At 71.7% G+C, this 224,687-nt stretch carries 227 protein-coding genes, 4 tRNA genes and 2 pseudogenes (2 of these 233 cut by a window edge); 153 read left to right on the forward strand and 80 right to left on the reverse strand.

Annotated elements, in window-relative coordinates:
* From NOCA_RS05190 to NOCA_RS05295, 22 genes are all read right to left on the reverse strand, one after another.
* Positions 1–562 carry the 5' portion of a flagellar motor switch protein FliM gene (locus NOCA_RS05190; RefSeq protein ID WP_238383420.1) on the reverse strand. 398 nt of this gene lie to the left of the window's left edge, so only the first 562 of its 960 coding nucleotides appear in the window; it begins with the start codon at positions 560–562; its stop codon lies beyond the left edge, outside the window.
* A gap of 146 nt (positions 563–708) precedes the next feature.
* Positions 709–1,173, reverse strand: a complete 465-nt coding sequence (locus NOCA_RS05195) for a flagellar basal body-associated FliL family protein (RefSeq protein WP_011754221.1) — start codon at positions 1,171–1,173, stop codon at positions 709–711.
* Entirely contained in the window at positions 1,170–2,078 is a 909-nt protein-coding gene (locus NOCA_RS05200) for an OmpA/MotB family protein (protein WP_011754222.1), read from the reverse strand. Before NOCA_RS05200 ends, NOCA_RS05195 begins: the two co-directional genes overlap by 4 nt.
* Positions 2,078–2,845, reverse strand: a complete 768-nt coding sequence (locus tag NOCA_RS05205) for a motility protein A (RefSeq protein ID WP_011754223.1) — start codon at positions 2,843–2,845, stop codon at positions 2,078–2,080. The genes NOCA_RS05200 and NOCA_RS05205 overlap by 1 nt, the downstream gene beginning before the upstream one ends.
* The gene (locus tag NOCA_RS05210) at positions 2,845–3,135 is read right to left on the reverse strand and encodes a flagellar FlbD family protein (protein ID WP_011754224.1); all 291 of its coding nucleotides are present in this window, start codon (positions 3,133–3,135) and stop codon (positions 2,845–2,847) included. Before NOCA_RS05210 ends, NOCA_RS05205 begins: the two co-directional genes overlap by 1 nt.
* A gap of 106 nt (positions 3,136–3,241) precedes the next feature.
* Positions 3,242–4,090: a flagellar hook-basal body complex protein gene (locus tag NOCA_RS05215; protein ID WP_011754225.1), complete on the reverse strand. Its 849-nt coding sequence runs from the start codon at positions 4,088–4,090 to the stop codon at positions 3,242–3,244.
* 27 nt (positions 4,091–4,117) lie between these two features.
* Positions 4,118–4,609 (reverse strand): flagellar hook assembly protein FlgD, encoded by a 492-nt coding sequence (locus NOCA_RS28410; protein ID WP_011754226.1) that lies wholly within the window; start codon positions 4,607–4,609, stop codon positions 4,118–4,120.
* Between the two features lie 10 nt (positions 4,610–4,619).
* Entirely contained in the window at positions 4,620–5,945 is a 1,326-nt protein-coding gene (gene fliK, locus NOCA_RS05225; protein WP_011754227.1) for a flagellar hook-length control protein FliK, read from the reverse strand.
* Positions 5,942–6,925 (reverse strand): transglycosylase SLT domain-containing protein, encoded by a 984-nt coding sequence (locus tag NOCA_RS05230; protein WP_041546229.1) that lies wholly within the window; start codon positions 6,923–6,925, stop codon positions 5,942–5,944. The genes fliK and NOCA_RS05230 overlap by 4 nt, the downstream gene beginning before the upstream one ends.
* A complete protein-coding gene (locus NOCA_RS05235) occupies positions 6,922–7,374 on the reverse strand; it encodes a flagellar FliJ family protein (protein WP_011754229.1) in 453 nt (150 codons plus the stop codon). The genes NOCA_RS05230 and NOCA_RS05235 overlap by 4 nt, the downstream gene beginning before the upstream one ends.
* On the reverse strand, positions 7,371–8,678 hold the full coding sequence (locus tag NOCA_RS05240; RefSeq protein ID WP_011754230.1) for a FliI/YscN family ATPase: 1,308 nt from the start codon (positions 8,676–8,678) through the stop codon (positions 7,371–7,373). The genes NOCA_RS05235 and NOCA_RS05240 overlap by 4 nt, the downstream gene beginning before the upstream one ends.
* A 141-nt stretch (positions 8,679–8,819) precedes the next feature.
* Positions 8,820–9,473 carry a FliH/SctL family protein gene (locus tag NOCA_RS05245; protein ID WP_041546231.1) on the reverse strand — a complete coding sequence of 218 codons (654 nt, stop codon included), beginning with the start codon at positions 9,471–9,473 and terminating at the stop codon, positions 8,820–8,822.
* Positions 9,474–9,477: 4 nt separating this feature from the next.
* Complete coding sequence (gene fliG, locus NOCA_RS05250; protein ID WP_011754232.1) at positions 9,478–10,503, reverse strand: flagellar motor switch protein FliG; 1,026 nt, start codon at positions 10,501–10,503, stop codon at positions 9,478–9,480.
* Positions 10,503–12,098 carry a flagellar basal-body MS-ring/collar protein FliF gene (gene fliF / locus NOCA_RS05255; protein ID WP_011754233.1) on the reverse strand — a complete coding sequence of 532 codons (1,596 nt, stop codon included), beginning with the start codon at positions 12,096–12,098 and terminating at the stop codon, positions 10,503–10,505. Before fliF ends, fliG begins: the two co-directional genes overlap by 1 nt.
* 7 nt (positions 12,099–12,105) lie before the next feature.
* Positions 12,106–12,423, reverse strand: coding sequence for a flagellar hook-basal body complex protein FliE (fliE, locus tag NOCA_RS05260; RefSeq protein WP_011754234.1), 318 nt, complete (start codon positions 12,421–12,423; stop codon positions 12,106–12,108).
* On the reverse strand, positions 12,423–12,815 hold the full coding sequence (locus tag NOCA_RS05265) for a flagellar basal body rod protein FlgC (protein ID WP_011754235.1): 393 nt from the start codon (positions 12,813–12,815) through the stop codon (positions 12,423–12,425). Before NOCA_RS05265 ends, fliE begins: the two co-directional genes overlap by 1 nt.
* Entirely contained in the window at positions 12,815–13,171 is a 357-nt protein-coding gene (locus tag NOCA_RS05270; RefSeq protein WP_011754236.1) for a flagellar basal body rod protein FlgB, read from the reverse strand. The genes NOCA_RS05265 and NOCA_RS05270 overlap by 1 nt, the downstream gene beginning before the upstream one ends.
* 184 nt (positions 13,172–13,355) lie before the next feature.
* Positions 13,356–13,721: a hypothetical protein gene (locus NOCA_RS25485; protein WP_011754237.1), complete on the reverse strand. Its 366-nt coding sequence runs from the start codon at positions 13,719–13,721 to the stop codon at positions 13,356–13,358.
* A 10-nt stretch (positions 13,722–13,731) separates the two neighbouring features.
* Positions 13,732–14,121, reverse strand: a complete 390-nt coding sequence (fliS, locus tag NOCA_RS05280) for a flagellar export chaperone FliS (RefSeq protein ID WP_011754238.1) — start codon at positions 14,119–14,121, stop codon at positions 13,732–13,734.
* Between the two features lie 17 nt (positions 14,122–14,138).
* Complete coding sequence (gene fliD, locus NOCA_RS05285) at positions 14,139–15,470, reverse strand: flagellar filament capping protein FliD (RefSeq protein WP_011754239.1); 1,332 nt, start codon at positions 15,468–15,470, stop codon at positions 14,139–14,141.
* A 128-nt stretch (positions 15,471–15,598) separates the two neighbouring features.
* Positions 15,599–16,729: a flagellin N-terminal helical domain-containing protein gene (locus tag NOCA_RS28415; RefSeq protein ID WP_011754240.1), complete on the reverse strand. Its 1,131-nt coding sequence runs from the start codon at positions 16,727–16,729 to the stop codon at positions 15,599–15,601.
* Between the two features lie 164 nt (positions 16,730–16,893).
* Positions 16,894–17,751, reverse strand: coding sequence for a sigma-70 family RNA polymerase sigma factor (locus NOCA_RS05295; protein WP_011754241.1), 858 nt, complete (start codon positions 17,749–17,751; stop codon positions 16,894–16,896).
* A gap of 230 nt (positions 17,752–17,981) precedes the next feature.
* On the opposite strand from NOCA_RS05295, the gene flgN reads away from it, so the two are divergent.
* From flgN to NOCA_RS05330, 7 genes are all read left to right on the forward strand, one after another.
* Positions 17,982–18,458, forward strand: a complete 477-nt coding sequence (gene flgN / locus NOCA_RS05300; RefSeq protein WP_197687641.1) for a flagellar export chaperone FlgN — start codon at positions 17,982–17,984, stop codon at positions 18,456–18,458.
* Between the two features lies 1 nt (position 18,459).
* Positions 18,460–19,860 carry a flagellar hook-associated protein FlgK gene (gene flgK, locus NOCA_RS05305; protein WP_011754243.1) on the forward strand — a complete coding sequence of 467 codons (1,401 nt, stop codon included), beginning with the start codon at positions 18,460–18,462 and terminating at the stop codon, positions 19,858–19,860.
* Positions 19,860–20,777, forward strand: coding sequence for a flagellar hook-associated protein FlgL (flgL, locus tag NOCA_RS05310; protein WP_011754244.1), 918 nt, complete (start codon positions 19,860–19,862; stop codon positions 20,775–20,777). The genes flgK and flgL overlap by 1 nt, the downstream gene beginning before the upstream one ends.
* Entirely contained in the window at positions 20,774–21,199 is a 426-nt protein-coding gene (fliW, locus tag NOCA_RS05315) for a flagellar assembly protein FliW (RefSeq protein ID WP_140403809.1), read from the forward strand. The genes flgL and fliW overlap by 4 nt, the downstream gene beginning before the upstream one ends.
* Positions 21,200–21,248: 49 nt before the next feature.
* Positions 21,249–21,500, forward strand: coding sequence for a carbon storage regulator CsrA (csrA, locus tag NOCA_RS05320; protein WP_011754246.1), 252 nt, complete (start codon positions 21,249–21,251; stop codon positions 21,498–21,500).
* Between the two features lie 219 nt (positions 21,501–21,719).
* On the forward strand, positions 21,720–23,276 hold the full coding sequence (locus NOCA_RS05325; RefSeq protein ID WP_011754247.1) for an MDR family MFS transporter: 1,557 nt from the start codon (positions 21,720–21,722) through the stop codon (positions 23,274–23,276).
* A gap of 16 nt (positions 23,277–23,292) precedes the next feature.
* On the forward strand, positions 23,293–23,760 hold the full coding sequence (locus tag NOCA_RS05330; protein ID WP_011754248.1) for a MarR family winged helix-turn-helix transcriptional regulator: 468 nt from the start codon (positions 23,293–23,295) through the stop codon (positions 23,758–23,760).
* 97 nt (positions 23,761–23,857) lie between these two features.
* Here the strand turns inward: NOCA_RS05330 and NOCA_RS05335 are convergent, their stop codons facing one another.
* Together NOCA_RS05335 and NOCA_RS05340 are read right to left on the reverse strand one after the other, a co-directional pair.
* Positions 23,858–25,462, reverse strand: coding sequence for a glycoside hydrolase family 13 protein (locus NOCA_RS05335; protein WP_011754249.1), 1,605 nt, complete (start codon positions 25,460–25,462; stop codon positions 23,858–23,860).
* 22 nt (positions 25,463–25,484) lie between these two features.
* The gene (locus tag NOCA_RS05340; protein ID WP_011754250.1) at positions 25,485–26,216 is read right to left on the reverse strand and encodes a hypothetical protein; all 732 of its coding nucleotides are present in this window, start codon (positions 26,214–26,216) and stop codon (positions 25,485–25,487) included.
* Between the two features lie 231 nt (positions 26,217–26,447).
* On the opposite strand from NOCA_RS05340, the gene NOCA_RS05345 reads away from it, so the two are divergent.
* Entirely contained in the window at positions 26,448–27,773 is a 1,326-nt protein-coding gene (locus tag NOCA_RS05345) for a hypothetical protein (protein ID WP_011754251.1), read from the forward strand.
* 10 nt (positions 27,774–27,783) lie between these two features.
* On the opposite strand, the gene NOCA_RS05350 is transcribed toward NOCA_RS05345, so the two are convergent.
* A complete protein-coding gene (locus NOCA_RS05350) occupies positions 27,784–29,145 on the reverse strand; it encodes a cryptochrome/photolyase family protein (RefSeq protein WP_011754252.1) in 1,362 nt (453 codons plus the stop codon).
* A 47-nt stretch (positions 29,146–29,192) separates the two neighbouring features.
* Between NOCA_RS05350 and NOCA_RS05355 the strand changes: the two genes are divergently transcribed.
* Positions 29,193–29,879 (forward strand): metal-dependent transcriptional regulator, encoded by a 687-nt coding sequence (locus NOCA_RS05355; protein ID WP_011754253.1) that lies wholly within the window; start codon positions 29,193–29,195, stop codon positions 29,877–29,879.
* A gap of 170 nt (positions 29,880–30,049) precedes the next feature.
* The gene (locus NOCA_RS05360; RefSeq protein WP_011754254.1) at positions 30,050–30,385 is read left to right on the forward strand and encodes a hypothetical protein; all 336 of its coding nucleotides are present in this window, start codon (positions 30,050–30,052) and stop codon (positions 30,383–30,385) included.
* A gap of 24 nt (positions 30,386–30,409) precedes the next feature.
* Here the strand turns inward: NOCA_RS05360 and NOCA_RS05365 are convergent, their stop codons facing one another.
* Positions 30,410–31,240 (reverse strand): Sir2 family NAD-dependent protein deacetylase, encoded by an 831-nt coding sequence (locus NOCA_RS05365; RefSeq protein WP_011754255.1) that lies wholly within the window; start codon positions 31,238–31,240, stop codon positions 30,410–30,412.
* Positions 31,237–31,506 carry a DUF2277 domain-containing protein gene (locus NOCA_RS05370; protein ID WP_011754256.1) on the reverse strand — a complete coding sequence of 90 codons (270 nt, stop codon included), beginning with the start codon at positions 31,504–31,506 and terminating at the stop codon, positions 31,237–31,239. The genes NOCA_RS05365 and NOCA_RS05370 overlap by 4 nt, the downstream gene beginning before the upstream one ends.
* Positions 31,507–31,560: 54 nt before the next feature.
* Between NOCA_RS05370 and NOCA_RS05375 the strand changes: the two genes are divergently transcribed.
* Positions 31,561–32,727 (forward strand): saccharopine dehydrogenase family protein, encoded by a 1,167-nt coding sequence (locus tag NOCA_RS05375; RefSeq protein WP_011754257.1) that lies wholly within the window; start codon positions 31,561–31,563, stop codon positions 32,725–32,727.
* Between the two features lie 50 nt (positions 32,728–32,777).
* Here NOCA_RS05375 and NOCA_RS05380 read toward each other — a convergent pair.
* Positions 32,778–32,850, reverse strand: a tRNA-Arg gene (locus NOCA_RS05380).
* Positions 32,851–33,024: 174 nt separating this feature from the next.
* Between NOCA_RS05380 and NOCA_RS05385 the strand changes: the two genes are divergently transcribed.
* Both NOCA_RS05385 and NOCA_RS05390 read left to right on the forward strand, forming a co-directional pair.
* Complete coding sequence (locus NOCA_RS05385) at positions 33,025–34,227, forward strand: LCP family protein (protein WP_011754258.1); 1,203 nt, start codon at positions 33,025–33,027, stop codon at positions 34,225–34,227.
* Entirely contained in the window at positions 34,224–34,412 is a 189-nt protein-coding gene (locus tag NOCA_RS05390) for a hypothetical protein (protein ID WP_049774233.1), read from the forward strand. The genes NOCA_RS05385 and NOCA_RS05390 overlap by 4 nt, the downstream gene beginning before the upstream one ends.
* A gap of 102 nt (positions 34,413–34,514) precedes the next feature.
* Here NOCA_RS05390 and NOCA_RS05395 read toward each other — a convergent pair whose 3' ends face one another.
* From NOCA_RS05395 to NOCA_RS05405, 3 genes are all read right to left on the reverse strand, one after another.
* Complete coding sequence (locus NOCA_RS05395; protein ID WP_011754259.1) at positions 34,515–34,904, reverse strand: MscL family protein; 390 nt, start codon at positions 34,902–34,904, stop codon at positions 34,515–34,517.
* 9 nt (positions 34,905–34,913) lie between these two features.
* Positions 34,914–35,549: an SAF domain-containing protein gene (locus tag NOCA_RS05400; RefSeq protein ID WP_011754260.1), complete on the reverse strand. Its 636-nt coding sequence runs from the start codon at positions 35,547–35,549 to the stop codon at positions 34,914–34,916.
* 76 nt (positions 35,550–35,625) lie between these two features.
* On the reverse strand, positions 35,626–35,907 hold the full coding sequence (locus tag NOCA_RS05405; RefSeq protein WP_011754261.1) for an FmdB family zinc ribbon protein: 282 nt from the start codon (positions 35,905–35,907) through the stop codon (positions 35,626–35,628).
* A gap of 103 nt (positions 35,908–36,010) precedes the next feature.
* Between NOCA_RS05405 and NOCA_RS05410 the strand changes: the two genes are divergently transcribed.
* Complete coding sequence (locus tag NOCA_RS05410) at positions 36,011–38,629, forward strand: penicillin acylase family protein (RefSeq protein ID WP_011754262.1); 2,619 nt, start codon at positions 36,011–36,013, stop codon at positions 38,627–38,629.
* Between the two features lie 31 nt (positions 38,630–38,660).
* Here the strand turns inward: NOCA_RS05410 and NOCA_RS05415 are convergent, their stop codons facing one another.
* Positions 38,661–39,245 (reverse strand): 5-formyltetrahydrofolate cyclo-ligase, encoded by a 585-nt coding sequence (locus NOCA_RS05415; protein ID WP_011754263.1) that lies wholly within the window; start codon positions 39,243–39,245, stop codon positions 38,661–38,663.
* 23 nt (positions 39,246–39,268) lie between these two features.
* Between NOCA_RS05415 and NOCA_RS05420 the strand changes: the two genes are divergently transcribed.
* The 7 genes from NOCA_RS05420 to NOCA_RS05450 all read left to right on the forward strand — a co-directional run bounded on the left by NOCA_RS05420 (position 39,269) and on the right by NOCA_RS05450 (position 44,548).
* Positions 39,269–40,648 (forward strand): UTP--glucose-1-phosphate uridylyltransferase, encoded by a 1,380-nt coding sequence (locus NOCA_RS05420; RefSeq protein ID WP_041546236.1) that lies wholly within the window; start codon positions 39,269–39,271, stop codon positions 40,646–40,648.
* Positions 40,641–41,882, forward strand: a complete 1,242-nt coding sequence (gene glp / locus NOCA_RS05425) for a molybdotransferase-like divisome protein Glp (protein ID WP_011754265.1) — start codon at positions 40,641–40,643, stop codon at positions 41,880–41,882. The genes NOCA_RS05420 and glp overlap by 8 nt, the downstream gene beginning before the upstream one ends.
* Before the next feature lie 2 nt (positions 41,883–41,884).
* A complete protein-coding gene (gene moaC, locus NOCA_RS05430) occupies positions 41,885–42,376 on the forward strand; it encodes a cyclic pyranopterin monophosphate synthase MoaC (protein ID WP_011754266.1) in 492 nt (163 codons plus the stop codon).
* A complete protein-coding gene (locus NOCA_RS05435) occupies positions 42,373–42,849 on the forward strand; it encodes a MogA/MoaB family molybdenum cofactor biosynthesis protein (RefSeq protein ID WP_011754267.1) in 477 nt (158 codons plus the stop codon). The genes moaC and NOCA_RS05435 overlap by 4 nt, the downstream gene beginning before the upstream one ends.
* Before the next feature lie 2 nt (positions 42,850–42,851).
* The gene (locus NOCA_RS05440; protein WP_011754268.1) at positions 42,852–43,445 is read left to right on the forward strand and encodes a GNAT family N-acetyltransferase; all 594 of its coding nucleotides are present in this window, start codon (positions 42,852–42,854) and stop codon (positions 43,443–43,445) included.
* A 61-nt stretch (positions 43,446–43,506) separates the two neighbouring features.
* Positions 43,507–44,325: a divisome protein SepX/GlpR gene (gene sepX, locus NOCA_RS05445; protein WP_011754269.1), complete on the forward strand. Its 819-nt coding sequence runs from the start codon at positions 43,507–43,509 to the stop codon at positions 44,323–44,325.
* A 147-nt stretch (positions 44,326–44,472) separates the two neighbouring features.
* Positions 44,473–44,548: transfer RNA gene (locus tag NOCA_RS05450), tRNA-Ala, on the forward strand.
* Positions 44,549–44,770: 222 nt separating this feature from the next.
* Here the strand turns inward: NOCA_RS05450 and NOCA_RS05455 are convergent.
* Entirely contained in the window at positions 44,771–45,520 is a 750-nt protein-coding gene (locus tag NOCA_RS05455) for an SDR family oxidoreductase (RefSeq protein WP_011754270.1), read from the reverse strand.
* 185 nt (positions 45,521–45,705) lie between these two features.
* On the opposite strand from NOCA_RS05455, the gene NOCA_RS05460 reads away from it, so the two are divergent.
* The 12 genes from NOCA_RS05460 to NOCA_RS05515 all read left to right on the forward strand — a co-directional run bounded on the left by NOCA_RS05460 (position 45,706) and on the right by NOCA_RS05515 (position 58,662).
* Entirely contained in the window at positions 45,706–46,398 is a 693-nt protein-coding gene (locus NOCA_RS05460; protein ID WP_011754271.1) for a nitroreductase family protein, read from the forward strand.
* 39 nt (positions 46,399–46,437) lie between these two features.
* Positions 46,438–48,075 (forward strand): acyl-CoA mutase large subunit family protein, encoded by a 1,638-nt coding sequence (locus NOCA_RS05465; protein WP_011754272.1) that lies wholly within the window; start codon positions 46,438–46,440, stop codon positions 48,073–48,075.
* A complete protein-coding gene (locus NOCA_RS05470) occupies positions 48,051–48,497 on the forward strand; it encodes a cobalamin-dependent protein (protein ID WP_011754273.1) in 447 nt (148 codons plus the stop codon). Before NOCA_RS05465 ends, NOCA_RS05470 begins: the two co-directional genes overlap by 25 nt.
* 27 nt (positions 48,498–48,524) lie before the next feature.
* Positions 48,525–50,144: a class I adenylate-forming enzyme family protein gene (locus NOCA_RS05475; RefSeq protein WP_011754274.1), complete on the forward strand. Its 1,620-nt coding sequence runs from the start codon at positions 48,525–48,527 to the stop codon at positions 50,142–50,144.
* Entirely contained in the window at positions 50,144–51,136 is a 993-nt protein-coding gene (gene meaB, locus NOCA_RS05480; protein WP_049774234.1) for a methylmalonyl Co-A mutase-associated GTPase MeaB, read from the forward strand. The genes NOCA_RS05475 and meaB overlap by 1 nt, the downstream gene beginning before the upstream one ends.
* A gap of 25 nt (positions 51,137–51,161) precedes the next feature.
* Positions 51,162–51,959 carry an enoyl-CoA hydratase/isomerase family protein gene (locus tag NOCA_RS05485; protein ID WP_011754276.1) on the forward strand — a complete coding sequence of 266 codons (798 nt, stop codon included), beginning with the start codon at positions 51,162–51,164 and terminating at the stop codon, positions 51,957–51,959.
* A 26-nt stretch (positions 51,960–51,985) separates the two neighbouring features.
* Complete coding sequence (locus NOCA_RS05490; protein WP_011754277.1) at positions 51,986–53,122, forward strand: acyl-CoA dehydrogenase family protein; 1,137 nt, start codon at positions 51,986–51,988, stop codon at positions 53,120–53,122.
* Positions 53,119–54,144, forward strand: a complete 1,026-nt coding sequence (locus NOCA_RS05495; protein ID WP_011754278.1) for an acyl-CoA dehydrogenase family protein — start codon at positions 53,119–53,121, stop codon at positions 54,142–54,144. The genes NOCA_RS05490 and NOCA_RS05495 overlap by 4 nt, the downstream gene beginning before the upstream one ends.
* Positions 54,145–54,161: 17 nt before the next feature.
* Positions 54,162–54,797 (forward strand): nitroreductase family protein, encoded by a 636-nt coding sequence (locus NOCA_RS05500; RefSeq protein ID WP_274378282.1) that lies wholly within the window; start codon positions 54,162–54,164, stop codon positions 54,795–54,797.
* 97 nt (positions 54,798–54,894) lie between these two features.
* Complete coding sequence (locus tag NOCA_RS05505) at positions 54,895–56,091, forward strand: sugar ABC transporter substrate-binding protein (protein WP_011754280.1); 1,197 nt, start codon at positions 54,895–54,897, stop codon at positions 56,089–56,091.
* A 1-nt stretch (position 56,092) separates the two neighbouring features.
* Entirely contained in the window at positions 56,093–57,586 is a 1,494-nt protein-coding gene (locus tag NOCA_RS05510) for a sugar ABC transporter ATP-binding protein (protein WP_011754281.1), read from the forward strand.
* Between the two features lie 14 nt (positions 57,587–57,600).
* A complete protein-coding gene (locus tag NOCA_RS05515; RefSeq protein WP_011754282.1) occupies positions 57,601–58,662 on the forward strand; it encodes an ABC transporter permease in 1,062 nt (353 codons plus the stop codon).
* Here the strand turns inward: NOCA_RS05515 and NOCA_RS05520 are convergent.
* Complete coding sequence (locus NOCA_RS05520) at positions 58,652–59,254, reverse strand: TetR/AcrR family transcriptional regulator (RefSeq protein WP_011754283.1); 603 nt, start codon at positions 59,252–59,254, stop codon at positions 58,652–58,654. The two genes, NOCA_RS05515 and NOCA_RS05520, sit on opposite strands and share 11 nt — an antisense overlap.
* 58 nt (positions 59,255–59,312) lie before the next feature.
* On the opposite strand from NOCA_RS05520, the gene NOCA_RS05525 reads away from it, so the two are divergent.
* Positions 59,313–60,239: an LLM class flavin-dependent oxidoreductase gene (locus NOCA_RS05525; RefSeq protein ID WP_011754284.1), complete on the forward strand. Its 927-nt coding sequence runs from the start codon at positions 59,313–59,315 to the stop codon at positions 60,237–60,239.
* A 23-nt stretch (positions 60,240–60,262) separates the two neighbouring features.
* Here the strand turns inward: NOCA_RS05525 and NOCA_RS05530 are convergent, their stop codons facing one another.
* Together NOCA_RS05530 and NOCA_RS05535 are read right to left on the reverse strand one after the other, a co-directional pair.
* Complete coding sequence (locus tag NOCA_RS05530) at positions 60,263–61,030, reverse strand: crotonase/enoyl-CoA hydratase family protein (protein ID WP_011754285.1); 768 nt, start codon at positions 61,028–61,030, stop codon at positions 60,263–60,265.
* The gene (locus tag NOCA_RS05535) at positions 61,027–62,166 is read right to left on the reverse strand and encodes a CaiB/BaiF CoA transferase family protein (RefSeq protein WP_011754286.1); all 1,140 of its coding nucleotides are present in this window, start codon (positions 62,164–62,166) and stop codon (positions 61,027–61,029) included. Before NOCA_RS05535 ends, NOCA_RS05530 begins: the two co-directional genes overlap by 4 nt.
* Before the next feature lie 63 nt (positions 62,167–62,229).
* Between NOCA_RS05535 and NOCA_RS05540 the strand changes: the two genes are divergently transcribed.
* From NOCA_RS05540 to npdG (NOCA_RS05555), 4 genes are read left to right on the forward strand one after another with little or no spacing between them, the layout of a single operon-like run.
* Positions 62,230–63,312, forward strand: coding sequence for an LLM class flavin-dependent oxidoreductase (locus NOCA_RS05540; RefSeq protein WP_011754287.1), 1,083 nt, complete (start codon positions 62,230–62,232; stop codon positions 63,310–63,312).
* Positions 63,313–63,362: 50 nt separating this feature from the next.
* Positions 63,363–65,891 (forward strand): bifunctional FO biosynthesis protein CofGH, encoded by a 2,529-nt coding sequence (locus NOCA_RS05545; RefSeq protein ID WP_011754288.1) that lies wholly within the window; start codon positions 63,363–63,365, stop codon positions 65,889–65,891.
* Positions 65,888–66,505, forward strand: coding sequence for a 2-phospho-L-lactate guanylyltransferase (gene cofC / locus NOCA_RS05550; RefSeq protein ID WP_011754289.1), 618 nt, complete (start codon positions 65,888–65,890; stop codon positions 66,503–66,505). Before NOCA_RS05545 ends, cofC (NOCA_RS05550) begins: the two co-directional genes overlap by 4 nt.
* A gap of 17 nt (positions 66,506–66,522) precedes the next feature.
* On the forward strand, positions 66,523–67,191 hold the full coding sequence (gene npdG / locus NOCA_RS05555; RefSeq protein WP_238383421.1) for an NADPH-dependent F420 reductase: 669 nt from the start codon (positions 66,523–66,525) through the stop codon (positions 67,189–67,191).
* A 55-nt stretch (positions 67,192–67,246) separates the two neighbouring features.
* On the opposite strand, the gene NOCA_RS05560 is transcribed toward npdG (NOCA_RS05555), so the two are convergent.
* Complete coding sequence (locus NOCA_RS05560) at positions 67,247–67,876, reverse strand: TetR/AcrR family transcriptional regulator (protein ID WP_238383479.1); 630 nt, start codon at positions 67,874–67,876, stop codon at positions 67,247–67,249.
* A 115-nt stretch (positions 67,877–67,991) separates the two neighbouring features.
* Between NOCA_RS05560 and NOCA_RS05565 the strand changes: the two genes are divergently transcribed.
* The 7 genes and pseudogenes from NOCA_RS05565 to NOCA_RS27420 all read left to right on the forward strand — a co-directional run bounded on the left by NOCA_RS05565 (position 67,992) and on the right by NOCA_RS27420 (position 73,170).
* Positions 67,992–69,137: an acyl-CoA dehydrogenase family protein gene (locus NOCA_RS05565; RefSeq protein WP_011754292.1), complete on the forward strand. Its 1,146-nt coding sequence runs from the start codon at positions 67,992–67,994 to the stop codon at positions 69,135–69,137.
* Positions 69,138–69,167: 30 nt separating this feature from the next.
* A pseudogene (locus NOCA_RS05570) lies at positions 69,168–69,925 on the forward strand (SDR family oxidoreductase).
* Between the two features lie 20 nt (positions 69,926–69,945).
* Complete coding sequence (locus NOCA_RS05575; protein WP_011754293.1) at positions 69,946–70,167, forward strand: NAD(P)(+) transhydrogenase (Re/Si-specific) subunit beta; 222 nt, start codon at positions 69,946–69,948, stop codon at positions 70,165–70,167.
* Positions 70,168–70,262: 95 nt separating this feature from the next.
* Positions 70,263–71,219 (forward strand): acyl-CoA dehydrogenase family protein, encoded by a 957-nt coding sequence (locus NOCA_RS25490; protein WP_158305629.1) that lies wholly within the window; start codon positions 70,263–70,265, stop codon positions 71,217–71,219.
* Between the two features lie 326 nt (positions 71,220–71,545).
* Positions 71,546–71,857 carry a hypothetical protein gene (locus tag NOCA_RS05585; RefSeq protein WP_041546239.1) on the forward strand — a complete coding sequence of 104 codons (312 nt, stop codon included), beginning with the start codon at positions 71,546–71,548 and terminating at the stop codon, positions 71,855–71,857.
* Positions 71,858–71,888: 31 nt separating this feature from the next.
* Positions 71,889–72,290, forward strand: a complete 402-nt coding sequence (locus NOCA_RS26975) for a hypothetical protein (RefSeq protein WP_140403807.1) — start codon at positions 71,889–71,891, stop codon at positions 72,288–72,290.
* A gap of 736 nt (positions 72,291–73,026) precedes the next feature.
* Positions 73,027–73,170: an alpha/beta fold hydrolase gene (locus tag NOCA_RS27420; RefSeq protein WP_158305630.1), complete on the forward strand. Its 144-nt coding sequence runs from the start codon at positions 73,027–73,029 to the stop codon at positions 73,168–73,170.
* A gap of 33 nt (positions 73,171–73,203) precedes the next feature.
* Here NOCA_RS27420 and NOCA_RS05590 read toward each other — a convergent pair whose 3' ends face one another.
* Together NOCA_RS05590 and NOCA_RS05595 are read right to left on the reverse strand one after the other, a co-directional pair.
* The gene (locus tag NOCA_RS05590; RefSeq protein WP_011754296.1) at positions 73,204–73,437 is read right to left on the reverse strand and encodes a (4Fe-4S)-binding protein; all 234 of its coding nucleotides are present in this window, start codon (positions 73,435–73,437) and stop codon (positions 73,204–73,206) included.
* Positions 73,427–73,936 (reverse strand): carboxymuconolactone decarboxylase family protein, encoded by a 510-nt coding sequence (locus NOCA_RS05595; protein ID WP_011754297.1) that lies wholly within the window; start codon positions 73,934–73,936, stop codon positions 73,427–73,429. The genes NOCA_RS05590 and NOCA_RS05595 overlap by 11 nt, the downstream gene beginning before the upstream one ends.
* 500 nt (positions 73,937–74,436) lie before the next feature.
* Here NOCA_RS05595 and NOCA_RS05600 point away from each other — a divergent pair, with 500 nt between their 5' ends.
* The 12 genes from NOCA_RS05600 (at position 74,437) to catC (ending at position 84,816) form a co-directional block, all read left to right on the forward strand.
* Complete coding sequence (locus tag NOCA_RS05600) at positions 74,437–75,768, forward strand: aromatic ring-hydroxylating oxygenase subunit alpha (protein ID WP_011754298.1); 1,332 nt, start codon at positions 74,437–74,439, stop codon at positions 75,766–75,768.
* The gene (locus NOCA_RS05605; RefSeq protein WP_011754299.1) at positions 75,765–76,355 is read left to right on the forward strand and encodes an aromatic-ring-hydroxylating dioxygenase subunit beta; all 591 of its coding nucleotides are present in this window, start codon (positions 75,765–75,767) and stop codon (positions 76,353–76,355) included. The genes NOCA_RS05600 and NOCA_RS05605 overlap by 4 nt, the downstream gene beginning before the upstream one ends.
* An 11-nt stretch (positions 76,356–76,366) precedes the next feature.
* Entirely contained in the window at positions 76,367–76,702 is a 336-nt protein-coding gene (locus NOCA_RS05610) for a hypothetical protein (RefSeq protein ID WP_011754300.1), read from the forward strand.
* Positions 76,699–77,397 carry a type 1 glutamine amidotransferase gene (locus tag NOCA_RS05615; RefSeq protein ID WP_011754301.1) on the forward strand — a complete coding sequence of 233 codons (699 nt, stop codon included), beginning with the start codon at positions 76,699–76,701 and terminating at the stop codon, positions 77,395–77,397. The genes NOCA_RS05610 and NOCA_RS05615 overlap by 4 nt, the downstream gene beginning before the upstream one ends.
* Before the next feature lie 68 nt (positions 77,398–77,465).
* Positions 77,466–78,959 carry a glutamine synthetase family protein gene (locus NOCA_RS05620; protein WP_011754302.1) on the forward strand — a complete coding sequence of 498 codons (1,494 nt, stop codon included), beginning with the start codon at positions 77,466–77,468 and terminating at the stop codon, positions 78,957–78,959.
* A gap of 48 nt (positions 78,960–79,007) precedes the next feature.
* Positions 79,008–79,328 carry a 2Fe-2S iron-sulfur cluster-binding protein gene (locus tag NOCA_RS05625; protein ID WP_011754303.1) on the forward strand — a complete coding sequence of 107 codons (321 nt, stop codon included), beginning with the start codon at positions 79,008–79,010 and terminating at the stop codon, positions 79,326–79,328.
* Positions 79,329–79,357: 29 nt separating this feature from the next.
* Positions 79,358–80,602: an NAD(P)/FAD-dependent oxidoreductase gene (locus NOCA_RS05630; RefSeq protein ID WP_041547140.1), complete on the forward strand. Its 1,245-nt coding sequence runs from the start codon at positions 79,358–79,360 to the stop codon at positions 80,600–80,602.
* Positions 80,602–81,465 (forward strand): alpha/beta fold hydrolase, encoded by an 864-nt coding sequence (locus NOCA_RS05635; protein WP_011754305.1) that lies wholly within the window; start codon positions 80,602–80,604, stop codon positions 81,463–81,465. The genes NOCA_RS05630 and NOCA_RS05635 overlap by 1 nt, the downstream gene beginning before the upstream one ends.
* A 103-nt stretch (positions 81,466–81,568) precedes the next feature.
* Positions 81,569–82,489 (forward strand): LysR substrate-binding domain-containing protein, encoded by a 921-nt coding sequence (locus NOCA_RS05640; protein ID WP_041546241.1) that lies wholly within the window; start codon positions 81,569–81,571, stop codon positions 82,487–82,489.
* Positions 82,486–83,589, forward strand: a complete 1,104-nt coding sequence (locus tag NOCA_RS05645) for a mandelate racemase/muconate lactonizing enzyme family protein (protein WP_011754307.1) — start codon at positions 82,486–82,488, stop codon at positions 83,587–83,589. Before NOCA_RS05640 ends, NOCA_RS05645 begins: the two co-directional genes overlap by 4 nt.
* A gap of 82 nt (positions 83,590–83,671) precedes the next feature.
* Positions 83,672–84,529: a catechol 1,2-dioxygenase gene (gene catA, locus NOCA_RS05650; RefSeq protein WP_041547142.1), complete on the forward strand. Its 858-nt coding sequence runs from the start codon at positions 83,672–83,674 to the stop codon at positions 84,527–84,529.
* Positions 84,529–84,816, forward strand: coding sequence for a muconolactone Delta-isomerase (catC, locus tag NOCA_RS05655; RefSeq protein ID WP_011754309.1), 288 nt, complete (start codon positions 84,529–84,531; stop codon positions 84,814–84,816). Before catA ends, catC begins: the two co-directional genes overlap by 1 nt.
* A gap of 16 nt (positions 84,817–84,832) precedes the next feature.
* On the opposite strand, the gene NOCA_RS05660 is transcribed toward catC, so the two are convergent.
* The 13 genes from NOCA_RS05660 to NOCA_RS05720 form a co-directional block, all read right to left on the reverse strand.
* Entirely contained in the window at positions 84,833–85,486 is a 654-nt protein-coding gene (locus NOCA_RS05660) for an FABP family protein (protein ID WP_086000397.1), read from the reverse strand.
* A gap of 41 nt (positions 85,487–85,527) precedes the next feature.
* The gene (locus NOCA_RS05665; RefSeq protein WP_011754311.1) at positions 85,528–85,959 is read right to left on the reverse strand and encodes a Fur family transcriptional regulator; all 432 of its coding nucleotides are present in this window, start codon (positions 85,957–85,959) and stop codon (positions 85,528–85,530) included.
* 131 nt (positions 85,960–86,090) lie between these two features.
* Positions 86,091–86,570 (reverse strand): MarR family winged helix-turn-helix transcriptional regulator, encoded by a 480-nt coding sequence (locus NOCA_RS05670; RefSeq protein ID WP_197687638.1) that lies wholly within the window; start codon positions 86,568–86,570, stop codon positions 86,091–86,093.
* 32 nt (positions 86,571–86,602) lie between these two features.
* On the reverse strand, positions 86,603–87,343 hold the full coding sequence (locus NOCA_RS05675; RefSeq protein ID WP_011754313.1) for a FadR/GntR family transcriptional regulator: 741 nt from the start codon (positions 87,341–87,343) through the stop codon (positions 86,603–86,605).
* 46 nt (positions 87,344–87,389) lie between these two features.
* Positions 87,390–87,626 (reverse strand): hypothetical protein, encoded by a 237-nt coding sequence (locus NOCA_RS05680; RefSeq protein WP_011754314.1) that lies wholly within the window; start codon positions 87,624–87,626, stop codon positions 87,390–87,392.
* Positions 87,623–88,060, reverse strand: coding sequence for a Zn-ribbon domain-containing OB-fold protein (locus NOCA_RS05685; protein ID WP_011754315.1), 438 nt, complete (start codon positions 88,058–88,060; stop codon positions 87,623–87,625). The genes NOCA_RS05680 and NOCA_RS05685 overlap by 4 nt, the downstream gene beginning before the upstream one ends.
* Positions 88,060–89,214, reverse strand: a complete 1,155-nt coding sequence (locus NOCA_RS05690; protein WP_011754316.1) for an acetyl-CoA acetyltransferase — start codon at positions 89,212–89,214, stop codon at positions 88,060–88,062. The genes NOCA_RS05685 and NOCA_RS05690 overlap by 1 nt, the downstream gene beginning before the upstream one ends.
* Positions 89,211–90,389 carry a mandelate racemase/muconate lactonizing enzyme family protein gene (locus NOCA_RS05695; RefSeq protein WP_011754317.1) on the reverse strand — a complete coding sequence of 393 codons (1,179 nt, stop codon included), beginning with the start codon at positions 90,387–90,389 and terminating at the stop codon, positions 89,211–89,213. The genes NOCA_RS05690 and NOCA_RS05695 overlap by 4 nt, the downstream gene beginning before the upstream one ends.
* A 38-nt stretch (positions 90,390–90,427) precedes the next feature.
* A complete protein-coding gene (locus tag NOCA_RS05700; protein ID WP_011754318.1) occupies positions 90,428–91,909 on the reverse strand; it encodes an aldehyde dehydrogenase family protein in 1,482 nt (493 codons plus the stop codon).
* Positions 91,906–92,256: a cupin domain-containing protein gene (locus NOCA_RS05705; protein WP_011754319.1), complete on the reverse strand. Its 351-nt coding sequence runs from the start codon at positions 92,254–92,256 to the stop codon at positions 91,906–91,908. The genes NOCA_RS05700 and NOCA_RS05705 overlap by 4 nt, the downstream gene beginning before the upstream one ends.
* Before the next feature lie 5 nt (positions 92,257–92,261).
* Positions 92,262–92,729: a VOC family protein gene (locus NOCA_RS05710; RefSeq protein ID WP_011754320.1), complete on the reverse strand. Its 468-nt coding sequence runs from the start codon at positions 92,727–92,729 to the stop codon at positions 92,262–92,264.
* A gap of 16 nt (positions 92,730–92,745) precedes the next feature.
* Positions 92,746–93,627, reverse strand: a complete 882-nt coding sequence (locus NOCA_RS05715) for an LLM class F420-dependent oxidoreductase (protein WP_011754321.1) — start codon at positions 93,625–93,627, stop codon at positions 92,746–92,748.
* A 1-nt stretch (position 93,628) separates the two neighbouring features.
* Positions 93,629–94,402, reverse strand: a complete 774-nt coding sequence (locus NOCA_RS05720) for a FadR/GntR family transcriptional regulator (RefSeq protein ID WP_041546243.1) — start codon at positions 94,400–94,402, stop codon at positions 93,629–93,631.
* Positions 94,403–94,629: 227 nt separating this feature from the next.
* Between NOCA_RS05720 and NOCA_RS05725 the strand changes: the two genes are divergently transcribed.
* From NOCA_RS05725 to ribA, 16 genes are read left to right on the forward strand one after another with little or no spacing between them, the layout of a single operon-like run.
* A complete protein-coding gene (locus NOCA_RS05725; protein WP_011754323.1) occupies positions 94,630–95,820 on the forward strand; it encodes an ABC transporter substrate-binding protein in 1,191 nt (396 codons plus the stop codon).
* 44 nt (positions 95,821–95,864) lie between these two features.
* Positions 95,865–96,731, forward strand: a complete 867-nt coding sequence (locus NOCA_RS05730) for a branched-chain amino acid ABC transporter permease (protein WP_011754324.1) — start codon at positions 95,865–95,867, stop codon at positions 96,729–96,731.
* Positions 96,728–97,753 carry a branched-chain amino acid ABC transporter permease gene (locus tag NOCA_RS05735; RefSeq protein WP_011754325.1) on the forward strand — a complete coding sequence of 342 codons (1,026 nt, stop codon included), beginning with the start codon at positions 96,728–96,730 and terminating at the stop codon, positions 97,751–97,753. Before NOCA_RS05730 ends, NOCA_RS05735 begins: the two co-directional genes overlap by 4 nt.
* Positions 97,750–98,502, forward strand: coding sequence for an ABC transporter ATP-binding protein (locus NOCA_RS05740; protein WP_011754326.1), 753 nt, complete (start codon positions 97,750–97,752; stop codon positions 98,500–98,502). Before NOCA_RS05735 ends, NOCA_RS05740 begins: the two co-directional genes overlap by 4 nt.
* Positions 98,495–99,184, forward strand: a complete 690-nt coding sequence (locus tag NOCA_RS05745; protein WP_011754327.1) for an ABC transporter ATP-binding protein — start codon at positions 98,495–98,497, stop codon at positions 99,182–99,184. Before NOCA_RS05740 ends, NOCA_RS05745 begins: the two co-directional genes overlap by 8 nt.
* Positions 99,181–100,251, forward strand: a complete 1,071-nt coding sequence (locus tag NOCA_RS05750) for an LLM class flavin-dependent oxidoreductase (RefSeq protein ID WP_011754328.1) — start codon at positions 99,181–99,183, stop codon at positions 100,249–100,251. Before NOCA_RS05745 ends, NOCA_RS05750 begins: the two co-directional genes overlap by 4 nt.
* Positions 100,248–100,949 carry an enoyl-CoA hydratase/isomerase family protein gene (locus NOCA_RS05755; protein WP_011754329.1) on the forward strand — a complete coding sequence of 234 codons (702 nt, stop codon included), beginning with the start codon at positions 100,248–100,250 and terminating at the stop codon, positions 100,947–100,949. The genes NOCA_RS05750 and NOCA_RS05755 overlap by 4 nt, the downstream gene beginning before the upstream one ends.
* Positions 100,950–100,957: 8 nt before the next feature.
* Complete coding sequence (locus tag NOCA_RS05760) at positions 100,958–102,106, forward strand: acyl-CoA dehydrogenase family protein (protein WP_041547147.1); 1,149 nt, start codon at positions 100,958–100,960, stop codon at positions 102,104–102,106.
* 5 nt (positions 102,107–102,111) lie between these two features.
* On the forward strand, positions 102,112–103,302 hold the full coding sequence (locus NOCA_RS05765) for a CaiB/BaiF CoA transferase family protein (protein ID WP_011754331.1): 1,191 nt from the start codon (positions 102,112–102,114) through the stop codon (positions 103,300–103,302).
* Complete coding sequence (locus tag NOCA_RS05770) at positions 103,299–104,924, forward strand: AMP-binding protein (protein WP_011754332.1); 1,626 nt, start codon at positions 103,299–103,301, stop codon at positions 104,922–104,924. Before NOCA_RS05765 ends, NOCA_RS05770 begins: the two co-directional genes overlap by 4 nt.
* Positions 104,921–105,748: a 3-hydroxyacyl-CoA dehydrogenase family protein gene (locus NOCA_RS05775; protein WP_011754333.1), complete on the forward strand. Its 828-nt coding sequence runs from the start codon at positions 104,921–104,923 to the stop codon at positions 105,746–105,748. The genes NOCA_RS05770 and NOCA_RS05775 overlap by 4 nt, the downstream gene beginning before the upstream one ends.
* On the forward strand, positions 105,745–106,506 hold the full coding sequence (locus tag NOCA_RS05780) for an enoyl-CoA hydratase-related protein (RefSeq protein ID WP_011754334.1): 762 nt from the start codon (positions 105,745–105,747) through the stop codon (positions 106,504–106,506). The genes NOCA_RS05775 and NOCA_RS05780 overlap by 4 nt, the downstream gene beginning before the upstream one ends.
* Positions 106,503–109,061 (forward strand): bifunctional FO biosynthesis protein CofGH, encoded by a 2,559-nt coding sequence (locus NOCA_RS05785; protein ID WP_011754335.1) that lies wholly within the window; start codon positions 106,503–106,505, stop codon positions 109,059–109,061. The genes NOCA_RS05780 and NOCA_RS05785 overlap by 4 nt, the downstream gene beginning before the upstream one ends.
* 21 nt (positions 109,062–109,082) lie before the next feature.
* Entirely contained in the window at positions 109,083–109,751 is a 669-nt protein-coding gene (gene npdG / locus NOCA_RS05790; RefSeq protein ID WP_011754336.1) for an NADPH-dependent F420 reductase, read from the forward strand.
* The gene (gene cofC, locus NOCA_RS05795) at positions 109,751–110,383 is read left to right on the forward strand and encodes a 2-phospho-L-lactate guanylyltransferase (RefSeq protein WP_011754337.1); all 633 of its coding nucleotides are present in this window, start codon (positions 109,751–109,753) and stop codon (positions 110,381–110,383) included. Before npdG (NOCA_RS05790) ends, cofC (NOCA_RS05795) begins: the two co-directional genes overlap by 1 nt.
* Positions 110,380–111,027, forward strand: coding sequence for a GTP cyclohydrolase II RibA (gene ribA, locus NOCA_RS05800; RefSeq protein WP_011754338.1), 648 nt, complete (start codon positions 110,380–110,382; stop codon positions 111,025–111,027). Before cofC (NOCA_RS05795) ends, ribA begins: the two co-directional genes overlap by 4 nt.
* Positions 111,028–111,103: 76 nt before the next feature.
* Here ribA and NOCA_RS05805 read toward each other — a convergent pair whose 3' ends face one another.
* Both NOCA_RS05805 and NOCA_RS05810 read right to left on the reverse strand, forming a co-directional pair.
* A complete protein-coding gene (locus tag NOCA_RS05805) occupies positions 111,104–111,757 on the reverse strand; it encodes a hypothetical protein (protein ID WP_041546247.1) in 654 nt (217 codons plus the stop codon).
* 79 nt (positions 111,758–111,836) lie between these two features.
* A complete protein-coding gene (locus tag NOCA_RS05810; protein ID WP_041546250.1) occupies positions 111,837–112,988 on the reverse strand; it encodes an ROK family transcriptional regulator in 1,152 nt (383 codons plus the stop codon).
* A gap of 85 nt (positions 112,989–113,073) precedes the next feature.
* On the opposite strand from NOCA_RS05810, the gene NOCA_RS05815 reads away from it, so the two are divergent.
* From NOCA_RS05815 to katG, 7 genes are read left to right on the forward strand one after another with little or no spacing between them, the layout of a single operon-like run.
* Positions 113,074–114,408 carry an extracellular solute-binding protein gene (locus tag NOCA_RS05815; RefSeq protein WP_011754341.1) on the forward strand — a complete coding sequence of 445 codons (1,335 nt, stop codon included), beginning with the start codon at positions 113,074–113,076 and terminating at the stop codon, positions 114,406–114,408.
* Positions 114,409–114,410: 2 nt separating this feature from the next.
* Complete coding sequence (locus NOCA_RS05820; protein ID WP_011754342.1) at positions 114,411–115,340, forward strand: carbohydrate ABC transporter permease; 930 nt, start codon at positions 114,411–114,413, stop codon at positions 115,338–115,340.
* Positions 115,337–116,191 (forward strand): carbohydrate ABC transporter permease, encoded by an 855-nt coding sequence (locus NOCA_RS05825; protein WP_011754343.1) that lies wholly within the window; start codon positions 115,337–115,339, stop codon positions 116,189–116,191. Before NOCA_RS05820 ends, NOCA_RS05825 begins: the two co-directional genes overlap by 4 nt.
* A gap of 6 nt (positions 116,192–116,197) precedes the next feature.
* Complete coding sequence (locus tag NOCA_RS05830) at positions 116,198–117,184, forward strand: SIS domain-containing protein (RefSeq protein WP_011754344.1); 987 nt, start codon at positions 116,198–116,200, stop codon at positions 117,182–117,184.
* The gene (locus NOCA_RS05835) at positions 117,181–118,128 is read left to right on the forward strand and encodes a carbohydrate kinase family protein (RefSeq protein ID WP_011754345.1); all 948 of its coding nucleotides are present in this window, start codon (positions 117,181–117,183) and stop codon (positions 118,126–118,128) included. Before NOCA_RS05830 ends, NOCA_RS05835 begins: the two co-directional genes overlap by 4 nt.
* A 31-nt stretch (positions 118,129–118,159) precedes the next feature.
* On the forward strand, positions 118,160–118,600 hold the full coding sequence (locus NOCA_RS05840; protein WP_011754346.1) for a Fur family transcriptional regulator: 441 nt from the start codon (positions 118,160–118,162) through the stop codon (positions 118,598–118,600).
* Between the two features lie 28 nt (positions 118,601–118,628).
* A complete protein-coding gene (katG, locus tag NOCA_RS05845) occupies positions 118,629–120,911 on the forward strand; it encodes a catalase/peroxidase HPI (protein ID WP_011754347.1) in 2,283 nt (760 codons plus the stop codon).
* Between the two features lie 607 nt (positions 120,912–121,518).
* On the opposite strand, the gene NOCA_RS05850 is transcribed toward katG, so the two are convergent.
* From NOCA_RS05850 to NOCA_RS05860, 3 genes are all read right to left on the reverse strand, one after another.
* The gene (locus NOCA_RS05850) at positions 121,519–122,217 is read right to left on the reverse strand and encodes a DUF981 family protein (protein ID WP_011754348.1); all 699 of its coding nucleotides are present in this window, start codon (positions 122,215–122,217) and stop codon (positions 121,519–121,521) included.
* A gap of 131 nt (positions 122,218–122,348) precedes the next feature.
* Positions 122,349–122,621 (reverse strand): DUF3263 domain-containing protein, encoded by a 273-nt coding sequence (locus NOCA_RS05855; protein WP_011754349.1) that lies wholly within the window; start codon positions 122,619–122,621, stop codon positions 122,349–122,351.
* Positions 122,622–122,664: 43 nt separating this feature from the next.
* Positions 122,665–123,063 (reverse strand): pyridoxamine 5'-phosphate oxidase family protein, encoded by a 399-nt coding sequence (locus tag NOCA_RS05860; RefSeq protein ID WP_011754350.1) that lies wholly within the window; start codon positions 123,061–123,063, stop codon positions 122,665–122,667.
* An 86-nt stretch (positions 123,064–123,149) separates the two neighbouring features.
* Here NOCA_RS05860 and NOCA_RS05865 point away from each other — a divergent pair, with 86 nt between their 5' ends.
* The 6 genes from NOCA_RS05865 (at position 123,150) to NOCA_RS28420 (ending at position 127,668) form a co-directional block, all read left to right on the forward strand.
* Positions 123,150–123,584, forward strand: coding sequence for a Clp protease N-terminal domain-containing protein (locus NOCA_RS05865; protein ID WP_158305631.1), 435 nt, complete (start codon positions 123,150–123,152; stop codon positions 123,582–123,584).
* A gap of 41 nt (positions 123,585–123,625) precedes the next feature.
* Positions 123,626–124,669, forward strand: coding sequence for an L-glyceraldehyde 3-phosphate reductase (mgrA, locus tag NOCA_RS05870; protein WP_011754352.1), 1,044 nt, complete (start codon positions 123,626–123,628; stop codon positions 124,667–124,669).
* A 301-nt stretch (positions 124,670–124,970) separates the two neighbouring features.
* Positions 124,971–125,510: a hypothetical protein gene (locus tag NOCA_RS25495; RefSeq protein WP_011754353.1), complete on the forward strand. Its 540-nt coding sequence runs from the start codon at positions 124,971–124,973 to the stop codon at positions 125,508–125,510.
* Between the two features lie 42 nt (positions 125,511–125,552).
* Positions 125,553–127,292, forward strand: coding sequence for an ABC-F family ATP-binding cassette domain-containing protein (locus tag NOCA_RS05885; protein ID WP_041546258.1), 1,740 nt, complete (start codon positions 125,553–125,555; stop codon positions 127,290–127,292).
* Complete coding sequence (locus tag NOCA_RS05890) at positions 127,289–127,549, forward strand: hypothetical protein (RefSeq protein ID WP_011754355.1); 261 nt, start codon at positions 127,289–127,291, stop codon at positions 127,547–127,549. The genes NOCA_RS05885 and NOCA_RS05890 overlap by 4 nt, the downstream gene beginning before the upstream one ends.
* Positions 127,546–127,668 carry a hypothetical protein gene (locus NOCA_RS28420; RefSeq protein WP_274378275.1) on the forward strand — a complete coding sequence of 41 codons (123 nt, stop codon included), beginning with the start codon at positions 127,546–127,548 and terminating at the stop codon, positions 127,666–127,668. Before NOCA_RS05890 ends, NOCA_RS28420 begins: the two co-directional genes overlap by 4 nt.
* A 183-nt stretch (positions 127,669–127,851) precedes the next feature.
* On the opposite strand, the gene NOCA_RS05895 is transcribed toward NOCA_RS28420, so the two are convergent.
* On the reverse strand, positions 127,852–129,105 hold the full coding sequence (locus tag NOCA_RS05895; RefSeq protein ID WP_011754356.1) for a S1C family serine protease: 1,254 nt from the start codon (positions 129,103–129,105) through the stop codon (positions 127,852–127,854).
* A 126-nt stretch (positions 129,106–129,231) separates the two neighbouring features.
* On the opposite strand from NOCA_RS05895, the gene NOCA_RS05900 reads away from it, so the two are divergent.
* On the forward strand, positions 129,232–130,467 hold the full coding sequence (locus NOCA_RS05900) for an MFS transporter (protein WP_041546260.1): 1,236 nt from the start codon (positions 129,232–129,234) through the stop codon (positions 130,465–130,467).
* Positions 130,468–130,575: 108 nt separating this feature from the next.
* Positions 130,576–133,059, forward strand: a complete 2,484-nt coding sequence (locus NOCA_RS05905; protein ID WP_011754358.1) for a choice-of-anchor A family protein — start codon at positions 130,576–130,578, stop codon at positions 133,057–133,059.
* An 18-nt stretch (positions 133,060–133,077) separates the two neighbouring features.
* On the opposite strand, the gene NOCA_RS05910 is transcribed toward NOCA_RS05905, so the two are convergent.
* Positions 133,078–133,698 carry an HAD family hydrolase gene (locus NOCA_RS05910; protein WP_011754359.1) on the reverse strand — a complete coding sequence of 207 codons (621 nt, stop codon included), beginning with the start codon at positions 133,696–133,698 and terminating at the stop codon, positions 133,078–133,080.
* Positions 133,699–133,926: 228 nt separating this feature from the next.
* On the reverse strand, positions 133,927–135,216 hold the full coding sequence (locus NOCA_RS05915) for a citrate synthase (protein WP_083768072.1): 1,290 nt from the start codon (positions 135,214–135,216) through the stop codon (positions 133,927–133,929).
* 251 nt (positions 135,217–135,467) lie between these two features.
* Between NOCA_RS05915 and rplM the strand changes: the two genes are divergently transcribed.
* From rplM to NOCA_RS05945, 6 genes are all read left to right on the forward strand, one after another.
* Positions 135,468–135,911: a 50S ribosomal protein L13 gene (rplM, locus tag NOCA_RS05920; RefSeq protein ID WP_011754361.1), complete on the forward strand. Its 444-nt coding sequence runs from the start codon at positions 135,468–135,470 to the stop codon at positions 135,909–135,911.
* 35 nt (positions 135,912–135,946) lie between these two features.
* Complete coding sequence (gene rpsI, locus NOCA_RS05925) at positions 135,947–136,447, forward strand: 30S ribosomal protein S9 (protein ID WP_011754362.1); 501 nt, start codon at positions 135,947–135,949, stop codon at positions 136,445–136,447.
* 8 nt (positions 136,448–136,455) lie between these two features.
* On the forward strand, positions 136,456–137,802 hold the full coding sequence (gene glmM / locus NOCA_RS05930) for a phosphoglucosamine mutase (RefSeq protein WP_011754363.1): 1,347 nt from the start codon (positions 136,456–136,458) through the stop codon (positions 137,800–137,802).
* A gap of 9 nt (positions 137,803–137,811) precedes the next feature.
* The gene (locus NOCA_RS05935; protein ID WP_011754364.1) at positions 137,812–138,720 is read left to right on the forward strand and encodes an ATP-binding cassette domain-containing protein; all 909 of its coding nucleotides are present in this window, start codon (positions 137,812–137,814) and stop codon (positions 138,718–138,720) included.
* Complete coding sequence (locus NOCA_RS05940) at positions 138,717–139,517, forward strand: ABC transporter permease (RefSeq protein WP_011754365.1); 801 nt, start codon at positions 138,717–138,719, stop codon at positions 139,515–139,517. Before NOCA_RS05935 ends, NOCA_RS05940 begins: the two co-directional genes overlap by 4 nt.
* A 135-nt stretch (positions 139,518–139,652) precedes the next feature.
* A complete protein-coding gene (locus tag NOCA_RS05945; protein ID WP_011754366.1) occupies positions 139,653–140,291 on the forward strand; it encodes a hypothetical protein in 639 nt (212 codons plus the stop codon).
* On the opposite strand, the gene coaA is transcribed toward NOCA_RS05945, so the two are convergent.
* On the reverse strand, positions 140,286–141,275 hold the full coding sequence (coaA, locus tag NOCA_RS05950; protein WP_011754367.1) for a type I pantothenate kinase: 990 nt from the start codon (positions 141,273–141,275) through the stop codon (positions 140,286–140,288). The two genes, NOCA_RS05945 and coaA, sit on opposite strands and share 6 nt — an antisense overlap.
* A gap of 41 nt (positions 141,276–141,316) precedes the next feature.
* Here coaA and glmS point away from each other — a divergent pair, with 41 nt between their 5' ends.
* Together glmS and NOCA_RS05960 are read left to right on the forward strand one after the other, a co-directional pair.
* Positions 141,317–143,161, forward strand: coding sequence for a glutamine--fructose-6-phosphate transaminase (isomerizing) (gene glmS, locus NOCA_RS05955; RefSeq protein ID WP_011754368.1), 1,845 nt, complete (start codon positions 141,317–141,319; stop codon positions 143,159–143,161).
* 22 nt (positions 143,162–143,183) lie between these two features.
* Positions 143,184–143,534 carry a holo-ACP synthase gene (locus NOCA_RS05960; RefSeq protein WP_011754369.1) on the forward strand — a complete coding sequence of 117 codons (351 nt, stop codon included), beginning with the start codon at positions 143,184–143,186 and terminating at the stop codon, positions 143,532–143,534.
* A 35-nt stretch (positions 143,535–143,569) separates the two neighbouring features.
* Here the strand turns inward: NOCA_RS05960 and NOCA_RS05965 are convergent, their stop codons facing one another.
* Complete coding sequence (locus NOCA_RS05965; RefSeq protein WP_011754370.1) at positions 143,570–144,496, reverse strand: hypothetical protein; 927 nt, start codon at positions 144,494–144,496, stop codon at positions 143,570–143,572.
* 134 nt (positions 144,497–144,630) lie between these two features.
* On the opposite strand from NOCA_RS05965, the gene NOCA_RS05970 reads away from it, so the two are divergent.
* From NOCA_RS05970 to NOCA_RS05990, 5 genes are read left to right on the forward strand one after another with little or no spacing between them, the layout of a single operon-like run.
* Positions 144,631–146,010: an NAD(P)H-hydrate dehydratase gene (locus NOCA_RS05970; RefSeq protein WP_011754371.1), complete on the forward strand. Its 1,380-nt coding sequence runs from the start codon at positions 144,631–144,633 to the stop codon at positions 146,008–146,010.
* Positions 146,011–146,026: 16 nt separating this feature from the next.
* A complete protein-coding gene (gene alr, locus NOCA_RS05975) occupies positions 146,027–147,163 on the forward strand; it encodes an alanine racemase (protein WP_011754372.1) in 1,137 nt (378 codons plus the stop codon).
* Positions 147,160–148,242: an alpha/beta fold hydrolase gene (locus tag NOCA_RS05980; RefSeq protein ID WP_011754373.1), complete on the forward strand. Its 1,083-nt coding sequence runs from the start codon at positions 147,160–147,162 to the stop codon at positions 148,240–148,242. The genes alr and NOCA_RS05980 overlap by 4 nt, the downstream gene beginning before the upstream one ends.
* Positions 148,239–149,168 (forward strand): tRNA (adenosine(37)-N6)-threonylcarbamoyltransferase complex ATPase subunit type 1 TsaE, encoded by a 930-nt coding sequence (gene tsaE / locus NOCA_RS05985; RefSeq protein ID WP_238383423.1) that lies wholly within the window; start codon positions 148,239–148,241, stop codon positions 149,166–149,168. The genes NOCA_RS05980 and tsaE overlap by 4 nt, the downstream gene beginning before the upstream one ends.
* A gap of 9 nt (positions 149,169–149,177) precedes the next feature.
* Entirely contained in the window at positions 149,178–150,158 is a 981-nt protein-coding gene (locus tag NOCA_RS05990; protein ID WP_011754375.1) for a sulfotransferase family protein, read from the forward strand.
* On the opposite strand, the gene NOCA_RS05995 is transcribed toward NOCA_RS05990, so the two are convergent.
* From NOCA_RS05995 to NOCA_RS06010, 4 genes are read right to left on the reverse strand one after another with little or no spacing between them, the layout of a single operon-like run.
* A complete protein-coding gene (locus tag NOCA_RS05995) occupies positions 150,148–152,820 on the reverse strand; it encodes a stealth conserved region 3 domain-containing protein (RefSeq protein ID WP_011754376.1) in 2,673 nt (890 codons plus the stop codon). The two genes, NOCA_RS05990 and NOCA_RS05995, sit on opposite strands and share 11 nt — an antisense overlap.
* A gap of 10 nt (positions 152,821–152,830) precedes the next feature.
* Positions 152,831–153,712 carry a hypothetical protein gene (locus tag NOCA_RS27425; RefSeq protein ID WP_041546266.1) on the reverse strand — a complete coding sequence of 294 codons (882 nt, stop codon included), beginning with the start codon at positions 153,710–153,712 and terminating at the stop codon, positions 152,831–152,833.
* A 7-nt stretch (positions 153,713–153,719) separates the two neighbouring features.
* Complete coding sequence (locus NOCA_RS06005; RefSeq protein ID WP_011754378.1) at positions 153,720–154,289, reverse strand: hypothetical protein; 570 nt, start codon at positions 154,287–154,289, stop codon at positions 153,720–153,722.
* Positions 154,290–154,322: 33 nt separating this feature from the next.
* Positions 154,323–155,423, reverse strand: a complete 1,101-nt coding sequence (locus NOCA_RS06010; protein ID WP_011754379.1) for an ATP-dependent DNA ligase — start codon at positions 155,421–155,423, stop codon at positions 154,323–154,325.
* A gap of 104 nt (positions 155,424–155,527) precedes the next feature.
* Between NOCA_RS06010 and NOCA_RS06015 the strand changes: the two genes are divergently transcribed.
* The 3 genes from NOCA_RS06015 (at position 155,528) to NOCA_RS06025 (ending at position 158,092) form a co-directional block, all read left to right on the forward strand.
* Positions 155,528–155,606 (forward strand) — tRNA-Gln (locus NOCA_RS06015).
* Position 155,607: 1 nt separating this feature from the next.
* On the forward strand, positions 155,608–157,074 hold the full coding sequence (gene glmU, locus NOCA_RS06020) for a bifunctional UDP-N-acetylglucosamine diphosphorylase/glucosamine-1-phosphate N-acetyltransferase GlmU (RefSeq protein ID WP_083768073.1): 1,467 nt from the start codon (positions 155,608–155,610) through the stop codon (positions 157,072–157,074).
* Between the two features lie 46 nt (positions 157,075–157,120).
* Positions 157,121–158,092 (forward strand): ribose-phosphate diphosphokinase, encoded by a 972-nt coding sequence (locus tag NOCA_RS06025; RefSeq protein ID WP_197687680.1) that lies wholly within the window; start codon positions 157,121–157,123, stop codon positions 158,090–158,092.
* Positions 158,093–158,102: 10 nt separating this feature from the next.
* On the opposite strand, the gene pepN is transcribed toward NOCA_RS06025, so the two are convergent.
* The gene (gene pepN / locus NOCA_RS06030; protein WP_011754382.1) at positions 158,103–160,526 is read right to left on the reverse strand and encodes an aminopeptidase N; all 2,424 of its coding nucleotides are present in this window, start codon (positions 160,524–160,526) and stop codon (positions 158,103–158,105) included.
* Positions 160,527–160,761: 235 nt separating this feature from the next.
* Here pepN and NOCA_RS06035 point away from each other — a divergent pair, with 235 nt between their 5' ends.
* The 16 genes from NOCA_RS06035 (at position 160,762) to NOCA_RS06120 (ending at position 180,273) form a co-directional block, all read left to right on the forward strand.
* Complete coding sequence (locus NOCA_RS06035) at positions 160,762–161,433, forward strand: 50S ribosomal protein L25/general stress protein Ctc (RefSeq protein ID WP_011754383.1); 672 nt, start codon at positions 160,762–160,764, stop codon at positions 161,431–161,433.
* Between the two features lie 50 nt (positions 161,434–161,483).
* On the forward strand, positions 161,484–162,083 hold the full coding sequence (gene pth, locus NOCA_RS06040) for an aminoacyl-tRNA hydrolase (RefSeq protein WP_041547155.1): 600 nt from the start codon (positions 161,484–161,486) through the stop codon (positions 162,081–162,083).
* A gap of 31 nt (positions 162,084–162,114) precedes the next feature.
* Positions 162,115–162,894: a 3'(2'),5'-bisphosphate nucleotidase CysQ gene (locus NOCA_RS06045; protein ID WP_011754385.1), complete on the forward strand. Its 780-nt coding sequence runs from the start codon at positions 162,115–162,117 to the stop codon at positions 162,892–162,894.
* Between the two features lie 56 nt (positions 162,895–162,950).
* Entirely contained in the window at positions 162,951–163,343 is a 393-nt protein-coding gene (locus tag NOCA_RS06050; RefSeq protein ID WP_041546270.1) for a VOC family protein, read from the forward strand.
* Between the two features lie 262 nt (positions 163,344–163,605).
* Complete coding sequence (gene pstC / locus NOCA_RS06055; RefSeq protein WP_238383424.1) at positions 163,606–164,628, forward strand: phosphate ABC transporter permease subunit PstC; 1,023 nt, start codon at positions 163,606–163,608, stop codon at positions 164,626–164,628.
* Positions 164,628–165,818, forward strand: a complete 1,191-nt coding sequence (gene pstA / locus NOCA_RS06060) for a phosphate ABC transporter permease PstA (RefSeq protein WP_011754388.1) — start codon at positions 164,628–164,630, stop codon at positions 165,816–165,818. The genes pstC and pstA overlap by 1 nt, the downstream gene beginning before the upstream one ends.
* On the forward strand, positions 165,815–167,449 hold the full coding sequence (locus NOCA_RS06065) for a phosphate ABC transporter substrate-binding protein PstS (RefSeq protein WP_011754389.1): 1,635 nt from the start codon (positions 165,815–165,817) through the stop codon (positions 167,447–167,449). The genes pstA and NOCA_RS06065 overlap by 4 nt, the downstream gene beginning before the upstream one ends.
* A complete protein-coding gene (locus tag NOCA_RS06070; RefSeq protein WP_011754390.1) occupies positions 167,446–170,001 on the forward strand; it encodes a hypothetical protein in 2,556 nt (851 codons plus the stop codon). The genes NOCA_RS06065 and NOCA_RS06070 overlap by 4 nt, the downstream gene beginning before the upstream one ends.
* Positions 169,998–170,984, forward strand: a complete 987-nt coding sequence (locus NOCA_RS06075; RefSeq protein WP_011754391.1) for a class E sortase — start codon at positions 169,998–170,000, stop codon at positions 170,982–170,984. The genes NOCA_RS06070 and NOCA_RS06075 overlap by 4 nt, the downstream gene beginning before the upstream one ends.
* Positions 170,985–171,059: 75 nt before the next feature.
* On the forward strand, positions 171,060–172,589 hold the full coding sequence (locus tag NOCA_RS25500) for an Ig-like domain repeat protein (RefSeq protein ID WP_011754392.1): 1,530 nt from the start codon (positions 171,060–171,062) through the stop codon (positions 172,587–172,589).
* Positions 172,590–172,704: 115 nt separating this feature from the next.
* Positions 172,705–173,535, forward strand: coding sequence for a phosphate ABC transporter ATP-binding protein (locus tag NOCA_RS06090; RefSeq protein ID WP_011754393.1), 831 nt, complete (start codon positions 172,705–172,707; stop codon positions 173,533–173,535).
* 18 nt (positions 173,536–173,553) lie between these two features.
* Positions 173,554–174,303, forward strand: a complete 750-nt coding sequence (locus NOCA_RS06095; protein ID WP_011754394.1) for a lytic transglycosylase domain-containing protein — start codon at positions 173,554–173,556, stop codon at positions 174,301–174,303.
* Between the two features lie 85 nt (positions 174,304–174,388).
* Positions 174,389–175,099, forward strand: a complete 711-nt coding sequence (locus NOCA_RS25505; protein WP_011754395.1) for a collagen-like triple helix repeat-containing protein — start codon at positions 174,389–174,391, stop codon at positions 175,097–175,099.
* Between the two features lie 147 nt (positions 175,100–175,246).
* Complete coding sequence (gene mfd, locus NOCA_RS06110; RefSeq protein WP_041546278.1) at positions 175,247–178,888, forward strand: transcription-repair coupling factor; 3,642 nt, start codon at positions 175,247–175,249, stop codon at positions 178,886–178,888.
* The gene (locus NOCA_RS06115; protein ID WP_011754397.1) at positions 178,885–179,544 is read left to right on the forward strand and encodes a hypothetical protein; all 660 of its coding nucleotides are present in this window, start codon (positions 178,885–178,887) and stop codon (positions 179,542–179,544) included. Before mfd ends, NOCA_RS06115 begins: the two co-directional genes overlap by 4 nt.
* Positions 179,545–179,571: 27 nt before the next feature.
* Positions 179,572–180,273, forward strand: a complete 702-nt coding sequence (locus tag NOCA_RS06120; RefSeq protein WP_011754398.1) for a MazG family protein — start codon at positions 179,572–179,574, stop codon at positions 180,271–180,273.
* Between the two features lie 52 nt (positions 180,274–180,325).
* On the opposite strand, the gene NOCA_RS06125 is transcribed toward NOCA_RS06120, so the two are convergent.
* Positions 180,326–181,366: a hypothetical protein gene (locus NOCA_RS06125; RefSeq protein ID WP_041547163.1), complete on the reverse strand. Its 1,041-nt coding sequence runs from the start codon at positions 181,364–181,366 to the stop codon at positions 180,326–180,328.
* 290 nt (positions 181,367–181,656) lie between these two features.
* Between NOCA_RS06125 and eno the strand changes: the two genes are divergently transcribed.
* The 13 genes and pseudogenes from eno (at position 181,657) to NOCA_RS06185 (ending at position 189,206) form a co-directional block, all read left to right on the forward strand.
* Positions 181,657–182,934, forward strand: a complete 1,278-nt coding sequence (gene eno, locus NOCA_RS06130; RefSeq protein ID WP_011754400.1) for a phosphopyruvate hydratase — start codon at positions 181,657–181,659, stop codon at positions 182,932–182,934.
* A gap of 117 nt (positions 182,935–183,051) precedes the next feature.
* Positions 183,052–183,504 carry an FtsB family cell division protein gene (locus NOCA_RS06135; protein WP_158305632.1) on the forward strand — a complete coding sequence of 151 codons (453 nt, stop codon included), beginning with the start codon at positions 183,052–183,054 and terminating at the stop codon, positions 183,502–183,504.
* 2 nt (positions 183,505–183,506) lie between these two features.
* Positions 183,507–184,013, forward strand: a complete 507-nt coding sequence (locus tag NOCA_RS06140) for a DUF501 domain-containing protein (protein WP_011754402.1) — start codon at positions 183,507–183,509, stop codon at positions 184,011–184,013.
* Complete coding sequence (locus NOCA_RS06145) at positions 184,004–184,930, forward strand: Ppx/GppA phosphatase family protein (protein ID WP_011754403.1); 927 nt, start codon at positions 184,004–184,006, stop codon at positions 184,928–184,930. The genes NOCA_RS06140 and NOCA_RS06145 overlap by 10 nt, the downstream gene beginning before the upstream one ends.
* A gap of 57 nt (positions 184,931–184,987) precedes the next feature.
* Positions 184,988–185,389, forward strand: a complete 402-nt coding sequence (locus NOCA_RS06150; protein ID WP_011754404.1) for a phage holin family protein — start codon at positions 184,988–184,990, stop codon at positions 185,387–185,389.
* On the forward strand, positions 185,386–185,634 hold the full coding sequence (locus tag NOCA_RS06155; protein WP_011754405.1) for a DUF3618 domain-containing protein: 249 nt from the start codon (positions 185,386–185,388) through the stop codon (positions 185,632–185,634). Before NOCA_RS06150 ends, NOCA_RS06155 begins: the two co-directional genes overlap by 4 nt.
* A gap of 60 nt (positions 185,635–185,694) precedes the next feature.
* A complete protein-coding gene (locus NOCA_RS06160) occupies positions 185,695–185,961 on the forward strand; it encodes a hypothetical protein (RefSeq protein ID WP_011754406.1) in 267 nt (88 codons plus the stop codon).
* Positions 185,962–186,016: 55 nt separating this feature from the next.
* The gene (locus NOCA_RS06165) at positions 186,017–186,871 is read left to right on the forward strand and encodes a uracil-DNA glycosylase (RefSeq protein ID WP_011754407.1); all 855 of its coding nucleotides are present in this window, start codon (positions 186,017–186,019) and stop codon (positions 186,869–186,871) included.
* 8 nt (positions 186,872–186,879) lie between these two features.
* Positions 186,880–186,956: transfer RNA gene (locus tag NOCA_RS06170), tRNA-Leu, on the forward strand.
* Positions 186,916–187,113, forward strand: a pseudogene (locus NOCA_RS28615) (ATP-binding protein); the annotation flags it as partial. The gene NOCA_RS06170 and the pseudogene NOCA_RS28615, both read left to right, overlap by 41 nt.
* A 17-nt stretch (positions 187,114–187,130) precedes the next feature.
* Positions 187,131–187,955 carry a class I SAM-dependent methyltransferase gene (locus NOCA_RS06175; protein ID WP_011754408.1) on the forward strand — a complete coding sequence of 275 codons (825 nt, stop codon included), beginning with the start codon at positions 187,131–187,133 and terminating at the stop codon, positions 187,953–187,955.
* A 38-nt stretch (positions 187,956–187,993) separates the two neighbouring features.
* The gene (locus NOCA_RS06180) at positions 187,994–188,203 is read left to right on the forward strand and encodes a hypothetical protein (RefSeq protein ID WP_041546280.1); all 210 of its coding nucleotides are present in this window, start codon (positions 187,994–187,996) and stop codon (positions 188,201–188,203) included.
* 118 nt (positions 188,204–188,321) lie between these two features.
* The gene (locus NOCA_RS06185) at positions 188,322–189,206 is read left to right on the forward strand and encodes a Bax inhibitor-1/YccA family protein (protein WP_011754409.1); all 885 of its coding nucleotides are present in this window, start codon (positions 188,322–188,324) and stop codon (positions 189,204–189,206) included.
* 276 nt (positions 189,207–189,482) lie between these two features.
* Here NOCA_RS06185 and NOCA_RS06190 read toward each other — a convergent pair whose 3' ends face one another.
* Positions 189,483–190,529 carry an SGNH/GDSL hydrolase family protein gene (locus NOCA_RS06190; RefSeq protein ID WP_011754410.1) on the reverse strand — a complete coding sequence of 349 codons (1,047 nt, stop codon included), beginning with the start codon at positions 190,527–190,529 and terminating at the stop codon, positions 189,483–189,485.
* Between the two features lie 78 nt (positions 190,530–190,607).
* Between NOCA_RS06190 and NOCA_RS06195 the strand changes: the two genes are divergently transcribed.
* The 7 genes from NOCA_RS06195 (at position 190,608) to NOCA_RS06225 (ending at position 200,408) form a co-directional block, all read left to right on the forward strand.
* Entirely contained in the window at positions 190,608–192,005 is a 1,398-nt protein-coding gene (locus tag NOCA_RS06195; protein WP_041546282.1) for a cystathionine beta-synthase, read from the forward strand.
* Between the two features lie 94 nt (positions 192,006–192,099).
* Positions 192,100–192,561 (forward strand): Zn-ribbon domain-containing OB-fold protein, encoded by a 462-nt coding sequence (locus tag NOCA_RS06200; protein WP_011754412.1) that lies wholly within the window; start codon positions 192,100–192,102, stop codon positions 192,559–192,561.
* Positions 192,558–193,754 (forward strand): lipid-transfer protein, encoded by a 1,197-nt coding sequence (locus NOCA_RS06205; protein WP_011754413.1) that lies wholly within the window; start codon positions 192,558–192,560, stop codon positions 193,752–193,754. Before NOCA_RS06200 ends, NOCA_RS06205 begins: the two co-directional genes overlap by 4 nt.
* Before the next feature lie 255 nt (positions 193,755–194,009).
* Positions 194,010–195,464, forward strand: a complete 1,455-nt coding sequence (locus NOCA_RS06210) for a cytochrome ubiquinol oxidase subunit I (RefSeq protein WP_011754414.1) — start codon at positions 194,010–194,012, stop codon at positions 195,462–195,464.
* Positions 195,465–195,479: 15 nt separating this feature from the next.
* Entirely contained in the window at positions 195,480–196,508 is a 1,029-nt protein-coding gene (gene cydB / locus NOCA_RS06215; RefSeq protein WP_011754415.1) for a cytochrome d ubiquinol oxidase subunit II, read from the forward strand.
* A 7-nt stretch (positions 196,509–196,515) separates the two neighbouring features.
* Positions 196,516–199,761 carry a thiol reductant ABC exporter subunit CydD gene (cydD, locus tag NOCA_RS06220; RefSeq protein WP_011754416.1) on the forward strand — a complete coding sequence of 1,082 codons (3,246 nt, stop codon included), beginning with the start codon at positions 196,516–196,518 and terminating at the stop codon, positions 199,759–199,761.
* Complete coding sequence (locus NOCA_RS06225; RefSeq protein WP_011754417.1) at positions 199,758–200,408, forward strand: response regulator; 651 nt, start codon at positions 199,758–199,760, stop codon at positions 200,406–200,408. Before cydD ends, NOCA_RS06225 begins: the two co-directional genes overlap by 4 nt.
* 27 nt (positions 200,409–200,435) lie before the next feature.
* Here NOCA_RS06225 and NOCA_RS06230 read toward each other — a convergent pair whose 3' ends face one another.
* Entirely contained in the window at positions 200,436–202,010 is a 1,575-nt protein-coding gene (locus tag NOCA_RS06230) for a GAF domain-containing sensor histidine kinase (RefSeq protein ID WP_049774239.1), read from the reverse strand.
* 32 nt (positions 202,011–202,042) lie between these two features.
* Positions 202,043–202,486, reverse strand: coding sequence for a pyridoxamine 5'-phosphate oxidase family protein (locus NOCA_RS27430; RefSeq protein ID WP_049774240.1), 444 nt, complete (start codon positions 202,484–202,486; stop codon positions 202,043–202,045).
* 157 nt (positions 202,487–202,643) lie between these two features.
* Here NOCA_RS27430 and NOCA_RS06240 point away from each other — a divergent pair, with 157 nt between their 5' ends.
* Together NOCA_RS06240 and NOCA_RS06245 are read left to right on the forward strand one after the other, a co-directional pair.
* Positions 202,644–203,516, forward strand: coding sequence for a universal stress protein (locus NOCA_RS06240; protein WP_011754420.1), 873 nt, complete (start codon positions 202,644–202,646; stop codon positions 203,514–203,516).
* A 3-nt stretch (positions 203,517–203,519) separates the two neighbouring features.
* Positions 203,520–203,918: a CBS domain-containing protein gene (locus tag NOCA_RS06245; RefSeq protein ID WP_011754421.1), complete on the forward strand. Its 399-nt coding sequence runs from the start codon at positions 203,520–203,522 to the stop codon at positions 203,916–203,918.
* Here the strand turns inward: NOCA_RS06245 and NOCA_RS06250 are convergent.
* Positions 203,915–204,280, reverse strand: a complete 366-nt coding sequence (locus NOCA_RS06250; protein ID WP_011754422.1) for a YchJ family protein — start codon at positions 204,278–204,280, stop codon at positions 203,915–203,917. The genes NOCA_RS06245 and NOCA_RS06250 overlap by 4 nt on opposite strands.
* 166 nt (positions 204,281–204,446) lie before the next feature.
* Between NOCA_RS06250 and NOCA_RS25510 the strand changes: the two genes are divergently transcribed.
* From NOCA_RS25510 to NOCA_RS06265, 3 genes are all read left to right on the forward strand, one after another.
* Positions 204,447–205,496, forward strand: a complete 1,050-nt coding sequence (locus NOCA_RS25510) for a universal stress protein (protein ID WP_011754423.1) — start codon at positions 204,447–204,449, stop codon at positions 205,494–205,496.
* Positions 205,497–205,623: 127 nt separating this feature from the next.
* Entirely contained in the window at positions 205,624–207,012 is a 1,389-nt protein-coding gene (locus NOCA_RS06260) for an ATP-binding protein (RefSeq protein WP_011754424.1), read from the forward strand.
* On the forward strand, positions 207,012–209,024 hold the full coding sequence (locus NOCA_RS06265) for a vWA domain-containing protein (protein WP_011754425.1): 2,013 nt from the start codon (positions 207,012–207,014) through the stop codon (positions 209,022–209,024). Before NOCA_RS06260 ends, NOCA_RS06265 begins: the two co-directional genes overlap by 1 nt.
* Before the next feature lie 18 nt (positions 209,025–209,042).
* Here the strand turns inward: NOCA_RS06265 and NOCA_RS06270 are convergent, their stop codons facing one another.
* Positions 209,043–211,517 (reverse strand): TIM-barrel domain-containing protein, encoded by a 2,475-nt coding sequence (locus NOCA_RS06270; RefSeq protein WP_041546286.1) that lies wholly within the window; start codon positions 211,515–211,517, stop codon positions 209,043–209,045.
* A gap of 55 nt (positions 211,518–211,572) precedes the next feature.
* Entirely contained in the window at positions 211,573–211,971 is a 399-nt protein-coding gene (locus tag NOCA_RS06275) for a DUF2695 domain-containing protein (RefSeq protein ID WP_011754427.1), read from the reverse strand.
* A gap of 257 nt (positions 211,972–212,228) precedes the next feature.
* Here NOCA_RS06275 and NOCA_RS06280 point away from each other — a divergent pair, with 257 nt between their 5' ends.
* Positions 212,229–212,825, forward strand: a complete 597-nt coding sequence (locus NOCA_RS06280) for a hypothetical protein (protein ID WP_011754428.1) — start codon at positions 212,229–212,231, stop codon at positions 212,823–212,825.
* A 22-nt stretch (positions 212,826–212,847) separates the two neighbouring features.
* On the opposite strand, the gene NOCA_RS06285 is transcribed toward NOCA_RS06280, so the two are convergent.
* On the reverse strand, positions 212,848–213,696 hold the full coding sequence (locus tag NOCA_RS06285; protein ID WP_011754429.1) for an ABC transporter substrate-binding protein: 849 nt from the start codon (positions 213,694–213,696) through the stop codon (positions 212,848–212,850).
* Positions 213,697–213,778: 82 nt separating this feature from the next.
* Positions 213,779–214,453, reverse strand: a complete 675-nt coding sequence (locus NOCA_RS06290; protein WP_011754430.1) for a hypothetical protein — start codon at positions 214,451–214,453, stop codon at positions 213,779–213,781.
* A gap of 189 nt (positions 214,454–214,642) precedes the next feature.
* On the opposite strand from NOCA_RS06290, the gene NOCA_RS06295 reads away from it, so the two are divergent.
* From NOCA_RS06295 to NOCA_RS06310, 4 genes are read left to right on the forward strand one after another with little or no spacing between them, the layout of a single operon-like run.
* Positions 214,643–215,422 (forward strand): TSUP family transporter, encoded by a 780-nt coding sequence (locus tag NOCA_RS06295; protein WP_011754431.1) that lies wholly within the window; start codon positions 214,643–214,645, stop codon positions 215,420–215,422.
* Positions 215,419–216,075, forward strand: a complete 657-nt coding sequence (locus tag NOCA_RS06300; RefSeq protein WP_140403911.1) for an IMPACT family protein — start codon at positions 215,419–215,421, stop codon at positions 216,073–216,075. The genes NOCA_RS06295 and NOCA_RS06300 overlap by 4 nt, the downstream gene beginning before the upstream one ends.
* On the forward strand, positions 216,072–216,386 hold the full coding sequence (locus NOCA_RS06305) for a pyridoxamine 5'-phosphate oxidase family protein (RefSeq protein ID WP_011754433.1): 315 nt from the start codon (positions 216,072–216,074) through the stop codon (positions 216,384–216,386). The genes NOCA_RS06300 and NOCA_RS06305 overlap by 4 nt, the downstream gene beginning before the upstream one ends.
* On the forward strand, positions 216,383–217,129 hold the full coding sequence (locus NOCA_RS06310; RefSeq protein ID WP_011754434.1) for a VOC family protein: 747 nt from the start codon (positions 216,383–216,385) through the stop codon (positions 217,127–217,129). The genes NOCA_RS06305 and NOCA_RS06310 overlap by 4 nt, the downstream gene beginning before the upstream one ends.
* A 93-nt stretch (positions 217,130–217,222) precedes the next feature.
* On the opposite strand, the gene NOCA_RS06315 is transcribed toward NOCA_RS06310, so the two are convergent.
* The gene (locus NOCA_RS06315; RefSeq protein ID WP_011754435.1) at positions 217,223–217,609 is read right to left on the reverse strand and encodes a VOC family protein; all 387 of its coding nucleotides are present in this window, start codon (positions 217,607–217,609) and stop codon (positions 217,223–217,225) included.
* 63 nt (positions 217,610–217,672) lie between these two features.
* Positions 217,673–219,010, reverse strand: a complete 1,338-nt coding sequence (locus NOCA_RS06320; protein WP_011754436.1) for an ABC1 kinase family protein — start codon at positions 219,008–219,010, stop codon at positions 217,673–217,675.
* A gap of 94 nt (positions 219,011–219,104) precedes the next feature.
* Here NOCA_RS06320 and NOCA_RS06325 point away from each other — a divergent pair, with 94 nt between their 5' ends.
* A complete protein-coding gene (locus NOCA_RS06325) occupies positions 219,105–220,691 on the forward strand; it encodes a phytoene desaturase family protein (RefSeq protein WP_011754437.1) in 1,587 nt (528 codons plus the stop codon).
* A gap of 7 nt (positions 220,692–220,698) precedes the next feature.
* Here the strand turns inward: NOCA_RS06325 and NOCA_RS06330 are convergent, their stop codons facing one another.
* Positions 220,699–221,169 carry a hypothetical protein gene (locus NOCA_RS06330; protein ID WP_011754438.1) on the reverse strand — a complete coding sequence of 157 codons (471 nt, stop codon included), beginning with the start codon at positions 221,167–221,169 and terminating at the stop codon, positions 220,699–220,701.
* Between the two features lie 106 nt (positions 221,170–221,275).
* Positions 221,276–221,548, reverse strand: coding sequence for a PspC domain-containing protein (locus tag NOCA_RS06335; protein ID WP_041546291.1), 273 nt, complete (start codon positions 221,546–221,548; stop codon positions 221,276–221,278).
* 217 nt (positions 221,549–221,765) lie between these two features.
* Here NOCA_RS06335 and NOCA_RS06340 point away from each other — a divergent pair, with 217 nt between their 5' ends.
* Together NOCA_RS06340 and NOCA_RS06345 are read left to right on the forward strand one after the other, a co-directional pair.
* Positions 221,766–222,530 (forward strand): ABC transporter ATP-binding protein, encoded by a 765-nt coding sequence (locus NOCA_RS06340; RefSeq protein ID WP_011754440.1) that lies wholly within the window; start codon positions 221,766–221,768, stop codon positions 222,528–222,530.
* A 5-nt stretch (positions 222,531–222,535) separates the two neighbouring features.
* Positions 222,536–224,687, forward strand: partial view of an ABC transporter permease gene (locus tag NOCA_RS06345; RefSeq protein WP_011754441.1) — the 5' portion only. The gene runs 269 nt beyond the window's last position; the window shows 2,152 of its 2,421 coding nt (coding positions 1–2,152); its start codon is at positions 222,536–222,538; its stop codon lies off the right edge, out of view.

Genomic DNA, 224,687 nt, shown 5'->3' on the forward strand with positions numbered 1-224,687 from the left:
CGTCGGAGGCGCCGGCGACCTGGACGAACTGGGGGCTGTACTCCACCCCCTTGACGACCGGCTCGAAGGCGACGATCGAGGCCATCGAGTAGCGCAGCTCGCCGAGCAGGCGCTCGATCATGCCGCTCGCGACGCCGGCCTCGATCTCGGTCAGCGGCCGCTCCGGCTGCTCGAGGCGGCCGGGGCCGCCGAGCATGTGGTCCACGCAGGTCATCACCGCGAGCAGGGGGATCTCGAAGACGCCCCGGTCGAAGAGCGGCTCCGCGGAGAACGAGGTCAGGTACGTCGACGCGTCCAGCGAGTCGATGTACTCGGCGTACGTGCGCTGCTCGATCGAGGCCAGGCTGACCCCGCACACGGTCCGCAGCGACGAGGTGAAGACGGTCGTCGCCTGCCGGCAGAAGTCGTCGAAGGCCAGCTGCAGCATCCGCGAGTGCTCGCGGGAGAGCTGGATCGGACGCCGGAAGTCGTACGGCTGCGGGGTCGCGGAGGCGCGCCGGGCCCGCCGGTCCGCCGCGGGGGCGGCGCCGGGGTCCGTGACGGAAGCGTCGGAGGAGGCCACGATGACTCTCATCGGCCCGGCCGGCGCGTTCCTGAGGGATGTCTGCACCAGAAGTCCCGGCGACGATCTCCCACCTGGTGGTGGGTCAGCTCGCGCTCTCCGCGAGCGACCTGGTCCTGGGGGCACTGCCGGCCCCGGTCGTCGGGCTACTGCGTGACGAACTCCGTGAAGTAGACACCCATGACCTCGTCCTCGTAGGACTTCTCCAGCGTTGCCTCCAGGTCCTCCTTCAGCTCCTTGCGGTCCCTCGGGTTGGCGACCTCCTCGATCGTGCGCCCGCTGAACAGCTCGATGGTGGCGTCGAGGGCCTTGCTCCCGTCGACCTCCTCCGGTGCGCCCTCCACGAGCTGGAGGGCGATCCCGATCTTCAGGTAGTGGCCCGACGCCAGGTTGATCTGGGTGGACTCCAGCGGCAGGATCGCGCCCGGCTTCGGCCCCTCCTCCGCGGCGCCGCTCGGCTTCAGCACGAACCAGTACGCCGCGCCGGCGACCACGAGCAGCGCGACCACGATCAGCAGGAGCTTCTTCTTGCCCCCCTTCGCCTTCTTCTCACCGCCCTCTGCGGCCTGGTCGTCGTTCTTCTGCTTGCGCTTGATAGCGGTCACACTCATCCCTCTGCCCCCTGTCCGCCCGGTCGGGCGTCCAACACGTCGTCGATCAGCTGGGTGGCCTCGTAGCTGGTTTGCGGGAGGACGACGATGTCGACCCGCTTGTTGATCTCCTGCGAGCCGGGCGTGGCCGGGTCGACCAGCGGCCGCTCGTTGCCGAACGCCGAGAGCGACAGGCGCTTCTTCGGCACGTCGCCGTGCTCGTTGAGCCGGCGCAGCACGGTCACCGCGCGGGCTGCGGACAGGTCCCAGTCAGTGGCGAAGAACCGTGGCTTCACCGGCTCCTGGTTGGTGTGGCCGTCGATCCGCAGCGCGTTCGGCACGTCTCGGAGCACGCGGGAGAGCGTGTCGACGACCCGTTCGCCGCGCGCGCTCAGCTGGGCGATGTCCGGCTCGAACACGACATGTCGGGACACCAGGCTGACCACGAGGCCGCGGTCGTCGATGGTGGCCTGCACGTCCTTGGCGAGACCGGCCGCGCGCAGGGCCTTCATCAGCTGCTTGCGGACCGCCTCGAGCCGCTTGGCCTCGGCGGCGGCCTCGGCGTACTGCGCCTGGAGGCGCCGCCGCTCCTCGGCGGTGACCGCGGCCCGGACGAGCTGCTGCTGGTCGGCGGGCATCGCCTGGAACGCCTGGCTGCTGACGTAGTCCGGGCCGGTCTCGGCGAGGTTGTCCTCGAGCACGGACGTGCTGCCGGTCATGATCGAGCTCTCCGCGCCGAAGCCCTCCGCCAGTCCGGACTTGAGGGCGTTGTACTTCGCCTCGTCGACCTGGCTCATCGCGAACATCACGATGAACAGCACCATCAGCAGCGTGAGCATGTCGGCGTAGGTGACGAGCCACCGCTCGTGGTTGTCGTGCTCCGGCTCCTCCGGTGGCTTCTTGCGGCGCCGTGGTGGGGCGGTCATCAGGCGGCCTCCGCCTCGCGTTGGCCGACCGGGAGCAGCGAGCGCAGCCGCTGCGCGACGATGCGCGGGTTCGAGCCGGCCTGGACGGCGGCGACGCCCTCGATGACCAGCTCCATCTGCGCGGCCTCGAGCTCGCCCAGGCGGAGCAGTCGGGAGCCGAGGGGCAGGAAGATCAGGTTCGCGGACATGACGCCCCACAGGGTGGCGACGAACGCGCCGGCGATGAGGTGCCCGAGCTTCTCCGGCTCGGCGAGCTGCTCGAGCACGTGCACCAGGCCCATGACGGTGCCGACGATGCCGATGGTGGGGGCGTAGCCGCCCGCGGAGTTCCAGAACCGGGCCGCCTGCTTGGTCTCGGCCTTCTTCGCCTGGACCTCGGCCTCCAAGATGTCGCGGAGCTCCTCGGGGTCGGTGCCGTCGATCGCCATGGTCAGGGCCCGGGCGAGGAACGGGTCGTCGAGCCCGGCGACGGTGTCCTCGAGCGCGAGCAGGCCCTCGCGGCGAGCCTTGTCGGCGCAGGCGACGAGCTGCGGCACCAGCTGGGCGCTGTTGGGCGCGTGGCCGGTGAACGCGCGGACCAGGCCGCGCATGGCGAGCTTCGCGTCGGCCATCGTGCCGCCGGCCAGCGAGATCAGCAGCGTCACGCCGAACACGAGGAGGATCGGCGGGAGCAGCATGAGGGACATGGGGTTGCCGCCCTCGAGCATGTTCACCACCACGACGACGATGAACGCGACGAGGACCCCGATCAGGGTTGCCGGGTCCATCAGGCGTCAGCTCGGTTGATCCGGCTCAGGTGCGCCGCCGGGTGCTCGGTGACCGTGCCCAGCTTCGGGCGCTCCTGGGACCACGGTTCGATGTCGATGAACGAGCTCAGCGCGAGGACCTCGCCGCGGTAGTACCTGACCGCCGCGACCACTTCCTCGAGGGTGTCGATGACGACGTACTTCTTGCCGTCGACCAGGGTGACCACAGTGTCCGGCGTGGAGTCGACGCGCTCGATCAGGTCGGAGTTGAGCGCGAACACCGTTCCCGAGAGTCGCCTGAGTGTGATCATGTGTGCACCGTCCTTGGGCCGTTCCGAGCAGCCGTCCGTGGCGCTCGCAGTGTTTCCATCGGCGTCGGGCGCCCGGACCTGAGCGGTCCGGGCGCACCGCCGAGGGCTACCGCTTGATGTTGACGAGGTCCTCGAGGACCTGGTCGGAGGTCGTGATCACCCGCGAGCTCGCCTGGAAGCCGCGCTGGGCGAGGATCAGGTTGGTGAACTCGGCGGCCAGGTCGACGTTCGACATCTCCACGGAGCCGGGGCTCAACGCGCCGCGGCTGCCCTCTCCGGAGACGCCGAGCTCGGCCACCCCGGAGTTGGCCGTGGTGGTGAAGCTGGTCTCCCCGGCCCGGGCCAGACCCATCGGGTTGTTGAAGTTGGCGAGAGCGACCTGGGCGACGACGAGCTTGCTGCCGTCCTCGAAGGTCGCCGTGAGCTTGCCGTCCCGGCCGAGCTCGTACGACGAGAGCGCCAACGGCGGCGTCGCCCCGTTGTCCTCGGGCAGCACGATGTCGGTGAGCCCTCCCGTGTGCACCCCGGCCGCGTCGAACGTGGTGTAGCCCTGGACCCGCCCGCCGCCCGGCGAGACGAGGGTGCCGCTGTTGTCCCAGCTGAAGGCGCCGGCGCGGGTGTAGGTGGCCACGTTGCCGCGCATGACCACGAACATGCCGTCGCCGTTGATCATCAGGTCGGTGGGCCGTCCGGTGGTCTGGTTCGCGCCCTGGTTGAGGTTGGTGTTGGTCGCCGCCACCTGGACGCCGAGCCCGACCTGGATCGGGTTGGTGCCGCCCAGGCCGCCCCCGGCCGCGGATCCGGAGGTCAGCATCTGGGAGAGGGTGTCCTGGAAGACCGTCGAGCTGGACTTGAAGCCGATGGTGTTGGCGTTGGCGATGTTGTTGCCGGTGACGTCGAGCATGGTCTGGTTGACGCGCAGGCCGCTGATGCCGGCGAAGAGGGAGCGAAGCATGGGTGTCTCCTGGTGGTGGGTGGGGGGTCAGGCGTTGGTGGCGGGGGCCGAGCCGCCGGTGGTCGGGTCGGTGGCCGCGCCGCCCGTGGTCGGGTCGGTGCCGGGGGCCGAGGCGTTGACCGCCTGGACCTGGCCGAGGGTGACGTTCTGGCCGTCGACGACGAGCATCGGGCCGTTGGCGTCGTAGGTCACCGAACCGACCAGGCCGGACACCGCGGCGCCGTCCTGGTCCAGGTAGGTGACGTACCGGCCCACGAGCCCGCTGGCGCCGAACGAGATCTGGGTGGCGAGGAGGGCGGCGGTCTGGTCGGCCACGTCCTGCATCTTCTCCAGGGCGGTGAACTGGGCGTTCTGGGCGAGGAACTCGCCGGAGTCCGCAGGGTTCATCGGGTCGTGGTAGCGCAGCTGGGCGACCATCAGGTTCAGGAACATCTCCTTGTCGTCGCTCGCACTGGTGGCGGTCGACGGCTGGTACATCCCGGTGCTGGGGGTGACGGCCTCGGTTGCCGAAACGGACACGGGTACCTCCTCACATCGTCACGTCGAGGCCCGAGCGGGCCCCCGTGACCGTCGCAGGGCGACGCGACGGGGTCGTCGCGTCGGGGATGCCGTCCGTGGCGTTGCTGCTTCCTGGCCTGGTGCTCCGGCCGTGGCCGCCGGTGGCCTCGCCACCGTTGCGGTCGGCGCCGGTCCAGGCGCCGCCGGAGAGATCGGTGGACCACTGCGACCCGGCGCCCGGCTGCTGGGTGCCGGCCTGGCCCGAGGTGCCGGCCGAAGGCGCCGACGAGGCCACCGGCAGGCCGGTTCCGTCGCGGACCACGATCCGGGCGTCGCTGCGTCCGACCGCGTCCAGCAGCCGCTGCAGCTCGGGGGTGCCGTCCGCCAGCGCCCGGCGGGCCTCGGTGCCGGCGCTGAGGCTGACCTCGAGGCCGCCCTGCCGCTGGGTGAGCACCACACGGACCTCGCCGAGCGACTCGGGGTTCAGCCGGATGGTGACCCGCTGGGGGCCGTCACTGCTCGTGGTCAGCCGGACGACCTCCGGGAAGACCTGGTGGGCGACGGCGCTCGACGCGGTGCTGGCGGGTGCTCCCGCCGGCGCGGAGGTCGCGGCCACCGGCGCAGAGGCCGCGGCCAGCGGGGTGGCGGTCGCGGCGGTCGGGTTGACGCCCGCGGTCGACTGCGTGCGCGGACCGGTGTCGCTCGTGCCTCGGTCCGCGCGGGCGGCGAGAGCGCCCGGCTCGGCGAGCGGCGCGTCCGCGGCCGGGTCGCCCGGCAGAGCGGAGACCGGCGGCTCGGCCGGCAGCGATCGAGCCGGAGCCGGGGCGGCCGGAGCGGTGGCGGCCGGAGCGGTGGTCGCCGGAGCGGTGGTCGCCGGAGCGGTGGCCGCCGGAGCGGTGGCCGCCGGACCGGCCCCGGGGGAGGCGACGGGGAGGGCCGACGTGCTGCTCTCGGCTCCCACGCCCGTGATCGCATCCGCCGCAGCCACCGTCGGCCCCGAGGCTGGCCCGGACGACGATCGGGCAACGGTGATGGGGACCGGGATCGTCAGACCGGCCACGATCACTGGGACCAGGTTCGGGGCGAGGCCCGGCACCAGGTCCGGGTCGATCGCTGCGGCCGTCTCGTCGGTGGGCTCCGAGGCCGACGCGTCGTCGGCGGCGTCGGCGGGCGTCCCGTGACCGCCGGCAGCGGTGCTCGCTCCGACCGGCTGTGGCACAGGGCCCGCGTCGAGGAGGGCCTGGACCAGGGCGAGGAAGGCGTCCCCGGTCGTGCCGTCGGCGGTGGACCCGGGTGCACCGGGGATGTTCGGGTCGGCGACAGCTACGGGCGGCGGGCCGATCGGGGTGGTGGTCATGCGGCGGCTCCCAGCATCGACATCACGGAACGGACGTAGTTCTTGGTCTCGGGGTAGGGCGGGACCCCGCCGTACCGGAGCACGGCCCCCGGGCCGGCGTTGTAGGCGGCGAGCGCGAGCGGCGTGCTCCCGAAGCGGTCGAGCAGGCTGCTGAGCAGCCGGGCGGCGCCGTCGACAGCCTGGGTCGGGTCGTAGGGGTTGTCGACCCCGAGCCCGGAGGCGGTGCCGGGCATCAGCTGCATCAGCCCTTGCGCGCCGGCCGGGCTGGTGGCGCGCGGGTTGTAGCCGGACTCCTGGCGGGCGACGGCGGACAGCAGCGCGGGGCTGACGCCGTACTTCTGGGCGGCGGACTCGAACAGGGACGCGTACGGCGTCCCGGGCGCCAGGCGGGCCGCGGCGCCGGCCGCCACCGGGCCGGCGACGACGCCCCCGGCCGGGGTGACCGGTGCGATCGCGCCGGCGTCGGGGACCACCCGCCGGATCGCGGTCGGCGTCTCGTAGACCGGGCCGATCCGCACGTCCAGCCCGGGCCGGGGTGCCTCGATCATCTGGTTGTCGCCCACGTAGATGCCGACATGGTGGACCGGAGAGCCGAAGGCGAGGATGTCGCCGGGCTGTGCGTTGGCGAGGCCGCCGCTCACGGGTCGACCGGCCTCGGCCTGCTGATAGGAGACGCGGGGCAGCTCGTAGCCGAGGTCCCGGTAGGCGCGCTGCACGAGGCCCGAGCAGTCCAGGCCCTTCGCAGGGTCGGTGCCGCCCCACACGTAGGGGACGCCGAGGTACTTCTTCGCTGCCGCGACGACGGCATCCCCGCTCGCCGTGCCGGGCGTGCCGAGGGCTCCGGCAGCGCTGGACGGGGCGACCTGGCGCATCGAGGTCGCGAACGCGGCCGAGGTGGCGGTGCTGGTCGCCGGTGGCGACAGCAGGGCCAGCTGGGACTGGATCTGGCTGATCCGCGAGGTGACGTCGGTGATGCTCATACGGCGTCCGGATGTTCAGCGGCCTGGGCGCGCAGCCAGAGGTCCTGACCGATGGCGTCCAGCTCGCGGTTCTCCCGGCGCCGGCGCTCCTCGCGGACGGCGGCGGCGCGGCGGGCGATGAGCGACTCCACCGCCGCGAGCCGGCTGCGGTCCTCGATCCACCGGCTGCGGGCAGCGAGCGTGAGCTGGTGCGCCGAGGCGTAGGCGGTGCGCGCCTCGGAGAGGGCCAGCACGAGCGCCTCGAGCCGATGCTGACGGGCGCGGAACGCGACGAGGTCGGAGACCCCGACCTCCGGGGTCTCGGAGACCTGCTCCTCGAGCGCCCGCACCTGGGCGGCGGCGGCGTTCTCCTCGATCAGGGCGGTCGCGAGCCCGAGCCGGCTGTCGCGCTCGCGCAGGCTGCGCAGCCGGACCAGGCCGCGCAGGCTCGTCTGGGTGGATCGACTCATGTCGTCACCAGCTCGTGCAGGGCGGACCAGGTGTCCGCGGTGGGCGTCACGTCGGACATGTCCTGACGCAGGAAGTCGTTGATCCTCGGCATCAGCGCCAACGCGTCGTCGGCGTCGGCGTCGCTGCCCGCGACGTACGCCCCGATCTCGACCAGCTCGCGCACCGAGCGGTAGGCGGCGAGCAGCCGGCGCAGTCGGATGCCGTCCGCCCGGCCCGAGGGCTCGATGATCGCCGAGGCGACCCGCGAGATCGACTCGAGCACGTCGATGCTGGGGAAATGGCCCGAGGTCGCCAGGTCGCGGGACAGCACGACGTGGCCGTCGAGGATCGACCGGGCGGAGTCGCCGATCGGGTCCTGCAGGTCGTCGCCCTCCACCAGGACGGTGTAGAGCCCGGTGATGCTGCCCTCGGGTGAGGTGCCGGCCCGCTCGAGGAGGCGGGGCAGCAGCGCGAACACGCTCGGCGGGAAGCCGCGGGTCGCAGGCGGTTCCCCCGCCGAGAGACCGATCTCGCGTTGGGCGAGCGCCACCCGCGTGAGGCTGTCCATCATCAAGACGACGTGCCGGCCGGAGTCGCGGAACCACTCCGCGATGCGGGTGGCCACGAACGCGGCGCGCAGGCGGACGACGGGAGGCTCGTCGGAGGTGGCGACCACGACGATGGACCGGCGCAGGCCCGCTGGGCCGAGGTCGTTCTCGAGGAACTCCCGGACCTCGCGGCCCCGCTCCCCGATCAGCGCGATGACGGAGATCTCGGCGTCGGTGCCGCGGGCGATCATCGAGAGCAGGCTCGACTTGCCGACGCCCGATCCGGCCATGATCCCGAGCCGCTGGCCGCGGCCGCAGGAGATCAGCGCGTCCATGGCGCGTACGCCGAGGCCGAGCTGCTGGTCGATGCGCGGGCGGCTGAGCGCGGCCGGCGGGAGGTTGTCCACCACCACCGTCGGGAGGTCGTCGAGTGCCGGGCCGTCGTCCATCGGCCGGCCCAGACCGTCGAGGACCCGCCCGCGCAGCGCCTCGCCGACCGGGATGCGCAGCCCCTCGCCGTGGTTGACGACGTGGTCGCCGACGCGCAGGCCGGTGGTGTCTCCCAGCGGCAGGCAGGTCAACATCCCGTCGCCGCTGGCGACCACCTCGACCGGCACCGGGCCGGTCAGGCCCTGGACCTCCAGCAGGTCGCCGAGCGCGGCGCTCACGCCGGACACGGTCACCCGCAGGCCGAGCAGGCCGACGACCCGGCCCAGGACGAGCGGCCGGACGGCGAGCCGGGCCTGGCGCTCGTGGTCCGCGGTGAGGACACTCATCGGGGCCCCCGCGAAGTTGTTCGGGGGAGCGCAGCGGAGGAGAGGAACTTCGTGGGGTGATTCATCGGGGCCCCCGCGAAGTTGTTCGGGGGAGCGCAGCGGAGGAGAGGAACTTCGTGGGGTGACTCTTCGTGGGGTGATTCATCGGAGCACCTCCCGCAACCGCTCCAGGGCGGAGGTCACGCACAGGTCGACGGCCGCCCGGTCCGTCTCGACCACGGCATCGCCGGGACCGAGGTGGGGGTCGACGACCAGTCGCACGCCGTGCTCCACGAGGAGACCGGCGGTGCTCGAGGCTGCGGTGGTCGCTGCCACCCGGACGGTGGCCCCGCTGTCGTCCGGCAGCGCGGCCAGCACGCGGGTGATGACCGCGGCTCCGGGGTCGGCCGCGACCGAGAGCTCGTGTACGACCAGCTCCCGGGTCAGCTCGAAGGCGAGCTCGGTGGCCTGGTCGGCGATCCGGGCGGTGGCCTCCCGGGTGGCCGTGCGGAGCCCGGCGGCGGCGTCGGCGAGCGCGGCGATCGCGGCCCGGTGCTCGCGCTCGCGCCGTTCCTCCTCGTCGGAGTGTCGCTGCTCGGCGGCGGCCTCGGCCTCCGAGGCGCGGACCAGCGCCTCGCGCCGGCCCTCGGCCCAGCCCACGGCGTAGCCCTGCGAGCGCGCGGCGACGTGGGTGCGTTCGGCCAGGCCGCCGAGCGCGGCCTCGGTCACCGGGTCGCCGAGCACCGCGGCGTCGCCGAGCCGGGTCCAGACGCCGGTGCGCAGGTCGGGCCGCGCGGGCGCGCGGTACTGGGGCATCTCGTCAGGAGACGAACTCATCGTCGCTCCCGCCGCGGTTGATGATGATCTGGCCCTGTTCCTCCAGCTGGCGGATCCGCCGGATGATCGACTGCTGCGCCTCCTCGACCTGGGCGAGGCGGACCGCGCCGAGCAGGTCGACCTCCTCCAGCAGCGTCTCGGCGGCGCGGCTGGACAGATTCGAGGTGATCTTGGCGCGGACGGCGTCGCTGACGCCCTTGAGGGCGAGGGCGAGCTCGGCCTGGTCGACCTGACGGACGACGAGCTGCACCGAGCGGTCGTCGAGCTTGACGATGTCCTCGAACATGAACATCCGGCTGCGGACCTCGTCGGCGAGCTCGGCGTCGAGCGCCTCGAGCCCTTCGACGATCTGGCGCTCGGTGACCCGGTCGGAGCGGTTGATGATGCTCACGAGCGGGTCGACGCCGCCGACCCGCGACATCTCGGCCGGCTGCAGCACCGAGGACAGCTTGCGCTCGAGGGTGGTCTCGACGGCGTGGATGATCTCGGGGGAGGTCCGGTCCATGACCGCGATCCGGTGCGCGACCTCGGCCTGCAGGTTCGACGGCAGCCCGGAGAGCACGAGCGAGGCCTTCTCGGCAGTCATGTGGGCGAGTACCAGCGCGATGACCTGGGGGTGCTCGTCGGCGATGAACGTGCGCAGCTGCGAGGGGTCGGCCCGGTGCAGGAACTGGAAGGGCATCTGGACGGCTGCCGCCTGGAGCCGCTCGATGATCTCGCCCGCCCGTTCCGCGCCGAGCGACTGCTCGAGCATCGTGCGGGCGAAGGCCAGGCCGCCGCGCGCGATGTTGGCGCGGGCGCCGGCCATCGTGCGGAACTCGGTGAGAGCGGCCGCGCTCTCGGCGGGGTCGACGTACTCGAGTCGGGCGATCTCGGCAGAGATCGCCTCCACCTCGGCGTCGGAGAGGTGGCTGAGCACGGACGCGGCGTGGTCCTTGCCGAGCTGGATCAGGACGACCGCGGCCTTGCGCACGCCGGCGGCCGTCAGGTTCATCGTGTTCATCGCCATCAGGGACGCTCCACCAGCCAGCCGCGCAGCAGGGCGGCGACGTCCTCGGGCTGGCCGTCGGCGAGATCGGCGAGCTCACGCCGCATCTCGTCGCCGGCGCGGTCGGCGCTCTCGAGGGCTTCGAGGGCGGGGCTGTTCTGGATCGCGACCGCGGCCGCGGCCTGGCGCTCGGCCGCGTCGTTGCGCAGCTGCTCGACGAGGTAGGTCGTGGTCTTCTCGCGACGCTTCGACTTCTTGCGCGAGCGCAGCCAGGCGATCAGCAGGACCGCGAGGATCGCGACCGCGATGCCGGCGTTGCGGGCGAGGTCCCACATCCGCTGGGTCTTGGCGGCCTTCGTCGCGGCGGCGAGCTCCGCGGCGGCGGCCTTGTCGGCGGTCCGGTCGAACGGCATCGTCGTGACCTGCACCGTGTCGCCGCGGTCGGGGTTGATGCCGACGGTGGCCGCGATCAGGTCTTGCACGTCGGTGGGGTTCACGGTCTGCGCGGCGGTGGTGTCGAGCACCACGCCCACGTGGAGGGTGTTGATGCTGCCGGGCGCCGTCTCGCGGTGCTCGATGGTCTTCTCGACCGCGTTGTCCGAGGTCGTCGACTCCTTGACGTAGGACGACTTGCCGCCGGCGCCGGTCGCGCCGAAGCTGTCCATCTGCCCGTCGGGGCCGACCACGCCGCTGCTGCTGGAGCCGCCGGCCGGACCGTCGTACTTCTCGGTGCTCGTGCTCGACGACAGGGCCGGCACCTTGTTGCTCTTGCCGTAGGTCGTCGACTCGGAGACCGACTTGTCGAAGTCGAGGTCTGCGGTCACCTGGACGGTCGAGTTGCCCGGGCCGAGGACCCGGTCGAGCATGCTCTGGATCCGCTGGCTGGTCTGCTGCTGGAAGCTCGTGACCTGCTGGTCGCGCGTGCTGGCACCCAGGGCGCCGGCGTCGCTGGAGGAGAGCACCTTGCCGGAGGAGTCCGCGACCGTCACGTTGTCGGGGTCGAGACCGTCGATGCTCGAGGCGACCAGGTGCACGATCGCCTGGACCTGCTCGGCGTTGAACGTGGTCCCGGCAGCGGTGTCGATGAGCACCGAGGCGGTCGGCGGGTCCTGCTGGTCGCTGAACACCTTGGCCGGCGGCAGCGCCAGGTGGACGACGGCGGTGGTGACGCCGTCGACCGCCTCGATGGTCGAGGCGAGCTCGCCCTCCATCGCGCGCTTGAAGTCGGTCTGCTCCTGGAACTCCGAGGTCGAGATGTCCTGGTTGTCCAGCAGGGAGTAGCCCTGGCCGCTGCTCTGCTCGGGGAGGCCCTGGCCGCTGAGCGAGATCCGGGTCGCGTACACGGAGTCGCGCGGCACCATCACGGTCGAGCCGCCATTGGCCAGCTTGTACGGCGTGCCCTGCGAGTCGAGCTCGTCGACGATCGCCGAGGCGTCCGACGCGGCCAGGTTGCTGTAGAGCGGTGCGTAGTCCGGGGTGGACACCCACCGGAAGACCATGAACGCGGCGAGCAGGATCGCCGCCGTACCGATCACGGACACGACCTGCTGGCCGAGGGTGAACGAGGTGAACGTGGTCCGCAGGTTGGCGAGGCTGCGGTTCAGCTTCTGCTTCATCAGTGCGTCATCCGATCGGCATCCGCATGATCTCGTTGAACGCCTCGAGCGCGCGGTTGCGCACGGCGACGGTCAGCTGGGTGGTGACCGAGGCCTCGGTCGCGGCGATGGTGTAGTCGTGGATGTCGTTGAGGTCACCGGTCGCGGCCTGGACGGCGAGCCGGTCCGACTTGTCCTGGACGGCCTCGAGCCGGTCCAGCCCGTCGATGACCATGTCCCCGAACGCCGCGCCGGCCTGCGAGCTCCCGCGGACCGGGTCGGTCGGGTTGAGCTGCGGCGCGACGTACGGCGTGAAGCCGATGCCCTCGATCCCGTTGACGCTCATCAGGCACGCCCGATCTGGAGGGCCGCGGTGTAGGTCTCCTGCGCCTGCTTGGTGACCTGCACCGAGGCCTGGAAGCCGCGCTGGGCCATCACCAGCTGGGTCATCTGCGTGGACATGTCCATGTCGGGCGCCCGCACGTAGCCGTCCGCGTCGGCCATCGGGTTGCCCGGGTCCGAGACGAGGCGGCCCTGCGGGTCGCTCTGCGCGAGGCCGGCGACCTCGACGCCGCCGCCGACAGCGGAGCGCACGATCAGCATCTGCGCCTGGAAGGCGTTCTGGCTGGTCGGCGTGACGGTGTTGACGTTCGCGATGTTCGAGGCGAGCGTGTCGAGCCAGGTCTGGTGCACTCCCATCGACGAGCCGGCGATGGTGAGGGTGTCGAACGCGCCCATCAGGCGACGCCCGCAGCCGTCTTGATCAGCGCGAAGCGGTCGGTGGTCGCCCGGGTCAGGATCTGGTACTGGAACTGGGACTGGACCGCGGCCAGGGTCTCCTTGCGCAGGTCCACGTTGTTGCCGTTGGCGCCGACCGGCGTGTCCGTGGCCAGCAGCTCGCCGGGCGCTGCGCCGGCCGGGTCGCCCGCGGCGATGGCCGCGCGGAGGCTGGTCTCGAAGTCGACGCTGCTCGCCCGGTATCCCGGCGTGTCGACGTTCGCGATGTTGTCTGCGGTGACCCGCTGACGCAGGGCGATCCCGTCGAGCGCGGCGTTGAGGACGCTGCTGACAGGATCAGAGATCGCGAACGGCATGCCTGCCTCCGGAGAGAGGGGGTCGTTGCCGTTCCTTCGGCGGGGGCGAGCGGTCCTTGCTCGACTGGACCTTCGGCCCCCGGCCGCCGGACTTGAGGGAAACCGACGATCGAGTCCGGAATTGGTTACGCCGGTTGTCGCGGTGGTCTAGATGCCCCGCGCCGAGCCGGGGTTGCGGGACCGGTCAGGCGTCGATGTCGAGGTACACCGGGTAGCCGTGGCCGCGGCCGGTGGCGCGGTCCACGCGCTCGGCGAACCGGTGCTGGCGACCGACCGTCCCGGCCGCCTGCCTGAGCTGAGCCTCCACCTGCGCCTGCCGGTCCCGGAGAGCCAGGGCGCGCTCGACGAGGTCGGCCGGGATCGGCCCGAAGAGGGTCGGCTCGTCCCACGGGTCGTGGGTGAGCCGGTCCGTCCTGGCCGGGTCGGCCAGCATCCGCTCCGCGAGCAGCACGTCGAGCTCGAGGCGGTCCAGCGCGGTCTCCCAGTGGAGGTGCTCGCCGCCGTCGGACCCGGGAGCGGTGGCCCGGTCCGCGAAGGCCTCGGTACTCATGTCGGGGTGCTCATGCCGACTCAGCGACCAGCCCGAGGGCGGCGTCGCGCCAGGTGTCGCGCAGCGTCGAGACGATGTCGAGGCAGAAGTCGGTGACCCGGAGGTTCTTGCCGATGTTGGCCTTGACCAGCTCGCTGTGCAGGTAGTCGTAGAGCGCGGCCAGGTTGCTCGCACCGTCCCACGCGCTCACGTCGAGGCTGGCGTTCAGCTCGAGCACGATCTCCTGCGCGTGCAGCAGCGGCTCGTGGGCCTTGCTCGGCTCGCCGTTGCGCAGCGCATCGGACGCGCGCTGCAGGTCGACCGCGAGCCGCTCGTAGAGCATCACCAGCAGCTGTTGTGGCGACGCCGTCGCAACGGTCGCGGCGAGGTAGGCCTCACGGGGGTTCTGGGGCGCGTTCATCGGTGTTCCTTCCCTGGTCACGATGAGTAGGTGGGTAGCGACGCGATCTGGCCGGCCAGCCAGTTGCCCTGGCTCTGCAGATTCGACAGCGCGGTCTCGAGCGCGGTGTAGGTGCGCTGGAGCGAGGCGCGGCGGATCTCCAGCCGGTCGTCCCAGTCGGCGATGCTCTTGGTGAGCCGGTCGACGGTCGTGGTGTGGCCGGTGATGGCGCTGGTGATGGTTCCGGTGTAGCTATCGGTGGCCGCCTTCGCGACCGAGTCGACGCGGGCCGCCCAGCCGTCCGTGGCCGGGGGCGTCGCGCTCGTGAACTTGGCGGCGACCCCGGCGGGGTCGGCGGCGTACGCCGTGGCGAACTTGTCGGCGTCGAAGACGAGCTTGCCGTAGCGGTCGGTCTGGATGCCGTACTGCGCGAGCGAGGTGGTGCCGTCGCCGAACACGGTGTTGAGCAATGCGCTGCGCAGGCTGCGGGCCGTGGAGTCACCAGCCAGGATGCCGGCGGCCGTGGTGCTGGTCTTGGTCGCGGTCTGGGTGTCGATGCTGGTGAGCAGCGAGTTCACCTGGTCGACGAGCGCCTTGACCGAGCTCTTCACGCTCGAGGAGTCCTGGGCGACCGAGATCGTCGAGGTGTCGCCGTTCTTCGCCGTCGAGGCGAGCGTGACGCTCACGCCCGGGACGAGGTCGGTGAAGGTGTTGGTCTTCGACGAGGCCGGGATCCCGCCGATCGTCAGCTGCGCGTCCTGGCCGAGGTCGGTCGTGGCCGTGCCCAGGCTGACGTTGCTCAGGCTGATCGCGGACCCGGCGCCGGTGGTGTCGGCGGTGAGCAGCAGCCGGTAGGTGTTGGTGCCGGTCCGGACGGTCGTCGCGGTCACGCCGGCCTTCGCGGCGTTGATGCCGGCCGCGAGATCCGTGAGCGTACCCGTGCCGGCGTTGATCGTGTGCGTCGTGCCGTCGGCGGCGGTGAGGACCACCGGGTCGCCAGCCACCGTCAGCACGTTGGCGTCGAGCGCGACGTCCGCGCTGTAGCTCGTCTGGGCGCTCTTCGCGACCTGGCCGACGACGACCGTGAACGACGACGGGGACGCACTCGCGGTGGCGGACGCGGTGACGGTGGAGCTGGTCGAGGTGGCCTTGAGCGTCTGCCAGGCCTCGGGCTTGGCGAGCTTGGCCGCGTTGCTGGCCAGCAGGGCGGCGTCGGTGTTGAGCTGTCGCAGCGCCCTGATGACGTTGTTCTCGACGGTCTGCTGGTCCCTGAGCTTGTTCTGGGGGACCGCCTCCAGCTGCATGAGCTGGTTGATGATGCTCGCGGTGTCGAGGCCGCTGGCGAGGCCGCTGATGCTGCTGGTGGCCACGGGCTCCTCCTGTTCGGTCGACGTCGGAGCCGGCCGGCCCCGGTTGCCCCCGGGAGAGCGGGGTGGCGCTCTCCCGGGGGTCGGGTGTTGCTCCGGTGGGTCAGCCTCCGGCCGACCCACCGGTCAGATCACCGCAGCAGCTGCAGCACGCCCTGCGGGGCCTGGTTCGCCTGGGCGAGCATCGCGGTGCCGGCCTGCGACAGGATCTGGCTCCGCGTGAACTGCATCATCTCGGCAGCCATGTCGGTGTCCCGGATCCGGCTCTCGGAGGCCGAGAGGTTCTCCTGGGTCACGCTCAGGTTGTTGATGGTGTGCTCGAACCGGTTCTGCATCGCACCGAGCTTCGCACGCGCGGTGGACACGCCCTTGATCGCGGTGTCGATCGCGTTCGTCGCGGCCTTGGCGTTGGCGGCGCTGTCGAGCACCAGGGCACCGACGCCGAGGTCGGTCGAGCTGAAGCCCGCGTTGGCGCCCGGAGCGGCGTCGACGTGGGCGCCGGCCAGACCGGCACCGGACACGGTGATCGCACCCGGGAGACCGTCCTTCGACGTGACGACCAGGCCACCCTTGTCGTCGACCGACGCGGTGTAGTTGGTCTTGAAGTTGGCGTCCGCGTTCAGCTGGGTGGCGATGTTGTTGGCGTCGGTCGAGGCGACGAGCACGCCGGTCGTGGTCGCGACACCGTTGTGGGTGAAGGTCGCGGCCGCCGCCGTGGTCGACGCCGCACCGTTGGCCCACGTCGACTTCGCGCCGCCGGTGCCGGTCGAGGTGATGTCCACCGCGATCGAGTCCGTGGCCCCGGTGCCGTAGCCGACCTGGAAGTTCTTGCCGATGTAGTTGCCGTCCAGGAGGGAGACGTTGTTGAACGTCGTCGACGTCGCGATCCGGTCCAGCTCGTCCACGAGAGCGTCGTTCTCGGACTGGATGGCTGCCCGCGAGCTCACGTCGTTGCTGTCGTTGGCGGCCTGCACCGACAGGTCGCGCATGCGCTGCAGGATCGAGTGGGTCTCGGTCAGCGCACCTTCAGCGGTCTGGACGACGCTGACGCCGTCCTGGGCGTTGCGGACCGCGACCTTGATGCCGCCGACCTGCGAGCGCAGGCCCTCGGAGATCGCGAGGCCGGCGGCGTCGTCGGCCGCACGGTTGATCCGGTAACCGCTGGACAGCTTCTCCAGCGACTTGCTCATCTGGCCCTGGGTGACCGACAGGTTGCGGTAGGAGTTGAGGGCGTCGATGTTCTGGTTGATGCGGAGACTCATGATGATTTCCTTCCTGGAATGCGAGTCGGTTGGGAACCCGTCCGTGGGTTCCGTCACGACCTTCTTCGGCAGATCCAGGAACGGCCTGAGGCGGTCGGGCCAGGAATTTCGGGAATTTTCCTGACCCGCCGCCTCAGGGATGGAGGTCACGCCGAGCATGGCGGCTACGCCGAGACGTTCACCGACTCGTTCGCCACCTCGGCGTCGATGACGACCCGGCGCAGGCCGGCGGTGTGCCGGGCAGCGACGGCCGCGAAGTAGGACTCCCGGCGCCTCGTAGCGGCACCGTTCGGCCGGCTGGGCGCCGGCAGCAGGTCCGGGTCCAGCTCGTGGTTGAGGGCGTCGCGCAGCAGGACCAGTGCTTCCGCGCGCAACTGCGAGATCCGTGACTCGGTGACGCCGAGGGTGGCCGCGATCTCGGCCATCGGCCGTTCGTTGAGGAAGTACTGCTCGACGACCAGGCGCAGCCGGTCGGGCAGCTCGGCCACCGCCTCGGTCAGGTACGTCAGCCGCTCACCGTGCTCGAGCGCCCCCTGGGGGTCGGGCGCATTGCCGACCAGGGTGTCGCCGATGCCGTCGTCCTCGGAGGCGTCCAAGGAGAGCACCTGGGCGCGGGCGATGTCGTCGTCGTTGCCGGTGACCTCGTCGACGCTCAGCCCGGCCGTGTCGGCCACCTCGGCCTGGGTGGCCGGCCGGCCGAGCACGGTCGCGAGCCGGGACCGGGTCGCGTCGAGCTCCCGGGCCCGGCGCCGCACCGACCGGGAGGCCCAGTCGGTGCGGCGCAGCTCGTCGACGACCGCGCCGCGGACGCGGGTAGCGGCGTAGCGGTTGAACGGCACCCCGCGCTCGGCGTCGAACGCCTGCGCGGCTTGCACGAGCGCCAGCAGCCCGGCGGAGGTCAGGTCGTCGCGATCCACGTGCGCGGGGACCCGCGACATGGTCTCGCGGACGATGTGTCCGACCAGGGCGGTGTGCTGGAGGATCAGCGCCTCGAGTTCAGGCGTCACGGTGTGCGCGTTCACATGACGCAGTCTCCCATTACCGGCGGGTAGTTGACGCGTGACGAAAGTCCCGACCTCATAGCCGAAGTGGGCCATCCCGGGCAAGAGCGACACGCCGAGAATCTGGGTGGATTCCGTCCGCAAAGCTCGATCCGAGCGCCGGCGCGAAGTCCGCAGAACCCCTCAGCATGGGCTCGCGGTGTCCGATGAGAAGGGTCGGATGCAACCCCCCACCTGACAGGAGCGGCATCGTGGAGAAGCTGACGTGGGTCCTCTGGAAGGAGCGCGAGCTCCTGGAGGGTCTGCTCTTCCGGCTCGAGACGGAGGCGCTGGTGATGTCCAGCGGGCGTACCCGATGGCTACCGGCCGCGGCTCGCGACGTCGAGGAGGCGGCCCGGCAGGTCCGGGAGATGGAGCTGTTGCGTGCCGTGGCGGCCGACGAGGCCGCGGCCGGTGTCGGGCTCGAGCCGAACCCGAGCCTGCGCGCCTTGGTCGCGGCCGCCGACGAGCCGTGGGCCTCGATCCTGGCCGAGCACCGCGAGGCGTTCTCGGTCCTCAGCGACGAGATCGTCCGCGCCGCGGACGTCAACCGCAGCCTGATCTCCGCCGGTCTCCGGGCCGCGCACGAGACGCTGCTGGACCTCGACACCAGCGTGACGACGTACACCGCCGCCGGCGCGGTCGCCGTCGGAGCCGGAGTGCCGTCCTTCGTCGACCGGAGCCTGTGACGTGGCGGGCTCCTTCTCCTCGATCAACACCGCGCTGACCGCGCTGCGCTACCAGCAGGTCGCGCTCGACGTCGCGAGCACCAACGTCGCGAACGTCGGCACCGACGGCTACGTGCGTCGCCGAGTGGTCGGCGAGACGCTCGGCGCCGCGAGCTCCCCGGCCGTCTGGTCGCGTTCGTTGGAGACCGGCAGCGGTGTGCAGGCGGCCCGGGTCGACCGGATGACCGACGCGCTCCTCGACAGTCGGGTGCGCCGCGAGCACGGTCGACAGACCTACCTCGACAGCCGGGCCGAGGCCCTGGCCCGGGTGGAGACCGGGCTCGCCGAGCCCGGCCCCTCGGGCGTCGCTGCGGCCCTGTCCGACCTGCGTGCCACCCTCAACGACCTCGGCAACGCCCCGGGCAGCGATGCGGCCCGCAGCCAGGCGCTCTCCGCCGCGGCGAGCGTCGTCGACACCGTCCGCCTCCAGGCGGCGCACCTCTCGGACGAGGCGTCCGACCAGCGCTCGCACCTGCTCGCCTCGGTGGTCGAGGCCAACTCGGTGGCGACCGAGCTGGCCGCCACGAACCGGACCATCGCCGCGGCCCTGGGCGGTGGCTCCGACACCACGACGCTGATGGACGAGCGCGACGCGCTCGCCCTCCGGCTCGCCGAGCTCACCGGTGCCAGGGGCACCGTCCGCGCCGACGGGAGCATGTACGTCGAGCTGGGCGGCCAGGCCCTCGTCGACGGCAACTCGGCTGCACAGCTGGTCGTGACCGGCGGTGTCGCGGCCGATGGCTCGGCCACCGGCGGTCCCGTCACGTTCGACCTCGACCCGGACACCACCGGCGCGACGACGGCGCTGACGGGCACACCCGGCGGCGACCTCGGTGCCACCATCAACGTGCTCGACGACGTGCTGCCGTCGTACATCTCCGGACTCGCGGCCGTCGCCAAGGACCTCGCCGATCACGTGAACGCCCAGCATCAGCTGGGCTACGACGCCAACGGCGTGGCCGGCGGCAAGCTCTTCGACTACGACCCGACGGACGTGCTCGGCACCTTCGACGTCGTGATCACGGATGCTTCGAAGCTGGCCGTCTCCGCGCTGCCCGGCGGGGTCAAGGACGGCAACAACGCCACCGCCCTGGCTGCGGCCGTCGACGTCGACGACCAGTACCAGCGCCTGGTGAACGGCTTCGGCAGCACGGTCGCGTCGGCGCGGCAGATGGCCAAGAACCAGCAGGCGCTCACCGACCAGGTCGACTCCGCCCGCGAGCAGCTCACGGGGGTCAGCCTCGACGAGGAGACGGTGAACATGGTCGCGGCCCAGCGAGCGTACGAGGCGGCCGCCAGGGTGATGACCACCCTGGACTCGGTCCTCGACACGCTGATCAACCGGACCGGGCTGGTGCGCTGATGGGCACCGTACGGATGACCCAGGGCATGATGAGCCGGCAGGCACTCACCGGCATGCAGGCCGGGCTGAACCGGCTCGCCAACGTGCAGGAGCAGCTCAGCACCGGCCGGGTCATCAACCGGCCGTCCGACGACCCCACCGGCGCGACGTCCGCGATGCGCCTGCGGTCTTCGGTCTCGGACCAGAAGCAGTACGTGCGCAACGCGGACAACGGGCTGGGGTGGCTCAACCAGATCGACTCAACGCTCTCGAGCATCACCGACCAGGTGCGCCGTGCCCACGAGGTCGCGCTGCAGGGTGCCAACACCGGCTCCTTGGGCGCGGAGGCACGCGAGGCGCTGGCGATCGAGATCGACCAGATCCGTTCGGGGCTCGTCTCGACCGCGAACGCGACGTACCTCGAGCGTCCGGTCTTCGGTGGCGTCACCGCCGGGAGCGCGGCCTACGCGGAGGACCCGGTGACCGGCGCCGTCACGTACCTGCCAGGCGCTCTCACCACGGGCGAGGGCGTGGTGCGCGTCGTGGGCGCAGGCGCGAAGGTGCGGGTCGACGTCGAAGGGCCCGATGTCTTCGGGCCGGACGGTGACTCGGTCTTCGACCACCTGACCGCCCTCGCCGCAGCGCTGCGAGCGGGTGATGCGGCGGCGATCACCGCGTCCGCCGGGATCCTCGACGCGGACACGAGGAAGGTCACGAACGTCCAGGCCGACATCGGCGTCCGCACCAAGCGGGTCGAGCAGGCCCGCACGGCGGCCAACGATGCCGACCTGCGGCTCACCTCGTCGCTGTCCGAGGTCGAGAACACCGACATGGTCAAGGCGACCGTCGACCTGCAGCTGCAGGAGGTCGCCTACCAGGCGGCGCTGTCCGCGACCGCCCGGGTCATGCAGCCCAGCCTGTTGGACTTCCTCCGATGACCGCCGGTGCCATGATGGCCGTGATGCCTCCCGACGAGACCGACCTCCCCGTGATCGAGCTGGCGCGACCCATGCTCGGCTTCCCCGAGAAGCAACGCTTCGCGCTCGTGCGCCTCGACGAGGCCGGCGACCTGTGTCGGCTCACCTCGGTCGAGGAGCCCGAGCTGAGCTTCCTGGTCGTGCCGCCGGGCCGGTTCTTCCCCGACTACGCCCCCGCCGTGGACGACGACGTGCTCGACGAGCTGGAGATCCGGTCCGCCGAGGACGTGCTGCTCCTGGTCGTGCTCAACCCCGGCACGTCGCTCGCGTCGACCACTGCGAACCTCGCCGCGCCGGTGCTGGTGAACCCCGCCAAGCGGCGCGGTGGCCAGATCGTGCTGGACGACACCGACCTGCCGCTCGCCGCGCCACTGGTCTCGTGACCCTCGGGTCGGGCCCCATCGCCCGGCCACTGCAGGTAGCGTGACCGCCATGCTGGTCTTGAGCCGTCGTGCCGGAGAGAGCGTGGTGCTCGGCGAGGACGTCGTCGTGACGATCCTCGAGGTCCGCGGCGACGTCGTCCGGGTCGGCATCGACGCGCCCCGCTCGGTCAGGGTGCACCGCGCCGAGCTGCTCGCCCAGCTCGAGGAGACCAACCGCCAGGCCGCGTCCCCCAGCGAGGACGTGATCGCCAACCTGGCCCGCGCCCTCGACCACGGCACCGGCACCGACCCCTCCTCCTGAACTCTCTGGACGATAGTCCCTGACGTTTGTGGGGTATGGGAGCGCTCCCATGCCTCGGGATCGTCAGGGACTACCGTTCGAAGTCAAAGTTGAAAAGGTCAACTTTCTGGGAATATAGTTGTCCGCGACAACCTTCTACTCGCCGTGAATCGAGCTTCCGTGTCCCAGGTCCCACCCGCCCCGTCTCGTGCCGGATCCTCGGCCGCGGAGTCCGGGCAGATGTCACACCGCGAGATCCTCGAGGCCCTCAGCGGCCTGCTCCTCGCCATGTTCGTCGCGATGCTGTCCAGCACGGTCGTCACCAACGCCTTGCCGCGGATGGTCGCGGACCTGCACGGCAGCCAGACCGGCTACACCTGGGTCGTGGTCGCCACCATGCTGGCGATGACCGCGACCACGCCGATCTGGGGCAAGCTCTCGGACCTGTTCAGCAAGAAGATGCTGGTCCAGCTCGCCCTGGTCATCTACATCGTCGGGTCGCTCATCGCGGCCTTCGCGCCCAGCATGGAGGTGCTGATCGGCGCGCGGGCCGTGCAGGGGCTCGGCGTCGGCGGTCTCACGGCCCTGGTCCAGGTCGTGATCGCGACGATGATCTCGCCGCGCGAGCGCGGGCGGTACTCCGGCTACCTGGGCGCAGTCTTCGCGCTCGCGACCGTGAGCGGACCACTGATCGGCGGCGTGATCGTGGACTCCGCCCTCGGCTGGCGGGGCTGCTTCTTCGTCGGCCTGCCGATCGCGGTGGCGGCGTTCTTCCTGCTCCAGAAGACCCTGCACCTGCCGGTCGTGAAGCGGCCCGTGCACATCGACTACCTCGGCGCCACGCTCCTCGTCGGCGGCGTCTCCACCCTGCTCGTGTGGATCAGCCTCGCCGGCAATCAGTTCGCGTGGGCGTCCAGCACCACCGCCGTGCTCGTCGTGGCCGGGGTGCTGATGCTGGTCGCCGCGGTGTACGTCGAGGCCAGGGTCGCGGTCGAGCCGGTGATCCCACTGCGCCTGTTCCGTGACCGCACCACCACGCTGGCCACGATCGCCTCGGTGATGATCGGCGTCGCGATGTTCGGCTCCACCGTCTACCTGAGCCAGTACTTCCAGACCGCCCGCGGCATGAGCCCCACCGAGGCCGGCCTGATGTCGATCGCGATGGTCGGCGGCCTGTTCGTCTCCAGCGTCGTGAGCGGCCGGATCATCAGTGACACCGGCATCTGGAAGCGCTGGCTGGTCGGCGGGATGCTGCTCGTCGTCGTCGGCCTGGCGCTGCTCGGCACCATCGACGAGACCACCAGCCTGGTCGTGATCGGCGGGTTCATGGCGATCCTCGGCGTCGGCCTCGGCGCGACCATGCAGAACCTGGTGCTCTCGGTCCAGAACAACGTCACCCTCGCCGACATGGGCGCGGCAAGCTCCGTGGTCGCGTTCTTCCGGTCGATGGGCGGCTCGATCGGCGTCTCCGCGCTGGGCGCGCTGCTGAGCCACCAGGTCGCCGCGCAGGTGACGGAGGGGTACGTCGCCGCGCAGCGACCGCCGACGTTCCCGGCCGGCAGCCACGCCGTGCCGGACGTCACGACCCTGCCGGGCTGGGAGCAGAGCATCTGGGAGCACGCGTTCGGCTCGTCCTTCGGACACCTCTTCTTCGTGGCGACGCCGTTCGCGCTGGTCGCCCTGCTCTGCGTGCTGCTCGTCCGGGAGGTGCCGCTGCGCACGTCCAACCTCGAGGCCGAGGCCGCGGCCTCCCCGGAGGTCGCGGCGGAGCTGCACCGTGCGATCGTGAGGAAGTGAGGTGACCGTGGCGAGCGTGACCAGTCCGCGCACCGACCTGCTCCGCGGGCTCGAGCAGGAGGTCGGCGTGATGGTCCGCCGGATCCGGCGGGTGATCCGGAAGCGGGCGCACGCCGTGCACCCCGAGCTGCCCTCGTCGTCGTACCTCATGCTGTCCTGGCTGCTCGCCCACGGCCCGCAGCGCTCCTCGGCGATGTCCGAGGCGTTCGGCATCGACAAGGGCGCGATCAGCCGCCAGCTCCAGCACCTCGTCGACCTCGACCTCGTCGACCGCAGCCCCGACCCCGACGACGGCCGCGCCACGCTGGTCTCGGCGTCCGCGACCGCCGTCGGCCGGATGTCGGCCGTCGCGGACGAGCGGCGCCGCTGGCTCGACGAGCGGCTCGGTGACTGGTCCGCGGACGAGCTCACCTCGTTCGTCGACCTGCTGCGCCGCTACAACGCGGCCCTCGACGAGCACCCGGACGCGCTCGCTGTCGACTGAGCAGGTCGTCCGGGGCGGGGCCGGCGGTGCGTCAGCAACCGTCTGCGGCTCGGATCAGGTTGCCTGGACACCGCTCGCCCGGGCCGACCCGCGAGCGTCAGCGCAGCCAGACTGCGGTGTCCGGGGGCAGGCTCCCGTTCACCGGCCCGCTGGCCATCAGCACCTCGCCGGCCGGCAGCCCGACGGCCTCGGTGCTGCAGTTGAGCACGACGGTGATCGGGCCGCGGCGGAAGGACAGCACGTCCGTCCCGGCCTCGACCATCTCGACCTCCTCGCCCGCGGTCTCCGAGAAGGTACGCCGGGCCGCCAGCGCCGCCCGATAGAACGAGAGCGTGGACACGGGGTCGGCGGTCTGGGCCTCGACGGTGAGCCCCGACCACTCGGCCGGCTGCGGGATCCACGGCTGGCCGGCGCCGGGCCCGAACCCGAACGGCGGCTCCGCGCCGCTCCACGGCATCGGCACCCGGCAGCCGTCCCGGCCGGGATTGCCGGTGCGGAACCACAGCGGGTCCTGCCGGAACTCCGGCTCGACCTCGACCTGCTCCAGGCCGAGCTCCTCGCCCTGATAGAGGTACGCCGAGCCCGGCAGCGCCAGCATGGTGAGGGTGGCCGCCCGGGCGCGGGCCAGCCCGGTCGCGCCACCGCCGTACCGGCTCGGGTGCCGGTCGACGTCGTGGTTGGAGAGCACCCACGTGGGGGAGGCGTCGACCTGGTCGACGGCCTCGAAGGTCCCGGTGATCACCTCGGCGAACGCCTTCGCCGACCAGGGTGCCAGCAGCCAGGCGAAGTTGAAGGCCTGGCTGAACTCGTCGGCGCGGATGTAGCGGGCCATCGACTCGGGGCTCTGGGTCCAGGCCTCGGCGACCATCATCCGGTCGCCGTCGTACTTCGCGAGCACCTCGTGCCAACGCCGGTAGACCTCGTGCACCTCGGGCTGGTCCCACATCGGCTCGTCGGCCTCGGTGCGCTCGACCATCGACTCGCCCCCGGACTCGCCGGCGGACGCCCCGGTCGCGGACTCGACTCCCTCGGGGACCACCTGGTCGCGCAGGGTCTCCTCCTTGAACAGCCCGTGGGCGACGTCGACGCGGAAGCCGTCGACACCGCGGTCCAACCAGAACCGCAGCACGTCGACGAACATGTCGCCGACCTCGGGGTTGCGCCAGTTCAGGTCCGGCTGGGTGGAGTCGAAGAGATGGAGGTACCACTGGCCGTCCGCCACCTGGGTCCACGCGGGCCCGCCGAAGACGGACTTCCAGTTGTTCGGCGGCCCGTCCGGGCTGTCGCGGAACAGGTAGCGGTCGCGCTCGGGGCTGCCCGGGCCGGCGGCGAGGGCCTTCTGGAACCACGCGTGCTCGCTGGAGGTGTGGTTGGGGACCAGGTCGACGATCACCCGCAGGCCCAACTCGTGTGCGCGCTCGACCATGGCGTCGGCGTCGGCCAGCGTGCCGAACAGCGGGTCGATGTCGCAGTAGTCGGCGACGTCGTACCCGGCGTCGCGCTGGGGGGACACGTAGAACGGGTTCAGCCAGATCGCGTCGACGCCCAGGTCGCGGACGTGCTCGAGGCGCGCGGTGATCCCGGACAGGTCGCCGATGCCGTCGCCGTCGGCGTCCGCGAAGCTGCGGACGTAGATCTGGTAGGTCACCGCGTGCCGCCACCACTCCGGTCCCGCACCGTGGGTTTGATCGTTCAAATCCATGCCGGCCATCCTAGTGGAGGCCTCAGAGGTCCGCGGGATCCACGGCCACCCACAGGTGCTCGGCGCGGGCGACCACCCGGCCGTCGGCGTCGTACAGCGTGGACGCCGTGAACGTCTTGCGACCCTCGCTGCCACGGGCCAGCCCGACGACGACGTGCTCCTCGCCGACCTGAGGGATCGCGTCCACCCATGCGGCCATCCGGACCAGCACCATCAGCCGCTCCTCGAGGTCGCCGGCCCACCCGCCGACGCAGTCGAGCGCGGCCCACGTGACCGGCAGCGTCACGTGTCCGTCCGCGCCGACCGACGGGTCGGGCGTCCACGTCGCGGCGACCCGGGCGGCGCCGTCCTGGTCGGTCACCCGGCCGGGGAAGATCCGCAGGCCGTCGCCCTCGGTCCGGCTGACCCCGCACGCGAAGCAGGTGGGGAACGGGTGGAAGGACAGCCCGGCGTACGACGTCTCCGCGGCGCGGGCCTCGGCCGGTGGGACCGGCTCGGCCAGCGGCGGGGCCGCCCCGCCCGGCTCGACCGGCTCGGCCCGGGCGATGACCTCGTCGCCCAGGGACGCGGCGGTCACCGCACCGGTCGTCGCGACCGGCATCGGGGTGTCCAGTGGCGGCGGCCGGCGCAGCGAGACCGAGACCCCCGCGGCGGGATCGATCCCGGTCAGCCCCGCGAGCGCGCCGGAGGTCCAGCCGCCGTTGCCCGAGGACGGTGGGCCGCAGAAGCGGCTCGGCACGAACAGGTGCGCCATGGGGTCCTTCCGACTCCGGATCGAGGGCCATCACGGTGCCAGACGATGCCTCCGGCGTCGACACCCGCTCGCGAGCGGCGCCGGGCGCCGGTCTCGATCCGTGGGACGAGGTGAGGGATTCGGCGGATTCTGCGCTGGAATCCCGCACACCCACGCCAGAATCGCGCACGAGCACGCGCAAGTCCGGGATGCGGCGGCTTTCCCCAGTCACCGACCCAGGAGGTTCTTGCTGTGCCCCGTCCCGCCCGCTCCCGGTTGACCGCGCTCGCGGCCAGCCTCGTCACGGCGCTGAGCTTGGCGATGGTGCCGCAGTTGGGCGCCCCCGCCGTCGCGGCACCGCCGACGAAGGGGTCGCTGGTCGCCTCGCCGACGCACGCCCCGCCCGGCGCCAAGGTCACGCTCACCGGTCGCGCCGGGCCCCGGTCCGCCCACGCGGTGCGGCTCCAGGTGGCCCGCACCGGCACCTGGTCGACGGTGCAGGCCGGCCGCACCGCCCGCACCGGCAAGTTCCGGTTCGTGGTGACGCTGCCGTCCGGGGTCGCCTCGCAGCGCTATCGGGTGCTCACCCCACGGTCGCGCACGGTGGCGCCGAGCGTGACCCCGACGGTCACGGTCGGTGTGGACGCTGACGCCGTCAGGTGGATCACCCGCGACGACGACCTCGACCACTACCTAGGAGTGGTCTCGGGCGATGGCCGCTACCTGCTCGACGGCGATGCCGGTGCGGCACGGTTGCGCGACCTGACGACCGGCGCGGTCACCGAGATCACCGTCCCCGGCCGCGCGGTGGACCTCTCGGACGACGGCGGCGTGGTGCTCCTCCAGGGCGCCGGTGGCCCGTTCGTCTGGCACCGGTCGACCGGTGCCGAGGTCGCGCTGGACCCGAGCCTGGCCGAGGGATGGGCGTGGAGCATCTCCGGAGACGGCACCACCGTGCTGGTGGCGGTCTACGACGGGCAAGGTGGCGTCCAGGGGTTGTACGTCGAGGACCTCGCGACCGGTGCCGTGACCACGGTGCCCGGCCTCGGGGGCGGCGGCGATCTCTCCTTCGACGGTCGCTACGTCGCGACCGCCGGCGCGGACGGCGAGCGGGTCGTCGACCTCGAGACCGGGACCGCCGTGGACCTGACGCCGGTCGGGGCCCGGATCACCGGCTACCCGAGCATCTCCGACGACGGGCGGTTCGTGACGGCCTGGCTGTTGATGTCGGGCGGCGCCGCGAACGTGTGGGTCTGGGACGTGACCACGGGCGAGAGCGAGGTCAGCCCGCTCGGGCCCGACACCTACGGCGAGAACCCGAGGATCTCGGCCGACGGCCGCCGGATCGTGTTCGGTGACAGCAACCGGGACAGCACGATCACCAACCCGGTGCTGTGGGATCGACTGCGCGGTGACGTCCGGGCGTTGACGAGCAGCGCTGACGTGGGCACCTACGGGACGGCCACCATCTCCGACGCCGGCCGACTGGCGTCGGTGTTGACCAACGTCGCGGTCGACCCCGCCGACACCGACGGGCGGCCCGACCTGTACCTCTACGACCTCGACCGGCTGTCGTAGCGGGGCCGGGTCAGCGGATCCGCTCCCACCGGCCGAGCGCCTCGCGGCGCTCGGCCGCGTGGTCGACGATCGGCTCGGGGTAGCCGACCGCCTGCCGCTCCGAAGGACTCGGGTCGTGCGGGTCGGCGACCACGTCGGGGTCCGCGAGCTCCGGCACCCACCGGCGCACGTACTCGCCACGAGGGTCGAACCGACGCCCCTGCGCCGTCGGGTTGAACACCCGGAAGTACGGCGCGGCGTCGGTGCCGCACCCCGCGGTCCACTGCCAGCCGTGCTGGTTGGACGCCAGGTCGCCGTCGACCAGCCAGCGCAGGAAGTGCCGGGCGCCCAGCTGCCATTCCAGGTGCAGGTCCTTGACCAGGAAGCTCGCGGTGATCATCCGGACCCGGTTGTGCATCCAGCCGGTCGCGCGCAGCTGGCGCATCCCGGCGTCCACCACCGAGAACCCCGTGCGGCCGTGTCGCCACGCGTCGAGGTGCTCACCCGGCTCGTCGTACCGCATTCGGGCGAACTCGGGTCGCAGGTACTGCCGCGCGGTCTCGGGACGGGCGTGCAGCACGTCGGCGTAGAACTCCCGCCAGGCCAGCTCCTTGCGGTACGTCGCCGCGCCGGCGCCGCGCCGCCGGGCCAGGTCGGCGAGCATCGTGCGCGGATGGATCTCACCCCACTTCAGGTGCGCCGACATCTGCGAGGTGCCGTCCACGGCCGGCCGGTCGCGGTCCTCGGCGTACTCGTCCACCCGGTCCAAGAACTCCGCCCACCGACGCCGCGCCGCGGCCTCACCGGCCGCGGGGAGGGTCAGCCCGTCCGGCAGCGCGGGGTCGGGGATCTCGGCCGTGCCCTCCGCCAGTCGGAGCCACCCGGTGCCCTCGGGCACGCCGACCGGGCCGCGCCAGCCGTGCTCGGCCCAGGCGCGGTGGAACGGGGTGAAGACGCGGTACGGCGCGCCCGCGGTGTTGGTCACCCGCCCCGGTGCCACCGCGTACGGCGAGCCCGTGCGGACCAGCTCGGCCCCGGCGCCGGTGAGCGCCTGCTCGACCGCGCCGTCGCGCCGGCTCCCGTAGGGACCGAAGTCCGCCGCGACGTGCACCCGCGCCGCGCCGACCGCCCGGGCGGCGCGCGGGACCAGGCGCGCCGGGTCGCCGCGAACGACCGACAGCCGGGTGCCGCGCTCGCGCAGCGAGGCGTCGAGCGCGCGCAGGGACGCGCCCAGATAGGCCCGGCGAGCGGCCCCGGCCGGCCCCCAGAGCACCGGGTCGAGGACGAACAGCGGCAGCACCGGTCCGTCGGCGGCCGCCTCGACGAGCGCGGGGTTGTCGGCCAGGCGCAGATCGCGGCGGAACCACAGGACCGCAGGCGTGGAGGGTGGCATCGGCGTCCACCCTGCCAGGGGGTGGGTCGATAGGGGACAATGCAGCTGTGAGCGATCTCATCGACACCACCGAGATGTACCTCCGGACCATCTACGAGCTGGTCGAGGAGGGGATCGTCCCGCTCCGTGCCCGGATCGCCGAGCGGCTGCACCAGAGCGGCCCGACCGTCTCGCAGACCGTGGCCCGGATGGAGCGCGACGGCCTGCTCACCGTCGAGGGGGACCGGCACCTCCAGCTCACCGAGGAGGGGCTGCGGCTCGCGACCCGGGTGATGCGCAAGCACCGCCTCGCCGAGCGGCTCCTGACCGACGTGATCGGGCTCGACTGGGAGCTGGTGCACGAAGAGGCGTGCCGGTGGGAGCACGTGATGTCCGAGACGGTGGAGCGTCGCCTGCTCAGGCTCCTCGACCACCCCACGGAGTCGCCGTACGGCAACCCGATCCCGGGCCTGGACGAGCTCGGCGACCACCCGCCGGGCGAGGACTTCATGGAGGGCGTCGAGCCGCTCTCGCAGGCCGCCGGCCCCGCCGAGGGCCGGGTGCTGGTGCGCCGGATCTCCGAGGAGATGCAGAAGGACGAGATCCTGATGAGCGCGATGCGCCGGGCCGGGGCGCTGCCGGACAAGACCATCACGGTGATCGCCACCGAGGAGGGCATCCTGGTCGGCTCGGGCGGGGAGACGGCCGAGATCGTCCCCGAGGCCGCCGACCACATCTTCGTACGGAAGCTGTGAGTGACCGGGAGTTTTTACCTTCCGGTGTCGACGATAAGGGCGATCGTGTTGAGATACTTTTGACGTCCTGTTCATCGCACGTGCAGTTCACCGGGGTACGGTTCCCGACAGCGGGTCCGGCTGGCCCCGCGATGTCGTCGGTCGGGGGTGGACGACATGGGGGAAAGTCAATGGAGTTCATCGAGCTCAACAGCCCTGCCCGCGTGTCGGGCGAGCATGTGCTCGTCATTTCTCACTCTTCCACCGCCCTGACCCGTGGCCTCAACCACGGTGAGGCGGTCGTGCTCCAGACCCAGGACGGCGAGCGGTACGCCGCCGAGGTGATCGACATCGGCTTCTGGCCCGAGGACACCGTCTACACCTTCGCCCTCGGCGCCCGGCTCCCCGAGGACGTGGCGCGGGAGCGGATCGCCGGCCTCGACCCCGAGAAGCACGACCTGGCCCTCCACGAGATCATCGACCTGCTCGGCGAGCTGGCCCGGCCCCAGGACGAGGACCCCGACTGACGGGCTCCGGCCCCCGGGTGTAGCTCAGCCGCGCCGGGCCGCCAGGTCCTCGAGGAACTCGCTGCAGCCGGCGTCGATCGCATACGCCGCGTGCGCGTCGCCGCGGGTCGCACCCCGGTTGACGATCACGACCGGAACGCCCGCGCCGGCGGCCCGGCGGACGAAGCGGAACCCGGACATCACGGTCAGGCTGGAGCCGGCGACCAGCAGCACGCCGCCGGCGTCGGCGAGCGCGTCGACTGCGGCGTAGCAGCGCTCCACGCGAGACGCCGGCACGTTCTCGCCGAAGAAGACCACGTCCGGCTTGAGGATGCCGCCGCAGCGCTCGCACCCCGGGACCACGAAGTCGCCGGTCTCGTCGAGCTCGACGTCGCCGTCCGGGCGTACGGCGACCGCCGCGTGCCGCTCGGCGAACCCGGGGTTCAGCTCGGTCAGGCGCTCCTGGAGCGCCGCGCGCGCCGAGGCCGCCCGGCAGCCCAGGCAGACGACGTCCGCGATCCGGCCGTGCAGCGCGACCAGGCGCGGGGTGCCGGCCCGCTCGTGCAGCCCGTCGACGTTCTGGGTGATCAGCAGCTCGGGGGCGATCCGCGCGAGGGCGCGGTGGCCGGCGTTCGGGTCGGCGAGGCGCATCCGGCCCCACCCGAGGTGGCTGCGCGCCCAGTACCGCTGTCGCGCGGCCGGGCCCGAGACGAACTCCTGGTAGGTCATCGGGGTCCGCGCCGGCGAGCCCGGACCGCGGTAGTCGGGGATCCCCGAGTCGGTCGAGAGCCCGGCGCCGGTGAGCACGACCAGGGGACGCGCGGCGAGCAGGTCGAGGGCGGCGGCCGCCGGGGACCCGGCGAGCAGGCTGGTCATCGGGCGTAGCGGAGCTCGGCGCGCGCCTTGGCCTTCGCCGCCTCGGCCTCCCGGTTCTTCGGAGGTGCCGTCGTGACCAGCTCGTCGAGCAGGTGCTCGGTCACGTGGGCGATCTCGCGGACCGCGCGGTCGAACGCCGCCTGGTTGGCCTGCGACGGCTTCGTGGTCCCGCTCACCTTGCGGACGTACTGCAGGGCGGCCGCGGCGACCTCGTCGCGGGTGGCCGGGGGCTCGAAGTTGTTGAGCGGGCGGATGTTGCGGCACATGACCCCGAGGGTACGTCGGCAGGCGGCTCGCCAGCACTCTGCGAGCATGGCCCCATGACTCGCGAGCACGACATCGTCCTGGTCGGCGCGACCGGCTTCACCGGCGGGCTGACCGCCGAGTACCTCCTGCGGCACGCCCCCGCGGGTCTGCGGTGGGCGCTGGCCGGCCGCAACCGGGAGAAGCTGGAGGCGGTCCGCGACCGGCTCGCCGACATCGATCCGGTGGCCGCCGACCTGCCGCTGCTGCACGCCGACACCACCGATCCGGGCGCGCTCGCGGACCTGGCGGCGGCCACCCGGGTCGTGATCACCACGGTGGGGCCCTACCTCGAGCACGGCGGCCCGCTCGTGGCCGCCTGCGCCGAGGCCGGCACCGACTACGTCGACCTCACCGGCGAGCCCGAGTTCGTCGACCGCACGTACGTCGAGCACCACGCCACCGCCCAGCGCACCGGCGCCCGGATCGTGCACGCGTGCGGGTTCGACTCGGTTCCGCACGACCTCGGCGCGCTCTACACCGTCCAGCAGCTCGCCGCGACCGGTCCGGTGCGGCTGCGCGGCGTGGTCCGCTCGGGCGCCACCTTCTCCGGCGGCACCTTCCACTCGGCGCTGGGCCAGTTCTCCCGCGCCCGGCAGATGCGCACCGCGATGCAGGAGCGCCGTCGGGCCGAGCCGCGTCCCGAGGGCCGCCGCTCGCGCGCGGTCTCCGGCAAGCCGCACCGCGACCCGCTGCTCGGCTACTGGCTGGTGCCGCTCCCCACGATCGACCCGTTCGTCGTGGCCCGCAGCGGGGCCGCGCTGGCGGCGTACGGCCCGGACTTCTCCTACTCCCACTACGCCGGCACCAAGACGCTGCGGTACGCCGCCGGCGGGGCCGCGGCCGCCGTCGCGGTGTTCGGCGCGGCCCAGGTCCCGCCGCTGCGACGCCTCCTGCTCGGCCGGATCCCCCAGGGCGAGGGTCCCGACGAGCGGCGCCGGTCGAAGTCGTGGTTCACCGTCGACTTCGTCGGCGAGGGCGACGGCCGCACCGTGCACACCCGCGTCTCCGGCGGCGACCCCGGCTACGACGAGACCGCGAAGATGCTCGCCGAGTCCGCACTCTGCCTCGCGCTCGACGACAACCCGCCCACGTCCGGTCAGGTGACCACCGCCCAGGCGATGGGGGACAACCTGCTCACCCGGCTCCAGGCGGCCGGGATCCGCTTCGAGACCCTCGACTAGCTGCGAAGCCGGGCCGGCCGGGGATCGCGGGCAGGCGCACAGCGGGTGGGCGCCCCAGGCAGGAGTCGAACCTGCGACCTTTCGCTTAGGAGGCGGCTGCTCTATCCGCTGAGCTACTGGGGCCCTGCTCGACCCCACGTGGTCGAGACGTCGCCGGACAGTGTTTCACGAGGCCGGAGGGACGGCGGCCCGGCGGCCGGGAGTGGCCCCATTTTGGGATGGAGCACCGCTCACAGGGACACTTAAGGTTCGCGACCTACGCTCACCGAGCCCCCGACCCGCGATCCGAGGTTGTCCATGTCCGACGCCGTGCCCGAGCACGCCCAGCCGGATCCGGGCGCGCCCAAGCGGCGGGGCAAGGCCCGCAAGCGTCACACGGTCGGGAAGGTGCTGCTCGCCACGACGCTGGTGCTGGTCATGGCGACCGGCCTGGGCACGGTCTGGCTCTACCGCCACCTCAACGGCAACCTCAGCGTCCTCGACCCGACCGCCCAGCTGTCGAACCGGCCGGACAAGGTCAAGGTCGAGGGCCCCAAGGAGCCGCTCAACATCCTGGTGATGGGCAGCGACAGTCGCGACTGCGCTGGCTGCAACATCGACAACCTCACCGGTGGCGGCCAGCGCTCGGACACCACGATCCTGTTCCACCTCTCGGCGGACCGGGAGCGCGCCTACGGCGTCAGCATCCCGCGCGACTCGATGGTCGACCGGCCGGACTGCGAGGCCGAGGACGGCAAGACGATCCCGGGCGCCGACAACGTGATGTGGAACGAGGCGTTCGCGCTCGGCGGGCCCGCCTGCACGATCCAGCAGTTCGAGCAGCTCACCGGCGTGCGCCTCGACCACTTCGTCGTCGTGAACTTCGAGGGCTTCCAGGGCATGGTCGACGCGATCGGAGGGGTCGAGGTGTGCATCCCCGAGCCGATCGTGGACCCCGCCCACGGCATCAACATCGCCGCTGGCACCCGCAAGATCAAGGGCAAGGAGGCCCTCAACTACGTCCGCGAGCGGTACGTCGTCGGCAACGGCTCGGACATCGGCCGGATGAAGCGCCAGCAGGCGTTCATCGGCTCGATGGCCCACCAGGTCGTCACCGCCGGCACGCTCGCCCGGCCCGACCACCTGGTCGGCTTCCTCAACGCCGCGACCCAGTCGCTGACCGTCGACCCCGGCCTGGAGAACGTGTGGAAGATCGCCAAGCTCGGCGTCGAGTTCAAGGGCATCGGCTTGGACAACATCCAGTTCATCACGATCCCGAACATCCCCGACCCGGCCGACCCCAACCGCCTCGTCTGGCAGGAGCCGCAGGCCGACCAGGTCTGGCAGAAGCTCGCCCGCGACGAGCCGCTGACCAAGAAGCTCAGCGAGGGCGTGATCAGCGCCGGCAACCTGCCCGGTTCGGGCTCCACCTCGGATTCGGGCTCGGGTTCCGGCTCGGGTTCCGGCTCCACGAGCGAGGCCGAGAAGCAGGCGCTCGCGGACGCGGGGCTCTGCACGTGACCCGGCCGCGCTCGGAGGAGTCGGACTGGGAGCGGCGCCGGCGCCGCGCCGAGGTCTTCGGCGAGGCGCTGCCCGAGACCACCAAGGACGAGCGCGACGACGCCGCCCGGGACAAGGCGCGCGAGAGCGAGTCGCCGTCGGACCGGTGGCTACGCGAGCAGATCCCCCCGCACCACGGGTCGTGACCGCGGCTCGCGCGTCGACTTCGTCGCCGCGCGGGCCGCGGGATCGTTCCTGGGTGGGTCGTCCGACGGTGTGGTTGTGATCGGCGCGTCGGTTCCGCTGAGCTAGCCGAGGTCGGTCGGACCTGAGGTCGATCGTCCCTGCTGGGTGGCCAGCAGGTCGCGGATCTCCTCGAGCAGCTTGACGTCCTCGGGGGTGCCGGGCTCCGGGCTCGGGAAGTAGCGCTCCTTCGCCTTCGTGTAGGGCACCACGATGAAGAAGTACACCACCGCCGCGATGATGAGGAACGAGATCAGCGCGGTGAGCCAGGCGCCGATCGAGATGCCGTTCCAGACGTAGTCCGAGAAGTCCGGAGTGCCGCCGGCCTTGCCGATCAGGTCCATGATCAGGCCGACGGTGGCGGTGACCACGGTTGCGAACGCGGCGGCCATGACGAAGGCGACCGCGAGCTCGACGAGGTTCCCGCGCAGGATGAAGTTCTTGAATCCGGTCATGTCGGCACGCTAGCCGGGAAAGGCGATCGTGAGGAAGGTGCGCACCGAGGCATCCGCGATCCGGGCCACGTCGGCGGGCTCGGCGCCGACGACGACCAGCCGGCCGGGTAGCCCGGTCGCGCCGACGTCCGGACCGGCAGCGGGTACGGCGAGCACCGGGACGTCGGTCGCCACCACGCTCGCGCCACCGCCCTGGGGATCGGCGGCGACCAGGTCGACCCGGTCGCCGACCCGCAGCAGGTCGACCATGCCGGCGTCGGGGAGCCGCACCGGCACCGCGGTCAGTCCCGGGTAGCCGTCGGTGAGCGCCGGGCCGACGACCCGGACGTCGGTCACCGGCTCGCCCGCGCGCAGCGGCGCGGCCAGGGTGCGCCCGACGGCGTCGATCGCGTCGTCCGAGGCGCCCGCAGGCACGGAGTCGGGGGCGAACCCGACCGCGCGCAGGTCTCCCGGCGCCAGCACCGTGCCCGCCGTCAGGTCCCGGGCGGCGACGACGACGTCGACGCTGGGCGGCGGGGGAGCGGCCGCGGCGTGGATGCCGGTGGCGACCGCCACGGCGGTCAGCAGCGCGGCGAGCGGGCGGCGCCGGGCGAGGACGGCCCGGCGTACCGAACGCAGAGGGGAGACGAGGCGGTCACGGCGCATGCCGCGACGCTAGGAGATCCCGCCGGATCGTGATCCGGCTCTCCACAGGGCCCGGCAAGGGCGGCCTCGCGGGCCTTCAGTCGGAGGAGGTGGACGAGGCGCTCGCGGCCACCGCAGGCTTGGCCTCGGTGGTCGTCTTCGTCTCGGTCTTGGTCGAGGCGGTGTCGGTGGCGGACGTCCCGGAGCGGCTGTCGGTGCGGTAGAAGCCCGAGCCCTTGAACACGACACCGACCGCGTTGAACAGCTTGCGGAGCCGGCCCGAGCAGGAGGGGCACTCCGTCAGGGCGTCGTCGGAGAAGCTCTGGAACTGCTCGAAGGCGTGGCCGCACTCGGTGCAGGCGTACTGGTAGGTCGGCACGGTTCTCCTCCGGTGTGATCGTCGTCGGGGCCGTTGTCGGCTCGCGAGCCTGGCACTCGGCCCTGACGAGTGCCAATCATACGACACGGCACAATGGCCGGACATGCCTGCGACCACGGAGGACGACCGGCCGGACCGCGAGCGCCGGGGCTGGTGGCGCCGGTTCCGCGCGTGGCCGCGGCTCGCGCGGGCCCTGGTGTACGCCGCGGTCGCGCTCGTGCTGGTCCTCCTCGCCGGGCTGCTGACCGTGGTCCAGCTGGTGCGCGCGCCGTTCCCGCAGACCACCGGTGAGGTCGACCTGCCCGGGCTCGACGGGCCGGTCGAGGTGCTCCGGGACGACCACGGCATCGCGCAGCTCTACGGCGACTCGGTCGAGGACCTGATGCGGGCGCAGGGCTACGTGCAGGCCCAGGAGCGCTTCTTCCAGATGGACGTACGCCGGCACCTCGCCGCCGGCCGGCTGGCCGAGCTGTTCGGTGCCGCCGCGCTCCCGAGCGACGAGTACGCCCGTACCCTCGGCTGGCACCGGGTCGCGGAGCAGGAGCTGGCGCTCGTCCGGCCCGAGACGCGCGCGGCGCTGGAGGCATACGCGGACGGCGTGAACGCCTACCTCGAGCGCCACGCGCCCCGCGAGATCGCGGTCGAGTACACGGTCCTCAACGCGCGCGGTCTCGACTACCGGCCCGAGGACTGGACGCCGGTGGACTCGCTGGCCTGGCTCAAGGCGATGGCCTGGGACCTGGCCGGGAACCCGACCGAGGAGATCGACCGGGCGCTGGCGCTGGCGGGGCACACCGCGGACGAGGTCGCGGACCTGTACCCGCCCTACCCGCTCGACGAGCACGCCCCGATCGTGGGCCAGGGGGCCGTGGTCGACGGGGAGTTCGAGCAGGACGCCACCGGGCCCGGCACCCGCAACCCGCGGCGCCCGGCGTACCTCGCCGATGCCGCCGGCCGGACGGTGCTGACCGGCGTGCGCGACGGCCTCGCCCGGATGCCGGCCGCCCTCGGCGGCGGGGACGCGCTGGGCAGCAACGGCTGGGTGGTCTCCGGCGAGCACACGACGACCGGCGGCCCGCTGCTGGCCGACGACCCGCACCTCGGCGCGTCCGTCCCGGGCCCGTGGCTGCAGCTGGGCCTGCACTGCCGCACCGTCACCGACGAGTGCCCGCTGGACGTCGCCGGGTTCACGCTGGCCGGCGTCCCGGGGGTGGTCATCGGCCACAACACCGACATCGCCTGGGGCTTCGCCAACCTCGGCGCCGACGTCAGCGACCTCTACCTCGAGCGGATCGAGGGGGACCGGTGGCGCCACGACCGGCAGTGGCTGCCGCTGCGCAGCCGCACCGAGACGATCCGGGTGCGGGGCGAGGACGACGTCACCCTCACCGTTCGCGCGACGGGTCACGGCCCGCTGCTCTCCGACGTCGACGACACCCTCGCCACGACCGGCCAGGACCCGCCCCGGGCGCGGGCCGGTGAGTACGCCGTCGCCCTGGCCTGGACCGGGCTGCACCCCACCACGACCGCCGACGCGATCCTCGCGCTCGACACCGCGACCGACTGGGACACCTTCCGGGCGGCAGCGTCGTCCTTCGAGGCGCCGGCGCAGAGCCTGCTGTACGCCGACCGCGCGGGCCACATCGGCTACCAGGCGGCCGGCCGGATCCCGATCCGCCGGTCCGGCAACGACGGGACGCTCCCCAGCGCCGGCTGGAGGCCGGAGAACGACTGGACCGGCGAGCACGTCCCGTTCGACGGGCTGCCCCGGGTGCTCGACCCCGACGAGGGCTTCGTCGTGGCCGCCAACCAACAGGTCGCCGGCGGTGACTACCCCTACCGGCTCGGTGGCGACTGGGACCTCGGCTACCGCTCGCAGCGGATCCGGGACCGGCTGCAGCAGGAGGTCGACGCCGGTGCGGTGTCCGTGGCGAGCACGGCCCGGCTCCAGCTCGACGACCTGGACCCGCTCGCCCCGGTGCTCACGCCGTACCTCCACGACGTGACGCTGCCGCACGGCTACTACGCGGCCGGCCAGCGGCTGCTGGGCAGCTGGGACTTCCGGCAGGGCGCCGACAGCGGCGCGGCGGCGTACTTCGACGCCGTATGGCGCGCGCTGCTCGCGGACCTGTTCCACGACGACCTGCCCGAGGCGATCCGGCCCGACGGCGGGGACCGGTGGGTCGCGGTCGTCACCGACCTGCTCACCCGCCCGGACGACCCCTGGTGGGACGACAAGCTCACCGAGGACGTCCAGGAGACCCGCGACGACATCTTGGAGCGGGCGCTGCGCGAGGCCCGCGACGAGCTCACCCGGCGGCTCGCACTCGATGCCGGCGAGTGGACCTGGCGCGACCTGCACCGGCTCGACCTGCGCGGCCCCGGGGCGGACCGGCCGTGGCCGCTGGCCGGGCTCGCCGACCGCACGGGCTGGCGGGTCGGCGGCGGGCCGGCCACCGTGAACGCCACTGCTTGGGACGCGGCGCAGGGGTACGGCGTCACCAGTGCCCCGTCGATGCGGATGGTGGTCTCCCTCGCCGACCTCGACGAGTCCCGCTGGATCGCTCTCACCGGGGTCTCCGGCCACCCGTACCACCCGCACTACACCGACCAGACCGACCTGTGGGCGGCGGACGAGACCCTGCCCTGGCTGTTCACCCGCGACGCGGTCGCCGACGCCGGTGGCGACCGGCTCACGCTGACCCCGGCCGCCGACGGATAGGTCGATGCCGCGGTCCCGCGACCCGACCGCCTCAACCCAGGCGGACGACCCCCGAGGGGGTCGCCGCGAACAGCACCGGACGGTCGTGGGGCTCGACCGGCACGTCGAGGCCGACCTCCCCGTCGTAGAGCAGCACGCAGGTGAAGGTGCCGACCGGCACTCGGCCGAGGGCCCGGTCGTAGCAGCCGCCGCCGCGGCCGAGCCGGACCCCGGAGGGTGACACGGCCAGGCCGGGCGTCAGCACCACGTCCGCGGTGCCGATCGCCTCTGGACCGAGCCGCTCCGCGTCCGGCTCGAGCAGGCCGCGCCGCGCCGGCACCAGGTGGTCCGGGCCGTCGTACGCCGCCCAGTCCAGGTCGAGGTCGGGCAGCACCACCGGGAGCAGCACCCGCTTGCCCGCGGCGCGCAGCCCGGCCAGCAGCGGGCCGCTGCCCGGCTCGCTGCCGACCGAGACGTACGCCGCGACCGTGGCCGCCCGGCGCACCTCCGGCAGCGCCAGCAGGTGCTCGGCGATCGCCCGGGCCGCGACGCCGACCTCGGCCAGCGGTCGGCGGTGCCGGGTGGTGAGGAGGCGGTCGCGGACCGCCGACTTCGCGGGTGATTGGGTGCCCGTCACAGGGGAAGCCTACGATCGTGAGCATGGGAAGCGCTGGCTTGAACCGGGCACGCGACAAGATGGCGGCCGCGGGGGTCGACGAGGTCGCCATCGAGACCTTCGCGCACTACTACCGGCTCCTCGAGCACGGTGAGACCGGCATGATCCCCGAGTCGTCGATCGACCCGGTCGACATGGAGTCGCTCGCCACGGTGGCGGTCTCCGACGAGGACGCCGCGGCGGCGATCCGGACGACGGCCGTGATCAAGCTCAACGGCGGGCTCGGCACCTCGATGGGCATGGACCGCGCCAAGTCGCTGCTGTGCGTGCGCCGCGGGCTGTCCTTCCTCGACATCATCGCCCGCCAGGTGCTGCACCTGCGCAAGGAGTACGGCGCCACCCTCCCGCTGATCTTCATGAACAGCTTCCGCACCTCGGAGGACACGATGGCGGCGCTGGCGCGCTACGCCGACCTCCCGGTCGAGGGGCTGCCGCTGGAGTTCCTCCAGAACAAGGAGCCGCGGCTCCTGGCCAAGGACCTGTCCCCGGTGAGCTGGCCCAAGGACCCCGACCTCGAGTGGTGCCCGCCCGGTCATGGCGACCTCTACACGGCGCTGCGCGGCACCGGCCTGCTCGAGCGGCTGATCGAGGCGGGCTACGAGCGGGTCTTCGTGTCGAACTCCGACAACCTCGGCGCGGTCCCGGACGCCCGGGTGGCGGGCTGGTTCGCCACGTCCGGCGCGCCGTTCGCGATCGAGGCGGTACGCCGTACCCCCTCGGACCGCAAGGGCGGCCACTTCGCCCGCCGCAAGATCGACGGCCGGATCGTGCTGCGCGAGACCGCGCAGACCCCCGACGCCGACAAGGACGCGCTGGCCGACCTCGACCGCCACAAGTACTGCTCGACCAACAACCTGTGGTTCGACCTGGCCGCGATGAAGCACGCGCTCGACGTGCGCCAGGGCATCCTCGGGCTGCCCCTGATCCGCAACGTGAAGCACCTCGACCCCGGCGACCCCTCGACCCCCGAGGTGATCCAGATCGAGACCGCCATGGGGGCGGCGATCGAGGTCTTCGACGGATCGCGGCTGATCGAGGTGGGCCGGGAGCGGTTCGTCCCCGTCAAGACCACCAACGACCTGCTGGTGCTGCGCTCGGACGTCTACGACCTCGGCCAGGACTTCGTGCTCGACCAGGCCGCCACGGAGGTGCCCTACGTCGACCTCGACGACGACTACTACAAGCTGGTCGGCGAGTTCGACAAGCGGTTCCCCGACGGCGCCCCGTCGATGAAGAAGGCCAGCTCGCTGCGGATCGAGGGCGACTGGACCTTCGCGCACGGGGTGCAGGTCGTGGGCGATGTGAACCTGGAGGCGAGCTCCGCGCAGCGCGTCGACGCCGACACCGTCCTCTCCGATGGCTGAGGTCCTGATCTCGGTCGACGACCACCTCGCCCGGATCCTCGCGGAGATCGAGCCGCTGCCGGACTTCCCCCAGCCACTGATGGACGCGCTGGGCCTGGCCGTGGCCGAGGACGTGGTCGCGCCGATCGGGCTGCCGTCGTTCGACAACTCCGCGATGGACGGGTACGCCGTGCGCCACGCGGACGTCGTGACCGCCACCGAGGAGTCCCCGGTGCACCTGCCGGTGGTCGGCGAGATCGGGGCCGGCCAGGCGCAGCTGCTCGCGATGTCGCCCGGCACGGCGGTGAAGATCATGACCGGCGCCCCGGTGCCGGCCGGCGCCGACAGCGTGGTGCCCTACGAGTGGACCGACCGGGGCGTCGCCCAGGTCCGCATCGAGCGCGCGCCCTCCCTCGGCCAGCACGTGCGACCCGCCGGCGAGGACGTCGCCGCCGGGGACCTGGTCGTCTCCCGCGGCACCGTGCTCGGCCCTCGCCACCTCGGCCTGCTCGCCTCCGTCGGCCGCGCCGCGGTCCGGTCCCGGCCGCGCCCGCGGGTCGTGGTCATCTCGACCGGCTCGGAGCTGCGCGAGCCCGGTGCCGAGCTCGGGCACGACTCGATCTACGACGGCAACTCCTTCCTCCTCGCGGCCGCCGCCCGGGCCGCGGGCGCGATCACCTACCGGGTCGGCATCGTCCCGGACGAGCCGCGCGCGTTCCTCGCCGCCGTGCACGACCAGCTGGTCCGCGCCGACCTGGTCGTCACCAGCGGCGGCGTCTCGCAGGGCGACTACGACGTGGTCAAGGAGGCGCTCCGCCCGCTGGGGACCGTGTGGTTCGGCGGGGTGGCGATGCAGCCCGGCAAGCCGCAGGGCTTCGGCCACGTCGGCGAGGACCGGACCCCGATCTTCACGCTGCCGGGCAACCCGGTCTCGTCGTACATCTCCTTCCAGCAGTTCGTGCTGCCGGCGCTGCGCAAGCTGATGGGGCGCACGCCGTACGCCCGTCCGACGACGCCCGCGCGGCTCACGCACGCCATCCGCTCCCCGGAGGGCAAGCGGCAGTTCGTGCGCGCGGAGTACGCCGTCGACCCGGCCGGCCGCGCCGGCCCGTCGGTGACCCCGGTCGGCGGCCACGGTTCCCACCTGATCGGCGATCTGGCATCCTCCGACGCGCTGGTCGTCGTGCCGGCGGACGTCACCTCCGTCGAGGCCGGCGAGCAGGTCCAGGTCCTGAGGCTCGACGAGGAGTTCTGACGATGTCCGATTCGCCCCGGCGGCTCACCCACGTCGACGAGTCCGGGGCGGCCCGGATGGTCGACGTCTCCGGCAAGGACGTCACCGCCCGCACGGCGACCGCTTCCGGCCGGGTGCTGGTCTCGGAGACGGTCGTCGGACTGCTCCGCGGCGAGGGCGTGCCGAAGGGCGACGCGCTCGGGGTGGCCCGGGTCGCCGGGATCATGGCCGCCAAGCAGACGCCGACCCTGATCCCGCTGTGCCACCCGCTCTCGATCTCGGGGGTGAGCGTCGACCTCGAGGTGACCGACGACCCCGAGCCGAGCGTGGCGATCCGCGCGACGGTCAAGACGACCGACCGCACCGGCGTGGAGATGGAGGCGCTGACCGCGGTCTCGGTCGCCGCCCTCACCGTGGTCGACATGGTCAAGGCGGTCGACAAGGCCGCGGTGGTCACCGACATCCGGGTCGAGACGAAGACCGGCGGCAAGTCCGGCGACTGGAGCCGGCCGTGAGCCTGCGCGCCGAGGTCGTCGTCGCCTCCAACCGGGCCGCGGCCGGGGTCTACGAGGACACCACCGGCCCGCTGATCATCGACTTCCTGCGCGAGCTGGGCTTCACGGTCGACGCGCCCGTCGTCGTACCGGATGGCGAGCCGGTCGGCGCCGCGATCACCGCCGCCGTCGAGGGTGGTGCGCGGGTGGTGCTCACGACCGGCGGCACCGGCCTCACCCCGACCGACCGGACCCCCGAGGTGACCCGGGCGCTGCTGGACGCCGAGATCCCCGGCATCGCGGAGGCGATCCGCGCGTACGGCGTCGCGCAGGGCGTGCCTACAGCGGTGCTCTCGCGCGGGCTCGCCGGCGTGGTCGGCTCGTGCGTGGTCGTCAACCTCCCCGGCTCGCGCGGCGGCGTGAAGGACGGGCTCGCCGTGCTCCGCCCGGTGCTGGTGCACGCCGCCGAGCAGGTCGTGGGGAGCGACCATTGAGGGTGTGGCCGGCCCGGCTGACCTCGGGGGAGGTCACGGTCCGGCCGCTCGCCGCCCGGGACGCGGCTGCCTGGCGGGACGCCCGGCGCCGCAACGTCGCGTGGCTGCGGCCCTGGGACGCCACGGTGCCCCCGGGTGCGGACGGCCGGCCGACGACGTTCCGGTCGCTGGTGCGGCGGCTGCACCGGCAGGCCCGCGCCGGCACCACGTACCCGTTCGCGATCGAGGTCGACGGCCGCTTCGCGGGCCAGGTGACGGTCAACAACATCGTGCGGGGCTCCGCGCAGTTCGCCTCGATCGGCTACTGGCTCGATCGTGAGTACGCCGGGCGCGGGGTGATGCCCCTTGCGGTCGCGCTGGTCATCGACCACTGCTTCACCGCCGGCGACCTGCACCGCATCGAGATCGCGATCCGCCCCGAGAACTCCAACTCGCTGCGCGTCGTCGAGAAGCTCGGCCTGCACGAGGTCGGCTACGCACCCAAGTTCCTGCACATCGACGGGGCCTGGCGCGACCACCGGATCTACGCGGTCACCCGCGAGGACTGCCCGGACGGGATGCTGGCCCGGCTCCGACCACACCAGTCACACGAGTGATTTTGCGACACACCTGTGGACATCCGCTGCCCGCTGCGCTAACGCTCCTAACCTCTGACCTGTGGACCTGAGCGCACTGATCTTCGTCGCCCTCGCCGTGGCGTGGGCCGTCTATCTCGTCCCGAAGGCGCTCCGTCACCACGACGACGTGGCCCGCAGCCGCTCCGTGGACCGGTTCTCCCACACGATGCGCGTGCTGGCCCGCCGCGAGCCGGTGGACCGGCGCAGCGCCCGGCTCGTCGTGACGCCCGGTCGCCCGGCCGCTGAGGCGACCGCCGCCGTGCCCGCCGAGCCCGCTCCTGCGGTCACCCCTGCCCAGCTGCGCGCCCGCCGGGCTGCTGCCAAGCGGGCCACCAAGCGCCGCCGCACCGTGCTCGCCGTGATCCTGGTCGCCAACCTCGCGGTCGTGGGCGTCGCGGCCTTCCGCGTCATCGACTGGTGGTACGTCGCGATCCCCGCCGGCCTGCTGGTCGCCTGGCTGGTCACCTGCCGGATCATGGTCAAGGGCGAGCGCCGCGCGCTGCAGCCGGCTGCCCGGATGCCGATCCAGGACCCGCTCGAGGACGAGGTCGGCGAGCCGGTCGAGGACGGCGCCGACGAGGCCGACCCGCTGGCGGACACCTCCGCCGGGATGGCCGCCGTGGTCGACCCGGCGCTGTGGGACCCGGTGCCGGTCACGCTCCCGACGTACGTCGGCAAGCCGCCCGCGGCCCGCCGCACCGTCCGCACCATCGCCCTCGACGACACCGGCGTGTGGACCTCGGGCCGCACCGACGCCGACGCCCAGCTGGCCCGCGAGGCCGACGAGGCCGACCGCGCCGCCCGCCAGACCCGCCAGAACCGCAACGGCGGCGACGACCAGCGCGCCGTCAACTCCTGACGTCGAGTCGGGACTTCTCCCCATTGAGTCGGGACTTCTGACGGTCGAGTCGGGGGTTCACGGTCGAGTCGGGAATCCCCCGGGTCGATTCGGTCGGTGGCCGGGCCTGGTGCTAACGTTTCCCACCGCGCCGGCGTACGGCGCACTGGGGCTGTGGCGCAGTTGGTAGCGCGTCTCGTTCGCAATGAGAAGGTCAGGGGTTCGAATCCCCTCAGCTCCACCATGTGATGTCTCACGACATCGGCGACCGCCGGGCGCACGATCTTGGGTCCGGCGGTCGTCGTTTCTGGGGTCTGCTGGCCGGCCTTTGGGTGCTCCGGTGCGATGGAGGCTGTCACGACCTGAGGCACGTGCCGGCATTCCCCAACATGCTGGCATCTCCCATACGACGCGGTGGGCAGCTCCGCGACACGATCAAGGCTCGAGTCGCAAGGCGCGATTGCTCTTACCCAGTTCGGTCGAAGGTGGGGCCGATTGCGCCGATCGTCTGCTCGAACTGGATCTCGGGTATCAGGCAGCCTGGAGAAAGTGTGAGGAGGTACCGGACCGATCCAGCGACGTCGTCGACCGAAATCATCTTGTCGGCGCCGATCTCGTCCTTGACGAAGCTTGCCATCGGCGTGTCCACGAATGCAGGGCAAAGCGCTGTGCTCTTGATGCCGGCGTCGTTCAGCTCACGGTTCATTGCCTGCGTGAACCCGACAAGGCCTCGCTTGGTCGCGGAGTAGACGCCGAGCCACCGCTCTCCATGGATGCCTGACGCTGAGGAGACATTGATGACCAGGGCGTTGCGGTGTTCGCCACCCGCCTCCCGCAGCATGGGAAGTGCCTCGCGGTAGAAGAGGAAGATCGATCGTAGATTGGTGTTGAGCTGTATGTCGATCGCCTTCGTGGTCAAGTCGTCGGCGAACTGCCCGATCCCCACGCCCGCGTTGTTCACGAGCACGTCAAGGCGCCCGTACGCGGCGCGGTGCGTCTCTACCGCGGCCACGACCGCCGCCTCGTCGCCGAGATCGCCGGCTGAGGTCGCGACTCGATAGCCCTCCTCGCGCAGACCGTGGGCCGCTTGTTCCAACCGGTCCGGCCGTCGGGAGGCCAACGTGACGTCGTACCCAGCGGCGCCGAGGGTACGTGCGATCGCAAGACCGATCCCGCTGGAGCCGCCGGTGACGAGGGCCGCGCGTGCTGTCGACATCGGTCTTCCTTCGCTTGTCGGGTTCCGCGTCGGAGCCTAACGATCGTTCGGCAGGGGGGGCAAGCCTCGGTGCTGGAATCCGTAGGCTTGCACAGGAGCGAGCCTGACGGGCGTGCTTGACGTGATGCAGCACACATGTAGGATCCCCCTAACGAACGAACGTTAGGGATGAAGGAGGACGCCCGGTGGAACTCAACGATGTGATGCGATCCCAGGCCGCGACCCGGTACTACGACGACCGGGACGTGCCTGACAAGGTCCTGTACGACGCGGTCGAGAAGGCGCGCTTCGGCCCCCAAGGGGGGAATCGCCAGCCCGTGCGGTTCGTCTTCGTGCGCGACCAGGCGAAGAAGCGCCAGCTTGCGGAGTGGTACATCCAGCCGTGGAAGGCCTACTACGACGCGGCGATGGCGGGCATCAACTCCATCGAGGCACACGACGAGGGCCACACCCAGAAGGCCACCTGGATCGGCCATTCGAAGGCCGAGCAGGCGCTCGCCGACGCGAACCACTTCGCCGAGCACTTCGCCGACCACCCTGTGATCGCCGTCGTCTGCGGTGATCTCGGTGCCACCCACCCCACAGACACCGAGCTGGACCGGCTCAGCGTGGTGGGAGGAGCCTCGATCTACCCGACGGCGCAGAACTTCTGCCTGGCTCTACGGGACGCCGGCATCGCCACCACGTTCACCACGCTGCTGGTTGCCTACGAGCCCCAGGTCAAGGAGCTCTTGAACATTCCGGAGGAGTTCATCACCGCTTGCCACATCGTCGCGGGGTATCCGGCGAAGCCGTTCCCAACCAAGCTCAACCGGCTTGCTCCGGAGGAGATGGCCTACATCGACACGTTTGGCAACCCCATCTCTGCCGGATCGTGACGAACCCGAACGAATCCGCCAGTCTGGAGAAGACGACTCATGACGAGTAGTGAAGCGTCGGGGTCCTCCGAGGTCACGACGGTCTCGGGGATTCCGCTCAAGGTCAGCTACGGCCCGAACGACGTGCCGGAGACGGCAGCCCAGGCGGCGGCCGTGCTGCCGGGCGAAGCGCCCTACCTGCGCGGAGCACATGCTCAGGGGTACCGCTCCAAGCCGTGGCGGATCTTCCAGCTCTCGGGCTTCGGGAACCCCGAGGACGAGGCTGAGCGGATCCGGTACCTGTTGTCGAAGGGCGGTACCGGTTTCATTATGGAGCACGACCGGATGACCGGTGATCATCTCTACGACGTCGACCATCCGGAGGTGGTCGCTCGTCGTGAGGACGTGGGCATCAGTGGTGCGGTGATCCTGTCGGCGCGAGACTTCGAGCTCGCGCTGACCGGTATCGACCAGAGCAAGTACTTCGCCCATCCCGGCGGTGGGGTCTCTCAACACGCGGCCTTCGCGCTGGCCGGGTACTGGACGGTGGCCGAACGTCGCGGCCTCGAGCTGCACAAGCTGAACGGGACGGGTCAGGCGGACTTCTTCCTGACCTACATCGGATGCCCACCGCTCACTCAGATCCCACCGGCGGCAGCCCTCCGGGTGAACTGCGACATCGTCGAGTACGCAGCCAAGGTGGCGCCCAAGTGGACGCCCATCTCGATGGCGGCGTACAACGGCGCGGACAGCGGACTCAATGCCTACCAGGAGCTCGCCGCCCTGTTCGCGTGCTGCGTGTCGCACCTCGACGAGATCGTCGCGCGCGGCAACGTCCCGGTCGAGCAGGTCGCCTATGCCCTCGGGGGTGTCAGTTTCCGGGTGGCGATGGACTTCTTCGAAGACATCTGCAAGCTGCGCGTGGCCCGCAAGATGTGGCATCGGCTCCTGACGACCCGGTACGGCATCACCGACCCGCGCGCGCTCAGCCTGCGTATCCACATCGTGACGGCCGGCTCGGCCATGACGTACCAGGAGCCGATCAACAACATCGTGCGGGGCACGGTCATGGGGATGGCAGCCGTTCTCGGCGGAGTCCAATCCATCGGCGTTTCGGCGTACGACGAGGCGCTGTCGGTGCCGTCGGAGCAGGCGCACCGGCAGTCGCTGCGCGTCCAGCAGATCCTCATGCACGAGACGAACATCCCGGCGGTGGTGGACCCTCTCGGTGGCAGCTACTTTATCGAGTCCCTCTCGGCGGAGCTCGAGGAACGAGCATGGGCCGAGTTCGACCGGATCCTCGACAACGGGGGCTTCATCCAGAGCCTGGAGGACGGGTCGTTGCACCGCATGGCCGGTGAGAATGCCGTCGCCTTCCAGGACTCGATCACGAGCGGCGACCGCAAGATCGTCGGTGTCAACCTGGGCGACAGCGACGGCGACCCTTTCGGCATCGATGGGTTCGAGGGGTCGCTCGACGCCTTCGAGCGCGGCATGGCGCGACTCAAGGACCTGCGCGCGTCACGAGACGGCAGGCATGTCTCGCGAGCGCTCGATCGCCTGGCGAACACGATGCGCAGCGGTGGAAACGTCATGTCCGGAGTGATGGACGCAGTGCGAGCAGACGCCTCGATCGGCGAGGTCGGCGACGTGTACAGGGAGGTGTTCGGATCATGGAAGTTCCCGGTGGACTTCTGACCGGCGAGCCGGTTCGCACCCATGGCAAGCGGGTGCTCATGGCCAAGACCAGCCTCGACGGTCACTGGCGTGGCATCAACGTGGTCTCGCGGGCACTGCGTGACGCAGGATATGAGGTGATCCTCGCCGGCATGATCAACGCCGACACGATCGCCCGGGTTGCCGGCGACGAGGACGTCGACCTGATCGGCCTGAATGTCGGCGGCCGGGTCGAGGTCGTGGAGCGGATCCTGGACACCCTCGCGAGCGAAGCGATCACCGTCCCGGTGTTCGCCGGCGGCACGATCCCGCATTACGCGGCAGACCGCCTCGCCGCTCGCGGTGTGGAGTGCTTCCCACCCGGCTCGACGCTCGAAGCCATCGTCGAGGCCGCAGACCGGCTCACGGCCGCCGATCCGGCGGCCTCGGACCACACCCCGTAAAGCCCGACCCGAGAGGAGCGCGTTCCCGTGCTCAACGACATCGTCCCCGTGTCCGATCCCGTGCGTCGTGCGACGTTCGGCGACCAACTGCGACGCAATGCACAGCGCCACCCGGAGCGACCGGCCGTCGTCGGATACGGCGGCCCGCACGGCGAAGGACGCACTCAGCTGACCTTTGCTGAGCTCAACGAGCGTGCGAACCGTCTGGCGAACGCCCTGGCCGCCCAGGGAGCCGTGAAGGGTGACGTCATGGCCCTGATGGGTCGGAACAACCCGGGTTCGATCGTGGCCTTCTGGGCTGCCGCAAAGCTGGGCGTCGCGGTGACCGGCGTGAACTTCACCTTCACCGATAGCGAGCTGCACTACCAGCTCGAGCACTCCGGAGCGAAGATCGTCGTCTGCGAGGACGCCTTTTTCGATCGCATCGACGCGATCTCGTCGCCCCTCCCCGAGCTCAGGATCCGCGTGAGCAACGACTTCTTCGACTCCGCCGCTCCGCAGCCGTGGCAGCGGATGAGCGGGTTGATCGAGTCGGCCAGCGCGGACGAACCCGACTCCGACGTCGACGAGAGCACTCTGGGGATCATCCCGTACACCAGTGGTACGACGAGCCTGCCCAAGGCCATTGCGATCCCGCAGCGCAACTACTTCGTGTCGATGATCCCGTCCTACACGACTGGGATCGGACTGCTGGAGGAGGACGTCTGGTACTTCACCATGCCGCTCCACACGATCGCGGGCATCGGGATGCAGATCTGCCTGCTCTCCCTGGGGAACACCATCGTGCTGCCATTCGCCGTCGACGCCGACGAGGCGCTCGACGCCATCGTCGCGGAGAAGGTCACCGTCGTGGGACAGACGCCGACGTTCTACCTGCAGTTGATCAGGTCGCCGAAGTTCGCCGCTGCCGACCTGCACCGTCTCCGGCGTTGCATCTCCTACGGCGGGACGATGCCGCAGGCGATGTTCGACGCCTTCGAGACCGTGGCGCCCGACGTCTTGTGGATCACTTTGTGGTCGCAGTCGGAGATCACGCAGACACCCACGATCGGCCGCTTTAAGCGACTGGCGGACATACCCAACGGTGATGCTGCCTGGATCGGCAGGCCGACCGCCCAGCTGGAGGTGAGGGTCGTCGACGAGGACGGGAACCCGGCCGCTGAGGGTGAGCTCATCGTCCGGACGCCTGGGGCAATGGCCGGCTATTACAAGGATCCGGAGAGGACGGCGAAGGTCGTGCGCGACGGCTGGATCCACACCAACGACATGGTCCGCATCGATGACGAGGGGAACCTCTACTTCGTCGATCGGCGCAACGACGTCATCAAGACCGGCGGCATGAACGTTTCGTCGGTCGAGGTGGAACGCACCCTTTACGGTCATCCGGCGGTGCAGGAGGTCGCTGTCGTCGGACTCGCGGATCCGTACTGGATGCAGGTCGTCACCGCCTTCGTCGTCCCCAAGGGGTCTGTCGACGAAGTCGACGTCGAGGACATCCGGGCGTTCTGCAAGAAGACTTTGGCGGGCTACAAGATCCCGAAGGAGATCCACCTGGTCTCGGCGCTGCCGAAGGACACCCAGGGCAAGATCCTCAAGCGTCAGCTGCGCAGGGACGCCGAGGTTCAGCCGACTCCTGCGAGCCCTTGATGACCGCGGCCGCGCACTCGGTCGTGGGCCTTGAGGATCTTGCGCGCCGGGCAGCCCACGGCGATCGGCGTGCACTGTCGCAGGTACTCAGTGTGCTCGAGCGAGGCGGGGCTTCTGCGGACCTGATGGCCGGTGAGCTCCATCTACATGCGGGCGAGACCTTCACCGTCGGCCTCACCGGCTCCCCGGGCGCTGGCAAGTCGACGTTGACCGACGCGCTCGTGACGGAAGTTCGCGGGCGCGGCGAGCGGGTCGCCGTCGCCGCGATCGATCCGTCCTCGCCCTTCACCGGTGGCGCGATCCTCGGAGATCGCGTCCGGCTCCGGAGTGAGCACGCGCAGGACGACGACGTCTTCATGCGTTCGTTCTCCAACCGTGGCCATCTCGGTGGCCTCTCGCGAGCCGTGCCCGACGTGGTCCGCGCCTTCGGCGCCTGTGGGTGGTCGACCGTGATCGTCGAGACGGTCGGTGTCGGCCAGGTCGAGGTCGAGATCGCTGGCCAGGCAGACACGACGGTGGTCGTGGTCAATCCCGGATGGGGTGATGAGGTCCAGGCCAACAAGGCAGGTCTCCTCGAGGTCGCCGACGTGCTCATCGTCAACAAGGCCGACCGCGACGGTGCGGGCTCAACGATGCGCGACCTGCGCCAGATGCTGGCAATGGCGCCGGACCGCGACTGGACACCTCCCATCATCCCCACGGTCGCGATCACCGCCGACGGCGTCGCCGAGGCGTGGGAGGCGATCCTCGGGCACCACGACCACGCCGTGGCCTCGGGCGAGCTCGAGCGTCGGCGTACAGCGCGACGGGAGCGGGAGTTCCAGGCTCGGGTGCTGAGGGAGCTTGTGATCGCGATGCAGCGAACGGAGTGCACTGATCCCGGCCGCGCGTTGCTTCATCGGGTGCGCAGCGGCGAGACCGCAGTCGGAGCAGCGGTGTCCGAGCTGGTCGAGCTCGTCGTGCGTCAGTGGGGGGCCGATCGTGTCTACTGAGTCTGCGATCACAGGTGCGGCACCGGTGGTTCTCGTCGAGGATCCGGCGCCTGGCGTCCGAACGATCACCTTGAACCGCCCGGAGCGGCTCAACGCCCTCTCGTACGAGCTCTTCCAGGAGCTGGAGGAGGCCCTGCTCGCGTCGGATCGGGACCCCCGTGTACGGGTCGTCGTGGTCACCGGCGCCGGAAGGGCGTTCTGTGCTGGCCTCGATCTCGGCGACGGTTTCGACGCCCCGGAGCAGGCAGTCGCCGGTCGCACAGTGGGAGGGATGGACGCCCAAGAACGCATCGCGCGCGTGCTGACCACGCCGCAGCGGATGCGGACGCCGGTCATCGCAGCGATCAACGGGCCGGCGGCAGGCGGCGGCCTCGCCCTCGCCCTTGCCTGCGACGTGCGGGTCGCGTCGGCCACGGCCAGCTGCAATGTCGCCTTCGTGAAGGTGGGTCTGTCGGGATGTGACTGCGGGGTCAGCTACCTGCTGCCGCGGGCAGTCGGCAGCAGTGTTGCCTTCGAGCTGATGCTCACGGGTCGATCGGTGGACTCCGAGGAAGCGCTGAGAATCGGCCTGGTCTCCCGGATCACCGCAGAGGAGCAACTGATCCCGGCGGCGCTCGAGACGGCGGCGCTGATCGTAAACAACAGCCCCTTCGGAGTGCAGATGACCAAGCGGGTGATGTGGCAGGCCCTGGACGCTCCGAGCCTGGACGCGGCCATCGAGCTCGAGAACCGCACGCAGATCCTCTGCACCCTGACCGAGGATCAGCCCGAGGCGGTCGCTGCCTTCCGTGAGAAGCGGCCGCCTCGGTTCGGGCGCCGCTAAGCGATGAGACGACGGAGGACGAAGACATGGATTTCACGATGACAGCGGCGGAACTGCGATTTCGTGACGAGTTGCGCGGGTGGCTCGCGGTGAACCCGCCAGGAGTGGCGCCGATGGGCGACGAGGCATCCTTCGACTTCCGGCGAGCGTGGCAGCGGCGGATGTACGAGAGCGGCTGGGTCGGCATCCACTGGCCCCGGGAGTACGGCGGCCGAGGAGCAAACCCGGTGGAGCTGGCGATCTTCAACGAGGAGCTCGGACGTTCAGGCGCGCCACGCTTCGCGAACACGATCGCCATCGAGATGGGCGGTCCGACGATCATCACACACGGCACGCCCGCCCAGAAGGAGCGGCTCCTGGAGCCGATCCTGTCGGCCGAGGAGATCTGGTGCCAGGCGTTCTCGGAACCAGGAGCTGGTTCGGACCTCGCTTCCCTGCGCACCCGAGCCGATCGCGTGCCCGGCGGCTTCCGGGTCACCGGGCAGAAGGTCTGGACCTCCCTGGCACGCCAGGCGAGCTGGTGCATGATGCTGGCGCGCACGGATCCCGACAGCCAGGGACACCGCGGCCTCACGTACTTCCTGATGGACATGCAGCAGGACGAGATCGAACCCCGGCCGATCGTGCAGGCAACCGGCGAGAGCGAGTTCAACGAGCTGTTCCTCGACGGCGCTTACGTGAGCGACGACCAGGTCGTGGGTGAGGTGGGCAAGGGCTGGCGGGTGGCCATCACCACCCTGATGAATGAACGAGCCGGCCTCGCGCTCGCTGCCCAGGTCGACGTCCGACGGGCGCTCGACGAGGCGAAGCGCCAGGTTGTGCTGTCGGGGCGCATGGACGATCCTCTCGTCCTGGATCGGCTGGCGGATCTCCATGTGAGGGCGGAGGGGCTCCGTCTGCAGACGTACCGGGGGCTGAGTGATATCGAGCGCACGGGCGCCCCGGGCCCCAGCGGATCGCTGGCCAAGTTGCAGTGGGCCGCTGTGAACCAGGCGGTGGCCGAGTTCACGATCGACCTCCTGGGACCGGCTGCTGTCGGCGCTGACTCCCCGGAGATGTACCGCTACCTGCGTTCGCGCGCCAACTCGATCGAGGGTGGCACCACCGAGGTCCTCAAGGACATCGTCGCCGAGCGCGTCCTGAGCCTGCCGAGGTCCCGATGAGATTCGACCTGACTCCCGACCAGTCGACCGTGGTCGCAACCCTGCGAGGGTTTCTCGGGGACCAGTTGAGCGACGCGCGCCGACGCTCGCGCATCGATGGACGGACCGTCGACATCGAGCTCTGGGAGCGGCTGTGCGGGCTGGGATTCGCAGGCATCGGCCTCGATCCGACTGACGACGACGCAGGGCTCCTGGAGCTCGGCCTCGTGGCCGAGGAGCTCGGGGCTGCGCTGGCTCCGGTGCCGTTCCTGCCCAACGCAGGGGCAGCACTCCTGGTGGTTCACGCTGGCTCTTCGGGGCAGCGTGATCGTTTGCTGCCCGGCCTGCTCGACGGCGACGCCCCAGGGATGTTCGCCGTTGCTCCTGACGGTCTGGTGATCGACTCGGGGACCGAGTCCGGGCCACTGGTCGTCGTCGACGACGGACAGGCGTACCTCGCCGGAGAGCGGGCTCGGCGCAAGCAGTTCGAGACCATCGATCTCCTGCGGCGGTACTCCCGGCTGGAGTCCGCCGACGTGGGCGAGAAGCTCCCCGGCGACCCGGCAACGGCGATTGACATGATCGAGGTCCTCATCTCGGCCGAACTCACCGGGGTTGCCCAGCGGGCGCTGGACCTGGCCGTGGCCTACGCCCGGGAACGCGAGCAGTTCGGCCGCAAGATCGGCACCTTCCAGGGCGTCTCGCACCGTTGTGCGGAGATGCTCCTCGAGGTCGAGACCGCCCGCTCCACGTGGTGGTACGCCGCGTGGACCGCTCGGGCGGCGCCAGAGGAGCTCCCGCTGGCGGCGTCGACGGCGAAGGTTGCTGCCGTGTCGGCCGCCTTGTCGGCGACCACGGGCGCGCTCCAGGTACACGGTGGCATCGGGTTCACCTGGGAGCACGAGATCCACCTGTTGCTGCGTCGTGCCCGGACCATGAGCCAGATCCTGGGGGACGCCCGGGGCCATCGGGCCCGGATCGCGCGGTTGATCGGCAGTGCCACACCGCCCGAGCTCGATGCCCCACAGGAGGCCGGCGTATGAATGAGCTGATCCATCTGATGCGCACCACTGGGAGCCCCCGGTACTTCACCGACGAGGACGTGTCCGACGAGGTCATTCTCCAGGCGATCGAAGCCGCGCGCTTCGCTCCGTCGGGCGGGAACAGGCAGCCGGTCCGGTGGATCGTCGTCCGCGACGGGCAGATCAGGCGCGCCCTCGCCGAGCTCTACCTACCCCTGTGGCAGCGGGACATGGCGGCGTTCCTCAGCGGCGAGATGCGCAGTGGAGCGGCGACGTTGGGCCCCGCGGTACGAGCCGCCAACGACTTCGCGGAGTCCTTCGGGAACGTCCCGGTGATCCTGGTCGCTTGCGTCGTGGAGGCCGACCTGCACGTCCACATGAAGGACTCGGCGGGTCATCCCAACTTCCTTGGCGGCTCTTCGGTTTACACGTTCGTCCAGAACGCATGCCTCGCGCTCCGCTCGCTCGGCGTCGGTGCCACCATCACCACGCTGATCTGCGAACGCGAGGCCGAGGCAGCACAGCTGCTCGGCATTCCCGACGGGATGCGCTCTGCCTGCCACATCGCAGTGGGCTACCCAGCAGGGGGTTTTCCGACCACCCTCACGCGCCTGGACGTCGAAGCGCTGGTCTCGTACGACCGGTACTCCGACGCCCCGCCACCTGACTTGTGACCGATCTAACTCTGAGGGGTTGACGTACGTCACAGCGCGAGGCTAGATTCCACGCACCCTAACGAACGTTCGGTTCCCACGAGATGAGGAAGATCACATGAGAAGCAAGAAGTGGCTCGCGTCGACAGCCGTCACCCTCGTCGTCTCCCTCGCGCTCGTGGCGTGCGGCTCGGGCGATTCGGAGGACTCGAGCACCGGCTCGGGGAGCAACGGTGACTCGGCGGCGCTCGTCGCCTCGGCTGAGCAGTTGGTCGAACGCGCCCAGCAGGGCCTGACCTACTCGTCGACAGACACCCCCGACACTCCTGACCAGATCGAGACCTACGGCGACTGGCGCGGCCCGACGGACGCACCCGAGATCAAGAAGGGTGCCAACGTCCAGGTGATCGTGTGCACCAAGCAGGCCGTCGCCTGCATGGAGGGCGCTCAGGGCGTTGTCGACGCGGGGAAGGCCCTGGGCTGGAAGGTCGAGGTCATCGACGGCGGCGGAACTCCCGAAGGCAATGCCAAGGCCTTCGACACCGCCTTCAGTCGCAACCCCGACGCCATCGTGGGTATCGCCGTTCCTGCGCTGGCCGTTGGAGACAAGCTCGAGGAGGCCAGGGCGCGCGGGATCATCACCTCGGTGACCGGGGACATCCCGCCGACCGGGGGGGAGACCGCCTACGACTCGATCGTGTCCTTCCGGATGACGCTGATGATGTCGACGATCGGCTTCGCCGAGATCGCTCGCACCGACGGCAAGGCCAACTCGATCGTCGTGACGGACAGCGGCACGCCGTCTCTTGTCGAGGCAATGGGCCAGTACAAGAAGGTTCTCGACACCTGCAGCGGCTGCGACTACACCGACGTCTCGTGGACCATCTCGGACGCGGTCGACCCGACCAAGGTGACCTCGATCGTCACGGGTGCGATCTCGCAGAACCCCAACGCGACCTCGATCGTCGTTCCGTACGCGATCGGCCTGCCGGCGGTCATCCAGGCGGTCGCCTCGGCCGGGAAGGCCGACCAGATCAAGGTGATCACCAAGGACGCCGACGCCGTGGGCCTGCAAGCCGTCGCCGAGGACCAGGTCATCTATAACAGCGGGGCTTCGGCGACGTGGGCCGGCTGGGCCGTGGCAGACCAGCTGGTCAGGGGGCTGGCCGGCGCGCCCTACCTCGATGTCGACGAGATCGGACTCGGGCTGATGTTCTTCATCAAGGACAACGTGCCGAGCGACGGCAAGATCGACAGCGCCGAGGGAATGATCGACTACGCCTCCTTCTACAAGAAGGCGTGGGGTCTGAGCTGACGTGGACCCCATCGTCAAGTTCCCCGACTCGCCTTCTGCAGCCCTCGAGGTCTCTGGGGTCGAGAAGGTGTACGGCGGCAATGTCGCCCTGGCCGGCGTAAGCCTCTCCGTCGGCCAGGGCGAGATCCACGGGCTCCTCGGTGCCAACGGTGCCGGCAAGTCGACTCTCGTCAAGATCATCTCGGGAATCGAGCCGCAGGACGCGGGCACCGTCTCGATCCTCGGCGCCCAGCTCCCGCTGCCGCACCATCCATCCGCCGTACGAGAACTGGGCTGCGCACTCATCCACCAGGATCGCGCTCTGGCTCCCGACCTCTCTATCGCAGACAACATCGCGCTGACAGTCGGCTATACGCGGAGGTGGGGGCTGATCGACAACCGGGCAACGACGCTTCGCGCGCGTGAGGCGACTGCTCGCGTCGGCTTGAGCGTCGACGTGTCTACCTTGGTCAGCGACCTGCCGATCGCCGAGCAGACACTTGTCGCCATCGCTCGCGCGCTGGCTGTCGATGCCCGGCTGGTGCTTCTCGACGAGCCTACGGCGAACCTCGGTCGTGAGGACGCGCACCTCCTCTACGGACGACTGCGTGCCCTGGCCGACGACGGCGTCGCCTGTGTTCTGATCACTCACGCGCTTAGTGAGGCGCTGGAGGTCTGCGACCGGGTCACCGTTCTCCGGGACGGTGAGGTGGTCGCCTCCCAACCGGCGTCCGAGTTGAGTCCTGACCAGCTTGCCACCCTCGTGGTCGGGCACCGACCCGCTCATCACGTGTCGGAGCGTCGCAAGCGCAGTGGTTCCGCAGCGGAGACGCCGCGGTTGTCACTCGCCGGCCTCACCCACGACCGTTTCGGGCCGCTCACTCTGGATGCCTTCCCTGGGGAGGTCATCGGCATCACCGGGTTGGCGGATTCGGGGCACCTCCAGGTCTGCGAGGTGGTGGCTGGCCTGGCGCGCGCGAGCGCCGGCACCATGCGGGTCGACGGGACGGAGTACGCGCCCAGCGGCGTCGCGCACGCGCGAGGTCGTCACATCGCCTACGTGCCGCCGGATCGACTTCGTGACGGCCTCGCCTCCTCGATGTCGGCCAGAGAGAACCTGTACCTCGACGGGCGGTCCCCGAAGCGTGAACGATCCGAGTCGCAGCGCATCATGCGCGACGCGAAGGTGAAGCCGGCTGACCCCGAGGCGCACATCTCCACCTTCAGCGGGGGCAACCAGCAGAAGGTGCTGATCGCGAAGTGGATGGAGACCGAACCCTCCCTGCTCGTCCTCTCCGAGCCGACCGTCGGCGTGGACATCGGGGCGCGCGACGACATTTATTCACGAATCCACCAGTCCTGTGCCGAGGGCAGGACCGTTCTGGTGGCCAGCTCGGACCTGGAGGAGATCTCCCTTCTCAGCGATCGCGTCATCGTCCTGCGCTACGGGCAGGTCGTCGCGGAGCTGGAGTCCGAGGAAGCCACAGTCGAACGCCTTGCCGCACTTAGTAGCTAGACGGAGCGAACGAGATGAACACGAAGCAGCGCCAGAACGCCGGAAGCATCGTTGAGTTCCTCAGCAAGTTCGCGCTGGTGGTCGTCCTGATCGCACTGGCGCTGACCTTCTCACTGATGCGACCGGAGTCGTTCGGCACGGTCGACAACTTCAAGGCAATCGCGGACAACTACGCCGTGGTGCTCCTGCTCGCCTGCGCCGCGACGCTGCCACTGATCGTCGGTCAGTTCGACCTTTCGTTCGGCAGTCTGTTCGCGTTCGTGCAGATGATCGTCGTCGGAAACGTCATCAACAAGGGGTGGAGCGTGCCGTCCGCCCTGCTCGTCGCGTTCATGGCGGCGACCTTGGTCGGCCTGATCAACGGCGTGGCCGTGGCCAAGTTCAAGATCTCGTCCTTCATCGCCACGCTCGCGTCGGGCAGCATCCTCACCGGACTCTCGCTGGCGTACTCGAAGGGCGAGTCTGTCTTCGGCGCGGCGCCCGACTCGCTGACCAGGATCGCACGCTCGGAGTTCCTCGGCATGCGGCTACCGATCTGGTACAGCGTCGTCGTCGTCATCGTCCTGGCCATCGTCCTGCACCGCACCCCCGTGGGTCGGCGGATGTACGCCACCGGCTCCAATGAGCGCGCCGCCCTGCTGACCGGGATCCCTGCGCGGCGCTACGTCATGGCCACCTTCGTGCTGGCTGCCTGGCTCGCTGCCGCCGCCGGCGTCGTGATCGGATCGCGGATCGGAGCAGCCACTCCCGACAGCGGCAGCACGATGCTCATCCCGGCCTTCGCGGGTGCGTTCTTGGGGTCAACCGCATTCACCGGGGGCCGCTTCAACATTCCGGGCACCGTGGTCGCCGTGCTCGTGGTCGGGATCACCGTCACCGGTCTCCAGCAGCTCGGTGCGGCGCTGTGGGTCGAGCCGGTCTTCAACGGCATCGTGTTGTTCGCGGCGGTGGGCCTGTCTGCCTGGATGTCGCGGCTGCGTGCCGCACGGGCGCGCAAGGCTCGACTGCGCGAGCTCAGCGAGCACCGTCAGGCGGAGGAAGGCAGGGCCGAGGGGTACGACGAGATCACGGTTTGAGCAACCGGTCCACGACGAGAGCGCTGTAGTGATCCGCCACTCGTTCGATGGTCGCCGAGCCGCCGGGTCGGAACCAGTCGTTGATGGACAGGCACATGCCGATGATCGCGCGCGAGTCGAGCTTCGCGTCGGTGAGGGCGAACTCGCCGGCCGCGGCGCCCTCGTTGAGGACGTTCTCGACGCCGCGCTGGAATCGACGGAGGTCCTGCTGGATCATCTCGTACACGTCGGGGATGGTGTTGGCGAGCTCCCGCGAGTCGCGCAGTCCGACCTGGCGCTCGAGCCGGTGCTCCCAGTAGTAGATGATCATCGCTCGCAGCACTCGCTCGAGCCGCTCACGGGGGGAACCGTCGCCTTCGAGGATGGGCACGTGGGCGGCGATGAAGGCGTGGTTGCCCTCGGCGGCGATCGCGGCGAGCAGGTGCTGCTTGGACGGGAAATGGTGGTACAGGCTCGAGCTCTGGATCCCCACGGCATCGGCGATCGACCGCATGCCGACGGCGTGGTAGCCGTGCTCGGCGAAGAGGCGGGTCGCCTCGGTGATGATCGCTTCCCTTCGGGGGACCTCGGCGACCTGGGCGGAGCGTGCCACGTGACCTTTCCTTCCCGGCAAGCCTGGCAGACTGTCGAACGTTCGGAAGGATACTCTCATGACCGGTGATCTTCTGCGGCTCGGCCTCGGGGTCACGGCCGCGCCTGATGTCGTCCAGGCTGCGCGACGCGCGGAAGATCTCGGGTTCGGGTATGTCAGTTGCGGGGAGCATCTCTTCTTCCATGGCGCCGTGCCAAACGCATTCGTCGCTCTAGCAGCGGCGGCGGCCGTGACCGACCGGATCGAACTGCTCAGCTCGATCACGATCCTGCCGCTCTACCCCGCAGCGATGGCGGCGAAGCTCGCGGCGATGGTGGACGTGGTCTCGGCCGGGCGGTTCAACCTCGGAGTGGGCGCCGGCGGCGAGTTCGCTCGGGAGTTCGATGCGGTCGGCGTTCCCGTCGCCCAGCGTGGGGCGCGCACCGACGAGGGGCTCGAGGTGCTCCGGCTCCTCTTCACGGGCGAGGAGGTGCACTTCCAAGGCACGTGGAGCAGTCTCGACGCACTGGCGCTGAACCCGCCGCCCTGTCGCCGGGGTGGGCCACCCTTGTGGATCGCCGGCCGGGGCGACGTAGCGACTCGGCGAGCCGCCCGGTGGGGCGATGTATGGATGCCGCACCTGTGCACACCGGGACAGCTCGCCCGCGGCATGTCCCTGGTGCGCGAACGCACTGAGGAGTTCGGGCGGCGCCCTGACGATGTCACCGGCGCGGTCTTCGCTTTCGTCACCACCTATCCCGACGGGGACGCCGCACGACGGACGGCGATCGACTGGGTGGGCAACAACTACAAGCAGGACTTCAGCGAGCTCGGCCACCTGCTCGTAGCGGGTACCCCGACGGAGTGTGCGGATCGGCTGCGCGAGTACCAGGCGGCCGGCGCCGCCTCGGTACAGCTGACTATCGCTGCACCCCAAGAGGATGCTGACGTGATGCTCGACCGCATCGCGCACGAGATCCTCCCGCAGTTCGCCCCGTCGCCCTAGGCCCGGGCCGGTCATGCCCCAGGTCAGCGACCGCGGAACACGGGGGCGCGCTTCTCCAGGAATGCCCTGATGCCCTCGTGCGCGTCCTCGGAGGCATTGGTGTCCAGGGTGACCGCGAACTGTGCCTCCCACGCCTCGGCTGACTCGGCGTCGTCGATGCGACGACTCATGATCGTCTTGCTTCCGTTGACGGCGAGTTGCCCCGCTGCGGCGATCGAGGCGGCGACGGCAAGTCCCATGCCGAGCGGGTCGCCGGGATCGGCCAGCCGTGACACCAGGCCTAGCTCGTGGGCACGGATGCCGGAGATCGGTTGACCGGTGAGGGCCATGTCGAGGGCCACGTTGTACGGGAGTCGATGGGGCAGTCGGAGCAGGGCGCCACCGGAGGGAACCAGGCCGCGGGCCACCTCCGGAATTCCGAGCCTGGCGTCCGGCGTGGCGACCATCAGGTCACAAGCAAGCGCGAGTTCGAGACCGCCTCCGACGGCGAATCCGTCGATCGCGGCGACCAGCGGCTTCCGGGTCGAGTGCCGTACCAGGCGGGCGAGCGCAGCGGCGGCCTCTTCCGGTGGGCGCGCGCTGAAGGCCCGTAGGTCCATGCCCGCGCAGAACGTGCCACCCGCGCCGTGCAGGACGGCGACGCGGAGGGCGTCGCTCTGGTCGAGCCGAGCCATGGCCTCCGCGACGCCGAGCGAGAGCTCCTCGTTGATCGCGTTGCGCATGTTCGGCCGGTTCAGGGTGACGACCAGCACGCCGTCCCGCTGGGACGTCAGCACCGCTTCCTCGGTCATGAGATGGCCCCCACTTCGCGCAAGCAGGCGATGCGTTCGGGGGAGTAGCCGATCTCGGCCAGAACCGTGTCGGTGTCTGCCCCGTACGCCGGCGGCAGAGCTGGGTCGGCAGGTGTGGTGACGCTGAACCGGGGAGCGGGGGCCGGTTGCTGGCCACCCCGCGGAGCCGGGAGGAAAGAGCCGCGCGCCCTCGCGTGCGCAGTCAGGGGGACCTCGTCCAGGCCGAGCACCGGCGTGACGCACGTGTCGCTACCGGACAACAGCCTCAGCCACTCGTCCCTGTCTCGGCTGGCAAATGCGGTCCGCAGCTTCGCCTCGAGCGCCGGCCACATCTCGCGGTCGAGCCCCAACTCGCCCGGTTCGATGGTCAGTTCCATCAGGCTCATCATCCGCTCGCGGAACTGCGGTTCGATGGGCGCGACCGCGAGCCACGATCCATCCCTGCACTGGTACACGGTGTTGAAGGGCGAGCCGTCGTTGAGGATGTTGCTCGCTCGGCGGTCGATCCAGCTGCCTTTGCTGTAAGCGTCCCAGAACATCGTCATGAGCAGATTGGTGCCGTCGAACATGGCGGCATCGACGACCTGGCCCTCGCCCGTGGTGCGAGCATGGGTGACGGCGGCCAGGAGTCCGACGGCGAGCAGCATCGCCCCGCCACCGAAGTCGCCGACGAGGTTCAACGGCGGCGCGGGGCGGTCGTGGCCAATGAGGTTCAACACCCCGGTCATTGAGATGTAGTTGAGATCGTGCCCAGCTCGCCGGGCCAGTGGGCCGTGCTGGCCCCAGCCCGTCATGCGCCCGTACACGACTCGAGGGTTCACGGCCAGGCAGGCCTCGGGTCCGACGCCCAGCCGTTCTGCCACGCCGGGCCGCATGCCCTCGAAGATGATGTCTGCCTCGCGCACGAGGTCCAGCACCATGTCCGCCGACCCAGGACTCTTCAGATCGGCCACGAGCGACCTGCGGTTGCGGCGCAACATCCCGTTGTCGACCAGGGCTGCCTCAGGCCCAGCTGGGAGCGGCCTCTCGATGACGACCACGTCGGCTCCCAGGTCCCCGAGGAGCATGCCGCAGAAAGGTCCAGGGCCGATTCCTGCAAGCTCGATCACGCGCATCCCGGCCAACGGTCCAGCCATCGATCCCTCCTCCGTGCAACGCGATCCTTGTCAGGCTAACGAACGTTCGTTAACATCGCCACTGTGACCCACGCCACCAACTCGGACCAGGCCCGGACGTCCGCCGAGGTCGCCGCGGAGCTCAAGCTCGGCGCCTTCGTCCTCCGGCCTCCCGACGCTACCGAAGCGATCCGTCGCTTCCGGGTCGCGGAGTGGGAGGGCTACGACGCGGCATTCGCCACGCAGGTCAACGGCGCAGACTCGATGGCCTTGATGGCTGCGGCCTCCGTGCTGACTCGGGACATCGAGATCGGCGTCGGGGTCTCGCCGATCTACCTGCGTACGCCGACCTCGATGGCACAGTCCGCAGCGACACTCTGGGACCTGTCGGGGGGCCGGATCAAGCTCGGACTGGGTTCGGGTCACCGCCTGGTCATGCAGCGGTGGTACGGCGCCGCGATGGAGCGGCCGGTCGCCGAGATGCGCGAGTATGTCGCGATCATGCGCGGAGTGCTGGACGGCGAGCCGTTGAAGAAGGCGGACAGGTGGGCCTCGGACATGCCGCTGGTCGGGATCGCCACCGCACCGGAGATGCCCCTTCTCATCGGCGCGCTCTCGCCTGCGATGCTCCGTCTCGCCGGCGAGGTTGCCCAGGGAGTCATGGTCTGGCTCGCCACGCCGGGATACTTCGAGGAAACGGTGATCCCGCACGTCCGCGAAGGTCGTGCGCGGATCGGCAAGACCCTGGAGGGTTTCGACGTGGTGGCGTCGATCCCGGTCGCCGTGACCGACGATCCGGAGTCCGTTCGACGGCTGTACGTCCGGCAGATTGCCCACAACCTCCGACTGCCGTTCTACCGGGCGATCCTCGAACGGCACGGGTACCTGGACGACCTCGCACTGATCAACGAGGTCGATGCCTATGAAGACCTCGAGAATCCGATGCCGGAGTCGGCGATGGACAGTCTCGCGTCCGGAGCCCTGGTCCGAGACATCGCGGCGATCGGTGACGGGTTCGCAGTGGTGGAGAAGCTGGCCGAATACCGGCGAGCCGGGGTCACGTACGCCGGGATCAACCCGGTCCGAATCAGTGACTACGACGCCAGCCTGGCCGCCGTCGCGCGTGCCTTGGGGCGCCCGCCCCGCACGGCGGCCGAGGATCGTTGACCCCGCATCAGCGGGCTGCACCTGACTCACTCCCGAGAAAGCGAGTGGCGATGACGTCCTCGGTCACCCCCCATCAGATCCGTCGGGCGCTCACGCGCGCGGAGCGCGGCGCCTCCCTCGACATGGACGAGGCCACCGCGCTGCTCGCGGCGAGTGGGGACGACCTCGACAGGCTGACGGCTGCGGCGGCGAGAGTACGTGACGCGGGACTGATGGCCGCCGGTCGACCCGGCGTGGTCACCTACTCCCCCAAGGTGTTCATCCCGGTCACCCGGCTCTGCCGCGACCGCTGTCACTACTGCACGTTCGTCGAAACACCCGCTCAGGGCGCGCGGGACGGGCGGTCGCCCTACCTCACGCCCGACGAGATTCTGGAGATCGCTCGCCAAGGCGCCCGGCTCGGCTGCCTCGAAGCGCTGTTCACCCTCGGTGACCGACCCGAAGACCGGTGGCCCGAGGCGCGGGACTGGCTCGACGAGCAGGGCTACGACTCGACGCTTGCCTATGTCCGCGCGATGTCCGTCTTGGTGCTGGAGGAAACCGGCCTGCTGCCGCACCTGAACCCGGGCGTGATGTCGTGGGAGGAGCTCAACCTGCTCAGGCCGGTGTCCGCATCGATGGGGATGATGCTGGAGACCACGTCGCGGCGGCTCTTCGAGTCACCCGGGCTCGCCCACTACGGTTCGCCCGACAAGGATCCCAAGGTGCGCCTCCGGGTCCTCGAGGACGCCGGGCGCCACGGCATCCCCTTCACGACCGGTGTGCTCGTCGGGATCGGCGAGACCCTCGAAGAGCGGGCCCAGACGATCTTCGCCATTCGCACGACGTCGCGTGCCTATGGGGCGATCCAGGAGGTGATCGTCCAGAACTTCCGCGCCAAGCCGGGCACGGTGATGCGCCACGTCGACGACCTCGGACTCGACGAGTACCGCGCCGCCATCGCCGTCACCCGTCTCGTGCTAGGCCCGCGGGCGCGGATCCAGGCGCCTCCCAACCTGGTCGACAGCTCTGCCGGCTCCAAGGAGTGCCGCCTGCTCCTCGGAGCGGGTGTCGACGACTGGGGTGGGGTCTCCCCGCTCACGCCCGACCACGTCAACCCCGAGCGGCCCTGGCCCTCGCTCGAGCGGCTGCGCGTCCTCACCGAGGCGAGCGGCTTCGAGCTGAAAGCCCGCCTGACGGTGCATCCCGAATACGTCAGAGGCTCCCTCGAGCGGGGCCAGGCGTGGCTCGACCCGCGGATCGTCGGCCACGTCGCCGCGTTGGCCGGGCCAGATGGACTGGCTGTCCCCGGGATCCGTCCCACCGGCCTGCCGTGGCAGGAACCCGACGGTGGCTTCTCCTCGGCGGGCCGCACAGACCTCCACGCCGCCGTCGACACCGAGGGTCGGTCGGCCGACCGGCGCAGCGACTTCGACACTGTGTACGGCGACTGGGAGGCGGTTCGTGTGGCCGCCAGTCGCACGAACACCCCCGCCGCGCTCCATGCGGCGGGCGGTGAAGCACTGCGTGCGGCGGAAAGGGATCCCGGCAACCTCTCCGACGAGCATGCGCTGGCGCTGATGACGGCCGAGGGCGATCTACTGGCCCAGGTGGTGAAGCTCGCCGACGAGCTGCGCCGGGAGACCGTCGGCGACGACGTCACCTACGTCGTCAACCGCAACATCAACTTCACGAACGTCTGCTACGTCGGATGTCGCTTCTGCGCCTTCGCGCAGCGCAAGACCGACGCCGACGCCTACCAGCTCTCCTACGACGAGGTCGCCGACCGCGCCCAGGAAGCCTGGGACCTCGGCGCCACCGAGGTGTGCATGCAAGGCGGCATCGACCCGGAGCTTCCGGCGTCCGCGTACTTCGACATCGCAGCCGCGGTCACGCAGCAGGTGCCCGACATGCACGTGCACGCCTTCTCCCCGATGGAGGTCGTCAACGGCACCGCCCGGACGGGAATGTCCATCGAAGACTTCCTCATCAAGGCCCGCGAAGCCGGGCTCGGCTCGCTGCCAGGCACGGCCGCTGAGATCCTCGACGACGAGGTCCGCTGGGTGCTGACCAAGGGCAAGCTTCCCACGTCCACCTGGATCGAGATCATCTCCACCGCGCACCGGATCGGGATCCCGACCACCTCAACCATGATGTACGGCCACGTCGACAACCCACGCCACTGGGTGCGGCACCTCAACGTCCTCAAGACCATCCAGGACGAGACAGGTGGCTTCACCGAGTTCGTCCCGCTGCCGTTCGTGCACACATCTGCGCCGATCTACCTCGCCGGCGTCGCCCGTCCCGGCCCCACTCACCGCGACAATCTGGCCGTGCACGCGATGGCCCGGATCCTTCTGCACGGCCGCATCGACAACATCCAGACCTCCTGGGTCAAGCTCGGCGTCGACGGCACCCGCGCGATGCTCCGAGCCGGTGCCAACGACCTCGGTGGGACGCTGATGGAAGAGACGATCTCGCGGATGGCCGGCTCCGAGCACGGGTCTGCCAAGACCGTCCCCGAGCTGGTCGAGATCGGTGCTGGCATCGAGCGTCCCGTCCGTGAGCGGACCACCCTCTACGACCGAGTCGCCTCGTGAGAGCAGCCGCCGACCCCCTGCAGGACGTGCGGCTGCTGCTTCCGGTCAAGCGGCTATCCACGGCCAAGTCGCGTCTGTCCTCGGATGCCGCAACGCGCCGCGCCACCGCCGAGTGGCTCTTCCGCCGCACGCTGGACGTCGCGACGTCCCTGCTCGCTCCCCATCAGGTGGTGGTGCTGACCGCCGACGAACACGTGACGCGCCATTCGATCCGGCTCGGCATCGAGGTCCTGCACGACAGCGGCCCCGACCTGAACTCCGCCCTGCAGGCAGGGATGTACGCACTTGGGCAGCAACACGCCCGGGCGCGCATCGTGGTTCTTGTCGCGGACCTTCCTCGCCTGGAGTCCGACGACCTGCGCGCCGCGCTTCTCGACGCGGCAAGGTCGTCGGTCCCGCGCCACGTGCCCGACCACCACGGCACGGGGACGACACTGGTGTCCGTGCCTCCCGGGCTCCGGCTACCCATGGTCTTCGGCGAGGACTCGGCGCTCCACTTCGCACGGCTGGGATCGGTACCCATCGAAGGTGCTGCGCGCGGCATCCGCACGGACCTCGACACTCCGGCGGACCCGTTCCAGCTCCGCCTCGTTCACACCAGAGAGGCACGATGAAGACATACACGATCGCCGTGATCGGCGGCACCGGCCCGCAGGGGAAGGGGTTGGGCTACCGATTCGCGCGTCACGGTCACGACATCATCCTTGGATCCCGGCTCGCCGAGAGAGCCGAGGCCGCCGCCGCCCAAGTGGCGGGGCGTCTGGCGTCGGTCACCGGCGCGGGGGCCGTCCGCGGAGCTACCAACGCCGACGCCGTCACCGCCGCGGAGGTCGTCCTCCTCGCCGTGCCCTACGACGGCCATGACGCGCTCGTAGCCTCCTTGGCTACCACGGGAGGGCTCGCCAGCAAGACGGTCATCTCCTGCGTGAACCCGCTCGTCTTCGACGAACGCGGTGTCCGTGGCCGGGTCATCGGCAACGGCGAGGGTTCGGCAGCGGAGTCCTGCGCCGAGATCGCTCCCGAGGCAACAGTCGTCGGCGCATTCCACAACGTCGCCGCCCCCATGCTCTGGGGCGAGGAGGAGTTCCTCGACGAAGACGTCATCGTCGTCGGAGACTCGACAGAGGGCAAGAAGGTCGCAATGGAGCTGGCCGTGTCGGTGACCGGCCGACCGGGGGTCGATGGCGGCAAGCTACGCCTGGCGCGGGTCCTGGAGCCATTCACCGCGGTGCTGATCTCCATCAACCGCAAGTACAAGACCCACTCCGGAATCCGGGTCACCGGGCTCAACGGGTCGTGACCGCCATGCCTTGAACGCCGCGAGGAGGTCGTGGTGTCGGGCGATACGTGTCCAGTCAGAGATCGCCGGGGTGACCGCAGACCCGCAGCGCGATCTCTCCGTAGTAGTTGCCGATCTCGTCCGGCGAGCGAGCTCCGCCCGGGCGGAACCAGCGGGCGACGTCGATCCCGAGCGACAGGAGCGCGAGACTGGTCATCTTGACGTCGTCGATGCGGAAGATGCCCGCATCCACGCCGTCGGTGATGGCACCTTGGAACATCGCCTCGATGGCACCGCGGATCGCGGCGATCTGCTCGGCGTGCTCCGGAAGGAGTGCCGCGAACTCGTACTGCAGCACGCGCGCCTGCACATGCGATCGGGCGTGCCAGGCCGTGTAGTCGGCGACGAGTCCTCGCAGTCGGGCGGCAGGCGGCTCGGGGCGGCCCAATGCCGTTTCCACCACACGGCGGATCTCGCGGTGGCCGTGAAGCGACAGCTGGAAGAGCAGTTCCTCCTTGGTGCGGTAGTGGACGTAGACCGCGGCCGGACTCATCGCCGCGGCCTCGGCGATGTCACGTGTGCTCGTCCCGTGGAAGCCCTGTGTCGCGAAGGCCGACAGGGCCGCGTCGAGGAGCCGCAGTCTGGCGCGCTCGCCGCGAGCGTTAGCGCGTGGGGTCGGCGATCCGGATGTCCGTGTCGTCGAAATCATGGGCCGTTCGTACCGATCTCTTGACGGCGAGCTGGTTCGTCATGTTATCTAAGCTCGGAAGTTTCTAAGCGAGCGCTTAGAAACCAAAACGGTAGCAGCGCGAGGAGACGGAGTGCTGGGCTCGATCTACGACTCGGAGCACGAATCGTTCCGGGGGTCGGTGCGGCAGTTCCTGGCACGGGAGGTGTGGCCACACGCCGACGCTCATCGCATCGCGGGAGGGTTCCCTCGCGAACTGTGGCTTGAGGCCGGACGGCAGGGCTATCTCGGGCTATGCGTCCCCGAGTCCTACGGTGGCGCGGACGCCGATGACTACCGCTTCAACGCCGTGCTCATCGAGGAGCTCGCGCGGGTCAACATGGCACTCGCCTCGTCGCTGAGCATCCACTTCGATGTGGTCGCGCCGTACCTGGTGGAGTTGACGACGCCCGAACAGCGCCAGCGGTGGTTGCCGGGGTTCGTCACCGGCGAGCTTGTCACAGCGATCGGGATGACCGAGCCGTCAGTCGGCTCCGACCTGGCAGCCCTGCGCACGACGGCGGAACCGTGCTCCGAGGGGTGGCGCCTGAACGGCAGCAAGACCTTCATCACCAACGGCTCCTCCGCGGACCTCGTCGTGGTCGCGGCGCGAACGACTCCCGGCAGCCGCTCGCGCGGCATCTCCCTATTCGCGGTGGAGGCTGACCGGCGCGGCTTCAGCAGAGGCCGCAAGCTGGACAAGGTCGGGCAGCCTGAGGCGGACACGGCCGAGCTCTTCTTCGAGGACCTCGTCCTCCCGGCGGAGAACCTGATCGGCACGCTTGATCGGGGCTTCCAGCACATGATGGGCGGCCTGACGCAGGAGCGGATCGGCGCCGCGACCTCCAACATCGCCCACGCTGCGCAGATCCTGGACGAGACGCTCGGCTACGTGCGCGAGCGCCGGGCCTTCGGGTCGCCGATCGGCAGCTTCCAGCACAACAAGTTCCTGCTCGCCGAACTCGCAACCCGCGTCGAGGTGACGCAGACCTTCGTCCATCAGTGCGTGCTGGCCCATAGTCGCGGTGAGCTCACGCCCGTCGACGCCGCCAAGGCCAAGTGGTGGAGCGCCGACGTGCAGAACGACGTGGTCGACCACTGCGTTCAGCTGCACGGCGGCTACGGCTTCATGAACGAGCAGCGAGTGGCGCGGGCCTGGCAGGACGCGCGGGTGACCAAGATCTGGGCCGGTTCCAACGAGATCATGAAGGAGTTGATCGGCCGTGACCTGGGCCTGTGAGCGGATCGCCGGGGCTCGGGAGAACGTGCGATGAGGGGACGGTTCAAGGGACGCATCGCGCTGGTCACGGGCGCGAGCCGAGGCATCGGGCTTGCGATCGCGAGCCGGATCGTCGACGAGAGCGGGCGGGTCTGCATCACCGGACGCAACGCCTTTGACCTCGCCGACGCCGTCGAGTCCTTGGGGGGAGTGGTCGAGCCATCGGCGTGGCCGGACGTGCCGACGACGTGGAGCACCAGGTGGCGACGACGGCCCACGTGGTCGAGGAGTTCGGCCGCCTCGACGTCCTCGTCAACAACACGGGCGTGAATCTCGCAGCCGGACCGCTGCTCGAGGCGGAAGCCCGGGGCGCGGGAAAGACCTTCGCGATCAACGTCCTAGCTGCACTTGGGTGGGTCCGTGCCGCTCGGGTCGCGGGACTGGGAGAGGGTGGAACTGTCGTCAACATCGCCTCCGTCGCCGGCCTCCGGCCCGCAGGCGGGATCGGGCTGTACGGCGCGCCCAAGGCCGCGCTGCTCCACCTCACTGGCCAGCTCGCCCACGAGTTGGCGCCGGCGATCCGTGTGAATGCCGTCGCTCCCGCCGTCGTGCGCACCCGCTTCGCTGATCCGCTCTTCGAGGGCAAGGAGGAGAGCGTCGCAGCCAGGTATCCGCTGGGTCGCCTAGGTGATCCCGCGGACGTCGCTGCCGCTGTCGCCTTCCTGGCCGCCGACAATGCCGCCCGGACGGCTGGCCAGGTGCTCCCTGGACGGCGTCCTGACGCTGAGCGGCGGTGCGTGAGTCGATGACGGTAGGAGGACAGACAATCATGGTGATCCGAATTCTCCGCGAGTCCGCGGACGGCGAGCGTCGCGTTGCTGCGACTTCCAGCGCGGTCACCCGCCTCATCGGGCTGGGGTACGACGTGATGGTCGACCCGATGGCCTCGGGGTGCGCAGGCGTCCAGAACCCGCTCTTCTTCGGCCCCAACAGTTCGATGCTCTTCCGTGACGCCAAGCAGCGCGTCGACGAACTGGTGCAGGAGCTGTGACCAACCTGTCCGCGCGCCAGATCGCGCGCCAGAGGGCTCTCCGGGCGTGGCTCGCTGCGGCCGGCTGGCCTCGCCCGGACTGCGACGGACAAACCGTGAGCGAGTTCGAGTCCCAGTTCATCGGGGCCGGCTGGCTGGAGATCGGGACGCCCGAAGGGCTCGGCGGACGCGGAGGAGGCTTGCTCGCCCTGGCCCTCACGGCCGAGGAGCTCAGCCGGGCGACCGCCCCATCCGGTGCGTGGCTCTCGACCGTGCTCGCCGTCGACGCCGTCGCTCGACACGAGGTGCTCGACCGTGCCCTGTTGGGGGAAGGTGCGGCGTGGTTGATTCCCGCATTTGGCGCCAGGGGGGGCGCGACCCTGGAGATCTCCGCCGCCGGTGACCTCACTGGTTGCCTGCCGGGCGTGCTCGCCGGCGACACCGCTCGCTGGCTCGTTGCACCGGTGCGCTGCGCCCACGGCCCCCAGCTCCGGCTGGTCGACGCCACGGATGCGAGGGTCTGCAGCCGGGCGTACGACCTGCTCGACCCGTCGCGCACCCTCGCTCATCTGAGCCTCGACCGGGTGCCCAGCGAGCCGCTCGACGGCCCCGCCGTCGCCTTGCTTGCTGCCACTGCAGCTCGGGCGAATGTCTTGCTGGCCGCCGACGTCCTTGGCGCGGTCGAACGGTTGGTCGAGGTCGCAGCTGGCCACGGTCATGGTGTCCCGCGGGCCGTCCGCGCCAGCCTGGACGTCCTCCGTGGTGCCGTCCACCGAACCGCCCACGCGATCGACTCCAGGGCAGGTCGCGCGACGTGCTCGATGCCGCGCGTCGTGCCTCCCGTCGCCGATCTGGCGCAGTGGGCCAACACGGCCGGAGGCCTAGTGGCCGCGGCGGTCGCCACGATGAGCCGTGGGCAGCGGTCGACACTGAGGCAGCCACTCGAACGGGTACGACTCGATGTTCATCTGGCGGACGGACTGGTCGGCAACGTACCAGAACACGACAGACATCTCGTACGTCCTCGTCGTCGGCAGGTAGTATGCCGACCCCAGGGAGCGAGGCCGGAGTGAAGCCGCTCGAGGACATCAAGCTCGTGGACTTCGGCGCTTTGGGAGACCCTGTCGTCGGCGGCTGGTGAGCACTCCATCCGGGGAGGAGCGATATCTATAGCAGGGAGGTCGCAGCGCTGCTGACTCACGAGGTCGGCTGACGGCGAAGGCAAGGGGGGAACTCGCCGTGTCGGACGGCTCGACGGGCAAGGTGAGCCGGTGTGACTGCGTTGAGGTCACCATGTCTGGGCGTGCATGGATGGCGGTCATCGCGCGGGGTGATCGGCTACGCGGCCGCGACGCGGAATCGGTAGCTGGTGACCTCGTCGTGCACGAGGAAGGTGTCGATGCCGTCGCGTGACCAGTGCAGGATCGGGACCCTGGTCGGTGATGTGGGTGGCGAGTTGGCCGACGAGGTGGGCCGGCAGGCCCAGGGTGCGGGGCTCGTTGTCCTTGGGGTCGTCACCACTTACGAACACACTCTCGTACGCCAGCTCGCTGAAGATCTTCCTGACACACACGTCCGATACATCAACCGTTCGGAGATCCCACCTGGCATCGCGTTGGCGGAGCGCTACAAGGAGAAGATGTCAGCCGTCGGCTCACTGAGCTCCGTGGACGAATCTGCCATCGACGACCTGCTCGGACCCCGGCCGTAGGTATACGAGGGTTTGCCCGGGGATGTCATGGGTGATTCGCAGCGCCACCGAAGGAGACCGACCCGCGCTACGCCGGTTCGAATGCGACTCTGGCGCCGACTGCCCTTCATGTGGTCCGACGGATGGAAACGAACACCAGCGCGAAGTCCAGGAATATCTGCGCCAGACTGCTCTCAATGCGGCGGCGCATGAAGCGCCGCACAACGATCACTCCTTACTTCTGCTCACGGACCCAACTGGAGGCCTTGCCGGAGCCATCGCCTACAAGCGAACTGAGTTCATGGTGCATGGCGAGGAGGTCGATGCCTTGAAGCTCGTGGTCGCTGGTCTCCGTGTCGACCTACACGGTTGTGAGGTTGCCGGTGACCGTCTTTCGTCGCACCTCATCGCTGCTGCGATTCGCGGACTCCCGAACCTCCACCGCGGCTGGTGACTGCTCGAGTGGCCATCTGCAACGTCCAGTCACGATCGTTCGTCAGCCGACACGGCTTGGTGCTGAAACTGACCCAGATCGACCCCCGGTACGTTGATCTCGTGGGGAGATCCGAGGGCGTGATTGGCACTTTGCCGGCCCGGTTGGATGAGTCGTTGCCCGGCTAGTTCCGATACGCCTGTGATCTCAGAGCATGTCCAGGCGGTTCGTCCCGGCGTACCGAAATGTCAGCAGCAATGAACTCCGAAGGCCACCGAGTTCATTCGAGGTGATGAGGTAGCGTTGACAGCCCCAAGATCTCAGATCCGTTGCAGGGCTGCAGATTGAGCGGCTTGGTTCAAGAGAGACCGAGATCCATCGAGGACTCTTCAGGGCTCGTCCTTCAGAGAAGGTCAGGGGTTCGAATCCCCTCAGCTCCACACGAGAAGGGCCGGTCTCAGCGCATCACGCTGAGACCAGCCCTTCGAGCGTGTGGACCGCGCCGACTCGACGATCGCCGTCCACGACGGGCGGCATACCGCCCGCCCCCTGCGCGGGTGATCGCCCGTGCTCGTCAACAAGTGCGCCGACGCGCCCGTCCTGGCCGTGATCCGGTCAGACGCCCGGCGTCAAGCCTCGGCGGGTACCGCCTCGCCGCGGTCGGCGACCGCCTGGACCGGCTCGGCCATCTGCACCGCGACCCTGCGCTTCGGGTCGACCTGGGAGGCGATGAACGCGCCGCCGAGGCGACCGGGTCGTGACGTTCGAAGGCACCCTCGTCGCCGCTGCCCGCATCCCGGACCCGCGGGCGCACGTCATCAACCGCTGCGGCCACTGGCCCCCGCTCGACCACGCCGACGAGCTCAACCGCATCGTGGCTGGCTTCGTCCAGCACGGCTGACGTCTCGCCGGCCGGAGGGCTGGGTCCGGAACGCTACTGGTCCTCCCCGTGCTCCACGATCTGCAGCGCACCTGACGGGCACCGCGCCACCACGGCGCGCAGCTGGTCGGCGAGGTCGGGGGTGGCGGCCTCCCTCGGGTCGATCCACGGCCGGCGACTGGTGTCGAACACCGCGGGCATGCCACGCACGCACACCGCGGAGTGGATGCACAGCTCCCGCTCGTCGGTGACGTCGACGAGCGGGCCGGTGTAGCGCTTACTGGTCATGGGTGTCCCTCCTGACGGGTGGCGCGCCGAACGACTCCCGGTGGGTGACCGGGTGGTGGCTGAGGATCGAGACCCGGTTGAACGCGTTGATCATCGAGGCGGAGTAGACGAGCAGCGCGAGCTGGTCGTCGGTGAGGTCCTCGCGCAGCAGGTCGTAGTCGTCGTCGGACAGGTGCCCGTCGGCGACCCGGGTGACCGCCTCGGCGATCGCGAGGGCAGCCTCCTCGACCCTGGTGAACATCCCCGATTCGCGCCAGGCGGGCAGTACGGCGATCCGCTGCGGCGACTCGCCGGCGCGGAGGGCGAGGTGGGTGTGCAGGTGCAGGCAGAACGCGCACCCGTTGATCTGCGAGCACCGCAGGTTGACCAGCTCGAGCACCGCCCGGTCGATGCCCAGGTCGGCGGCACGGCCCCTGATCTCCGTGGACACGTTCGCCATCGCGCCGTGGATCGCGGGCAGCTGCTTGTCGGCGTAGACCCACCGGCGGGTGTCCTCCATGCCCCGACGGTACTCACCCGGCGAAGTGACGCCCGGCTATCCGTCGAAGCCGGCGCGCGTCTACCCAGCGCAGCTCGGTACTCGGGTGGTAGCGCTTGACCCAGTGGAAGGTGTTCTCGTCGGTGTGGGTGCATCTCCGCGCCCGTGGCCGCTAGCCGGGGCAGCAGGTCGCGGGTGTGCTGAACATGCCATCGTTGCTGAAGGGAAAGGCGCTAGTGAAGTCGCGGATCTCGCCACCCCGCGGATGAGCTCCCGCGGCAGTGTGGCCGCCCTCTCTCGGCCCCACCCGAACCGGAGCGGCCCGGGGGGAAGCATCGATCGAACCAGTTGATCAATGCGGCCGCTTTTGGTCTTTGTGGTCATTGAGTTCCTTCTCTAGCGTCAGGTCAGTCCGAGATCACCTCAACGACGAGCAACGACCAGTGAGTACCCGCGCGTCATTGATCACTGGTGTCTAGCGGTTCCTCGGGGTCAGTCGAAGACGGCATGAAGGTAGGGACATGACCATCAGCGAATCCACGACCGGCAAGCCCCTCATCGGTTTGAGCAGGTGGAGCGACCGGGTGCTGGAGGACCGGGTCCATCGCACCTTGTACACGGACCCGGGGGTCTTTGCCGAAGAGATGGTCAGGGTCTTCGGTGGTGAGTCCTGGGTCTATCTCGGCCACGAGTCACAGGTGCCGGAGCCCAACTCCTACCTCTCGGTCCGGATGGGGTTGCGCCCCCTGATCGTGACCCGCGACCGCGAGGGTGCTCTCCACGGCATCTTCAATCGCTGCGCGCACCGCGGTGCCACGATCTGTCGTGACGAGTCGGGTGTCGCGAAGAGCTTCCAGTGTCCCTACCACGGCTGGACGTTCCGCAACACCGGAGAACTGGTCGGGACGCCGTGGCCCGAGGGATACGGCAGCGGCTTCGACAAGTCCGAGTTCGGGCTCCGGAAGGTCAACCGCATCGAGACCTACCGGGGCTTCATCTTCGGCACCCTCAACGACGAGGCCCCCTCGGTGCCGGACTGGCTCGGCCCCGCCACGACGTGGCTGGACTACTGGATCGATCGTGCTCCAGGGGGCGACGTCCGGGTTCGCAGCGGCGCCTTCCGGATGGGGTACCGCGGGAACTGGAAGCTGGCCTACGACAACGCCGGTGACGGATACCATCCGGCGTTCTCCCACCGCTCGCTGCTGGAGATGGCGTCCAGGATGGGCGAGTCGAAGGACATGTCCTACTTCGGTCGCACGCCCGACGACGGGCCGCTCGCGGCCTACTCGCTCGGCAACGGTCACAGCGTGATCGACCAGCGGCCCGCCTATGACGGCCCGGGGAGCTTCTGGGCCAACCAGCGGCCGCAGCCGGGACGGGAGAAGCTCGAGGAGCTCATCCGTGAGCAGTACCCCGACCGTGCCGACGAGCTCCTGGACCTGTGCGTCGGCTCCCAGATCAACCTCAGCATCTTCCCGAACCTGCTCATCATCGGGAACCAGATCCAGGTCATCGAGCCCCTGGCCGTGAGCCGCACCCAGCTGACCTGGCACGCCACGTCGATCGGTGGGGTTCCCGAGGAGGTGAACACCGTCCGGATGCGCACCCAGGAGGACTTCCCGGCCTTCGGCGAACCTGACGACCAGGCCAACTTCGAGGAGGTCCAGCGCGGTCTCGAGGTGGTCGAGGACGAGTGGATCCTCATGAACCGCGGCCTCGGGACCGGATGGCAGAGCGTCGGTGCGGACGGGGTCGTCAAGACCGCGGTGACCGACGAACTGCACATGCGCAGCTACTACGTCGAATGGGTCAAGCGCATGGGCGGCGAGCAGAAGGTCGAGACGGCATGAGCATCCCCGCCGAGTACACGGACACCTCCTCGTTCTCCTACCACGTCGACGCGGACTTCTATGCCGACCTCGACCGCTTCCGCGCGATGTTCGTCGAGGACTGGCCCGACGCCGACCCGGCCGACCTGACGGGCACGGCCTCCTTCCTCACCAGGGAGGCGCGGCTGATCGACGAGGGCCGGTTCAACGACTGGCTCGAGCTGTTCAGCGACGACTGCCTCTACTGGGTCCCGGTCACCGCCGGCGGTGGTGACCCCCGCACGGAGGTCTCCCACGCGTTCGACGACCGTAGACGCCTGACCGACCGCGTCTACTGGCTGCGCACGGGCCTGGCCTACAGCCAGATCCCGGCCTCGCGGACCCGGCGGCTCGTCGGCAACGTCGAGGTGCTCGACGAGCCCTCGGGCGCGCGGCTCGTCCGGTCCAACTTCATCGTCAACGAGTTCCGTGCGGGCGTCACCAAGACCTATGCCGGCTGGTACGCCCACGTGCTCACCCCGGCCGCCGAGGGATGGCGGATCCGGATGAAGCAGGCCAACCTGCTCGACTCCGAGCAGTACCACGAGAACCTCACGATCGTCTTCTGAGGCCGGCGAGGATGACACCGATCGACCGCCAGGACGACCCCGCGACGGCGGAGGAGACCCGAGCCTCGCAGGCACGCGACGTCGGCGACGTGGCGGCTCTTCGCCGAGAGATCGAGCTCCTGCGCGCGAGGGTGGGCCGTCTCGAACGGGAGGCGGCCGCGACGCGCGCCCTGGTCGCCGAAGCCAAGCAGCTCAAGCTGTGGGACTTCACCCCCTACGGCGTGCACCCCGACGAGTCATGGGTCGCGATCGACCGGGCCAGCGCGAGCCGCCTCCTCGCCGCGCTGGCCAGCGTCGACCACTGGGATCCGTGGCACACCCGAATCGAACCGAGGCCACAACCATGAACGACAGCTCGCCGGTGCTCGTCATCGGACACATCGACGAACCCTCGCTGGAGGTGGTGCGCCGGGTCGCCGAGACCCACGACATCTCGCTTCTCGTCAAGCGCCCGCTGCGAGGGGAGGCCCTTCCGCCCCTCGACGACGTGCAGGGGGTCGTTGTCCTCGGTGGTCCCCAGAGTGCCTACGACGAACGAGCCCACCCGTATCTGGCGGAGGAGAAGGCCTACATCGCCTCTGCGCACGCCGCCGGCGTGCCCACGTTGGGGATCTGCCTGGGCTCACACCTGGCAGCGGAAGCACTCGGCGGCAAAGCCCACGCCGGCGAGAGTGGGCTCGAGGTCGGCTTCATCGACGTCGTTGCCGTCGACGATGCAGGAGAACCGCTGCAAGGCAGGTTCTTCTCCTTCCATTCCGACTCCATGCACGTCCCGCCCGGAGCCACGGCCCTGGCGGTCTCGGATCGCTACATCCAGGCATGGGGCCTCGGCTCCGTCCTGGCCATCCAGTTCCATCCCGACCTCGACCGGGATGGGATCGAGACCCTGCTCGGATTGGAGGGCGAGAAGCTCGCCTCCTTCGGGGTCGATGTCGACGCGCTGCGCGAGGAGCTTCGAGTCACAGATGCGGCGCCCGGCGAGCGGCTGATCGGCGAGTGGGTCGGGTCGCTGTGCCCGGGCCGCGTCCACGTGGGTTGCTAGCCGACCCGTGCCCCTGGCATGCGCCAACCCGTGCACACCAACACACTCACGCACCATCGGAGGAACCCATGTCCACATCCACCAGATTCGTCGAGCAGTACGGCTTGTACTCATCAGAGCAGCAGCGCGCTGCCAAGCAGTCGCTGGAGAAGGTCCTCGAGCACGGGATCGAGATCGTGCGGCTGGTCTGGCCTGACCAGCACGGGCTCCTGCGGGGCAAGGCCCTGACCGTGGACGCCTACATCGGCGCGCTGGAGACGGGCAACGAGATCACCATGGCGCCGTTCTTCTTCGACCCGGCCAACGCCATCGTGTTCAACCCCTTCAGCCCCGACGGCGGCTTCGCCATCGACGGCCTCGGCGGCAGCCCGAACGTGAAGATGGTCCCGGACCCCGGCACCTTCACGGTGCTGCCATGGGCCAGGAACACCGCGCTGGTCTTCTGCGACCTGTACATGACCAACGGTCAGCCGTTCCCGCTGGCGCCGCGCACGATCTTGAAGGATGCGTTGGCGGCGCTGGCGCAGCACGGCGCCAAGCTCGTCACCGGCGTCGAGATGGAGTGGTACCTCACCCGCCTCGTGGACGACCAGCTCGCGACCGGTTCGCTCGGCGCTCCCGGGTCGCCGGCCGACCCGCCCCAGGTGGCGCCCGTGGCCCGCGGCTACAGCTACCTGCTCATGGAGCACCTCGACGAGATCGACCACGTCCTCGAGCCCATCCGCAAGGCGGTGCTGCAGATGGGCCTCCCCCTGCGCTCCATCGACGACGAGTGGGCACCGAGCCAGGTGGAGACCACCTTCGACGTCCTCGAGGGCCTGGCTGCTGCGGACTCCGCAGCTCTGTTCCGCACCACGGTCAAGCAGATCGCCAAGCGCCACGGCCACCTCGCCTCGTTCATGTGCACCCCGGCGATCGCCGGCTTCTACGCCAATGGCTGGCACCTCCACACCTCGCTGGCCGACATCGACAGCGGCGCGAACCTGATGGTCCCGACCGACAACTCCCCGCTGTCGGAGATCGGCCGGCACTACGTCGGCGGGACCCTGGAGCACGGGATCGCCGCCTCGGTCTTCACCACCCCGACCATCAACGGCTACCGGCGCCGGCGGCCCTACTCGCTGGCACCCGACCGGCTCGCATGGGGCCAGGACAACCGGGCCGCGATGATGCGGGTCATCAGTGCGCCCAACGACAAGGCGTCCCACGTGGAGAACCGCGTCGGCGACTCCGCCGCGAACCCCTACCTCTACGTCGCGGCCCAGGCCGCGTCCGGGCTGGACGGCGTCGTGAACAAGATCGACCCCGGTCCGATCAGCCTCGACCCGTACGCCGCCGACGTTCCCCAGCTGCCGACCACCCTGGCCGATGCCGTGGACGCTCTGGAGTCGGACGGCTTCTTCCGCAAGGTCTTCGGTGACGTGTTCGTCGACTACATGGTCGCGATGAAGCGCAGCGAGGTGGACCGGTACCAGGCCTGGGTCGAGCAGAACCCGGACCCCGACACCTACGTGAACGGCGTGACCGGCTGGGAGCACCGCGAGTACTTCGAGCTCTTCTGAGCACCCCGTCACCGGCGACGCAGGGGATCGAGACCGAGAGACACTCACATGCCGACGATCATCTTCCACAGTCCCGACGGAAGCTCGCACAAGGTCGACGCCCGGGTCGGAGCCTCCGCGATGGAGACCGCGGTCAAGGTCGGGGTCCCGGGCATCGTCGCCGAATGCGGCGGCGCCCTGTCCTGCGCCACCTGCCACGTGTTCGTCGACTCCGCGTGGATCGCCGCCACCGGGATCGCGGACGAGTTCGAGGACGAGATGCTCGACGACGCGGAGACCCCGCGCACGCCGACGAGCAGACTGTCCTGCCAGATCCGCGTGACCGACGACCTCGACGGCCTGGAACTCACGATCGCGCCCGAGCAGTGAGCGCCCGAACGCTGAGCGACAAGGTGGAGGTGGCTCAGCCGCACGCCGACGTACTCATCGTCGGCGGCGGCGAGGCCGGGCTCGGCGTCGCCGACGAGCTGCGGGCACTGGGCTTCGCCGGCACCATCACCATGGCGGGCGAGGAGCCCAGGCTGCCCTACCAGCGTCCTCCGCTGTCCAAGGGCTATCTCTCAGGAGACAGCGACGACGAGAGCCTGGAGCTGCGCGCCCCGGAGTACCTGCGCGAGCAGGGCATCGACGTGTGGCTCGGGCGCCGAGTCGCCTCGGTCGACCTGACCGACCAGGGCGGCAGCGCCGTCTTCGACGACTCCACCTCGGTGGCGTTCGACCGTCTGGTGCTCGCCACGGGCGCTGTCGCCCGGGAGCTGCCGGTCCCTGGCGCCGAGCTGGCCGGGGTCCACTCGCTGCGAAGCGTCGCCGACGCCGCGCTCATTCGCGACGCCCTGCGAGCCGGCGGCCCTCTCGTGGTGATCGGAGGCGGTTTCATCGGCCTCGAGATCGCCGCCACCGCCCGTGCGCGGGGGCTCTCGGTCACCGTGGTCGAGGCGGCCGGCCGACTCCTCGAGCGCGTCTGCGCCGAACCGCTCTCCGACTTCTGCTTGCGGACGCACCGTGCCGCCGGCATCGACATCCGGCTCGACGCGGCCGTGGTCGAGCTCGTCGGGACCGACGTCGGGGCGGTCAGCGGCGTCCGGCTCGCGGACGGGACGCTGTTGCCGGCCGAGGTCGTGATCGTCGGGGTCGGCGCGGTGCCGGCGACCGGGATCGCCGAGAAGGCGGGCCTCGAGTGTCGCCGCGGAATCGTGGTGGACCCGGCAGGACGCACGACACACCCGCGCGTCGTCGCCGCGGGCGATTGCACCGAGCAACCCCACCCTCACCTGGAGGGGGAGCTGCTGGCGATCGAGTCGGTCAACAACGCCGTCGAGCAGTCGAAGGCCGCCGCGCACACCCTGCTCGGCCTAGACCCGCCGGCACGTGGGGTGCCGTGGTTCTGGTCCGACCAGGGCGGCATGAAGATCCAGATCGCCGGCGTCTCACACGGCCACGACGGCTACGTGGTGCGCGAGGAGGCCGAGCGGATCACGGTCTTGTACTTCCGCGGAGGCACGCTGATCGCCGCGGATGTGGCCAACAACCCCCGCGACTTCATGGCCGTCAAGCGGGCCGTCGCCGAACGGCGGACCGTGGACCGCGAGCGCGCTGGTGACCTGACTCGCTCCGTCAAGGACCTCCTCAGGGAAGGCGCCTGATGGCCTCCGCGCCGACCGGGGTCACGGTCACCACGCTCGAGCTGACGGTCGACCGAGACGCGCCGCTGCTGGTGGTCGGCCCGTCGCTGGGCACCTCGGTCGAGTCGTTGTGGTCCCCCTGTGCCCGGCTCCTGTCCGGCCGGTTCCACGTCGTGGGTTGGGACCTCCCCGGCCATGGGTCGAACCCCTCGATCCCCGCGACCGGACTGTCGATCGCCGAGCTCGCGGCCGCCGTCGCTGCGGCGGTCGGTGAGCTCCTGGTCGCGCGAGGACGACCGGAGGGGCCGTTCGGCTATGCCGGTGACTCGGTCGGCGGGGCCGTGGGACTCCAGCTGCTGCTGGACCACCCCGACCTCGTCTCCAGCGCCGTGCTGGTGTGCACGGGAGCCCGCATCGGCACGCCCGCGGGGTGGCGCGAACGCGCCGAGAACGTGCGTCAGGGCGGAACCGCGGCGGTGTTGGCGGGATCCCTCGAGCGATGGTTCGCCCCGGGCTTCACCCACCGGCACGACGAGACGACCCGAGCGTTCACCAGGGCGCTGCTGGGCACCCACCCGAGCGGGTACGCGGCCGTGTGCGCGGCCCTCGAGCGGTTCGATGTCACCGACCGACTCCACGAGATCGCCCAGCCCGTCCTGGCGGTCGCGGGGGAGCACGACGTGTCGACCCCTCCGGCCTCGCTCGAGACGATCGCCCGCGGCGTCCGGCGCGGCCGACTCGTGGTCCTGCCCGATGTCGCCCACTTGGCGCCGAGCGAGGACCCCGTCGCGCTGGCCGAGCTGATCAGCGCTCACGTGGCTGCGACCCCGGTGGCTCGGGTGACGACGCGGAGCGAGCCCTCGAACATTGATCGGACGAACTGATGAATCCTCCGCAGATTGGTACTTGTGTGTGATGGATAAGTTTCCGTACGGTCAGGTGACGCCCATCACAGCCGATGGGCGGGACCCGGTCGAAAGTGCTGCCATGGAACTGCGCCATCTTCGATACTTCACGGCGGTAGCCGAGACCTGCCACTTCGGACAGGCAGCAGAGCGCCTGTTGATCGCCCAGCCGGCGCTGTCGCAGGCGATCCGGTCGTTGGAGTCCGAGCTCGGGGTCACGCTGTTCACGCGCACCACTCGGCACGTCGCACTGACGCCCGCGGGGGAGTACTTCTTCGACGAGAGCCGCCGGATCCTGGCCGCCGTGGAGGACAGCACCCGCGGGGTGCGCCAGCTGGCCGACGGCCGCCACGGGTTGGTGCGGCTGGGGCTGGTGGGTACGGCGGCGACCTCGCACCTGCCGCACCTCGTCCGGACCTTGAAGCGGGAGCTGCCCGAGGTCGCGGTGGACGTGAAGGCCGACATCCTCACCCCCGAGCTCTGCGACCTGCTCCGCGCCGGCGCCATCGACGTCGCCGTGCTGCGACCACCGGTCGTAGGGGAGGGGATCGAGATCCACGTCGTCGAGGAGGAGCCGCTCATCCTCGCCCTCCCCGAGAGCCACGCGCTGGCCGCCCGGGGCGACCTCGGCGTGGAGGACCTGCGCAACGAGCCGTTCATCAGCTATGCGGCGCAGGAGTCTGCGGTCAACCAGGCCGTTCTCCGTGCGTGCCGCACCGCCGACTTCGTGCCCCACCGCTCGCACGAGGCGCCTGGCACCGCGGTCCTGCTCTCCCTGGTGGCGGCGGGCCTGGGCGTCTCGCTGGTTCCCGCCTCGGTGCGAGCGTTCCCGCTGACCGGCGTCGTGTTCCGTGAGGTCCTCGACGCCGGGACCATCCAGCTGGCGCTGGCCTGGCGCAGCGACCGGCCGCGCCCGGTGGTGACGATGGTGGTCTCCGTCCTCGCCGCCGACGACGCCCTGGCGTCGCTGTCGAGCAGCTTCGTCGACGGGATCCTCGCATGAAGATCACCAGGGTCGAGGCGGTCCCCTACGCGATCCCGTACGTCAAGCCGCTGCGCTTCGCCAGCGGCGAGGTGCACGTCGCCGAACACGTCCTGGTGCGGGTCCACACCGACGACGGGATCGTCGGGGTCGCGGAGGCGCCCCCGCGGCCCTTCACCTACGGTGAGACGCAGGCCGGCATCATCGCGGTGATCGAGAAGATCTTCGTCCCCCAGCTCCTCGGGCTGACGCTGCTCGACCGCGAGGTCATCCAAGAACGCCTCCAGCGCACGGTCGGGAACCCCGCAGCCAAGTCGGCCATCGACATCGCCGTCTGGGATGCACTCGGACGCACGCTCAAGCAGCCGGTCAGCGCCCTCCTCGGCGGCTACACCACCGGTCTGCGGGTGTGTCACATGCTGGGCTTCGAGGAGCCGGCGAAGATGGTCGCCGAAGCGGAGCGGATGGTCGAGACCTACGGCATCCGGACGTTCAAGGTGAAGGTCGGCCGTCGGCCGGTGGCCCTCGACACCGCGGTGGTCCGGGCACTGCGGGAGCGCTTCGGCGATGCGGTCGAGCTCTATGTCGACGGCAACCGGGGCTGGAGCCCCACGGAGTCGCTGCAGGCGATGAAGGAGATGGCCGACCTGGGCCTGACCTGCGCGGAGGAGCTGTGTCCCGCCGACGACGTGCTGGGCAGACGCTGGCTGGTCTCCCACCTCGACGTGCCGTTCATCGCCGACGAATCGGCCACGTCCGCGGCCGAGGCGACGCGGGAGGTGCTCGCGGGTGCCGCGACGGCCCTGAGCATCAAGTGCGCCAGGACCGGCTTCACGCAGAGTCGGCGCGTCCACCACCTCGCCGAGGGCCTGGGCCTCGAGGTCGTCATGGGCAACCAGATCGACGGGCAGCTGGGGACCGCGTGCACCGTCGCCTTCGGTGCTGCCTACCGGCTCACCTCGCGTCGCGCCGCCGAGGTCTCGAACTTCCTGGACATGAGCGACGACCTCCTTGTCGAGCCGCTCCAGATCCGCGACGGTGAGATCGCCGTGGGCCAGGGGATCGGGCTATCGGTGGAGATCGACGAAGACAAGCTCTCCCATTACCGCATCGACCGCTAGGCAACGCGCGATCGATGCGGTGGCTCCGGGAAAGGCTCCCGGGAGTCCGTACCTCGCGAAGTGCAGAAGGAAGGAAATGAAGATGAGCTCGATCGAAGTCGAGTCAGCCACGGCGGCCACTTCTGGTGCCTCGGCGACCGAGAGGTTCCAGACCGACAAGTCGCCGTTCGCCGCCGTCAGGGACGTCCCTCAGGAGCGGGTCGACGCACTGGCCCGAGAGGTGCTGGCCGGCATTCATGCCGCCATCCGCAAGCACCAGGTCACCTACGCCGAGTACAACGCCCTCAAGGCCTGGCTGATCCAGGTGGGACAGGACGGCGAGTGGCCCCTGTTCCTCGATGTCTTCGTCGAGCACGTGGTCGAGGAGGTCGCCACCGCGCACCGCCAGGGCAACAAGGGCACGATCGAGGGCCCCTACTACGTGCCCGGCGCGCCCGAGAGGGGAGCAGAAGGCTCCATCCTGGAGCGCGAGGAGCGCGGCACCCCACTGGTCTGGGAGGGGGTCGTCAAGTCCGTCGACGGCAGCCCGCTGGCCGGCGCGAAGGTCGATGTCTGGCAAGACGACGACCAGGGCTTCTACTCGCAGTTCTCCGAGGGGCAGCCCGAGTGGAACCTCCGCGGCGTGTTCACCGTCGGTGCCGACGGCCGGTTCCGCGTGCACACCATCAAGCCCGCGCCGTACCAGATCCCGCACGACGGGGCGACCGGCGCGCTGATCGAGGCGGCCGGCTGGCATGCGTGGCGGCCGGCCCGCATCCACGTCAAGGTGTCCGCCGCGGGCCACGAGACGCTGACCTCTCAGCTGTACTTCCCCGGCGACGAGCACAACGACGACGACATCGCCGATGCCGTCAAGCCCGAGCTGATGCTCGACCCCGTCGAGCAGGGCGACGGGAGCCTCGTCGTCCGGTACGACGTCACGCTGGACCCGACCGCCTGATGCTCTACCACGTCCGGATGGACGTCCGCCTGCCCCACGATCTCGACCCGGAGACCCGGGACGAGATCGTGGGGCGTGAGCGGGCCTACTCCCAGCAGCTGCAGCGCGAGGGCACCTGGTTGCACCTGTGGCGCATCGTGGGCGAGTACTCCAACTACTCGATCTTCGACGTGGCCTCCCACGACGAGCTGCACCGGATCCTGGCCGGCCTCCCGCTGTTCGCCTACATGGACATCAAGGTGACCCCGCTGGCCGTGCACCCCTCCGACATCCGCGGGGGCGCCTGACCCGAGCCGGTGCCGGTCAGCCGAGCTCGACGCTCGGGTGGTAGCGCTTGACCCGGTGCAGGGTGTTCTGGTCGGTGTGGTGCATCTCGGCCCCGGTCGCCGCGAGCCGGAGCAGGAGGTCGGAGGTGTAGCTGAACGTGCCGTCGTCGTGGAACGTGAAGGTGCTGGTGAAGTCCCTGATCTCGGCGCGCTCCATCAGGTAGCGGTTCTGCAGGATGCCGTACGACGGGTCGCCGGGCTTCGCGTCGAAGTGCAGAACCCGGTCTCGCGGACCGGCGTCGCTGCCCGCGAGGATCGCGATGCCGCGCCCGAACACGACGTTGCGGATGACCTGCCCGTTCGCCTTGTCCCACAGCAGGAAGCCGACCTCGTCGTGGAAGGGGTCCATCGCCTCCTCGCCGTGGCGCCACGCGGTCATCGTGTAGCTCAGGCCCCAGAGCGTCTGCCGGCCGTTCTCCTGCACCGGGATCGGCTTGAACTCGGCCTTCTCGAAGTACGAGGTCTTGCTCGTCTCGTCGTCCTGGTTGTGGTACGAGAGGTCGATCCCGAGGTCGCCCTCCCACTCGCCGACCAGCGGGGTCAGCGGACCGAGCTTCTGCGGGCCCTGGGTCCGGGCGCGGGGGTCGGTGGCGGAGGCGTCGATGGTGGGGGCGGGTGCCGTGGTGGTCATGGGTCTCATCTCTCTCGACTCGATGGGTGGAGCTTCGGTGGTCAGAGGAGCTCGAGCTCGCCCGCGGCCTGGCAGTTCGCGCACAGGCCCCAGTAGGTGACCTCGGCCTCGTCGAGCAGGTAGCCGGCGTCGTCGCTCGCCTGGAGGCAGGGCGCCTCGCCGGTGGCGCAGGCGACGTCGACGATCCGATGGCAGGCGCGGCAGACGAGGTGGTGATGGTTGTCGCCGGTCGCCAGCTCGAACCGGGCCGGCGACCCCGCCGGCTGGAAGCGCCGCAGGAGGCCTGCGTCGGTGAGCGCGTGCACGACGTCGTAGACGGCCTGGGTCGACACCTTGCCGAGCCGGGCCCGGGCCGCGGTCGCGATCGTGTCGACGTCCGCGTGCGGGTGCTCGGACACCTCGGCGAGTACGGCGACCCGCGGGCGGGTCACGCGCAGGCCGGCGGCCCGTAGGTCCTCCTCGGCAGGTGCCATGCGCTGACCCCCTGGTCTGGAACGGATCAAGTCCATCTTGGCCCAGAGACTTGCCTAACGCAAGACTTGCCGTACGCAAGGGAAGGTTCCGACCTCGCCCGATCCTCGGGGATGGGCGGGGCGGCGGCGCGTTACAGAGGCAGTCGGCCGGTGCCGTCGCCCGCACCGGCGTCCACGAGCATCTCGTGCACCTTCTGCAACGCGCTGGCACAGGCAGCGCGCTCGGCCGGATCGAGACGATCGAGGACCTTGCTCAGCTCCTTGCGCCGGCGGTCGGTCACCTTCCGGACCACGCGGCGCCCCGCCTCGGTCAGCTCCAGCGTGACGACGCTGCGGTTGTCCGGGTCGGTGCCGCGCACGAGGTGTCCCGAGGCGTCGAGTCGGTCGGCAAGCCGGGTGATCGAGGAGCCGGCGACTCCGAGAGCCTGGGCGCACTGGGTCGAGGTCGAGCGGCCCTGGTGGTGCAGCACGAGCAGCAGGCGGAACTGGGACAGCGAGACCTCCAGCCGCTCGACGCTGCGCAGGGCGACACCGACCAGGTCCCGGGTCGCGACCTCGAAGGCCACCAGCTCCTCGGCCGACGTCGGCGCCGGGCGGTCCGCCTGCTCCACGCCGGTGAGTATCGCACGGCCCCGACCGGCCACTAGCGCTTGCGAGCGCGACTCAGGTCCTGCTCGAACCGCTCCAGGCTCACGTGCGCCATCACCAGGCGCTGGGCCTGCCGGACGTTGCGCGTGCGCATGCTCGCCAGGATCGCGCGATGCTCGCTGTGCCACTCGCGATGCCGGCTGACGCGGGTCCGGGTGCCGCGAGACAGGGTGACCCACGCATCGCGCAGCAACAGCTCGACGTCGTAGAGCCAGGAGTTGCCACACATGCCGGCAGCCGTGAGCTCGAACCCCAGCGGCTCCCACTGGTAGGAGGGATCGTTCTCGAGATGCTCCTGCTGCTCGTCCAGCAGCGCCTCGAGGGCGTCGAAGTCGGCGTCGGTGCCACGCTCGGCGAGCGCGGTGACGATGGCGAGCTCGATCCCGAGCCGGGTCTCCACGAGGTTGCGCAGCGCGCTCTCCTCGGTCGCATCGAAGATGGTCGTGGTCGAGACGGACGGGTTCGCCGCCGCGACGTACATGCCGTCGCCGTGGACGACCTCGATGACGCCGGTCGCCGACAGCACCCGCAAGGCCTCGCGGAGCGACGAGCGGCCGACGCTGAACAGCTCCATGAAGACCCGCTCGGGCGGCAGCTTGTCGCCGCCCTGCAGGGCCTCACGCTCGATATAGGCGCAGATCTCGTCGACGACGCGCTCGGTGACCCGGCCCCTTCCCCCGCCGCGCGCCGGTGTCGTCGGAGCGGATGCAGACTTCGCTGCGGGGGGCTTCGCCATGGCAACCCGACAGTAGGAGCGGGTCTCCGGCTTTGGCAAACCCCGGTCAGGTCGTGCGCACCACGGCCAGGCAGGCCGGGCAGCAGCTGCGGACGTCGGCGCCGAACGGCAGGTCCCAGAAGTACGGCCAGCCGACGGCGGAGACGCCGCACGCGGTCACCGGCTCACCGACCCGGCGCGCGTGGTGCGTGCCGTGCGGGCGGCGGGACGGGTCCGCCGGATCGGGAGGGGTACGCCGGTGCGGGCTGGAGACCAGCCACGTCGGCAGCTTGGTCGCGCTCATGGCTCGCGCGGGACGGCTCGGAACCCGACCGCGGCGTGCCCGTCGTCGAGGTCCACGAACTCCACCGTCACCGCGACGTCACAGGAGATGGCCTCCGGGTCTTCCGGGGCGTCCAGGAGGAAGCCCATCATCCGCGGTCCCTCGGCGAGGTCGACGAGGGCGGTGACGAACGGGACGGCCTCGGCGAGACCCGGTACGTCGCAGTGGTACTGCACGCAGAACGAGTGCAGGACTCCGCGCCCACTCGCCGTCACCCAGGCCAGGTTCCGGCTGCCGCAGGCGGGGCACAGGGCGCGGGGGTAGAAGAACGGCTCGTCACAGTCCAGGCAGTGGGGGAGCACCAGCGCGTGCCGTGTCGCCGCCTCCCAGAACGGCACGGCATCCGGGCTCGGGGAGGACACCGGCCGGAGCCGGCGGTCCGCGGGCGTGCTCATCAGCGCCTGCCCAGGATCGCCGTGGCGGAGCTGGACAGATAGCCGCCCATGCCGTTGACGAGGGCCACCTCCGCCGCCGGCACCTGACGGTCGTCGCACTCGCCCCGCAGCTGCCGGACGGCCTCGATCAGCAGGAACATGCCGAACATCCCGGGGTGGGTGTAGGAGAGGCCGCCGCCGCTCGTGTTGAGGGGGAAGTCGCCGCCGGGCGCGGTGCGCTGCCCGGAGACGAAGTCCCCACCTTCGCCCTTGGCGCAGAATCCGAGGTCCTCGAGCTGCACGAGCGCGGTGTAGGTGAAGGAGTCGTAGAGCTCGGCCACGTCGACGTCATCGGGGCCGATCCCGGCCTCCCGGTAGGCCTCGGCACCGGAGACGGCGGCCGGGGTCGTCGTGAGGTCCGGCATCTGCGAGATCCCGTAGTGCGTGTGGGCGACCGCCGAGCCGAGCACCTCGACCACGGGTACGCCGAGATCGCGGGCGCGAGCGGTCGACGTCAGGACGACCGCGCCCCCGGCGTCGGTCACCAGGCAGATGTCGGTCGGGCGGAACGGGTAGACGAAGTACGGCGCGGCGAGCACCTCGTCGATCGTCAGCAGCGCCTGCCGGTAGGCCCGCGGGTTGAGCGCCGCCCAGGCCCGGGTCGCGACCGCGATCTCAGCGAAGTGCTTGGTGGTCGTCCCGTACTCGTGCATGTGGCGGGTCGCCGCCAGGGCGTAGGCGGCGGGCGGCGCGGCCACGCCGTACGGACGCTCCCACTGCCAGTCCGGAAGCCACGGGTCGAAGTGGTGCGGCCGGGCCTGAACCCCGCGCCGCCGGTTGGAGCGGCGGGTCTCGCCGTGAGTGACCAGAGCCACCTCGCAGCGTCCGCTCCGGATGGCGAGGACCGCCTCGTGGACATGGGCCACGAACGACGAGCCGCCGATCGAGTTGCTGCTGGAGTAGCGGGGCTGGAGGCCGAGGTACTCGCTGACCAGGAGGGACGGCATGAAGTCCAGGCCACAGGTGAACAGGGCGTCGACGTCGCGCAACCCGAGGTTGGCGTGGGCCAGCGCGTTGGCGGCGGCCTCGGCGTGCATCTGCACCGACGACTTCCCGGGTACGACGCCGATGTCGTCGGCCTCGGCCGCCCCGACGACGGCGACGCCGGTGCTCACGACGCCGGATCCGAGCGGTATCGCTCGATGTAGTCCCAGTCCAGCTCGAGGCCGAATCCCGGTCCCTCCGGCACCAGGTAGTCCCCGTCCTGGAAGGGACGCCGGTTCGCGATCATGTTCCAGAAGATCGGGTCGCGGTCGGGGTCGAAGGTCTCGAGGTAGGTGCCGTGCGGGATCGACGCCAGGAGGTGGGCGGAGATCTGCGGCTCCTCGTGGTGTGCCATGTCGACCTCGTACATCGAGGCGAGCGCGGCGACGCGGCGCCACTCGCTCGGACCACCGATCCAGCTGGCGTCGGCGTTGCACGCGTCCACCGCTCCCGCGGTGATGAGGTCGCGGAGCCCGGCCCGGGTGTCCTCGCTCTGGCCGGCCACCACCTGGATCCCGGTGGTGAGGCGCACGTCGCGCATGGAGAGCCGGTCGTTGACCCAACCGACCGGCTCCTCGAACCAGCGCAGGTCGAGGTCCTCGGTCAGTCCGGCGAACTCGATCGCGCCCCGGCGGGTGAAGCCCTGGTTGGCGTCGACCATCAGCACGAAGTCGTCGCCGGCGGCCTTGCGGGCCAGGCGGGTCCGGTGTGCGTCCTCGGCCGGGGTGAGGCGGCCGACCTTGAACTTGCACCCCGCGAACCCGAGGTCGAGGTAGCGCTCGATCTGGCGGCCGATGTCGGCCTCGTCGTCGCTGTAGTACCCGCCGATGCAGATCGCGGGTAGCCGGTCGCGGTAGCCCCCCCAGAGCTGGAACAGCGGCAGGCCGACGGCCTTGCCGACGACGTCCCAGATCGCCGAGTCGAGGCACGCGATCGCCTGGAGCGCGACGGAGCGGTCCCGGAGGATGTCATAGGTCGGCGGGAGCATCGCCTCCCAGCAGGACTCGTGGGCCAGGGCGCTGCGGCCGATCAGCTGCGGGACGATCTCGTCGCGGATGATGCCGACGATGACGGACTGCTCGGCGTCGGTGTCGCCGTTGTAGACCTCGCTGACGAGGCCGCAGCGCGTGTGCAGGCGCGTGACGATCGTGCAGCGCGTGGACATCGAGTAGTGCGAGCCCTGGAAGAGCCGCGCCAACGGCACCCGCATCGGGATGACCTCGATCCGCTCGATGGTCAGGTCGTCTGCGCTGAGGGTGCTCGCTGCACGGACCGCGCTGACGGCGGGTGCTGGGGCGGTGGACATGTACTGCCTCCAATGAGAGGTCGATGGGATGGGCGCGGTCAGCGCCCGAGTCGCAGGTGGATCGCCTTGGTCTCGAAGTACTGCGCCAGGCCTTCGCGGCCGAGCTCACGCCCGATCCCGCTCGACTTGTAGCCGCCCATCGGCATGCAGAACGGCAGTCCCGCATCGTGGTAGGCGTTGATCCACACCGTGCCGGCGCGCAGGCGCTTGGACGTCTTGATCGCGGTGTCGATGTTCGTGCTCCACACCGCGGACGCGAGGCCGTACGGCGAGTCGTTGGCCAGGCGGACCGCCTCGTCGAGGGTGTCGAAGGGCGTGACTGCCAGGACCGGTCCGAAGATCTCCTCGCGGGAGATCGCGTGGTCGGGCGCGGCGTTGTCGAAGATGGTCGGCTCGACGTAGAGGCCGTCGGCCAGCTCTCCGCCGAGCCGGTTCCCGCCGGCGACCAGCGCCGCCCCCGCCTCCCGACCCTTCCCGATGTAGTCGAGCACCGTGTCGAGCTGCGCCTGGTCGACCATGGGCCCGATCTGGGTGCCCTCGTCGAGGGGATCCCCGACCTTGCTGGACCGTGCCATCTCCACCAGCGAGGAGACGAACTCCTCGTGGACCTCGCGCTGGACGAGCAATCGGCTGCCGGCCTGGCAGGCCTGGCCGCTGTTGAGGAAGATGCCCCAGTAGGCACCACGCACGGCCTGCTTGAGATCGGCGTCGGCGAACACGATGTTGGGCGACTTGCCGCCCAGCTCCATGCTCACCTTCTTGACCGTGCCGACCGCCGCGCGCATCACGGTCTGGCCCACCTCGGTGGACCCGGTGAACGCGATCTTGTCGATGCCCGGGTGCTGGGCGAGCGCGTCGCCGACCTCGGCGCCGCCGCCGGTGACGACGTTGTAGACGCCGTCGGGCACACCCGCGTCCGCCAGCACCGAGGCGAGATCCAGCGTGCTCCCCGGGGTCAGGCTGGCCGGCTTCGCGACCATCGTGCACCCGGCGGCGAGGGCCGGGGCCACCTTCCAGGAGAGCAGCAGCAGCGGGAAGTTCCAGGGCGTGATCATGCCGACCACGCCGACCGGCTCCTTCACGATCATGCCGAGGGCGGAGGCCGTGTGCTGGGAGATCAGCTCACCGCGCTGGTCGAGGGCCAGGGCGGCGTAGTAGTCGAAGACCTCGGCGGTCAGCACGACCTCGTTGCGGGCCATCGAGATCGGCTTGCCCAGCTCGAGCGCGATCCGCCGGCCGATGGTGTCGGCGCGCTCGCGCAGCAGGTCCGCGGCGCGCCGCATGATGGCAGCGCGCTTGGTCGCGTCGATGGTCGGCCAGGGGCCCTCGTCGAAGGCGCGCCGGGCGGCGGCGACGGCGAGGTCCACGTCCGCCCCGTCCCCGCGGGCGTAGCGGCCGACGAGCCGGCCGTCGCCCGGACTGGTCCGTTCCGAGGTGCGCCCGGTCCGCGAGGGCTGCCAGCGGCCGTCCACGAAGAGGTCGTAGACCGCCAGGTCCGAAGCGTCCGTCGTGGTCGTCATGAGGATGCCCCTGGTTCTGCGGGAAGGAACGGGTTGCGAGGTGGCGCGTAGCACTCGAGGAGGAGACAGCCGTCGGCACCGGCCACCGCCGCATGGGGGACGTTCCCGGGGATCAGGAAGCTGTCCCCGACGGCGAGGCGGGACACCTCGGCGTCCACCTCCAGCTCGAGGCTGCCCTCGAGCACCTGGCCGAACTCCTCGTTCACGTGGTGGTGCCGCGGCACGACCGCGCCTGGGCTGAGCCGGAAGAGAGCGGCGGAGAGCTCCGCTCCCAGCCGGACCTGCCCGGTGATCCCCGTGATCGGGGCGTGCACCGGGAGGTCCGACCAGTCGATGGAAGCATCCATGGTGATCAGCCCGCCGCCGGGGCGGCGAGCAGCTCGGTGACCTGGACGACGACCCCGTCCGGGTCCTTGACCAGGGCGACCTTCCAGCCGCCCTCCGGGGTCATCACCACGGTCGGCTTCGTGATGAACTCGACCCCCTCGGCTGCCAGCTCGTCGTAGACCGCCTGGGTGTCGTCGGTGAGCACCGAGAACCGGGTCAGCCCGCGCTGGTGCTGCGCGACCGGCTCCGTCCCGGTGTCCTCCGTGTCGGGATGGAACCACTGCACGATGTCGAGGATGGTGGCGTTGTCGTCCTCCCCGAGGCGCAGGTGCACGAAGCGCAGGTCGCCGGAGGGGACCGCGAAGGCCTCCTTGACCATGTCGTTCCTGACGCTGCGGTCCTGCAGGGCCTGGAAGCCCAGTCGCTGGTAGAAGGCCACCGACCGATCGAGGTCGGTGGAGTTGATCGCGATGTGGAACAGCCGGTTCAGCATGGTGCGCCCTCTCTGGTCAGTCCGCGAACGGCATGAGCTGGTCGGCGAGCTGCTCGACCTCGTCCAGCACGCTCTGCAGGTTGTCGTGGTCGAAGGAGGTGTCAGCGATGAGCAGCTCGACCCCGAGACCGGCATAGTGGTCGATCGTGTCCTTGTCGAGGGTCGCCTGGCTGACCGGACGCGCCGACAGGGTGATGTCGTCGAGCGTTCGGTCGTGCTCCGCCAGGTAGCCCTCGAGCTCCTTGAGCTTGCGCTCGAGCTCGTCGGGCGCGATGTACAGGGGGTGCCAGCCGTCGGCAGCGGCGGCCACCCGCTTCAGGACGCCGGTGCTCTTGCCGCCGCACCACAGCGGGATCGAGGGCTGGCTGATCGGCTTCGGGTAGAACTTGAAGCCCGAGAACTCGAAGTGCTCTCCGTGGAAGTCGATCAGGTCCTCGGTCCAGAGGTGGCGCAGGAGCTTGAGGTACTCCGTGGTCCGGGAGCCCCGTGTCTCGAACGGCGAGCCGAGGATCTCGAACTGCTCGCGCATCCAGCCGGTGCCGACGGCGCAGATGGTCCGGCCGCCATTGAGGACGTCGAGGGTGGCCAGGGCCTTCGCGGTGTTGACCGGGTGGTGCCAGCCGGCGATCAGCACCGAGGTGCCGACCTTGATCCGCTCGGTGGCGGCCGACGCCCAGGTCAGGGTCAGGATCGTGTCGAAGTACGGCGTCTCCGGCGGCCAGAAGAACTTGCCGTCCTGGGTGTACGGGTACTTCGACGCGACGTCGACCGGCAGCGCGATGTGGTCGGTCATCCAGATGGAGTCGAAGCCGAGTTGCTCGGCCTTCTGGGCGAAGGCGGTGATCGCCTCCGGCCCGGCGTACGGGCCAGCCCCCGGCAGCCGCAGTCCAAACTTCATGTCACTTGCCTTCCTGTTGGTGGCCATGGCGGCCGGATGCCTTTACAGACTTGCTCTTCCGCGAGACTGGGGGAGCCACGAGGTCTTCCTCGAAGCGCTCGAGACTCAGGTGCGCGATCACCAGACGTTGTGCCTGCAGCACGTTGCGGGACCGCATGGACGCGATGATCGCGCGGTGCTCGGTCAGCCACTCCTCGTGCCGGCCGACCGTGGCGCGTAGGCCGCTGGACAGTGCCAGCCAGGCGTCGCGCAGCATCAGCTCCACCTCGTAGAGCCAGGTGTTGCCGCTGACCTCCACCACCGCGAGCTCGAAGCCGAGTGGCTCCCAGGTGAACTCCGGGTCGTCGCTCATCCGGAGCTCCTGGTCGTCGAGCATCCGCTGCAACGTGAGGAAGTCGTCGTCGCTCGCCCGCGTCGTCGCGGCGGTGACCGCGGCCAGCTCGATCCCGAGCCGGGTCTCGACCAGGTTGCGCAGCGCGTGCTGCTCGGTCGCGTCGAAGATCGCCTTCGGGTTCAGCGCCGGCGCCGCCGCCGTGGCGGCGACGTACATGCCGTCGCCGTGCCGGACGTCGATGATGCCCACCGTGGAGAGGACCCGCAGGGCCTCGCGCAGCGAGGAGCGGCCGACCCCCAGGAGCTCCATGAAGACCCGTTCCGGCGGCAGCTTGGCGCCATTCATCAGACCATTCGACTCGATGTAGGCACAGATCTCGTCGACCACTCGCTCCGCCACCCGGCCGGTCCCGGAGGGCCGCAGGAGCGTCGCGACAGTCATCTGATGACTGCCCGAACTTGCGGCAGCCGGCATCTCGGCCGCGACCTCACTGGTCTGATCCTCGGCGCGGAAGTGCGGGTTCCTGGTGGATGAGTTCGTCATAACGACGCTGATATTAGAGACAGAGATCTGACAAGTCAACCATTGACAGACGGAAAATGGGGGAGTTGTATGACGACCTAAGTCATAAGACATCTCGGATCCAACTCCCCTCGAAGGACGAAGTCATGACCAGTTTTCTCGCCTCCGGGCGGCTCCGCGGCCGTGGGCTCATCGCCCTGGCGGCCGCTGTAGCAGGGTCCGTAGTACTCGCAGGGTGTGGCGGCGCCGCAGTCTCCGAGAGCAAGTCATCAGACGAACCGATCAAGATCGGCGTGTTGCTGCCCTACACGGGTCCGTTCGGGCTCTACGGCAAGCCGATGGAGGCTGCCCTGACCGCCCGACTCAAGCTCGACGACTTCAAGGTCGGCGACCGCTCGATCGAGCTCGTCTTCGAGGACGAGGCCACCGATCCCGCCACGGCCGTGTCGAAGGCCAACAAGCTCGTCGACCAGGACGGGGTCTCGGCCGTGGTCTGCTGCGCGACGGGTGCGGCGACGCTCGCGGTCGGACCCATCCTCGCCGAGCGGGGCATCCCCCAGCTCGGCCCGATCCCGAACCCCGACGGACTCTCCGAGTTCGCGACGGCTGCCGTGGCGGCACCGACCGCCGGCCACGACGCCGGCAAGCTGGGCACCTACGCAGCGACCGACCTGGACTACCGGTCGGCCGTGATCGTGGCCAGCGACTTCGCCTACGGCCATGAGGTTGCCGAGAACTTCAAGAAGGGCTTCACCGAGGCCGGCGGCTCGATCGTCAAGGAGGTCTACGCGCCTCTCGGCACCAGCGACTTCGCCTCGTACCTCTCGCAGCTCCCCGACGCCGACGTCGTCTTCGCGGGCTTCGCCGGCGCCGACGCCATTCGCTTCGTGCAGCAGTACGACAAGTTCGGGGTGAAGGCCAAGATGCCGCTGATCGGGCACGGACCGCTCGTCACCGAGCTCGTCCTCAACCAGATCGGCCCGGCCGCGGTCGGCGTCGGGGCCGCCTTCTACTACTCCTCGACCCTCGACAACGCCGAGAACGAGCGGTTCATCTCGACCATGAAGGCCGCCAATCCGGACTTCGTCCCCAGCCACTTCACCGCCGGTGCGTGGGCCTCGGGGAGTGTCCTCCTCGACGCGATCGAGCGGGCCGGCGACGACGCGACCGACGGCGAGAAGCTCGCCGCCGCCATCCGGAGCACCAAGATCGAAGCCCCGTGGGGTCCGCTCGCGTTCGACCCCGACACCGGGTACGCGATCGCGCCGACCTACTACTACACCGTCGAGTCCTCGGCCACCGGCCTGTCCCACAAGATCGTCACCGAGATCCCCTGACGACCGTTGCGTCGGGGCCCTCCGGGGCCGGACGAGGAGTGATCATGTCCTTCGCACAGGCAGTGCTCCAGCTGGCGATCGGGGTGTCCTTCGGCCTGCTGCTGTTCCTGCTGGCCTCCGGGTTCACCCTGACGTTCGGTCTGGCCGGCTTCGTCAACCTGACCCACGGCGCCGTGTTCATGGTGGCCGCGTACGTCGCGACCGCGCTCTCGTCCTCGTCGTTCCCGGTGGCCGTGCTCGCCGCCGGGGCGACCGGGACGGTGCTCTCGACGCTCGTGTACGCGGTCTCCCGGCTGCGGTGGACCAAGCTCGCCTCGGACGAGCTCAGCCAGGTGCTGCTCACCTTCGGTCTGCTGCTCGTGTTCGCGGAGACCGCTCGCGTGCTCTGGGAGGGGCTGCCCCGGTCCCTCCCGGAGCCCGGGTTCGCCTCCGGTTCCTGGGACCTGGCCGGCTCCGCGTTCCCGACCTACCGGGTGCTGATGGGAGGGGTCGCTCTCGTCCTGGCCGGATCGCTCTGGTGGTTGCAGGAGCGCACCCGCTTCGGCGCGATGGTCCGGGCCGGGGTGGACGACCGGGACATGCTGGAGGCGACCGGGGTCGCGTCCGGTCCGCTGTTCCTGGCGGTCTTCGCGCTCTCCGGCCTGCTCGCGGGCCTGGCCGGCGGGATCGGCGCCCCCGTGCTGGGTGCCGCCATGGGCCAGGAGTTCGGGGTCCTGGTGCTGGCCTTCGTGATCGTCGTCCTGGGCGGGCCCGGCAACCTCAAGGGCGCGTTCATCGCCAGCCTGACGGTCGGCATCGCCGACGCCTACGGCAAGGCGCTGCTGCCGACGTTCGCAGAGTTCACGATGATGGCGCTGGTCGTCGTCGTCCTCGCCTGGCGCCCCCAGGGGCTGTTCGGAGGTGCCCGATGAAGTGGCTCGCGATGCTCGCCGGGACGGTAGCGCTCCTCGCGGCGCCGTACTACCTCGACCTCTTCCAGATCGGCCTCGTGACCCGGGGGCTGGTCTGGGCCGTGGTCGGCCTCTCGGTGTGGTTCCTCCTGCGCATCCTCGCGCTGCCGTCCTTCGGCCATGCCGCGTTCTTCGGGATCGGTGCGTACGCCGCCGGGCTGGCCGTCACGCGGTGGGAGGTCGACAACGTGTTCGTCGCCCTCGCCATCGCCGTTCTCCTCACCTGCGCCGTGGCGCTCCCGATCGCCCTCGTGGCCTCACGCCTGGGCAGCATCGGGTTCCTGCTCATCACGCTCGCCTTCGCGGAGATGCTCCGATCCCTCGCACTGCGGTGGCGCTCGGTCGGCGGGTCCGACGGGCTCGTCGGGGTGACCCGCCCGGACGCCGGGCCGCTGCCGATCGACCTGGCCGATCCGCTCGCCTTCTTCTACTTCACGATCGGCGTGACGGCACTGTGCCTGCTCGTGCTCCGGCTGGTCCAGCGCTCCGCGCTCGGGGGCATCCTCGTGGGCATCCGCGAGAGCGAGAGCCGGATGCGGGCCCTGGGCTACCGCGTCGGCGCGTACAAGGTCTTCGCCTTCGAGCTCTCCGCCGCGGTCGCCGCGGTCGCCGGCGTGCTGCACGCCTACCTGATCCGGTTCGTCAGCCCGGAGGACCTCGGCGCCCTGGTGTCCGCCCGGGGCCTGATCATCGTGGTGATCGCCGGCGCGGCGCTGGCCGCACCCGTCGTCGTGGCCGTGGTCCTCACTTTCGGCGAGGACCTCGCCAGCAGCCGCACCGAGAACTGGCTCGCACTGACGGGCCTGGTCTACGTCGCGGTCGCGCTGCTCGGGGACCTCGTGTCGACGCGTCCGCGCGGATGGATCGGCCGCCGGGCCGCCACCGACGAGGGTGCGACGCCGGCCCCCGACGCCGGCACCGGCGCGAGTCCCAGCTGCGGCGCGGTTGCGCTCGCCGCCGTACCGGTCCAGGAGGGCCCATGAGCACCGTCCTCGAGCTCGACGCGATCTGCAAGCAGATCGGGGGCGTCCACATCAACCGGGACGTGTCCGTCCGGCTCGCTCCGGGTGAGCGGCGGGCCCTGGTGGGACCCAACGGCGCGGGCAAGACGACCCTGATGAACATGGCCGCCGGAGTCCTGCGGCCGACGTCCGGGACCGTCCGCCTGCGCGGCCGGGACGTGACCTCGATGCCGGTGCACCGTCGTGCCCGGTGCGGCCTCGCGCGGACCTTCCAGATCACCAACCTCTTCCCGGCCATGACGGTGGCCCAGAACCTCGCGATCGCCGCTCAGGTCGGGAGCCCCCGCCGGTTCGACCCGGTGCGGCCGTGGTCGACGGCCCGCGCCGTCTGGTCCCACGTCGACGGCCTGCTCGAGCGGGGCGGGCTGACCGCGATCCGGGACATCCAGGTCGGGCAGCTGGCGTACGGCCAGCAGCGGCGTCTGGAGATCGTGGCCGCCGTCGCCCAGCCGTGCTCGGTGATCCTGCTCGACGAGCCGGGGGCAGGACTGAGCAGCGAGGAGACCGAGGAGCTGCTCGCCCTGGTCTTCGGCCTCGATCCCGAGCTCGCGGTCATGTTCATCGACCACGACGTGGAGCTGGCGTTCCGGATGGCCACCCACGTGACCCTGCTCAACCTCGGCGAGGTCGTCGCCGAGGGCAGCCCCGAGGACGTACGCGCGATGCCGATCATGTCCGAGATCTACCTGGGGGTGGACGACCATGCTTGAGGTCGAGAACCTGAGGGCGACATACGGCGCGGTCCAGGCCGTCCGCGGCGCCAGCTTCCGCGTGGCCGCCGGGGAGGTGCTGGCCGTCGTCGGCCCCAACGGCGCCGGCAAGTCCACGCTGGCCAATGCCATCGCCGGCCTGCACCGGTCACGTACCGGGCGAGTGCTGGTCGCCGGTCACGACCTCGGGAGGCCGCGCGCCACCGCGACCGTCCGGGCCGGCGTCGCCCTGGTGCCCCAGGGGCGCCGGGTGTTCGGCAGCTGCACCGTCGCCGAGCACGTCCGCCTCGTGGGCGCCCACGCGGCGCCCGGCGCGGTGTCACTGGGGGAGCTGCTGACCCTGTTCCCCAAGCTCAGCGACCGGTCCGCGGTGCGCGCCCGCCTGCTCAGCGGTGGTGAGCAGCAGATGCTCGCCATCACCCGCGCGGTCCTCCTCGGCTCACGAGCCGTCGTGCTCGACGAGCCGACGGAGGGGCTGGCGCCCAGCATCGTCGCGGCCGTCGCCGAGCTGGTGCGGCTGCTCAAGGAACGCGGGGTCGCCGTGGTGCTCATGGAGCAGGCTGGGCCGTTTCCCCACCAGCTGGCCGACCGAGTGGCCACGATGGACCGGGGGCTGCTGTCGCTCGCGCGTGCGGTGCCGCCCGGCGCCGCGCTCGCCGGAGATGAAGGAGAAGCGTCATGACCGGAGCGCTGGGGGTCCAGATCACCCCGTGGAGCGGCTCGCGCGAGCTGGTAGCCCTCGGCCAGCGGCTGGCGCCGGTCGTCGACACCGTCTGGGTCCAGGACCAGATGCTGGCCCGCAACGTGTACGCACTGCTCGGCGCCCTCGCGCAGGCCGGCTGCGGCGTCGGGACCAACGTGACCTATCCGATCGGACGCAACCCGATCGAGATGGCCTCGTCGGCGGCAACCCTGGCCGAGGTCGTGCCCGACGGCCGGGAGGTCATCGTCGGGATGGGCACCGGCGGGGCGATCGTGAACAGCCTGTTCCAGAAGGACCGGCCGATCTCGGCCGTGCGCGAGGCGATCGTCCTGATGCGGGACCTCTGGGCGGGTAGCCGGGTGGAGCTCGACCGCTTCCCCACCCTGGGTCAGGCGCTGTCGTACAAGCCCGGTGCCGTCGCCGAGCTGACCTACGGCGTGGAACGACCGCCGTGCATCGTCCTCGCGGGTGTCGGGCCGCGCATCCTCGCCGTCGCCGGGGAGCACGCCGACGGCCTCATCTCGCCCAGCAACATGCCGACGCTGTCCCGGGCCGCGTTCCGCACCGGTCGATTCGGGGAGATATCGGGGCTCGACCGGGCCATGGCGGCCCGGCCGGCGTCGATGGCGCCGCTGCGGTTGATCTTCGGCATCAACACCTCGATCTCGACCGACCGCAAGCGTGCCCGCGAGCACGCGCGCCGGCAGGTCGCACTCGTCGTCGGCAACCCGCGCCTGTGGCCCGACCTCGAGCGGGTCGGCCTCGACCTCGAGTCGGCGGGCGCGGTCAAGGACGCCTTCGACGCCGGTCTCGGCATCGACGGTGCCGCCGCGCAGTGCTCCGACGACCTGGCGGACGCGCTGATCGTCTCGGGGACCCCGGAGGAGTGCGTGCCGGCCATCGCGGAGCTGCGCGACCTCGCCGCCGCGGAGGGCTACACCGAGTTCTACGTCGGGGCCCCGCTCGGGCCCGACCCGCACGAGGCCGCCGGGCTCCTGATCGATCAGGTCATCCCGCAGGTCTGGCCCGGACGAGCCTCGCGATGACCCAGCTGTTGCGCACCGTGGACGAGGGAGTGGTGACCCTCACCCTCCACCGGCCCGAGAGCAGGAACGCCCTCACGACCGAGCTGCTGCGCAGCCTCGTCGCGGAGCTGGCCGTCGTGCAGGACGCCCCCGACCTCCGGGTCGTCGTGCTGGCCGGGGCGGGTGGGGCCTTCTGCGCGGGCGCGGACCTCAAGGAGCTCGGCGCCACGGCATCAGCCGAGGACCGCCAACGGAGGATCAGGCTGGTCACCGAGGCGATCGCCCGGCTGCGCAACCTCGAGCAGCCGACGATCGCGGTGGTGACCGGTGCCGCGTACGGCGCCGGCTGGGGCCTGGCGCTGGCCTGCGACCTCACGATCGGGTCCGCGTCGGCGCGGTTCAGCCTTCCTGAGGTGCCCAAGGGGCTGCGCCTGCCCGCCGCGATCACTGCGCGGCTCGTCGAGGTGGTCGGCCCGGTCCGGGCTGCCGACATCGCCCTCGGTGGCGGCACCTACGGCCCCGACGAGGGGGTCGCCCTCGGGTGGCTCGCGCACGCCCTGCCCGACGACGAGTCCGCACACGCGCACGCCCGCGGCTTCGCTCGCCGCCTCGCGACGAGCCCGCGCTCGTCGGTCGCCCACGTCAAGCAGGTGCTGAGGCGGGGTTCGCCCCACGACCTCACGCCGCCCCCCGAGTACGCCTGGATTGAGGAGAAGTGACCGAGGACATGACCGATTCCGACCAGCTGCGGGAGTTCGTGCGCCAGAGCGTGCGCGCTTTCGTGCACAAGGAGTGCGACGAGTGGCGTTGCCTCGAGTGGGACAAGGCAGGTACCTACCCGAAGGAGGTGTTCGACCAGATCGCCGACCTCGGGTGGTACGGCATCGGCATCCCCGACGAGCTCGGCGGCTCGGGTGGCACCGCCAGCGACCTGCTCGTGGTCGCTGAGGAGCTCGGGCGCGGGAGCACCGACCTGGTGGCGTGCTTCAGCCTCACCGCCTCCGGACTGCGCACGATCGTCACCGACGGCTCCGACGTCCAGAAGGCCGAGCTGATCCCGGCCATCATGAGTGGCCGGACCCGACTCTCCATCGCCGTCACCGAGCCCGAAGCGGGCTCCGACGCGGCGAGCCTGCTCACCTCGGCTCGGCGAGACGGAGACCACTACGTCCTGAACGGCCAGAAGACCTTCTGCGAGGCGGCCGGGCTCCCCGACACGATCGTGCAGCTCTACGCCCGGACCGACCCGGCGGCCCGCAAGCAGGACGGGATCAGCATGATCCTCCTCGACCCGACCCTGCCCGGCGTCACGCTGCGCCGCCTGCCCACCATGGGACGCAACATCACCGGCGTCTACGAGGTCTTCCTCGACGACGTCCGGGTGCCGGTCGATCGGCTCGTCGGCGTCGAGAACAACGGCTGGCGCCAGCTCGGCGCCGAGCTCCCGCTCGAGCGCCTGATCATCAGCGCCGGCTTCGTCGGCGCCACCCTGCAGGTCCTCGAGGACACCCTGCAGCACGTCAAGGAGCGCGAGCAGTTCGGCCGGGCGATCGGTGACTTCCAGGCCGTCGCCCACCTGCTCGTGGACCTCTACACGCGTGTCGAGAGCGTCCGGCTGCTGGTCTACCGCGGCGGTGAGCTCCACGACGCCGGACAGCCGCACACCAAGGAGGCGTCGATGGCGAAGATCGCCTCCGCGGAGCTCTACGCCGACGCTGCGCGGTACTGCATGCAGCTGCACGGTGGCTACGGCTACGTCGACGAGCACCCGCTGACGATGCACTACGTCGATGCGGTCATCGCGACCGTCGCCGGTGGGGCCTCGCAGGTGCAGCGCAACATCGTGGCCCGCGAGCTCGGCCTGAAGCCGCGGTGATCGCGATGATGGCACTCGAAGGCGTCAAGGTCCTCGACGCGGCGTCGATGCTCGCCGGACCCTACTGCGCGACCCTGCTCGGGGACCTGGGCGCGGACGTGATCAAGCTCGAACCGCCGAACGGCGACGAGACCCGCCGGTTCGGCCCGCGGCGAGGATCCGACAGCGGGGTGTTCGTCGGGGTCAACCGCAACAAGCGCAGCGTGCGCATCGACCTTCGAAGCGACGAGGGCCAGCAGGTGCTGGCTCGTCTCGTGCAGTGGGCGGACATCGTCGTGGACAACCTGCGTCCCTCGGCCCGCCGGTCGCTCGGGCTCGACCACGAGACGCTGCGCGCTCAGAACCCTCGCGTCATCTCGGTCTCGTTGTCGTCGTTCGGCGCCGAGGGGCCCTACGCCGGCCGCGCGGGGATCGACCCGGTCGCCCAGGCCCTGACCGGCTTCATGGCCGTCACCGGACCTGCCGGCGGACCCCCGACGAAGGCCGGGCCGCCGGTCGGGGACGCCACGGCCTCGCTGCTCGCCTCGGTCGGTGCCCTGGCCGCGCTGCGAGCCCGGGAGGCGACCGGCCACGGCCAGCAGGTCGACGTCTCGCTGATCGACGGGTTGGTGCACATCCAGGCGCCGTACACCGGGAAGTACTTCCTGCTCGGCACGCAGCAGCCGCGTTCGGGCAACAGCATCGACTGGTACGCGCCGTACAACGCCTACGAGTGCGCCGACGGGCGCTTCCTGCACCTGGCCTGCTACAACGACAAGTTCTTCGGCAACCTGTGCGCCGCGATGGGTCGCCCCGCGCTGGCCGACGACGAGCGGTTCCGGACGAACGAGCTGCGCCTGGCGAACCGTGTGGCGCTCGACGCCGAGATCGGCGCGTTCCTGGGGACCGTGCCCCGTGACCGGGCGCTGGACGTCCTCTGGAAGCACGACGTGATCGTCGGCCCGGTCAACGACTACGTCGACGTCTTCAGCGACCCGCAGGTGCTCCACAACCAGATGGTGGTCGACGTCGACCACCATGCCGGGCCGTTGAAGGTCACCGGGGTCCCGGTGAAGCTGTCCGACAACCCCGGATCCGTACGCCGGCCGCCACCCGGTCTCGGCGAGCACACCGCCGAGATCCTCGCCGAGCTCGGCTTCGACGACGCGTTCGTCGAAGCGATCGTCGACCGGCCCGAGAAGGGGGCACTCCGATGACCGGCCTCGCCTCCATCAAGGCCCCGCAGGTGGGCAGCTGGGAGGCCGCCCGGGACGCGTTCCGCTGGCCGGCGCTCGCCGACTACAACATCGCGACCGACTGTCTGTCGGCCCCCGCGGGGCGCCCGGCACTCGTCGTGGTCGCTCCTGACCGGACCACCGAGGTCTCCTTCGGCCGGCTCGACGACCTCTCCAGCCGACTCGCCGGCGTGCTCCGGGGCCTGGGCGTCGGCGTCGGCGATCGGGTCGCGGTGAAGCTCCCCCAGAGTGCCGAGATGGCGATCGCGGTCCTCGCCACGCTCAAGCTCGGCGCCGTCGTCGTGACCGTGTCCAACGTCCTCGGGGTCGACGCGGTCGCGCACCGCCTCGAGGACAGCGGCGCCCTGGTGCTCGTCTGCGCGGGAGGGATCGGGGAGCGCGAGCTGGCCGAGCGCACCGGCGCCACCCTGCTCGTCACCGGCGACGAGGGCTGGCTCGGGGGCGCCCTCGACGGGCACGAGCCGCTCACGTCCTTCGCCTCGTCCGGAGCCGACGACCCGGCACTCCTCCTCTACACCTCGGGCACGACCGGCTCGTCCAAAGGGGTGCTGCACGGTCACCGGGTGCTGCTCGGCCATCACGCGATCGACCTCGCGTGGGACCACGTCCGTGAGGGCGACGTGGCCTACAGCCCCGTCGACTGGTCCTGGGCCGGCGGCCTGATGCTGGGCCTGCTCGTGCCGCTCGCCTATGGAATCACCGTGGTGGCCTACCGCGAGCCTCGGTTCGACGCCGAGCGCACGGTCGCCATCATGCGGGACACCGGCGTGAGTGTGGGGCTCTTCCCGCCCACGGCGCTCCGGGTGCTGCAACGCTCGGGCGCCCTCACCAAGGAGACGATGGCCACTCTCCGGCTGCGGGTACTGATCAGCGGCGCCGAGGCGGTCGAGTCCGAGCTGGCCTCCTGGGCTCGCGACGAGCTCGGCCTGAGTGTGAACAACGCCTTCGGCCAGACCGAGGCCAACGCGTTGATCGGTCACGCGAACGTGCTCGGTGAGCTCGACCCGCGATGCCTCGGACGCCCGTACCCCGGTCACGAGGTCGCCATCCTCGACGCACGCCAGCAGCCGGTCGGGCCGGGCGTCGTGGGCGAGATCGCGGTACGCGCGGACGACCCGGTGTGCATGCTGCGCTACTGGAATGCGCCCGAGGCGACGGCCGCCAAGTTCCGCAACGGCTGGCTCCTGACGGGAGACTCCGCACACGCGGACGCCGACGGGAACCTGTACTTCCACGGACGGGCCGACGACATCATCAAGAGCGGTGGCTATCGACTGGGCCCGGCCGAGATCGAGGGCGCGATCCTGGCGCACCCGGACGTCGCCGAGTGCGCCGTCGTCGGGCTGCCCGATCCCCAGCGGGGCCAGGAGGTCACCGCCTTCGTGGTCCTGGGCGCGGACGTGGTTCCCAGCCCCGAGCTGACCACCGAGCTGCAGTCGCGGGTGCGCGCCGAGGTCGGGGCCCATGCCTATCCGCGACACATCGAGTACGTCGACGGGCTCGCGAAGAGCAGCACCGGCAAGGTCGATCGAGCATCGCTCCGTCGCGCGTACGGCCCCGTGACCGACGAGGCCAGCCGATGAGCACGTCGATGGTGGTCGTGGGTGGGGGCACGATGGGCCGTGGCATCGCGATCGCAGCACTCGCCACGGGCTTCGAGGTGACGTTGGTGGACGTCGCCGAGGACGTGCTCGACCGTGCTCAGGCACGGGTGTCGGAGCACTTCGCCCGACACCCGCAGCCGGATCGGGGGGTCTTGCACACGACCACGTCACTGGCCGGCTCCCTCGAGACGGCCGAGGTCGTCATCGAGGCGGTGCCGGAGATCCTCCCGCTCAAGACGCAGATCTTCCAGCAGCTGCGCGGCGCGCCACCCGGCACGCTGCTCGTCAGCAACACCTCGACGATGAGCATCAGCGCGCTCGCCGAGGCGTGCGGCGGGTCGTCCCGTGTGGTGGGGATGCACTTCTTCAACCCGGCCCACCGGATGCCTCTGGTCGAGGTCGTCGTCGGCACACGGACGAGCGACGACGCCCGGGACCGGGCGGTGGCGCTCGCGGTCCGCCTCGGCAAGGACCCGATCGTGGTGCGAGACCTCCCGGGCTTCGTGACCAGCCGACTGGGCTTGATCCTCGGGACCGAGGCCATGCGCATGGTCGAGGAGCAGGTCGCCAACGCCGCCGACATCGACAAGGCGTTGAGGCTGGGCTACGGACATCCCATGGGACCGCTGGAGCTCGCCGACCTGGTCGGGCTCGACGCCCGCCTGAACAACTTGCGCAGCATGTTCGAGCGCTCCGGGGACGCGGCGTACGAACCGCCCGCGGTGCTGGTCGACCTCGTCGCCGCCGGGCACCTCGGCAAGAAGTCCGGTCGTGGCTTCTACGACTACGAGGCGCAGTCGTGAGTGGCCTGCTCCGGGTCGGGACCCGGCAGGGCTTCGACACCCTGGAGATCGACTCGCCCACGAACCGCAACGCTCTCTCGGTCGAGCTGCTCACCGCGCTGCACGACGAGGTGCGTCGCTCGGCGACCGGCACGGGCCGCGGACTCCTGGTCCAGCACGTCGGGCCGGCGTTCTGCTCCGGCGTGGACCTCAAGGAGCGCGCGGCACTCGGCCCTGACGACAGCTCCCACTCCGAGCTCCTCGCCCACCTGCTCCGCGAGCTCTGGCACTACCCCAAGCCCGTCGTGGTCATGGTCGACGGTGCCGTGCGTGGTGGCGGCTTGGGACTGCTGGCCTGCGCCGACGTCGTCCTGGCGACGGCCCGCTCGAGCTTCGCCTACTCCGAGTCGCGGGTCGGCGTCGCGCCGGCGCTGGTGATGGCCGTGACGCTGCCGCTCGCCGACGTCCGCGCGCTGGTGCCGCGGCTGCTCGACGGCGCGGTGTTCGGGGCGGTGACCGCGCACGAGCTCGGCCTGGTCACCAGGGTCGTCGAGGACGCGTCGAAGGTCTCGACGGTCCTCTCCGAGCTCCGCCAGGGCGCCCCCGATGCACAGCGCGTGATCAAGACACTGGCCCGACAACGGATCGGAGTGGACGTGGACGGTCTCCTGGTGGAGATGGCCGGCGTGTCGGCCCGGCTCTTCGCCGGCGCGGAGGCGGCCGAAGGCGTCGCCGCGTTCACCTCCAGGCGCAGCCCGTCGTGGGTGGTGGCCCGATGACCGCCGTCGCCGGCATGTCCCGAGCGCTCGCACGCGCGGAGTCGGCCAAGGCGCTCGACGTCGCCGAGGCCGTCGTACTCCTGCAGGCACGCGGGGTGGACCTCGAGTCGCTCTGCCGGGCGGCCGCCACCGTGCGCGACCGTGGGCTCGACGACGCCGGGCGGACCGGGATCGTCACGTACAGCCGGAAGGTCTTCGTGCCGCTCACCCGACTGTGCCGCGACCGGTGCCACTACTGCACGTTCGCCACGACGCCCGGACGCGTCCCGGCGCCGTTCCTGTCGCCCGACGAGGTGCTGGACATCGCCAGGGCGGGAGCCGCCCAGGGCTGCAAGGAGGCGCTGTTCACGCTGGGTGACCGGCCCGAGGATCGCTGGGACGTCGCGCGCGAGTGGCTCGAGTCGCGGGGCTACCCCGACACCCTCTCCTACGTCCGGGCGATGGCGATCCTGGTGCTCGAGGAGACCGGGCTGCTTCCGCACCTCAACCCAGGCGTGATGACCTGGCAGGAGCTCCAGCGGCTCAAGCCGGTCGCCCCGTCCATGGGGCTGATGCTCGAGACCACCGCGACGGCGCTGTTCACCGAGCCGGGCGGGTGCCACTACGGCTCACCCGACAAGGACCCCGCCGTCCGGTTGCGGGTGCTCGAGGACGCTGCTCGTAGCGCGATCCCGTTCACCACCGGGATCCTGGTCGGCATCGGCGAGACGCTGCAGGACCGTGCCGAGTCGCTGTTCGCGATCCGCCGGGTCGCTCGCCAGTACGGCGCGATCCAGGAGGTCATCGTCCAGAACTTCCGGGCGAAGCCCGACACCGCGATGAGGCGGACACGGGACGCGGATGTGGAGGAGTACCTCGCCGCGATCGCCGTCGCGCGGCTGGTCCTCGGGCCGAGGATGCGGATCCAGGTGCCACCGAACCTCTCCGACCCGCACGAGTTCGACCGGCTGCTCGGGGCCGGCGTCGACGACTGGGGCGGCGTCTCGCCGGTGACCCCCGACCACGTGAACCCCGAACGCCCCTGGCCCGAGGTCGAGCGGCTCGCGGAGCTCTCCGCCGCGGCCGGGTTCGAGCTCCGCGAGCGCCTGACGGTCCACCCCGAGCACGCCCTGGCCGGCGACCCGTGGCTCGACCCGCGGATCGTCCCGCACGTGCGCGCCCTGATCGACCCGGCCACCGGCCTGGCGGCCGCCGGTGCCCTGCCGACCGGGCGCCCCTGGCAGCAGCCGGACGTCGCGTGGGGGAGCGTGGGGCGTACGGACCTGCACGCCGAGATCGACGTCACCGGCCGCCGGACCGACCGGCGCTCGGACTTCGACGTCGCCTACGGCGACTGGGGAGTGCTGCGCGAGCAGGTCCGGCACTCCGCACCCGCTCCGGCGCTCCCGCCGGAGGTCTCGGCTGCGCTCCGCGTCGCCGAGCGCGACCCGGGGGCCCTCTCCGACGCGCAGGCGCTGGCCCTGATGACCGCGGACGGGCCGGCACTCGACGAGCTGTGCCGGCTCGCGGACGGTCTGCGACGTGACGTCGTCGGTGACGACGTGACGTTCGTGGTCAACCGCAACATCAACTTCACCAACGTCTGCTACGTCGGCTGCCGCTTCTGTGCCTTCGCCCAGCGCGAGACGGACGCTGACGCGTACACGCTGTCGATCGACGAGGTCGGCCAGCGCGCGGAGGAGGCGTGGGCCGTCGGCGCGACCGAGGTGTGCATGCAGGGTGGGATCGACCCCAAGCTGCCCGGCACCGCGTACTTCGACCTGGCCGCGGAGGTCCGGCGACGGGCGCCCGGGTTGCACATCCACGCGTTCTCCCCGATGGAGATCGTCTCGGGTGCGGCCCGTTCCGGCCTCTCGGTCCGGGACTGGCTGATCGCCGCTCGAGACGCCGGGCTCGACACCATCCCGGGGACGGCCGCCGAGATCCTCGACGACGAGATCCGGTGGGTGCTGACGAAGGGCAAGCTCCCGGCCGACGTCTGGGTCGATGTCGTGAAGACGGCCCACAGCCTCGGCGTCCGATCCAGCGCCACGATGATGTACGGCCACGTGGACGCGCCGCACCACTGGGTCGCCCACCTGCGGCTGCTCGCGCGGGTCCAGCGGGAGACCGGTGGCTTCACCGAGTTCGTGCCCTTGCCGTTCATCCACCAGAGCTCTCCCGTCTACCTCGCCGGCGTGGCGCGGCCCGGGCCGAGCAACCGCGACAACCGGGCGGTGCACGCGATGGCCCGGATCCTGCTGCACGGTGCGATCGACAACATCCAGTGCTCCTGGGTCAAGCTCGGCGAGGACGGCTGCGCCGACCTGCTGCGGAGCGGCGCGAACGACATCGGCGGCACGCTGATGGAGGAGACGATCAGCCGGATGGCCGGGTCGACGTTCGGCTCGCTCAAGACGGTCGAGCAGATGCACGGGATCGCCGCTCTGGCGGGCCGTCCCGCCAGGCAGCGGACCACGACGTACGGGCACGTGTCCGACGAGCGAGCCGAAGCGGCCCTGAGGTTCGACGGAGCCACCCGGACGCTGCTGCCGATGGTCACCAACGCCCCCTGAGATCCACCGAGAGGAACACAGATGAGCAGGCAGTCCATCGCGATCATCGGCGGCACCGGCCCGCAGGGCAGGGGCCTGGCCTACCGCCTGGCCACCAGCGGTCACGAGGTGATCCTCGGCTCCCGTGACGAGGAGCGTGCCCGCTCCGCAGCGGACGAGCTGGCCGTCCGGTTGCCTCCCGCGGCGTGCATCAGTGGCGCGACCAACCTCGAGGCGGTCCGCAAGGCCGAGGTCGTGCTCCTGGCCGTCCCGTACGACGGCCACGACGAGCTCGTCGCGTCCCTGCGCGACGTGGTCGAGGGCAAGATCGTCATCAGCTGCGTGAACCCGCTCGGCTTCGACAAGCAAGGCCCGTTCGGACTCGACGTGCCCACGGGCAGCGCCGCCGAGTCCGCGGCCGCGCTGTTGCCGGGGTCGGCCGTGATCGGCGCGTTCCACCACCTCTCCGCGGTCACGTTGATCACCGACGAGGAGCTGCTCGAGGACGTGCTGGTGGTCGGTGACGACGAGGCGGCCAAGGACGTCGTGATCGAGCTCGCTCGCTCCGTCACCGGCCGCCCCGGTATCGCCGCCGGGCGCCTGCGCCTGGCGCGCCAGCTCGAGCCGCTGACCGCTGTGCTGATCTCGGTCAACCGGGCGTACAAGGCGCACTCGGGCATCCGGGTGACCGGGCTCCGACCAGTCGTCTGATGGCCCGTTGGTGCGCGGTCGTGCCGCAGAAGGCGCTCGCGAGCGCCAAGAGTCGCACCGGCCTGCCGGACGCACAGCGCCGAGAGCTCGCCACCGCGTTGCTGCGCGACACGGTCGCGGCGCTCGAGGAGACCCCGGCCGTCGATGCGGTCCTGGTGCTCTGGGACGACGAGCTGGATCGGGTCGTCCTGCCGGCCGTCCGCTCGGTCCCGGTCGCCGGCCTCGGCCTGAACGCCTCTCTCGAACGAGGCGCTGCGGTCGCGCTCGACCGGCTGCCCGGCCGCGGCATCGTGGTCGTCCCCGGCGACCTACCGGCCCTCGACCCCGCCGAGCTGGGCCGCTGCCTGGCCGAGGCGGCACGGTTCCGCCGAGCGTTCCTGCCGGACAGGGACGGCACCGGGACCACCGTGCTGACCGCTGGGGCCGGGGACCTCCGCCCGGCGTACGGCGCGGGCTCCGCCTCCCGGCACGCCGCGACCGGCGCCGTGTCGTTGGACGTGGCCGGGGTGGACACCGTGCGCGCGGACGTGGACGACCTCGACTCGCTCGCCGCCGTCCTGGATGGACGCTGCGGTCGGCACACGCGGGCGGCCGCGGCGCGCCTGGGCCCGGCGCTGGAGGCTGTGGGATGAGGCCGGCCACCGGGGAGGTGCCCGTCCGGGTGCGTGCCGAGATCGACCTGACGATGGCGGCCGGCGGCCGGACCCTCCCGGGCCGGGTACACACGTTCACCGGGCTGCCCGGCGCCGAGGAGCACCTGGTCGTCGCGGTCGGGCCCTACCGGCGGCCGCGAGGCGGCGTGCCGCTGGTTCGGCTCCACTCCGAGTGCCTGACCGGGGACGTCTTCGGCTCCCGGCGCTGCGACTGCGGACCGCAGCTCGACGAGGCGCTCGTCCGGATCGCCGAGCACGGCGGCTACCTGGTCTATCTGCGCCAGGAGGGCCGAGGCATCGGTCTCTACGCCAAGCTCGACGCCTACCGGCTCCAGGATCAGGGGCTCGACACGTTCGAGGCGAACCGGGCGCTCGGCTACCCCGAGGACGCTCGGGGGTACGAGGTGGCCGGCCGGATGCTGCGGGCTCTCGACGTGTTGCAGGTGGACCTGATGACCGGCAACCCGCAGAAGGCCGCAGGGCTCGCCGCCGGTGGGGTCGCCGTACGACGAACCTTGCCTACCGCGCTGCACGAGACGACCGAGAACCTCCGCTACCTGCACGCCAAGCGGCGGCGCGGCTTCCGGTTCGCCGGGGACCACGGGTCGTTGAGCGTCTCGTGAGGACGGCCGGGATCGGGTGCTGTGGGGCCATGCGAACGCCGAGCTCACGACCGGGGTGACCGGTGCGGCACGGGGCTCAGGTCAGCCGCGCGTCGGCAGCCAGAGTCAGCCGGCCGTCCTCGAGCTGGGCGCGCAGGTCCTGCACCGCCAGCTCGGGTCGTTCGAGCAGTGGCTGCGGCGGCAGCATCGCGGCGGCCGCGCCGAGCGGGCGAGCGACGATCGCGCCGTCCTCGGCGACGATCTCGAGCTGGACCGGGAAGGGGAGGGGCAGGCCGCTCGAGGACAGGTCCAGCAGGATGCTGCCGCCCTTCACGCTCACCTTCACGCCCGGGATCAGCCCCTTGATCGCGCTGAGGTCCATGTCGCCGGAGGCCTCCAGGCGATCGCCGTCCTTGACCAGGCGGACCTCGTCGACGTCGATCGGGCCGGCGCTCAGCCGGCCGATCTCGGCGTCGACCTCCTGCACGCCGTCGAGCTTCGCGATCATGTCCGGATCCAGGTCGGAGGCGCCATCGAGGCTCGCGTCGTGCATCTCCACCGCGGCCCGGTCGACCGATCCGAACAGCATCTTCACGGCCGGCGTCGCAGAGACGTCCACACTCGAGACCGCACCCACGGTGGCGAGCCGGTCTCGCAGCCGGCCCTCCGCCACCGACGGGATGACCAGCTGGGAGGCGAGGGCCGCGACGGCCAGGGTTGCGGCCGCGGCGGCGGCGAGGCGGCGTCTCATGGGTGGCGATACTAGACATACCTGTCTCAGTTAGTCCAACGGGGCGCGGCTGCTGTCCCCCGTCGGATCGCCCCGGTCGTCAGCCGCTGGTGGTCTCCGTCAACTCCTGCTTCGCGGACTGCGCGGCCAGGTAGATCGCGCCGATCACGCTGGCGCGCTCGCCGAGGCCCGACCTGATCACGGCCGGCGGGAACGGGATCATCGCCTCGGCGAGCTCGCCGGCGCGGGCGATCAGCCGGTCGTTGTCGCCGACGCCGCCGGTGAGGACCACGGTCTCGGGATCGATGACCGCGCAGATCGACGCGATCACCGAGGCGATCCGCGCGCACTCCTCCTCGACCAGCTTCACGGCTGGTCGCTCGCCGGCGGCGGCCCGCCGGAACAGGTCCTCGACGGTGGTCGGTGGGTCGTCGTGCCAGCCCGATCGCGACTGGGCGTCGTGCAGCAGGCTCAGGCCGCCCGCCTCGTCGTGGGCGCGCGCGTCGACCTTGCGACGCTTGCCGAACGGAGGCAGGAACGCCACCTCGCCGGCCGCGCCGTGCGCACCGCGCATCACCCGGCCCTCGTGGACGATGCCGGCACCGATGCCCGCTCCGACCGCCACGACCGCGAAGGTGCTCAGCTCCCGGGCCGCGCCGCGCCAGCGCTCGCCCATCGCCGCGAGGTTGACGTTGTTGTCGAGCATCACCACGGTGTCGAACGCGTCCGCGAACGGTGTGGCGAAGTCGAAGGGCTCGAACTGGTCGATGTTCGACGCGTAGCGCACGGTCCGCCCGTCGTGCTCCAGCACGCCCGGCACGGACACGGCGATCGTGCGCAGCGGCGCGGCGCCCATCCGTGACGCGATGAGCGTGGACCGCAGGAGCTCGATCGCCTGCGTCACGATGGCGGGTCCGCCCGGCCGCGCGGTCGGCTCGTGCCGCTCGGCGACCAGCTGCCCGCGCAGGTCGGCGATCGCGACCCGCAGGTTGCTGCCACCGATGTCGACCGCCGCCAGGGCGCCGGCTCCTTCCGGGACCTCGTACAGGGTGGCGGAGCGCCCCGGGGTGCCGCTCTGCTGGCCGACGGCGTGCACCAGCCCGCGCTGCTCCAACTGCTGGATGGCGGCGAAGATCGTCGGCCGGGACAGGCCGCACGCGGTGGCCAGGAACGGCCGGGTCACCGGCGCCGTCTGGTGCAGCAGGACGTCGAGGACCTGGTCGGCGCTCGACGCATGTGGTGCGGCAGTCACAAATCTCCTTCGTCGCTCTTGACGCGTCCCGGTGCCGCTGACAATATCCATTCAATAAGCAACCTGCCTAACAAATGGAGATGTCATGAAGCGCACATCACCCGTCTCGGGCTCGCTCGCCGGGATCACCGCCCCCCGGCCGACGCGTCGTGGCCTGCTCGTGGGCGGAGGTGCGCTCGGCCTGTCCGGCCTGCTGGTCGCGTGCGGGGTCGGCGGTGGCGGCGGCGAGAAGGGCGGTGGTGGCAGCGGCAGCGGCAGCATCCGCGCCCTGTTCATGCAGCAGGCGGGCTACTCCGAGGACAACATCAAGGAGATGACGGCGGCCTTCATGAAGGCCAACACCGACATCAAGGTCACCGCCGACTTCGTCTCCTACGAGGCGCTGCACGACAAGATCGTGGCGGCCGCGCCGGCGGGCACCTATGACGTCGTGCTGATCGACGTGATCTGGCCGGCCGAGTTCGGCACCAAGAACATCGTCGCCGACGTCACCGACCGGTGGCCCGACGAGTGGAAGCAGCAGATGCTCGGCGGCGCGGTCGCGACGCCGCAGTACGACGGCAAGTTCTACGGGGTCCCGTGGATCCTGGACACCAAGTATCTCTTCTACAACACCGCCCAGCTCGAGAAGGCGAAGGTCGACGCCGGCGAGCTCGACACCTGGGACGGCGTCCTCAGCGCGGCCCGCGCGCTCAAGCAGAGCGGTGTCCAGTACCCGCTGATCTGGTCCTGGCAGCAGGCGGAGGCCTTGATCTGCGACTACACCCAGCTCCTCGGTGCCTTCGGCGGAACCTTCCTCGACGACGCGGGCCAGCCCGCGTTCAACCAGGGAGGCGGCGTCGCTGCGCTGGAGTTCATGCGGCAGAGCATCGTCGACGGGCTCACCAACCCCGCCTCGACGCAGTCGCTCGAGGAGGACGTGCGGCGCGTGTTCTCCTCCGGTCAGGCCAGCATCGCCCTGAACTGGACCTACATGTACGGCCTCGCCAACGACCCCAAGGAGAGCCAGATCCCCGGCGACGTCGCGGTGCTGCAGACCCCGAGCGGCCCGGTCGGCCGCCCCGGCGTGAACGGCAGCATGGCGCTCTCCCTCTCCGCGACCAGTGAGAACCAGGATGCCGGCTGGAAGTACATCGAGTACCTCACCAGCCAGCCGGTCCAGGACAAGTACGCCCTCAGCTCGCTGCCCGTGTGGTCGTCGTCGTACGACGACCCCAAGGTCGTCGACACGAACCCCGCCGTCGTGCCGCAGGCCAAGAAGCAGCTCGGCGACATGATCCTGCGGCCCCAGGTCGCCAGCTACAACGCGATGTCCCAGGTGCTCCAGGCCGAGATCCAGAAGGCCCTGCTCGGTGACAAGGAGCCGCAGCAGGCGCTGGACGACGCAGCCTCCCAGGCGGCCGACCTGCTGGAGTCCTGATCGTGTCCTCGACCCTGCGAGCGGGTAGGCGCCTCCGGGTCCGCGGCGGTCAGCACGAGGGGCGCTTCGCGCTGCTCCTGCTGCTGCCTGCGGCCGTGGTGGTGTTCGGTGTCGTGCTGTGGCCGGTCGTGCGGACCCTGGTGGTCTCGCTCTACGACGTCGACAGCGCGATGCCGGGCTCCTACCCGTTCGTGGGGCTCGACAACTACGTCCGGGTCTTCCAGGACGACCGGTTCTACAGCGTCCTCGGGCACACGATGTACTTCACTCTGGTCTCGACGTTCCTCGAGCTGGCGCTCGGCATCGCGGTCGCCCTGCTGCTCAATGCGCCGCTCAAGGCGCGCTGGCTGTGGCGCAGCATCGTCGTGCTGCCGTGGGCGCTGCCGACCATCGTCAACGGCGCGCTGTGGCGCTGGATCTACAACGGCCAGTACGGCGCGCTCAACGGCCTGCTCGACACGCTCGGGATCTCCGAGACGCCGACCCAGTGGCTCGGCGAGCCGTTCCTCGCGCTCAACATGGTGATCATCGCCGACGTCTGGAAGAACACCTCGATCGTCGTCTTCTTCATCCTGGCCGGACTGCAGACGATCCCCAGCGATCTCTACGAGGCCGCCCGCGTGGACGGCGCCGGCCCCTGGCGCGCCTTCTGGCGGCTGACCATCCCGATGCTGGCGCCCTCGATCGCCGTCGTGCTGATCCTGCGCACCATCGAGGCGTTCAAGGTCTTCGACATCATCTACGTGATGACCGGCGGCGGGCCGGCCAGCGGGACGCAGACGATCGCGTTCTACACCTACCTCCAGGCCTTCTCCAACCAGCTGTTCGGGTACGGCGCCGCGCTGGCGTACCTGATCGTGCTGGCCGTCTTCGCGTTGGCCATGGCGTACCTGCGGATCCTCCGTCAGAACGAGCTGGCAGGTGTCGAATGAGACCGAGCCGGGCCTACCTCATCTGGATCCACGTGGCCGCCGTGGTCATGGCGCTGGTCGTCCTCGCCCCCTTCGCCTGGCTGCTGATCTCCAGCATCTCGCCGTCCTCCGAGCTGCTCTCGCCGCACCCGCACTGGTGGCCCGACCACCCGACGCTCGAGCGGTACCGCGCGATCTTCTCCTCCGGCAGCGGCGGCGGGGACGTGGCCGCCAACTTCCGCGCCGCGATGATCAATAGCTTCGTGGTCGCGTCCGCCACCACCGCGGTCTCGCTGGTCGTCGGCGTCCTCGGGGGCTATGCCTTCGCCCGCCTGCGGTTCCGGTTCCGGCGGACCTCGCTGTTCGCGTTCCTGGCGATCTACATGCTCCCCCCGATCGCCCTGGTGATCCCGCTGTACCTGGCGCTGGCCAACCTCGGGCTGCTGGACACGAAGATCGGCCTCGTCATCACCTACGGCTCGATCGTCACCCCGTTCTGCCTGTGGACGATGAGCAACTACTTCCTGAGCCTGCCCGCCGGCCTCGAGGAGGCCGCCCGCGTCGACGGGGCCAGCCGGATGGGGGCGCTCTGGTGGGTGATCCTCCCGCTCGCGCGGCCGGGGATCCTGACCACCGGCATGTTCGGGTTCCTGCTGGCCTGGGACGAGTTCCTCTACGCCCTGATCTTCACCTCGAGCACGGACGCGAAGACCATCCCGGTCGCCATCGCCGAGTTCACCGGCAAGCACTCCTCCGACTTCGGGCTGATCGCCGCCGGAGGAGTGCTGGCCACCATCCCGCCCGTCATCCTCGCGCTGGTCTTCCAGCGCTACATCGTCGGAGGCCTCACCTCCGGAGCAGTGAAAGGCTGATCACGAATGCGATTCCCCGATGGCATCGACGCGCAACCGGAGGTGCTGCGGACCAGCGCCGCAGCCGTCCGCGAGGCGCTGCAGCGGATCCCCCCGATCGCCGAGGACGCCGTCGTGGCGCTGGTCGGCATCGGCGCCAGCGAGCACGTGGCGCGAAGCGCGGCGCCGACCTGGCGGGCCCTGGGCATCCGGGCCTTCGCCCTCTCGGCCACCGAGCTGCTCGACGCCGACCGCCCGGTCGCGGACGTCGTCGTCGCGATGAGCGAGTCCGGGCGCAGCACCGAGACGGTGACCGCGCTCGAGCGCACCACCGGGCGACGCATCGCGATCACGAACTTCCCCGACTCGCCGCTGGGCGCCTTGGTGGACGAGGTCATCGCGCTGGACAGCGGACCGGACAGCCCCGTCTACACGACCGGGTACACCGCGACCATCCAGGCGATCGGGCTGCTCGGCGAGCACTGGGCGGGGGCCCGTGCCGACTGGTCCGCCCTGCCGGACCTGGCCGCGCAGGTGATCGCCTCCGCACGGCCCGCAGTGGAGGCGGTCGCCGAGCGGTTCGACCGGGCCCGGATCATCGACGTCGTCGGGTCGGGCGCCTCGATCACGACGGTCGGTGAGGGCGCGCTCCTGCTGCGGGAGGCCGCTCGGGCCCTGACGGCCGCCCACGAGACCCACAACTACCTGCACGGCCCGATGGAGCCCCTCGACCCGAGCGTGTGCTGCGTCGTGGTCGGAGCGGGGCGCGAGGTCCGGCTCGCCCGCGAGGTGAGCGCCCTCGGCTGCACAACTCTCCTGGTCACGACCGACGACATCGACGCGGACGAGAACCTGGTCCCGATCCGGCTCCCGGAGCCGCCCTCGCCGCTCGCCCGCACCGTGCTGGAGATCCTGCCGCTGCAGCTCCTCGGGTGGAGCCTGGCGAGCCGCCGCGGACTGCGGGCCGACGGCTTCCGGTACGAGCAGGACGACATCAAGCTGGGTAGTCGATGACCCGATCGGTCCATGTCCTGGGCAACGTCCAGCTCGACGTGATCGCCACCCCGGTCACGCGGCTGCCGGACCCCGGGGGAGACGACGTCATCGACCACATCTCCGTCCGCCCGGCCGGAGCCGCGGGCAACGTCTCGCTGGCCCTCGCGGGCCTCGAGGTGGCGCACCGGCTGTTCGGGGCGGTCGGCGACGACCAGGCCGGACGCTGGGTGGCGGCCGAGCTGCGCCGGGCCGGCCTCGGGGACGACCTCCAGGTGGTCGCCGGCCAGGAGACCGGCATCTCGATCGCGCTCGAGGCCCCCGGCCGGGAGCGAGCGTTCCTGACCGCCCACGGTGTGCTGAGGACGTACACGCAGGCCGACGTGCCCGCCGAGGCGACCGCGGCCGACCTCGTGATGCTCACCGGCTACTTCTCGCTCCCGGGGCTCCGCGGGGCCGGGACCCTCGAGATCCTGCGGCGGGCGCGGGCGCACGGCGCCCGCACCCTGTTCGACACCGGATGGGACCCCGACGACTGGCGGGGCGACGCCGGCCGGGAGGTGCTCGCGATCCTGCCGTCGGTCGACATCTTCTTGCCGAACGAGCCGGAGGCCCAAGCGCTCACCGGCGAGGCCGACCCGGAGGCTGCCGCGGACACGCTGCAGCGCGCCTGCGGCGGCTGGGTCGTCGTCAAGCTCGCCGAGCGCGGTCTGGTCGCCCGAGGCCCGGACGGTGCGCGGCTGCGGCTCGCGGCGCCGCCCGTGGTCGCGAAGGACACGACCGGCGCCGGCGACAGCCTCGCTGCGGGGATGCTGGCGGAGCTGGTCGAGCACGACGACATGGCGCAGGCCCTGGCGACCGGCGTACGCGTCGCGTCGACGGTGATCGGCCGGGACTCGCTCGCGAGGTACCCCTCCCGTGCGGAGCTGCTCGGTGTCGAGGAGACCGTGCCACCCCTTTCTTGACTCATTCCAGAAAGGTCGCAAGACTGCGGCCATGGCGACGACCACGGACCGCACCCGGGACTTCCCGGAGCTGCTGCGCGGTGCGGCGCTGCGGGTGACCCGCCCGCGGCTCGCCGTGCTGGGCGCCGTGCACGCGCTGCCGCACGCCGACACCGAGTCGATCATCGGTGCCGTCCGCGAGGGCCTCCCCGGCGTCTCGCACCAGGCCGTCTACGACTCGCTGCACGCCCTGACCGCCGCCGGCCTGGTACGGCGCATCCAGCCCGCCGGCTCGGTCGCGCGCTACGAGGCGCGCGTCGGCGACAACCACCACCACGTGGTGTGCCGCGCGTGCGGGATCGTCGCCGACGTCGACTGCGCCGTCGGCGGCGCGCCCTGCCTGACCGCTTCGGACGACCACGGCTTCCGCATCGACGAGGCCGAGGTCGTCTACTGGGGCATCTGCCCCGCCTGCTCGACCACCCGATCGTGACCGCCAACGCCCGTCCGGAAGGAAGACCATGACCGACAGCCAGGACAACCGCACCCCCGAGAGCCCGCAGGGCGTCGACCGGAAGGCGGAGGGTGGGTGCCCCGTCCTCCACGACGGGGTGACCGCCCAGGGCAGCGAGAGCGAGAACCCGGCGATCGACTCACCGACGCCCAGGACCGGCGGCCGCCCGAACTCGCTCAAGGACTGGTGGCCCAACCACCTCGACCTCTCGGTCCTGCACGCGCACTCCTCGAAGAGCAGCCCGCTCGACCCCGGCTTCCGCTACTCCGAGGAGTTCGAGAAGCTCGACATCGAGGCGCTCCGGCGCGACATCGTCGAGGTGCTGCACACCTCGCAGGACTGGTGGCCGGCCGACTTCGGCCACTACGGCGGCCTGTTCGTCCGGATGGCCTGGCACGCGGCCGGTACCTACCGGATCCACGACGGTCGAGGTGGCGCCGGGCAGGGCGCCCAGCGGTTCGCCCCGCTCAACAGCTGGCCGGACAACGCGAACCTGGACAAGGCGCGGCGGCTGCTCTGGCCGGTCAAGCAGAAGCACGGCCAGAAGATCTCGTGGGCCGACCTGATCGTGTTCGCCGGCAACGTCGCCCTCGAGGACATGGGCTTCACGACCTTCGGCTTCGGCTTCGGTCGGGAGGACATCTGGGAGCCCGAGGAGATCTACTGGGGCCCGGAGGACACCTGGCTCGGCGACGAGCGCTACAGCGGCGACCGGGAGCTGTCCAACCCGCTGGGCGCGGTCCAGATGGGGCTGATCTACGTCAACCCGGAGGGCCCGAACGGCAACCCGGACCCGCTGGCCTCGGCCCGCGACATCCGCGAGACCTTCGCGCGGATGGCGATGAACGACGAGGAGACCGTCGCGCTGATCGCCGGCGGTCACACCTTCGGCAAGACCCACGGCGCCGGTGACGCCGACCTGGTCGGCCCCGAGCCGGAGGCCGCACCGCTCGAGGCGCAGGGCCTGGGCTGGCACAGCTCGTTCGGCTCCGGCAAGGGCGAGGACACGATCACCTCGGGCATCGAGGTGACCTGGACCTACCACCCGACCCGCTGGGACAACGAGTTCTTCCACATCCTGTACGCCTACGAGTGGGAGCTGATGAAGTCCGCGGCCGGCGCCAACCAGTGGCGGCCGAAGAACGGCGCGGGCGCGGACATGGTGCCCGACGCGCACGACCCGTCGAAGCGGCGCGAGCCGCGGATGCTGACCTCCGACCTGGCGCTGCGCTTCGACCCGGAGTACGCCAAGATCTCGAGCCGGTTCAAGGACCACCCCGAGGAGTTCGCGCTGGCCTTCGCGAAGGCCTGGTACAAGCTGCTGCACCGTGACCTCGGGCCGATCGCCCGCTACCTCGGTCCGCTCGTGGGCGAGACCCAGATCTGGCAGGACCCGGTCCCGGCCGTCGACCACGAGCTCGTCAGCGACGACGACGTCGCGGCGCTCAAGGCGAAGGTCCTCGACTCGGGCCTCTCGGTCGCCGAGCTGGTGTCCACCGCGTGGGCCTCGGCCGCGAGCTTCCGCTCCACCGACAAGCGCGGCGGCGCGAACGGCGCACGGATCCGGCTGGAGCCGCAGCGCAGCTGGGCGGTCAACCAGCCCGAGCAGCTGGCCGGCGTGCTCGATCGGCTCGAGGGCATCCAGCGCGAGTTCAACGAGGCCGGGGGCGCGAAGATCTCGCTGGCCGACCTGATCGTGCTCGCCGGGTCCGCGGCGGTGGAGAAGGCTGCCAAGGACGGTGGGGTCGACGTGACCGTGCCGTTCCGCGCGGGCCGCACCGACGCCAGCCAGGAGCAGACCGACGTCGACTCGTTCGCGGTGCTCGAGCCGCGGGCCGACGGCTTCCGCAACTACCTGCTGGAGAACGAGAAGGCCCAACCGGAGGTCCTGCTGGTCGAGCGCGCCTACCTGCTCGGCCTCACCGCCCCCGAGATGACCGTCCTGGTCGGGGGACTGCGCGCCCTCGGCAACAACGTCGGCGGCAGCGGGCACGGCGTGCTGACCGACCGCCCCGGCGTGCTGACCAACGACTTCTTCGCCAACCTGCTGGCGCCCGGCGCGCAGTGGAAGGCGTCGGAGTCAGAGGCCAACGTCTACGAGATCCGCGACCTCGCCAGCGGGGAGCTGCGCTGGACCGCGACCGCGGTCGACCTGATCTTCGGATCGAACTCCCAGCTGCGCTCGCTGGCCGAGGTCTACGCCAGCGCGGACGCCCGGGAGAAGTTCGTGCGCGACTTCGTCGCGGCCTGGGTCAAGGTCATGGACGCCGACCGCTTCGACCTGGCCTGAGCCTCGTTCCACCGATTTGCGGCGTCGCGAGCGTCACCAGATGGGTGCGCTGGCAAGGCGTCCGGCGCGAAGGCATACCAGGGCGTCTATCGAGCGTCGGCAACGCAGCCAGCGTGCCCAGATGGTGGCGCGCAGCAGGCGGAAATCGGTGGATCGAGGCCGAGCCCCGAAGCACCGCGCGACGGACAGCGCCCGTTCGGGCCGACTCGACCGGGTCGGCCCGAACGGGCGTCCAGGTCAGGACGCCGCGCGCATGGCGGCGGCAAGCGCCAGCACGATCAGCACGAAGTAGACGGCGTTCCAAGTCATGGCCGATGCCAATCGACGGGGCCCGTGGGCCGGAGGGACAAGGCGGGACAGCCGCCCCCTCACTCGCTGTCTACCGCCCAGCGTAGCCCCTGCGCGCCTGCGGTGGTCGGACCGCGCCGGTCGACGCGGGAGGTCGTGCGGACAGCGTGACCGCTCGCTTCGTCCGGCTGGCTGTGAGTGTGGCGTTGCGGCCCGGACATGCCCGGAGCCCCGAGGGTTCGCCTCGGGGCTCCAGGTCTGTCGCAGTCGGCGCGACCGGGTGGGTCGAGGCCCGCTCAGGGCCGACCGGACGACCGGCTCACCACTTGTGCATCGTGCCGTGGGAGATGTTGTAGTACATGCCGATGTGCGTGTAGAAGTTCATCGCGCCGAAGAGCAGGAACACCACGCCGCCGATCACCCAGGCCCAGACGGCCCAGCGCAGTAGCTGTGGGCGGTCGGTCCACAGCGCGATCGCGAAGAGCAGCGCACCGAGGGCCACGATGCCCCAGAGCCCGCCGAGGAACAGCGCCTCGAGGATCGGCCAGTCGCCGAACCGGCCGCTGATCGGCTCCACCGCCGGAGCGGCACCCAGCTGGAAGCGGACGAACGCGATGGCCAGCACGGCCATGCCGAGGCCGAGCGCACCCACGAAGATGCCGGCCGGCTTGAGGGCCGCGAGAGCCGTGGCGTTCGCCGTACCGACCTCGCCGTCGAAGAGGACCCGGTGCCGCCACAGGTACACCGCGGCGAGCAGGAGCAGCGCGCCGAAGCCCGCGGCCGGCTGACCGAACGCGATGTTGGCGTACTCGAACCCGCCGTCGCCGAACGGCCAGGTCAGCGTGGTGTGGAGACCGGTGACGAGAAGCAGTCCACCGGTGATGCCGAAGAATGCGGCCCAGGCCTCGCTCGCGATCCGCTTGTTGCGGATCAGGTCGGTCAGGAACGCTGCGAATCCGAGAAGCCCTGCGCCTGCGGTGATGGCGACCAGCTCGTTGTAGACGACCACTGCACTCACTCTTTCCTTGCTCCGCCGGCTCGTCGCCAGCAATTAGTTGAAGGTTGTACTAACCTCAACGCACGGCTGTAGCGAATATTCCGGGGAGCGGCGATCGAGTACCGGCGAGCCGGCTTCGGGCCGGGTCGGCCCTAGGGCTGACGCGTCCGCCGCGCGCTGCGCTGCTCGTGTCGCGCGGCGCGCAGCCGGCGCAGGCGCCGGACCAGTCGGGGGGCGTGGACCTCGGCGGCGGGCAGGTCGATCAGGCGGTTCAGCAGCTGGTGGTAGCGGGTCGGTGTGAGGTCGAAGCGCTCGCGCAGCACGGCGTCCTTCGCGCCGACGTGGGCGACCCAGTCGCGCTCGAACTCGAGGATCTGCCGGTCGAGGTCGGTGAGGTCGGTGAGCTCGGGGCTGTCGGCGGGCATGCCCAAATCGTGTCATCCGGCCGCGCGCGCCCACGGGAGGGGGTCACGCGTTGCCGAGGAAGCGGTCCACCTCGATCCGGACGGCGACCCGCAGCGGGTTCGGCCGGGGCGGCCGGTAGCGGGTCGCGTAGCGCTCCATCGCCCGGCGTACCGCCGCCTCGTCCTCGAGCACCTCGCCCCGTCCCTCGATCGTGGACCACCGCCTGCCGTCGACCTGGCAGACCGCCAGGGTCGGGGTGCGGCGGATGTTCTGCGCCTTGCGCGACGTGCCGGACGTGATCACCCAGGCGCAGCGCTCGTCGGGGTCGACGGTCACCCCCACCGGTACGACGTGCGGCCGGCCGTCCTCGCGCAACGTGGTCAGCGTGCACAGGTGCCGCTCGGTCCAGAAGCCCAGCAGGTCCTCGGGGAACGCATCCCATCCCGGTCGCCACGACGTCACGCGGCGATCCTGCCATGCGGGCCGCCACCGGTCCGATCTCACTCCGGGCGGTGGCGCCGCGGGCCGCCGGGGAGCACGATCGGGGCATGGGGGACACGGCTCCCGAGGACCTGCTGCGCGCCCTGCTCGACGACGCGACGGTCGGTGCCGTGCTGTCGGCGGCCGGCTCGTCCGCAGCGGATCTGCGGGTGGCCGTCGAGCGCCGGTGGCTGGCCCGCCTCGACCGGGAGGTCGACGACGAGCTGCTGCGCGGTCGCCGGGTCGACGTCGGGGCGCTGCTGCGGGCCCTCAACGAGGGTGCGCCGGCCCTGGGCCGGCTCCCCGCGGACGCCCGGGCCGTGCTGGGCCGGGCGGTACACGAGTCCGCGAGCCTGCACGCCTCGTGCATCGGCGCCGAGCACCTGCTGATCGCCCTGGTGGCCGGCGCGGACCCGGTCGTCGCGCCCGCTGCCGCCGAGCTGGGGCTGCGCGCCGCCACCGTCCGCGGGGTCGTCGCCCGGCGCGGTCCGCGGGTGGGCTGACCCGGATCCGCCGGCGGGCGGGCTGCTGGCAGGATCGGAGCATGACCTACGCCGCCGCTCCCGACCGCTACGAGTCCGACGCCACCGGGATGCGCTACCGCTTCACGGGTCGCAGCGGGCTGCAGCTGCCACTGATCTCCCTGGGGCTGTGGCAGAACTTCGGTGACGACCGGTCCGAGGACAACCAGCGTGCGATCCTGCGCCGCGCGTTCGACCGCGGCGTGACCCACTTCGACCTGGCGAACAACTACGGCCCGCCGTACGGCCGGGCGGAGGAGAACTTCGGCCGCTACCTCCGCGACGACTTCGCGCCCTATCGCGACGAGCTCGTGATCTCCACGAAGGCCGGCTACGACATGTGGCCCGGGCCCTACGGGCAGGGTGGCGGCTCGCGGAAGTACGTCCTCGCCTCGCTCGACCAGTCGCTGCGCCGGATGGGGCTGGACTACGTCGACATCTTCTACAGCCACCGGTTCGACCCCGACACCCCCGTCGAGGAGACGATGGCGGCGCTCGACCAGGCGGTGCGGCAGGGCAAGGCGCTGTACGCCGGCATCTCGTCGTACTCCGCCGAGAAGACCAACGAGGCCGCCTCGATCGCCCGCGAGCTCGGCACCCCGCTGCTGATCCACCAGCCGTCGTACTCGATGCTCAACCGGTGGATCGAGCAGGACCTGCTCGACGAGCTCGAGCAGCAGGGGATGGGCTGCATCGTCTTCTCGCCGCTCGCCCAGGGCCTGCTGACCGATCGCTACCTCGGCGGCGTCCCGCAGGACTCTCGTGCTGCACGCCAGAACTCCTCGCTGCCGGGCGACCACCTCGACGACGCCACCCTCGGGCACGTCCGCCGGCTCGACGAGATCGCGCGGGCTCGTGGCCAGAAGCTCGCCCAGCTCGCGCTGCAGTGGTCGGTGCGTGACCCGCGGGTCACCTCCGCTCTGATCGGGGCCAGCTCGGTCGAGCAGCTGGACACCAACCTCGACGCGCTGACCTTCCCGGACCTGACGGCCGACGAGCTCACGGCCATCGACGAGAACGCCGTCGAGGCGGGGATCAACCTGTGGGCACACTCGTCCGAGGACTGATCGCCCGGTCCCGGCTGTGCTCTGATCGCGGGCACCCGACCGGCGCCGGCGCCGCGAGCAGGGCGCCCGTCAGGATGTCGATCACGCCGCGCTCCGTGCCGTAGAGCGCGCTCGGGATCGTCTCGAGGGCGCTCCGCCCGGGGCTGCTATCCGGCGCTGCGGCTGTCGGCGATGACCCCGGGTAGGCCTCGGCCAGGCCGTGGACGCCCGCGTCCGCGCCCGCTGGCGAATCGGGCAGCCCCGTGATCGCGGGCCTGTGGAGAACCGTCGACGCGGTCCGTCAACGGGGAATGCTCCGCCCATGGATGCTCAGGTATGGAGGCTGCCTCGCCGCGGCGGCGGGCCCGGCCGACTCGTCGTCGCGCTCGTCCTCTCCACGGTGCTCGCGGGCTGCGCGTACGCCGGCGACCCACCCGACCGGGACGTCGAGACCGCCGACGGCACGATCGCGCTCGACCTCCCGGCCGGCTGGGGGCGATCGCCCGACCCGGTCGAGCCACCGACCGTGCTGCTGGCCGAGGGGACCGGCGACGAGCACCTCGTGGTCAGCCTGTTCGAGGGCGCGGACACCGCCGAGCAGCGGGCGATCGAGGCGGCGGTGCGGTACATCGACTCCTACGGCCTGCCGTGCCGGCGGCTCGACGACAACCCGATCTGGGACGGCCCGGTCCTCGACTGTCGCGACCAGACGCGCCGGCCCTGGATGCACAAGGTCCTGGTCCCGATCCCGGGCGAGGGCGTGAGCGCCCTGCTGCTCGTGCAAGCCGAGGCGGACTCCTGGGACGAAGCGGTCGACGTGGTGAAGCCAGTCCTCGACTCGTTCCTCTGGGCCGAGCCGTAATCGAGGTGCCGGGCCGCACCGCGTGCAGGACAATCGTGCGACGTGGGACACGTAGACGTGGCCGGGGTGCGCTATGAGCTGCCCGACGGGCGAGTGCTGCTGGACGACGTGTCGTTCCGCGTCGGCGAGGGCGCCAAGGTCGCGCTCGTGGGCGCGAACGGCGCCGGCAAGACCACGCTGCTGCGGATCATCACCGGCGACCTGACCCCGCACGCCGGCGTGGTCACCCGCTCCGGCGGCCTGGGCGTGATGCGGCAGTCGGTGGGCGCCGCCCTCGGCGAGGCCCCCACGGTCGCCGACCTGCTGCTCAGCGTGGCGCCCCCGCGGATCCGCGCGGCGGCGTACGACGTCGACGCCTGTGAGCGCACCCTCATGGACACCGACGACGAGAAGACGCAGATGGCCTACGCCCACGCGCTCTCGGAGTACGCCGACGCCGGCGGCTACGACCTCGAGGTCACCTGGGACGTCTGCACGATGGCCGCGCTCGGGTTGCCGTTCGACCGCGCGAAGTACCGCGAGCTCGCCACCCTCTCCGGTGGCGAGCAGAAGCGGCTGGTGCTGGAGTACCTCCTCCGCGGCCCCGACGAGGTGCTGCTGCTCGACGAGCCGGACAACTTCCTCGACGTGCCCGGCAAGATCTGGCTCGAGGGGCGCATCCGCGAGTCCGCCAAGACCGTGCTGATGATCAGCCACGACCGCGAGCTGCTCAACAACACCGCGACCCGGGTGGTCACCGTCGAGCTGGGGGGTGGTTCCGGGGGATCCACGGGGGCCGGAGCCCCCCGTGTGTCCGGCAACACCGTGTGGACCCATCCGGGAGGCTTCGGCTCCTACCACCAGGCCCGGCAGGACCGGTTCGCCCGGTTTGAGGAGCTGCGCCGGCGGTGGGACGAGGAGCACGCCAAGCTCAAGCAGCTCGTGCTGCACTACAAGATCAAGGCCGAGTACAACGACGGCATGGCCTCGCAGTACCGCGCCGCCCAGACCCGGCTGCGCAAGTTCGAGGAGGCCGGCCCGCCGACCGAGCAGCCGCGGGAGCAACAGGTGTCGATGCGGCTCACGGGCGGGCGCACCGGCAAGCGCGCCGTCGTCTGTGAGCACCTGGAGCTCACCGGACTGATGAAGCCGTTCGACCTCGAGGTCTGGTACGGCGAGCGCGTGGCCGTGCTCGGCTCGAACGGATCGGGCAAGTCGCACTTCCTGCGGCTGCTCGCCGCGGGCGGGACCCGGCCGGACAAGGAGCACGAGCCCGTCGGTGACGTCCACGTCGAGCCGGTCCGGCACCGGGGGATCGCGAAGCTGGGCGCACGGGTGCGACCGGGCTGGTTCGTGCAGACCCACGACCACCCCGAGCTGGTCGGCCGCACCCTGCTGGAGATCCTGCACCGCGGCGACGCGACGCCGGACGGTCGTGGGCGTGCCGGGATGGGCCGCGAGCAGGCCAGCCGGGTGCTCGACCGCTACGAGCTCAGCCCCGCGGCGGAGCAGCGGTTCGAGTCGCTCAGCGGCGGTCAGCAGGCCCGGTTCCAGATCCTGCTACTCGAGCTCTCCGGCGCGACCCTGCTGCTGCTCGACGAGCCGACCGACAACCTCGACGTGCAGTCCGCCGAGGCCCTGGAGGAGGGGCTCGCGGCGTTCGAGGGCACCGTGCTCGCGGTCACCCACGACCGCTGGTTCGCGCGCGGCTTCGACCGGTTCCTCGTCTACGGCGCGGACGGCCGGGTCTACGAGTCCGACGGTCCGGTCTGGGACGAGGGCCGGGTCGAACGGGTCCGATGAGCGAGCACCGGATCGTCGAGGTCGACCCGTTCGACCCCGGCCAGGTCGATCCCTGGCACGGCGCCTACCTGGCCGCCGAGCTGGCCGCGCCCGAGGGCGTCACGTCGCCGTGGCAGCTCGAGGAGGTGCGCGCGATGATGCAGGACCAGGGCACCCGGTACCGCGACATCGCCACGACCGTCCACGAGGCCGGGAACGCCTACCGGTGGGGCACGCTGGTGCGGCCCGACGCGCACGGCCCGACATCCGCGTGGTGACGACGTACAACGCCGAGGTCAACGCCCACATGGTCGGCGTGAACGAGCGGCTGGGCTTCGTCTCGGTGGCGCGGCTGGGCGAGTTCCAGAAGCGAGCCCCGTCGGCCCACGCGGAGTGAGGGCGCTCGCTTCGCGACCTTTGTTCTCGGTGGTCGAGAGCCGCGTGGGGACCAGCGACGGCGTATCGAGGCCGCCGGCCGCGGGCGACGCAGAAGAGGGCCCCACCGGCTGACGGGAGACGGACCTGCTGGCCGGTGGGGCCCCGATCCCTTCTCGGGGGAGAGAAAGGTCTGTGGGCCGGATCAGGAGTTGGACGTGTCCGCGTCCGAGTCCAGCTGGAGAGTGACGGTCTTGGTGTCGCCGCCGTGCTCGTAGGTGACGGTGACCTCGTCGCCGGGCCGGTAGGACCTGATGGTGGCGACCAGGGAGTCGGCGCCGCTGATCAGCTGGTCGTCGACCTTGGTGATGATGTCGCCCTTCGCCAGGCCGGCGTCGTCCGCGGTCGAGCCGGCGTTGACGTCTTGGACCTCGGCGCCCTCGGTCACCTCGGCTCCGGGCCGGCTCGCGACGTCGGAGACGGAGATGCCGAGGCGGGCGTGGGTCGGGGTCTCGCCGTTGACCATCTGGTCGACGATCGGCATCACCTCGTCCATCGGGATGGCGAAGCCGAGCCCGATCGAGCCGGCCTGCCCCTCCATGGAGCTGGCGGTGCGGATCGAGGAGTTGATGCCGACGACGTTGCCGTCGAGGTCGACGAGCGCGCCGCCGCTGTTGCCCGGGTTGATCGCAGCGTCGGTCTGGATCGCGGGGTACGTCGTGCTGTTGCCCTGGCCGTCGGAGCCGACGTCCACCGGCCGGTCCAGCGCACTCACGATGCCGCTGGTCACCGTCGAGTCGAGCCCGAACGGGGACCCGATCGCCACGACGCTCTCGCCGACCTTGAGGTCGCCCGACTTCCCGATCGTCGCGGGCGTCAGCCCGGAGACGTCCTGGGCCTTGATCACCGCGGTGTCCGTCAGGGGGTCGGTGCCGAGGATCTCGGCCTTCGCGGTGGAGCCGTCGTTGAAGGAGACCCGGATCGACCCGTTGTCGCCGGCGAGCTCCACCACGTGGTTGTTGGTGAGGATCTCGCCGTCGGAGCTGAGGATGATCCCCGAGCCCGAACCGGCGCCCTGGGCGCCGGCCACGTCGATCTTGACCACCGAAGGCAGCACCTTGGCAGCGACCTGCTCGACGGAGCCGGCCGGTGCCTCGGAGTCGGGGGTGTCGACGACCTGCGCCGTCGTGCGGCTGCTGGGGCCGCCCGCGCTCGACGAGCCTCCATCGTCGAGCGCGCTCCAGGCGGCGGCGCCGCCGACCCCTGCCGCGCCGCCGGCCACCAGCGCGGTCGCGACGACCGCGGCGGCGAGGCCGGTCCGGCGAGGACGACGCTGCCCCGGCTGCGGGTCCGGCGCCACCCCGGGAGGCGGGCCCTGGGGAGGCGGACCCAGCGGCGCCGGGGTGGAGAAGTACGGGTTCGGCGGTCCCGGAGGCGGACTGGTGGGCTGGTCGTTCATGTCTCAACCATGGGCGGGCAGCCTGTGACCTTCCTGAGACCTTTCTGGGGCGGTACGAAGAACTCGACCCCGGTCCGCCGGGAATTCCGGGCGACCGCGGGGGGTGGGACCGGCTTGAATGCTCCGGTGACCTCGCTCGACAGCCTCGGGACCCGCGAGGACCGGCTCGGCCCGCTGCGCTTCCGCAACTTCCGGCTGCTGGTGACCGGGTCGGCGACCAGCTCGCTCGGCAACGCGATCGCTCCGGTGGCGCTCGCGTTCGCCGTGCTCGATCTCGGCGGCTCGGCCACCGATCTCGGGCTGGTCGTGGCGGCGTACGCCCTCGCGGAGGTGGCGACCGTGCTGTTCGGCGGCGTCCTCGGCGACCGGGTGGCCCGGCAGCTGATGATGGAGGGCTCCAACGCGGCGTGTGCGCTGAGCCAGGCGACAGTGGCGGTCCTCGTGGTGGGCGGCTGGGCGACGATGCCGGTCCTGGCCGGCTTCGGGGTCGTCAACGGCTGCCTCGGCGCGCTGAGCGGGCCGTCGTCCTCCGCGATGACCCGGATGACGGTCCCCGCCGAGCGACTCGCCTCGGCGGTGGCGCTGCGCGGCCTGCTCCAGACCAGCGCCGCCGTCGTGGGGTTCGCCGTCGGTGGCGTGCTGGTCGCGGCGGTCGGGCCCGGCTGGGCGATCGGCGTCGACGCCGTGACGTTCGCGGTGGCGGCTCTCTGCTTCGGCCGCCTCGACGTGCCGCACACCCGCCCCGAAGGCGCCCGCCCCTCGTTCGTCAGCGATCTCGGTGAGGGGCTGCGCGAGGTGCTCCGCCACACCTGGCTGTGGCTGCTCATCGGCCAGGCGCTGCTGTACCACCTGTTCTACGGCGGTGCCCAGTCCGTCGTCGGGCCGATCGTGATGGAGGACGGGTTCGGCCGATCCAGCTGGGGGCTGGCGCTCGGCACCCTGATGGCCGGCTTCGTCGTCGGCGGGCTCGTGTGCCTGCGGTGGCGTCCGCGCCGGCTGCTGCACGTCGGGACCGCGCTGCTGTCGCTCACCGCGGCCTTCCCGCTGGCGATGGCGCTGAGCGACCGCCTGGGGCCGATCCTCGTCGGCGCCTTCGTGCACGGCGTCGGGCTGCAGGTCTTCGACGTGTTCTGGCAGCTGGCGATCCAGGAGAACATCGCCGAGGACAAGCTCGCGCGGGTCTACTCCTTCGACCTGGTCGGCTCGTTCATCGCCCGGCCGGTCGGCCTCGTGCTGACCGGCCCGGTCGCGCAGGCGGTCGGCTTCCACCGCTGGCTGGTCGTCGTCGGCTGCGTGATGGGCGGCAGCGCCCTGCTCTCGCTGCTGTCCCCCGACGTGCGGCGGCTGGAGCGGCGGAGCTGAGCCGCGGCTCCGTCCGGTCCAGTCCGCCGGGCGTGGATTCGGCCGTTCTCCGGTGCGCCGGCGGCCCCGGATGGGACGGTCGGCCCAGGACATCCAGGGGGGACCGTCATGACCATGTCTGCGCTCGCGCGCGCCCGCGCTCTTCGCCTTCCGCTCGCCGGAGCGATGATCACCGGGGTCCTGGCCGCCGCCGGACTGTCCGGGACCGCCGCCGAGGCCACCACGCCGCCGGCCTGCGAGCCCGTGTCGAACGCGTTCGGACCGGCCACCGGGTGGACCGAGTTCGTCGAGGGGAACGGCAGCCGCGGCGCCGAGTCCGAGGGCGCCATCGCGTACGGCGGGAACCACACTGCCGGCGGGATGACCGTCGGCACCCGCCTGCCGTCCGGCTTCCCGGTCGGCTCCGCCGCGCTCGTCGTGGCCGGCAGCCATGGCACCTACAACCTCCAGAAGGGCAGCGCCTACGTCACGCCGCCGTCGGGGGTGAACTTCAACGGGGGCCCCGGTACGGGTTACCTCGCAAGCAACCCCGTCGACTTCGCGACCTCCTTCACCCAGCTGCGCGCGCTGTCGACGGCGTGGGGGGCCGCGACCGCGAACGGCACCGTCGGCAGCGGTACGGCGGGAGGCAACCCCGCGCTGGTGTTCACCGGCACCGACCCGTCGTTGAACGTGTTCACGCTGACGGTCGCTCAGGCCGCCGACCTCGCGTCCGGCAAGCACGTCGGCTACCAGGTCCCGGGTGGTGCCACGACCATCATCAACGTGCCCGGGACCTCGGTGGCCCTGGCCGGCCAGATGTGGGACCTGTCGTCCGGCGCCAGCCAGGTCAACGACGCGGTGATGGCGTCCTACCCCGGCATCATCTGGAACTTCCCCGACGCCACCACGCTGACCATGAGCTACGGGTCGGCCTGGGGCGGGCACATCCTCGCGCCGAGGGCGGCGTTCACGGTGAGCGCGGTCGGCCACACGATCGGCCAGGTCATCGCGAAGAGCTTCTCGTCGGCCTACGAGACGCACCAGAACCTGCTGCCGAGCAGCGCCTGCGTCCCGCCGCCGCCTCCGACCCCGGGTACGCCGGACGTGACGATCACCAAGTCGGCCTCGACCGCGACCCCGACGGGCGGTGACACCTTCACCTACACGTTGACCGCCACGAACGTCGGTGACGCCGACGCGACCGGCGTGGTCGTCCGCGACGCGCTGCCGGCCGGCGTCACGTTCGGGTCCGCCTCGGCGCCCTGCACGCAGTCCGCCGGAGTCGTGACCTGCACGGTCGGCAACCTCGCGGCGGGAGCCTCCACCACGGTGACGATCACGGTGACCGCGAACCCGATCGCCGGCGCGGGACCGGTGGTGCACCCGGGTGGTGACCACTGGATGACGCCGTACCACCCGGAGGCCCAGGTCGACCTCGATCCCGGCCAGCAGCGCAGCATCACGCTGGGCTGCAACCCCGGGGACATCCTCAGCGACGGCGACTTCCGGATCGACCACGTCGACCAGGGGACCGGCGCGTTCTCCGACGTGAAGGTGCTCAGCTCGCGCAGCATCGGCACCGGCACCTGGAAGGGCGTGATCCGCAACGACGCGACCGGCCGGGTCCAGGCGAAGGCCTTCATCGTCTGCCTGCCGGGCCGGACCGAGGGCGGCAACGACGGCCACCGCCACGACCTCCTGGTCGACGCCGCCCCGGTCACGCTGACCCAGTCGCTACCGGTCGGTCGCACCCAGGTGACGCTGACCTGTCGGGCCGGCACCGTGCCGATCGCGCCGGGCTACGACCTCTCCTCCGCCGGTGCCGTCCTGGTCGGCTCGGAGACGAGCTATCCGGCCCGCACCTGGACGCTGACCTTCCGCGCCACCGCGCCGGTGACCGTGACCGCCAGCGCGTTGTGCCTGTCGACGACGACCAGCGCGGTCGACGGGCACACCCACCAGCTGCGCTTCACCCACGTCGTCGACCACGTGACCGTTCCCGCGGACACCCCGGCCGAGGGCCTCGAGATCAAGGTCAGCTGCCCGGACGACGGCAAGGGCGTCGTCGCGACCTTCGACCTGCCCGAGGGCGTCACCACGTGGGGGCACGACCCTCGGCTCAAGGAGCGCGCGTTCCGGCTCTACAACGAGTCGGGCGCGGCCACGGACGCGGTCCTCGACCTGGTCTGCCTCAACGACCGCGTCGGGACCGACATGGGCACCGACGAGCCGACGACCGTCGTCAACACCGCCACCGTCTCGTCGAGCTCGACCGACGCCAACCCCGCCAACAACGCGGCGAGCGCCACCGTGACGGTGCTGCCCGGCTCGTCCACCACGAGCCTCGCCGGGCGGCTGCGGGTCTCCGGGTCGACGTCGTCGCTGCGGGTGCTGTCCTCGATGCCGGGCCGCGGGAAGCTCGCCGTCCGCTCGCAGGGCGTCCTTCTCGCCCGGGGTGAGGTCGGCCTGCGGGCCGGCGGTGAGGCCACCGCCCGGCTGCGGCTGACCGACGCCGGCCGGCGCGGGCTCGCGCGCCTGGACCGGGTGCAGGTCACCGTCGACCCCACCCGTGGCAGGACGGTCCGGCGGACGGTGCCCGTCCAGCGGTAGGCGCCCGACTCGCTGGCGTCAGACCGGGAGGCCGCGGGCGCGCAGCTCCTCGCGCAGCGCCGCCGCGTCGGTGAACAGGATCGCGTCCATGCCGAGCGCGGCCGCCGCGTCGACGTTCGCCTGCTTGTCGTCGACGAAGGCGAGCCGGTCCAGCGCGATGCCGCTGCGTTCCGCGACGATCTCGAAGACCCGGGCGTCCGGCTTGGCGACCTGCTCGGTCCCCGAGACCACCACGTCATCGAGCAGCGCGAGCACCTCGAACCGCTCGGGGGCGTGCGGGTAGAGCTCGTCGGACCAGTTGGTCAGCCCGAACAGCGGCACGCCGGCCGCATGCAGGTCGCGCACCACGTCGGCCGTGCCCGGCACCTCCCCGACGAGGGACTCGGTGAAGTGGGCGCGGTAGGCCAGCGCGTGCTCGGCCCAGTGCGGGTGGGTCCGGCGTACGGCGTCCTCGGCGTCCGCCCAGCGGCCGCCGGCGTCCTGGACCAGGTTCCACGCCAGGAAGTCGAAGTCCTCGGCCGCGAGGAACCGCCGGGCCTCGTCCGGGCCGACCCCCGCCGCGATCGCGGGGTACGGATCCCAGTCGATCAGCACGTTGCCGAGATCGAAGACGACGCCTGCCGGAGTGTCGAGTTTCATCGGCCGGCCGACGAACCTCGTGCCTGGACGATGAAGCTTTGTCGTCCAAGGTCGAGATCTATCGGTCGACCGATGAAACTGGGTCGACCCCTGCACACGCCCCGGGGGGCCTTCGGCACCGTCTCTCCGGTCATTGCCATGGGCTCGATGCGCTCCGTCGCGGCCCCGCAGGCTCGGCCGCACTCGGACCTGGCCCGTGGCTTGCCGAGCGCTGAGGCTGAGCTTCGCTCACGCCCAGCGCTCGGCAGCGGGCACGAAGTCCAGGCCGCGCTCACCGGTGTAGATCTGCTTGGGGCGGGCGATCTTCTGCTCCTTGTCCTGCACCAGCTCGAGCCACTGGGACAGCCAGCCGGGGGTGCGGCCGATCGCGAACAACACGGTGAACATCTCCGGCGGGAACTGGAAGGCCTCGTAGATCAGGCCGGAGTAGAAGTCCACGTTGGGGTAGAGGCGGCGCTTGACGAAGTACTCGTCCTCGAGCGCGATCTTCTCCAGCTCCAGCGCGATGTCCAGCAGCGGGTTGGTGCCGGTGACCTCGAAGACGTCCTCGGCGGACTTCTTGATGATCTTGGCGCGGGGGTCGTAGTTCTTGTAGACGCGGTGGCCGAAGCCCATCAGCCGCTCGTTGCCGTCCTTCACGCCCTGGATGAAGGAGGGGATGTTCTCCTTGGTGCCGATCCGGCGCAGCATCCGCAGCACCGCCTCGTTGGCGCCGCCGTGCAGCGGGCCGTAGAGGGCGCCGACCCCGGCGGCGACCGCGGAGTAGGGGTCGACCTGGGTCGAGCCGACCGAGCGGACCGCGTTGGTGGAGGCGTTCTGCTCGTGGTCGGCGTGCAGGATGAACAGCACGTCGAGGGCCTTCACCAGGCGCTCGTCGGCCTCGAACCGGTGCTCGCTCATCTTGAACAGCATCGAGAGGAAGTTGGCGGTGTAGCCGAGCTCGTTGTCGGGGTAGACGAACGGCTTGCCCTGCGCGTGCCGGAACGACCAGGCGCCCAGCGTCGGCATCTTCGCGATCATCCGCACGATCTGCATGTGCCGGTTGTCGGCGTCGCTGATGTTGCGGGCGTCGGGGTAGAACGTCGACAGGGCCCCGACCGACGCCATCAGCATCCCCATCGGGTGCGCGTCGTAGCGGAAGCCCTGCATGAACTCCTTGACGTTCTCGTGCACGAACGTGTGGTACGTGATCTCGTGCACCCACGCCTCGTACTCCGCCCTGGTCGGCAGCGAGCCGTGGACCAGGAGGTAGGCGACCTCGAGGAAGCTCGACTTCTCCGCCAGCTGCTCGATCGGGTAGCCGCGGTACTCCAGGACGCCCTTGTCGCCGTCGATGAAGGTCACCGAGCTGCGGCAGGAGGCGGTGTTCACGAAGCCGGGGTCGTAGACCGCGAGGCCGGGCGCGTCCTCCTCGGCCTTGATCTGGCCCAGGTCCGCGGCCTTGATGGTGCCGTCGGTGATCGGGACCTCGTACTCCTGTCCGGTGCGGTTGTCACGGACGGTCAGAGAATCAGTCACGCGCTCCAACTTAGACTGCGGCGTGGTGGCACGCGAAACCCGGCTCCCCTCCACGGTGATTCGACACCGCCGAGCGGGGCGCCGTAGTCTTGTCAGTCGCGCCTCCTGCCGCGCGCCGACCCGCCACGGGATCGGGGTGCAGATCCGGACCGCACGTCAGTGCTGAGCCGGGCCGTGTTCGTCAGAGGGCGTGGCTCCACCACCCGGGAGCAGCAGCTCTCCGGGCCCGACGAACGAAGAAGGAAACTTCCGTGCGCACGTACAGCCCCAAGCCCGGCGACATCCAGCGCGAGTGGCTCGTCATCGACGCCACCGACGTCGTCCTCGGCCGCCTCGCCGTGCAGACCGCGAACCTCCTGCGCGGCAAGCACAAGGCGATCTTCGCCCCCCACGTCGACACCGGTGACTTCGTCATCATCGTCAACGCGGAGAAGGTCGCCCTCTCGGGTGACAAGGCGACCACGAAGATGGCCTACCGCCACTCCGGCTACCCCGGTGGTCTCACGGCCACGCCGATCGGCGAGATCCTGGAGAAGGACGCCCGCAAGGCCATCGAGAAGGCCGTGTGGGGCATGCTCCCGAAGAACAAGCTCGGCCGTCAGATGCTGAAGAAGCTGAAGGTCTACTCCGGGCCCAACCACCCGCACCAGGCCCAGAAGGCCACGCCGTTCGAGATCAAGCAGATCTCCCAGTAATCCGTCTGTACGAGCACCGAGAAAGCCTGAGGAACATGAGCGACACCACCAACGAGGTCGAGGAGACCTACGAGGTCGACGAGCAGGGCATCGCCTACAGCTCGGAGAGCGCGCCGTCCGCCGACGCCCCGCTGCGTCCCGCCACCATCGCCCCTGCGAACGCGACCGGCCGCCGCAAGGAGGCCGTCGCACGCGTCCGCCTGGTGCCCGGCACCGGCGAGTGGACCGTCAACGGCCGCACCCTGGACTCCTACTTCCCGAACAAGCTGCACCAGCAGGTCGTCAACGAGCCCTTCGTGACCACCCAGCTGGAGGGCCGGTTCGACGTGATCGCCCGCATCCACGGCGGTGGCATCACCGGTCAGGCCGGCGCGCTGCGCCTGGGCGTGGCCCGTGCGCTGAACGCGGTCGACGTCGAGGCCAACCGCCCCTCGCTGAAGAAGGCCGGGCTGCTCACCCGCGACGCCCGCGTCATCGAGCGCAAGAAGGCCGGTCTCAAGAAGGCCCGCAAGGCCCCTCAGTTCAGCAAGCGCTAATCGCGCGCATGACGCGCATCTTCGGCACGGACGGGGTCCGGGGCCTGGCCAACGGTCAGCTGACCGCGGAGCTGGCCCTGGACCTGTCCGTCGCCGCAGCCCGGGTCCTGGCCGACCGGGGCGAGTTCAAAGGGCACCGCCCGCTCGCCGTCGTCGGCCGGGACACGCGCATCTCGGGGCAGTTCCTCGAGCACGCCGTCGTGGCCGGGCTCGCCTCCGCCGGCGTGGACGTGCTCCGGCTGCGGGTGCTGCCCACTCCCGCCGTCGCCTACCTGACCGAGGCGCTCGGCGCCGACCTCGGTGTCGTGATCAGCGCCTCGCACAACCCGATGCCCGACAACGGCATCAAGTTCCTCGCCCGCGGCGGGCACAAGCTCGACGACGCGGTCGAGAAGCTCATCGAGCAGCACCTCGCCGAGGAGTGGGACCGGCCGGTGGGCGGTGACGTCGGGCGGGTGACGCCGTACGCCACGCCGGTCGAGGAGTACGTCGCGCACCTGGTCGGCACGCTCACCCGCTCGCTGGACGGCATCAAGGTCGTCCTCGACTGCGCCCACGGCGCGGCGTACGAAGCCGGCCCCCGCGCGCTGCGCGCCGCCGGCGCAGAGGTGGTCGCGATCGCGGTCGAGCCGGACGGCCTGAACATCAACGCCGACTGCGGCTCCACGCACCTCGCGGCGCTGCAGGCCGCCGTGGTCGAGCATGGCGCGGACGTCGGGTTCGCGCTCGACGGCGACGCCGACCGCTGCCTGGCCGTCGACCACGAGGGCAACGCCGTCGACGGTGACCAGATCCTGGCGATCCTGGCCCTCGGCATGGCCGAGACCGGCCACCTGGCGAAGAACACCGTGGTCGCCACCGTCATGAGCAACCTCGGCTTCGTGCAGGCGATGCGGGCCGCCGGCGTCGGCGTGCGCCAGACCAAGGTCGGAGACCGCTACGTGCTCGAGGCGATGCGGGTCTCCGGCTACTCCCTCGGCGGCGAGCAGTCCGGCCACGTGATCATGAGCGAGCACGCCACCACCGGCGACGGCATCCTCACCGCGCTGCACGTCCTGCAGCGGATGGCCGCGACCGGGCAGAGCCTGCAGTCGCTGGCCTCGGTGGTCACCCGGCTGCCGCAGGTGCTGGTCAACGTGCCCGACGTCGACAAGAGCCGCGCCGACGACGACGCCGTGCTCGCCGCCGCCATCGCGGAGGAGGAGGCCGCGCTCGGCGACTCCGGCCGGGTGCTGCTGCGTCCCTCCGGCACCGAGCAGCTGGTGCGGGTGATGGTGGAGGCCGCGACCCAGGAGGAGGCGGTGTCCGTCGCCGGACGCCTGGCCGATGTCGTGAAGCGACAGCTGGCCCTCTAGGGTCATTCCGTGGGGTTCACGGAGACCGGCCCGACGCTCTCGGTGGCGGGCCTGGGCAAGACCTTCGGTGCCATCCGGGCCGTGGACGACCTGAGCTTCAGCGTCCGGCCGGGGGCCGTCACGGGGTTCCTCGGCCCCAACGGCGCCGGCAAGACGACGACGCTGCGGATGCTCCTCGGGCTGACCCGGCCGACGGCCGGGCGAGCGCTCGTCGGTGACCGGCCGTACGCCGAGCACCCGGCCCCGGCACGCGTCGTCGGCGCCGCGATCGAGTCCTCCGGCTTCCACCCGGGCCGCACCGGCCTCGCACACCTCGGCGTCTACGCGGCGCAGGCGGGGGTCGACCGCGCGCGCTGCCGTGAGCTGATCGAGTTCGTCGGGCTCGCCGACGCCGGGGACCGCCGGGTCGGCGGCTACTCGCTGGGGATGCGGCAGCGGCTGGCGCTGGCGACCGCCCTGCTCGGCGATCCCCCGGCGATCGTCCTCGACGAGCCCGCGAACGGCCTGGACCCCGAGGGCATCGTGTGGCTGCGCCAGCTCCTGCGCGCGTTCGCCGCCCAGGGCCGCACCGTCCTGGTGTCCAGCCACGTGCTGGCCGAGGTCCAGCACACCGTCGACGACGTCGTGATCATCGCGGACGGTCGGCTGGTGCACGCCTCGTCGCTGGCGGATCTGGCCGGCCTCGCCGCCCCCGAGACCTACGTCCAGTCGCCGGAGGAGCAGGCGCTGGCCGACCTGTGCCGCTCGCGGGGCTGGCCGGCCCGGCCCGACGGCGCCGGACTGGTCGTCACCGGAGTGCTGGCCGCCGAGGTCGGGGCGGCGGCGTACGCCGCGGGGCTCGAGTTGCACCAGCTCGCCAGTCGTGGCGTTGGGCTCGAGGACGTCTTCCTGCGCCTCACCGGGGGTGCTCGGTCGTGAGGGCCGCCCTGGTCGCGGAGTACCGCAAGCTCGTCAGCACCCGGATGTGGTGGCTGCTGCTGATCGTCCTGGCCGGCTACCTCGTGTTCATCGGCGTCGTGATGGCCGCCTCCTTCGTGTTCGCTCCCGAGGACGGGAGCGATGCGGCTCCGCTGGAAGGGGTGGCGGCGGCGCGGGCGATCTACGGGCTCACCAACGCCGTCGGCTACGTGTTCCCGCTGGTCATCGGCAGCCTGGCGATCACCACCGAGTTCCGGCACCAGACCATCACCGAGACGCTGCTCGTCGAGCCCCGGCGCGGCGTACTGCTCGTGGCGAAGCTGCTCGCCACCATCCCGATCGGCCTGCTCTACGGGGTCGTCGGCACGCTCGCGGTCGTCGGCGCCAGCGCGCCGCTGCTCGCCGGCTGGGGCGACGGCGCGTTCCTCGGCGACCGCTCCGTGCTGGCGGTGCTGGCGCTCGGCGTGGTCGTCACCGTGCTGTGGGCGATGATCGGCACCGCGTTCGGCAGCGTGGTCCCCAACCAGGTGGCCGCGATCGTCGTGATCCTGGCGTTCACGCAGTTCGTCGAGCCGATCGCGCGCCTGGCGCTCGGGGCGTTCGACGGCACCGACGCGATCGCGCGGTTCCTGCCCGGTGCGGCCGCCGACGGGCTGATCGGCTCGAGCCTGTTCGGCGAGCTGGGCGGCTCCGGTGAGCTGCTGTCCCGACCGGTCGCCCTCGTGGTGCTGGTCGCGTACGCCGGCGGGCTCGCGCTGCTCGGCCGGTTCACCACCCTGCGGCGCGACGTCGTGTGATGCCGAGGCGGCGCATCTTGCTCACGAGGCGGGCAAGATGCGCCGACTCGAGGCTGCTGGGCGGGCAAGATGCGCCGACTCGGCAGGGCGCCGGCGGCGGGTGTCGGCGGGGCGCTGGGCGGGTAGACCGCACCCATGACCCGGCTCCGGATCGCGCAGCTGCTGGCCGTCGTGGCCACGCTCGCCGTGCTGGGCACGACCGCGGTGGCGCTGGTCGCCTGGGCCGACGGTGGTCATCACGGTCCGGGCGACGCACCCGGTGACAGGGCCGGTGGCGACCAACCGGCTGGCGACCAGCCGGCCGCAGCGGTCGTGCGCGATCCGCGCACCGGTGCGACGTTCGAGGTGCCCCGGGACCGCTGGCGGGTCCGCGACCGGTCGGTGCGCGTCTACTACGAGGACGACGCGGGTCACCCGGTGGCCGTGGTGCGCGGACCGGCGGTGTTCCGGTCCGGCTACTGCGCCGACCGGTCCCAGGCCTCCAGCCGGGCGTTCGCAGGCTTCACGCAGCAGGACTTCCGCGCCTGGGCCGGGGCGATCGGCCACGTGGACGGCCGGACCGCCAGCCGGATCGAGCTGGCCGACGGGACCGCGGCGCGGCTGCTGTCGGCGCGCGTCACCCCGGCGGTCTCCGGGCCCTGTGGCGCGCCTCAGGTGTACGTCGCGATGGTGCGTGCCGGCGAGGTCCGGGTGGTCCTCGTGGCCGACGCCGGCGCGCCGGGAACGCTGCCCGCGGAGCGGGTCGAGGCGATCGTCGCGAGCCTGCTGCTATAGCTTGCGCAGGCGGACGTAGCGGACCGAGTGGTCCCGGTCCTTGCGCAGCACCAGCGTGGCGCGCGAGCGGGTGGGCAGCACGTTCTGGGCCAGGTTGGGGCCGTTGATCGTGTCCCAGATCCGCTCCGCCTCGGCCATCGCCTCCTCGATCGACAAGGTGGCGTACTTGGCGAAGTAGGAGCCGGTGTCCTGGAACGCCGTCTCGCGCAGCCGCAGGAAGCGGGACACGTACCAGTCGCGGATCGTGCTGGTCTTGGCGTCGACGTACACGCTGAAGTCGAAGAAGTCGCTCAAGGTCAGGCCGGTCCGCCCGTCGTCGCGCACCCGGGCCGGCTGGAGCACGTTGAGCCCCTCGACGATGACGATGTCGGGGCGGCGGATGACGACCTTCTCGTCCGGCACGACGTCGTAGACGAGGTGGGAGTACGTCGGCGCCAGCACCTCGTCCTTCCCGGACTTGATGTCGACCACGAACTTCAGCAGGGCCCGGCGGTCGTAGGACTCCGGGAACCCCTTGCGCTCCAGCAGGCCGCGCCGCTCGAGCTCGGCGTTGGGGTACAAGAAGCCGTCCGTGGTGACCAGGGCGACGTTCGGGTGCTGGGGCCAGTGGGCCAGCATCTCCTGCAGCACCCGCGCGGTCGTGGACTTGCCGACCGCGACCGAGCCGGCCAGGCCGATCACGAACGGGGTGCGCGGCGGCTGGTCCTGGTGCAGGAACTCCTCCTGGGCGCGGTACAGCCGGCCCGCGGACTCGACGTACAGGCTGAGCAGCCGGGAGACCGGCAGGTAGATCTGCTGCACCTCGTCGAGGTCGAGCTGGTCGCCGAGGCCGCGCAGCCGGCGGATCTCCTCGGCGCTGAGGGGGTTCTCGACCTCGCTGGCGAGCGCGGCCCAGGCGGAGCGGTCCAGCTCCAGGTAGGGAGAGGACTCCCGGCCGGCGTCGGCGGGGGGCAGCTCGCCGTGGGACGGCCCTTGGGCAGGCATGGACGCGATTCTTGCAAAGCCCCGCCGTTACAGTGACACCCGTGTGCGGGATCGTCGGTTACGTGGGCCAGAAGGCGGCGCAGGACGTCGTGGTCGAGGGGCTCCGGAGGCTGGAGTACCGCGGCTACGACTCGGCCGGGATCGCGCTGGTCGCGGACCGGGCGCTGGCCACCGACAAACGGGCCGGCAAGCTCGCGAACCTGGAGAAGGCGATCGCCGACACGCCGCTCCCGCCGGCCACCACGGGCATCGGGCACACCCGCTGGGCCACCCACGGGGCACCCAACGACGTCAACGCGCACCCGCACACCGGCGAGCAGCGCCGCGTCGGCCTGGTGCACAACGGCATCATCGAGAACTTCGCCGAGCTGCGCGCCGAGCTGGAGACCGCCGGTCACCGGCTGCTCTCGGAGACCGACACCGAGGTCGCGGCGCACCTGCTGGAGGCGGAGGTGACCCGCGGCGCGGACCTGACCGCGGCGATGCAACGCGTCGTACGCCGGCTCGAGGGCGCGTTCACCCTGGTCGCGGTCGACGCCCTCGACCCGTCGCGGGTGGTCGCCGCCCGGCGCAACTCGCCGCTGGTCGTCGGCCTCGGCGAGGGCGAGAACTTCCTGGGGTCCGATGTCGCGGCGTTCATCGAGCACACCCGCGAGGCGCTGGAGCTCGGCCAGGACCAGGTGGTCACGATCACCCGCGAGGCCGTGTCCGTGACCGGCTTCGACGGCACGCCGGCCGAGGGCCGCCGCTACCATGTCGACTGGGACCTGTCGGCCGCCGAGAAGGACGGCCACGACTGGTTCATGCGCAAGGAGATCTTCGAGCAGCCGCACGCGGTCGCCGACTCGCTACTGGGCCGGCGTACTCCCGAGGGCCACCTGCACCTGGACGAGATGCGGCTCTCCGACCAGGAGCTGCGCGACGTCGACAAGATCATCATCATCGCGGCCGGCACGTCGTTCTACGCCGGGATGGTGGCGAAGTACGCGATCGAGCACTGGTGCCGGATCCCCGTCGAGGTCGAGCTGTCCTCGGAGTTCCGCTACCGCGACCCGATCCTGGACTACTCCACGTTGGTCGTGGCGATCAGCCAATCGGGGGAGACCGCCGACACGCTGCAGGCGATCCGGCACGCCCGGACCCAGCGGTCCAAGGTGCTCGCGATCTGCAACACCAACGGCTCCACGATCCCGCGCGAGTCCGACGCGGTGATCTACACCCACGCCGGTCCCGAGATCGGCGTCGCCTCGACCAAGGGGTTCCTGACCCAGCTGGTCGCGTGCTACCTGCTCGCGCTCTACCTGGCGCAGGTCAAGGGCACGAGGTACGGCGACGAGATCGACGAGGTGATGCGCCAGCTCGAGGCGATGCCCGCGCACGTCCAGCGGATGCTCGACGACGCGGACGCCGTCTACGAGCTGGCCCGCCAGCACGTCGGGACCCGGTCGGTGCTGTTCCTCGGCCGCCACGCCGGCTACCCGGTCGCCCTGGAGGGGGCGCTCAAGCTGAAGGAGCTGGCCTACCTGCACGCGGAGGGCTTCGCGGCCGGCGAGCTCAAGCACGGGCCGATCGCGCTCGTCGAAGACGGCCTGCCGGTGCTGTGCGTGGTGCCCCCGGCCGGCCGCGACCAGCTCCGCGACAAGATGGTCAGCGGGATCCAGGAGGTGCGGGCCCGCGGCGCGCGGACCATCTGCCTGGTCGAGGACGGCGACGACGCGATCGCGCCGTACGCCGACGTCGTCGTCCGCCTGCCCCAGGTGCCGGTGCTGCTGCAGCCACTGGTCGCGGTGGTGCCGCTCCAGCTCTTCGCGTGCGAGCTCGCCACGGTGCTCGGCCACGACGTCGACCAGCCGCGCAACCTCGCCAAGTCGGTCACGGTCGAATGAGCCGCCCACGAGGGAACGCCCGGTGATCGTCGGGGTCGGGATCGACGTGGTCGACGTCGCGCGCTTCGGCGTCTCTCTGTCACGGACCCCGGGCCTGACCGACCGGCTCTTCACCCCGGAGGAGGCGGAGCGGCCGCTGGCCTCGCTGGCGGCCCGGTTCGCGGCCAAGGAGGCGCTGGCCAAGGCGCTCGGCGCCCCGGAGGGCATGCACTGGCACGACGCGGAGATCCGCTCCGAGGAGTCCGGCCGCCCCGTGTTCGAGATCCGCGGCTCGGTCCTGCGCCGGGCCAACGACCTCGGCGTCGGCTCGGTGCACGTCTCGCTCTCCCACGACGCCGGCATCGCCTCGGCGGTGGTGGTCCTCGAGTCCTGACCGGCTTGAGGTCGGGTCGTGTGCCTGAGGACGCGCTATGCCGCGTTGTGGGGCACACGACCCGGCAACCCGAGCGCGATCAGGTCGGCGGCGACCTGCTCGGACTCGTAGCGCAGCTCGTACGCCGAGCACCGCAGCACCACGCGGGTCGCGGTCGTGAGCCGGCGAGCCCGCCGGTGGTCCGCCATCGACTCCAGCACGTCGAGGTGGAAGGAGCCGTCGACCTCGAGCACCACGACTCGACCGTCGGGCAGCCGCCACTCGCAATCGGTCCAGCGCCGGCAACCAGCCCGATCTGTCCGCGACACCTGGCCGTCCGGCATCCCGATCCCGAACCGGCGACACATCCGGCGCACGTCGATCTCGGCCCCGGAATGGGCGCCGCCGGCGATGTCGCCCAGGGTGCGCTTGAACGGCTTGGACCAGCGCAGCGGACGCAGGGTGTCGACCCACTCCACCATGCGCTCGACGGTGGTGAGCCGCTGCTGGATGCTGGCGGCGATGACGCCGTGCGCCGGCCGTGGGGTGGTCTGGTACGCGGCGAACAGGAGGACGGCCGGCTCGAGGCGACAGACCGGGATCCCCGGGCGGGGGTGACGGAGCAGGTCGAAGGGGCGGCGACTGCGGAAGAACCGGACACCGTCCACCGGTTCGAAGCTCAGCTCGTCGTCGACGTAGACGGTCATGACGTCGCGTTGCCACCCGGTGAGGCCGTGGCGCTCCGCAGCGGTCAGGCCGCCGAGCATGCTGCGCTCACCCGCGTGCAGCACCGCCAGCCACTCGAGCTGTGCGCGGGTCAGCTCGCCGGTCACGGTGCTGATCACGCGAGGCGTCCGCTCCACCCACCGACGGGCCGCGCCATGGTCGCGCACCCGGTCCCAGTCGATGCCCAGCCTGTTCAGCTGTCGGCGGGCAACCATTCCCGCTTGTGCCGCGATGAGTGCTTCGAGGACTTCGTTCATGCCAGCTCTCCTTCCCCGATCCGGCACGGGTCCGGGTCGCTCTCCACAGGCGTCGGGTCGTGTGCCTGAGAACGCGCCATGGCGCGTTCTCAGGCACACGACCCGTTCCGCAACGACCCGGATAGCGTGAGGGCATGAGGAGCGCGCACACGGTGGAGCAGGTGCGGGCGGCGGAGGCGGAGCTGATGGTCCGGCTGCCCGAGGGGGCGCTGATGCAGCGGGCCGCGGCCGGGCTGGCCTACGCGGTGCTCGACCTCCTCGGCTCGGCGTACGGCCGGCGGGCGCTGCTGCTGGTCGGGTCGGGCGACAACGGCGGTGACGCGCTGTACGCCGGGGCGCTGCTGGCCCGCCGCGGCGTTCAGGTCCAGGCGTGGCTGCTCTCGGACCAGGCGCATGCGGGCGGGGTCGCGGCGCTGCGCGCCGCCGGCGGGCGCACGATCACCGGCGGCCCGGACCGGCCGGACGTGGTCGTGGACGGGATCGTCGGCATCGGCGGCCGGGGCGGGCTGCGGGAGCACGCCGTCGCGGCGCTCGCGACGGTGCCGGACGTCCCGGTCGTCGCGGTCGACACCCCCTCCGGCGTCGGCGTCGACACCGGCGAGCTCGACGGTCCGCACGTGACGGCGACCGTCACCGTCACCTTCGGCACCCACAAGGTCGCGCACTTGGTCGACCCCGCCGCGTCCGCCTGCGGCGCGGTGCACCTGGTCGACATCGGGCTCGACCTGCCCGAGGCGCCCGTCGAGTCGCTCCAGCCCGAGGACGTGGCGGCCCTGCTGCCGCGCCCGCACGGCGAGGTCCAGAAGTACCAGCGCGGGGTCGTCGGCGTCCGAGCCGGCTCGGCGCAGTACCCCGGTGCCGCGCTGCTCAGCGTCGCCGGCGCCTCCAGCGGCCTGTGCGGGATGGTGCGGTACGTCGGCGACGCGGACGTCGCCGACCGGGTCTGCGAGACGCACCCCGAGGTCGTCGGCACGGGCCGGGTCCAGGCCTGGGTGGTCGGGTCCGGCGGCGGCGAGCATGCCGGAGACGAGCTGCGCGCGGCCCTGGCCGACGAGGTTCCGGTGGTGGCGGACGCGGACGCGCTCGGCCACGTCGACGGGTCGGTGCCGGTGCCTGCGGTGCTCACCCCGCACGCCGGGGAGCTGGCCCGGATGCTCGGGGTCGAGCGGACCGAGGTCGAGGCCCGGCCGCTGGCGCACGCCCGCCACGCGGCCGCGACGTACCGCTGCGTGGTGCTGCTCAAGGGCCGGCACACGCTCGTGGCGACGCCCGAGGGCCGGGTCCGGGCGACCACGACCGGCACGCCCTGGTTGGCGACCGCCGGGGCCGGCGACGTTCTCGGCGGGGTGATCGGCGCGCTGCTCGCCGCCGGCCTCACGCCGTACGATGCCGCCTCCGTCGGGTCGTGGCTGCACGGGGCCGCCGCCACCCTCGCGGCCCGCCGCGGACCGCTGGTGGCCGGCGACGTGGCCCGCGCCCTCCCGGCGGCCGTCCGCAACCTGCCGGGCTGGTGATGGGAGAATTGCCGGCATGAACGCCCCACCGGTCGCGCGCGCCGAGATCGTCGTCGATCTCGCGGCGATCCGGAACAACGTCCGCCGGCTCCGCGAGGTCACCGGGGTCGCCTCGATGACCGTGGTCAAGGCCGACGGCTACGGGCACGGCATGCTGGAGGCCGCTCGGGCCGCGCGCGAGGCCGGCTCGGAGTGGCTCGGGGTGGCCACCCTCGACGAGGCGGCGGCCCTGCGCGCCGCGGGCGACACCGGCCGGGTGCTCACCTGGCTGACGGTGCCGGGCGAGGACTACGCCTCCGCGATCGCCGCGGACGTCGACGTCACCGCCTACAGCCCGGCCGAGCTGGACGAGATCGCTGCCGGCGTGCGAGCCGCCGGCCGTCCGGCCCGGGTCCAGCTCAAGATCGACACCGGGCTCTCCCGGGGCGGCGCCACCGTCGAGCAGTGGCCGGACCTGGTCGCGGCCGCCCGTGCCGGCGAGGAGGCCGGCCGATGGCGGGTCACCGGGATCTGGTCCCACTTCGCCTGCAGCGACGAGCCCGACCATCCCGCCAACGCCGCCCAGGAGACGGCCTTCCGGCACGCTCTCGAGGTCGCCGACCGCGCCGGCCTGCGCCCGGAGGTGCGGCACCTGGCCAACTCCGCGGCCGGGCTGCTGCGGCCCTCGGCGCGGTTCGACCTGGTGCGGTTCGGGCTCGCGTCGTACGGCCTCGATCCCGCGCCCGGCCACCTCGCCGAGGCCGACCTCGGGCTCGTCCCGGCGATGACGGCGCGCGCCGTGCTGGTGCTGACCAAGCCGCTGCCCGCCGGCGCCGGCGTCTCCTACGGGCACACCTGGGTCGCGGACACGCCGACCTCCGTCGGCCTGGTGCCGGTCGGGTACGGCGACGGCATCCCGCGCCACGCCGGCAACCACGCCCAGGTGCTGGTCGACGGCAAGCGCCGGGCCGTGCGCGGCCAGGTCTGCATGGACCAGTTCGTGGTCGACCTCGGCGGCGACCTGCTGGAGCCGGGCCACGCGGTGGTGCTCTTCGGGCCCGGGACCGCGGGCGAGCCGACCGTCCAGGAGTGGGCCGACGCGGCCGGCACCATCTCCTACGAGATCATCAGCAGGATCGGGGGCCGGATGAGCAGGAGGTACGTCGACTCGTGAGGCTCCGCACGCACCTGATCGGTGCCACCGCGACCGCGGTCGGCATCGCCGCGGGCGCCGGCGCCGGGGTCGCCCGGCAGCGCCGCGCCATCGCGCGCCGCTCGCCCGGCGACAGCCCGGCCTTCGGCTCGCTGCGCTCGGAGCCGGTCACCGTCGTCGCCGACGACGGCACCCCACTGCACGTCGAGGTCGACGAGGCCGACCCCGCCCAGGCCCGGTCGGGCGTCAGCCGGCTGCGCCGCCGACGCCCGCCGGTGACCATCGTGTTCTGCCACGGCTACGCGCTGAACCTGGACTGCTGGCACTTCCAGCGCGAGCACTACCGCGGCCGGGTGCGCACCGTGTTCTACGACCAGCGCTCCCACGGACGCTCCGGCCGCTCCCCGCTGGGCAACGCGACCATCGAGCAGCTCGGCCAGGACCTGCTGACCGTGCTCGACGCCGTCGCGCCGGAGGGGCCGGTCGTGCTGGTCGGCCACTCGATGGGCGGGATGACGATCGTCGCGCTGGCCGAGGAGCACCCCGAGCTGTTCGGCGACCGGGTCGTCGGCACCGCCCTGATCTCCACCACGGCCGGCGGGCTGGACCCCAGCCGGATCCTGTTCCCGATGGTGCCGCCGTGGGCCGGCGGTGGAGTGCTCCACCGCAGTGTCGCGACGCTCGCGCGCGGGCATCGCGCCGTCGACGGGCTGCGCCGGGTCGGCCGCGACGTCGCGATGGTCGCGACCGACGAGCTGGCGTTCGGGGACGCGGTGCCGGGCAGCTACGTCGAGTTCGTCGACCGGATGCTCTCGGCGACCCCGTTCGAGGTGGTCGCGGAGTTCTTCCCCGGCTTCCGCGGCCTCGACAAGTTCCACGCCGTCGAGGTGCTCTCGAAGGTGCCGACCGCCGTCATCTGCGGCACCGAGGACCGGCTCACCTCGATCGGGCACAGCCGCAAGCTGCACGCCTGGATCGACGGCTCCACCCTGCTCGAGTGCCACGGCGCCGGGCACATGGTGATCCTCGAGCGGTACGACGAGGTCAACGGCGAGCTCGACCGGATGCTGGAGGTCAGTGGCGCGGTGGACCCCCGGTGACGGCCCGGCCGCAGCTGAGCATCCGCCGGGTCGGTCCCGAGTCCGCCGCGCAGGTGCTCGACGTCGTGCTCGCCGCGTTCCAGGCGCGCCCGCCGCTCGACCCGCCGGCCGCCGCGCTCAGCGAGACCGAGGGGACCATCAAGGAGCGGCTGGCCGCCCACGGCGGCCTGCTGGCCTGCCTCGATGACCTGCCGGTGGGTGCGCTGGTGCTCGACCCGATCGGCAGCACGACGTACCTGCGCCGGTTCGGGGTCGTCCCGGCCGCTCAGGGCCATGGGGTCGCGGCCGCGCTGATCGAGGCGGCGGTGGAGGCGGCGGGGGACAGCGAGGACCTCACCGTGGTCGCCCGCGAGGAGCTGCCCGGGACGATCCGGTTCTGGCAGCGGCAGGGGTTCCGCGAGATCAGCCGGGCCGCGCCGAACGTCGAGCTGCGCCGGCCGCTGCGCACCCACGCCTTCCAGGCGCCGGACGCCGACGCGATGCGCGGCCTCGGCCGCTCGCTGGCCGGCCAGCTCACGGCCGGCGACCTGATCGTGCTGACCGGTGAGCTCGGCGCCGGCAAGACGACCTTCACCCAGGGGTTGGGTGCGGGGCTCGGCGTGCGCGGTGACATCACCTCCCCGACGTTCGTGATCGCACGCGTGCACCCGTCGCTGGTCGGTGGCCCCGACCTCGTGCACGTGGACGCGTACCGCCTCGGTGGCCTCGCCGAGCTCGACGACCTCGACCTGGACGCCTCCCTCGACGACGCCGTCACGGTGGTCGAGTGGGGGGAGGGGCTCGCCGAGGGCCTGACCGAGTCGCGCCTGGAGGTCGTGATCGTCCGCGGTGAGGAGGAGCGCGCGGACGGCCTCGATCCCCGGCGGGTCGAGCTCACGCCGGTCGGGCCGCGGTGGCATGCGCTGTCCTTCCGCGCGCTCGGATAGCCTCACCGGGTGCCCACCAACGCGAAGCTCGTGATCGTGACCGGCTCCGGGCGCAGTGGCACCAGCAGTGTCGCCGGCACCCTCAAGCGCCTGGGCCTGCACGTCCCGCAGCCGGAGGTGCCGGCCGACGAGTCCAACCCGCGCGGCTACTACGAGCCGCTCTGGGTGACCGAGTTCCACAAGGAGCTGCTCAACCCGATCCCGGTGCGCACCATCGACTCCCGCCCGAGCGCGACCGAGCGGGCCGCGGAGGCGGTGACCCCCGAGGTCGAGCAGCGGCTGCACGACTGGCTGGCCGGCCAGCTCGACCACCCGCAGGTCGTGATCAAGGATCCCCGGGAGTTCTGGGTGCACGGCCTGTGGCTGCGGGTCGCCGGGGACCTGGGCGCCGAGGTCACCACGCTCACGATGCTGCGGCACCCCACCGAGGTGGTGCGCAGCCGCGACACGGCGTACCTCACCGAGCAGACACCGACCTTCCGCCGCCAGCGCGAGACCACGAACGTCGCCGCCTGGGTCAACGCCGCGTTCGAGACCGAGCGCGCGACCCGCGGGCACCGCCGCGCCTTCGTCCCGTACGCCGACCTGGTCGGCGACTGGCGCGCGGCGATGACCCGGGCGGGGGAGCAGCTGGCGATCACCTACGACGGCGACCTGGCCGCGCCGCACCCGGTCGACGACTTCGTCGACCGGCGGCTGAACCGCTCGCAGGTGACGTGGGACGACCTGGAGGTCGCGCCGCAGCTGCGCGACCTGGCCGAGCGCACCTGGGCGGCGATGAACACGCTGGTCGCCAGCCCCCACGACGCCGCCGCCGTCGCCGAGCTCGAGGCGCAGCGGACGGCGTACGTCGAGCTCTACGAGTTCGCGGCCGCCCTCGCCCTCGACGAGACCACCGCCCAGGTCGGCCGGGTCCGACGCAACCTCAACCGCAAGCTGGCGAACCGGGACAAGCGGATCGCGCGGCTCGAGGAGCGGCTCAAGGCTTGACCTCCCACGGCGCCGCGACCGGGAAGTACGACGAGAAGAACGCCGCGAGCTCCTGGTCCAGGCGGGCGGCCACCATCGCGTAGTCGTGGTGGTCGCCGAGGCAGAAGAAGTCCTGCTGGCGCGCCCTCAGCTGGTTGAGCTGGCGGAGCAGGTCGCTGTTGCTGAGGTTGACGAACTCGAAGGCCGCCTCGCCGAGGTAGGCCGTGCCCGTCGCCAGGCCGTAGTGCTGCGCCAGCGAGCTGAGCATCGAGACGTCGGTGTCGGAGCGGAACGGCGCCGCCGCGGTCCCCGCGACCGCGTCGGCGAACCGCTGCTCGACCTCGTCGAGCACCGAGCGGCGGTGCGGGTGCGGCGTGTGCGCGAGGTTGTTGGTGGTGACGACGCCGAACGCCTCCTGCAGCAGGTGCCGGTTGTTCCAGGCCGCCTTCAGGAACGGCGCGGCGCCGGGCACGTCCTCCAGCCCGACCTGCGTGGGCGACATGAAGGCCGCGAACAGCCCGGCCGGGCTGAAGAAGATCTCGGGCCGCACCGGCCGGCCGAGGAAGACGTCGTCGTTGAGGTAGACGAAGTGCTCGGTCAGGTCGGGCACGTGGTGCAGCCCGGTCTCGATCGCGTGCGAGTTGAACGTCGGCAGCGCCCCGGCCGGGAGGATCTCGGCGTGGTCGACGACCCGGATCGACGGGTGCGAGGTGTCCAGCCAGTCCGGCACCTGGCCGGCGGTGACGAGGTGGATGCGGCGCACCCACGGTGCGAACAGGTGCACGCTGCGCATCGAGTAGCGCAGCTCGTCGCGCGAGACGAACCGCGCGCGGCCGCTGGACTCGCGGGTCAGGGCGGTGCCGCTGAGCCGCGCCAGCCGGTCCTCGCGCGCGGCGTTCCACACCGGGTCGTTGCCGTCGACCCACGTGTAGACGACGTCGATCGGGAAGCCGCACTCGTTGACGGTGCGCTCGGTCATCAGCGGCAGCGTGCGTACGGCGACGCCGCCGATCTCGGTGTCCACCGTGGGGGTGCCGCGGGGGATCCGGCGGGTGTAGCGGTTCGGCCGCGCCGCGACCAGCTCGTCCTCGACGCTGGTCTCCCAGAACTCCAGCCCGACCCCGCACCCCTGGCCCAGCACGCTGGCGTGCTCGCCGTCCTCGGGCCACGGCTCGAGGAACACCGACCCGGTGCGGCCGCGGCGCAGCTCGGTGGCCATCGCGCCCACCGGTCCGCGCCGTTCGGGCCAGCCCTGGGCCGCGGGCTCGCGCAGGCAGAGGTACGCCGGCGGCTCGGCCTCGGCGAGCGCGGCGAGGACCGCGTCGCGGGCGGTCATCGGCACCACGACCGCCGGCGCCGCCGACTCGTGCTCGGGGATCACCAGCCACTCCTCGGTGGCCGAGCGCGCGGCGGCGACCGCCGCGGCGAGCGCCGCGTGGCGCGCCTGCGCCGGGGTGATGCCGGTGATGTCGGCCGTCGGCCCCGGACCGACCGACCGGTGCCGGGGCGCCCCGACCCGCGCCGCCACCCGACCGAGCGTGCCGCGCCGGGCCCGGGCGTCGGCGAAGATCCCGACCCACTGCTCGGCCAGCGCACGGGCGTCGTACTGCCGTGAGGAGTGCAGGGCGCCGGCGCCGAGCCGCGCGCGCAGCTCGTCGTCGGTCGCCAGGCGCAGCAGCGCGCTCGCCATGCCGGCGACCGAGTCGGGCGCGACGAGCAGGCCGTTGACGTCGTGCTCGACGATCTCGCGGGGCCCGGACGGGCAGTCGAAGCTGGCGACCGGGACGCCGGCGGCCATCGCCTCCTGGAGCACCAGCGGGAAGCCCTCGGCCCTCGAGGTGAGGGCGGCGATGCTCGCCTTGGCCCACTCACCGGCCATGTCCGTGGTGCTGCCGGGCAGCTCCAGCCGGTCGTAGAGCCCGAGCTTGCGGGCCTGGCGGCGCAGCTCGTTGCGCTGCGCGCCGTCGCCGAAGATCCGCAGCCGCCAGCCGGGCAGCTGGTCGGCGATCTCCCCGAAGGCCAGCGCCAGCTTGGTGAACTGCTTCTCGACGGCCAGCCGGCCGGCGGAGACGATCAGGCGCCCGTCGAGCCGGGAGCGCGGGGTGAAGCCGAGCGGCAGCGGGTTGGGCATGACGACGACCTCGGGCGTGAGGTCGCCGAGCTGGTCGCGAAGCCAGTCGGCCGTGGACTCGGTGAGCATCGCGACCACGTCCGCGCGGGGCGCGAACGCGAGCAGCGGCTCCAGGCCGGAGGTGCGGTCGGAGGAGGAGCGGTGCTCCTGGTGGACGAGGACCGCGCGGTCCGGCACCAGCTGGGTCACCGCGGCCAGCAGCGCCGGTGTCACCGTGACGACCACATCCGCGTCCAGGCCGGGCAGGGCCGCGCTCATCGCGACGTCGGTGAGCGCGGAGAACTGGCTGTCCCAGCGCGGCGGCACCAGCACCGACTCGCGCTCGCTCAACGCGCGCGCCGCGTCGTCCTCGGCCAGCACCTCCTCGCGCACGTCCGCGAGGTAGTCGACGGTGATCCGCGGGTCGATGGCGTAGTGCGGCCGGTCCGCGCTGCGGGTGATGCTCACCAGCCGCACGTCGTGGTCGCCGGCCAGGGCGTTCGCCTGGGTGATGGCGGAGCGGGAGGTGCCGCCCATCCCGTCGAGGTTGAAGACGACGTAGGCGATCCTCATCTGGCGTCCACTACTCCTCGCCCTCGTTGCGGTCGACGACCCGGGCGACCAGTTGTGCCTCGGGGGACCAGCGCAGCCGCAGCCGGGCCAGGTCGGGCTCGTCGCCGAACAGCACCGGCAGCAGCACGGCCTGGTTGGGGTTGACCAGGTCGTTCGCGCGCCGGCGCAGCGGGAGGTCGCCGACGAGCAGCCGGGCGAGCTGTCCGGTGCCCTCCGGCAGCGCCGCCTCGGTGAGCACCGCGACCCGCCGATCACCGTCGCGGCCCAGCGGGTAGGCCGCGAGGACGGTGTCGTCCTCGACCAGCCGCAGCTCCGCGTCGTCGGCGACGCCCTCGTCGGCGACGCCCTCGCCGGCGGTGCCCTCGTCGCCGACGGCCCGGCCGGCGAACGTGATCCGGATGCCGTCCTCGACCACGGCCAGGTCCAGCACGTCGAGGCCGGCGACCGGGCGGGACCGGCGGACCCGCAGCATGCCCTCGTCGGTGCGGCCCAGGCCGAGCTGCCAGCGTCCGTCGGGGGAGGGCGGCACGCGGGTCGGGCCGGCGGGGAACGGCGCGATCCAGACCGGGCGCGGCGCACGCCCCCCGGCCGGCACCAGCACCACGTCGTACGCCGTCTCGTCGTCGCCCGGCAGTCGGAGCAGGTCGGCGCGGACGTCGCGGTAGGCCGGGTCGTGCTCGGGGAGGTCGCTGGACAGCGGGTGCACCTCGCCGGCGGGGTCGCGCAGCGCGAGAGTGCCCGGGACCGCCTCGAGCGCGAGCCACAGGGTCTGGCCGTCGAGGATGCCGGCGTACGCCGCCACGGGGGCGCCCCGCGGCGGGCCGGGCGGTGGTGGCGGCGCGTCCGTCGGCGCCTCGTCGGCGGCGCGCCGGAGCCGGGAGGTCAGCTTCACGCGGTCGTCAGAGCCCCGTGACGCCCTCGTCGCCGTACCCCTCGGCCTGCTCGTCGAAGTTCTCGTGCTCGAGGAGGTGCAGGATCGGGACGCCGAGGCGGCGCCGGGCCTTCGACGTCCAGTCGAGGTGGAAGAACTCCGCGACCACGTGCGGCCGGGTCAAGATGATGGCCTCGCGGCCGTCGACCGCGGCGACCTTGGCGGCCAGCGCGTCGATGGGCGGGTCGGTGACGATCTCGCCCAGCGCGGTCGCCCCGCTGGCGCGCAGCGCCTGGAGGGTGGACTCGAGCTCGGCGGTCGAGCGCTCCTCGCAGTCCTTGCGCACCGCCTCCAGGTCGACCTCGCCCATCGGCATGGTCGGGGAGGCGAGCATGTCGCCGGCCGTCAGGGAGCCCATCGCGGACTCGATGCGGGCCGCGGCGTCCTCGAGCGGCAGCAGCACGTGGTAGGTCACCGGCTCGCCCAGGTCCTCGTGCAGCGAGTGCACCTGGGCGGCGTCCTGGGCGGTCAGGGCCTGCTCGACCAGGAGCACGACGTCGTAGTCCCCTGAGGAGCTCTCGGACGGGTTCTCGGACATGTGGTGCCTCCTCGGCCGGCCGGGTGAGTCGGATCAGTCGACGTTCAGGATCCTAGCGAGGTCGTAGCCCACCGGCTCCTCCAGTTGGTCGTACCCGCACGACTCCGGGTCGCGGTCGGGCCGCCAGCGCCGGAACTGGGCGGTGTGGCGGAACCGGCGTCCCTCCATGTGGTCGTAGGCGACCTCCAGCACCCGCTCGGGGCGCAGCGGGGTGAACGAGAGGTCCTTGCCCTGGCTCCACCGGCTCTGGGTGCCCGGCACCCGGTCCGGGTTGGCGATCGCCCAGTCGGCCCACTCGCCCCAGGGGTGGTCCGCGATCGGCACGACGAGCGGCTGCAGCTCCTCGATCAGCTCGGCGCGACGGGCGGCGGTGAAGCTGGCGCTCACACCGACGTGCTGGAGCTGGCCGTCGGCGTACAGCCCGAGCAGCAGGCTGCCGAGCAACGGCCTGTCGGGGGTGCTGGTCTTGTGCTCGCGGTAGCCGGCGACGACCACGTCGGCGGTGCGCTCGTGCTTGATCTTGAGCATGGTGCGGGCGTTCTGCTGGTACGCCGCCCCCAGGGGCTTGGCGACCACGCCGTCGAGGCCGGCGCCCTCGAACTGGTGGAACCACTCCTCGGCCTGCGCCGGATCCGTGGTGGTGCGGGTGAGGAAGCAGGGCCCGTCGAGGTCGCCCAGCGCCCGCTCGAGGGCGGCGCGACGCTCCGCGAACGGCCGCTCGGCGTACGACTCGTCGTCGAGCGCGAGCAGGTCGAACGCGACGTACGAGGCCGGCGTCTTCTCGGCCAGCAGCTCGATGCGGGACCGGGCCGGGTGGATCCGCTCCTGGAGCACCTCGAACTCCAGGCGCTCCACCCCCGCGTCGTTCGGGAGCGCGACGAAGAGCTCGCCGTCCAGCACGCAGCGGTGCGGCAGCTGCTCGCGCATCGCGGCGACGACCTCGGGGAAGTAGCGGGTCAGCGGCTTGGTGTTGCGGCTGGCCAGCTCCACCTCGTCGCCGTCCTTGAACACGAGGCACCGGAACCCGTCCCACTTCGGCTCGAAGCTCAGGCCCCCGTGCTTCTCGGGGTCGGGGATCCCCTTGACCGACTTCGCGAGCATCGGCTGGACGGGCGGCATCACCGGCAGCTGCATCCCCCGAGGCTAACCGCGCCGGCTGCTCTCGGAGGTGGGTCGTGTGCCTGAGGACGCGCCATGGCGCGTCCTCAGGCACACGACCCGTAACCTTGGGCCGACTATCCCCGGTTGGTCTGCCGGCAGGGCCCGCCTGACTTTGAATCAGGACTAGCGACGTAGGTTCGACTCCTACCCGGGGAGCGTGAGCGCACAACAGTCGACAGGGTTGACGGTCGTCGTGCTGGCCGCCGGCGGCGGCACCCGCATGAAGTCCAAGACGATGAAGGTGCTGCACCCGATCGCGGGGCGCACCATGATCGGCCACGTGCTGACCGCGGCGCGGGCGATGGAGCCGGACCGCATCGTCGCGGTCGTCGGCCACCAGCGCGAGCAGGTCTCCGAGCACATCCGCTCCCTCGACCCGGACGTGGTGCTGGCGGTCCAGGAGGAGCAGCTCGGGACCGGGCACGCCGTCCGGGTGGCGATGGCGGCGATCGGTGAGGTCTCCGGCACCGTCGTGGTGGCGTACGGCGACACCCCGCTGCTGGAGGGCCGCTCGCTGCGCGCGTTCGCGGCCGAGCACGAGGCCGCGCAGCGGGCCGTGAGCGTGTTGAGCGGCGTGGTCGACAACCCGTTCGGCTACGGCCGGGTGCTGCGCAACGACGAGGGCGACGTCGAGGCGATCGTCGAGGAGAAGGACGCGACCCCCGCGCAGCGGGAGGTGTGCGAGATCAACTCCGGGATCCTGGCCTTCGACGCGGAGTTCCTGCTCGGCGCCCTGTCCCGGCTCGGCAACGACAACGCCAAGGGCGAGTACTACCTGACCGACCTGATCGGCATCGCCCGCGAGGACGGCCTCACCGTCGGCGCGCACACGATCGAGGACGTCCGGCAGACCGAGGGGGTCAACGACCGGGCCCAGCTCGCCCGGATGGGCGCCGAGCTGAACCGGCGGATCGTGACCCGGTGGATGCACGAGGGCGTCACGGTCATGGACCCCGCGACCACCTGGATCGACGCGGACGTCACCCTCGCGCCCGACGTGACCATCCTCCCGGGCACCCAGCTGCTGGGTGCCACGGTCATCGGCGAGGACGCCGTGATCGGCCCGGACACGACACTCAAGGACTGCGAGGTCGGGGCCGGCGCCCGGGTCGTGCGCACCCACGGGGAGCTCGCCGTGATCGGCGGCGAGGCCACCGTGGGCCCGTTCTCCTACCTGCGCCCGGGCACCAACCTCGGCGCGGGCGGCAAGATCGGGGCGTTCGTGGAGACCAAGAACGCCACGATCGGCGACGGCGCGAAGGTGCCGCACCTGTCCTACGTCGGCGACGCCGAGATCGGCGAGGGCTCCAACATCGGCGCCGGAACGATCTTCGCCAACTACGACGGCGTCGCGAAGCACCACACCAAGATCGGCCGGCACACCCGCACCGCCTCCAACAACACCTTCGTCGCTCCGGTCGAGATCGGCGACGGCGCGGCCACCGGTGCCGGCACCGTCGTACGCCGCGACGTCCCGCCCGGAGCGCTCGCCGTCTCCGGCGGTCCGCAGCGCAACCTCGAGGGCTGGACCCTGGCCAAGCGCGCCGGTACCGCGCAGGCGCAGGCTGCCGCGGACGCGCTGGGCACGGGTCGGGACGGTGAACAGGACGTGGCAGAATCCTGACCAGCCCCCTCCGGCGACCCCTTCCACGACCGAGGAGCAGCGCACCGTGACCGGTATGAAGAGGACCACCGAGAAGAACCTCATGGTCTTCAGTGGCCGGGCCCACCCTGTGCTCGCGGAGGAGGTCGCGACCCTGCTGGGCACCCCGCTGGTGCCCCAGTCGGCGTACGAGTTCGCGAACTCCGAGATCTACGTGCGCTACGAGGAGTCCGTGCGCGGCTGTGACGCGTTCGTGCTGCAGAGCCACACCGCTCCGGTCAACGAGTGGATCATGGAGCACCTGATCATGGTCGACGCGCTCAAGCGCGCCTCGGCCAAGCGGATCACCGTGGTGATGCCGTTCTACGGCTACGCCCGCCAGGACAAGAAGCACAAGGGCCGCGAGCCGATCTCGGCGCGGCTGATGGCCGACCTGTTCAAGACCGCCGGCGCCAACCGGCTGATCACGGTCGACCTGCACGCCGACCAGATCCAGGGCTTCTTCGACGGCCCGGTCGACCACCTGATGGCGCTGCCGATCCTCGCGGACTACGTCCGGGACAAGTACGGTTCCCAGCCGCTCGCGGTGGTGTCGCCGGACGCCGGCCGGATCAAGGTCGCCGAGCGCTGGTCGGCGCGCCTCGGGGGCGCGCCGCTGGCGTTCATCCACAAGACCCGGCGCACCGACCGGCCGAACGAGAGCGTCGCCAACCGCGTCGTCGGCGACGTGTCGGGGCGGATGTGCGTGCTGGTCGACGACATGATCGACACCGGTGGCACCATCGTGAAGGCGGCCGAGGCGCTGATGGCCGACGGCGCCGCGGGCGTGATCATCGCCGCGACCCACGCGATCCTCTCCGACCCGGCCGTGGACCGGCTCAAGAACTGTTCGGCCGTCGAGGTCGTGGTCACCAACACGCTGCCGCTCGCACCCGAGTGCGAGTTCGACAAGCTCACCACGCTCTCGATCGCGCCACTGATCTCCCGCGCGATCCGCGAGGTCTTCGAGGACGGCTCCGTCACCTCGATGTTCGAGTAGCCGGCGACCGCTATCGCAGGTCGTCGCGCCAGTCCGCCCACTGCCGGCGCAGCACCGTCGGCAGGTCGCCGGCGAGCGCCCGGTCGAGACCGGCCACCTGGTCGGCGTCCAGGGCGAGGGCGGGACGGTGCCGGCCGACCACCTGCGCGAAGGCCTGGCCGCGGCGAGCCCAGTCGGGTGCCTCGTGCAGGTAGCGGTCGACGTACGGCGCCAGCAGCTCGGCCTGCTCGGTCGACCAGAGCCCGTCGAGCAGCGCTGCGAACCGGCGGTTGTCCACGGTCGGGTCGGCGGCCGCGGCCCAGGCCTCGTCCTTGGCGGCCACCGTCGGCCGGGCCGCGAGCGCCGCGGCCGTTCCGTGCTCCGCCTCGAGCCCCGGCTCCCGCCGGCGCTCCTCCTCGATGAACGCGGCGTCGACGGCGCCGGTCTGGGCCAGGCGGCGCACCGAACGCCACCGCAGCGTCGGCGGCAGCGGCAGGTCGCCCACCGTGCCGGCCTCGAGCCAGCCGCGCAGGGTCGCCCCCTCGCGGGTGGTCGCCGCGAACCCGGACGCGAAGGCGAGCGCCAGGGCGGGGGTCGCGGCGTGCATCAGCCCCGTCTCGCAGGCGCTCGCGATGGCGTCGTGGGCGCCCGCCGCCGCAGCCGCCGGCGTGCGCAGCGGCAGCACCCGGTCGAGCGTGCGGGCCAGCACCGCGCTCACCAGCACGGCGCTGCGCTCTCCGGCCAGGTGCTGCTGGACCAGGTCGACGTACTCCGCGGCGGGCAGCGCCCGGGCCTGGACCTCGTCGAACAGCATCGTCCAGAGCACCGCCCGGACCAGGTCGTCGTCGATGCGGCACAGGCCGCCGGCCAGCTTGTCCCGGGACCGGCGGTCCAGCACGATCCGGGCGAACGTCTCGCCGTGGCTGTTCGGGACCACCACCCGCCCCGCGAACCTCGGCAGCAGCACCGGCTCGTCGCCGACGTCCACGAGCTCGCTGCCGACCTCGGTCCAGGAGTCGTCGTACGCCGTGACCCGGATCCGGTGCGGCCGGACGCCGAGGCGACGCACCGCGGGGACCGCGCCGTCGGGGCCGACGTGCTCCACCCGGAGCGTGTCGAAGCCGGTGCTGCGCAGCCACAGCCGCACCCACTCCCGCACGTCGCGGTCGGACGCCTCGTCGAGGGCGGCGACGAAGTCGTCGAGCGTGGCGTTCGCGAACCGGTGCCGGGTCAGGTAGGTGTTCACCCCGCGCAGGAAGGTCTCGTCACCCAGCCAGGTGACCAGCTGTCGCAGCACCGAGTTGCCCTTGGCGTAGGAGATCGAGTCGAAGATCGTGGCCGCCGTGTCGACATCCGGCACGTCCTCGGCGTCCGGGGCCACCGGGTGCGTCGAGCGGCGCCGGTCGGCGTCGTACGCCGCCGGCTTGCGCACGGCCTCGTGGCCGAGCAGCGCACCGGGGAAGCCGGCGCCGTCGGCGGCGACCCGGTAGCCCATGTAGTCCGCGAAGGACTCCTGCAGCCAGGTGTCCTCCCACCAGGTCATCGTCACCAGGTCGCCGAACCACATGTGCGACATCTCGTGGGCGATCACGGCGGCCCGGAACAGCTGCAGCTCCTCGGGCACCGCGCCGCGCGGCAGGTACTCGTCGCGGTAGGTCACGCAGCCGGGCATCTCCTGGGCGCCCCAGTTGAGGCCGGGGACGAAGACCTGGTCGAAGGAGTCGAACGGGTAGGGCTCCTCGAAGATCTCGGCGAAGTGGTCGAAGCAGCCTTCGGTGATCGCCCGCAGCTCGGCCAGGTCGCGGTCCAGCTCCTCGGCGAGCGAGGCGCGGGCGTGCCAGCCGAACGGCAGGCCGGCGTGCTCCCAGCGCCGGGAGGCCCACGGGCCGGCCGCGACCACGAACAGCGCCGGCGGGACGGGCGGCGTGGCCGCGAACTCCCAATGGCCGTCGACGGCGGCGCCGGCGGACGGACTCACCGTCCGGCCGTTCGCGAGCACCGTCCACGCGGGATCGGCGGCCACGCTGAGGGTCAGCGACGCCTTGAGGTCGTTCTGGTCGAAGCACGCGAAGACCTTCTGTGCGATGTCCATGCCGAGGTAGGCGCCGACGTAGGTCTCGCCGTCCGCCGGGTCGACCATCTGGTGCATGCCGTCGCCGTCGGTGACGTAGGGGAGCCGGGCCGCCACCACGACCTCGTGTCGGCCCCCGAGACCGGACAGCCACAGTCGCCGGCCGTCGTACGCCGGTTCCGTCGGCGCACCGTCCACGGTGACCTCGAGGTCGCTCGCCCGGGTCAGCTCGAGGAACGTCTCGGCGGCGGAGGCAGTGAACCGGACGCGGGTGCGGCAGCCGAAGGTCCCGGACCCAGGATCGGTGAGGTCGAGGTGGATCGCGTAGGAGACATCGGCGACGGCGGCGGCGCGCTCGCGCGCCTCGCGGAGGGTGAGGGCCACGGGATCGACCTTACGGTTTTCGTCCTGGGGCGCCACCGCCGTAGACTTCTCGGGTTGCCTCGGCGAGGGAGCACCCGGACGGGCGCTCCGTGATCGACAGGGCCGGCTGGATCCCTCCGGATGCGCCCGCACGATCTGCGCCCACATCGAGCGCCGTGCCGAGGCCCCGCGACCACGAAGCAGCAGCAACAGCCAGCGTCACCGAGACCAGCGTCACCGAGGAGAAGAGCTCACCATGTCCGAGAAGATCAAGGCCGAGGCCCGCACCGAGTTCGGCAAGGGCGCCGCCCGCCGGATCCGCCGCGCCGACAAGGTTCCGGCCGTCGTGTACGGCCACGGCAACGACCCCGTCCACCTGACCCTCCCGGGCCACGAGACGATGATGGCGCTCAAGCACGGCGGCGCGAACGCGCTGCTCGAGCTCGACATCGACGGCAAGTCCCAGCTGGCGCTGACCAAGCAGGTCCAGATCGACCCGATCAAGCGCCACCTCGAGCACATCGACTTCGTCGCGGTCAAGCGGGGCGAGAAGGTCACCGTCGAGGTGCCGGTGCACCTCGTCGGCGACGCCGCGCGCGAGACCCTCGTCGTCACCGAGACCGCGACCATCCAGCTCGAGGCCGAGGCCACGCACATCCCCGAGCACATCGAGGTCAGCATCGAGGGCGCCGAGGCGGGCACCCAGATCCACGCCTCCGACCTCACCATCCCCTCGGGCAGCACGCTCCTGCTCGACCCCGAGACCCTGATCGTCAACGTCACCCAGCAGCAGTCCGCCGAGGCCCTCGAGGCCGAGCTGGAGGAGGCCGAGGCCGAGGCCGGCATCGAGCGCGACGAGGTCGAGAAGGACGTCGACGAGGTCGGCGCCGCGGAGACCGAGAGCACCGAGGCCGCGACCGAGGAGTGACCCTCCGTCACCTGTTCCGCCGGAACGTCCGTGGGAAGGGCCGGGATCGCGTGGCCGACTCCGCTGCACCCGTGTGGCTGGTGGTCGGGCTGGGCAATCCCGGCCCGACCTACGCCGGGCACCGTCACAACGTGGGCTACCTCGTCGCCGACGAGCTCGCCTCGCGGCTCGGCGCGCCGTTCCGCGCGCACAAGTCCGGCCGGGCCGAGGTCGTCGAGGGGCGGCTGGGCGTGCCCGGGCAGCCCGGCCCCCGGGTCGTGCTGATGCGTGCCCGGTGCTACATGAACGAGACCGGCGGCCCGGTGAAGCAGCTCGCGGGGTTCTACAAGGTCCCGCCCGAGCGGATCATCGCCGTGCACGACGAGCTCGACATCGCGTTCGACACGATGCGGGTCAAGCTCGGCGGCGGCGACAACGGCCACAACGGGCTGCGCTCGATGCGCAGCTCGCTCGGCACCGGCGACTTCTACCGGGTCCGGGTCGGCATCGGCCGTCCACCGGGCCGGCAGGACCCGGCCGACTTCGTGCTCTCCAACTACTCCTCGTCCGAGCGCAAGGTGCTGCCGTTCCAGGTCGACCGGGCCGCGGACGCCGTCGAGGCGCTGGTCACCGAGGGCCTCGAGCGCACCCAGCAGCGCTTCAACTCCTGATCGCCAACGCCCGATCGATAGGGTTCCCCGCATGAGCTTCGACCCCGGCGCCCCGCCCGCCGCCGCCGAGACCGACGACCACTCACTCGCCGCCTGGCTGGCCACCGTCGCCGGCGAGCGGCTCCTCGAGGTCCGTCAGGAGGGCCTGGAAGGGCGCGAGCTCAAGGACGCCGGGGACCGCGCGGCCCACGACCTGCTGATGGCGCTGCTCGCCGAGCACCGGCCCGGCGACGCCGTCCTCTCCGAGGAGGGCAAGGACGACAAGGTGCGGCTGTCGAGCGACCGGGTCTGGATCGTCGACCCCCTCGACGGCACCCGCGAGTTCTCCGAGGTGCCGCGCGACGACTGGGCCGTGCACGTCGCCCTGTGGGCGGCCGGCGACCTGGTGGCCGGCGCCGTGGCGCAGCCCGCCCTCGGCGAGACGTTCCACACGGGCGCGCCGCCCGTCGTACCCCCGAGCAGCGCCGCGCGGCCGCGGATCGCGGTCTCCCGGAGCCGGCCGCCGGCGTTCGTGCACGCGCTCGCCGAGGACCTCGGTGCCGACCTGGTCGCGATGGGCTCGGCCGGGGTCAAGGTGATCTCCGTGGCCCGCGACATCACCGACGCCTACGTGCACGCGGGCGGCCAGTACGAGTGGGACTCCGCCGCGCCGGTCGCCGTCGCCCGCGCGGCCGGGCTGTTCACCTCGCGCATCGACGGCACCCCGCTGGCCTACAACCAGGAGGACGTCTACCTCCCGGACCTGATCGTGTGCCGCCCCGAGCTCGCGGAGCGCATCGTCGCGTTCGTCAAGGAGCACGGCTACGAGTGACGCCGGCCCGGCGAATCGGGTTGAGCCGGACCGGTGCGGGGCCCGACAGTGAGGGCATGACCGCCTTCGTCGCACATACGACCGTCGACTGCCGCAACGCCTACGAGCTCTCCGAGTGGTGGAAGCCGGTGCTCGGGTACGTCGACCTCGACGGCGACCCGAACCTGCCCGGGCACGAGGAGTGCATGATCCGCGACCCCGAGACCGGCCACCGGCTGCTGTTCATCGAGGTCCCCGACGACAAGGCGGTCAAGAACCGCCTGCACCTCGACCTCCGACCGCGCTCGGCGACCCGTGACGAGGAGGTCGAGACCGTGCTCGCCCACGGCGCCGCCCTCGTCGCCGACCTGCGCGGGAAGTACGGCCCCGGCACCGGCTGGGTCGTCCTCGCCGACCCCGAGGGCAACGAGTTCTGCATGCTGCGTTCCGAGGCCGAGCTGACCACCTGACCACCGCGGGCGAACGAGAGTTGAACGGCCCTGTCCCGGGCGCCCCTGGCCCGAACGGGCCACGGGAAGGGGGCCGAGTATGACCCGTTCGGACTAGGCGAAACCTCAGTGGCCGATCTGTTGGGCAAAGGGCGCCGGGCTGTTCGCTCGTCGTTCATCGCCGCAGGCCCATCCGTTTCGGTCGCCTCCCGACACTTCTGGCGTTTCCACCGGCCGCTCCACCGAGCGCGTCGTCAGAGAGCCCGATGCCAGAAAGCCCAGCGTGACCACCCTTCCCGTGCCCAACCGGTCGGCCAGCACCTCCACCGAGGTGGGCCCCCGCAAGATCTCCCGCAAGGCGACGGGCGCCGACGCGGTCTTCGTGCACTCGGCCCGCGCGGTCGGTGCGACCGTGCTGGTCATCACCGGCGGGGTCGGGCTGTTCCTGGGCTGGCAGGCCTACCCGACGCTGAACCGGTACGGCTGGGACTTCTTCACCCAGGCGAGCTGGCAGCCCGAGGCCGACGTGCTCGGCATCGCCGCGGTGCTCACCGGCACCCTCGAGGTCGCCCTGGTCGCGATGGTGATCGCGTTCCCGCTCGCGCTGCTGACCGCGCTCTACATCAGCGAGTACGCCCCTGCGGGCCTCCGCAGCACCCTGGTCTCGCTGGTCGACCTGATGGCCGCCGTGCCCTCGATCATCTGGGGCCTGTGGGGCTTCTTCCTGATCATGCCCCGCGCCGCCGAGCTCTCGGTCCGGCTGGACCGCCACCTCGGCTGGATCCCGATCTTCGACGTCCGCGACGCCGACCCGAACGCCGCCGTCCTGGACATCTCCCGCTACAGCTTCAGCGCCTTCTGCGCCGGCATCGCGGTGGCGATGATGGTGCTGCCGATGTCGTGCGCCGTCATGCGGCAGGTCTTCTCCCAGACCCCGGAGGGGGAGAAGGAGGCCGCGCTCGCCCTCGGCGCCACCAGGTGGGGCATGGTCCGCACCGTCGTGCTGCCGTTCGGCCGGGGCGGCATCATCGGCGGCACCATGCTCGGCCTGGGCCGGGCGCTCGGGGAGACCATCGCGGTCCTGCTGATCATCTCCCCGGCCTTCGAGGTCAAGGGCCGGATCCTCGAGGTCGGCAGCAACACCGTGAGCGCGCTGATCGCGGGCCGCTTCGGTGACGCCAGCAAGAGCCAGCTCTCGGCGCTCCTCGCCGCCGGCTTCGTGCTCTTCCTGATAACCCTCGCCGTGAACACGGCCGCCGCCGTGATCGTCAACCGAAGCCGCTCGGGCGCCGGGACGGACGCCTGATGACACTCGCACCTCAGACCCTCGGCCCGCTCGAGGGGGGCACCGTCGGCAACACCACCCTGCCGCGGTACGACGATGACGCGCCGCCCCCGGTGCCGCACGCCGCCCTGGGCCGGCTCACCGTCGACGAGAAGTTCGTGCGGATCGGCTCCTGGGCCGCCGGCCTCGCCATCGCCTGGCTGGTCACCCAGCGACTGCTGCCGCTGGCCGGGATGCCCTGGTTCCTCATCACCTGGTTCACCGCGGGACTGCTGGTCACGGCGGTCACGGCCGGGATGTCCGGCGGCCTGGTCGAGGTCCGGGACCGGGTCGCCGGCGCGGTCGTCACGGCCGGGGCGATGCTGGTCGGCGCGGCGCTGCTCAGCGCGATCGTCTTCGTCGTGATCCGCGGCCGCGAGCCGCTGACCCACCTGAACTTCCTCGTCGAGGACATGTCGGGGGTCGGCCCCAAGGACCCGTTCGACCACGGCGGCATCCTGCACGCGGTGACCGGCTCCCTGATCGAGCTCGGCATCGGCATCGCGATCACCCTGCCCCTGGGCATCGGTACCGCGGTGTTCATGACCGAGGTCGGCGGCCGGTTCGCCCGCGTGGTGCGCACCGTGGTCGAGGCGATGACCGCCCTGCCGTCCATCGTGGCCGGCCTGTTCGTCTACACCGTCTTCATCGTGGCGCTCGGCTACCCGCGCTCCGGTCTCGCGGCAGCACTCGCGATCGCGGTGATGATGCTGCCGATCATCGCCCGGGCGGCGGACGTCGTGCTGCGGGTGGTGCCGAGCGGCCTGCGCGAGGCCGGGCTGGCGCTCGGCGCCAGCCGCTGGCGCACGGTCTGGCACGTCGTGCTCCCGACCGCGCGGCCGGGTCTGGCGACCGCCGTCATCCTCGGCATCGCTCGCGGCGTCGGGGAGACCAGCCCGGTGCTGCTGACCTCGGGTGCGGCTGCCTTCCTCGTCACCGACCCGACCGACGGCGTCATGAACTCGCTGCCGCTCTACGTCTACACGCTGGTCCGCTCGGGGGAGCCGAACGCGATCGCCCGCGCGTTCGCGGCCGCGACGGTGCTGATGGCGGTCGTGCTCGTGCTGTTCGTCTGCGCCCGCCTGGTCGCGCGACCCAAGCGATCGAGGAGCCGACGTACGACGAGCCGCCCGGTCCGACTGCGGACACCCGCCACCGAGGAGACCCTGTGAACCGCCTGATCCGCACCCTCCTGGCCATCGGGGCGTCGCTCGGCTGCGTCGTCGCCCTGCCCGGGGCGGCGAGCGCGACCGTGTACGCGCAGATCGAGGGCACCGGATCGACCTGGTCCGAGCTCATCGTCCAGCAGTGGATCGCCGACGTCGACGCCAACGGCATGAAGGTCGTCTACACCGGCGGCGGCTCGACCAAGGGCCGCAAGGACTTCGCCCAGGACAGCACCGACTTCGCGATCTCCGAGATCCCCTACCAGGGCACCGACGAGCAGGGCCAGGCCGACACCAGCAACGGGCGTGAGTTCGCCTACCTCCCGATCGTCGCCGGCGGCACGGCGTTCACCTACCAGCTCGAGGTCGGCGGCCAGCTGGTGCGCAACCTGCGACTCTCCGGCGAGACCATCGCGAAGATCTTCACCAACCAGATCACGAACTGGAACGACCCGGCGATCACCAAGGACAACAACGGCCGGGCGTTCCCGTCGCTGCCGATCACCCCGGTCGTCCGCTCGGACGGCTCGGGCACGACGGCCCAGTTCACCACCTGGCTCGACCACGAGTACCCCAGCATCTGGCGGCCCTACTTCGGCCAGTCCGGGCTGACGTCGTACTACCCGAAGAAGTCCGGCACCCGGATGATCAGCCAGGCCGGCTCCGACCAGGTGATGAACACGATCAAGGGCTTCGCCGGCAACGGGACCATCGGGTACGTCGAGTACTCCTACCCGCTCAACGCCGACTACCCGGTCGTGAAGGTGCTGAACAGGGCGGGCTACTTCGTCGAGCCGACGCAGTACAACACCGCGGTCGCCCTGACGAAGGCGAAGATCAACCAGGACAAGGGCAGCCAGCTCTACCTCACGCAGATCCTCGACGGCGTCTACACGAACCCGGACCCGCGGGCGTACCCGATCTCGTCGTACTCCTACATGATCATCCCGACGGGCAAGGACGACCCCCGGATGACGACCGCGAAGCGGCAGACGCTCGCGGACTTCATGTACTACTCGCTGTGCGCCGGGCAGACGAAGGCCGGGCCGTACGGCTACTCGCCGCTCCCGCTGAACCTCGTCCAGGCCGGGTTCCAGCAGCTGGCCAAGCTGAAGGCGGCTGACTCGGGGGTGGACCTCACCGCCCGCGACGTGACGTCGTGCAACAACCCGACGTTCGACGGCAAGAACCTGAGCCACAACGTGCTCGCCGACAAGGCGCCGCAGCCGGCCGCCTGCGACAAGGTCGGCGAGGGGCCGTGCGGCACCGCCACCGGCACCAACCAGCCCAGCACCGACGGTGGTGCGGGCTCGGGTGACGGGACCGCGACCGGCGCGGGCGGCACCGGTGACGCTGCCGGTGCGGGCGGTGGCGGCGGCGGTGACGCCCCTACGGCGATCGACCCGGAGACCGGCCTCGCGGTCGGCGAGAGCGGCACGGCCGCCACGGGGGAGGCCGTGTTCGCGAACCCCACGGAGCTGGTCGCCGGCCGCTCCGTCGACCAGCGCACGTTCGGCTGGCTGGCGGTGCTGGAGCTGCTGGCGCTGGTGCTGCTCCCGGGCTTCTACGTCGCCGCGCTGCGGCGCCGCCGGGTCTCGACGGGCTCGACCACCGGAAAGACAGGGGGGCGGCCGTGAGGCGGGTGCTCGCCCTGGTGCTGCTCCTCGCCGGGCTGGCCGTGCCCGCCGGCGCGGTCGCCGTGCCCGCAGCCGGCCCCGACCAGCGGAAGGCCGAGGGCGGCTGGAGCGCGACCAAGACGCTGACCCGGCAGTTCGTCCAGCCGGACGGATCGACGTACTCGCTCCCGAGCCACACGGTCACCGTCACCGCGGACGAGACGAAGAACCTGCGCGGCCGGCAGCGGATCCTGATCAGCTGGAAGGGCGCCCAGCCCAGTGGCGGGCGCGCGAGCAACCCGTACGGCGAGAACGGGCTCAACCAGGAGTACCCGGTCGTCATCATGCAGTGCCGGGGGTTGGACGACCCGTCGCTGCCGCAGAAGCAGCGGCTCTCGCCCTCGACCTGCTGGACCGCCTCGGTGGCCCAGCGCTCGCAGATCACCCGGTCCGACGGCGAGGCGTCGTGGGTCCACGACCTCGAGGCGACCCCCGAGGACAAGGGCCGGGTCACCGGCCTCGACCCGTTCCCCTCCGCCGAGGAGTGCCCGACCGCGGACATCGACCCCTACTACACGCGGCTCACCCCGTTCGTGACCGCGAAGGGCCGGACGTTCGCCGCCTGCGACGCCGGCCACATGCCGCCCGAGGCGGCCGTGGGCGCGGCGTTCCCGCCCGCCGAGCTCGCGGCGTTCACCGACACCGACGGCACCGGCTCGGTGCAGTTCGAGGTCCGCAGTGACGTCGAGAACGAGTCGCTGGGCTGCAGCCACGAGGTGGCCTGCTCGGTCGTCGTCATCCCGATCGCCGGGCTCAGCTGCGACCAGCCCAGCAGCCCGATGAGCCGCTCCGACCTGGCCTGCCGCAAGGGCGGCCGGTTCCCGGCCGGCTCGAGCAACTTCGCCAACGAGGGTGTCGACCAGGCCGTCTCGCCCGCCTTGTGGTGGTCGGCCTCGAACTGGCGGAACCGGTTCTCGATCCCGATCACCTTCGGCCTCCCGCCGGACACCTGCGACGTGCTCGACCCGCGGCCGCCGACCGGCTTCTACGGCTCCGAGCTGCTCGCCCAGGCGGCGCTCCAGTGGGCGCCGGCGTACTGCCTGGACGAGCAGCGGTTCAAGTTCCAGCTCAACCAGATGTCCGACGAGGCCGGCTGGAACCTGATGGAGAACGGCGGAGGCGCCGCGGCCGAGGTGTCCTCGGAGCACCAGCAGCGCGGCAGCGACCCGGTCGGCTATGCGCCGACGGCGGTGACCGGCTTCTCGATCGGCTATCAGATCGACCGGCCCGACAACGCCGGCGAGCTCACCGACCTGCGTCTCAACGCCCGGCTGCTCGCCAAGCTGGTGACCCAGTCCTACCTCGGGTCCGACCTCGGTCGCGGACATCCGGGCATCGGGGGCAACCCGCTGGCGATCATGAACGACCCGGAGTTCATCAAGCTCAACCCGGGCCTCAGCCAGATCACCCAGGAGGCCGGGGCCACGGTCCTCTCGCTGTCGAACTCCTCCGACGTGATCGAGCAGCTGACCGACTACATCGCCCACGACCAGGACGCGATGGCGTTCATCCACGGCAAGAAGGACCCGTGGGGGATGGCCGTCAACCCGAAGTACCGGAACCTCGAGATGCCGCGCGCGGACATCCCGTTGCTCGACACCTATGTCCCCGAGACGTCGAGCGACTGCCGCCAGAAGAACCCGGGGGTGTACTTCAACCAGATCGCCGCACCGGTGACGACGCTGCGCAAGATCGCCGAGGCGCTGCTGGATGCCTGGCCGAACGTGCAGACCCGGTGCGACTTCGACACCAGCACCGGCCTGTACAAGCTCGGCCGGATCGACCGCCAGTCCTTCGGCTCCCGGTTCATGCTCGGGATCGTCAGCCTCGGCGACGCCGACCGGTACGGCCTGCGCTCCGCGGCCCTCGAGACGAAGCCCGGGACGTACGTCGCCCCCGACCACCGCTCGCTCGCTGCCGCGGTCGCGCTCGCGGATCGGGACCGGGCGCACCGCCCGTTCGTCCTCGACCAGGGCGACGTGCACAGGTCCGGCCAGGCCTACCCGGGCACGATGGTCGTCTACACCGCCGCCCGGCTGCGGAACCTCCCGGAGCAGGATGCCACCAAGGTCGCCCAGTTCATCCGGGTCGCCACGACGGAGGGCCAGCGGGCCGGCAGCGGCAACGGCCAGCTGCCCGGCGGGTACCTGCCGATCCAGAAGTCGGGTGTGACCGCCAAGCTGTTCGACGCCGCGCAGGAGACCGCGGACGCGATCGAGGCGCAGCGCACGAAGCCGAGTCCGCCGACCGACGGGCCCGACGCCGACGGTCCGGGCAGCGGGGAAGTCGTCGCACCCCCCGCCGTACCGGGTGACGACGTGCCGGCCACCGAGCCCGCTCCCTCCGTGGCGCCCACCGTGCCGCCGACCGCGGTGGAGATGCCGGCCACCGAGCCGGTCGGGTCCAACCTGGCCGGCGGCCTGCTGCCGCTGCTGATCCTGCTCGGGGCGATCGGCTGCGTGGCCGCGACCGCGCTGCGAGTGGCCGCACCGGTGGTCCGGAGGCGGCGATGACCATGACCCTCGAGAAGCCGGTGCGCCCGCGGCGGGCACTGCTCAAGGTGCCCGGAGCCGCGTCGCGGCCGGGCGGGAGCCGGAAGCAGCCGGAGCGACCGGCTCGTACGGCCCGGCGCCCCGCGCGCCCGGTGGGCCCGCCGACGGGCGCGGACGCCGCGTCGTCGGTGCTGTCATCCGCGTTCACGATGATCGCGATCGTCTGCCTGTGGGTGGCCGCGCAGCTGTTGTTCCTCGGCTCGATCTCCCAGAACCGGGCCCAGGACCTGCTCTACGACGAGCTCCGCGCCGACCTGGCGGCGGCGACCGCGCCGCTCGGCCCGGTCGTGCCGGTGGGCGACCCGGTCGCGCTGCTGACGATCCCGAGCATCGGCGTCGAGCAGGTGGTCGTCGAAGGCACCGCCTCCGGTGACCTGCTCGACGGCCCCGGCCACCGGCGCGACACCGTGCTGCCGGGCCAGGTGGGCACCTCGGTGGTCTACGGCCGCGCCGCCACGTACGGCGCCCCCTTCGCCGACCTGCCCGACCTGCGGGCCGGCGACGAGGTCGAGGTCACCGGGGCGCAGGGCCGGACGACGTACACGGTCCTCGGCGTGCGTCGCGCCGGCGACCCCCTGCCGCAACCGGTCGCGGACGGCTCGGCGCGCCTGACGCTGGTCACCGCCGAGGGCAGCGGGCGCCTGGGGGCGATCACGCCGGAGTCCGTCGTGTACGTCGACGCCGATGCGACCAAGGCGTTCCCCGCACCGCCCGGACGACCCGGCGCGGTCCCCGATTCGGAGAAGGCGATGGCCGCCGACGACGGAGCACTGCCGCTCCTCGCGCTGTGCCTGGCCCTCCTCCTGGCGCTGACCCTCGGGGTCGTCGCCGCTCGTCAGCGATGGTCGACGGCGCTCGTGTGGGTGGTCGCAAGCCCGCTCGCGATCGCGCTGTCCTGGGCCGCCACGGATGTGGTGATGCGACTGCTGCCCAACTTGATCTGACCCGACCAGCCGCCTCGGGGCGGTGCAGGAGTGAACACCCGAAAACGCAGCACCCATCACAGGAAGCGAATCAGGATGTTTGTACGCAAGACCCTTGCGGGCGTCATCGCGACGGCCCTCGCCGGCTCGGTCGTGGCCCTCGCGGGCCCGGCCTCCGCGGCCGCCGACCCCGACGACACCACCTTCACCCCGACGACCGCCGACCTGATCGGCGTCGGCTCCGACACCAGCCAGCACGCGATCAAGCTCTTCGCCGACGCGTGGAACAGCAGCGGCGAGGCCCCGGTCAAGCTCGCGACGTACGCCGCCACCGGCGGCGGCCAGATCACCCTGCCCAGCGGCGCCATCAACCGGCCGAACGGCTCGGGCGCCGGCAAGTCGCTGCTCTACGGCGCGGGCAACAACACCGACATCGACTTCGCCCGCTCCTCCTCGGCGCAGAACGCCAACGAGACCCAGGCCGGGCTGCAGTCCTTCCCGTTCGCGCTCGACACGCTGGTCATGGCGGTCTCGAACAGCGTGCCGTCCAACGCGCCGGCGTCGCTGACCGTCGAGCAGATCGTCAAGATCTACAAGGGCGAGATCACGAACTGGAACCAGGTCGGTGGCAAGGACGGCGTCATCGCGCCGAAGGTCCCGCAGGCCGGATCCGGCACCCGGAGCTTCTTCGAGTCCAAGCTCACCGCGGCCAACGGCGGCGTCAAGGTGGTGTACGCGCAGAGCGTCGCGGAGGTCCAGGAGCACGACGACTCGGACGTCAAGAACAACGCGAACGCGGTGGCGCCGTTCTCCAAGGGCAGGGCCGGCCTGCTCGGCAGCACCCTGCGCCTGGAGTCCGGCTGGAGCGCGGACCGGGCGCTGTACAACGTGGTGCGCGGCACCGACCTCGGCAACCCGCTGATCCAGGGCGCGTTCGGCGAGGACGGCGCACTGTGTTCCACCGAGCTCCGCCCGCTGATCGAGGCCGCCGGCTTCGAGCAGCTCGCGACCCCGGCCAACGGCGGCGTGTGCGGCCAGGCGACGCAGTCCGCGACGAGCAACTTCGCGGTCAACGAGCAGGTCGTGAGCACCACCACGCTGGAGGCCTCCAGCCCCAAGGCGAAGACCGCCAAGCTGGTCGCCACGGTCACCGCCGCCACCTCGCCCTCGGGCTCGGTGGACTTCTTCGAGGGCGAGACCCAGGTCGCGAACGACGTCCCGCTGGTCTCCGGCGCGGCGACGTTCACCGCCACCGGCGTCACCCCTGGCGAGCACACCTACACCGCCGTCTTCAACCCGAGCGAGGGCTCCACGGTGGACCCGTCCGAGGGCGAGGACACCGTCTCGGTGAAGACCTCCGCCACGGTTTCCGAGACCTTCCCGGCCGCGGTTGCCGCGGGCGCGAAGGCCAAGGGCACCGTGACCGTCGTCGGCGACGGCGCGACCGCCACCGGCAAGGTCACGATCATGCAGGGCGCCAAGGTCCTCAAGAGCGCGACCCTCAAGGGCGGCAAGGCGACCTTCACGCTCAAGCTCGCCAAGGGCAAGAACAAGCTCAAGGCGGTCTACGGCGGCAACGCCGCGGTCGCCGGGGCGAAGAAGTCCTTCACGATCAAGCAGAAGTGACACCCGTTCCACCACCGCTCCACCCGTGATACCGCCGTGCCGGTCCGCCCCCTCCCGGGCGGGCCGGCACGGCACCACCACCCCGCTCGACTCCGCACCACCGAAGGACAGCACCATGACGACAGCAGCCGACGAGACCAGCGTGCTCCCGGCGGTCACCCCGAACCCGGGGCTGGCCGAGATCCAGGCCCGCGAGATCACCGCGTGGTTCGGCGATCGCAAGGTCCTGGACCGGGTGTCGCTGACGATGCCGGCGGGTGGGATCACCGCACTCATCGGCCCGTCGGGCTGCGGCAAGTCGACGTTCCTGCGGATCCTCAACCGGATGCACGAGCTGGTGCCGTCGGCACAGCTCGCCGGCCAGGTGCTGCTGGACGGCGAGGACATCTACGACCCCGCGAAGCGGCTGATCGACGCGCGCCGCGCGATCGGCATGGTCTTCCAGAAGCCCAACCCGTTCCCGGCGATGTCGATCCGGGAGAACGTGCTCGCCGGGCTCAAGCTCACCGGCACCAAGGCGTCGCGCTCGGCGAAGGACGAGCTCGTGGAGTCCTGCCTGCGCAAGGGCGGCCTCTGGGAGGAGGTCAAGGACCGGCTCGACGCGCCCGGCGGCGGCCTCTCCGGCGGCCAGCAGCAGCGGCTGTGCATCGCCCGGTCGCTGGCGATCAAGCCGCGGGTGCTGCTGATGGACGAGCCGTGCTCCGCGCTCGACCCGACCTCGACCCGGGTCATCGAGGAGACCATGCGCGAGCTCGCGCACGAGGTCACGATCGTCATCGTCACCCACAACATGCAGCAGGCCGCGCGGGTCTCCGACACCTGCGCGTTCTTCCTCGCCTCCCAGGGCACTCCTGGCGTCATCGTGGAGCACGGGGATACTGGTGCGATGTTCCAGAGCCCCCAGGACCCGCGGACGAGCGACTACGTCCACGGTCGGTTCGGATGACGGCCGGATGAGTCCTGCATGAGTCCTGCCCGCCTGATCGCGTCGTTCGCCACGGCGCTGCTCGTCGTCGCCGGGCTGGGGTACGCCGCCTCCCAGACCGTGCTGGCGCGTCCCGAGCTGCCCGCGACCAGGTCCTCGGCGTACGTCGACGCCCCGCGTCCGGACACCCGGGTGCAGGCCGCCCGGCGCGCCGGCGCGCCGCGGGCCCCGGCGCGGGTGGACCCTCGCTGGGTCGCCGACACCGCCGCGCGGGCCGGCATCCCGGCGCCCGCGGTGCGCGCGTACGCGAACGCACAGCTGGCCGAGCCCGCGGGCTGCGAGGTCGGCTGGACGACGCTGGCCGGCATCGGCTGGGTCGAGTCGCACCACGGCACCATCGACGGCCGCACCCTCGGCGAGGACGGCCGCTCCTCGACGCCGATCCTCGGCCCCGCGTTGAACGGTCGCGGCGAGGTCGCCGCGATCCCGGCCACCCCGGAGTCCAGCGCGTGGCACGGCGACCCGTCCTGGGACCACGCGGTCGGGCCGCTGCAGTTCATCCCGTCGACGTGGGCGACCTGGGGCGCCGACGGCGACGGTGACGGGACCGCCGACCCGAACGACCTCGACGACGCGGCCGTCACGGCGGCCCGGTACCTGTGCGCCGACGGCCACGACCTCGAGACCGGCCAGGGTTGGGCGGACGCGGTGTTCGCCTACAACCACGCCCAGTCCTACGTGGACGCGGTCTACGCCGCGGCCTCGGCGTACTCCGACCGCACCGGCTGAGCGGACCGCACCGATCGACGCGAACCGCCTCCTCGCGAGCGCGGGAAACCCCTAGGGTGGGGCGTCGACCTCACCGGGAGAACCCATGACCAGTGTGCTCCGCTCGCGTCCGGCCGCCATCGCGGCCCTCATCATCGCGCTGCTGTTCGCCGGTGGCACCGGCGCCGTCGCGCGCGGGTTGATCGGCACTCACGACCTCCGCAACGGTGCCGTCACCAGCGCGAAGGTCGCGGACGGCACGATCACCACGAGGGATCTCCGTCCCCATCTGGCCGACCGCGTCCGCCGCGGGGGCTCGGCCGGTCCCGCCGGACCTCAGGGTGTCCAGGGTGAGCCGGGCCCGGCCGGCCCGCAAGGGGTTCCGGGCGAGGCCGGCCCACGCGGTGCCTCGGGCGAGCAGGGGGTACCAGGTGTGCAGGGCGTGCAGGGGCCAGCGGGACCGGCCGGGGCGCCCGGCGGGTTCGCGTTCAGCGGTGACTCCTCGAGCGCCGCGCCGGACGCCGACATCATCGTGACCGCCACCTGCTTCGAGGGATCCGACCCGAACCTCCAGGTCGTCGCTCTCGACAACGAGAACCTGTTGATCACCGGCCAGGTGACGACGTACGACGGCACCGGTGCGACCACCACCGACGTCCTCGTGGACGACACCGGCTACTGGAACCCGATGTGGGCCGCCGGCCTCACGGTGATCTTCGACGGGGTTGTGGTCACCGCGACGGGTGAGTCCTACGCCGTGACGACGGTGATCCGCTCCAGCTGTCAGGGCCAGGGCACCCTGATCCCGCTGGGCTGACCCGGGCGAGCCGGTGTAGTGGGTCCACCGCCTCACGACCGCGCGGTCGCGCTCGGAGGAGCGCCGTAGAATCGGCACCTGCCACCCCCTGTCAGCTGCTGACCGGGGGCGCTCGTGCTGTCCGTTCCCGCCCTTGGAAGGCCCCCCGTGCACCTCTCCGGCCTGGCCGATGCCGTTCTCGCCGACCCCGTCCTCGCCGACGCGATGGCCGACGCACGCGGCGGCGTCGTGCCGGCGCTCGACCTGACCGGGCCGGAGGCGCTGCGCCCGTTCGTGGTCGCGGGCCTGGTCCGCGCCGGCCGCTCGGTGCTCGCGGTGACCGCCACGTCGCGCGAGGCCGAGGACCTCGTGGAGGCCCTCGGCGACCTGCTCGACCCGGCGCGGGTCGCGTACTACCCGAGCTGGGAGACGCTGCCGCACGAGCGGCTCAGCCCGCGCAGCGACACCGTCGGTCGCCGGCTCGCGGTGCTGCGCCGCCTGTGCCACCCGGGGGCGGCGACCGACGCGGCCACGGACTCGTCCGCGGGGACGCCGAACGGCCCGATCGACGTCGTCGTCGCGCCGGTGCGCTCGGTGCTCCAGCCCCAGGTCAAGGGCCTGGGCGACCTCGAGCCCGTCGAGCTGGAGCCGGGTGACACCGCTCCGCTCGACGACGTCGTACGCCGGCTGGCGGCCGCGGCGTACACGCGCGTCGACCTGGTCGAGAAGCGCGGCGAGTTCGCGGTCCGCGGCGGGATCGTCGACGTCTTCCCGCCCACCGAGGAGCACCCGCTGCGGGTGGAGCTCTGGGGGGACGACGTCGAGGAGATCCGGTCGTTCTCGGTCGCCGACCAGCGCACGCTCGGGAAGGCGGACCGGCTCTGGGCGCCGCCGTGCCGCGAGCTGCTGCTCACCGACGAGGTGCGCGCCCGCGCGGCCGCGCTCGGCCGCGAGCACCCCCAGCTGCTCGAGCTCACCGACAAGATCGCGGCCGGCATCGCCGTCGAGGGCATGGAGTCCCTCGCGCCGGTGCTGGTCGACGAGATGGAGCTGCTCGTCGACCTGATGCCCGCCGACACCCACGTGCTGGTGCTCGACCCCGAGCGCGCGCGCAGCCGGGCGCACGACCTGGTGGCGACCAGCGAGGAGTTCCTGGCAGCCAGCTGGGCCGCGGCGGCCGGCGGCGGCACCGCACCGATCGACACGCTGATGATGGGGATGGGCGCCGCGTCGTACCGCACCATCGCCGACGTGCGCGAGCACTGCCTCGACCAGCACAAGCCCTGGTGGACGGTGAGCCCGTTCGGCATCGAGACCGACGCCGGCCCGGCGCCCGCCGAGTCGGACCCCGCGGTGATCGCCGGCGCGGTGCGCTCCCGTGCCGTGCCGGCCACCTCGGTCGACGCCTACCGGGGCGAGATGGAGCGCGCGATCAAGGACATCGAGACCTGGCGCAGTGCCGGCCACCGGGTGGTCGTGCTGCACGCCGGGCACGGTCCGGCGCAGCGCATGGTGGAGGTGCTCGGCGAGCACGACGTGCCCGCCCGCGCGGTCGACGGCATCGCCGCGGCCGCCGAGCTCGGCGACAGCGTCGTCACCGTCACCTGCGGCGCGATCGACCACGGCTTCGTGGACGAGACCAACCGCCTGGTGCTGCTCACCGGGGAGGACCTCTCCGGCCAGCGGGCCTCGACCCGCGACATGCGGAAGATGCCGGCCCGCCGCAAGCGCCAGATCGACCCGCTCGAGCTGAGCGCCGGCGACTACGTCGTGCACGAGCAGCACGGTGTCGGGCGGTTCGTGGAGATGAAGCAGCGCGAGGTCGGGGGAGCGGTGCGCGAGTACCTCGTGCTCGAGTACGGCGCCTCCAAGCGCGGCGGCCCGCCCGACCGGCTCTACGTCCCTGCGGATGCGCTCGACCAGGTGACCCGCTATGTCGGCGGCGAGCAGCCCTCGCTCGACCGGCTCGGCGGCGGCGACTGGACCAAGCGCAAGAACCGCGCCCGCAAGGCGGTCCGTGAGATCGCCGCCGAGCTGATCAAGCTGTACGCCGCCCGGCAGGCGACCAGGGGCCACGCGTTCGGTCCGGACACGCCGTGGCAGCGCGAGCTCGAGGACGCCTTCCCGTTCCACGAGACGCCCGACCAGCTGAGCACCGTCGACGAGGTCAAGGGCGACATGATGCGCACCGTCCCCATGGACCGGCTGGTCTGCGGCGACGTCGGCTACGGCAAGACCGAGATCGCCGTGCGCGCCGCGTTCAAGGCGGTCCAGGACGGCAAGCAGGTGGCGGTGCTGGTGCCGACCACGCTGCTGGTCACCCAGCACCTCAGCACCTTCGCCGAGCGGATGAGCGGCTTCCCCGTCATCCTCAAGGCCCTCTCGCGCTTCCAGACGGACGCGGAAGCCCGCGAGGTGATCGCGGCGATGGCCGACGGCTCGGTCGACATCGTGGTCGGCACCCACCGGCTGCTCAACCCGGACATCCGCTTCAAGGACCTCGGCCTGATCATCGTCGACGAGGAGCAGCGCTTCGGGGTCGAGCACAAGGAGCAGATGAAGCGGCTGCGCACCTCGGTCGACGTGCTGTCCATGTCCGCCACGCCGATCCCGCGGACCCTGGAGATGGCGATCACCGGCATCCGGGAGATGTCCACGATCACCACCCCGCCCGAGGAGCGGCACCCGGTGCTGACCTACGTCGGGGCCTACGAGGACCGGCAGATCGTGGCCGCCGTACGCCGTGAGCTGCTCCGCGAGGGCCAGGTCTTCTACATCCACAACCGGGTGAGCTCGATCGAGAAGGCGGCCGCGCGGATCAAGGAGCTGGTGCCGGAGGCGCGGGTCGCCACCGCGCATGGCCAGATGGGCGAGCACCAGCTCGAGCAGGTGATGCTGGACTTCTGGGAGAAGCGGTTCGACGTGCTCGTGTGCACGACCATCGTCGAGTCCGGCCTGGACGTGTCCAACGCCAACACGATGATCATCGAGCGGGCCGACACGCTCGGCCTCTCCCAGCTGCACCAGCTGCGCGGTCGCGTCGGGCGCAGCAGGGAGCGGGCGTACGCCTACTTCCTCTACCCACCGGAGAAGCCGCTCACCGAGACCGCCCACGAGCGGCTCGCCACGCTCGCGCAGCACTCCGACCTCGGCGGCGGCATGGCGATCGCCATGAAGGACCTCGAGATCCGGGGCGCGGGGAACCTGCTCGGCGGCGAGCAGTCCGGGCACATCGCCGACGTCGGCTTCGACCTCTACGTGCGCCTGGTCGGCGAGGCCGTGAACGACTTCAAGGGCGAGGTCGAGCCCGAGCTCAACGAGGTGCGCATCGAGCTGCCGGTCGACGCCCACCTGCCGCACGACTACATCCCCAGCGAGCGCCTGCGCCTGGAGATGTACAAGCGGCTCGCCGAGGTCCGCTCCGACGAGGACGTGGACCTGGTGAACGAGGAGCTGCTCGACCGGTACGGCGAGCCGCCGCAGGAGGTCGTCTCGCTGCTGATCGTCGCCCGATTCCGCGCGCGGGCGCGCCGGGCCGGGGTCGGGGAGGTCACGATCGCGGGCCGCAACGTCCGGTTCGCGCCGGTCGACCTGCCCGAGTCGCGGGTGGTCCGGCTGAACCGGCTCTACCCCAAGTCGATCGTCAAGGCCCCGGTCAGCACGATCCTGGTGCCGCGTCCCCAGACCGCGGTGGTCGGGGGGCGTCCGATCACCGGCATCGCCCTGCTTGAATGGGCTCGGCAAGTGATCGACGCCGTGATCGACCCCGATGGCGCCGGCCCCGTCAACGCACCTCAGGAGAGCAAGTGACCCGCATCCGCCTGATCGCCCTGGCCTCGGCCTCGATCTTCGTGCTCACCGGCTGCGGCACGGTCCCCGGCTTCAACCCCGGTGTCGCCGCGCGCGTGGGAGACGACACGGTCACGATGAACCGGGTCGACGACGTCACCGCGGCGTACTGCCGGGCGGCGGAGGCCCAGCTGCAGGAGGGCCAGGTCCTGCCGCAGCACTACCTGCGCGGCCAGGTGGCCGGGGCGCTGGCGCTGCGCGTCGCCGCCGACCAGTTCGCCGCCGAGGAGGGCGTGAGCGCGGCCGAGGACTACGACCAGGCCGTCGCCCAGGCCCGCGAGCAGCTCGGCTCGCTGCCCGAGGACCAGGTCCAGGCGCTGATCGACGTGCAGGGCGTCCCGATCTACGTCCAGGCGGTAGAGAAGTCGGTCGGCGAGCAGCAGGGTGCGAGCGGCAACGCCGCCACCAAGGCGGGCGAGCAGGCGTTCCTGGCCTGGCTCGAGGACCAGGACCTCGAGCTCGACCCCCGCTTCGGCGTCTCCATCCAGAAGGGCGTCACCGCACCGGTCGACACCAGCCTCTCCTACGGGCTCTCCGACACCTCGACCAAGGCGAACGCCGACCAGCCGGACACCGACTACGCCGCGGCGCTCCCGGACTCCCAGCGCTGTGGCTGACCTGCGGGGCTGACCTAGGTGGTTGAGGTGCGAGCGCAGCGAGCCTCGAAACCACCCGACGAGCCGCTCCTCGAGTTCCTCGAGGTGATGCGCCGGTTGCGTGCGGAGTGCGCGTGGAAGGCCGGCCAGACCCACCGGTCGCTGGCGCGGTTCCTCCTCGAGGAGACCCACGAGACCCTCGAGGCGATCGACGACGGGGACCGCACTGGCGACTGGAGCCACCTGCGCGAAGAGCTCGGCGACCTGCTGCTGCAGGTCTACTTCCATGCGGTGATCGCCGAGGAGACCGGCGAGTTCACCCTCGACGACGTCGCCCGCGACATCACCGCGAAGATGCACCGCCGCAACCCGCACGTCTTCGCGCCCACCCCGGACTCGCCGGTCGAGCCCGCAGCCATCGACGAGCTGTGGCAGCAGATCAAGGCGACCGAGAAGCAGCGGACCTCGATCACCGACGGCCTCCCCCCGGGGTTGCCGGCCCTGCTGTACGCCGACAAGGTCCTGGCCCGCCTCGCCCGCGAGCCGGCGGTCGAGCCCGTCGAGACCGCTGCACCCGCCCCACCGGTGGTCGAGCCTGTCGAGACCCCCGCACCCGCCCACCACGCCGACCCTGCCCACCACCTGGGGGAGCGCCTGCTCGCGCTGGTCGCCGAGGCCCGCGAGTCCGACGTCGACCCCGAGCAGGCCCTGCGCGACGCCGTACGCCGGCTGCTCGCGCCGCCGCCCTGACGGGCGTCCCTGACGAACGGGCACGCGACACGCCGTGAGCGCGTGCGGCAGGTCAGGGGCGCGCGGCCTGACGCGTGAGCCAGGTGGCTCGCTGCACCGTGGACAGCGCCCGCCGGCGCGCGACCGTCGACGTGTCGACCCACCACGCCGGCTGGTCCAACGTCCACGCGCCGGTGCGCCGGCGGCCCGCCGCCCGGCGGTAGGCCGCGTCGATCCGGCACAGGAAGGCACGCCGGTCGGCGTTGTCGGCCGCGACCATCGTCACCAGCTCGAGACCGAGGTCTCGGACCAGCTCCTCTCGTTCCAGATCGCGGACCCGCCGGCCGTCCTCGACATGGACCAGGCCGTCGTACTCGCCCAGAACGCCGTGGTCCGGGTCGAACAGGTCGGGCGTGAGCAGGTGGCTGCCGTCGGGCGCGAAGATCGGGACGTTGCAGAGCGGGCGTGGGTGGGCGCTCGACCACGAGATCCGCATCGCGACCTCGCGCGGAGACCAGGCGTTCTCGTCGGCGAGGTCCAGCGTCCGGGTGATGCGGGAGGCATGCGGGCGTCCGGAGAGATACCGCTCGGCGTGCCGGCGAATCTCCGCGATCGAGACCAGGTCCGAGAACGCGGCCATGTCGGCGATGATCACGGCCTGCTCCGGGCTCCGTGCCCGCCGGATCTCGAAGCACACGGAGCGCGCGTGCTCGGTGACCGGGAGTCCGTCGAGGCCGATGACCTCGGCCGGTTCGAGCCACTCCTCGGAGAGGAGGACTCCTGGTCGCGAGCGCACCACCCGGTTGCGACCGAGCGCCAGCGGCACGGGCAGGGCGGTACGTCCGTCGGGTGCGAGGCCGTCGAACCAGCGCGCCCGAGCCCAGTGCAGCCCGGCCCAACCCGTGACCGCGCCGTGCTCCGGCAGCAGCACGGCGGCCTCGACGACGCGCTGGGCGGGCGTGTCCGGGTCGACGTACGCCGGCACGTAGTGGCCCTTGCTGCTCCGACGCCATTCGGGCCCGGCCGCCTGACGGCGAGTCGGGCCGGTCCGGCCTGCAGAGTCGATAGGAACGGGGACGACCACTCCGTCGCGAACCACTCCCGAGAGCTCCATGGGCACGAGGATGCGGGGGATCGGCTGCTCGGGGCGGGCGTCCTCCACAGGCCGCTCGCGCGCCCCTGACGAACGGGCACGCGACCCGCCGGGCGAGCGTGCCGCAGGTCAGGGGCGCGCGACCTCGACCGGAGCGAGCGACCCCGCGGGACGCTCGACCCCACTTCGCCGGGCCCTTCGTCCCGCGGACCACCCACGGACTCCTGCGGTCCACCGGCACGCACTAGGCTGAACGGCGGTCCGCCGAGACCCGGCCCGGGCCCTCCCCCAGACGACCCAGGAGCACTGACGTGGCATCCATCGAAGCTGTCGGCGCCCGCGAGATCCTCGACTCGCGCGGCAACCCCACCGTCGAGGTGGAGGTCCTCCTCGACGACAACTCGTTCGCCCGGGCAGCGGTGCCCAGCGGTGCCTCGACGGGCGCCTTCGAGGCGGTCGAGCTGCGCGACGGCGGCGACCGCTACCTCGGCAAGGGCGTGGCCAAGGCCGTCGAGGGCGTCATCCAGACCATCGCCCCGGCGATCGAGGGCCTGGCCGCCGACGACCAGCGCCTGGTCGACCAGACCATGCTCGAGCTGGACGGCACCCCCAACAAGGGCAAGCTGGGCGCCAACGCGATCCTCGGCGTCTCGCTGGCGGTCGCCCGGGCCGCCGCGGACTCCGCGGAGCTGCCGCTGTACCGCTACGTCGGCGGCCCGAACGCCCACCTGCTGCCGGTCCCGATGATGAACATCCTCAACGGCGGCTCGCACGCCGACTCGAACGTCGACGTCCAGGAGTTCATGATCGCGCCGATCGGCGCGCCCACGTTCCGCGAGGCGCTGCGCTCGGGCGCCGAGGTCTACCACGCGCTGAAGTCGGTGCTGAAGAAGAAGGGCCTGGCCACCGGCCTCGGCGACGAGGGTGGGTTCGCGCCCAACCTGGACAGCAACCGCGCCGCGCTCGACCTGATCGCCGAGGCGGTCTCCGCCGCCGGCCTGACCCTCGGCAAGGACATCGCGCTCGCGATGGACGTCGCGGCGTCCGAGTTCTACAAGGACGGCTCCTACGCCTTCGAGGGCGGCACCAAGACCGCCGAGCAGATGACGGCGTACTACGCCGACCTGGTCGCGTCGTACCCCATCGTCTCGATCGAGGACCCGCTGGACGAGGAGGACTGGGCCGGCTGGAAGGCGCTGACCGACGAGCTCGGCAGCAAGATCCAGATCGTCGGCGACGACCTGTTCGTCACCAACGTCGAGCGGCTCCAGCGCGGCATCACCGGCGGCCAGGCCAACGCGCTGCTGGTCAAGGTCAACCAGATCGGGTCGCTGACCGAGACCCTCGACTCCGTCGAGCTGGCCCACCGCAACGGCTACCGCTGCATGATGAGCCACCGCTCGGGCGAGACCGAGGACACCACGATCGCCGACCTGGCGGTCGCGACGAACTGCGGGCAGATCAAGACGGGCGCCCCGGCCCGGTCCGAGCGGGTCGCGAAGTACAACCAGCTGCTCCGGATCGAGGACGAGCTCGGAGATGCCGCGCGCTACTCCGGCGCGTCGGCATTCCCCCGGTACGCCGGCTGAGCGAACCTAGGACGTATGCCGTCCGAGAGTCGCCGCACGCCGCCGCGCGCCCCCCGTCCGCGAGGACGGTCGGGGCCACGGCGGTCGTCGTCGGCCGTCCGTCCGGCACGACCTGCGGTGCCCGCGACGCCGGCCCAGGCGCGGCACCGGCTGACCGGCCGGGCCGCGATCCTGGTGCTGGTGCTCGCGGTGCTGACGGTGTCCTACGCCTCCTCGCTGCGGGCCTACCTCCAGCAACGCGACCAGATCGGTGACCTGAAGAGCCAGATCGCGCTGCGCCAGGCGAACATCGACGACCTGGAGCGGGAGAAGCGGCGCTGGGAGGACCCGGCCTTCGTGCGGCAGCAGGCGCGCGAGCTGAACTTCGTGATGCCGGGCGAGACCGCCTACGTGGTGCTGGACGAGAACGGCGACCCGCTGGAGAGCGACACCTCCCTCACCGATCCCGCCACGGTCGCCCCGAAGCCGCCGCGGGCGTGGTGGTCCACGGCCTGGGAGTCGGTCAGGACGGCCGGCGTCCCGCCGGCCGCCGAGCCGGAGCCGTCGACGAAGATCACCGGCACCGACTGAGCGTGACCACCTGCTGGAACAATGGCCGGGTGATCGACCCCGAGGACATCGCCGCTGTCGAGGCCCAGCTCGGTCGTGAGCCCCGGGCCATCCACGAGGTCGGCCACCGCTGCCCGTGCGGCAACCCGGATGTCGTCACCACCGAGCCCCGGCTCCCCAACGGCACCCCGTTCCCGACGACCTTCTACCTGACCTGCCCGCGGGCGGCCTCGCGGATCGGGACGCTCGAGGGCTCGGGGCTGATGAAGCAGATGCAGGACCGGCTCGCGGACGACCCGGACCTGGCGGCGGCGTACCGCCGCGCGCACGAGCGCTACCTCGAGGCCCGGGCCGCGTTGGGGTCGGTGCCCGAGATCGAGGGCATCTCCGCGGGCGGCATGCCGGACCGGGTCAAGTGCCTGCACGTGCTCGCCGGCCAGGCTCTCGCCCAGGGCCGCGGCGTCAACCCGCTGGGCGACGAGGTCCTCGACCTCCTCGGCCCCTGGTGGGGGTCCGGCCCGTGCGTGTAGCGCCCGTCGCAGCCATCGACTGCGGCACCAACACGATCAAGCTCCTGGTGGGCACCGTGCCCGAGGCGGGGGGCCTCGAGGTCGACGTGCGGGAGATGCGGATCGTGCGGCTCGGCCAGGACCTCGACCGCACCGGCCGGATCGCCGAGGAGGCACTGGAGCGGACGTTCGCCGCCATCGACGAGTACGCCGCGGTGATCCGCGGCCACGACGTGCCGCCCGAGCGGATCCGCTTCGTCGCGACCTCGGCCACCCGCGACGCGGCGAACGCCGTGGACTTCGTCGCCGGCGTCCGCGAGCGGCTGGGCGTCGAGCCCGACGTGGTCACCGGAGCCGCGGAGGCCGCCCTGGCCTTCGACGGAGCGGTCCGCAACCTGCGCACCGCGCCGGCCGCGCCGGTGCTGGTCGTCGACATCGGCGGCGGGTCCACCGAGCTGATCCTGGGCAGCACCGAGCCGGCAAGCGCCCACTCGATGGACATCGGCTCGGTGCGGCTGCATGAGCGACACCTGGCCGGCGACCCTCCGACGCCCCAGCAGGTGGCGGCCTGCCTCGCCGACATCGACGCCCACCTCGACGCCAGCCCCGTGGACCTCGCTGCCGCCGCGACCGTCGTCGGCGTGGCCGGGACGATCACCACGGTGGGCGCCGCGGTGCTGGACCTCCCGGCGTACGACCGCGACGCCCTCGACCAGGCGGTCCTCGACGTCGCCGACGTGCACGCCGCGGTCGACCGGCTGGTCGCGATGAGCCACCAGGAGCGCCGCGCCCTGGGCTTCATGCACCCCGGCCGCGCGGACGTCATCGACGCCGGTGCGTTGATCCTCTCCGCGGTCCTGCGCCGCACCCGCGTGGCCGACCTCGTGGTGTCCGAGGCCGACATCCTCGACGGGATCGCTTGGTCGATCGGCCGGTGAGACCGGCGGCTGACGTACGGGCGTTTCTGGACCGGGCCTGGTGGGCACCGGGGCCCCATGACCGATCCGCGTACGACGACCGATGAACCAGTCGGCGCACTCGTGCACCGGCTCTCCGAGCAGATCCCCGAGCTGGTCCGCACCGAGCTGCGGCTGGCCCAGGCCGAGCTCGCCCAGAAGGGCAAGCGCGCCGGCCTCGGGATCGGCATGTTCAGCCTGGCCGGGCTGCTGGCGTTCCTCGCCACCGCCACCCTGGTCGCCACCGCCGTGATCGCCCTCGACCTGGTGCTGCCGCTGTGGGCGGCGGGCCTGATCGTCGCCGGCGTGCTCCTGATCGGGGCGTTGGGCGCCGGCCTGGGTGGCCGCAGCGAGATCCAGCAGGCGACGCCGCCCACGCCCGAGGTCACCATCGCGAACGTCAAGGAGGACGTCGCCACGCTGAAGGGAGAGCGCCGGTGAGCAGCAACGGCACGTCACCCCAGCGGCTCGAGGCCGACATCGCCCGGCAGCGCGAGGACCTGGCGACGACGGTGGACCAGCTCCACGCGAAGCTCGACGTGAAGGCACGCGCCCAGGACAAGGCGCACGAGCTCAAGGACCGGGCCACCACCGCCGACGGCCGGCCGCGCCCCGACCTCACGGCGGCCGCCGTCGCCGCCGTCGTCCTGGCCGCCGGACTGCTGGCCTGGCGGCGCCGCCGTTGACGCCTGAAGCGCCGACCCGATCAACCGCCCGATCCACCGGCCCCCGATGAAGGAGTCCCCATGAAGAAGCTGACCCTGCTCGCCGGCGTCGCCGTCGGCTACGTCCTCGGCACCCGCGCCGGCCGCGAGCGCTACGAGCAGATCAAGGCCGGCGCCAACCGCCTGGCCCAGAACCCCAAGGTGCAGGCGGCCGCGGGCAAGGCCCAGGACACCGTCGCCCAGCAGGCGGCGACGGCCGCGGACCTGGCCAAGGAGAAGGCCGGGGACATGGCGTCGACGGCGGCCGACAAGGTACGGCGCGAGGCGTCGATCCAACCCGCACCCTGACCGATCCGGGTCCGCCCGGTCGGCGCACGCCAGCAGGGTGCGCGAGGATGGCCGGGTGACCGACCTGCTCCCGCACCCCGCCACCCGGGAGCTGTTCCCGTCCCCGGTGCCGCCCGGCACCGGGTGGCCGGGCGATCCCGCGACGGAGCGGACACCGGTCGCCACGACCGCGGCGCAGGTGCGCCGGCTGGCCCGGGTCGGCGAAGGGGTCGACGAGCTGGCCGAGCTCGACGCGCGGGTCTCGGTCTGCCGGGCCTGCCCGCGCCTGGTTCGCTGGCGCGAGGACGTGGCCCGGGACAAGCGCGCGTCCTTCGCCACCGAGCCCTACTGGGGCCGACCGGTCCCCGGCTGGGGCACCACCGACCCGAGCGTGCTGATCGTCGGGCTCGCCCCGGCCGCGAACGGTGCCAACCGGACCGGCCGGATCTTCACCGGCGACCGCAGCGGCGACTGGCTGTTCGCGGGGCTGCACCGCGTCGGCCTGGCCCGCACCGCTACGAGCACGCACGCCGACGACGGCCAGGAGCTGATCGGCACCAGGATGATCGCCACGGTGCGCTGCGCGCCGCCGCAGAACAAGCCGACCGTCGTGGAGCGGGACACCTGCGCCCCCTGGCTGCTCGCCGAGCTGGGCCTGGTGCTGCCGACGGTCGAGGTGGTGGTCGCGCTCGGCACCTTCGGCTGGGACGCCACGCTGCGCTCGTTCGCCGGGCTGGGCTGGCAGGCCAGCCGACCGCGGCCGCGGTTCGGCCACGGCGTGGAGACCCGCCTGGTCGGGCCGGGCCGCGAGGTGACGCTGCTGGGCTGCTACCACCCGAGCCAGCAGAACACCTTCACCGGCCGGCTCACCGAGGTGATGCTCGACGACGTCCTGCGCCGCGCTGCCGTTCTTGGCAGGATCACGGGGTAGGCCGACCGGCCCCCGTATCCCAACCGGCAGAGGAAGCCGCCTTAAAAGCGGCGCAGTCTGGGTTCGAGTCCCAGCGGGGGCACCACGCGGATCCCTCGACCACCCGCAAGTACGGCGGCACCGGGCTCGGGCTCGCCATCGCCAAGCAGCTCGTCGAGCTGATGGACGGGACGATCCCGGTCACCAGTGTCCCGGGCGAGGGGACGGCGTTCCGCGTGCGCCTGCCGCTGGCGGCCGCGTAGCCGCCTACGATCAACCGATGCCTCCTCTCTGGTCCCGCCGCGCCCTGACCCGTGCCAGCGCAAGCGCAGGACGGGCCGCGCCGGACCGGCCGGCCGGCCCACCGAGCGCCGCACCCGCCGGATCGCGCCGGCTGGCAGCCGGCTTCTTCGAGCGGTTCCCGGCCTTCTACGACACCAGCGAGACCTCGTCCTTCCCCTGGCGCCTGAACCTGCGCCACGAGGCGATCTTCACCGAGCACGACGACCTGTTCCCCGGCGCGCGCGTCCTCGACATCGCCAGCCACGACGGACGCTGGTCGATGGCCGCCCTCGAGGCCGGCGCCGCCTCCGTGATCGGAGTCGAGGCGCGGCCCGAGCTCGTCGACCGTGCGGTCGACACGCTGCGTCGCCTCGACGTCGACGAGGCCCGCTTCCGGTTCGTCGCCGGCGACGCCTTCGAGGTGCTCGCCCGCGAGGAGCCCCAGGTCGACGTGGTGCTCTGCCTCGGCTTCCTCTACCACACGCTGCGCCACAACGAGCTGTTCACCCGGATCCGCCGGACCGGGGCGCGGCACCTGTTGCTCGACACCGAGATCCACCGCGGGACCGAGCCGGTCGTGCGCCTCGCCGACGAGCACGTGGACCGGCAGGGCAACGCGGTCGCGGACGAGTTCTCCTACGGCGACACGGTGCTCACCGGCCGTCCCACCCTCGCCGCGCTCGACCTGCTGGCCCGGACCCAGGGCTTCGCCGTGGAGCGGCTCTCGGACTGGGACGGGCTGCTGCGCGACAACCCCGAGGCCGACCAGGTCCGCGACTACCGGATCGGTCGGCGCGCGACCCTGCGCCTGCGCCGGGCCTGAGTCCAGTCACCTCCGGCCGGGCAGGTCGTTGGTCGGTCGTGCGCAGACTCCTGCTGGCGGCCCTGGTGGCGGTCGCCCTCGTGCTGACCGCCGCCCCGTTCGCGAGCGCCGACCCACCGCAGCTGCGGAGGGACGGCCGGTGGCTGGTCGATCCGCAGGGCCGGGTGGTGTTGCGCTCGGTGCGGCAGGTGCTGGTCGCCGCGGAACGCGGGGCCGAGGTCGTGACCGTCCGGATCGTGCGCTCCTGAGGAACACCGCGTGGGAACCAATCGACCCACGGAAGCGTTCAACCCGGTGAGCCCGCCTAGACTGGGCCCAACAGGTGACCCGTCAGAGCGACGACACCCCCGGCCTCGAGGAGAGACCATGCAGAGCAACAACCCTGTGTTCCGCCGGTCGGAGGAGTTCCACGCCTCCGGCTCCAACGCCTACGGCAACCAGACGTACGCCGGCAACGGGTCGGCGTACCAGGGCTACGGCCAGACCGGCTACACCGACCCCGCGACCTGGGGCACCGGCACGCCCGGCCAGCCCGGCGTCAGCCAGCCGGGGACCGCCATCGACCGCGGCCCGATGACCATCGACTCGGTCGTGCAGAAGACCGCGATCTCGCTCGGCCTGGTGATCGTGGCCGCGCTCGCCACCTGGGTGCTGACCCCCGACATCGAGAACGGCCAGATCAGCGGCGGCCTCGTCGCGGCGGTGACCCTCGGGTCCCTGGGCGCGTTCGTGCTCTCGATGGTGAACTCGTTCAAGCGGGTGATCAGCCCGGCGCTCGTCATGGCGTTCGCCGTCCTGGAGGGCATCGCCCTGGGTGGGCTGAGCAAGCTCTTCGACGTCCAGTTCGGTGACGGCGTCGTCTCCGGCGCCGTGATCGGCACGTTCGCGGCGTTCGCCGGCACGCTCGCGGCGTACAAGGTGTTCGACATCAAGGTCGGCAACAAGTTCCGCATGTTCGTGATGGCGGCTGTCTTCGGCATGATCGGGCTCAGCCTGATGGAGCTGGTGCTGAGCATGTTCAGCGCGAGCATCGGCCTGTTCGGCTTCGGCACGCTCGGCATGCTGACCGCGATCGTCGGCCTCGCGCTGGGCGTGTTCATGCTGGTCCTCGACTTCGACTTCGTCGAGCAGGGCATCGCCAACCGGCTCCCCGAGCAGGAGTCCTGGCGGGCCGCCTTCGCGATGACCGTCAGCCTGGTCTGGATCTACACCAACCTGCTGCGCCTGCTGGCGATCTTCAGCGACAACTGAAGCTGCCTGCGCCGAAGGGCCCCGGGGTTCCTCCCCGGGGCCCTTCGGCGTGTCGTGCGGCTTTCGGCTGCCAGGTGGGACCTGAGGGGCTGGTGGGACTCGGCGTCGAGCCAGGACCGCGACCACCGCCGGGTCGCGGACGGTTCCTCCCGACGCGATCCGGCGGAGCGGGGGGAGGGGGGCGTTCATGCCTCGACGCCAAGAGCGCCGAAGGCCGCTCGCGGGCCTGGACCGCCGATCGGGGTGGGGTCTTCCCTGCCGCGGACGCGCGCTGGCCTACGTCTCGCCGGCTCCCTCAAGCTCCTCGTCCGGAGCCGCGTCCTCGCCGTCGTGCTCGGGCGCCTCGGCCGCCGTCCCGGGGTGGCGCCGGCGGTGCCGCAGCTCGACCCACAGGCCCCGGACGCCGCGGCGCGAGCCGCCGACCTCGGTGCCGCCCAGCTCGGTGCCGGGCACGTTGACGGCCTGGAGCGCGGCGGCGGTGATCGGCAGCACGCCCTCGCCGCGATAGGCCTCCGGCTCGGCCTCGTCGTCGGGGATCAGGCCGAGCGCGGCCAGGGTGGAGGGCAGCAGCACCGTGACGAGGGAGCGGTAGCCGTCGGCGGAGGGGTGGAACTGGTCGGGTCCGAACAGGATGGCGGGCGCAGCCGCGAACTCCGGGCCGAGGATCGAGCCGAGGGAGACGGTGCGCCCGCCCGCCTCGACCACGGCGATCGTCTGGGCGGCCGCGAGCCGGCGCGACCAGGCGCGGGCCACCTGCTTGAGCGGCGGGGCGATCGGCTTGATGGTGCCGAGGTCGGGACAGGTCCCGACGAGCACGAGCACACCCGCCTCGCGGAGCCGCGTGACGGCCTCGGAGAGGTGGCGCACCGACGCCGACGGCAGCACGCTGTGCGTGACGTCGTTGGCGCCGATCAGGATCACCGCGACGTGCGGCTCGGTCGGGAGCGCCTTGTCGATCTGGCTGGACAGGTCGGAGGACATCGCGCCCACGACCGCGAAGTCGCGCAGGTAGACCCTGCGGTCGGCCCGCTCGGCCAGCCCGCTGGCGAGCAGCGCGCCGGGAGTCTCCTCGACCCGCTCCACGCCGTACCCCGCGGCGCTGGAATCCCCGAGCAGCGCGACCTTGATCGCGGGGCCGGGCCGGCCGCGGCCGTACCAGCCGGTCGGGTCGGGCGGGTCGTCATCGAGGCGGCCGATGGTCTTGCGCGCCACCCGGGCCTCGACCCGGAGCAGGCCGTAGAGCGCTCCGCCGAGCACCGAGACGCCGCCCCCGCCGTACGCGGCGGCGGAGGCCAGCTTGCGAGCGGCGGCGGCTTTACCCACGCCGTCACTCTACGGACGCCGGCCAGCGCGGACGCCCGGGGTTTACGAGAAGGTGCGGACCGCCCCTAGATTGGCCGGGTGCAGTACGTGAACTCACTCCTCGACCTGATCGGCAACACCCCGCTGCTGAGGCTCTCGACGTCCATGGGCTCCCTGAACGGCGCGAAGGGACCGATCGTCCTCGCCAAGGTGGAGTACCTCAACCCCGGCGGCTCCGTGAAGGACCGCATCGCCACCCGGATGATCGAGGCGGCCGAGGCGTCCGGGGAGCTTCAGCCCGGCGGCACCATCGTCGAGCCGACGTCCGGCAACACCGGCGTCGGGCTGGCGATGGTCGCCCAGGCGAAGGGCTACAGGTGCGTCTTCGTCTGCCCGGACAAGGTCAGCGAGGACAAGCGCAACGTGCTGAAGGCGTACGGCGCGGAGGTGGTCGTCTGCCCGACCGCGGTCGAGCCGGAGCACCCCGACTCCTACTACAACGTCTCCGACCGGCTCGCCTCGCAGCCGGGTGCCTGGAAGCCGGACCAGTACTCCAACCCGCACAACCCGCGGTCGCACTACGAGACGACCGGCCCGGAGATCTGGGCGCAGACCGAGGGGCGGGTCACCCACTTCGTCGCCGGCGTCGGCACCGGCGGCACCATCAGCGGCACCGGGCGCTACCTCAAGGAGCAGAACTCCTCGGTCCAGGTCATCGGGGCCGACCCGGCGGGCTCGGTCTACTCCGGCGGCACCGGCCGGCCCTACCTCGTCGAGGGAGTGGGCGAGGACTTCTGGCCGGAGGCCTACGATCGCGACGTCGCCGACCGGATCATCGAGGTCTCCGACGCCGACTCGTTCGCGATGACGCGGCGGCTGGCCCGCGAGGAGGCCCTGCTGGTCGGCGGTTCCTCCGGCATGGCCGTGCACGCGGCGGTCCAGCTCGCCCACGAGCTCGCCGGCACCCCCGAGGGCGAGGACGCGGTGATCGTCGTACTCCTCCCGGACTCCGGCCGCGGCTACCTCACGAAGGTCTTCAACGACGACTGGCTCGCGCAGTACGGATTCCCGGTCGACGGCGCCGAGCGCTCCGTGCAGTCCGTCGGGGAGGTGCTCCGCGGCAAGAGCGGGCGGCTGCCCGACCTCGTGCACACCCACCCGAACGAGACCATCGCCGAAGCCGTCGCGATCCTCCAGGAGTACAACGTCTCCCAGATGCCGGTCGTGCGCGCGGAGCCTCCGGTGGTGGCCGCCGAGGTCGTCGGATCGGTCTCCGAGCGGACCCTGCTCGACCTGCTGTTCACCGGCTCGGCCAAGCTCACCGACAGCGTCGGCGAGCACATGGCGCCCCCGCTGCCGACGATCGGCTCCACCGAGCCCGCCTCCGAGGCCGTCGCCGCACTCGAGGGCGCCGACGCCCTGTTGGTGCACGAGGACGGCAAGCCCGTCGGCGTCGTCACCCGCCACGACCTGCTGGCCTACCTCGCGCGCGGCTGAGTCAGTTGGCTGCGGGGTTCGGCTGCTGGCAGCCGAACCCCGAAGCTGCGTCACCGCCTATAGTGAGAACACGTTCTAGTTCTCAGGAGGGCTGATGACGGCGACGGGAACGCCCGCGATCGAGGGCTGGTTCACCGCTGGGCCCGAGCCGGCGCTGCTCGGGTCCCGCTGCACGACCTGCGGGACCGTGTTCTTCCCGCGGGTGGCGGGGGCCGCGGCGTTCTGCCGCAACCCGGCCTGCGCCGGCGAGGAGTTCGAGGAGACCGAGCTGTCCCGCCGCGGGACGATCTGGTCCTACACCGACGCGCAGTACCAGCCGCCCCCGCCGTACCTCTCCCGCACCGACCCCTACGAGCCGTTCGCGCTCGCGGCGGTCGAGCTGCCCGAGGGGTTGGTCGTGCTCGGCCAGGTCGCCGACGGGTACGGCGTCGCCGACCTGCGGGTGGGCGCCGAGGCCGAGCTGGTCGTGGAGACGCTCTACGCCGACGACTCCGGCGCGCGCCTGATCTGGCGCTGGAAGCCCGTCGCCGAGCTGGGCGAGGAGGCTGACCGGTGAGCGCGGGCAGGGCGGTCGCAGTGCTGGGTGTCGGGATGCACCCGTGGGGCAAGTGGGGTCGCCCGTTCGTGGAGTACGGCGTGCACGCGGCCCGCGCCGCCCTCGCCGACGCCGGTGTCGCCTGGGGCGACGTCGACCTCGTGGTCGGTGGCGAGACCGTGCGCAACGGCTACGGCGGCTACGTCGCCGGCGCCACGTTCGCCCAGGCCCTCGGTTGGAACGGCGCCCGGGTCGCCACGTCGTACGCCGCCTGCGCCACCGGCGCGCAGGCCCTCGACGCCGCCCGCGCCCGGATCCTCGCGGGGCTGTCCGAGGTCGCGCTGGTCGTCGGGGCGGACACCACGCCGAAGGGCTTCCTGGCCCCGAACGCCGGCGAGCGGTGGGACGACCCGGACTGGCTCCGGTTCCGGCTGCTCGGCATGACCAACCCGGCGTACTTCGCGCTCTACGCCCGCCGCCGGATGGACCTGTACGGCGCCACCCCGGAGGACTTCGCCCGGGTGAAGGTGAAGAACGCGCGGCACGGGCTGGAGAACCCGAACGCCCGCTACCGCAAGGAGGTCTCGGTCGAGGACGTACTGACCAGCGCGGTCGTCTCCGACCCGCTGCGCCTGCTCGACATCTGCGCCACCTCCGACGGCGCGGCCGCGATCGTGCTCACGTCCGCGGACTACGCCCGGCGGCACGGAGCCGGGAGCCCGGTCCGGATCGACGCGATCTCGACGGTCACCCCGACCTTCCCGAACACCGTGCTGGACATGCCGAACCTGGCCACCGACTCCAGCCTGGTCGTCGGCGCCCCCGAGCGGACGTTCAAGGAGTCGATCGGACAGGCGGCGTACGACGAGGCCGGCATCGACCCCACGGACGTGAGTGTGGCCGAGGTCTACGACCTCTCGACCGCGCTGGAGCTGGACTGGATGGAGGACCTCCAGCTCTGCAAGCGCGGCGAGGCCGAGGCGCTGCTGCGCGCCGGGGAGACCGCCATCGGTGGGCGGATCCCCGTCAACCCCTCGGGTGGCCTGGCCTGCTTCGGCGAGGCCGTCCCCGCCCAGGCGCTGGCCCAGGTCTGTGAGGTGACCTGGCAGCTGCGCGGACAGGCCGGTGGCCGCCAGGTCGAGGGTGCCCGGGTCGGCATCACCGCCAACCAGGGCCTGTTCGGCCATGGCTCCGCGGTGCTCCTCAGCATCTGAGAGTGGGACGGTGGTCTTCGAGGCTCGGCGCCCCGTCGCCTGAGCCTCGAGCCACCCGTCGGGGCCGCTCCTGGCCGTGGGCCGTCGTACGGCCTTATCGGACGGGTCTTGTCACTTTCTCGGGGGTTCTTCGGCAGGTCTTGTGGGTCGGCGTGACGAACGTCTCGCCACCCGTGACAAACCCGGGACTTTGGTCCCGGACCTCGGGCCTAGGGACCATGCCGGGCGGCCGACCCTCTGGCCGAGGGTCGAAGCGTGGACATCCTCGACGTCGCCCGGTGGCAGTTCGGCATCACCACCGTCTACCACTTCCTGTTCGTCCCACTGACCATCGGCCTGACGCTGCTGGTCGCCGTCATGGAGACCAATTGGTTGCGTACGGCGCGACCGGAGTGGCTGCGGCTGGCGAAGTTCTTCGGCAAGCTGCTGCTGATCAACTTCGCGCTCGGCCTGGTGACCGGTATCGTGCAGGAGTTCCAGTTCGGGATGAACTGGTCGGACTACTCCCGGTTCGTCGGTGACATCTTCGGCGCACCGCTCGCCGTCGAGGCGCTGCTCGCGTTCTTCCTCGAGTCGACGTTCCTCGGCCTCTGGATCTTCGGGTGGGACAAGCTGCCGCGCAAGCTGCACGTGGGCTGCATGTGGCTGGTCCACCTCGGCACCCTGGCGTCGGCGTGGTTCATCCTCGCGGCCAACTCCTGGATGCAGCACCCGGTCGGCTACGAGTACAACCCCGACACCGGGCGCGCGGAGCTCACCGACTTCTGGGCCGTGATGACCAACAAGGTCCAGCTCATCACGTTCCCGCACGTGATCCTGGCGGCGTACATGACGTCGGCGGCCTTCATCCTCGGCATCAGCGCCTGGCTCTACGCCAACAAGCGCTTCGAGCGGGACCGCTCGATGTACCGGATGGGCATCCGGATGGGGGCCTGGGTGGCGCTGGTCGCCGGCCTCGGCGTGGCCGTCAGCGGCGACATCCAGGGCAAGATCATGACCGACGTCCAGCCCATGAAGATGGCGGCGGCCGAGGCGCTCTACCAGACCGACTCCGACGGCTGCGCACCGTTCTCGGTCTTCACGATCGGCACGCCGGACGGCAAGAGCGAGAAGTGGTCCCTGACCGTCCCGTGCGTCCTGTCCTTCCTCGCCGAGGGCGACACCGACGCGACGGTCGAGGGCATCGACGACCTGCGCGCCGAGTACCAGGAGACCTACGGCCAGGACCCGGGCGCGGCGTACTACTCCCCGGGTGACTACACGCCGTACATCCCGGTCACCTACTGGAGCTTCCGCCTGATGATCGGGCTCGGCGCGCTGATGGCCGCCGGCGCCGCCCTGGTGCTGTGGCTGACCCGCAAGGGCCGCGCGCCGACCGCGCGGTGGTTCGCGCCGATGGTGCTCAGCCTCCCGGTCCTCACCGTGCTCGCGAACTCCTTCGGCTGGATCTTCACCGAGATGGGCCGTCAGCCCTGGGCGGTGTTCGGCCTGATGACCACCGCGCACGGCGTCTCACCCGGCGTGAGCCAGCTCGAGGCCTGGATCTCGATCGTCGTGCTGACCCTGCTGTACGCCGTGCTGGCGGTGATCGAGGTCGGGCTGCTGGTGAAGTACGTGAGGAAGGGCGCCGACCCGTTCGAGGAGCCTCCGGACCCGACGCTGCGCGGCAGCGACGAGGACGAGGACCGACCCCTGGCGTTCGCCTACTAAGCGAGAGACGGATCGATGGAGCTCACCACAGTCTGGTTCATTCTGATCGCCGTCCTCTGGATCGGCTACTTCACCCTCGAGGGCTTCGACTTCGGGGTCGGCATGCTGCTGCCGGTGCTCGCCCGCAACGACCGCGAGCGGCGGCTGATGATCAACACCATCGGCCCGCACTGGGACGGCAACGAGGTGTGGGTGCTGACCGCGGGCGGTGCGACGTTCGCGGCCTTCCCCGAGTGGTACGCGACGCTGTTCAGCGGCTTCTACCTGCCGCTGCTGCTGATCCTGGTCGCCCTGATCGTGCGCAACCTGGCCTTCGAGTACCGCCACCAACGCCCGGAGCAGTCGTGGAAGGATCGCTGGGACCTCGCGATCATCATCGGGTCGTTCCTGCCCGCGCTCCTGTGGGGCGTGGCGTTCGCGAACATCGTGCGCGGTGTGCCGATCGACGAGACGAAGGACTTCACCGGCAACCTGTTCACGCTGTTGAACCCGTTCGGCCTGCTCGGCGGCATCGTGACGCTGCTGCTCTTCCTCACCCACGGCGCGATGTTCGTCGCGCTCAAGACCGACGGCGACATCCGGCTGCGGGCCCGCCGGCTGAGCGTGCAGCTCGGCCTCGGTGCGGCGGTGGCAGCCGTGGTGTTCCTGCTCTGGGCCCAGCTCGACACCGGGAACGCCGGCTCGGCGGTGCTCTTCGTCCTCGCCGCAGCGGCCCTGGTCGGCGGCGTCCTGATGGCCCGCACCGGGCGTGAGGGCTGGGGCTTCCTCGGCACCTTCGTCACGATCGCCCTCGCGGTCGCCGGGCTGTTCGTCGCGCTGTTCCCCGACGTGATGCCCTCGACCACGGACGCGGCGTACTCGCTGACGGCCACGAACGCGGCCGCGACGGACTACACGCTCAAGGTGATGACGATCGTCGCCGCGATCTTCACCCCGCTCGTGGTCGCCTACCAGGCCTGGACGTACTGGGTCTTCCGCAAGCGGATCTCGGAGCACCACATCCCCGAGGCCGCGCTGGAGACCGAGCCGGAGAACGTGGCGTGAGAGCGCCGTGAGGCCGGGCGACCCCCGGATCCGGCGTCAGCTCGCCCCGGCCCGACCTCAGCTCGCCGTCGTCCTGGCCGCGGGCGTCGTGGGCAGCGTGCTGCTGGTCGCCCAGGCCTGGGTGGTCACCGAGCTCGTGCTCGCCGCGCTCCACGACGGCGACGTCGGCCGCTGGGCGGTCCTCGTGGCCGTGGTCTTCGTGGCCCGGTCGCTCACCGGCTGGACCACCGACACGATGGCGGCCCGGGCGGCTGCCGTCGTCGGCACCGACGTACGACGGCGGGTCGTCGGCGCGATCCTGCGCTCCGACGGCTCCCGGTCCTCCGGTGAGCTGGCCACCCTCGCGACCCGGGGCGCGAGTGCCGCGGAGCCGTACCTCACCCGCTACGTGCCGGCGCTGGTGCTCGCCGGGGTGCTGCCCTGCGTGACGCTGGTCGCGATCGCCACGCAGGACCCGATGAGCGCGCTCGTCGTGGTCGGCACGCTGCCGCTGATCCCGGTCTTCGGGATCCTGGTCGGCTTGGCGACCGAGGACCGGGCGCGTTCCCAGTGGCGCGCGCTCGCGTCGCTGTCGGGTCACTTCCTCGACGTGATGCGCGGGCTGCCGACGCTGGTCGCGTTCCGCCGGGCCGGCGCCCAGGCCGCGACGATCCGCGCGGTCACCGACCGCTACCGGCGCCGGACCATGGACACGCTGCGCATCGCCTTCGTCTCCTCGGCGATCCTCGAGCTGGTGGCGACCCTGTCGGTCGCGCTGGTCGCGGTCACCGTGGGGCTGCGGCTCGCGCAGGGCAGCCTCGACCTGGAGACCTCGCTGGTCGTGCTGCTGCTGGCCCCCGAGGCCTACTGGCCGCTGCGGCGGGTCGGGGCCGAGTTCCACGCCGCAGCCGAGGGCGTCGCGACCTTCGAGGCGGCCAGCGAGCTCGTCGACGAGCCGGGCCCGACCGACGGCGTACGCCGGGCCGGGCCGATGTCGCTCGAGGGCGTGACCGTGCTGCGCCCCGGGCGGGCCGTGCCCGCCCTCGAGGACGTCACCCTGACCGTGCCCGACCGTGGCGTGACCGCCCTGACCGGACCGTCCGGGTGCGGCAAGTCCACGCTGCTCGCGGTCCTCGCGGGTCTGCTGGAGCCGACCTCGGGGGTGGTCCGCGGCCCGGACCGCCGCCGGATCGCGTGGCTGCCGCAGCGCCCGGTGTTCGTCGCGGGCACCGTGGCCGACAACCTCCGGCTCGCCGTGCCCGACGCCGATGAGCACCGGCTCTGGGACGCGCTGCGCCGGGTCGCCCTGGAGGAGCGGGTCCGCGACCTGCCCGCGGGACTCGACACCGTGCTCGGCGAGGACGGGGCCACCCTCTCCGCCGGCGAGCGGGCCCGGCTCGCCCTGGCCCGCGTGGTGCTGGCCGACCGACCGTGGGTGCTGCTCGACGAGCCCACCGCCCACCTGGACGCCCTGACCGAGCAGGTGGTCGCCGACACCGTCCAGGAGCTCGGCCTGACCCGCGCGGTGGTCGTGGTCGCCCACCGCCCGGCCCTGGTCGCACTGGCCGACCGGGTCGTCGTCCTGACCCCGCCCGAGGTGCCCGAGGTCGTGCCCACCGTCGAGGCGGCGGCCGCTCGTCCCACCGCCACGGAGCCCCCGGCCGAGCCGCGGCGCCGGGGCCTGCTGCTGCCGACCCTCGTCGGCGGGCTGGCCTCCGCGTCCGGCGTCGCGCTCACCGCGACCGCCGGCTGGCTGATCGTCCAGGCCTCGCACCAGCCGCCGGTGCTCACCCTGCTGGTCGCCATCGTCGGCGTGCGGACCTTCGGGCTGGCGCGCCCGGCGCTGCGGTACGTCGAGCGGCTGCGCTCCCACGACGTCGTGCTCCGGATGCTGGCCGAGCGCCGGGTCCGGGTCTACGAAACCGTCGTACCGCTGACCCCCGGCGCCCTGGGCCGGCGCCGGGGCGACGTGCTGGCCGCGATCGTCGACGACGTGGACTCGGTGCTCGACCGGGAGCTGCGGGTCCGGATGCCGGTGCGCGGTGCGCTCGTCGTCGCGGCGCTCGCGCTCGCGGTGGCCGCGATCATCGAGCCGCGCTCCGTGCCGGTCGTCGCGGGCACCTGCCTGGTCGCGGGCGGCCTGGGCTACCTGCTCGCCCGGGCCGGTGCGACCCGAGCCGAGCGCCGTGCGGTCGAGAGCCGGGCCCGCCTCTCCGAGGTCGTCGTCGAGGTCACCCAGACCGCGAGCGAGCTGACGTTGTGGCAGGCGGAGCGACGCGCGCTCTCGTCGGTGTCCGCGGTCAGCGACGAGCTCGGTCGCGCCGCCGTCACCGCCGCGACCTGGCTGGCCTGGGCCCGCGCCGTCGTGCTGGCCGTCTCCGGGGCCGGGGTCGCGGTGATGGCCTGGGTGCTGACGCCACTCGTGGCCGACGGCGCGCTGTCCGGTCCGATGCTCGCGCTGCTGGTGCTGCTGCCGCTGGCCCTCGCGGAGGTCGCCTCCTCGGTCGCCGACGCCGGTGCCCTCTCGGCCCGGACCCAGGCCGCGGAGGAGCGGCTGGCGCGGATCGCGGCCACCCCGCCGGCGGTGGCCGATCCCGAGGACCCGGTGCCGGCCGACAGCCGCGACCGGGTGGGCCTCGAACGGGTGTCGGCCGCCTGGGCGGACCGGGTCGTGCTCGAGGACCTCTCCCTCGACCTGCGCCCCGGTGACCGGGTCGCGGTGGTCGGCCCGACCGGCTCGGGGAAGAGCACGCTCGCGTCGCTGCTGCTGCGGTTCGTCGACCCGGTGCGCGGCCGGATCGTGCTCGGGCGGCGCTCGCTGCGGGAGATCGCGCTCGACGACGTACGCCGCAGCGTCGGCCTGGTCGACGACGACCCGCACGTGTTCGCCACGACCCTCGCCGAGAACGTGCGGCTCGCCCGTCCCGAGGCCAGCGACGCCGAGGTCGAGGAGGCGCTGCGCCGGGCCCGGCTGGGGGACTGGCTGGACTCGCTGCCGGCCGGGCTCGACAGCTGGCTCGGCGACGGCCACGCCGGGGTGTCCGGCGGCGAACGGGCCCGGATCGCGATCGCCCGGTCCCTGCTCGCCGACCAGCCGGTGCTGGTGCTCGACGAGCCGGCCGCGCACCTCGACGGAGCGACCGCGGAGGCACTGGCCGCCGAGGTCCTCGACGGCGAGCAGCAGCGCACGGTCCTGTGGATCACGCACGCCGCGGCCGGACTCGACCGGGTCGACCGCGTGCTCGACCTCGGGACTGGTAGAAAAGGGGCATGACCGAGGGCCCGGGGAAGATCCGCGTCTACCTCCTCGACGACCACGAGGTCGTGCGACAGGGGTTGCGCGCGCTGCTGGAGAGCTCTGGTGACATCGAGGTCGTCGGCGAGTCCGGCTCCGCGGTGGACGCCAGCAACCGGATCCCGGCGCTGCGCCCGGACGTGGCCGTGCTGGACGCGCGGCTGCCCGACGGGTCGGGGATCGAGGTGTGCCGCACCGTGCGCGCCGTCGACCCGACCATCTCCGCGCTGATCCTGACCTCGTACGACGACGACGAGGCCCTCTTCGCGGCGATCATGGCCGGCGCCGCCGGCTACGTGCTCAAGGAGATCAAGGGCTCCGACCTGGTCTCGGCGATCCGCCAGGTCGCGGCCGGCAACTCGCTGATCGACCCGACGCTGACCGCGCGGGTGCTGGAGCGGGTGCGGCACCCACCGACGACCGCCCCCGAGCTGGCCGAGCTGACCGAGCAGGAGCTCAAGCTGCTCGGCTACATCGCCGAGGGCCTGACCAACCGGCAGATCGGGGAGCGGATGTACCTCGCCGAGAAGACCGTGAAGAACTACGTATCCAGCATCCTCGCGAAGCTCGGCCTGGAGCGCCGCACCCAGGCCGCGGTGCTCGCCAGCAAGCTGCTCGGCAACTGACCCCCTCCGGCGCTCAGCGGATCGCGCTCAGCGCAGCGGCACCCGCCACACGAACGAGGTGCCGCGCGGCTGGCGTGGGCCGAGCTCGAAGGAGCCGCCGAGGGTGGTCGCCCGACGGCGGGCGTTGCGCAGCCCGCTCTCGGCGCTGAGCGTGCCCAGGCCGACCCCGTTGTCCAAGACGGTGAGGCGCACCTCGCGCGCGTCGACGGCCAGCTCGATCTCGGCGTGGTCGGCGGCGGCGTGCCGGGCCAGGTTCGACAGCGCCTCGCGCAGCACGGGCAGCAGCTGCTCGCGGACCTCGGTCGGCACGGCGGTGTCCACCGGTCCGACGGTCGTCACGGTGGGGTCGAACTTCAGCAGCGGCGCGTACTCCCGCGCGAGCTGGCGCAGGTCGGCCCGGAGCGACGGCGCGTGCCCGCGGTGCTGGAGCTCGAAGATGGTGCCGCGGATGTCCTTGATGGTCATGTCGAGCGCGACCACGGCCTCGTCGATCCGCGCGGCCAGCTCCGGGCTGGTCGCCATCGAGCCGGCCCCCTGGAGCTGCAGCCCGGTGGCGAAGAGCCGCTGGATCACCAGGTCGTGCAGGTCGCGCGCGATCCGCTCCCGGTCGGAGGTGACGGCCAGCTCCGCGCGGTCCTCGATCGCCTGGGCCCGGTCCAGGGCGAGGCCCGCCTGGTCGGCGAAGGAGGCGAGCAGCGCGCGCTCGTCGAAGGCCGGTGGCGGGGTGCCCCCCTCGAAGAGCAGCACCAACAGGCCGCTGCCGACCAGGTGGGTGCGAAGCGGCACCAGGAGCGCCTCGAGGCCGCCGATGGTCCGGCCGACCGGAGAGACGTCGCCGCGCGGCCACACCTCGTCCCCGAGCAGTTCCAGCGCGCCGCCGACCCGGTCGGCGTCGGCGGGGTCGACGGCCGTCGTGTGGACGGGGGTGCCGTTGTCCAGCCGGAGCACCGACGCGGCGACGGCACCGCTCATCGAGCGGGCGGAGCGGGCGACCTGGCTCAGTGCCCGGCCGAGCTCGATCGGCGGCTGCAGCATCTCGGTGAGCTCCGCGGACGCCTCGAGCCACTGGCGGCGGCGCTCGCTCAGCCCGTAGGCACGGGCGTTGTCGATCACGAACCCGGCCGTGCTGGCGAGCGACTCGACCAACAGCTGGTCCTCCGCGGTGAACGCGCCGCCGCCGGACTTCTCGGTCAGGTAGAGGTTGCCGAAGACCGTGCCCCGGATCCGGACCGGCACCCCGAGGAAGGAGCGCATCGGCGGGTGGTGCGGCGGGAACCCGACCGACTGCGAGTGCTGGGTCAGGTCGTCGAGCCGCAGCGGTTCGGGGTCGCGGATCAGCAGCCCGAGGATCCCGTGCCCGTGGGGCGGGTCACCGATCAGGTCGCGTCGGGTGTCGTCGATCCCGGTCGTCACGAACTCGACGAGCAGGGAGCCGCTGCCGACCACGCCGAGGGCGCCGTACTCCGCGCCGGTGAGCCGGGACGCGGCCTCGACGATCCTGGTCAGCACCGCGCGGAGGTCCAGGTCGGAGGAGATCGCGGCGACGGCGTCCAGCAGGGCTTGCGTCGAGGCGCTCAGCGCCCCGTCGTGCTCGGACGTCACGGCTCCAGTCTGCCGTGCCGCCCCCGGATCGATCACACCGAGCGCCGCACGGGCAGCGCCGCCTCCACGTCCCACCCGGAGCCGATCTGCCGGCCGGAGATCTCGGTCCACCGCAGCCGCAGGTGCAGGCTCCGGGCACCGGACGCCCAGGGCCGCGGCTCCCAGACGGCGCGGATGTGCTCGAGCTCCTCGGCGTCGGACACCACCTCGCCGCGACCGCGGGCCACGACGCTCCAGCCGCGCTGCCGGTCGTGGTCGAACTGGTCGACCTCGAAGGCGAGCATGCTGTCGCGGCCGTAGGTGCCGAGCACGCTGTACGGCGAGGTGCGCACCACGATCGTGTCGTCGACCACGGAGTAGTTGACGGGCACGATGTGCGGCCCGTTGGGGGAGGAGAGCGCGACCCGGCCGCCGACGCCGGCGCGCAGCAGCCGCTCGCACTCCTCGCGGCTCAGGTCGATCGCTTCCGGCGACACGTGGCTCTCCCTCGGGTGCATCTCGGGTGGGACTCGGGTGGAATCTGGTGTTCTCCCCATGCTGACGAGGGGTCGTGGGGGTCAGCAGGGTCGATGGTCCTGACATGCGGGGCCTTCGGCGCTACTCGCTCCAGACCCCCCGGCGCACGGTGGATCCATGGAGACCACCGCGATTCCCTCGGGGACCGTCGTCGTCGGCCTGGACGGCTCGCCGTCGGCCGAGCGCGCCCTCGAGTGGGCGATCGACCAGGCGCTGCTGGAGTCTCGCCAGCTGACCCTGGCCCACGGCGTGGACCCCTCCGGTTCCGTCTGGGTCGACCCGGCCGCCATCGACCACCGGGCGGTGCTCGAGGCCCTGCAGGCCGACGCCGAGGTGATGCTCGACCACGCCCGCGAGCAGGTCGCGAGGCGGGCCCCCGACCTCGTGGTGCACCAGGTCATCCGGATGTCCGACGCCCGGGTCACCCTGCTCGAGCTCTCCGGCCAGGCGGCGATGGTCGTCGTCGGCTCCCGTGGTCGCGGACCGATCAAGACCCTGCTGCTCGGCTCGGTGAGCCTCGCGGTCTCCCGGGAGGCGCTCTGCCCCGTGGTGGTGCTGCGACCGGGTCACCCCGGCGTGGTCCGCAACGGCGTGCTGGTCGGCGCCGACGGGACCGACCGGTCCCTGGCCACGCTGGAGTTCGCCTACCGGCAGGCCTCCTTGCACCGGCTTCCGCTGACGATCATGCACTGCTTCTGGGACGCCCGGCCGGCCACCGAGGGGGAGCCGGTCGCCAGCGACGTCCGGCTGGTGCTCGCCGAGTCGCTCGCCGGACTGGGCGAGAAGTTCCCAGACGTCCAGGCGCGGACCGAGCTGGTGCGGGGGATGGCCGACGAGCGCTTGGTGCGGGCCTCGCAGCGGATGGACCTGGTCGTGGTCGGCGCCCATCACGGCGGCACGCTGACGACCCTGCTCTACGGGTCGATCGCGAACGCGGTGCTGGAGCACGCCACCTGCCCGGTCGCGATCGTCCCGGAGTCGGAGGGCTGACCCGTGATCGCGGTGTCGACGATCATGTCGCGCCGCCTGGTCGCCATCCTGTCCGACTGCGACCTGACGGTCGCGGTCGACACCTTCCTGGCCGCCGGCGTGCGTCACCTGGTCGTCGTCGACCCGGACCGGACGGTCCGTGGCCTGTTGTCGGTCGACCAGGTGCTGGCCGCGCTCGGGCTGCCCGGCTGGCCGGGTCGCGTCGGCGACCAGGTGCTCCTGGAGCCGCCGCGGGTGAGCCCCGACGACGACCTCCACCACGCGGCGGAGGTGATGCTGGACGCGCTCGTCGACGCGGTCGTGGTCGCCGACGGGACCGGGAAGGTCGTGGGGCTGCTCACCTGGGCCGATCTGGTGACGCACGTCGCGGGGCGCCACCTCGCCGGTGACGGCGCGACCTAGCCCACGTCGCCGTCGACGTACACCCACCGGCCGCCGCGTTGCTCGAACCGGCTGCGCTCGCGCAGCTCGCCGGGCACCCCGCCGTGCTCGTACGACGCCACGAACTCGACCCAGTCCTCGCCGGCGTCCTCGATGCGGAGGCCGGTCCAGGTGAGCACCGGGTCGGGGGCGAGGTCACCGGGTCGGGTGCGTGGGTGCCAGGTGCGGAACACGTAGTCGGTCTCACCGACCGCGTAGGCGGCGTACCGCGAGCGCATCAGCTCCTCGGCGGTCGCGGCCTGCGCGGCGCCACGGTGCAGCCGGCCGCAGCAGGCGTCGTACGCCGTGCCGGAGCCGCACGGGCACGTCCGCCGGAGATCCATCCGGACCAGGCTAGCGATCCTTGGTCGCTAGGCCGCCGGGTCGGGACCAAGGTCCCGCCCATCGGGGTCGATGGCGACCTGCGTTCCGCCCGGTGTGCGAGCGCACACTGAGGACGAGGGTGGGGCGCTCGACAGACGGCCGAGAGGCGCGCAGGAGGTGCCTGACATGGAGGAGCACAACGTTCCCAGGCGTTCGATCGCCGTCGGCGTGGACGCATCCGCGGAGGCGGAGAACGCGCTGGCCTGGGCGGCTGCGGAGGCCCGTCGCCGTGACCTGCCGCTGACTCTCGTGCACGGCGTGGGGCCGTCGGTGACGACCTGGATGGAGATCGGCTCGCCCAACCTCCGCGAGGTGCTGGACACGATGATCGCCGCGGGGCGGGACCTCCTCGATCGCGCGCAGGCCCGAGTGCTCGAGCTCGCTCCCGGGGTCGACACCTACCAGCTCCTCCGCCTCGCGGGACCGCACGAGGCGCTGATGGCGCTCGCGCCGGAGGCCGAGATGATCGTCGTCGGCACTCGGTCGGCCGCGTCGCGCGGGGTGCCCCTGCCCGACGTCGCGGAGAGACTGGTCGCCGAGCGCCCGCCGTGCCCGGTGATCGTGCCGCGGGCCGGCGGGTCCGATCCCAAGCTCGGCATGGTCGTTCTCTGCGACGGCTCTCCGGAGTCGCGGGTGACGCTGGTGCGCGCCTGGCGACGGGCGCGGGAGAACAGCCAGCCGTTGACCGTGCTGCTCTGCCTGCCGGACCCTCCGGCGGACGGTCCGGCCACGGACATCGGGCTGATGGACGCGATGGCGCGCATGGAGTCCGAGCTCGGGCCGTCGCTGTTGGGATTCGAGCGGGCGCTCGTGGCCGACATGGTGGCCGAGCTGCGCAGCGCGCTCCCGGGGGTCGACGCGCAGCTGTTCGTCGATGACGCCGCCATCGACGAGTGCCTGAAGAGGGTGCCGCTCGACGCGGACATGCTCGTGGCCGGGGCTGCCCACGCGCGACGGGTCGCGGAGGTCATCGGTGCCTCCGAGACCGACGAAGCGTGCGCGGCGGCGATCCTGCCCCCGCTGCTGCCCGAGGAGCGCGACGCTGCCGGAGCGGCCGCTGACGCATCGGATGCGGGCACGTCGGCCGCAGGTGACGGCCCGCCCGACGAGCCCACGTCGGCCGTCAGGGTGCGGGCTCGCCGGTGGACCCGCCTCGGCGCTCAACGGGGCGACTAGGGGGCAACCAGTGGGCGGTCAGCGGGCGACTCGTGGGCGTTCGTGGGCCAGCGGTCGCGGCACGCGACCGATCGAGCGGAAGACGGAGACCTGGCCCGCTTGTTGGCGCCGTGGGTAGCGTGGTGACGTGACCTCGGCTCCTTCCCCGAAGACGGTCGGCGAGCTCCGCGCCTCCGGCCACGTCCAGAAGCACCTGCGCCAGGAGGTCCGCGACAACCTGCTCGCGGCGCTGCGCGAGGGGCGCGACCCGTGGCCGGGGCTGCACGGTTTCGAGGACACGGTGATCCCCCAGCTCGAGCGGGCGCTGATCGCCGGCCACGACGTGGTGCTGCTCGGCGAGCGCGGCCAGGGCAAGACCCGGCTGCTGCGCACCCTGGTCGGCCTGCTCGACGAGTGGACGCCGGTGATCGAGGGCTCCGAGCTCGGCGAGCACCCCTACGACCCGATCACCCACGCCGCGCAACGGCGGGCGGCCGAGCTGGGCGACGACCTGCCGGTCGCGTGGCGGCACCGCGACGAGCGCTACTCCGAGAAGCTCGCGACGCCGGACACCTCGGTCGCGGACCTGATCGGCGACGTCGACCCGATGAAGGTCGCCGAGGGTCGCTCGCTGGGGGACCCGGAGACCATCCACTTCGGGCTGATCCCCCGCAGCCACCGGGGCATCGTCGCCATCAACGAGCTGCCCGACCTCGCCGAGCGGATCCAGGTCGCGATGCTCAACGTGATGGAGGAGCGCGACATCCAGATCCGCGGCTACGTGCTGCGGCTGCCACTCGACGTGCTCGTCGTCGCCAGCGCGAACCCCGAGGACTACACCAACCGCGGCCGGATCATCACCCCGCTCAAGGACCGGTTCGGCGCCGAGATCCGCACCCACTACCCGACCGAGCTGGACGACGAGGTGGCCGTGATCCGGCAGGAGGCCGACCTGGTCGCCGACGTGCCCGACCAGCTCGTCGAGATCCTGGCCCGCTTCACCCGGGCGCTGCGCGCCTCCAGCGCCGTCGACCAACGCTCGGGCGTCTCGGCGCGGTTCGCGATCGCCGGGGCCGAGACCGTCGCCGCCGCGGCGTTGCATCGCGCCACCTCGCAGGGCGAGGACCGGGCGGTGGCCCGGGTCGTCGACCTCGAGACCGCGGTCGACGTGCTCGGCGGCAAGATCGAGTTCGAGAGCGGCGAGGAGGGCCGGGAGGCCGAGATCCTCACTCACCTGCTCCGCACGTCCACGGCCGAGACCGTGCGTCACCACTTCCGCGGACTCGACTTCGCGCTGCTCGTCGCCGCGATCGAGAACGGCGCGATGGTCACCACCGGTGAGCAGGTCACCGCCCGCGACTTCCTCACCGGCCTGCCCGTGCTCGGCGAGTCCGAGCTGTACGACGAGATCTGCGACCGGTTCGAGGCCGGCAACGACGGCGAGCGCGCGTGCGCGATCGAGCTCGCCCTGGAGGGGCTGTACCTCGCCCGCAAGATCGGCAAGGACACCGACGGAGCAGAGACGGTGTACGGCTAGTGAAGGACCGGACCCGGTTCAAGCGGTACGACGGCGGACCGGACCCGCTCGCGCCGCCCGTCGACCTGGCCGAGGCCCTGGACGCCATCGGCGAGGACGTGATGGCCGGGTACTCCCCGGAGCGGGCGATGCGGGAGTTCCTGCGCCGCGGTGGGCGCGACCAGTCCGGTCTCGACGAGCTGGCCCGCCGGGTGGCGGAGCGGCGTCGCGAGCTCACCCAGCGGCACCACCTCGACGGCACCCTGAACGAGGTGCGGGAACTGCTCGACCGGGCGTTGCTCGAGGAACGCAAGCAGCTGGCCCGCGACGCGATGATGGACGACGCCGACCGGGCCTTCCGTGAGCTGCGCCTGGAGAACCTGCCCTCGTCGACGGCGGCGGCGGTGAGCGAGCTGTCGTCGTACGACTGGCAGAGCCGGGAGGCGCGCGAGAGCTACGAGAAGATCAAGGACCTGCTCGGCCGCGAGCTGCTCGACCAGCGCTTCGCCGGCCTGAAGCAGGCACTCGAGAACGCGACGGATGCGGACCGCGCGGCGGTCAACGAGATGCTCCAGGACCTCAACGACCTGCTCGACAAGCACCGGCGCGGCGAGGACACCCAGGCCGACTTCGACCGGTTCATGGCCGAGCACGGCGACTTCTTCCCCGAGCGGCCCAAGGACATCGACGAGCTGCTGGACGCGCTGGCGCAGCGTTCCGCCGCCGCCCAGCGGATGCTGAACTCGATGTCGCCCGAGCAGCGCCAGGAGCTGATGGAGCTCTCGGCGCAGGCGTTCGGGTCGCCCGAGCTGATGGATCAGCTCGCGCGCATGGACGCCAACCTGCAGGCGCTGCGGCCGGGGGAGGACTGGGGCGGCTCGGAGCGCTTCGACGGCGAGGAGGGGCTCGGGCTCGGCGACGGCACCGGGGTGCTCCAGGACCTCGCCGACCTCGACGACCTGGCCGACCAGCTCTCCCAGTCGTACGGCGGCGCCCGCATGGACGACCTCGACCTCGACAAGCTCGCCCGCCAGCTCGGCGACGAGGCCGCGGTCGACGCCCGTACCCTGCAGCGGCTCGAGCAGGTGCTGCGCGACTCCGGCTACCTCAAGCGCGGCACCGACGGCCAGCTCCGGCTCTCACCGAAGGCGATGCGCCGGCTCGGCAAGGCGCTGCTGCGCGACGTCGCCGAGCGGATCTCGGGCCGCCAGGGCCAGCGCGACCTGCAGCGCGCCGGCGCGGCCGGCGACCTGTCGGGCGCGACCCGGGAGTGGGCGTTCGGCGACACCGAGCCCTGGCACGTGCCGCGCACCATGCTGAACGGCGTGCTGCGCCGCGCCGGCGATCCGTCCGCCTCGCTGCTGGACATCGGCGACGTGGAGGTGCAGGAGACCGAGGCCCGCACCCAGGCCGCCGTCGCGCTGCTGGTGGACACCTCGTTCTCGATGGCGATGGATGGCCGCTGGGTCCCGATGAAGCGGACCGCGCTCGCGCTGCACACGCTGATCCGCTCCCGGTTCCGCGGCGACCACCTGCAGCTGATCGGCTTCGGCCGGCACGCCGAGGTGATGGAGATCGAGCAGCTGACCGCCCTCGACGCCCGCTGGGACAAGGGCACCAACCTGCACCACGCCCTGCTGCTCGCCAACCGGCACTTCCGCAAGCACCCGAGCGCCCAGCCGGTGCTGCTCATCGTCACCGACGGCGAGCCGACCTCCCACCTCGAGCCCGACGGCGAGGTCTACTTCTCCTACCCGCCGCACCCGCTCACCGTGGCGTACGCCGTCCGCGAGCTCGACGCCGCCGGCCGGCTCGGCGCGCAGACGACGTTCTTCCGGCTCGGCGACGACCCGGGCCTGGGCCGGTTCATCGACCAGATGGCCCGCCGCGTCGACGGCCGGGTGGTCGCTCCCGAGCTCGACGACCTCGGCGCCGCGGTCGTCGGCTCCTACCTCGGCTCCCGCCGGCCCAGCGCGGGCTACGGCGGCTACGGCGACTGGTTCGGCGGCCGCGGCTTCTGGGTCGGCGACTAGTGTGGCGCGCGCGCCACACTAGCGGCAGGCGCTGACCCGCACCTCGCCTCCGGCGGCGGGACCGGCGCTGAACCGCAGCACCTGCCGGCCGGGCGCGTACTCGAACCGCACCCGGGCGCCGTCGGCCCGGACCTCGCACGGCCGCCAGGCGGGGTCGAGGCCCGCCAGCGTCGCCCGCACGGCGTACGTCCGCGCGTCCGCCGCGTCGAGCCGTAGCGTCCAGGACCCACGGGTGACCTCCGAGCGCAGCGTCTCGCCCGGGCCGAGGGCGCCCCGCCAGGTCCCGGACCGCGGCGCGGCGAGGAGGGTACGCCGAGCGGCCCGGTCGGCCAGCCGGACGATGCCGTCGCCGTAGTCGCTGAGGGTGTCGACGCCGCGCGGCAGCAGCGGCACGACCGCGCCGGCGCGCAGGAACAGCGGGATGGTGCCGAGCGGTGCCCGGGCGGTCACGGTGCGGTGCCCGCGCACCACGTCGGCGTGCCGCAGGCCGAAGCGCCCGTCGTCGCGCAGCCGCCAGGCACGGGCGAGCTCGATCCAGTGACCGCGGGGGAGGTACACCGGTCGCGTGCTGGCGCCCGGACTGGTCACCGGGGCCACGAGCAGGTCGCGGCCGAAGAGGTACTCGTCGTCCGCGCGCACGGCCTGCCCGTCAGCGGGATGGACCAGGGCGAGGTGCCGCATCAGCGGCAGTCCCCGCTGCAGGTAGGCGTCCTGGCTGCCGGCGATGTAGGGGTAGAGCATCGTGCGCAGGCGGGTGTAGCGCTTCCACACCGGGGCAACCGTCGGGTCGGTGACCATGGGCCGTTCGCCGGAGACACCGATCGAGATGCCTCCGGACTGCAGCCGCATCACGCCGGTGAAGGCGCCGTACTCGATCCATCGGGCCAGCAGCTCGGGTGTCAGCGTCGGGTCGCCGGGCAGGGTGAAGAAGCCGCCGATGTCCGGCCCCCAGAAGGACAGCCCGGAGGTGCCGCTGGTCAGGCCCTGGCGGACCGAGGAGGACAGGCCGTCGAAGTCCCACGAGGTGGTGGGGTCACCGCCCCACACGATCGAGGACTCCTTGATGGCATCGGTCCACCCGGAGCGGTTGAACCGCAGCAGCGGCCGCGATGCCTGGGTCTCGAAGTCGCGGGCGGCGGCGTGGTACTGCTCGACGTACCGGTTGTGCATCGTCGGCCCCGGGGTGCCGTCGGCCGACACCGCGGTCGCGGGGGTGTACTCGCCGAAGTCCTCCATCCAGCCGTCGTAGCCGTCCGCGACCGCCTCGTCGAGCAGCTGGTGGAAGAGGTCGCGGCCGGGCGCGGCGGAGAAGTCGAGCTGGGAGACCCGGAAGTTCGTCGCGGTCGAGTAGCGGTAGACCAGCGGTGAGCCGTCGGGGTTGCGGGTGAACGCGCCCGCGGCGACGCCCTCGTCGTAGACCGGCTGGTAGCTCGTGCAGACCATCGGGTTGAAGTACGTCGTCACCCCCACGCCCCGGCCGTGCAGCGCCTCGGTGAGGGCGCGCTCGCGCGCGGAGTCCTGGGCCCCGCAGGGCAGGTAGTGGACGTAGGTCTGGGCGACCGAGATCGCGACGTCGCGGTCGCGCTGCTCCGCGAGCCCGGCCACGGCATCACCGACCGGCTGCCACCAGGCGCCGTAGACCATCGGGCTGGCCGGGGCGGGCTGCCGGCCGACCGCACCGGTCATCCGGGCCAGGGCCCGCGCCGGCGTCGGTCCCGAGAAGACGCGCAGGTCGAGCCGGTCGGACCGGACCACCAGCCGGCTCACGTCCGGGTGCTGCCGCGTCGCGAGCTCGAAGGAGCTGTCCTCGTCGTTGTCGACGAGCACGCCGTACCCGGCGGTCGAGAGCACCCACGGCACCGGGAAGTACGTCGCGTCCGCGCGGCTGCTGTAGCCGGGCTGCGGGACGAAGCCGGACACGAGCAGCGCCTGGCTGGTCGTGTAGGGGCCGTCCAGGACCCGGTTCTGCACCTCACGGCCGCGATGGTCCACGGCGTCCGAGCGCTCGCCCAGGCCGAGGTAGCGCTCGTCGCGGGGCGCGCGGAAGTCGATCGACACCGCAGTGATCCCGCTGCCCGACCCGGCCACCGCCACGGCGTACGCGCCGTCGCCCGCAGGGCTGACCCGCACGCTCGCGGTGAGCGCGGGATCGGCCGTGCCGAGCTCGACGACGTCGTCGTCGTGCACGGCCACCACGTGGTCGGCGGGCACCCGCCCGGCCGCCGTGACCAGCGCGATCGCGTCCCGCGCGACCGTGGCCAACACGGTGCCGTCGCGGTCGACGAAGCGCACCGACCAGTCGCCGCCGATGGGGGCGCTCACCACGGCGTGCATCCCGTCGGACCCGTCGGGCGCGGCCCGGTCCGGCGCCGACCCGCCCGACGTCCGGCCGTCCGGACCGTCGGCGGCCGAGGTGGCCGGCGCACCGGTCACCAGCAGGCCGGCGACGAGGGCGAGTCCGGCAGCGGTCGAGCGCAAGGAGCGGGCACGCATGGCGGCATGCTCGCACGACACGCGCGGTGCCACCGGGCTTCGCAGCACGACCCGCCTACCAGGTGTCGTAGCGGGCCCACCGCTCCCAGTTGGCGCACGGCCGGGTCGAGGTGGACCGTACGCCGCTGCAGGCCGGATCCTCGTCGGGTGCCATCAGCTCGTCGGTCGCCAGGTCGCGCACCAGCAGGTGGCGTGCCAGCCGGTAGCCGTTGAGGAAGATCTCGCAGTCGCAGAACCCGCCGATGCCGCCGAGCCGCCGCTCCAGCCCGGTCGCGGTCGGGGACCGCAGGTCGCGGAAGCGCTGGGCCCAGCGCAGCGTGGTGTCACACCCGAAGTCGGGGAGCATCCGCGCGACGAAGCAGGCCAGACACTCGTGCGGCGCCGGCTGGCTCCGTGGGTCGGCCAGGATCCGCAGGTAGCGCTCGGCCTCGTCGGCCACCGACATCTCGCTCATGCCATCGTTCTACTGGCCCCCGCCGACACCCAGGCGGGCTCGTGAGCAAAGTGCGGTGGCGGGAATGAGCCCAGCTGATGCCATCCACCGCACTCTCGAGCAGCCGTCGGCCAGCGCCCGGGGGCAGACGGCGACAGCTCGCCTGCCGTTCCCGGAGCCGCCAAGATCGCAACCGCCGCTCGCACCTCAACCACCGGGTCGCGAGCCCGGGACCAAGGACCCTGGGTGTCGGGGGTGCTCGGCGTGACCATGGGCGCGTGGAGAACGCACGCGTCCGCGTGTACTGGCTCCCGCTCGGCGCCGGCGGGCGCGCCGTCGGGCGCGCCGTCGCGCGCAACGGCCGGCTCTTCGAGGCCTGGGTCGCGCGCCGGGAGCACCGCAGCCCGTGCGAGCTCTACCACGCGGCGCTGCAGGTCGAGGTCGGGTCGGCGGCGTACGTCGTCGAGATGGCCCCGGCGTGGAGCCGGGTCGCGGAGGACCGGGGCGTGGTCGCCACGGGCCCGGTGGGCCTGCGCTGGCTGGGCCGCTCGGCCCTGTTCCGCTACGAGGTGCGCCGCTGGCGCGAGGGCGTCATCCCCGACCTGGAGTACGCCGTCGGCGGGCCGGTGCTCGTCCGGACCGACTCCACCCGCGCCGTGCACCTGCTCGCCCTGGTGCCACTGGTCCCCGGGCTGACCTGGGGCCGCGACGAGCTCGGCCTCGGTGAGATGTGGAACTCCAACTCGCTGGTCGCGTGGCTGCTGGCCGGCAGCGGCCACGACGTCGGCGAGCTCGCGCCACCTGCGGGTGGCCGGGCACCGGGCTGGGCCGCCGGCCTGCGCCTGGTCCGCACGTGGGACCAGGCCGCGGCCTGACGGGTCGAGTCGCCGACCGGGCTCAGGCCGGGTGCAGGATCGCGGCCAGCTCCTCCACGCCGTCGACGAGCCGGGTGCCCGGACGGGCCCAGGCGGCGTTGGCGTCGACGGCGTGCACGGGTACGCCGGAGGGCAGCACGCCCGAGGCGACCAGGTCGGCGGCGAGCGACCGCGCGCCCTCCAGGTCGTAGCCGCACGGCGCGCACACGACGACGTCGGGCGCCGCCTCGTGCACCTGCTCCCACAGCACCCGCTCGGACTTCGCGCCGGGCTTCCCGAGCAGGGCCACGCCGCCGGCCGCCTCGATCATCTCCGGCACCCAGTGGCCCGGCGCGTACGGCGGATCGGTCCACTCGAGCAGCATCACCCGGGGCCGCGGGCGACCGGCCACGCGCGCGGCGGCCGCGGCGAGCCGGTTCCGCTGCGCCGCGACCAGCGCCGTCGCCTCCACGGTACGACCGGTGACCCGGCCGAGCAGCAGGATCGAGTCGAGCACCTCGTCCAACGTGTGGGGGTCGATCGTGAGCACCTCGGCGGTGCAGCCCAGGTGGGCCAGCGCGTCGTCGACCACGGACACGTCGACGGCGCAGACCGCGCACAGGTCCTGGGTGACCACGAGGTCGGCGTCGAGGCCGGCGAGCGCGTCCGCGGCCAGGTGGTACAGGTCCTCGCCGCGAGACAGCGCGCCGACGACGTACGCGTCGATCTCCGCCGGCGTCAGCCCGGAGGGCATCGCCGAGGTCGACACCACGGTCCGGGCCCGGGCCTCGGCCGGGTAGTCGCACTCGAAGGTGACCCCGACGACGTCGGGACCCGCGCCGATCGCGAACAGGATCTCGGTCGTCGAGGGCAGCAACGAGACGATCCGCACGCCCCGACCCTAGCTTCGCTAGTCGGACCCTGTGGGGGCGGCGCGTGCGGATCGGTCCACCTGCTCGAGGATCGACCCGGGATCAGACGCTCTCGAGCGCCAGCTCGGTCAGGTCGATCGACTTCGGGATCGACGGCGCGGAGGCGTCCATCGACATCGTGCTCGTGTAGACGATGAACTCGCCCTGGTGGGCGAACAGCGAGTTGAAGACCATCGACGTCGTCTGGTCACCGGTCTTGCAGGTCGACCTGACCTGGTAGCCCCAGCGCTCGTCGCCGAGGCTGAACTTGATCTTCTTCATCGAGGTCTTGCAGTGCGACCCGCCGCCCCCGCCGCCTCCACCACCGGGGGTGGTCGATGGGCACTTCTTGGACTGGGCCGCGTAGCCGTGCAGGTACTTGATCGCCGCCTTGGCCGACGGGAACTGCATCGCGATCGCCGAGACGCCCGGGTGCTCGCCGGTCATCGCGAACACGTCCGGGTCACCGGAGATGTAGTCGGGGGAGTACGACGCGCTGCGCTGCGACGCTCCCTTGATCACCTTGGTGGTGTGGCACTTCTTGCCCGGCCCGTAGACCTTGCCGCCGCTCTCGCTGGCGGTGCCGCCCTCGAGGTGCGGGTAGATCGTGGCGACGTCGTCGATGCTCGGGACCTGTGCGCCGGACTCGGCCGCGGTGGCGGGAGCGGTGGTCGCGGCGAGGGCGAGGGCGGGGGCGGCGAGCGCGATCAGCGCCCGGGTCAGCCAGCGGCGGTGCATGGTGTTCTCTCTCTGTCGTCGGTCGGTCGGTCGTCCGTCGGTCTCGGAGGTTCCCGGTGCTGGTGCACCGGGGCGGCCGATCCGGTTCGGTGGGGGAACCCTGTCGTCGGTCGCTTGAGGTCCACTGGGAGCCGGCTTGGGGTCTCGGTACGCTCGCTGACGCTCGCTACTGGACCACCGAGAAGGCCGATGGACGACCCGACGCTGACCGTGCTCGCGCTGCTCGGCCTCGCCGGCCTGGCGGCGGGCTTCGTCGACGCGGTCGTGGGCGGCGGGGGCCTGATCCAGCTCCCCGCGCTGCTGCTCGGGCTCCCGGGCGCCGCGCCGGTGCAGGTGCTGGCCACCAACAAGCTGGCCTCGATCTGCGGCACGACGATGAGCAGCGCGACGTACTACCGGCGGATCCGGCCGGACCCGCGCACGTTCGGCCCGCTCATGCTGTTCGCGTTCGCCGGGTCCGCGACCGGCGCCGTGGTCGCGAGCCACATCCCGGGCGCGGCGTTCCAACCGATCGTGCTGGTGGCACTGGTCCTGGTCGGCGGCTACGTCCTGCTCCGCCCGGCGCTCGGCGAGGAGACGCTGCTGCGCTTCGCCGGCCACCGCCACACGGCGGCGGCGATGCTCACCGGCCTCGGCATCGGCTTCTACGACGGCGCGCTCGGCCCGGGCACGGGCAGCTTCTTCGTGATCACCCTGGTCGGCCTGCTCGGCTACAGCTTCCTGGAGGCGTCCGCGAAGGCCCGGCTCGCGAACTGGGCGACGAACCTCGCCGCGCTGTGCGTGTTCGTGCCCCAGGGCGCCGTCGTCTGGCACGTCGGCCTGGTGATGGGCGCCTGCAACCTGGTCGGCGGATACCTCGGTGCCCGGACCGCCGTCGCCCGGGGAGCCCGGTTCGTCCGGGCCTTCTTCGTGGTCGTGGTGGCCGCGTTCGTGGTGCGGATCGGTGGCGAGGTGGTGGGCCTGTGGTGACCGGTTACCTGACGATCGGGCGCGACGCCGAGGCCGAGATCGAGGTCAAGCGCTCCCGGTTCCGGTGCACGCTCGAGCGGGTCGAGGACGAGGCCGCCGCCCGGGCCGTCGTCGAGCGGCTGCGCCGTGAGCACTGGGACGCCCGGCACCACTGCTCCGCCTTCCGGATCCGGCAGAGCGGCCTCGGCCCGGGCGGGGAGGTCGAGCGCTCGTCCGACGACGGCGAGCCCGCCGGCACCGCCGGCGCCCCGATGCTCGAGGTGCTCCGCGGCCACGCCGAGGGCGGGGTCAGCGACGTGGTCGCGGTGGTCACCCGCTGGTTCGGCGGCACCCTGCTCGGCGCCGGCGGGCTGGTCCGGGCGTACGGCGACGCCGTGCGGGCCGGCCTGGCCGAGGCGGGGACCCTGCGGCGCAGCCTGGTACGCGAGCACCTCCTCGACCTCGGCCACGCCGACGCCGGCCGGGTCGAGAGCGAGCTGCGTTCGCGGGGCGTCGTCGTGCTGGACTCGACGTACGGCGTCCACGTCACGCTGCGTCTCGGCGTGCCGCCGGACGAGGAGGAGCGGCTGGCCGCCCTCGTCGCCGAGCTCACCGCCGGCGCCGCGGAAACACGTGCCGCCGGCGAGCGCTGGGTCGATAGCCTCACCACATGAGCATCCCGGTGGACCTCGCCGACCTCGCGGCGACGCTCGCGGACTTCGACCGCGGCTACCTGCTGACCACGACCGACGGGCGGGTCAAGGCGGTGTCGGTGCGAGCCGCGCCGGCCGACGGCGTGCTGCGGATCGCCGCCCCCGGGGGCGGTTCGCTCGCGAACCTCGCCGCCAACCCGGGGGTCACCCTGCTGTTCGCGCCCCGCGATCCGGGCGGGCACACCCTGCTCGTGGACGGCACGGGCCGGGCCGAGGGTGACGACGTGGTCGTCACGCCGGCCGCCGCCATCCTGCACCGGGCCGCCCCGTGAGCACCGCGCCGTTCTGGGTCAGCGCGTTCCTCGACTTCGCGCCCGACGACTTCGAGCGCGGCGTCGAGTTCTGGCAGGGCGTCACCGGCTACGAGCTCTCCGAGCGGCGCGGCGTCGACGGTGCCTTCGCCACGCTGGTGCCGCCGGACGGCGACGACTACCTGCGCGTGCAGCGCCTGGGCGGGGGCGACGGGCGGGTGCACCTCGACCTGCACGTCGAGAGCCCGACCATCGCGGCCGAGGCCGCGATCGAGCTCGGCGCGCACGTGCTGATGCGGCACGAGCAGGGGTACGTCGTGCTCCGCTCGCCCGGGGGGTTCGTGTTCTGCTTCGTGCGCCACCACGCGTCGCGGCGCCCGGCGCCGGTGACCTGGGGCGCCGGGCGCTCCTACGTCGACCAGGTGTGCCTGGACATCCCCCCGGAGCACCACTCGGCGGAGGTCGCGTTCTGGCAGGCGCTGACCGGCTGGGACTTCGAGGACCTCGACAACTCGGTCTCGCCGGAGTTCTCCCGGCTCCGGCCGCCCGACGAGCAGCCGCTGCGCTGGCTGCTGCAGCGCCTCGACGGCACCGGCGGCGCGGTCACCGCGCACCTCGACCTGGCCGCCGACGACCGGGAGGCCGAGGCGGCCCGGCACGTCGAGCTGGGCGCCACGGTCGCCCGCGTCCACGAGCACTGGACGGTGCTGACCGACCCCGTCGGGACGGCGTACTGCATCACGGGGAGGAAGCCGCCGCGTTGACCCGCGTGGACCACGACGGGGCACGCCGACCTGATCCGCGAGTCCATCGACGGAGCCGTCGGGGAGTGACCTGCGACGCGGCCCGTTCCGACGTCAGCCGGGTTGGTGGAGGCAGAGCACGTTGCCGTCGGGGTCGAGGAACCACGCGGCCTTCATCCCGTGTTGGTCGAGGATGTGGTCGACGGTCGCGAAGCCAGGAAGGTCGTAGTCCTCGAACGCCACGCCACGGCCCTCCAGGGTCGCGATCTCGGCGCCGATGTCGTCCACCTCGAAGCTCATCGCGGTGTTGGGCGACGGCGCGGCGTCGGGCAACAGCCGCAGCACCAGCTGGGATCCACCGGACAGGCGGAACGTCGTCTCGCCGGTGGTCTCGTTCGACCCGGCGAACGGGAGCCCGAGACGGTCTTCGTAGAACTCCTGCGCGCGGGCTGCGTCCTTGGTCGGGAGCATCACCGCGACCGCGCTCTCGGTCAGTGCCATCCGCCCAGCGTGCGCCCGCCCTGCCCGACCCGCAATGGCCCCATCGGGTGGCTCGGAGGAGGCTCAGCTCGGATCGGCGAACCCGGGCAGCGACTCGGTGAGGATCTGCCGGAACGGCGCCTCGCACTCCAGCTGGCTCAGCACGCCGATGCCGGCCAGCCAGGTGCGGTGGATCAGCAGGTACGACGGCGGCAGGTTGATCTTCATGCCGACGGTGTACGCCGGGTCGCGCGGGTCGTTGATCCGCGCGAACTGACTGCGCATCCAGGACCGCGAGAACCGGAACCGCTCGACCTTGGTCGGCTCGACGAACGGCGCCAGGTAGTCGAGCAGCTGCTGGGGGTCGACCCGGACCCGGTCCTTGACGAAGCCCTCGCGGCGCAACCCCTCCAACAGCTCCTCGGGGTCCTCGACGGCCGCAACCCGTAGCAGCCGACCCATGGCCTCGGGGAGCCCACGCTCCGGGAGCCGGGCGACCGCGCCGAAGTCGAGGACGCCGAGCCGGCCGGGCTCGCCGCCGGGTCCGGGCAGGATGCGGTAGTTGCCGGGGTGCGGGTCGGCGTGCAGCATGCCGGTCCGGGCCGGGCCGGAGAAGAGGAACCGGACGAGCAGCTCGCCGTAGTGGTCGCGCTCCTCCTGGGTGCCGCCGGCGATGATCGACGCCAGGGAGGCCGGGCTCTCGAGCCACTCGGTCACCAGGACCGTCTCGCCGACCGCCACCACGTCGGGGACCACGATGTCCGGGTCGTCGCGGAACGCGGCCGCGAACGTCGCCTGGGCCTCCGCCTCGAGCTGGTAGTCGAGCTCGTCCTCGGCGCGCGCCTGGAGCTCGGCGACCAGGGGCTTGAGGTCGAGCCCCGGCACCAGCGGTGCCGCGGTCCGGGCGACCCGGGCGAGCTGGCGCAGGTCCGAGCGCAGGGCGTCGGCCGCACCGGGGTACTGCACCTTGACGGCGACCTCGCGGCCGTCGTGCCAGCGGCCCCGGTGCACCTGCCCGATCGAGGCGGCGGCGGTCGGGCCGCCGTCGAGCCAGACCAGCTGCTCGCGCCAGTCGGGGCCGAGATCGCGGGCGAGGATGTCGCGCACCGTCTGCGTCGGCATCGGCGGAGCGTCGTCCTGGAGCCGGGTGAGGTGCTCGCGGTAGGGGCCGGCGAGGCTCTCGGGAAGCGCCGACTCCATGATCGAGAGCATCTGGCCGACCTTCATCGCGCCGCCCTTGAGCTCCCCGAGGGTGCGGAACAGCTGCTCGGCCGTGCGCTGCTGGATCTCGGTCATCACGGTCTCGGCCGGCGCGCCACCGAGCCGCTTGCCGAGGCCGACCGCGCTGCGGCCGGCGTACCCCAGGGGCAGCGCGGCCAGCCTCGCCGTCCGGGCGACGGCCTTGCGGGGCAGCTCGGTCACGCAGCCATTCTCCCAGGTGGCCGAAGGCGGCGACCGAAGCGGCCGCTGCGCCGCCGCGCTGCATGGGGCGGACGTCGCCGGGTACCGTCGAGCGGTGAGCCAGGAGTACGACGCCGTGGTCGTCGGCGCCGGGCCCAACGGGCTGGTCGCCGCCAACCACCTGGTCGACCGCGGGTGGTCGGTGCTCGTGCTGGAGGCCCAGCCGGACGTCGGCGGCGCCGTCGCCAGCGACCGTGAGGTGCACCCGGACTTCGTCCACGACACGTTCAGCGCGTTCTACCCGCTCGCCGCGGTGTCGCGCGCCATCCAGGGGTTCGCGCTGGAGGAGCACGGGCTGCGCTGGACGCACGCGCCCGCCGTCCTCGGCCACCAGCTTCCGGCCGGCGCCTGGGCCCTCCTGCACCGCGACCGCGAGGTCACCGCCGGCCTGATGGACGCCCAGCACCCCGGCGACGGCGCGGCCTGGCTCGAGCTGTGCGGGGACTGGGACCGGATCGGCGGCGCGATCGTGGACGCGCTGCTGACCCCGTTCCCGCCGGTGCGGCCGGGGCTCTCGGTGCTGGCGCGGCTGCGCTCGGTCGGCGGCCTGCGCTTCGTCCGGGAGCTGCTCACCCCGGCCGCCGACCTGGGTCGGCACCGGTTCGGGGGCGCGGCGCCGCGGATCCTGCTGGCCGGCAACGCCGGGCACGCCGACATCCCGCTCACCTCGCCCGGCTCCGGCCTGATGGCGCTGCTGCTGACCATGCTCGGCCAGACCGTGGGCTTCCCCGTCCCGGTCGGTGGCGCCGGGCACTTCGCGCAGGCGCTCGCCGCCCGGCTGCGGGCGAAGGGCGCCGAGATCCACTGCGCCAGCGAGGTCACGGCGATCGAGGTGGCGGGCGGGCGTGCCGTCGCGGTGCGGACGGCGGCCGGGGAGCGGTACGCCGCGGGCCACGCGGTGATCGCCGACGTGTCGGCGCCGAGCCTCTACGGCCGCCTGCTACCGGCCGAGGCGCTCCCCGCCCGGACCCGCGCCGGGATGCGGTCCTTCGAGATGGACCCCCGGACGGTGAAGGTGGACTGGGCCCTGTCCGGACCGGTCCCGTGGTGGGTGCCTCCGGCGTACGACCCGGGGACCGTGCACGTCGCCGACTCGGTCGAGGAGATCGGTGCGGCCCTGCACCAGGTCGCGTCGCGGACGATCCCGGCGGCGCCGTTCCTGCTCGCCGGCCAGATGACCACGACCGACCCCACCCGCTCGCCGGCGGGGACCGAGTCGATGTGGGCCTACACGCACGTGCCGCAGCAGACGGCGCACGACGCCGGGGACGGGACCATCCGCGGCGTGTGGGACGAGACGGACTGCGAGCGCTTCGCCGACCGGATGCAGGCCCGCATCGAGGGTCTCGCGCCCGGGTTCGGCGACCGGGTGCTCGCCCGCCGGGTGCTCGGGCCGCACGAGCTGGAGGCCCGCGACGCCAACCTCGTGGGCGGTGGCCTCAACGGGGGTACGGCGCAGCTGCACCAGCAGCTGGTGTTCCGTCCGGTGCCCGGCCTCGGGCGGGCCGAGACGCCCGTGCGCGGGCTCTACCTCGGCTCAGCGGCTGCGCACCCCGGCGGCGGCGTGCACGGCGCGCCCGGCACGAATGCCGCCCGCGCCGCGCTCGCCCACCGCCGGGCGCGCTTCCTGGTCCGCCGCTGAGGACCGGTCAGGGGGTGACCGACGGGTCCGCGACCGGAGTCGTCGGGGTGTCCGTCGGGGTGTCCGTCGGGGTGTCTGTCGGGGTCTCGGTGGGCGACTGCCCGGCGAGGCACTTGTCGAGCCGCTGCTGGGCCTTGGTCAGCCGCATCTGCTGCGCCTTCTTGACCTTGGCGACCTTGGCCTCGGCGGCCTCGGCCTTGCGGAGCGCGTTCTTCGCGGCGGCCCGCTCCCTGCCCGTGGTCGCCTCGGCGAGGTCGGTCTCGGCCTCGTCGACCGCGGCCTGCTTGCGCTCGAAGACCGCCGTCACCCGCGCGAGGGCCTGCTCCGCCTTCTCGACCTGGGCGGTCTGCCTGGCGCAAGGGGCGCTCGGCGCGGGCGCCGTCTCGTCGGCCTGGGCGGTGGTCACCAGACCGGCTGCACCGGCGGCGAGCACGAGCGTGGCGGCCGAGGCCGCGAGCGCGCGCGTGATCTGTCTCATGCTTGGTCCTCTCAGAGTTGTCCCGACAGTCGCAACATCGGCCGGGGGACCGCGCTTCTTGAGGGGTCGGGACCTGCCCGATCGGGCAGGTCCCGCGGGCTCGCGCTCAGCCGGCCTGGGCGGGAGGCGCCGGTGCGGTCGGCGGGGTCGGCCGGAGGTACGCGACGTCCTCCTCGGCTGGCATCAGGATCCACAGGATCGGGTAGACCAGGAGCTGGCTGCCGGGCAGCACCATCAGCGCCAGCAGGAACAGCAGCCGCGCCGGCCACGGGTCGAGGCCGATGCGCCGGCCCAGGCCGGAGCACACGCCGCCGAGCACCCGCCGGTCGCGCGGCCGGATCAGGCCGTTCCGGGCGAAGGTCTGGTGGATGTCGTTCATGGTGCGGCACTTCCTCTGCGGTGGTGGTCCGGGGCCTCTCCCCGGTACCTCCACTGTGCGCCGCCGGGCCAGTGCGGCACATCAGGTGCTGCCCTGCCCGGACCCTGATCCCGGCCGCGGGGCGTCAGGGTCGAGCCGCTCCGCTCGGACCCGATTCCCGGCGGACCCGGGCCGTTGTGCTCTGCCGTCCACCGGCCTCCCGCGGGAGGCTCGGGGGATGGCTGGGGTTGCGGAGCCCCGCCCTGCTGTCGACGCCCGCGTGGGCAGCGAGGGCACCCGGATCGACCTCGACGACGTCTGTCGCTACTTCGTGGTCGGCGACAGTGTGGTCAAGGCCCTCGACGACGTGTTCCTCCATGTCGACGAGTCGGCCTTCGTCGTCGTGCTCGGCGCCTCGGGCTCCGGGAAGACGACCCTGCTCAACCTGATCGGCGCCCTGGACGCACCCACGGCCGGCACCGTGCGCCTGGCCGGGGTGGAGCTGACCGGCGCGTCGCGGGCCGAGCGGACCCGCGTGCGCCGCAGCACGGTCAGCTTCATCTTCCAGAGCTTCAACCTGTTTCCCGGGCTCACCGCCCTGGAGAACGTGCAGTTCGGCGCGGACGTCGCCGGCCGCCCGGCCGCGGAGTCGGTGGCGCGCGAGGTGCTCGACCAGGTCGGGCTGGGTGACCGGGGCAGCCACTTCGCGCACCAGCTCTCCGGCGGCGAGCAGCAGCGGGTCGCGATCGCGCGGGCGCTGGCGACCGGCAACCCGATCCTGCTGGCGGACGAGCCCACCGGCGAGCTGGACTTCCGCACCGGCGTACAGATCCTGGAGCTCCTGCGCGCCCAGGCGGAGGCGGGGAAGACCGTGATCGTCGTGACGCACAACCGCGAGATCTCGCGCGTGGCCGACCGGGTGATCGAGCTGTCGAGCGGCCGGATCGTCGCCGACGGCGCGCCCCCGGGCGGTCCGGCCGCGATCGCGGACCTGCACTGGTAGTCGCGATGGCACGGACCGGGCTGTGGATCCGTTGGTCGTGGCGCGACCTGCGCCGGCGCTGGCCGGTGGTGACGGCGATCGCGCTGGTGATCGCGCTCGGCACCGGCACCTACGCCGGTCTGCTGAGCACCTCCGCGTGGCGCACGCAATCGAACGACGCGAGCTTCGCGCTGCTGGACACCCACGACCTCCGGGTCACCCTGCCCAGCGGCAGCACTACCACCGAGGGCCGGCTGCTGGAGGTGGTGACCGGGCTGGACCGCGCGGGCGACGTCACCGCCGCGCGGGAGCGGCTCATCGTACCGACGCAGATCGCCGGTCCCGGCGGCCTGCTCGTCCCGGGAGAACTCGTCGGCACCGATACCCGGCCCGGCGCGGACGTCGACGGGGTCTACGTGACCCAGGGGCGCGGCCTCACCGACGACGGCGCGGCGACCGTGGTCGCCGAGGACTCGTTCGCGGCCGAGAACGGCCTGCCGGTCGGGAGTGAGGTGACGGTCTCCGGAGGCGCCCGGCTGGAGGTCGTGGGCCGCGGCCAGTCCCCGGAGTACTTCATCGTCACCGGCGGTGAGGGCGGCCTGCCGTTCCTGACCCAGAAGGGGTACGGCGTGCTGTTCGCGTCGCTGCACACCGTGCAGGGCGCGACCGGCGCGACGGGACAGGTCAACGACCTGGTGCTGACCCTCCGTCCGGGCGCGGACCGCGACGCCGTCGGCGGTGCGCTGGCCGCGGCGCTCGGGTCGACGAGTCCACCCCTGGCCGCCGATGTCACCACGCGCGACGACATCGACGCCTACCGGGTGCTGTACGACGACATCGAGGGCGACGAGCAGCTGTGGCGGATCGTCGCGTTGCTGGTCCTCGTCGGGGCCGCCTTCGCGTCGCTGAACCTCACCACCCGGGTCGTCGAGGCGCAGCGCAGGGAGATCGGCATCGGCATGGCGCTGGGCGTGCCGACCCGCCGGCTGGCCGTCCGGCCGCTGCTCTTCGGCACCCAGGTGGCGATCCTCGGCGTACTGCTCGGGCTGCTCGTCGGGTGGGCGATCTCGATCCCGCTGCGCAGCGTGTTCATCGACATGCTGCCACTGCCGATCTGGCGCACCCCGCTGCAGACCGACGTGTTCGCGCAGGCGGCCGCGCTCGGCCTGCTGCTGCCGTTCGTGGCGATCGCCTGGCCGGTGTGGCGGGCGGTGCGGGTGCAGCCGGTCGAGGCGATCCGGGTGGGCCACCTCGCGGGCCGGGGCAACGGGCTCGCGCCCCTGGTCGGGCGATTGCGGCTGCCCGGCCGCGGCTACCGCCAGATCCCGCTGCGCAACGTGCTGCGCACGCCCCGGCGTACAGCGCTCACGGTCCTCGGCATCGCGTCCGCGATCACCACGCTGGTCACGACCCTGGGGCTGCTCGACACCTTCGGCGCGACGCTCGACCGAGCCGAGTCCGAGATGATGCACGCGGCGCCCGACCGGGTCAGCGTCGCCCTGGACACCTTCCAGCCGCTCGCCGGCGACGTCGTCCGTGCCGTGGAGCGGCTGCCCGAGGTGGACGCCGTCGAATCGGGCCTGCGGATGCCCGCGGTCGCCGACCCCGAGGGCGCCGACCTCGAGCTGCTGGTGGACGTCCTGCCCGACGACGCTCGGTGGCAGCCCACGCTGACCGGAGGGGCACGGAGCGGTGGGCTTCTGCTGGCGGAGGAAGCGGCCACGGACCTCGGGGTCGGCGTCGGCGACGAGGTGGTGGTCGACCACCCCGAGATGACACCGACCGGGCTGCGGACGGTGCGGACCACGATGACGGTGGCGGGGCTGCACCCGAACCCCCTGCGGGTCTTCGCCTACCTCGACCCGGCGTCCGCGGACGCGTTCGGCCTGGCGGGTACGGTGAACGTCCTCAGCGTCACTCCGGCCGCCGGGCACAGCCCGGACGACGTCCGGCGTGCGCTCCTCGGTGTGCCACACGTGGCTTCGGCGCAGACCCCCCAGGCCGCCGTCGACGGGATGCGCGCGACCCTCGACGAGTTCGTGGGGATCCTGAACGTCGCCGCACTCACCACCCTGCTCCTGGCGCTGCTGATCGCCTTCAACACCACGAGCATCGCGGTCGACGAGCGCACGCGGGAGCACGCCACGATGCTGGCGTTCGGGCTGCCGGTGCGCACCG

Source organism: Nocardioides sp. JS614, from assembly GCF_000015265.1.
Taxonomy (GTDB): Bacteria; Actinomycetota; Actinomycetes; order Propionibacteriales; family Nocardioidaceae; genus Nocardioides.

Excerpts from the sequence above, each read along its gene's own strand:
- NOCA_RS05195 (WP_011754221.1), bottom strand. The coding sequence starts at position 1,173 with ATGAGTGTGACCGCTATCAAGCGCAAGCAGAAGAACGACGACCAGGCC.
- NOCA_RS05200 (WP_011754222.1), bottom strand. The coding sequence starts at position 2,078 with ATGACCGCCCCACCACGGCGCCGCAAGAAGCCACCGGAGGAGCCGGAG.
- NOCA_RS05205 (WP_011754223.1), bottom strand. The coding sequence starts at position 2,845 with ATGGACCCGGCAACCCTGATCGGGGTCCTCGTCGCGTTCATCGTCGTC.
- NOCA_RS05210 (WP_011754224.1), bottom strand. The coding sequence starts at position 3,135 with ATGATCACACTCAGGCGACTCTCGGGAACGGTGTTCGCGCTCAACTCC.
- NOCA_RS05215 (WP_011754225.1), bottom strand. The coding sequence starts at position 4,090 with ATGCTTCGCTCCCTCTTCGCCGGCATCAGCGGCCTGCGCGTCAACCAG.
- fliK (WP_011754227.1), bottom strand. The coding sequence starts at position 5,945 with ATGACCACCACCCCGATCGGCCCGCCGCCCGTAGCTGTCGCCGACCCG.
- NOCA_RS05230 (WP_041546229.1), bottom strand. The coding sequence starts at position 6,925 with ATGAGCATCACCGACGTCACCTCGCGGATCAGCCAGATCCAGTCCCAG.
- NOCA_RS05235 (WP_011754229.1), bottom strand. The coding sequence starts at position 7,374 with ATGAGTCGATCCACCCAGACGAGCCTGCGCGGCCTGGTCCGGCTGCGC.
- NOCA_RS05240 (WP_011754230.1), bottom strand. The coding sequence starts at position 8,678 with ATGAGTGTCCTCACCGCGGACCACGAGCGCCAGGCCCGGCTCGCCGTC.
- NOCA_RS05245 (WP_041546231.1), bottom strand. The coding sequence starts at position 9,473 with ATGCCCCAGTACCGCGCGCCCGCGCGGCCCGACCTGCGCACCGGCGTC.
- fliG (WP_011754232.1), bottom strand. The coding sequence starts at position 10,503 with ATGGCGATGAACACGATGAACCTGACGGCCGCCGGCGTGCGCAAGGCC.
- fliF (WP_011754233.1), bottom strand. The coding sequence starts at position 12,098 with ATGAAGCAGAAGCTGAACCGCAGCCTCGCCAACCTGCGGACCACGTTC.
- fliE (WP_011754234.1), bottom strand. The coding sequence starts at position 12,423 with ATGAGCGTCAACGGGATCGAGGGCATCGGCTTCACGCCGTACGTCGCG.
- NOCA_RS05265 (WP_011754235.1), bottom strand. The coding sequence starts at position 12,815 with ATGGGCGCGTTCGACACCCTCACCATCGCCGGCTCGTCGATGGGAGTG.
- NOCA_RS05270 (WP_011754236.1), bottom strand. The coding sequence starts at position 13,171 with ATGCCGTTCGCGATCTCTGATCCTGTCAGCAGCGTCCTCAACGCCGCG.
- NOCA_RS25485 (WP_011754237.1), bottom strand. The coding sequence starts at position 13,721 with ATGAGTACCGAGGCCTTCGCGGACCGGGCCACCGCTCCCGGGTCCGAC.
- fliS (WP_011754238.1), bottom strand. The coding sequence starts at position 14,121 with ATGAACGCGCCCCAGAACCCCCGTGAGGCCTACCTCGCCGCGACCGTT.
- NOCA_RS28415 (WP_011754240.1), bottom strand. The coding sequence starts at position 16,729 with ATGAGTCTCCGCATCAACCAGAACATCGACGCCCTCAACTCCTACCGC.
- flgL (WP_011754244.1), top strand. The coding sequence starts at position 19,860 with ATGGGCACCGTACGGATGACCCAGGGCATGATGAGCCGGCAGGCACTC.
- fliW (WP_140403809.1), top strand. The coding sequence starts at position 20,774 with ATGACCGCCGGTGCCATGATGGCCGTGATGCCTCCCGACGAGACCGAC.
- csrA (WP_011754246.1), top strand. The coding sequence starts at position 21,249 with ATGCTGGTCTTGAGCCGTCGTGCCGGAGAGAGCGTGGTGCTCGGCGAG.
- NOCA_RS05325 (WP_011754247.1), top strand. The coding sequence starts at position 21,720 with ATGTCACACCGCGAGATCCTCGAGGCCCTCAGCGGCCTGCTCCTCGCC.
- NOCA_RS05335 (WP_011754249.1), bottom strand. The coding sequence starts at position 25,462 with ATGGATTTGAACGATCAAACCCACGGTGCGGGACCGGAGTGGTGGCGG.
- NOCA_RS05340 (WP_011754250.1), bottom strand. The coding sequence starts at position 26,216 with ATGGCGCACCTGTTCGTGCCGAGCCGCTTCTGCGGCCCACCGTCCTCG.
- NOCA_RS05350 (WP_011754252.1), bottom strand. The coding sequence starts at position 29,145 with ATGCCACCCTCCACGCCTGCGGTCCTGTGGTTCCGCCGCGATCTGCGC.
- NOCA_RS05360 (WP_011754254.1), top strand. The coding sequence starts at position 30,050 with ATGGAGTTCATCGAGCTCAACAGCCCTGCCCGCGTGTCGGGCGAGCAT.
- NOCA_RS05365 (WP_011754255.1), bottom strand. The coding sequence starts at position 31,240 with ATGACCAGCCTGCTCGCCGGGTCCCCGGCGGCCGCCGCCCTCGACCTG.
- NOCA_RS05370 (WP_011754256.1), bottom strand. The coding sequence starts at position 31,506 with ATGTGCCGCAACATCCGCCCGCTCAACAACTTCGAGCCCCCGGCCACC.
- NOCA_RS05375 (WP_011754257.1), top strand. The coding sequence starts at position 31,561 with ATGACTCGCGAGCACGACATCGTCCTGGTCGGCGCGACCGGCTTCACC.
- NOCA_RS05385 (WP_011754258.1), top strand. The coding sequence starts at position 33,025 with ATGTCCGACGCCGTGCCCGAGCACGCCCAGCCGGATCCGGGCGCGCCC.
- NOCA_RS05395 (WP_011754259.1), bottom strand. The coding sequence starts at position 34,904 with ATGACCGGATTCAAGAACTTCATCCTGCGCGGGAACCTCGTCGAGCTC.
- NOCA_RS05400 (WP_011754260.1), bottom strand. The coding sequence starts at position 35,549 with ATGCGCCGTGACCGCCTCGTCTCCCCTCTGCGTTCGGTACGCCGGGCC.
- NOCA_RS05410 (WP_011754262.1), top strand. The coding sequence starts at position 36,011 with ATGCCTGCGACCACGGAGGACGACCGGCCGGACCGCGAGCGCCGGGGC.
- NOCA_RS05420 (WP_041546236.1), top strand. The coding sequence starts at position 39,269 with ATGGGAAGCGCTGGCTTGAACCGGGCACGCGACAAGATGGCGGCCGCG.
- glp (WP_011754265.1), top strand. The coding sequence starts at position 40,641 with ATGGCTGAGGTCCTGATCTCGGTCGACGACCACCTCGCCCGGATCCTC.
- moaC (WP_011754266.1), top strand. The coding sequence starts at position 41,885 with ATGTCCGATTCGCCCCGGCGGCTCACCCACGTCGACGAGTCCGGGGCG.
- NOCA_RS05455 (WP_011754270.1), bottom strand. The coding sequence starts at position 45,520 with ATGTCGACAGCACGCGCGGCCCTCGTCACCGGCGGCTCCAGCGGGATC.
- NOCA_RS05465 (WP_011754272.1), top strand. The coding sequence starts at position 46,438 with ATGACGAGTAGTGAAGCGTCGGGGTCCTCCGAGGTCACGACGGTCTCG.
- NOCA_RS05470 (WP_011754273.1), top strand. The coding sequence starts at position 48,051 with ATGGAAGTTCCCGGTGGACTTCTGACCGGCGAGCCGGTTCGCACCCAT.
- meaB (WP_049774234.1), top strand. The coding sequence starts at position 50,144 with ATGACCGCGGCCGCGCACTCGGTCGTGGGCCTTGAGGATCTTGCGCGC.
- NOCA_RS05490 (WP_011754277.1), top strand. The coding sequence starts at position 51,986 with ATGGATTTCACGATGACAGCGGCGGAACTGCGATTTCGTGACGAGTTG.
- NOCA_RS05495 (WP_011754278.1), top strand. The coding sequence starts at position 53,119 with ATGAGATTCGACCTGACTCCCGACCAGTCGACCGTGGTCGCAACCCTG.
- NOCA_RS05500 (WP_274378282.1), top strand. The coding sequence starts at position 54,162 with ATGCGCACCACTGGGAGCCCCCGGTACTTCACCGACGAGGACGTGTCC.
- NOCA_RS05505 (WP_011754280.1), top strand. The coding sequence starts at position 54,895 with ATGAGAAGCAAGAAGTGGCTCGCGTCGACAGCCGTCACCCTCGTCGTC.
- NOCA_RS05515 (WP_011754282.1), top strand. The coding sequence starts at position 57,601 with ATGAACACGAAGCAGCGCCAGAACGCCGGAAGCATCGTTGAGTTCCTC.
- NOCA_RS05525 (WP_011754284.1), top strand. The coding sequence starts at position 59,313 with ATGACCGGTGATCTTCTGCGGCTCGGCCTCGGGGTCACGGCCGCGCCT.
- NOCA_RS05530 (WP_011754285.1), bottom strand. The coding sequence starts at position 61,030 with ATGACCGAGGAAGCGGTGCTGACGTCCCAGCGGGACGGCGTGCTGGTC.
- NOCA_RS05535 (WP_011754286.1), bottom strand. The coding sequence starts at position 62,166 with ATGGCTGGACCGTTGGCCGGGATGCGCGTGATCGAGCTTGCAGGAATC.
- NOCA_RS05545 (WP_011754288.1), top strand. The coding sequence starts at position 63,363 with ATGACGTCCTCGGTCACCCCCCATCAGATCCGTCGGGCGCTCACGCGC.
- NOCA_RS05575 (WP_011754293.1), top strand. The coding sequence starts at position 69,946 with ATGGTGATCCGAATTCTCCGCGAGTCCGCGGACGGCGAGCGTCGCGTT.
- NOCA_RS05585 (WP_041546239.1), top strand. The coding sequence starts at position 71,546 with ATGCCGTCGCGTGACCAGTGCAGGATCGGGACCCTGGTCGGTGATGTG.
- NOCA_RS05590 (WP_011754296.1), bottom strand. The coding sequence starts at position 73,437 with ATGACCAGTAAGCGCTACACCGGCCCGCTCGTCGACGTCACCGACGAG.
- NOCA_RS05595 (WP_011754297.1), bottom strand. The coding sequence starts at position 73,936 with ATGGAGGACACCCGCCGGTGGGTCTACGCCGACAAGCAGCTGCCCGCG.
- NOCA_RS05600 (WP_011754298.1), top strand. The coding sequence starts at position 74,437 with ATGACCATCAGCGAATCCACGACCGGCAAGCCCCTCATCGGTTTGAGC.
- NOCA_RS05605 (WP_011754299.1), top strand. The coding sequence starts at position 75,765 with ATGAGCATCCCCGCCGAGTACACGGACACCTCCTCGTTCTCCTACCAC.
- NOCA_RS05610 (WP_011754300.1), top strand. The coding sequence starts at position 76,367 with ATGACACCGATCGACCGCCAGGACGACCCCGCGACGGCGGAGGAGACC.
- NOCA_RS05615 (WP_011754301.1), top strand. The coding sequence starts at position 76,699 with ATGAACGACAGCTCGCCGGTGCTCGTCATCGGACACATCGACGAACCC.
- NOCA_RS05620 (WP_011754302.1), top strand. The coding sequence starts at position 77,466 with ATGTCCACATCCACCAGATTCGTCGAGCAGTACGGCTTGTACTCATCA.
- NOCA_RS05625 (WP_011754303.1), top strand. The coding sequence starts at position 79,008 with ATGCCGACGATCATCTTCCACAGTCCCGACGGAAGCTCGCACAAGGTC.
- NOCA_RS05635 (WP_011754305.1), top strand. The coding sequence starts at position 80,602 with ATGGCCTCCGCGCCGACCGGGGTCACGGTCACCACGCTCGAGCTGACG.
- NOCA_RS05640 (WP_041546241.1), top strand. The coding sequence starts at position 81,569 with ATGGAACTGCGCCATCTTCGATACTTCACGGCGGTAGCCGAGACCTGC.
- NOCA_RS05645 (WP_011754307.1), top strand. The coding sequence starts at position 82,486 with ATGAAGATCACCAGGGTCGAGGCGGTCCCCTACGCGATCCCGTACGTC.
- catA (WP_041547142.1), top strand. The coding sequence starts at position 83,672 with ATGAGCTCGATCGAAGTCGAGTCAGCCACGGCGGCCACTTCTGGTGCC.
- catC (WP_011754309.1), top strand. The coding sequence starts at position 84,529 with ATGCTCTACCACGTCCGGATGGACGTCCGCCTGCCCCACGATCTCGAC.
- NOCA_RS05660 (WP_086000397.1), bottom strand. The coding sequence starts at position 85,486 with ATGACCACCACGGCACCCGCCCCCACCATCGACGCCTCCGCCACCGAC.
- NOCA_RS05665 (WP_011754311.1), bottom strand. The coding sequence starts at position 85,959 with ATGGCACCTGCCGAGGAGGACCTACGGGCCGCCGGCCTGCGCGTGACC.
- NOCA_RS05675 (WP_011754313.1), bottom strand. The coding sequence starts at position 87,343 with ATGGCGAAGCCCCCCGCAGCGAAGTCTGCATCCGCTCCGACGACACCG.
- NOCA_RS05680 (WP_011754314.1), bottom strand. The coding sequence starts at position 87,626 with ATGAGCGCGACCAAGCTGCCGACGTGGCTGGTCTCCAGCCCGCACCGG.
- NOCA_RS05685 (WP_011754315.1), bottom strand. The coding sequence starts at position 88,060 with ATGAGCACGCCCGCGGACCGCCGGCTCCGGCCGGTGTCCTCCCCGAGC.
- NOCA_RS05695 (WP_011754317.1), bottom strand. The coding sequence starts at position 90,389 with ATGTCCACCGCCCCAGCACCCGCCGTCAGCGCGGTCCGTGCAGCGAGC.
- NOCA_RS05700 (WP_011754318.1), bottom strand. The coding sequence starts at position 91,909 with ATGACGACCACGACGGACGCTTCGGACCTGGCGGTCTACGACCTCTTC.
- NOCA_RS05705 (WP_011754319.1), bottom strand. The coding sequence starts at position 92,256 with ATGGATGCTTCCATCGACTGGTCGGACCTCCCGGTGCACGCCCCGATC.
- NOCA_RS05710 (WP_011754320.1), bottom strand. The coding sequence starts at position 92,729 with ATGCTGAACCGGCTGTTCCACATCGCGATCAACTCCACCGACCTCGAT.
- NOCA_RS05715 (WP_011754321.1), bottom strand. The coding sequence starts at position 93,627 with ATGAAGTTTGGACTGCGGCTGCCGGGGGCTGGCCCGTACGCCGGGCCG.
- NOCA_RS05720 (WP_041546243.1), bottom strand. The coding sequence starts at position 94,402 with ATGACTGTCGCGACGCTCCTGCGGCCCTCCGGGACCGGCCGGGTGGCG.
- NOCA_RS05725 (WP_011754323.1), top strand. The coding sequence starts at position 94,630 with ATGACCAGTTTTCTCGCCTCCGGGCGGCTCCGCGGCCGTGGGCTCATC.
- NOCA_RS05730 (WP_011754324.1), top strand. The coding sequence starts at position 95,865 with ATGTCCTTCGCACAGGCAGTGCTCCAGCTGGCGATCGGGGTGTCCTTC.
- NOCA_RS05735 (WP_011754325.1), top strand. The coding sequence starts at position 96,728 with ATGAAGTGGCTCGCGATGCTCGCCGGGACGGTAGCGCTCCTCGCGGCG.
- NOCA_RS05740 (WP_011754326.1), top strand. The coding sequence starts at position 97,750 with ATGAGCACCGTCCTCGAGCTCGACGCGATCTGCAAGCAGATCGGGGGC.
- NOCA_RS05745 (WP_011754327.1), top strand. The coding sequence starts at position 98,495 with ATGCTTGAGGTCGAGAACCTGAGGGCGACATACGGCGCGGTCCAGGCC.
- NOCA_RS05750 (WP_011754328.1), top strand. The coding sequence starts at position 99,181 with ATGACCGGAGCGCTGGGGGTCCAGATCACCCCGTGGAGCGGCTCGCGC.
- NOCA_RS05755 (WP_011754329.1), top strand. The coding sequence starts at position 100,248 with ATGACCCAGCTGTTGCGCACCGTGGACGAGGGAGTGGTGACCCTCACC.
- NOCA_RS05760 (WP_041547147.1), top strand. The coding sequence starts at position 100,958 with ATGACCGATTCCGACCAGCTGCGGGAGTTCGTGCGCCAGAGCGTGCGC.
- NOCA_RS05765 (WP_011754331.1), top strand. The coding sequence starts at position 102,112 with ATGATGGCACTCGAAGGCGTCAAGGTCCTCGACGCGGCGTCGATGCTC.
- NOCA_RS05770 (WP_011754332.1), top strand. The coding sequence starts at position 103,299 with ATGACCGGCCTCGCCTCCATCAAGGCCCCGCAGGTGGGCAGCTGGGAG.
- NOCA_RS05775 (WP_011754333.1), top strand. The coding sequence starts at position 104,921 with ATGAGCACGTCGATGGTGGTCGTGGGTGGGGGCACGATGGGCCGTGGC.
- NOCA_RS05785 (WP_011754335.1), top strand. The coding sequence starts at position 106,503 with ATGACCGCCGTCGCCGGCATGTCCCGAGCGCTCGCACGCGCGGAGTCG.
- npdG (WP_011754336.1), top strand. The coding sequence starts at position 109,083 with ATGAGCAGGCAGTCCATCGCGATCATCGGCGGCACCGGCCCGCAGGGC.
- cofC (WP_011754337.1), top strand. The coding sequence starts at position 109,751 with ATGGCCCGTTGGTGCGCGGTCGTGCCGCAGAAGGCGCTCGCGAGCGCC.
- ribA (WP_011754338.1), top strand. The coding sequence starts at position 110,380 with ATGAGGCCGGCCACCGGGGAGGTGCCCGTCCGGGTGCGTGCCGAGATC.
- NOCA_RS05805 (WP_041546247.1), bottom strand. The coding sequence starts at position 111,757 with ATGAGACGCCGCCTCGCCGCCGCCGCGGCCGCAACCCTGGCCGTCGCG.
- NOCA_RS05815 (WP_011754341.1), top strand. The coding sequence starts at position 113,074 with ATGAAGCGCACATCACCCGTCTCGGGCTCGCTCGCCGGGATCACCGCC.
- NOCA_RS05825 (WP_011754343.1), top strand. The coding sequence starts at position 115,337 with ATGAGACCGAGCCGGGCCTACCTCATCTGGATCCACGTGGCCGCCGTG.
- NOCA_RS05830 (WP_011754344.1), top strand. The coding sequence starts at position 116,198 with ATGCGATTCCCCGATGGCATCGACGCGCAACCGGAGGTGCTGCGGACC.
- NOCA_RS05835 (WP_011754345.1), top strand. The coding sequence starts at position 117,181 with ATGACCCGATCGGTCCATGTCCTGGGCAACGTCCAGCTCGACGTGATC.
- NOCA_RS05840 (WP_011754346.1), top strand. The coding sequence starts at position 118,160 with ATGGCGACGACCACGGACCGCACCCGGGACTTCCCGGAGCTGCTGCGC.
- katG (WP_011754347.1), top strand. The coding sequence starts at position 118,629 with ATGACCGACAGCCAGGACAACCGCACCCCCGAGAGCCCGCAGGGCGTC.
- NOCA_RS05855 (WP_011754349.1), bottom strand. The coding sequence starts at position 122,621 with ATGCCCGCCGACAGCCCCGAGCTCACCGACCTCACCGACCTCGACCGG.
- NOCA_RS05865 (WP_158305631.1), top strand. The coding sequence starts at position 123,150 with ATGGGGGACACGGCTCCCGAGGACCTGCTGCGCGCCCTGCTCGACGAC.
- mgrA (WP_011754352.1), top strand. The coding sequence starts at position 123,626 with ATGACCTACGCCGCCGCTCCCGACCGCTACGAGTCCGACGCCACCGGG.
- NOCA_RS25495 (WP_011754353.1), top strand. The coding sequence starts at position 124,971 with ATGGATGCTCAGGTATGGAGGCTGCCTCGCCGCGGCGGCGGGCCCGGC.
- NOCA_RS05890 (WP_011754355.1), top strand. The coding sequence starts at position 127,289 with ATGAGCGAGCACCGGATCGTCGAGGTCGACCCGTTCGACCCCGGCCAG.
- NOCA_RS05895 (WP_011754356.1), bottom strand. The coding sequence starts at position 129,105 with ATGAACGACCAGCCCACCAGTCCGCCTCCGGGACCGCCGAACCCGTAC.
- NOCA_RS05905 (WP_011754358.1), top strand. The coding sequence starts at position 130,576 with ATGACCATGTCTGCGCTCGCGCGCGCCCGCGCTCTTCGCCTTCCGCTC.
- NOCA_RS05910 (WP_011754359.1), bottom strand. The coding sequence starts at position 133,698 with ATGAAACTCGACACTCCGGCAGGCGTCGTCTTCGATCTCGGCAACGTG.
- rpsI (WP_011754362.1), top strand. The coding sequence starts at position 135,947 with ATGAGCGACACCACCAACGAGGTCGAGGAGACCTACGAGGTCGACGAG.
- glmM (WP_011754363.1), top strand. The coding sequence starts at position 136,456 with ATGACGCGCATCTTCGGCACGGACGGGGTCCGGGGCCTGGCCAACGGT.
- NOCA_RS05945 (WP_011754366.1), top strand. The coding sequence starts at position 139,653 with ATGACCCGGCTCCGGATCGCGCAGCTGCTGGCCGTCGTGGCCACGCTC.
- coaA (WP_011754367.1), bottom strand. The coding sequence starts at position 141,275 with ATGCCTGCCCAAGGGCCGTCCCACGGCGAGCTGCCCCCCGCCGACGCC.
- NOCA_RS05965 (WP_011754370.1), bottom strand. The coding sequence starts at position 144,496 with ATGAACGAAGTCCTCGAAGCACTCATCGCGGCACAAGCGGGAATGGTT.
- NOCA_RS05970 (WP_011754371.1), top strand. The coding sequence starts at position 144,631 with ATGAGGAGCGCGCACACGGTGGAGCAGGTGCGGGCGGCGGAGGCGGAG.
- alr (WP_011754372.1), top strand. The coding sequence starts at position 146,027 with ATGAACGCCCCACCGGTCGCGCGCGCCGAGATCGTCGTCGATCTCGCG.
- NOCA_RS05995 (WP_011754376.1), bottom strand. The coding sequence starts at position 152,820 with ATGAGGATCGCCTACGTCGTCTTCAACCTCGACGGGATGGGCGGCACC.
- NOCA_RS06005 (WP_011754378.1), bottom strand. The coding sequence starts at position 154,289 with ATGTCCGAGAACCCGTCCGAGAGCTCCTCAGGGGACTACGACGTCGTG.
- NOCA_RS06010 (WP_011754379.1), bottom strand. The coding sequence starts at position 155,423 with ATGCAGCTGCCGGTGATGCCGCCCGTCCAGCCGATGCTCGCGAAGTCG.
- NOCA_RS06035 (WP_011754383.1), top strand. The coding sequence starts at position 160,762 with ATGTCCGAGAAGATCAAGGCCGAGGCCCGCACCGAGTTCGGCAAGGGC.
- NOCA_RS06045 (WP_011754385.1), top strand. The coding sequence starts at position 162,115 with ATGAGCTTCGACCCCGGCGCCCCGCCCGCCGCCGCCGAGACCGACGAC.
- NOCA_RS06050 (WP_041546270.1), top strand. The coding sequence starts at position 162,951 with ATGACCGCCTTCGTCGCACATACGACCGTCGACTGCCGCAACGCCTAC.
- pstA (WP_011754388.1), top strand. The coding sequence starts at position 164,628 with ATGACACTCGCACCTCAGACCCTCGGCCCGCTCGAGGGGGGCACCGTC.
- NOCA_RS06075 (WP_011754391.1), top strand. The coding sequence starts at position 169,998 with ATGACCATGACCCTCGAGAAGCCGGTGCGCCCGCGGCGGGCACTGCTC.
- NOCA_RS25500 (WP_011754392.1), top strand. The coding sequence starts at position 171,060 with ATGTTTGTACGCAAGACCCTTGCGGGCGTCATCGCGACGGCCCTCGCC.
- NOCA_RS06090 (WP_011754393.1), top strand. The coding sequence starts at position 172,705 with ATGACGACAGCAGCCGACGAGACCAGCGTGCTCCCGGCGGTCACCCCG.
- NOCA_RS06095 (WP_011754394.1), top strand. The coding sequence starts at position 173,554 with ATGAGTCCTGCCCGCCTGATCGCGTCGTTCGCCACGGCGCTGCTCGTC.
- NOCA_RS25505 (WP_011754395.1), top strand. The coding sequence starts at position 174,389 with ATGACCAGTGTGCTCCGCTCGCGTCCGGCCGCCATCGCGGCCCTCATC.
- NOCA_RS06125 (WP_041547163.1), bottom strand. The coding sequence starts at position 181,366 with ATGGAGCTCTCGGGAGTGGTTCGCGACGGAGTGGTCGTCCCCGTTCCT.
- NOCA_RS06150 (WP_011754404.1), top strand. The coding sequence starts at position 184,988 with ATGACCGATCCGCGTACGACGACCGATGAACCAGTCGGCGCACTCGTG.
- NOCA_RS06160 (WP_011754406.1), top strand. The coding sequence starts at position 185,695 with ATGAAGAAGCTGACCCTGCTCGCCGGCGTCGCCGTCGGCTACGTCCTC.
- NOCA_RS06175 (WP_011754408.1), top strand. The coding sequence starts at position 187,131 with ATGCCTCCTCTCTGGTCCCGCCGCGCCCTGACCCGTGCCAGCGCAAGC.
- NOCA_RS06185 (WP_011754409.1), top strand. The coding sequence starts at position 188,322 with ATGCAGAGCAACAACCCTGTGTTCCGCCGGTCGGAGGAGTTCCACGCC.
- NOCA_RS06200 (WP_011754412.1), top strand. The coding sequence starts at position 192,100 with ATGACGGCGACGGGAACGCCCGCGATCGAGGGCTGGTTCACCGCTGGG.
- cydB (WP_011754415.1), top strand. The coding sequence starts at position 195,480 with ATGGAGCTCACCACAGTCTGGTTCATTCTGATCGCCGTCCTCTGGATC.
- NOCA_RS06225 (WP_011754417.1), top strand. The coding sequence starts at position 199,758 with ATGACCGAGGGCCCGGGGAAGATCCGCGTCTACCTCCTCGACGACCAC.
- NOCA_RS06240 (WP_011754420.1), top strand. The coding sequence starts at position 202,644 with ATGGAGACCACCGCGATTCCCTCGGGGACCGTCGTCGTCGGCCTGGAC.
- NOCA_RS06250 (WP_011754422.1), bottom strand. The coding sequence starts at position 204,280 with ATGGATCTCCGGCGGACGTGCCCGTGCGGCTCCGGCACGGCGTACGAC.
- NOCA_RS25510 (WP_011754423.1), top strand. The coding sequence starts at position 204,447 with ATGGAGGAGCACAACGTTCCCAGGCGTTCGATCGCCGTCGGCGTGGAC.
- NOCA_RS06270 (WP_041546286.1), bottom strand. The coding sequence starts at position 211,517 with ATGCGTGCCCGCTCCTTGCGCTCGACCGCTGCCGGACTCGCCCTCGTC.
- NOCA_RS06275 (WP_011754427.1), bottom strand. The coding sequence starts at position 211,971 with ATGAGCGAGATGTCGGTGGCCGACGAGGCCGAGCGCTACCTGCGGATC.
- NOCA_RS06290 (WP_011754430.1), bottom strand. The coding sequence starts at position 214,453 with ATGCACCGCCGCTGGCTGACCCGGGCGCTGATCGCGCTCGCCGCCCCC.
- NOCA_RS06295 (WP_011754431.1), top strand. The coding sequence starts at position 214,643 with ATGGACGACCCGACGCTGACCGTGCTCGCGCTGCTCGGCCTCGCCGGC.
- NOCA_RS06305 (WP_011754433.1), top strand. The coding sequence starts at position 216,072 with ATGAGCATCCCGGTGGACCTCGCCGACCTCGCGGCGACGCTCGCGGAC.
- NOCA_RS06315 (WP_011754435.1), bottom strand. The coding sequence starts at position 217,609 with ATGGCACTGACCGAGAGCGCGGTCGCGGTGATGCTCCCGACCAAGGAC.
- NOCA_RS06330 (WP_011754438.1), bottom strand. The coding sequence starts at position 221,169 with ATGAGACAGATCACGCGCGCGCTCGCGGCCTCGGCCGCCACGCTCGTG.
- NOCA_RS06335 (WP_041546291.1), bottom strand. The coding sequence starts at position 221,548 with ATGAACGACATCCACCAGACCTTCGCCCGGAACGGCCTGATCCGGCCG.
- NOCA_RS06340 (WP_011754440.1), top strand. The coding sequence starts at position 221,766 with ATGGCTGGGGTTGCGGAGCCCCGCCCTGCTGTCGACGCCCGCGTGGGC.